Source organism: Pseudomonas sp. GW822-FHT04H02, assembly GCF_058800645.1.
The window spans coordinates 179,102-401,630 of the sequence record NZ_JBXAMM010000005.1; the positions used below are offsets into that span (position 1 = coordinate 179,102).

212 protein-coding genes, 1 other RNA gene, 1 pseudogene and 1 riboswitch (2 of these 215 cut by a window edge) are annotated in these 222,529 nt (G+C 63.7%); of the genes and pseudogenes, 121 read left to right on the forward strand and 93 right to left on the reverse strand.

The window, feature by feature from the left end:
• Positions 1-79: the 5' portion of a DedA family protein gene (locus AC1RMG_RS22750; protein ID WP_011064160.1), read on the reverse strand. Its footprint begins 536 nt before the window's first position; only the first 79 of its 615 coding nucleotides appear in the window; its start codon is at positions 77-79; its stop codon lies off the left edge, out of view.
• A gap of 207 nt (positions 80-286) precedes the next feature.
• Between AC1RMG_RS22750 and hemB the strand changes: the two genes are divergently transcribed.
• Both hemB and ppk1 read left to right on the forward strand, forming a co-directional pair.
• Complete coding sequence (gene hemB / locus AC1RMG_RS22755) at positions 287-1,300, forward strand: porphobilinogen synthase (protein ID WP_072451840.1); 1,014 nt, start codon at positions 287-289, stop codon at positions 1,298-1,300.
• An 18-nt stretch (positions 1,301-1,318) separates the two neighbouring features.
• On the forward strand, positions 1,319-3,538 hold the full coding sequence (gene ppk1 / locus AC1RMG_RS22760; protein WP_077934942.1) for a polyphosphate kinase 1: 2,220 nt from the start codon (positions 1,319-1,321) through the stop codon (positions 3,536-3,538).
• 174 nt (positions 3,539-3,712) lie between these two features.
• Here ppk1 and ppx read toward each other — a convergent pair whose 3' ends face one another.
• Positions 3,713-5,215, reverse strand: coding sequence for an exopolyphosphatase (gene ppx, locus AC1RMG_RS22765; RefSeq protein WP_011064157.1), 1,503 nt, complete (start codon positions 5,213-5,215; stop codon positions 3,713-3,715).
• Between the two features lie 374 nt (positions 5,216-5,589).
• On the opposite strand from ppx, the gene trxA reads away from it, so the two are divergent.
• The 5 genes from trxA to AC1RMG_RS22790 all read left to right on the forward strand — a co-directional run bounded on the left by trxA (position 5,590) and on the right by AC1RMG_RS22790 (position 10,851).
• The gene (gene trxA, locus AC1RMG_RS22770) at positions 5,590-5,919 is read left to right on the forward strand and encodes a thioredoxin TrxA (RefSeq protein ID WP_003206727.1); all 330 of its coding nucleotides are present in this window, start codon (positions 5,590-5,592) and stop codon (positions 5,917-5,919) included.
• 247 nt (positions 5,920-6,166) lie between these two features.
• Positions 6,167-7,426, forward strand: coding sequence for a transcription termination factor Rho (gene rho / locus AC1RMG_RS22775; RefSeq protein WP_011064156.1), 1,260 nt, complete (start codon positions 6,167-6,169; stop codon positions 7,424-7,426).
• A gap of 125 nt (positions 7,427-7,551) precedes the next feature.
• Positions 7,552-9,018: a 4-hydroxy-3-polyprenylbenzoate decarboxylase gene (gene ubiD / locus AC1RMG_RS22780; RefSeq protein ID WP_258611284.1), complete on the forward strand. Its 1,467-nt coding sequence runs from the start codon at positions 7,552-7,554 to the stop codon at positions 9,016-9,018.
• Positions 9,018-9,986 carry a CDP-6-deoxy-delta-3,4-glucoseen reductase gene (locus AC1RMG_RS22785; protein ID WP_011064154.1) on the forward strand — a complete coding sequence of 323 codons (969 nt, stop codon included), beginning with the start codon at positions 9,018-9,020 and terminating at the stop codon, positions 9,984-9,986. Before ubiD ends, AC1RMG_RS22785 begins: the two co-directional genes overlap by 1 nt.
• A 214-nt stretch (positions 9,987-10,200) precedes the next feature.
• Positions 10,201-10,851 carry a gamma-glutamylcyclotransferase gene (locus AC1RMG_RS22790; protein ID WP_011064153.1) on the forward strand — a complete coding sequence of 217 codons (651 nt, stop codon included), beginning with the start codon at positions 10,201-10,203 and terminating at the stop codon, positions 10,849-10,851.
• A 16-nt stretch (positions 10,852-10,867) separates the two neighbouring features.
• Here AC1RMG_RS22790 and AC1RMG_RS22795 read toward each other — a convergent pair whose 3' ends face one another.
• Positions 10,868-11,845: an NADPH:quinone oxidoreductase family protein gene (locus tag AC1RMG_RS22795; protein ID WP_053154452.1), complete on the reverse strand. Its 978-nt coding sequence runs from the start codon at positions 11,843-11,845 to the stop codon at positions 10,868-10,870.
• 158 nt (positions 11,846-12,003) lie between these two features.
• Between AC1RMG_RS22795 and AC1RMG_RS22800 the strand changes: the two genes are divergently transcribed.
• The gene (locus AC1RMG_RS22800; protein WP_011064151.1) at positions 12,004-12,411 is read left to right on the forward strand and encodes a flagellar basal body-associated protein FliL; all 408 of its coding nucleotides are present in this window, start codon (positions 12,004-12,006) and stop codon (positions 12,409-12,411) included.
• 91 nt (positions 12,412-12,502) lie between these two features.
• On the opposite strand, the gene AC1RMG_RS22805 is transcribed toward AC1RMG_RS22800, so the two are convergent.
• The 4 genes from AC1RMG_RS22805 to AC1RMG_RS22820 all read right to left on the reverse strand — a co-directional run bounded on the left by AC1RMG_RS22805 (position 12,503) and on the right by AC1RMG_RS22820 (position 17,947).
• Entirely contained in the window at positions 12,503-13,621 is a 1,119-nt protein-coding gene (locus AC1RMG_RS22805) for an ABC transporter permease (protein WP_015637435.1), read from the reverse strand.
• Positions 13,621-16,347 carry a ribosome-associated ATPase/putative transporter RbbA gene (gene rbbA / locus AC1RMG_RS22810; RefSeq protein WP_041120353.1) on the reverse strand — a complete coding sequence of 909 codons (2,727 nt, stop codon included), beginning with the start codon at positions 16,345-16,347 and terminating at the stop codon, positions 13,621-13,623. Before rbbA ends, AC1RMG_RS22805 begins: the two co-directional genes overlap by 1 nt.
• The gene (locus tag AC1RMG_RS22815) at positions 16,344-17,309 is read right to left on the reverse strand and encodes an HlyD family secretion protein (RefSeq protein WP_015637433.1); all 966 of its coding nucleotides are present in this window, start codon (positions 17,307-17,309) and stop codon (positions 16,344-16,346) included. Before AC1RMG_RS22815 ends, rbbA begins: the two co-directional genes overlap by 4 nt.
• A gap of 188 nt (positions 17,310-17,497) precedes the next feature.
• Entirely contained in the window at positions 17,498-17,947 is a 450-nt protein-coding gene (locus AC1RMG_RS22820) for an EVE domain-containing protein (protein ID WP_015637432.1), read from the reverse strand.
• A 196-nt stretch (positions 17,948-18,143) separates the two neighbouring features.
• Between AC1RMG_RS22820 and AC1RMG_RS22825 the strand changes: the two genes are divergently transcribed.
• The gene (locus AC1RMG_RS22825; RefSeq protein WP_015637431.1) at positions 18,144-18,293 is read left to right on the forward strand and encodes a hypothetical protein; all 150 of its coding nucleotides are present in this window, start codon (positions 18,144-18,146) and stop codon (positions 18,291-18,293) included.
• Between the two features lie 33 nt (positions 18,294-18,326).
• Here the strand turns inward: AC1RMG_RS22825 and AC1RMG_RS22830 are convergent, their stop codons facing one another.
• The 4 genes from AC1RMG_RS22830 to AC1RMG_RS22845 form a co-directional block, all read right to left on the reverse strand.
• Positions 18,327-18,932 (reverse strand): 5-formyltetrahydrofolate cyclo-ligase, encoded by a 606-nt coding sequence (locus tag AC1RMG_RS22830; protein ID WP_210671453.1) that lies wholly within the window; start codon positions 18,930-18,932, stop codon positions 18,327-18,329.
• A 90-nt stretch (positions 18,933-19,022) separates the two neighbouring features.
• Positions 19,023-19,201: non-coding RNA, 6S RNA (gene ssrS / locus AC1RMG_RS22835), on the reverse strand.
• Positions 19,202-19,224: 23 nt separating this feature from the next.
• Entirely contained in the window at positions 19,225-19,548 is a 324-nt protein-coding gene (locus AC1RMG_RS22840; protein ID WP_493170343.1) for a cell division protein ZapA, read from the reverse strand.
• Positions 19,545-19,754, reverse strand: a complete 210-nt coding sequence (locus tag AC1RMG_RS22845) for a TIGR02449 family protein (protein WP_011064144.1) — start codon at positions 19,752-19,754, stop codon at positions 19,545-19,547. Before AC1RMG_RS22845 ends, AC1RMG_RS22840 begins: the two co-directional genes overlap by 4 nt.
• A 235-nt stretch (positions 19,755-19,989) precedes the next feature.
• Here AC1RMG_RS22845 and AC1RMG_RS22850 point away from each other — a divergent pair, with 235 nt between their 5' ends.
• The 9 genes from AC1RMG_RS22850 to gcvH all read left to right on the forward strand — a co-directional run bounded on the left by AC1RMG_RS22850 (position 19,990) and on the right by gcvH (position 29,462).
• Positions 19,990-20,547 carry a YecA/YgfB family protein gene (locus AC1RMG_RS22850; RefSeq protein ID WP_011064143.1) on the forward strand — a complete coding sequence of 186 codons (558 nt, stop codon included), beginning with the start codon at positions 19,990-19,992 and terminating at the stop codon, positions 20,545-20,547.
• A gap of 23 nt (positions 20,548-20,570) precedes the next feature.
• Positions 20,571-21,905 (forward strand): Xaa-Pro aminopeptidase, encoded by a 1,335-nt coding sequence (gene pepP, locus AC1RMG_RS22855; RefSeq protein ID WP_262213664.1) that lies wholly within the window; start codon positions 20,571-20,573, stop codon positions 21,903-21,905.
• A complete protein-coding gene (gene ubiH, locus AC1RMG_RS22860; protein ID WP_011064141.1) occupies positions 21,902-23,089 on the forward strand; it encodes a 2-octaprenyl-6-methoxyphenyl hydroxylase in 1,188 nt (395 codons plus the stop codon). The genes pepP and ubiH overlap by 4 nt, the downstream gene beginning before the upstream one ends.
• The gene (locus AC1RMG_RS22865; protein WP_047289868.1) at positions 23,082-23,567 is read left to right on the forward strand and encodes a DUF4442 domain-containing protein; all 486 of its coding nucleotides are present in this window, start codon (positions 23,082-23,084) and stop codon (positions 23,565-23,567) included. Before ubiH ends, AC1RMG_RS22865 begins: the two co-directional genes overlap by 8 nt.
• Positions 23,568-23,576: 9 nt before the next feature.
• Complete coding sequence (locus AC1RMG_RS22870; RefSeq protein ID WP_019095409.1) at positions 23,577-24,794, forward strand: 2-octaprenyl-3-methyl-6-methoxy-1,4-benzoquinol hydroxylase; 1,218 nt, start codon at positions 23,577-23,579, stop codon at positions 24,792-24,794.
• 136 nt (positions 24,795-24,930) lie between these two features.
• Positions 24,931-25,932 carry an extracellular solute-binding protein gene (locus AC1RMG_RS22875; RefSeq protein WP_011064138.1) on the forward strand — a complete coding sequence of 334 codons (1,002 nt, stop codon included), beginning with the start codon at positions 24,931-24,933 and terminating at the stop codon, positions 25,930-25,932.
• Positions 25,933-26,172: 240 nt separating this feature from the next.
• The gene (locus AC1RMG_RS22880; RefSeq protein WP_265577639.1) at positions 26,173-27,789 is read left to right on the forward strand and encodes an ABC transporter permease; all 1,617 of its coding nucleotides are present in this window, start codon (positions 26,173-26,175) and stop codon (positions 27,787-27,789) included.
• Positions 27,790-27,943: 154 nt separating this feature from the next.
• A complete protein-coding gene (gene gcvT, locus AC1RMG_RS22885) occupies positions 27,944-29,026 on the forward strand; it encodes a glycine cleavage system aminomethyltransferase GcvT (RefSeq protein ID WP_011064136.1) in 1,083 nt (360 codons plus the stop codon).
• A gap of 52 nt (positions 29,027-29,078) precedes the next feature.
• The gene (gene gcvH / locus AC1RMG_RS22890; protein ID WP_011064135.1) at positions 29,079-29,462 is read left to right on the forward strand and encodes a glycine cleavage system protein GcvH; all 384 of its coding nucleotides are present in this window, start codon (positions 29,079-29,081) and stop codon (positions 29,460-29,462) included.
• A gap of 59 nt (positions 29,463-29,521) precedes the next feature.
• Here gcvH and AC1RMG_RS22895 read toward each other — a convergent pair whose 3' ends face one another.
• The gene (locus tag AC1RMG_RS22895; RefSeq protein WP_041120727.1) at positions 29,522-30,661 is read right to left on the reverse strand and encodes a DegT/DnrJ/EryC1/StrS family aminotransferase; all 1,140 of its coding nucleotides are present in this window, start codon (positions 30,659-30,661) and stop codon (positions 29,522-29,524) included.
• A gap of 191 nt (positions 30,662-30,852) precedes the next feature.
• On the opposite strand from AC1RMG_RS22895, the gene gcvP reads away from it, so the two are divergent.
• Entirely contained in the window at positions 30,853-33,726 is a 2,874-nt protein-coding gene (gene gcvP / locus AC1RMG_RS22900; RefSeq protein WP_368994390.1) for an aminomethyl-transferring glycine dehydrogenase, read from the forward strand.
• A gap of 7 nt (positions 33,727-33,733) precedes the next feature.
• On the opposite strand, the gene AC1RMG_RS22905 is transcribed toward gcvP, so the two are convergent.
• From AC1RMG_RS22905 to AC1RMG_RS22930, 6 genes are all read right to left on the reverse strand, one after another.
• On the reverse strand, positions 33,734-34,666 hold the full coding sequence (locus AC1RMG_RS22905) for a fumarylacetoacetate hydrolase (RefSeq protein WP_493170346.1): 933 nt from the start codon (positions 34,664-34,666) through the stop codon (positions 33,734-33,736).
• Positions 34,667-34,672: 6 nt separating this feature from the next.
• The gene (locus tag AC1RMG_RS22910) at positions 34,673-35,938 is read right to left on the reverse strand and encodes an MFS transporter (protein ID WP_493170348.1); all 1,266 of its coding nucleotides are present in this window, start codon (positions 35,936-35,938) and stop codon (positions 34,673-34,675) included.
• Between the two features lie 109 nt (positions 35,939-36,047).
• Positions 36,048-37,097, reverse strand: a complete 1,050-nt coding sequence (locus AC1RMG_RS22915) for a type III polyketide synthase (RefSeq protein WP_011064130.1) — start codon at positions 37,095-37,097, stop codon at positions 36,048-36,050.
• Between the two features lie 208 nt (positions 37,098-37,305).
• Entirely contained in the window at positions 37,306-37,746 is a 441-nt protein-coding gene (locus tag AC1RMG_RS22920; RefSeq protein WP_011064129.1) for a Zn-ribbon domain-containing OB-fold protein, read from the reverse strand.
• A 12-nt stretch (positions 37,747-37,758) separates the two neighbouring features.
• Positions 37,759-38,955: a thiolase family protein gene (locus tag AC1RMG_RS22925; RefSeq protein ID WP_047338090.1), complete on the reverse strand. Its 1,197-nt coding sequence runs from the start codon at positions 38,953-38,955 to the stop codon at positions 37,759-37,761.
• Between the two features lie 29 nt (positions 38,956-38,984).
• Complete coding sequence (locus AC1RMG_RS22930) at positions 38,985-40,073, reverse strand: hydroxymethylglutaryl-CoA synthase (RefSeq protein WP_015637422.1); 1,089 nt, start codon at positions 40,071-40,073, stop codon at positions 38,985-38,987.
• Between the two features lie 461 nt (positions 40,074-40,534).
• Here AC1RMG_RS22930 and AC1RMG_RS22935 point away from each other — a divergent pair, with 461 nt between their 5' ends.
• Positions 40,535-41,137, forward strand: coding sequence for a TetR/AcrR family transcriptional regulator (locus AC1RMG_RS22935; RefSeq protein WP_011064126.1), 603 nt, complete (start codon positions 40,535-40,537; stop codon positions 41,135-41,137).
• Between the two features lie 51 nt (positions 41,138-41,188).
• Here the strand turns inward: AC1RMG_RS22935 and phlG are convergent, their stop codons facing one another.
• A complete protein-coding gene (phlG, locus tag AC1RMG_RS22940) occupies positions 41,189-42,073 on the reverse strand; it encodes a 2,4-diacetylphloroglucinol hydrolase (protein WP_019093573.1) in 885 nt (294 codons plus the stop codon).
• A 141-nt stretch (positions 42,074-42,214) separates the two neighbouring features.
• On the opposite strand from phlG, the gene AC1RMG_RS22945 reads away from it, so the two are divergent.
• A complete protein-coding gene (locus AC1RMG_RS22945; protein ID WP_011064124.1) occupies positions 42,215-42,886 on the forward strand; it encodes a TetR/AcrR family transcriptional regulator in 672 nt (223 codons plus the stop codon).
• Between the two features lie 72 nt (positions 42,887-42,958).
• On the opposite strand, the gene AC1RMG_RS22950 is transcribed toward AC1RMG_RS22945, so the two are convergent.
• The 7 genes and pseudogenes from AC1RMG_RS22950 to AC1RMG_RS22980 form a co-directional block, all read right to left on the reverse strand.
• Positions 42,959-43,276: a DUF2388 domain-containing protein gene (locus AC1RMG_RS22950; RefSeq protein ID WP_212805779.1), complete on the reverse strand. Its 318-nt coding sequence runs from the start codon at positions 43,274-43,276 to the stop codon at positions 42,959-42,961.
• Positions 43,277-43,346: 70 nt separating this feature from the next.
• Positions 43,347-43,796 carry an NfeD family protein gene (locus tag AC1RMG_RS22955; protein ID WP_065365057.1) on the reverse strand — a complete coding sequence of 150 codons (450 nt, stop codon included), beginning with the start codon at positions 43,794-43,796 and terminating at the stop codon, positions 43,347-43,349.
• A 10-nt stretch (positions 43,797-43,806) separates the two neighbouring features.
• Positions 43,807-44,727 carry an SPFH domain-containing protein gene (locus tag AC1RMG_RS22960; protein ID WP_011064121.1) on the reverse strand — a complete coding sequence of 307 codons (921 nt, stop codon included), beginning with the start codon at positions 44,725-44,727 and terminating at the stop codon, positions 43,807-43,809.
• A 126-nt stretch (positions 44,728-44,853) separates the two neighbouring features.
• Complete coding sequence (locus AC1RMG_RS22965) at positions 44,854-45,717, reverse strand: methyl-accepting chemotaxis protein (protein WP_404944723.1); 864 nt, start codon at positions 45,715-45,717, stop codon at positions 44,854-44,856.
• Positions 45,709-46,461, reverse strand: a pseudogene (locus tag AC1RMG_RS22970) (HAMP domain-containing protein); the annotation flags it as partial. The pseudogene AC1RMG_RS22970 and the gene AC1RMG_RS22965, both read right to left, overlap by 9 nt.
• A 70-nt stretch (positions 46,462-46,531) precedes the next feature.
• A complete protein-coding gene (tfpB, locus tag AC1RMG_RS22975) occupies positions 46,532-48,310 on the reverse strand; it encodes a type IV pilus assembly ATPase TfpB (protein WP_125062284.1) in 1,779 nt (592 codons plus the stop codon).
• Between the two features lie 113 nt (positions 48,311-48,423).
• Positions 48,424-48,741, reverse strand: coding sequence for an ACT-like domain-containing protein (locus AC1RMG_RS22980; RefSeq protein ID WP_011064118.1), 318 nt, complete (start codon positions 48,739-48,741; stop codon positions 48,424-48,426).
• 124 nt (positions 48,742-48,865) lie between these two features.
• On the opposite strand from AC1RMG_RS22980, the gene AC1RMG_RS22985 reads away from it, so the two are divergent.
• On the forward strand, positions 48,866-49,336 hold the full coding sequence (locus tag AC1RMG_RS22985; RefSeq protein ID WP_011064117.1) for an Lrp/AsnC family transcriptional regulator: 471 nt from the start codon (positions 48,866-48,868) through the stop codon (positions 49,334-49,336).
• A 9-nt stretch (positions 49,337-49,345) separates the two neighbouring features.
• On the opposite strand, the gene AC1RMG_RS22990 is transcribed toward AC1RMG_RS22985, so the two are convergent.
• The gene (locus tag AC1RMG_RS22990; RefSeq protein ID WP_019093576.1) at positions 49,346-50,713 is read right to left on the reverse strand and encodes a CYTH domain-containing protein; all 1,368 of its coding nucleotides are present in this window, start codon (positions 50,711-50,713) and stop codon (positions 49,346-49,348) included.
• Between the two features lie 158 nt (positions 50,714-50,871).
• On the opposite strand from AC1RMG_RS22990, the gene argE reads away from it, so the two are divergent.
• The 11 genes from argE (at position 50,872) to coaA (ending at position 62,293) form a co-directional block, all read left to right on the forward strand.
• The gene (gene argE / locus AC1RMG_RS22995; RefSeq protein WP_011064115.1) at positions 50,872-52,029 is read left to right on the forward strand and encodes an acetylornithine deacetylase; all 1,158 of its coding nucleotides are present in this window, start codon (positions 50,872-50,874) and stop codon (positions 52,027-52,029) included.
• Between the two features lie 136 nt (positions 52,030-52,165).
• Complete coding sequence (argA, locus tag AC1RMG_RS23000) at positions 52,166-53,464, forward strand: amino-acid N-acetyltransferase (protein WP_011064114.1); 1,299 nt, start codon at positions 52,166-52,168, stop codon at positions 53,462-53,464.
• A 501-nt stretch (positions 53,465-53,965) separates the two neighbouring features.
• Positions 53,966-55,363: an OprD family porin gene (locus AC1RMG_RS23005; protein WP_065365060.1), complete on the forward strand. Its 1,398-nt coding sequence runs from the start codon at positions 53,966-53,968 to the stop codon at positions 55,361-55,363.
• 272 nt (positions 55,364-55,635) lie between these two features.
• On the forward strand, positions 55,636-56,274 hold the full coding sequence (locus AC1RMG_RS23010) for a peroxiredoxin (RefSeq protein ID WP_011064112.1): 639 nt from the start codon (positions 55,636-55,638) through the stop codon (positions 56,272-56,274).
• 311 nt (positions 56,275-56,585) lie between these two features.
• The gene (gene ssuE, locus AC1RMG_RS23015; protein WP_011064111.1) at positions 56,586-57,179 is read left to right on the forward strand and encodes an NADPH-dependent FMN reductase; all 594 of its coding nucleotides are present in this window, start codon (positions 56,586-56,588) and stop codon (positions 57,177-57,179) included.
• An 89-nt stretch (positions 57,180-57,268) separates the two neighbouring features.
• Entirely contained in the window at positions 57,269-58,234 is a 966-nt protein-coding gene (locus AC1RMG_RS23020) for a sulfonate ABC transporter substrate-binding protein (RefSeq protein ID WP_011064110.1), read from the forward strand.
• A 24-nt stretch (positions 58,235-58,258) separates the two neighbouring features.
• Positions 58,259-59,407 (forward strand): FMNH2-dependent alkanesulfonate monooxygenase, encoded by a 1,149-nt coding sequence (gene ssuD, locus AC1RMG_RS23025; RefSeq protein ID WP_015637415.1) that lies wholly within the window; start codon positions 58,259-58,261, stop codon positions 59,405-59,407.
• A 9-nt stretch (positions 59,408-59,416) separates the two neighbouring features.
• Positions 59,417-60,205 carry an aliphatic sulfonate ABC transporter permease SsuC gene (gene ssuC, locus AC1RMG_RS23030; protein ID WP_011064108.1) on the forward strand — a complete coding sequence of 263 codons (789 nt, stop codon included), beginning with the start codon at positions 59,417-59,419 and terminating at the stop codon, positions 60,203-60,205.
• Positions 60,202-61,008 (forward strand): aliphatic sulfonates ABC transporter ATP-binding protein, encoded by an 807-nt coding sequence (gene ssuB / locus AC1RMG_RS23035; RefSeq protein ID WP_011064107.1) that lies wholly within the window; start codon positions 60,202-60,204, stop codon positions 61,006-61,008. Before ssuC ends, ssuB begins: the two co-directional genes overlap by 4 nt.
• 34 nt (positions 61,009-61,042) lie before the next feature.
• The gene (locus tag AC1RMG_RS23040) at positions 61,043-61,258 is read left to right on the forward strand and encodes a TOBE domain-containing protein (protein ID WP_011064106.1); all 216 of its coding nucleotides are present in this window, start codon (positions 61,043-61,045) and stop codon (positions 61,256-61,258) included.
• A 117-nt stretch (positions 61,259-61,375) separates the two neighbouring features.
• Positions 61,376-62,293: a type I pantothenate kinase gene (coaA, locus tag AC1RMG_RS23045; RefSeq protein ID WP_125062285.1), complete on the forward strand. Its 918-nt coding sequence runs from the start codon at positions 61,376-61,378 to the stop codon at positions 62,291-62,293.
• An 8-nt stretch (positions 62,294-62,301) separates the two neighbouring features.
• Here coaA and AC1RMG_RS23050 read toward each other — a convergent pair whose 3' ends face one another.
• Both AC1RMG_RS23050 and AC1RMG_RS23055 read right to left on the reverse strand, forming a co-directional pair.
• Entirely contained in the window at positions 62,302-62,940 is a 639-nt protein-coding gene (locus AC1RMG_RS23050) for a TetR/AcrR family transcriptional regulator (protein WP_011064104.1), read from the reverse strand.
• A 140-nt stretch (positions 62,941-63,080) separates the two neighbouring features.
• Positions 63,081-64,457, reverse strand: a complete 1,377-nt coding sequence (locus AC1RMG_RS23055; RefSeq protein WP_011064103.1) for a glutamine synthetase family protein — start codon at positions 64,455-64,457, stop codon at positions 63,081-63,083.
• 278 nt (positions 64,458-64,735) lie between these two features.
• On the opposite strand from AC1RMG_RS23055, the gene AC1RMG_RS23060 reads away from it, so the two are divergent.
• The 8 genes from AC1RMG_RS23060 to AC1RMG_RS23095 all read left to right on the forward strand — a co-directional run bounded on the left by AC1RMG_RS23060 (position 64,736) and on the right by AC1RMG_RS23095 (position 73,920).
• Positions 64,736-65,518: a gamma-glutamyl-gamma-aminobutyrate hydrolase family protein gene (locus tag AC1RMG_RS23060; protein ID WP_493170352.1), complete on the forward strand. Its 783-nt coding sequence runs from the start codon at positions 64,736-64,738 to the stop codon at positions 65,516-65,518.
• A 38-nt stretch (positions 65,519-65,556) separates the two neighbouring features.
• The gene (locus tag AC1RMG_RS23065) at positions 65,557-66,915 is read left to right on the forward strand and encodes a glutamine synthetase family protein (protein ID WP_011064101.1); all 1,359 of its coding nucleotides are present in this window, start codon (positions 65,557-65,559) and stop codon (positions 66,913-66,915) included.
• A 56-nt stretch (positions 66,916-66,971) separates the two neighbouring features.
• Positions 66,972-68,336, forward strand: coding sequence for an aspartate aminotransferase family protein (locus AC1RMG_RS23070; protein ID WP_011064100.1), 1,365 nt, complete (start codon positions 66,972-66,974; stop codon positions 68,334-68,336).
• A gap of 184 nt (positions 68,337-68,520) precedes the next feature.
• A complete protein-coding gene (locus tag AC1RMG_RS23075) occupies positions 68,521-69,618 on the forward strand; it encodes a polyamine ABC transporter substrate-binding protein (protein ID WP_026020018.1) in 1,098 nt (365 codons plus the stop codon).
• 189 nt (positions 69,619-69,807) lie between these two features.
• Entirely contained in the window at positions 69,808-70,902 is a 1,095-nt protein-coding gene (locus AC1RMG_RS23080; protein WP_015637412.1) for a polyamine ABC transporter substrate-binding protein, read from the forward strand.
• Positions 70,903-70,973: 71 nt separating this feature from the next.
• Complete coding sequence (locus AC1RMG_RS23085; protein ID WP_041120308.1) at positions 70,974-72,116, forward strand: ABC transporter ATP-binding protein; 1,143 nt, start codon at positions 70,974-70,976, stop codon at positions 72,114-72,116.
• Positions 72,117-72,151: 35 nt separating this feature from the next.
• On the forward strand, positions 72,152-73,033 hold the full coding sequence (locus tag AC1RMG_RS23090) for an ABC transporter permease subunit (protein ID WP_169892555.1): 882 nt from the start codon (positions 72,152-72,154) through the stop codon (positions 73,031-73,033).
• On the forward strand, positions 73,030-73,920 hold the full coding sequence (locus AC1RMG_RS23095) for an ABC transporter permease subunit (RefSeq protein WP_011064095.1): 891 nt from the start codon (positions 73,030-73,032) through the stop codon (positions 73,918-73,920). The genes AC1RMG_RS23090 and AC1RMG_RS23095 overlap by 4 nt, the downstream gene beginning before the upstream one ends.
• 148 nt (positions 73,921-74,068) lie before the next feature.
• Here the strand turns inward: AC1RMG_RS23095 and AC1RMG_RS23100 are convergent, their stop codons facing one another.
• Complete coding sequence (locus tag AC1RMG_RS23100) at positions 74,069-74,710, reverse strand: HD domain-containing protein (RefSeq protein WP_011064094.1); 642 nt, start codon at positions 74,708-74,710, stop codon at positions 74,069-74,071.
• Positions 74,711-74,915: 205 nt separating this feature from the next.
• On the opposite strand from AC1RMG_RS23100, the gene AC1RMG_RS23105 reads away from it, so the two are divergent.
• Positions 74,916-75,884 (forward strand): GlxA family transcriptional regulator, encoded by a 969-nt coding sequence (locus AC1RMG_RS23105; RefSeq protein WP_065365065.1) that lies wholly within the window; start codon positions 74,916-74,918, stop codon positions 75,882-75,884.
• Between the two features lie 90 nt (positions 75,885-75,974).
• Here the strand turns inward: AC1RMG_RS23105 and AC1RMG_RS23110 are convergent, their stop codons facing one another.
• Positions 75,975-78,395 carry a penicillin acylase family protein gene (locus AC1RMG_RS23110; RefSeq protein ID WP_072443521.1) on the reverse strand — a complete coding sequence of 807 codons (2,421 nt, stop codon included), beginning with the start codon at positions 78,393-78,395 and terminating at the stop codon, positions 75,975-75,977.
• A gap of 95 nt (positions 78,396-78,490) precedes the next feature.
• Positions 78,491-79,078 (reverse strand): DUF6436 domain-containing protein, encoded by a 588-nt coding sequence (locus AC1RMG_RS23115; protein ID WP_019093425.1) that lies wholly within the window; start codon positions 79,076-79,078, stop codon positions 78,491-78,493.
• A gap of 110 nt (positions 79,079-79,188) precedes the next feature.
• On the opposite strand from AC1RMG_RS23115, the gene bipL reads away from it, so the two are divergent.
• Positions 79,189-80,127, forward strand: coding sequence for a phospholipase BipL (gene bipL, locus AC1RMG_RS23120; protein WP_072443523.1), 939 nt, complete (start codon positions 79,189-79,191; stop codon positions 80,125-80,127).
• Positions 80,128-80,261: 134 nt separating this feature from the next.
• Here the strand turns inward: bipL and AC1RMG_RS23125 are convergent, their stop codons facing one another.
• A complete protein-coding gene (locus AC1RMG_RS23125; protein ID WP_011064089.1) occupies positions 80,262-81,014 on the reverse strand; it encodes a DUF2059 domain-containing protein in 753 nt (250 codons plus the stop codon).
• A gap of 161 nt (positions 81,015-81,175) precedes the next feature.
• Here AC1RMG_RS23125 and AC1RMG_RS23130 point away from each other — a divergent pair, with 161 nt between their 5' ends.
• Together AC1RMG_RS23130 and AC1RMG_RS23135 are read left to right on the forward strand one after the other, a co-directional pair.
• Complete coding sequence (locus AC1RMG_RS23130) at positions 81,176-81,808, forward strand: 2OG-Fe(II) oxygenase (RefSeq protein WP_011064088.1); 633 nt, start codon at positions 81,176-81,178, stop codon at positions 81,806-81,808.
• Positions 81,809-81,810: 2 nt separating this feature from the next.
• A complete protein-coding gene (locus AC1RMG_RS23135) occupies positions 81,811-82,299 on the forward strand; it encodes a 2-thiouracil desulfurase family protein (protein ID WP_011064087.1) in 489 nt (162 codons plus the stop codon).
• 143 nt (positions 82,300-82,442) lie between these two features.
• On the opposite strand, the gene AC1RMG_RS23140 is transcribed toward AC1RMG_RS23135, so the two are convergent.
• Positions 82,443-83,228: a transporter substrate-binding domain-containing protein gene (locus AC1RMG_RS23140; RefSeq protein WP_011064086.1), complete on the reverse strand. Its 786-nt coding sequence runs from the start codon at positions 83,226-83,228 to the stop codon at positions 82,443-82,445.
• 132 nt (positions 83,229-83,360) lie between these two features.
• Between AC1RMG_RS23140 and AC1RMG_RS23145 the strand changes: the two genes are divergently transcribed.
• Positions 83,361-83,798 carry a DUF4399 domain-containing protein gene (locus AC1RMG_RS23145; protein WP_011064085.1) on the forward strand — a complete coding sequence of 146 codons (438 nt, stop codon included), beginning with the start codon at positions 83,361-83,363 and terminating at the stop codon, positions 83,796-83,798.
• Positions 83,799-83,858: 60 nt separating this feature from the next.
• Here AC1RMG_RS23145 and serA read toward each other — a convergent pair whose 3' ends face one another.
• Positions 83,859-85,088: a phosphoglycerate dehydrogenase gene (gene serA, locus AC1RMG_RS23150; RefSeq protein ID WP_011064084.1), complete on the reverse strand. Its 1,230-nt coding sequence runs from the start codon at positions 85,086-85,088 to the stop codon at positions 83,859-83,861.
• 204 nt (positions 85,089-85,292) lie between these two features.
• Between serA and AC1RMG_RS23155 the strand changes: the two genes are divergently transcribed.
• From AC1RMG_RS23155 to AC1RMG_RS23170, 4 genes are all read left to right on the forward strand, one after another.
• Entirely contained in the window at positions 85,293-86,687 is a 1,395-nt protein-coding gene (locus AC1RMG_RS23155; RefSeq protein WP_019093428.1) for an FAD-binding oxidoreductase, read from the forward strand.
• Positions 86,688-86,730: 43 nt separating this feature from the next.
• The gene (locus tag AC1RMG_RS23160) at positions 86,731-87,396 is read left to right on the forward strand and encodes a fumarylacetoacetate hydrolase family protein (RefSeq protein WP_152686517.1); all 666 of its coding nucleotides are present in this window, start codon (positions 86,731-86,733) and stop codon (positions 87,394-87,396) included.
• A 164-nt stretch (positions 87,397-87,560) separates the two neighbouring features.
• On the forward strand, positions 87,561-88,487 hold the full coding sequence (locus AC1RMG_RS23165; RefSeq protein ID WP_125062287.1) for an SdiA-regulated domain-containing protein: 927 nt from the start codon (positions 87,561-87,563) through the stop codon (positions 88,485-88,487).
• Between the two features lie 101 nt (positions 88,488-88,588).
• Positions 88,589-89,494: an SdiA-regulated domain-containing protein gene (locus AC1RMG_RS23170; protein ID WP_152686516.1), complete on the forward strand. Its 906-nt coding sequence runs from the start codon at positions 88,589-88,591 to the stop codon at positions 89,492-89,494.
• A 73-nt stretch (positions 89,495-89,567) separates the two neighbouring features.
• Here the strand turns inward: AC1RMG_RS23170 and rpiA are convergent, their stop codons facing one another.
• Positions 89,568-90,239, reverse strand: coding sequence for a ribose-5-phosphate isomerase RpiA (rpiA, locus tag AC1RMG_RS23175; RefSeq protein WP_016963479.1), 672 nt, complete (start codon positions 90,237-90,239; stop codon positions 89,568-89,570).
• 203 nt (positions 90,240-90,442) lie between these two features.
• Between rpiA and ilvA the strand changes: the two genes are divergently transcribed.
• The 4 genes from ilvA to AC1RMG_RS23195 are packed head-to-tail and all read left to right on the forward strand — an operon-like array spanning position 90,443 to position 94,162.
• Complete coding sequence (ilvA, locus tag AC1RMG_RS23180; RefSeq protein WP_011064078.1) at positions 90,443-91,957, forward strand: threonine ammonia-lyase, biosynthetic; 1,515 nt, start codon at positions 90,443-90,445, stop codon at positions 91,955-91,957.
• A gap of 40 nt (positions 91,958-91,997) precedes the next feature.
• A complete protein-coding gene (locus AC1RMG_RS23185) occupies positions 91,998-92,426 on the forward strand; it encodes a DUF2269 family protein (RefSeq protein WP_011064077.1) in 429 nt (142 codons plus the stop codon).
• Between the two features lie 15 nt (positions 92,427-92,441).
• Positions 92,442-93,698 (forward strand): SDR family oxidoreductase, encoded by a 1,257-nt coding sequence (locus tag AC1RMG_RS23190; RefSeq protein ID WP_401019045.1) that lies wholly within the window; start codon positions 92,442-92,444, stop codon positions 93,696-93,698.
• On the forward strand, positions 93,695-94,162 hold the full coding sequence (locus AC1RMG_RS23195; protein WP_011064075.1) for a DUF2269 family protein: 468 nt from the start codon (positions 93,695-93,697) through the stop codon (positions 94,160-94,162). Before AC1RMG_RS23190 ends, AC1RMG_RS23195 begins: the two co-directional genes overlap by 4 nt.
• Positions 94,163-94,212: 50 nt before the next feature.
• Here the strand turns inward: AC1RMG_RS23195 and AC1RMG_RS23200 are convergent, their stop codons facing one another.
• The gene (locus AC1RMG_RS23200) at positions 94,213-94,869 is read right to left on the reverse strand and encodes a histidinol-phosphatase (RefSeq protein WP_019093432.1); all 657 of its coding nucleotides are present in this window, start codon (positions 94,867-94,869) and stop codon (positions 94,213-94,215) included.
• Between the two features lie 144 nt (positions 94,870-95,013).
• Between AC1RMG_RS23200 and AC1RMG_RS23205 the strand changes: the two genes are divergently transcribed.
• Positions 95,014-95,493, forward strand: a complete 480-nt coding sequence (locus tag AC1RMG_RS23205; protein ID WP_011064073.1) for an RNA pyrophosphohydrolase — start codon at positions 95,014-95,016, stop codon at positions 95,491-95,493.
• 22 nt (positions 95,494-95,515) lie between these two features.
• Complete coding sequence (ptsP, locus tag AC1RMG_RS23210) at positions 95,516-97,795, forward strand: phosphoenolpyruvate--protein phosphotransferase (RefSeq protein WP_011064072.1); 2,280 nt, start codon at positions 95,516-95,518, stop codon at positions 97,793-97,795.
• 73 nt (positions 97,796-97,868) lie between these two features.
• Here the strand turns inward: ptsP and AC1RMG_RS23215 are convergent, their stop codons facing one another.
• Positions 97,869-98,615: an NRDE family protein gene (locus AC1RMG_RS23215; RefSeq protein ID WP_011064071.1), complete on the reverse strand. Its 747-nt coding sequence runs from the start codon at positions 98,613-98,615 to the stop codon at positions 97,869-97,871.
• Between the two features lie 123 nt (positions 98,616-98,738).
• Here AC1RMG_RS23215 and AC1RMG_RS23220 point away from each other — a divergent pair, with 123 nt between their 5' ends.
• The 4 genes from AC1RMG_RS23220 to AC1RMG_RS23235 all read left to right on the forward strand — a co-directional run bounded on the left by AC1RMG_RS23220 (position 98,739) and on the right by AC1RMG_RS23235 (position 102,194).
• Positions 98,739-99,521, forward strand: coding sequence for a sulfite exporter TauE/SafE family protein (locus tag AC1RMG_RS23220; RefSeq protein ID WP_026020005.1), 783 nt, complete (start codon positions 98,739-98,741; stop codon positions 99,519-99,521).
• Positions 99,522-99,602: 81 nt separating this feature from the next.
• Entirely contained in the window at positions 99,603-100,412 is an 810-nt protein-coding gene (lgt, locus tag AC1RMG_RS23225; RefSeq protein WP_011064069.1) for a prolipoprotein diacylglyceryl transferase, read from the forward strand.
• A 46-nt stretch (positions 100,413-100,458) separates the two neighbouring features.
• A complete protein-coding gene (locus tag AC1RMG_RS23230) occupies positions 100,459-101,430 on the forward strand; it encodes a thymidylate synthase (protein WP_015637397.1) in 972 nt (323 codons plus the stop codon).
• A gap of 176 nt (positions 101,431-101,606) precedes the next feature.
• Positions 101,607-102,194 (forward strand): undecaprenyl-diphosphatase, encoded by a 588-nt coding sequence (locus tag AC1RMG_RS23235; protein ID WP_169892457.1) that lies wholly within the window; start codon positions 101,607-101,609, stop codon positions 102,192-102,194.
• Between the two features lie 15 nt (positions 102,195-102,209).
• On the opposite strand, the gene cadR is transcribed toward AC1RMG_RS23235, so the two are convergent.
• Positions 102,210-102,659: a Cd(II)/Pb(II)-responsive transcriptional regulator gene (gene cadR, locus AC1RMG_RS23240; RefSeq protein ID WP_011064066.1), complete on the reverse strand. Its 450-nt coding sequence runs from the start codon at positions 102,657-102,659 to the stop codon at positions 102,210-102,212.
• An 88-nt stretch (positions 102,660-102,747) separates the two neighbouring features.
• Between cadR and AC1RMG_RS23245 the strand changes: the two genes are divergently transcribed.
• The 7 genes from AC1RMG_RS23245 to AC1RMG_RS23275 all read left to right on the forward strand — a co-directional run bounded on the left by AC1RMG_RS23245 (position 102,748) and on the right by AC1RMG_RS23275 (position 111,771).
• Entirely contained in the window at positions 102,748-105,111 is a 2,364-nt protein-coding gene (locus AC1RMG_RS23245) for a heavy metal translocating P-type ATPase (RefSeq protein ID WP_493170356.1), read from the forward strand.
• 16 nt (positions 105,112-105,127) lie between these two features.
• A complete protein-coding gene (locus AC1RMG_RS23250; RefSeq protein ID WP_011064064.1) occupies positions 105,128-105,991 on the forward strand; it encodes a LysR family transcriptional regulator in 864 nt (287 codons plus the stop codon).
• A gap of 157 nt (positions 105,992-106,148) precedes the next feature.
• Positions 106,149-107,225 carry a putative 2-aminoethylphosphonate ABC transporter ATP-binding protein gene (locus tag AC1RMG_RS23255; protein ID WP_011064063.1) on the forward strand — a complete coding sequence of 359 codons (1,077 nt, stop codon included), beginning with the start codon at positions 106,149-106,151 and terminating at the stop codon, positions 107,223-107,225.
• A gap of 1 nt (position 107,226) precedes the next feature.
• A complete protein-coding gene (locus tag AC1RMG_RS23260) occupies positions 107,227-108,951 on the forward strand; it encodes a putative 2-aminoethylphosphonate ABC transporter permease subunit (protein WP_493170358.1) in 1,725 nt (574 codons plus the stop codon).
• Between the two features lie 50 nt (positions 108,952-109,001).
• Positions 109,002-110,027: a putative 2-aminoethylphosphonate ABC transporter substrate-binding protein gene (locus tag AC1RMG_RS23265; protein WP_493170360.1), complete on the forward strand. Its 1,026-nt coding sequence runs from the start codon at positions 109,002-109,004 to the stop codon at positions 110,025-110,027.
• Positions 110,028-110,086: 59 nt separating this feature from the next.
• On the forward strand, positions 110,087-111,220 hold the full coding sequence (locus AC1RMG_RS23270; RefSeq protein ID WP_011064060.1) for a TIGR03364 family FAD-dependent oxidoreductase: 1,134 nt from the start codon (positions 110,087-110,089) through the stop codon (positions 111,218-111,220).
• Positions 111,220-111,771 carry a phosphonate degradation HD-domain oxygenase gene (locus AC1RMG_RS23275; RefSeq protein ID WP_011064059.1) on the forward strand — a complete coding sequence of 184 codons (552 nt, stop codon included), beginning with the start codon at positions 111,220-111,222 and terminating at the stop codon, positions 111,769-111,771. The genes AC1RMG_RS23270 and AC1RMG_RS23275 overlap by 1 nt, the downstream gene beginning before the upstream one ends.
• Before the next feature lie 121 nt (positions 111,772-111,892).
• Here AC1RMG_RS23275 and AC1RMG_RS23280 read toward each other — a convergent pair whose 3' ends face one another.
• Together AC1RMG_RS23280 and AC1RMG_RS23285 are read right to left on the reverse strand one after the other, a co-directional pair.
• A complete protein-coding gene (locus AC1RMG_RS23280) occupies positions 111,893-113,272 on the reverse strand; it encodes a GTPase/DUF3482 domain-containing protein (RefSeq protein ID WP_053154379.1) in 1,380 nt (459 codons plus the stop codon).
• On the reverse strand, positions 113,265-114,644 hold the full coding sequence (locus AC1RMG_RS23285) for a DUF2868 domain-containing protein (protein ID WP_041120280.1): 1,380 nt from the start codon (positions 114,642-114,644) through the stop codon (positions 113,265-113,267). Before AC1RMG_RS23285 ends, AC1RMG_RS23280 begins: the two co-directional genes overlap by 8 nt.
• Positions 114,645-114,740: 96 nt before the next feature.
• On the opposite strand from AC1RMG_RS23285, the gene AC1RMG_RS23290 reads away from it, so the two are divergent.
• Positions 114,741-115,253, forward strand: coding sequence for a dihydrofolate reductase (locus AC1RMG_RS23290; protein ID WP_125062300.1), 513 nt, complete (start codon positions 114,741-114,743; stop codon positions 115,251-115,253).
• 57 nt (positions 115,254-115,310) lie between these two features.
• On the opposite strand, the gene AC1RMG_RS23295 is transcribed toward AC1RMG_RS23290, so the two are convergent.
• Positions 115,311-116,702 carry an L-cystine transporter gene (locus tag AC1RMG_RS23295; RefSeq protein ID WP_011064055.1) on the reverse strand — a complete coding sequence of 464 codons (1,392 nt, stop codon included), beginning with the start codon at positions 116,700-116,702 and terminating at the stop codon, positions 115,311-115,313.
• A gap of 242 nt (positions 116,703-116,944) precedes the next feature.
• Between AC1RMG_RS23295 and AC1RMG_RS23300 the strand changes: the two genes are divergently transcribed.
• The 4 genes from AC1RMG_RS23300 to AC1RMG_RS23315 all read left to right on the forward strand — a co-directional run bounded on the left by AC1RMG_RS23300 (position 116,945) and on the right by AC1RMG_RS23315 (position 122,016).
• Positions 116,945-118,000 carry an HAD family hydrolase gene (locus tag AC1RMG_RS23300; RefSeq protein WP_123472647.1) on the forward strand — a complete coding sequence of 352 codons (1,056 nt, stop codon included), beginning with the start codon at positions 116,945-116,947 and terminating at the stop codon, positions 117,998-118,000.
• A gap of 272 nt (positions 118,001-118,272) precedes the next feature.
• Entirely contained in the window at positions 118,273-119,673 is a 1,401-nt protein-coding gene (locus AC1RMG_RS23305; protein WP_258718063.1) for an MBOAT family O-acyltransferase, read from the forward strand.
• Complete coding sequence (locus AC1RMG_RS23310; RefSeq protein ID WP_011064052.1) at positions 119,660-120,790, forward strand: SGNH/GDSL hydrolase family protein; 1,131 nt, start codon at positions 119,660-119,662, stop codon at positions 120,788-120,790. The genes AC1RMG_RS23305 and AC1RMG_RS23310 overlap by 14 nt, the downstream gene beginning before the upstream one ends.
• A gap of 2 nt (positions 120,791-120,792) precedes the next feature.
• Entirely contained in the window at positions 120,793-122,016 is a 1,224-nt protein-coding gene (locus tag AC1RMG_RS23315; protein ID WP_011064051.1) for an SGNH/GDSL hydrolase family protein, read from the forward strand.
• A 213-nt stretch (positions 122,017-122,229) separates the two neighbouring features.
• On the opposite strand, the gene ilvD is transcribed toward AC1RMG_RS23315, so the two are convergent.
• Positions 122,230-124,071: a dihydroxy-acid dehydratase gene (gene ilvD, locus AC1RMG_RS23320; RefSeq protein WP_019095304.1), complete on the reverse strand. Its 1,842-nt coding sequence runs from the start codon at positions 124,069-124,071 to the stop codon at positions 122,230-122,232.
• Between the two features lie 301 nt (positions 124,072-124,372).
• On the opposite strand from ilvD, the gene AC1RMG_RS23325 reads away from it, so the two are divergent.
• Entirely contained in the window at positions 124,373-124,942 is a 570-nt protein-coding gene (locus AC1RMG_RS23325; RefSeq protein WP_011064049.1) for a hypothetical protein, read from the forward strand.
• Between the two features lie 30 nt (positions 124,943-124,972).
• On the opposite strand, the gene AC1RMG_RS23330 is transcribed toward AC1RMG_RS23325, so the two are convergent.
• The 4 genes from AC1RMG_RS23330 to AC1RMG_RS23345 form a co-directional block, all read right to left on the reverse strand.
• Positions 124,973-126,184: a multidrug effflux MFS transporter gene (locus AC1RMG_RS23330; protein ID WP_011064048.1), complete on the reverse strand. Its 1,212-nt coding sequence runs from the start codon at positions 126,182-126,184 to the stop codon at positions 124,973-124,975.
• Entirely contained in the window at positions 126,177-127,154 is a 978-nt protein-coding gene (locus AC1RMG_RS23335) for a diiron oxygenase (protein WP_015637382.1), read from the reverse strand. Before AC1RMG_RS23335 ends, AC1RMG_RS23330 begins: the two co-directional genes overlap by 8 nt.
• Positions 127,154-128,233 (reverse strand): SagB family peptide dehydrogenase, encoded by a 1,080-nt coding sequence (locus AC1RMG_RS23340; RefSeq protein ID WP_015637381.1) that lies wholly within the window; start codon positions 128,231-128,233, stop codon positions 127,154-127,156. The genes AC1RMG_RS23335 and AC1RMG_RS23340 overlap by 1 nt, the downstream gene beginning before the upstream one ends.
• 417 nt (positions 128,234-128,650) lie before the next feature.
• A complete protein-coding gene (locus tag AC1RMG_RS23345) occupies positions 128,651-129,847 on the reverse strand; it encodes a class I SAM-dependent rRNA methyltransferase (RefSeq protein ID WP_011064045.1) in 1,197 nt (398 codons plus the stop codon).
• A gap of 227 nt (positions 129,848-130,074) precedes the next feature.
• Here AC1RMG_RS23345 and AC1RMG_RS23350 point away from each other — a divergent pair, with 227 nt between their 5' ends.
• Together AC1RMG_RS23350 and mutM are read left to right on the forward strand one after the other, a co-directional pair.
• Positions 130,075-130,887, forward strand: coding sequence for an HDOD domain-containing protein (locus AC1RMG_RS23350; RefSeq protein WP_162865006.1), 813 nt, complete (start codon positions 130,075-130,077; stop codon positions 130,885-130,887).
• A gap of 33 nt (positions 130,888-130,920) precedes the next feature.
• The gene (gene mutM, locus AC1RMG_RS23355; RefSeq protein WP_011064043.1) at positions 130,921-131,733 is read left to right on the forward strand and encodes a bifunctional DNA-formamidopyrimidine glycosylase/DNA-(apurinic or apyrimidinic site) lyase; all 813 of its coding nucleotides are present in this window, start codon (positions 130,921-130,923) and stop codon (positions 131,731-131,733) included.
• 63 nt (positions 131,734-131,796) lie between these two features.
• Here the strand turns inward: mutM and AC1RMG_RS23360 are convergent, their stop codons facing one another.
• The 5 genes from AC1RMG_RS23360 to AC1RMG_RS23380 all read right to left on the reverse strand — a co-directional run bounded on the left by AC1RMG_RS23360 (position 131,797) and on the right by AC1RMG_RS23380 (position 136,595).
• On the reverse strand, positions 131,797-132,048 hold the full coding sequence (locus AC1RMG_RS23360; RefSeq protein ID WP_011064042.1) for a YfhL family 4Fe-4S dicluster ferredoxin: 252 nt from the start codon (positions 132,046-132,048) through the stop codon (positions 131,797-131,799).
• 134 nt (positions 132,049-132,182) lie between these two features.
• The gene (gene coaD, locus AC1RMG_RS23365; protein ID WP_003176711.1) at positions 132,183-132,662 is read right to left on the reverse strand and encodes a pantetheine-phosphate adenylyltransferase; all 480 of its coding nucleotides are present in this window, start codon (positions 132,660-132,662) and stop codon (positions 132,183-132,185) included.
• A 115-nt stretch (positions 132,663-132,777) separates the two neighbouring features.
• Positions 132,778-134,373, reverse strand: coding sequence for a GMC family oxidoreductase (locus tag AC1RMG_RS23370; protein WP_011064041.1), 1,596 nt, complete (start codon positions 134,371-134,373; stop codon positions 132,778-132,780).
• Positions 134,374-134,546: 173 nt separating this feature from the next.
• Positions 134,547-135,092 (reverse strand): twin-arginine translocation pathway signal protein, encoded by a 546-nt coding sequence (locus AC1RMG_RS23375; protein ID WP_262213728.1) that lies wholly within the window; start codon positions 135,090-135,092, stop codon positions 134,547-134,549.
• Positions 135,093-135,119: 27 nt separating this feature from the next.
• Positions 135,120-136,595: a coniferyl aldehyde dehydrogenase gene (locus tag AC1RMG_RS23380; protein ID WP_493170451.1), complete on the reverse strand. Its 1,476-nt coding sequence runs from the start codon at positions 136,593-136,595 to the stop codon at positions 135,120-135,122.
• Positions 136,596-136,694: 99 nt separating this feature from the next.
• On the opposite strand from AC1RMG_RS23380, the gene AC1RMG_RS23385 reads away from it, so the two are divergent.
• Both AC1RMG_RS23385 and AC1RMG_RS23390 read left to right on the forward strand, forming a co-directional pair.
• Positions 136,695-137,366, forward strand: coding sequence for a TetR/AcrR family transcriptional regulator (locus AC1RMG_RS23385; RefSeq protein WP_011064038.1), 672 nt, complete (start codon positions 136,695-136,697; stop codon positions 137,364-137,366).
• Positions 137,367-137,399: 33 nt separating this feature from the next.
• Positions 137,400-138,254 carry a sulfurtransferase gene (locus AC1RMG_RS23390; protein ID WP_368994668.1) on the forward strand — a complete coding sequence of 285 codons (855 nt, stop codon included), beginning with the start codon at positions 137,400-137,402 and terminating at the stop codon, positions 138,252-138,254.
• 101 nt (positions 138,255-138,355) lie between these two features.
• Here AC1RMG_RS23390 and AC1RMG_RS23395 read toward each other — a convergent pair whose 3' ends face one another.
• From AC1RMG_RS23395 to AC1RMG_RS23415, 5 genes are all read right to left on the reverse strand, one after another.
• Positions 138,356-139,186: an AraC family transcriptional regulator gene (locus tag AC1RMG_RS23395; protein WP_011064036.1), complete on the reverse strand. Its 831-nt coding sequence runs from the start codon at positions 139,184-139,186 to the stop codon at positions 138,356-138,358.
• Positions 139,179-140,180: a hydrolase gene (locus tag AC1RMG_RS23400; RefSeq protein ID WP_019095297.1), complete on the reverse strand. Its 1,002-nt coding sequence runs from the start codon at positions 140,178-140,180 to the stop codon at positions 139,179-139,181. The genes AC1RMG_RS23395 and AC1RMG_RS23400 overlap by 8 nt, the downstream gene beginning before the upstream one ends.
• Before the next feature lie 131 nt (positions 140,181-140,311).
• Entirely contained in the window at positions 140,312-140,932 is a 621-nt protein-coding gene (gene rsmD / locus AC1RMG_RS23405; protein ID WP_011064034.1) for a 16S rRNA (guanine(966)-N(2))-methyltransferase RsmD, read from the reverse strand.
• Positions 140,932-142,422 carry a M16 family metallopeptidase gene (locus AC1RMG_RS23410; protein WP_011064033.1) on the reverse strand — a complete coding sequence of 497 codons (1,491 nt, stop codon included), beginning with the start codon at positions 142,420-142,422 and terminating at the stop codon, positions 140,932-140,934. The genes rsmD and AC1RMG_RS23410 overlap by 1 nt, the downstream gene beginning before the upstream one ends.
• Positions 142,415-143,770, reverse strand: a complete 1,356-nt coding sequence (locus AC1RMG_RS23415; protein ID WP_262213735.1) for a M16 family metallopeptidase — start codon at positions 143,768-143,770, stop codon at positions 142,415-142,417. Before AC1RMG_RS23415 ends, AC1RMG_RS23410 begins: the two co-directional genes overlap by 8 nt.
• A gap of 355 nt (positions 143,771-144,125) precedes the next feature.
• Between AC1RMG_RS23415 and ftsY the strand changes: the two genes are divergently transcribed.
• The 4 genes from ftsY (at position 144,126) to rpoH (ending at position 148,280) form a co-directional block, all read left to right on the forward strand.
• Positions 144,126-145,625 carry a signal recognition particle-docking protein FtsY gene (gene ftsY / locus AC1RMG_RS23420; protein WP_493170366.1) on the forward strand — a complete coding sequence of 500 codons (1,500 nt, stop codon included), beginning with the start codon at positions 144,126-144,128 and terminating at the stop codon, positions 145,623-145,625.
• Positions 145,622-146,293, forward strand: coding sequence for a cell division ATP-binding protein FtsE (gene ftsE / locus AC1RMG_RS23425; RefSeq protein ID WP_011064030.1), 672 nt, complete (start codon positions 145,622-145,624; stop codon positions 146,291-146,293). The genes ftsY and ftsE overlap by 4 nt, the downstream gene beginning before the upstream one ends.
• On the forward strand, positions 146,290-147,312 hold the full coding sequence (gene ftsX / locus AC1RMG_RS23430; protein ID WP_015637373.1) for a permease-like cell division protein FtsX: 1,023 nt from the start codon (positions 146,290-146,292) through the stop codon (positions 147,310-147,312). The genes ftsE and ftsX overlap by 4 nt, the downstream gene beginning before the upstream one ends.
• A gap of 113 nt (positions 147,313-147,425) precedes the next feature.
• Positions 147,426-148,280, forward strand: a complete 855-nt coding sequence (gene rpoH, locus AC1RMG_RS23435; RefSeq protein WP_011064028.1) for an RNA polymerase sigma factor RpoH — start codon at positions 147,426-147,428, stop codon at positions 148,278-148,280.
• A 146-nt stretch (positions 148,281-148,426) separates the two neighbouring features.
• Here the strand turns inward: rpoH and mtgA are convergent, their stop codons facing one another.
• Complete coding sequence (gene mtgA, locus AC1RMG_RS23440) at positions 148,427-149,149, reverse strand: monofunctional biosynthetic peptidoglycan transglycosylase (RefSeq protein WP_401333067.1); 723 nt, start codon at positions 149,147-149,149, stop codon at positions 148,427-148,429.
• Between the two features lie 74 nt (positions 149,150-149,223).
• Here mtgA and AC1RMG_RS23445 point away from each other — a divergent pair, with 74 nt between their 5' ends.
• From AC1RMG_RS23445 to trmB, 4 genes are all read left to right on the forward strand, one after another.
• Positions 149,224-149,604 (forward strand): DUF423 domain-containing protein, encoded by a 381-nt coding sequence (locus AC1RMG_RS23445; RefSeq protein ID WP_011064026.1) that lies wholly within the window; start codon positions 149,224-149,226, stop codon positions 149,602-149,604.
• Positions 149,605-149,674: 70 nt separating this feature from the next.
• Positions 149,675-149,875, forward strand: a complete 201-nt coding sequence (gene thiS / locus AC1RMG_RS23450) for a sulfur carrier protein ThiS (RefSeq protein ID WP_011064025.1) — start codon at positions 149,675-149,677, stop codon at positions 149,873-149,875.
• A 163-nt stretch (positions 149,876-150,038) separates the two neighbouring features.
• Positions 150,039-150,833, forward strand: coding sequence for a thiazole synthase (locus tag AC1RMG_RS23455; RefSeq protein WP_011064024.1), 795 nt, complete (start codon positions 150,039-150,041; stop codon positions 150,831-150,833).
• Between the two features lie 9 nt (positions 150,834-150,842).
• On the forward strand, positions 150,843-151,568 hold the full coding sequence (gene trmB, locus AC1RMG_RS23460) for a tRNA (guanosine(46)-N7)-methyltransferase TrmB (RefSeq protein WP_493170369.1): 726 nt from the start codon (positions 150,843-150,845) through the stop codon (positions 151,566-151,568).
• 93 nt (positions 151,569-151,661) lie between these two features.
• Here the strand turns inward: trmB and AC1RMG_RS23465 are convergent, their stop codons facing one another.
• From AC1RMG_RS23465 to AC1RMG_RS23515, 11 genes are all read right to left on the reverse strand, one after another.
• Positions 151,662-152,210 (reverse strand): RNA 2'-phosphotransferase, encoded by a 549-nt coding sequence (locus AC1RMG_RS23465; RefSeq protein WP_410036785.1) that lies wholly within the window; start codon positions 152,208-152,210, stop codon positions 151,662-151,664.
• An 87-nt stretch (positions 152,211-152,297) separates the two neighbouring features.
• Complete coding sequence (locus AC1RMG_RS23470; protein WP_011064021.1) at positions 152,298-152,621, reverse strand: DUF3392 domain-containing protein; 324 nt, start codon at positions 152,619-152,621, stop codon at positions 152,298-152,300.
• A gap of 9 nt (positions 152,622-152,630) precedes the next feature.
• Entirely contained in the window at positions 152,631-153,833 is a 1,203-nt protein-coding gene (hemW, locus tag AC1RMG_RS23475) for a radical SAM family heme chaperone HemW (protein ID WP_072443572.1), read from the reverse strand.
• Positions 153,830-154,426, reverse strand: coding sequence for an RdgB/HAM1 family non-canonical purine NTP pyrophosphatase (gene rdgB / locus AC1RMG_RS23480; RefSeq protein WP_041752666.1), 597 nt, complete (start codon positions 154,424-154,426; stop codon positions 153,830-153,832). The genes hemW and rdgB overlap by 4 nt, the downstream gene beginning before the upstream one ends.
• The gene (locus AC1RMG_RS23485; protein WP_011064018.1) at positions 154,423-154,857 is read right to left on the reverse strand and encodes a DUF4426 domain-containing protein; all 435 of its coding nucleotides are present in this window, start codon (positions 154,855-154,857) and stop codon (positions 154,423-154,425) included. Before AC1RMG_RS23485 ends, rdgB begins: the two co-directional genes overlap by 4 nt.
• A gap of 26 nt (positions 154,858-154,883) precedes the next feature.
• Positions 154,884-155,504 (reverse strand): methionine biosynthesis protein MetW, encoded by a 621-nt coding sequence (gene metW, locus AC1RMG_RS23490; RefSeq protein WP_011064017.1) that lies wholly within the window; start codon positions 155,502-155,504, stop codon positions 154,884-154,886.
• A 7-nt stretch (positions 155,505-155,511) separates the two neighbouring features.
• Positions 155,512-156,651, reverse strand: a complete 1,140-nt coding sequence (metX, locus tag AC1RMG_RS23495) for a homoserine O-succinyltransferase MetX (RefSeq protein WP_041752663.1) — start codon at positions 156,649-156,651, stop codon at positions 155,512-155,514.
• A gap of 163 nt (positions 156,652-156,814) precedes the next feature.
• The gene (locus AC1RMG_RS23500) at positions 156,815-157,108 is read right to left on the reverse strand and encodes a DUF167 domain-containing protein (protein ID WP_011064015.1); all 294 of its coding nucleotides are present in this window, start codon (positions 157,106-157,108) and stop codon (positions 156,815-156,817) included.
• Positions 157,109-157,122: 14 nt separating this feature from the next.
• Entirely contained in the window at positions 157,123-157,713 is a 591-nt protein-coding gene (locus AC1RMG_RS23505) for a YggT family protein (protein WP_011064014.1), read from the reverse strand.
• Between the two features lie 10 nt (positions 157,714-157,723).
• Positions 157,724-158,542: a pyrroline-5-carboxylate reductase gene (gene proC / locus AC1RMG_RS23510; protein ID WP_015637369.1), complete on the reverse strand. Its 819-nt coding sequence runs from the start codon at positions 158,540-158,542 to the stop codon at positions 157,724-157,726.
• A 34-nt stretch (positions 158,543-158,576) separates the two neighbouring features.
• Positions 158,577-159,275 (reverse strand): YggS family pyridoxal phosphate-dependent enzyme, encoded by a 699-nt coding sequence (locus tag AC1RMG_RS23515; protein WP_011064012.1) that lies wholly within the window; start codon positions 159,273-159,275, stop codon positions 158,577-158,579.
• A 190-nt stretch (positions 159,276-159,465) separates the two neighbouring features.
• Between AC1RMG_RS23515 and AC1RMG_RS23520 the strand changes: the two genes are divergently transcribed.
• Positions 159,466-160,500 (forward strand): type IV pilus twitching motility protein PilT, encoded by a 1,035-nt coding sequence (locus AC1RMG_RS23520; protein ID WP_019095287.1) that lies wholly within the window; start codon positions 159,466-159,468, stop codon positions 160,498-160,500.
• Positions 160,501-160,578: 78 nt separating this feature from the next.
• On the opposite strand, the gene AC1RMG_RS23525 is transcribed toward AC1RMG_RS23520, so the two are convergent.
• On the reverse strand, positions 160,579-161,202 hold the full coding sequence (locus AC1RMG_RS23525) for a C40 family peptidase (RefSeq protein ID WP_011064010.1): 624 nt from the start codon (positions 161,200-161,202) through the stop codon (positions 160,579-160,581).
• A 250-nt stretch (positions 161,203-161,452) separates the two neighbouring features.
• Between AC1RMG_RS23525 and AC1RMG_RS23530 the strand changes: the two genes are divergently transcribed.
• The gene (locus tag AC1RMG_RS23530) at positions 161,453-161,872 is read left to right on the forward strand and encodes an NINE protein (protein WP_011064009.1); all 420 of its coding nucleotides are present in this window, start codon (positions 161,453-161,455) and stop codon (positions 161,870-161,872) included.
• 127 nt (positions 161,873-161,999) lie between these two features.
• Here AC1RMG_RS23530 and AC1RMG_RS23535 read toward each other — a convergent pair whose 3' ends face one another.
• From AC1RMG_RS23535 to gshB, 7 genes are all read right to left on the reverse strand, one after another.
• A complete protein-coding gene (locus AC1RMG_RS23535; RefSeq protein ID WP_011064008.1) occupies positions 162,000-163,271 on the reverse strand; it encodes a dihydroorotase in 1,272 nt (423 codons plus the stop codon).
• Positions 163,268-164,272: an aspartate carbamoyltransferase catalytic subunit gene (locus tag AC1RMG_RS23540; protein ID WP_011064007.1), complete on the reverse strand. Its 1,005-nt coding sequence runs from the start codon at positions 164,270-164,272 to the stop codon at positions 163,268-163,270. Before AC1RMG_RS23540 ends, AC1RMG_RS23535 begins: the two co-directional genes overlap by 4 nt.
• A gap of 25 nt (positions 164,273-164,297) precedes the next feature.
• Positions 164,298-164,804 (reverse strand): bifunctional pyr operon transcriptional regulator/uracil phosphoribosyltransferase PyrR, encoded by a 507-nt coding sequence (gene pyrR / locus AC1RMG_RS23545; protein WP_011064006.1) that lies wholly within the window; start codon positions 164,802-164,804, stop codon positions 164,298-164,300.
• Between the two features lie 115 nt (positions 164,805-164,919).
• Positions 164,920-165,357, reverse strand: coding sequence for a Holliday junction resolvase RuvX (gene ruvX, locus AC1RMG_RS23550; protein ID WP_011064005.1), 438 nt, complete (start codon positions 165,355-165,357; stop codon positions 164,920-164,922).
• Positions 165,357-165,926 (reverse strand): YqgE/AlgH family protein, encoded by a 570-nt coding sequence (locus AC1RMG_RS23555; RefSeq protein ID WP_493170375.1) that lies wholly within the window; start codon positions 165,924-165,926, stop codon positions 165,357-165,359. Before AC1RMG_RS23555 ends, ruvX begins: the two co-directional genes overlap by 1 nt.
• An 85-nt stretch (positions 165,927-166,011) precedes the next feature.
• Positions 166,012-166,911: an energy transducer TonB gene (locus AC1RMG_RS23560; protein ID WP_493170377.1), complete on the reverse strand. Its 900-nt coding sequence runs from the start codon at positions 166,909-166,911 to the stop codon at positions 166,012-166,014.
• A 99-nt stretch (positions 166,912-167,010) separates the two neighbouring features.
• Entirely contained in the window at positions 167,011-167,964 is a 954-nt protein-coding gene (gene gshB, locus AC1RMG_RS23565) for a glutathione synthase (protein WP_011064002.1), read from the reverse strand.
• 236 nt (positions 167,965-168,200) lie between these two features.
• On the opposite strand from gshB, the gene pilG reads away from it, so the two are divergent.
• The 6 genes from pilG (at position 168,201) to AC1RMG_RS23595 (ending at position 178,158) form a co-directional block, all read left to right on the forward strand.
• A complete protein-coding gene (pilG, locus tag AC1RMG_RS23570) occupies positions 168,201-168,605 on the forward strand; it encodes a twitching motility response regulator PilG (protein ID WP_011064001.1) in 405 nt (134 codons plus the stop codon).
• A gap of 57 nt (positions 168,606-168,662) precedes the next feature.
• A complete protein-coding gene (pilH, locus tag AC1RMG_RS23575; RefSeq protein WP_011064000.1) occupies positions 168,663-169,028 on the forward strand; it encodes a twitching motility response regulator PilH in 366 nt (121 codons plus the stop codon).
• A gap of 10 nt (positions 169,029-169,038) precedes the next feature.
• Positions 169,039-169,578, forward strand: a complete 540-nt coding sequence (locus AC1RMG_RS23580; protein WP_493170379.1) for a chemotaxis protein CheW — start codon at positions 169,039-169,041, stop codon at positions 169,576-169,578.
• Positions 169,579-169,718: 140 nt separating this feature from the next.
• Complete coding sequence (locus tag AC1RMG_RS23585) at positions 169,719-171,782, forward strand: methyl-accepting chemotaxis protein (RefSeq protein ID WP_011063998.1); 2,064 nt, start codon at positions 169,719-169,721, stop codon at positions 171,780-171,782.
• Positions 171,783-171,806: 24 nt separating this feature from the next.
• The gene (locus AC1RMG_RS23590) at positions 171,807-177,716 is read left to right on the forward strand and encodes a hybrid sensor histidine kinase/response regulator (protein ID WP_493170381.1); all 5,910 of its coding nucleotides are present in this window, start codon (positions 171,807-171,809) and stop codon (positions 177,714-177,716) included.
• Positions 177,709-178,158, forward strand: coding sequence for a chemotaxis protein CheW (locus AC1RMG_RS23595; RefSeq protein WP_065365092.1), 450 nt, complete (start codon positions 177,709-177,711; stop codon positions 178,156-178,158). The genes AC1RMG_RS23590 and AC1RMG_RS23595 overlap by 8 nt, the downstream gene beginning before the upstream one ends.
• A gap of 72 nt (positions 178,159-178,230) precedes the next feature.
• On the opposite strand, the gene ybiA is transcribed toward AC1RMG_RS23595, so the two are convergent.
• Positions 178,231-178,791 carry a riboflavin biosynthesis intermediates N-glycosidase gene (gene ybiA, locus AC1RMG_RS23600; protein ID WP_041120239.1) on the reverse strand — a complete coding sequence of 187 codons (561 nt, stop codon included), beginning with the start codon at positions 178,789-178,791 and terminating at the stop codon, positions 178,231-178,233.
• Positions 178,792-178,983: 192 nt separating this feature from the next.
• On the opposite strand from ybiA, the gene mdcA reads away from it, so the two are divergent.
• From mdcA to madM, 9 genes are all read left to right on the forward strand, one after another.
• Positions 178,984-180,660, forward strand: a complete 1,677-nt coding sequence (mdcA, locus tag AC1RMG_RS23605; protein WP_015637358.1) for a malonate decarboxylase subunit alpha — start codon at positions 178,984-178,986, stop codon at positions 180,658-180,660.
• Positions 180,660-181,535: a triphosphoribosyl-dephospho-CoA synthase gene (locus tag AC1RMG_RS23610; protein WP_015637357.1), complete on the forward strand. Its 876-nt coding sequence runs from the start codon at positions 180,660-180,662 to the stop codon at positions 181,533-181,535. The genes mdcA and AC1RMG_RS23610 overlap by 1 nt, the downstream gene beginning before the upstream one ends.
• Positions 181,535-181,834 (forward strand): malonate decarboxylase subunit delta, encoded by a 300-nt coding sequence (locus AC1RMG_RS23615; RefSeq protein WP_015637356.1) that lies wholly within the window; start codon positions 181,535-181,537, stop codon positions 181,832-181,834. The genes AC1RMG_RS23610 and AC1RMG_RS23615 overlap by 1 nt, the downstream gene beginning before the upstream one ends.
• Entirely contained in the window at positions 181,827-182,678 is an 852-nt protein-coding gene (locus AC1RMG_RS23620) for a biotin-independent malonate decarboxylase subunit beta (RefSeq protein ID WP_493170384.1), read from the forward strand. The genes AC1RMG_RS23615 and AC1RMG_RS23620 overlap by 8 nt, the downstream gene beginning before the upstream one ends.
• The gene (gene mdcE / locus AC1RMG_RS23625; protein WP_015637354.1) at positions 182,675-183,478 is read left to right on the forward strand and encodes a biotin-independent malonate decarboxylase subunit gamma; all 804 of its coding nucleotides are present in this window, start codon (positions 182,675-182,677) and stop codon (positions 183,476-183,478) included. Before AC1RMG_RS23620 ends, mdcE begins: the two co-directional genes overlap by 4 nt.
• The gene (locus AC1RMG_RS23630; RefSeq protein WP_065365094.1) at positions 183,475-184,101 is read left to right on the forward strand and encodes a malonate decarboxylase holo-ACP synthase; all 627 of its coding nucleotides are present in this window, start codon (positions 183,475-183,477) and stop codon (positions 184,099-184,101) included. Before mdcE ends, AC1RMG_RS23630 begins: the two co-directional genes overlap by 4 nt.
• A complete protein-coding gene (gene mdcH / locus AC1RMG_RS23635; protein WP_493170386.1) occupies positions 184,098-185,033 on the forward strand; it encodes a malonate decarboxylase subunit epsilon in 936 nt (311 codons plus the stop codon). Before AC1RMG_RS23630 ends, mdcH begins: the two co-directional genes overlap by 4 nt.
• A 67-nt stretch (positions 185,034-185,100) precedes the next feature.
• The gene (gene madL / locus AC1RMG_RS23640; RefSeq protein ID WP_015637351.1) at positions 185,101-185,517 is read left to right on the forward strand and encodes a malonate transporter subunit MadL; all 417 of its coding nucleotides are present in this window, start codon (positions 185,101-185,103) and stop codon (positions 185,515-185,517) included.
• Position 185,518: 1 nt separating this feature from the next.
• A complete protein-coding gene (gene madM / locus AC1RMG_RS23645) occupies positions 185,519-186,283 on the forward strand; it encodes a malonate transporter subunit MadM (protein ID WP_011063986.1) in 765 nt (254 codons plus the stop codon).
• Between the two features lie 109 nt (positions 186,284-186,392).
• On the opposite strand, the gene AC1RMG_RS23650 is transcribed toward madM, so the two are convergent.
• Positions 186,393-187,310, reverse strand: coding sequence for a LysR family transcriptional regulator (locus AC1RMG_RS23650; protein ID WP_015637350.1), 918 nt, complete (start codon positions 187,308-187,310; stop codon positions 186,393-186,395).
• Between the two features lie 155 nt (positions 187,311-187,465).
• Between AC1RMG_RS23650 and trhA the strand changes: the two genes are divergently transcribed.
• Positions 187,466-188,083 carry a PAQR family membrane homeostasis protein TrhA gene (gene trhA / locus AC1RMG_RS23655; RefSeq protein ID WP_011063984.1) on the forward strand — a complete coding sequence of 206 codons (618 nt, stop codon included), beginning with the start codon at positions 187,466-187,468 and terminating at the stop codon, positions 188,081-188,083.
• Positions 188,084-188,263: 180 nt separating this feature from the next.
• Here trhA and AC1RMG_RS23660 read toward each other — a convergent pair whose 3' ends face one another.
• Positions 188,264-189,169: a LysR family transcriptional regulator gene (locus tag AC1RMG_RS23660; RefSeq protein ID WP_047338046.1), complete on the reverse strand. Its 906-nt coding sequence runs from the start codon at positions 189,167-189,169 to the stop codon at positions 188,264-188,266.
• A gap of 107 nt (positions 189,170-189,276) precedes the next feature.
• On the opposite strand from AC1RMG_RS23660, the gene AC1RMG_RS23665 reads away from it, so the two are divergent.
• From AC1RMG_RS23665 to AC1RMG_RS23675, 3 genes are read left to right on the forward strand one after another with little or no spacing between them, the layout of a single operon-like run.
• Entirely contained in the window at positions 189,277-190,518 is a 1,242-nt protein-coding gene (locus tag AC1RMG_RS23665; protein ID WP_072451790.1) for a D-amino acid dehydrogenase, read from the forward strand.
• 20 nt (positions 190,519-190,538) lie between these two features.
• Positions 190,539-190,889, forward strand: coding sequence for a RidA family protein (locus AC1RMG_RS23670; protein ID WP_011063981.1), 351 nt, complete (start codon positions 190,539-190,541; stop codon positions 190,887-190,889).
• 28 nt (positions 190,890-190,917) lie between these two features.
• Positions 190,918-191,820 carry a transporter substrate-binding domain-containing protein gene (locus AC1RMG_RS23675; protein WP_493170389.1) on the forward strand — a complete coding sequence of 301 codons (903 nt, stop codon included), beginning with the start codon at positions 190,918-190,920 and terminating at the stop codon, positions 191,818-191,820.
• 16 nt (positions 191,821-191,836) lie between these two features.
• On the opposite strand, the gene AC1RMG_RS23680 is transcribed toward AC1RMG_RS23675, so the two are convergent.
• The gene (locus AC1RMG_RS23680) at positions 191,837-192,556 is read right to left on the reverse strand and encodes a 16S rRNA (uracil(1498)-N(3))-methyltransferase (protein ID WP_072443597.1); all 720 of its coding nucleotides are present in this window, start codon (positions 192,554-192,556) and stop codon (positions 191,837-191,839) included.
• An 83-nt stretch (positions 192,557-192,639) separates the two neighbouring features.
• Positions 192,640-194,046, reverse strand: a complete 1,407-nt coding sequence (locus AC1RMG_RS23685) for an adenosylmethionine--8-amino-7-oxononanoate transaminase (RefSeq protein WP_011063978.1) — start codon at positions 194,044-194,046, stop codon at positions 192,640-192,642.
• Between the two features lie 317 nt (positions 194,047-194,363).
• Here AC1RMG_RS23685 and AC1RMG_RS23690 point away from each other — a divergent pair, with 317 nt between their 5' ends.
• Both AC1RMG_RS23690 and AC1RMG_RS23695 read left to right on the forward strand, forming a co-directional pair.
• The gene (locus tag AC1RMG_RS23690) at positions 194,364-194,915 is read left to right on the forward strand and encodes a cytochrome b (protein WP_011063977.1); all 552 of its coding nucleotides are present in this window, start codon (positions 194,364-194,366) and stop codon (positions 194,913-194,915) included.
• 32 nt (positions 194,916-194,947) lie between these two features.
• Positions 194,948-195,544 (forward strand): YceI family protein, encoded by a 597-nt coding sequence (locus AC1RMG_RS23695; protein WP_011063976.1) that lies wholly within the window; start codon positions 194,948-194,950, stop codon positions 195,542-195,544.
• A gap of 299 nt (positions 195,545-195,843) precedes the next feature.
• On the opposite strand, the gene rhlE2 is transcribed toward AC1RMG_RS23695, so the two are convergent.
• The 4 genes from rhlE2 to ahcY form a co-directional block, all read right to left on the reverse strand.
• Positions 195,844-197,712 carry an RNA helicase RhlE2 gene (gene rhlE2 / locus AC1RMG_RS23700; protein ID WP_011063975.1) on the reverse strand — a complete coding sequence of 623 codons (1,869 nt, stop codon included), beginning with the start codon at positions 197,710-197,712 and terminating at the stop codon, positions 195,844-195,846.
• Between the two features lie 223 nt (positions 197,713-197,935).
• Positions 197,936-198,751 carry a substrate-binding periplasmic protein gene (locus AC1RMG_RS23705; protein ID WP_011063974.1) on the reverse strand — a complete coding sequence of 272 codons (816 nt, stop codon included), beginning with the start codon at positions 198,749-198,751 and terminating at the stop codon, positions 197,936-197,938.
• Positions 198,752-198,875: 124 nt separating this feature from the next.
• Complete coding sequence (gene metF / locus AC1RMG_RS23710) at positions 198,876-199,721, reverse strand: methylenetetrahydrofolate reductase [NAD(P)H] (RefSeq protein ID WP_011063973.1); 846 nt, start codon at positions 199,719-199,721, stop codon at positions 198,876-198,878.
• A 189-nt stretch (positions 199,722-199,910) separates the two neighbouring features.
• Positions 199,911-201,320, reverse strand: coding sequence for an adenosylhomocysteinase (ahcY, locus tag AC1RMG_RS23715; RefSeq protein WP_011063972.1), 1,410 nt, complete (start codon positions 201,318-201,320; stop codon positions 199,911-199,913).
• A gap of 21 nt (positions 201,321-201,341) precedes the next feature.
• Positions 201,342-201,448, reverse strand: a riboswitch (S-adenosyl-L-homocysteine riboswitch).
• 199 nt (positions 201,449-201,647) lie between these two features.
• Here ahcY and AC1RMG_RS23720 point away from each other — a divergent pair.
• Positions 201,648-202,052 carry an acyl-CoA thioesterase gene (locus tag AC1RMG_RS23720; protein WP_011063971.1) on the forward strand — a complete coding sequence of 135 codons (405 nt, stop codon included), beginning with the start codon at positions 201,648-201,650 and terminating at the stop codon, positions 202,050-202,052.
• 73 nt (positions 202,053-202,125) lie between these two features.
• Entirely contained in the window at positions 202,126-203,013 is an 888-nt protein-coding gene (locus AC1RMG_RS23725; protein WP_011063970.1) for a formate/nitrite transporter family protein, read from the forward strand.
• Here the strand turns inward: AC1RMG_RS23725 and AC1RMG_RS23730 are convergent, their stop codons facing one another.
• On the reverse strand, positions 203,014-204,273 hold the full coding sequence (locus AC1RMG_RS23730; protein ID WP_011063969.1) for a cation:proton antiporter: 1,260 nt from the start codon (positions 204,271-204,273) through the stop codon (positions 203,014-203,016).
• A gap of 311 nt (positions 204,274-204,584) precedes the next feature.
• Here AC1RMG_RS23730 and AC1RMG_RS23735 point away from each other — a divergent pair, with 311 nt between their 5' ends.
• Positions 204,585-205,418, forward strand: coding sequence for an EamA family transporter (locus tag AC1RMG_RS23735; protein WP_011063968.1), 834 nt, complete (start codon positions 204,585-204,587; stop codon positions 205,416-205,418).
• 35 nt (positions 205,419-205,453) lie between these two features.
• Entirely contained in the window at positions 205,454-205,837 is a 384-nt protein-coding gene (locus AC1RMG_RS23740) for an MAPEG family protein (RefSeq protein ID WP_011063967.1), read from the forward strand.
• A 43-nt stretch (positions 205,838-205,880) separates the two neighbouring features.
• Here AC1RMG_RS23740 and mltA read toward each other — a convergent pair whose 3' ends face one another.
• Positions 205,881-207,056, reverse strand: coding sequence for a murein transglycosylase A (mltA, locus tag AC1RMG_RS23745; RefSeq protein ID WP_493170391.1), 1,176 nt, complete (start codon positions 207,054-207,056; stop codon positions 205,881-205,883).
• Positions 207,057-207,188: 132 nt separating this feature from the next.
• On the opposite strand from mltA, the gene AC1RMG_RS23750 reads away from it, so the two are divergent.
• Positions 207,189-207,638 carry a c-type cytochrome gene (locus tag AC1RMG_RS23750; protein WP_011063965.1) on the forward strand — a complete coding sequence of 150 codons (450 nt, stop codon included), beginning with the start codon at positions 207,189-207,191 and terminating at the stop codon, positions 207,636-207,638.
• Between the two features lie 39 nt (positions 207,639-207,677).
• Here the strand turns inward: AC1RMG_RS23750 and AC1RMG_RS23755 are convergent, their stop codons facing one another.
• From AC1RMG_RS23755 to AC1RMG_RS23770, 4 genes are all read right to left on the reverse strand, one after another.
• Entirely contained in the window at positions 207,678-208,073 is a 396-nt protein-coding gene (locus tag AC1RMG_RS23755; RefSeq protein ID WP_123472665.1) for a DUF1090 domain-containing protein, read from the reverse strand.
• Positions 208,074-208,186: 113 nt separating this feature from the next.
• The gene (gene ligB, locus AC1RMG_RS23760; RefSeq protein WP_493170393.1) at positions 208,187-209,857 is read right to left on the reverse strand and encodes an NAD-dependent DNA ligase LigB; all 1,671 of its coding nucleotides are present in this window, start codon (positions 209,855-209,857) and stop codon (positions 208,187-208,189) included.
• A gap of 224 nt (positions 209,858-210,081) precedes the next feature.
• Positions 210,082-211,272 (reverse strand): methionine adenosyltransferase, encoded by a 1,191-nt coding sequence (gene metK / locus AC1RMG_RS23765; RefSeq protein WP_015637335.1) that lies wholly within the window; start codon positions 211,270-211,272, stop codon positions 210,082-210,084.
• A gap of 18 nt (positions 211,273-211,290) precedes the next feature.
• Positions 211,291-212,286, reverse strand: coding sequence for an ArsR/SmtB family transcription factor (locus tag AC1RMG_RS23770; protein ID WP_011063961.1), 996 nt, complete (start codon positions 212,284-212,286; stop codon positions 211,291-211,293).
• Positions 212,287-212,544: 258 nt separating this feature from the next.
• On the opposite strand from AC1RMG_RS23770, the gene tkt reads away from it, so the two are divergent.
• From tkt to fba, 6 genes are all read left to right on the forward strand, one after another.
• Positions 212,545-214,542 carry a transketolase gene (gene tkt, locus AC1RMG_RS23775; protein ID WP_011063960.1) on the forward strand — a complete coding sequence of 666 codons (1,998 nt, stop codon included), beginning with the start codon at positions 212,545-212,547 and terminating at the stop codon, positions 214,540-214,542.
• Between the two features lie 153 nt (positions 214,543-214,695).
• Positions 214,696-215,775 (forward strand): erythrose-4-phosphate dehydrogenase, encoded by a 1,080-nt coding sequence (epd, locus tag AC1RMG_RS23780; RefSeq protein ID WP_011063959.1) that lies wholly within the window; start codon positions 214,696-214,698, stop codon positions 215,773-215,775.
• 17 nt (positions 215,776-215,792) lie between these two features.
• Positions 215,793-216,956 (forward strand): phosphoglycerate kinase, encoded by a 1,164-nt coding sequence (locus tag AC1RMG_RS23785; RefSeq protein ID WP_011063958.1) that lies wholly within the window; start codon positions 215,793-215,795, stop codon positions 216,954-216,956.
• A gap of 32 nt (positions 216,957-216,988) precedes the next feature.
• Positions 216,989-217,210, forward strand: coding sequence for a hypothetical protein (locus AC1RMG_RS23790; RefSeq protein ID WP_011063957.1), 222 nt, complete (start codon positions 216,989-216,991; stop codon positions 217,208-217,210).
• A gap of 60 nt (positions 217,211-217,270) precedes the next feature.
• A complete protein-coding gene (locus AC1RMG_RS23795; RefSeq protein ID WP_011063956.1) occupies positions 217,271-217,600 on the forward strand; it encodes an MliC family protein in 330 nt (109 codons plus the stop codon).
• A gap of 210 nt (positions 217,601-217,810) precedes the next feature.
• A complete protein-coding gene (gene fba, locus AC1RMG_RS23800; protein ID WP_003229012.1) occupies positions 217,811-218,875 on the forward strand; it encodes a class II fructose-bisphosphate aldolase in 1,065 nt (354 codons plus the stop codon).
• A 106-nt stretch (positions 218,876-218,981) separates the two neighbouring features.
• Here the strand turns inward: fba and AC1RMG_RS23805 are convergent, their stop codons facing one another.
• Positions 218,982-219,653 carry a polysaccharide lyase family 7 protein gene (locus AC1RMG_RS23805; protein ID WP_011063955.1) on the reverse strand — a complete coding sequence of 224 codons (672 nt, stop codon included), beginning with the start codon at positions 219,651-219,653 and terminating at the stop codon, positions 218,982-218,984.
• A gap of 316 nt (positions 219,654-219,969) precedes the next feature.
• On the opposite strand from AC1RMG_RS23805, the gene AC1RMG_RS23810 reads away from it, so the two are divergent.
• Together AC1RMG_RS23810 and AC1RMG_RS23815 are read left to right on the forward strand one after the other, a co-directional pair.
• Positions 219,970-222,093, forward strand: a complete 2,124-nt coding sequence (locus AC1RMG_RS23810) for a putative bifunctional diguanylate cyclase/phosphodiesterase (RefSeq protein ID WP_015637331.1) — start codon at positions 219,970-219,972, stop codon at positions 222,091-222,093.
• A gap of 42 nt (positions 222,094-222,135) precedes the next feature.
• A protein-coding gene (locus AC1RMG_RS23815) for a M48 metallopeptidase family protein (protein WP_011063953.1) crosses the window boundary here: on the forward strand, positions 222,136-222,529 show its 5' portion. It continues 119 nt past the right edge of the window; only the first 394 of its 513 coding nucleotides appear in the window; the start codon lies at positions 222,136-222,138; the stop codon falls past the right edge of the window.

Here is a 222,529-nt window from a genome sequence, read left to right on the forward strand (position 1 = left end):
CCAGAATGGTTTCGCCTTCGAAAAACGTGCCGAGAAAGAGGGCGAAGTAGCCGAAATCCTGAAGAAATTGTTGGAGCATTGTCTGGATGCTGGCGAAATGAACGCGCAGCCTACCCCTTCGACGACGTTCGGGAAAGTATCGAAATGTGTCTCGACGTGAACAATCCGGCCAATGACAATGAGTGTTGCTGCCGGTCAACAGCTTGAGCACAACTGTCATCTGTTCGTCATAATGCCCGCTTATAACTGTCCCGCTCGTCCGCCAGCGCGAGCCCTGGAGTCCGCCGTGAGCTTTACCCCCGCCAACCGCCTGTTTCCAGCCACTCGTCTGCGGCGCAACCGTCGCGATGACTTTTCCCGCCGTCTGGTGCGGGAAAACCGCCTGAGCGTGGATGACCTGATCCTGCCGGTGTTCGTGCTCGAGGGTGAGAATCGCCGCGAAGCGGTGGCTTCGATGCCGGGTGTGGAGCGCCTGACCATCGACCTGTTGCTGGAAGAGGCGGCGCTCTGGGTCGATCTGGGGATTCCGGCCCTGGCGCTGTTCCCGGTGACGCCGGCCGGGCTCAAGTCCCTGGATGCGGCCGAGGCCTGGAACCCCGACGGCATCGCCCAGCGTGCCACCCGCGCCCTGCGCGAACGCTTTCCGGCCCTGGGGGTGATCACCGACGTTGCCCTTGACCCGTTCACTACCCATGGCCAGGACGGCATCCTCGACGAACAGGGTTATGTGCAGAACGACATCACCGTCGATGCCCTGGTGCGCCAGGCCCTGTCCCATGCCGAGGCCGGCGCCCAGGTGGTGGCACCGTCGGACATGATGGACGGGCGGGTCCAGGCGATCCGCGAGGCCCTGGAGCTGGCCGGGCATGCCAACGTGCGCATCATGGCTTACTCGGCCAAGTACGCCAGCGCCTACTACGGCCCCTTCCGCGATGCGGTGGGCTCGGCGCTGAACCTGGGCAAGGCCGACAAGGCCTCGTACCAGATGGACCCGGCCAACGGCCAGGAAGCCCTGCATGAAGTGGCGGCGGACCTCGCCGAAGGCGCGGACATGGTCATGGTCAAGCCGGGCATGCCGTACCTGGACATCCTCTGGCGGGTCAAAGATGAATTCAAGGTGCCGACCTTTGTCTATCAGGTCAGCGGCGAATACGCCATGCACATGGCAGCAATCCAGAATGGTTGGTTGGGTGAGGGGGTTATTCTTGAATCCCTGACCGCTTTTAAACGTGCAGGTGCCGATGGCATCCTGACTTACTTTGCCGTTCGTGCTGCTCAATTGTTACGAGAGCAAAAATAGCCCTCCCAGGAACACGCGATGAATACTGAAGGACTCTCAGAAGTTGCCGTAAAAGAAGCTCAGCCGGTGGTCGAGCAAGTGGTGGAGACCCCGCCGGAACTGGAGCCAGTGGCCCCGGCCGCGGTGGCCGAGACGCAACCAGCACCGGCCATCGTCATTCCCAACCTGGATGACAGCAGCCTGTACATCCACCGCGAGCTGTCGCAGCTGCAATTCAACATCCGCGTGCTGGAGCAGGCACTGGATGAGTCCTATCCGTTGCTGGAGCGCCTGAAGTTCCTGCTGATCTTCTCCAGCAACCTGGACGAGTTCTTCGAGATCCGCGTGGCGGGCCTGAAGAAGCAGATCACCTTCGCTCGCGAACAGGCCGGTGCCGACGGTCTGCAGCCTCACCAGGCGCTGGCGCGCATCAGCGAACTGGTGCACGGGCATGTCGACCGCCAGTACGCGATCCTCAACGACATCCTGTTGCCGGAACTGGAAAAACATCAGATCCGTTTCATCCGTCGCCGCTACTGGACCACCAAGCTCAAGACCTGGGTTCGCCGCTATTTCCGCGACGAGATCGCGCCGATCATCACCCCCATCGGCCTGGACCCGACGCACCCGTTCCCATTGCTGGTGAACAAGAGCCTGAACTTCATCGTCGAGCTGGAAGGCATCGACGCCTTCGGGCGCGATTCGGGCCTGGCGATCATCCCCGCGCCGCGCCTGCTGCCGCGGATCATCAAGGTGCCGGAAGAAGTCGGCGGCCCTGGCGACAACTATGTGTTCCTCTCGTCGATGATCCACGCCCACGCCGATGACCTGTTCCAGGGCATGAAGGTAAAAGGCTGCTATCAATTCCGCCTGACCCGAAACGCCGACCTGGCAGTGGACACCGAGGACGTCGAAGACCTGGCCCGTGCGCTGCGCGGCGAGCTGTTCTCCCGTCGCTACGGTGACGCGGTGCGCCTGGAAGTGGCCGACACCTGCCCCAAGCACCTGTCGGACTACCTGCTCAAGCAGTTCAACCTGCACGAGACCGAGCTGTACCAGGTCAACGGCCCGGTGAACCTGACGCGGCTGTTCAGCATCACCGGCCTGGACAGCCACCCGGAGCTGCAATACATCCCGTTCACCCCGCAGATCCCCAAGCTGCTGCAGAACAGCGAGAACATCTTCAGCGTCATCAGCAAGCAGGACATCCTGCTGCTGCACCCGTTCGAATCCTTCACCCCGGTGGTCGACCTGCTGCGCCAGGCTGCCAAGGACCCGCATGTGCTGGCAGTGCGCCAGACCCTGTACCGCAGTGGGGCCAACTCGGAGATCGTCGACGCCCTGGTGGACGCGGCGCGCAACGGCAAGGAGGTCACCGCGGTGATCGAATTGCGTGCGCGGTTTGACGAAGAGTCCAACCTGCAGATGGCCAGCCGTCTGCAGGCGGCCGGTGCGGTGGTGATCTACGGCGTGGTGGGGTTCAAGACCCACGCCAAGATGATGCTCATCCTGCGTCGCGAAGCCGGCGAGATCGTGCGTTATGCGCACCTGGGCACCGGCAACTACCACGCGGCCAACGCCCGTCTGTACACCGACTACAGTCTGCTGACCTCCGACGATGCCTTGTGCGAGGACGTGGGCAAGCTGTTCAGCCAGCTGATCGGCATGGGCAAGACCCTGCGCATGAAGAAGTTGCTGCATGCGCCGTTCACCCTGAAGAAGGGCATGCTCGACATGATCGCCCGGGAGACTCAGTTCGCCCTGGACGGCAAACCGGCGCACATCATCGCCAAGTTCAACTCATTGACCGATCCGAAGATCATTCGCGCGCTGTACAAGGCCAGCCAGTCGGGCGTGCGCATCGACCTGGTGGTGCGTGGCATGTGCTGCCTGCGTCCGGGCATTGCCGGGGTCTCGCACAACATCCACGTGCGCTCGATCATCGGCCGCTTCCTGGAGCACACCCGGGTGTTCTACTTCCTCAATGGCGGCGAGGAACAGATGTTCCTTTCCAGCGCCGACTGGATGGAGCGCAACCTCGACAAGCGGGTCGAGACCTGCTTCCCGGTGGAAGGCAAGAAGCTGATTCTGCGGGTCAAGAAAGAGTTGGAGAGCTATCTCACCGACAACACCCACAGCTGGAGCCTGCAGTCCGACGGCCGCTATATCCGCAATACGCCGACCGGCAACCAGAACCCGCGCAGTGCCCAGGCAACCCTGCTGGAGCGCCTTGGCAGCCCGGTACTGCCGGTGCGCTAAGCGCGTCAGGCGTCGCCGATAATAAAAAGGCCAGCCCGATCACCGGGCTGGCCTTTTTTGTGCGGCTTGCAAGAACTGTGGGCGCTGGCTTGCCAGCGAAGGCGCCCCTGAGGGCGATGCAAGGGGTAGCGGCCTTTTCGCCGGCAAGCCGGCTCCTGCAGCTCCGTGGCAGGGTCAGTTGACGTTGAGCACGATGCCGACCCGGGTCAGCCATTCGGCTTCTAGGGCGAAGTCGGCCTGGGTCAGCTGATTTTCATCCAGCCAGTTTTCCGGGAACTCCACGTCCAGCTGATCGCCCAGGGCGCTGAGGCTCACCTGAGGCATTTGCTGGGTGCCACGGATGTGATGGAAGAGGATGGCGAAACGCAGCAGCACGCACAGCCGGATCAGCTTGATGCCGTCGTCGCCGAACTCGGCGAATTTTTCCTTGGGGATGTTGCGGCGGTGGCCGCGCACCAGGAGAGCCAGCATCTGCTGGTCTTCCCGGGAGAAACCCGCCAGGTCCGAGTGCTCGATCAGGTAGGCACCGTGCTTGTGGTAGTGATAGTGGGCGATGTCCAGCCCCACTTCATGGACCTTGGCCGCCCAGCCCAGCAGTTCGCGCCAGATGCCGTCTTCCAGGTCCCAGTCTGCGGCCACCTGGTCGAAGGCGCGCAGGGCCTTGCCTTCAACGCGCGAGGCTTGTTCCAGGTCGACGTGGTAGCGCTCCATCAGCGAGCTGAGGGTGCGTTCACGGACGTCTTCGTGATGATGGCGGCCCAGCAGATCGTAGAGCACGCCTTCACGCAGGGCGCCTTCGCAGTGATCCATGCGTTGCAGTTCCAGGGCGTCGAAGATCGCTTCGAGAATTGCCAGGCCGGCGGGGAAGATCGCCCGGCGGTCGGGCTTGATGCCTTCGAAGTCGATCTTCTCGGCGTCGCCGAGCTTGAACAGCTTGCGCTTGAGCCAGGCCAGCCCTTCGGCGTTGACCTCGCCGCTACCCTGGCCGCCAGCCTTGAGGGCCAGGCCAATGGCGCGAATGGTTCCGGACGAGCCGATGGCTTCGTCCCAGGTCAGGCGATGCAGGGCATGCTCGATGCTCATGATCTCCAGGCGTGCGGCGGTGTAGGCCTGGGCATAGCGGGCAGGGGTGATCTTGCCGTCGCGGAAATAGCGCTGGGTGAAGCTTACGCAGCCCATCTGCAGGCTCTCGCGCAGCAGGGGTTCGAAGCGCTGGCCGATGATGAATTCGGTACTGCCGCCGCCGATGTCGGCCACCAGGCGCTTGCCCGGGGTGTCGGCGAGGGTGTGGGACACCCCGAGGTAGATCAGGCGGGCTTCTTCACGGCCGGAGATGACTTCCACCGGGTGGCCGAGGATTTCCTCGGCACGGCGAATGAACTCGCCGCGGTTGCGGGCCTCGCGCAGGGCGTTGGTGCCGACGATGCGCACCGTGCCCTGGGGCATGCCGTTGATCAGTTGGGCGAAGCGCTTGAGGCAGTCGAGACCGCGCTGCATGGATTCTTCGTTGAGCTGGCGTTCTTCGTCGATGCCGGCGGCCAGTTGAACCTTTTCTCCGAGCCGCTCGAGAATGCGGATTTCACCGTTCCGGGCCTTGGCCACGACCATGTGAAAGCTGTTGGAGCCCAGATCGATCGCGGCGATCAGGGACAGATTCTTGGCTTGGGATTGGGGCATGGTTGGGGGTCTCGGTCGATAACCTCGCCATCCTGCCACGATCAACGGCTCGCGCCAACGCGCAGTGTCCAATGCGTTGATTCAACGCATAAAAGCCTGCGCCGGGGCGGTGGGCCGGCGGTTCCCTGGCCAGGAAAGATCCCGTTCAATCGGGCGAGCCGCTCCTTGGCAGCCAGGCAAAGACCCAGCTGCAACAGGTGCGTGGTGCCGGCCGGGGTTGCCGAATGGCCTGTGCAACCCGCGTAACGTCCCCAGCTGAGCTATACCCAAACTCGTGGGGCACCATAGTTAGAGTCAATCATCTCCGGCTTCCTGAACGCGGGAAGGGCAGATATGATGGGCCACGTTTTTTTGCTTACAACCTGGAGAATTCCATGAGCAGCGATCTTATCAAACACGTCAGCGACGCCAGCTTCGAGGCCGACGTACTCAAAGCCGAAGGCGCTGTACTGGTCGACTACTGGGCCGAGTGGTGTGGCCCATGCAAAATGATCGCTCCGGTTCTGGACGAAATTGCTGAAACCTACAAGGGCAAGCTGACCGTTGCCAAGCTGAACATCGACGAGAACCAGGAAACCCCGGCCAAGCATGGCGTGCGTGGTATCCCGACCTTGATGCTGTTCAAGAACGGCAACGTCGAAGCTACCAAGGTTGGCGCACTGTCGAAGTCGCAACTGGCTGCCTTCCTCGACGCCAACATCTAAGCGTCGATTTTCAGTGCCCTGGAAAAGCCCCGCAAAATGCGGGGCTTTTTCGTAATTGAGGGCTAGACGCTCCGAAACTCAGGTGTTACATTCGGCCCCGCACTGGTTTCTCCATTGCCCCCTGCAAGCCGTCGCCGACGCTCTCCTTTTCGAATTAGTACGCGATCCTGTCGCCTTCTCTGCGGCGCGGCCTCATTAAGCCAAAAGCTTAATTTCCCCCCTCTATAAATGATTACGTCATTCCTATATGAATCTGACTGAACTCAAGCAAAAGCCGATTACCGAACTGCTCGAATTGGCCGAACAGATGGGCATAGAAAATATGGCCCGTTCGCGCAAGCAGGACGTGATTTTCTCCCTGCTGAAAAAGCACGCGAAAAGCGGTGAGGAAATCTCCGGTGATGGCGTGCTGGAGATCCTCCAGGACGGCTTCGGCTTCCTTCGCTCTGCTGACGCCTCCTATCTCGCTGGCCCGGACGATATCTACGTCTCGCCAAGCCAGATCCGTCGCTTCAACTTGCGCACCGGTGACACCATCGTTGGCAAGATCCGCCCTCCCAAGGAAGGCGAGCGTTACTTCGCGCTGCTCAAGGTCGATACCATCAACTACGACCGCCCAGAGAACGCCAAGAACAAGATTCTGTTCGAAAACCTGACGCCGCTGTTCCCGACCGTGCGCATGAAGATGGAAGCCGGCAACGGTTCCACCGAAGACCTGACCGGTCGTGTGATCGATCTGTGCGCCCCGATCGGTAAAGGCCAGCGTGGTCTGATCGTTGCTCCGCCAAAGGCGGGCAAGACCATCATGCTGCAAAACATCGCGTCGAACATCACGCGCAACAACCCTGAAGTTCATCTGATCGTGCTGCTGATCGACGAGCGTCCGGAAGAAGTGACCGAAATGCAGCGCACTGTGCGCGGCGAAGTGGTCGCCTCCACCTTCGACGAGCCGCCAACCCGCCACGTGCAAGTGGCCGAGATGGTGATCGAGAAGGCCAAGCGCCTGGTCGAACACAAGAAGGACGTAGTGATCCTGCTGGACTCCATCACCCGTCTGGCCCGTGCCTACAACACCGTGATTCCGAGCTCCGGCAAGGTCCTGACCGGTGGTGTCGATGCCCACGCCCTGGAGAAACCGAAGCGTTTCTTCGGCGCCGCGCGGAACATCGAGGAAGGCGGCTCGCTGACCATCATCGCCACCGCGCTGGTTGAAACCGGCTCGAAGATGGATGAAGTGATCTACGAAGAGTTCAAGGGTACCGGCAACATGGAACTGCCCCTGGACCGCAAGATCGCTGAAAAGCGCGTCTTCCCGGCCATCAACATCAACCGTTCCGGCACCCGCCGCGAAGAGTTGCTGACCGCCGACGACGAGCTGCAGCGCATGTGGATCCTGCGCAAGCTGCTGCATCCCATGGATGAAGTCGCTGCCATCGAATTCCTGGTCGACAAGTTGAAACAGACCAAGACCAACGATGAGTTCTTCCTGTCGATGAAACGCAAGTAAATCGATCAGGCCAGCAAGAGCCGGGGAAACCCGGCTTTTTGCTATCTGACATTCTCTATTCTGAACCTGTGGGTTCGGCGCTAAACTGCCTGCCCCGAATGCCACGGCGAAAACGAGGCTCACGCATGCAGTATCGCGACTTGCGCGACTTTATCAGCGGCCTGGAACAGCGCTCGGAACTCAAGCGCATCCAGGTTCCGGTGTCCCCAGTGCTGGAAATGACCGAGGTCTGCGATCGCACCTTGCGTGCCAAAGGCCCGGCCCTGCTGTTTGAAAACCCCACCGGTTATGACATCCCCGTGCTCGGCAACCTGTTCGGCACCCCCGAGCGCGTGGCCCTGGGCATGGGCGCCGAAGCGGTCGGCGAACTGCGCGAGATCGGCAAGCTGCTGGCGTTCCTCAAGGAGCCGGAGCCGCCCAAGGGGCTCAAGGACGCCTGGTCCAAGCTGCCGATCTTCCGCAAGATCATTTCCATGGCGCCCAAGGTGGTCAAGGATGCGGTGTGCCAGGAAGTGGTGATCGAAGGCGACGACGTCGACCTTGGCATGCTGCCGGTGCAGACCTGCTGGCCGGGCGATGTCGGCCCGCTGATCACTTGGGGCCTGACCGTGACCAAGGGCCCGAACAAGGACCGGCAGAACCTGGGTATCTATCGTCAGCAGGTGATCGGCCGCAACAAGGTGATCATGCGCTGGCTGAGCCACCGCGGCGGCGCGCTGGATTACCGCGAGTGGTGCGAGAAGCACCCGGGCCAGCCGTTCCCGGTGTCGGTGGCGCTGGGCGCGGACCCGGCGACCATTCTCGGCGCCGTGACCCCGGTGCCGGACAGCCTTTCCGAATACGCCTTTGCCGGCCTGCTGCGGGGCAACCGCACTGAGCTGGTGAAGTGCCGCGGTAACGACCTGCAGGTTCCGGCCACGGCTGAAATCATCCTTGAAGGGGTGATCCATCCCGGCGAGATGGCCGATGAAGGCCCGTACGGCGACCACACCGGCTACTACAACGAGGTCGACAGCTTCCCGGTGTTCACCGTGGAGCGCATCACCCACCGCATAAAGCCGATCTACCACAGCACCTACACCGGCCGGCCGCCCGATGAGCCGGCGATCCTCGGCGTCGCGCTGAACGAAGTCTTCGTGCCGATCCTGCAGAAGCAGTTTCCGGAAATCACCGACTTCTACCTGCCGCCCGAAGGCTGTTCCTACCGCATGGCGGTGGTGACCATGAAGAAGCAGTACCCGGGCCACGCCAAGCGGGTCATGCTGGGTGTCTGGTCGTTTTTGCGACAGTTCATGTACACCAAGTTCGTTATCGTCACCGACGACGATATCAATGCCCGGGACTGGAACGATGTGATCTGGGCCATCACCACGCGCATGGACCCCAAGCGCGACACGGTGATGATCGACAACACCCCGATCGACTACCTCGACTTCGCCTCGCCGGTGTCTGGCCTGGGTTCGAAGATGGGGCTCGATGCGACTCACAAGTGGCCTGGAGAAACCACCCGAGAGTGGGGCCGGGTCATCGTCAAGGATGAGGCGGTCACCCGCCGGATCGATGCCATCTGGAATCAGTTAGGAATAGATTGATGCGTGTAACCTTGCAGCCCTCCGGAGCCGTGCTTGAGACGCTGCCCGGCGAGCGGATTCTCGATGCGGCGCGGCGCCTGGGCTATGAATGCCCGCAGAGCTGCCGCAATGGCAACTGTCATGTCTGTGCGGCGCTGCTGGTGGAGGGCAGCGTGCAGCAAGCTGGCGACGTGCGTGATCACGGCGAGTTCTACACTTGCATTGCAGAGCCGCTGGAAGACTGCATCGTGCTGTGGGATGGCGTCCTTGCGCTGGGAGAATTGCCGGTGCGCAGCCTGTCGTGTCAGCTTACTGAATGCCTGGAGGTTGGCGGCGATGTCTGGCGGGTCAGGCTGCGGGCACCGGCCGGCAAGCCGCCGCGCTATCACGCCGGGCAGTACCTGATGCTGGAGCGGGATAACGGTGAGAAGTCGGCCTTTTCCCTGGCATCGGCGCCTCACAGCGGGCGAGATCTGGAACTGCATGTGCTGGTGCGCGAGAACAGTGCGCAAAGCCTGATGGAGCAACTGCAGCGCAACCGCATGGCTCGGGTGCAGTTGCCTTTTGGCGACACCCACCTGGCCGAGTTGCCGGATGGGCCGCTGGTGCTGATCGCCGCCGGTACCGGCATGGCGCAGATGCACAGCCTGATCGAGCATTGTCGGGCCGCCGGCTTCAAGCATCCGGTGCACCTGTACTGGGGCGTGCGCCGGCCGGAAGATTTCTACCAGCTGGAACACTGGGACGAGTGGCAGCAACTGCCCAACCTCTACCTGCACAAAGTGGTCAGCGACCTGTGTGGCTGGGAGGGGCGCTGCGGCATGCTGCATGAAGCGGTGTGCGAGGACATTACCGACCTGTCGGCGGTACACGTTTACGCCAGCGGCTCGCCGGCGATGATCTACGCCACCCTGGATGCGCTGGTGAGTGCCGGGATGGATGCCCACCAAATGCGCGCCGACGTGTTTGCCTACGCCCCGCGGCCCTGACTGCATCGGGCCTGCGCGGCGCGTTATAACTCTGTATATAGCCTATCGGTATTTATCTAATTAAATAAATGCCGGTAGGTTATATATAAGCCTCCAACTTAAGTGCCACTGCTTAGTGGCACTTAACTTGCCTTGAAACTCATGTGTCTTGCAGTTACTGCCAAGCGTTCTATTAAGTAACTTCTTTTACACGGGGAGCCGAACGCTATTCGCCATGACAGCCCTTGAATCCAGTTATCTGAATCTGGCTTACCCTCCGCGGCTCGATCTGGGCCCGCAGCTGACGCACGACCAACTTCGCAGTTCCATGCAATCCACCATGGCCCGGCACAAGGGTGGGCCGGTGTGGCTGTTCGCCTACGGTTCACTGATCTGGCGGCCGGAATGCTCGGCGGTCGAACGCAAGCGGGGCAGGGTGCATGGTTATCATCGCGGCCTGTACCTGTGGTCCCACGAGCATCGCGGCACGCCGGAGCTGCCGGGGCTGGTGTTCGGCCTGGATCGTGGCGGCTCCTGCAGCGGCTTCGCCTATCGGCTGCCGGAAGAGCAACTGGACGCCTCGCTGTACGCCCTGTGGCAGCGTGAAATGCCTTATCCCTCCTATCGCCCGCACTGGCTCAACTGCCGCCTTGAGGATGGCAGCCAGGTTCAGGCCCTGGGCTTTGTGCTGGAGCGACACCTGCCCAGCTATGCCGGCAATCTGCCGGACGATGTCCTGAACCAGGTGTTCGAAAGCGCTTGCGGGCGGTATGGCACCACCCGCGATTATGTCGAACAGACGGTCCAGGCCCTGCGCAGCCACGCCATGCCAGATCGCAACCTGGAGGCGCGGCTCAAGCGCTGCAAGGGGGCGGACGCCCATTGAGGCCCTGTAGCCGGTCTTAGCGCACCTGCACCACGACCTTGCCCACCGCTCTGCGCTGGCCGAGATCATCGATGGCTCGCGCAGCCTCCGTCAGCGGATAGACCTGGGAGACCAGCGGCTTGAGCTTGCCCTCGGCGAACCAGCCGAACAGTTGCTGGAAGTTCGCCGCGTTGTCCTGGGGCTGGCGCTGGGCGAAGGAGCCCCAGAACACACCCACCACCGCTGCACCCTTGAGCAGGGCCAGGTTCACCGGTAGCTCGGGGATGCGCCCGCTGGCGAACCCCACCACCAGCAGCCGGCCGTTCCAGGCGATGGAGCGGATGGCCTGGTCGAACAGGTCGCCGCCCACCGGGTCGTAGATCACATCCGCGCCATTGCCGCCGGTCAGGCGCTTGATCTCGTCCTTCAGGCTGCTTTCGCTGTAGTTGATCAGCTCATCGGCACCGGCAGCCTTGGCCACGGCGAGCTTTTCCGCGCTGCTGGCAGCGGCAATCACCCGGGCGCCCATGGCCTTGCCGATTTCCACGGCGGCCAGCCCGACCCCGCCCGAGGCACCAAGCACCAGCAAGGTTTCACCGGGCTGCAGGTTGCCGCGCTGCTTGAGGGCGTGCATCGAGGTGCCGTAGGTCATGCTGAAGGCGGCGGCTGTATTGAAGTCCATGGCGGCGGGAATCGGCAGCACGTTGTAACCGGGGACGGCCACCTGCTCGGCGAAGCTGCCCCAGCCGGTCAGGGCCATGACCCGGTCACCGGCCTTGAGGTGGCCGACCTTCTCGCCCACTGCGCTGACCACGCCGGCCGCTTCGCCCCCGGGGGAGAAGGGGAATGGCGGCTTGAACTGGTACTTGCCCTCGATGATCAGGGTGTCCGGGAAGTTGACGCCTGCGGCATGCACCTGCAGCAGGATCTCGTTCTTCTTCGGCACGGGGCTTGCGACCTCTTCCAGCACCAGCGTTTCGGCAGGGCCGAAGGCTTTGCACAGCACGGCTTTCATCAGGGCTATTCCTTTGGGAGTGGTGGCCGATAAGTGTAGGAGTGTGAATCAGGCGGTCAACGAGCATGCCCGGTCCTGATGACCAGCCATAAGCTTGTGCTTGGGCTCAGGCGGGCGGGCCTTTATGCTAGGCCGCAAACCGGATTAAGGAGCGAATTGTGAAAGCGTGGATCATGTTGCTGCTGGCCCTCTCCCTGCCCATGGCAGCGATGGCCGAAGAGGCCAAAGAAGGTGAAGCACCGAAAGTCAGCTACATCAGCCTGAACCCACCCTTCGTGGGCAACTACGGCCTGGACGGCGGCCCTAAACTCAAGGTCTACAAGGCCGACGTGGCCCTGCGGGTAACCGGCGACGCCTCGGCCCAGGCGGTCAAGGCCAACGAGCCGCTGATCCGCAACCAGTTGGTGGCGCTGTTCGCCCAGCAGACCAGCGACACCATGAATAACGTCGAAGCCAAGGAAAAGCTGCGCCAGGAAGCCCTCAAGCAGGTGCAGCAAGTCATGAACGACGAAACCGGCAAGCCGGTGGTGGAAGACCTGCTGTTCAACAACCTGATCATTCAGTAAGCCTGTCCCCGCTACAGGCGTAGGAGCTGGCTTGCCAGCGAAGGCGTCCCTGCGGCCCTTCGCCGGCAAACCGGCCCCTACGCGGTGTGGGTCATGAAGCCAGGCTCTTGCGAAAGCGCGCCAGGGCGATGGCGAAGAACACCAGGCCGATGGTCGCCAGGGCCAGCAGGTCGGGCCAGACCACACTGACTCCCGCATCGCGGAACAGGATCGCCGCGCTGAGGCTGACGAAGTGCGTCGACGGCGAACCCTGCATCACCCACTGCAGCCACTGCGGCATGCTGTCCAGCGGCGTACTGCCGCCGGACAGCAGCAGCATCGGGATGATCACCGGAATCGCCAGCAGGCCGAACTGCGGGGTCGAGCGGGCCAGGGTGGCGAGGAAGATCCCCAGGGCGGTACTGGCGAACAGATAGAGCGCAGTAACCATCAGGAACAGCGCCATGGACCCCGCCAGCGGCACCCCCAGCACACCCTTGACTATCACCTCCAGCGATACCCAGGTGCACAGCACCACCACCAGCATGTTGCTCCAGACCTTGGCCAGCATGATCTCCAGCGCTGTCAGCGGCAGCACCAGCAGGTGATCGAGAGTGCCGTGCTCGCGTTCGCGCAGCAGCGCGGTGCCGGTGAGTACGATGGCCAGGATGGTGATGTTGTTGACGATCTGGATCACCGCCAGGAACCAGCCGCCCTCCAGGTTGGTATTGAACAGGGCGCGGGTGGTCAGCAGTGCCGGGGCCTTGCTGGTGGCGTCCGCCTGGTTGGCGTAGGTGAGCAGCTCGCGCTGGAAGATCCGGCCGATGTAGCCGGCGCCCATGAAGGCCTGGCTCATGGCGGTGGCATCGACGTTGACCTGTACCGCAGGCTGGCGCCCGGCCAGCAAGTCGCTCTGGAAGTTGGCCGGGACATTGATCACAAAGGTGTACTGGCCGCTGTCCATCACCGAGTCCAGCTGGTCATAGGGCAGCGGCACCGGAGCCTGGAACTCGGGGGGTTGCAGCGCTTCGGCCAGTTGCCGGGAGAGGGCGCTGTGATCTTCGTCCACCAGGGCCACGCTGGCGTTGTGCACGCCGATCACCGAGCCGGCGGCGGGCAGGTAGATGGCCACGGTGAAGGCATACATCAAGAACAGCAGCAGCACGCTGTCGTGGCGCAGGCTGGTGAGCTCCTTCAAGCCCAGGCGCAGGATATGGGCGAGACGATTCATCAGACCTCCTGCTTTTTCAGCATGACCAGGCTGAGCCCGGTGAAACCAAGGAAAAAGCCCACCAGGGCCAGGCACTGGGGCCAGAGTTCGCGCAGGTCCAGGGCCTTGGTGAAGGTGCCGACGGCGATGTCGAGGAAGTAACCGGCGGGAAACAGCTGGCCCATGACCGCCGCCGAGCCTTCCAGGGACGAGCGCGGCACGATCAGCCCGGAAAACTGGATGGTGGGCAGGCTGGTGATGATCATGGTGCCCAGAATCGCTGCGATCTGAGTGCGGGTGAATGCCGAGATCAGCAGCCCCATGCTGGTGGTGGCCAGCACATAGAGCACGCCGCCCAGGGCGAGGGTCAGGCCGCTGCCCTTGAAGGGCACGCCGAACAGCCAGCGGTTCATGGCCACCAGCAGGGCCAGGTTGATCAGACTGACGGCCAGGTAGGGCGCCTGTTTGCCAAGGAGGAACTCCAGGCGGGTCAGGGGCGTGGCGTAGAAGTTGGTGATCGAGCCCAGCTCCTTTTCGCGGACGATGCCCAGGGCCGTGAGCATCGCCGGAATGAACGCCAGGATCAGCGCCATGACCCCGGGGCCGATGGCATTCACGCTGACCACGTCCTGGTTGTAGCGAAAGCGCGTTTCCAGCTTGGCCGCCGGCCTGGTGCTGAGGGCCGGGCTGCTTTGTTCCGCCAGCAGCTCGAGGTTGGCCTGGTGCACGGCCTCGACATAGTTGCGGCTGGTTTCCGCACGAAACGGCATGCCGCCATCCAGCCAGGCCGCCACCGCGGGCTGGCGTCCGGCATAGAGGTCACGGCCAAAGCCGGGAGGAATCTCCAGGGCCAGCTTGATCTCCGAGCGTTGCAGGCGCCGGTGCAGTTCGGCGGAGCTGCGGATGGTCGGTTTCTCCTCGAAGTAGCGTGAGCTGCGGAAGGCTTCCAGGTAGGCACGGCTCTGTGGCGTCTGATCCTGGTCGTAGACGGCGAAGGCCAGTTTCTCCACGTCCAGGGAAATGCCATAGCCGAAGATCACCATCATGAAGATCGCCCCCAGCAGGGCGAAGCCCAGGCGTACTTTGTCTCGCAGTAGCTCCTTGCCCTCGCGGCTGGCCACCGCCAGCAGGCGCGCCAGGCTCAGGCCCGAACGCGGGGCGGCGAGGGTGCCGGCAGCGGTGGGTGTAGCCGCCTCCGGTGATGGCGCAGGTGTGTCCGGGGTGCCCTGGGCCTCTTCCAGGCAGCGGACGAAGGCGGCCTCCAGGGTGTCGCCGGCAAACTGTTGCTGCAGCGCCGCCGGGGTGTCGCAGGCCAGCACCTTGCCGGCGTGCATCAGCGAAATGCGGTCGCAGCGCTGGGCCTCGTTCATGAAGTGGGTGGACAGGAAGATGGTCACTCCCTGTTCCCGGGACAGCTCGATCAGCAGGCGCCAGAAGTCGTCTCGGGCCGCCGGGTCGACCCCGGAAGTGGGCTCGTCGAGGATCAGCACTTCCGGGCGGTGCAGCACTGCCACTGCCAGCGACAGGCGCTGGCGCAGGCCCAGAGGCAAGGCGCCGGACTGCTGCTCGGCAATCGCCCCGAGGTCGAAGCGCTGGATCAGTTCCTCGATGCGCGGGCCGCTTTCGGCTTTCGGCAGGTCGAACAGGCGGGCGTGCAGTTCCAGGTTCTGGCGCACGCTGAGCTCGCCATACAGGGAAAAGCTCTGGGACATGAAACCGACCCGCTTGCGGGTGGCCAGGTCCTTGGCGTCCACCGGGTTGCCCAACAGCTTGGCGCTGCCCTCGCTGGCGGGCATCAGCCCGGTGAGGACCTTCATGGTGGTGGTCTTGCCGCAGCCGTTGGAACCGAGGAAACCGAAGATCTCCCCGCGGCCGATGGCGAAGCTGACCTTGTTGACCGCGGTGAAGTCGCCGAAGCGCAGGGTCAGCTCATGGGCCTCGATGGCGATGTCCTGGTTGTCGCCGGAACGCGGCGGAATCACCAGGGGCTGGTTGTCATGACCGCTGTCGCCCTGGAAATGGGTGAAGGCGTCGTCCAGCTTGCCGCTGGCGGTGATCTGCGCCAGCTCCTGGCTCAGGCCCTGGGCGATCAACTTGCCCTGGTCGAGCATCAGGCAGTGTTCGAACTGTTCGGCCTCCTCCATGTAGGCGGTTGCCACCAGCAGGGTCAGTTGCGGGCGTTGCCGGCGTACGTCTTCGACCAATTCCCAGAAACGCCGGCGCGACAGGGGGTCGACCCCGGTGGTGGGCTCGTCGAGGATCAGCAGGTCCGGTTCGTGGATCAGCGCACAGCACAGGCCAAGCTTCTGCTTCATCCCGCCGGACAGCTTGCCCGCCGGGCGTTCGGCGAAGCGCAGCAGGTCGGTGGCCAGCAACAGGCTGTGCATGCGCTGTTCGCATTCATCCTTGGGCAGGCCGAACAGGGTGGCGAAGAAGCGGATGTTCTCGCTGATGGACAGCTCGGGATACAGGTTGCCCCCCAGGCCCTGGGGCATGAAGGCGATGCGCGGATAGAGGCTGCTGCGGTGGCGCCGTTGCGAGATCGGCCCGCCGAGTACGTCGAGCTCGCCCTGCTGAAGTTTCTTGACCCCGGCGATCAGCCCCAGAAGGCTCGACTTGCCGGCGCCGTCCGGGCCGATCAAGCCGCAGCGGGTGCCCGCTGGCAGGTTGAAACTGATGTCGCTCAGGGCCTGCTGTGAACCATAGCGATGGCTGATGCCGTTCGCTTGCAGCGCCAGGGCGCTCATTGCAGGTTGGCCGGCCAGTCCACGGGGGCGGTGCGCACATAACCGGCGCCGGGCATGCCCGGTTTGGCCTGGGGCACGGCGGCGGGTTGAGTCAGGCGCACCTTGACCCGGAACACCAGCTTCTGGCGCTCGTCCCGGGTTTCCACCTCTTTGGGGGTGAATTGGGACTTGGCCGCGACGAAGCTGATCTTCGCCGGCAGGGGCTGGTTGGGCAGGGCGTCGAGGAGGATCCGCGACTCGTCGCCAACGGTCAGGCGGCCGGTGACCGAAGCCGGCAGGTAGAGGTTCATGTACTGGTCATTGGGGTCGATCAGCAGCAGCACACGGCCGCCGGCGCCCAGCACTTCGCCGGGTTCGGCCAGGCGCAGTTGGATGATGCCGTCGATGGGCGCCCGCAGGCTGCTGTCGTCGATTTCGCTGGTGAGCTGAGCAACCTGGGCCTGGGCGGCGCCGATGGCGGCCTTCACCGCTGCGACCTGGGCCTGGGCCGCCAGGACTGCTGCGTTGCCGGTGTTCAGGCGGGCCTGCTGCTGGTCGATGATCTGCTGGCTGGCGAAGCCGCGCTTGAACAGCTCCTGAGAGCGCCTGAGTTCCTGATTGGCCAGCAGCAGTTCGCTCTGGCGCAACTGCACATTGGCTTCGGCTGCAGACAGGTTCTCTCGGGCGCGCAGCACTTCGGCCTCGGCCTGATTGCGCTGGGCTTCCAGGGTGCGGGTGTCCATGCGTGCCAGCAACTGGCCTTGAAGCACCTTGTCGCCTTCGTTGACCCGCACTTCCGCCAGGCGCCCCGGAATCTTGCTGGCGATCTGCACTTCGGTGGCTTCGAGCCGGCCGTTGCCCATGCTCAGGCCTTCGGGCAGGCGATCCTGGAGGGATTTCCAGTAGCCGAAAGCACCGGCGGCGAGTAACAGAATCAACAGGGAAACAGCAAAAAGGCGGGAGGAACGGTGGTTCGTCGACATGTGTTCTGCGTCCTGCGGCAATAGCGTCCAAGTCTGACGGCTCAAGGCTTTCTACGGCTTGATGCCCGTCAAATGAAAGGGCCAAGCCTAAACCTATTGTTTGCAGGCTGCATGATGATCGGGGCAAAAAAACGTTCGGGCTGGCGCCGTGGACAGATCCGACTCCCGGCGCCAGGGGGGCTGGGTGGTCAGCGCAGGGCGAGTACGGCAGCCCATTGTTCGGCGGTGACCGGCATGACCGACAGGCGGCTGCCTTTGTGCACCAGAGGCATTTCGGCGAGAGCTGCCTGCTGCTTGAGGTAATCCAGGCGCAGCACCTTGGTGAAGGTTTCCACATGGGCCACGTCGATGGCGCTCCAGGCATTCTTTTCGGCACTGGATTTGGGGTCGAAGTAGACGCTGTCCGGCTCCAGGGCGGTGGGGTCCGGGTAGGCGGCCTTGATGATCCGGCCGATGCCGGCGATACCCGGTTCCGGGCAGCTGGAGTGGTAGAAGAAGAACTCGTCGCCTACCGCCATGGCGCGCAGGAAGTTGCGCGCCTGGTAATTGCGCACCCCGTCCCAACGGGCTTGGCCGAGTTGCTGCAAACCCTGGATCGAGAGTTCGTCGGGCTCGGATTTCATCAGCCAATAGGCCATCTTTCTTACCCTCCAAAGGGTGATTGGGCAGGTTGTCGGGCAATTTTATGACAAACCGACGGTCGGTTGACGTCAGCATTTGCGTGTCGGTTCACGTTATCGCAGAATGCCGGGATTTTAAGCTTGACGCTGCTGCATGGCCTGTTATGGAAACCATGCTTGGAGCGTGTGTGATTTGCCTGAGGGGGGGCAATCGATGAAACGCCAACCGGATTTACTATGGATTTTGGTTATTTTGTTCGGTTTGGGCGTTGTGACCACCGGTTATGCGCAGAGCTTATGGGCCAGCAAGACCGATGCTCCCATCGAAATCGCACAACAGCAGCCGCAGCCTTTCAAGCGCTGAACCCGCTCGGGTGCCGCTGATCGAACGCGGCACCTATCGAGCGAAGTACCACCTCCGATCCGTCACCGTACCGTGCAAGGGTACATCCCAACTGGCCTGGTCCAGCTTTCCGACTTTCTGACATTCATGGGCCAGCCCCAGCAGCTTCGGCTTGCGCCAGTTCTGGCGCCGCGCAAGGTAGGCCAGGCTGCGGTCATAAAAGCCGCCACCCATCCCCAGGCGTCCACCTTCTTCATCAAAGCCAACCAGGGGCAGCAGCACCAGGTCCAGGGCCCAGACCTTGCGTTGCCGCGCGCAATTGACCCGGGGCTCGAGAATGCGAAAACGATTGGGCCGCAGCGTTTCTCCCGGGAGGACGCGCTGGAAAACCATCTTGGTCCGGGGCCAGGCGCTGAGCACCGGCAGGTAGGTGGCCTTGCCCCGGCGCTGGGCGGCACGCAGCAGCAGGCGCGGGTCGATTTCACCGTCGGTGGGCAGATACAGGGACAGGTGCCGTGCCCGACGAAACACCGGGTCCTGGGCCAGTTGGCGGTACAGGCCAAGGGCTGCCTGGCGTTGCTCGGCAGGGCTCAGGGCGCGACGGGCCTTGCGCAGCATGCGGCGAAGTTGCGGGCGGGAAAGCGGCGCAGGTTCGGTCATGAAAGAGGCTATGAGAAGGTCGGATTTGGCAGAACAGCCTACCCGGAAAAACCAATGCCAGCATGGATAACTGGCATTGGCTGACAATTCAGGCTCCCCAGGCGAACCGCTGTCGACTTAGCCCTTGAACCCGAAAGTTCAAGGCGGAAGATGCAGCAGGCTTTAAGGCTTTCCGTCTAGCGGACATGCACACCAGCCCAACGTGCAACTTCCAGGGTAGTGCGAATCGGCTCAGGGACATCGCCAACTGGCAAGCACCCCAGGGAGTGGCGGGAGTATACCGCAACCGCTGTCAGGAATCAGCTTTGCTTGTGTCCGAATCGGTGGCCAGAACCAGGTCAACACGCTCCAGCAGATCCCTCACCTGTTCCCGGGTGGTGGCGCTGGCCCGCACATCCGGACGCTCCTGGCGGTGCAGCAGGTCGTGGGTGATGTTCAGGGCGGCCATGACCGCGATGCGATCGGCGCCGATGACTTTGCCGCTGCTGCGGATCTCGCGCATCTTGCCGTCCAGGTAACGGGCGGCGCTCACCAGATTGCTGCGCTCTTCCTGGGGGCAGATGATCGAATACTCTTTGTCGAGGATCTGCACGGTAACGCTATTGCTTGAACTCATGAGTCTTGCTCCAGGGCCTTGAGGCGCGAAATCATCGATTCGACCTTACGCCGGGCGATTTCGTTTTTTTCAATGAGGTGCGCGCGTTCCTCGCGCCAGGTCTTTTCCTGAGCTAATAAGAGTGCGTTTTGACTCTTTAGTTGCTCGACCCGGGTAATAAGCAGTTCGAGTCTGGCCATCAGTGCGTGCAGGTCGGTGTCTTCCATTGTGTCCCACTGAAGTTGGTCTGATGAGTGGCAACTGGCTGGGCAGCGCCTCAATGGCCTGAGCAGTCGTGGCGCATCTGGCGTTGTCCGGTCGGCAATCTGTCTGTCGCCCGAGGCCCTGCGGGCCACTGTAACGGGGCGCAAAGCACAACGCGGCGCTGGCAATGAATGATGACACGCCCTACGATACAAGGCCTTCATTCTAGACATTGCGCCGCTTGGCGCCTAGCTGCCCATGCCCATTCAGAATTCCCCGTACAACGCCTTCGCCACCCTGCTCAGCAGCAGCGGTCATCCTGTTTCTCCTGCCGAGCTGCACGGCCTGTTGCTGGGTCGCAGCTGCGCCGGCGCCGGCTTCGAAGTCGACGGCTGGCTGGTGGACGCCGCCGAACTGCTCGAAGGCGAGCCGCAAGACAACGTGCGCAGCGCCTTGATCGGCCTGCAGGAGATGGTCAAGGGCGAGCTCACCAGCGATGACATGACCGTGGTCCTGCTGCTGCCCAGCGACGACGCCCCCCTGGCCGAGCGTGCCGCTGCCCTGGGCCAGTGGTGCCAGGGCTTCCTCGCCGGTTTCGGCCTCAACTCCCGCGACAGCAGTGCCCTGAGCGTCGAGGCCACGGAAGTGTTGCAGGACCTTGCAGCCATTGCTCAGGTCCAGGACGCGCTGGAGGAATCCGATGACGGTGAAAGCGACTACATGGAAGTGATGGAGTACCTGCGGGTTGCGCCTCTGCTGCTATTCACCGAGACCAACAAGACCGTTGCGCCGGCTGCCAAGCCTTCTCTGCACTGACTGACAGGGAACTGCGTCCGCCCATGATTCATATCCCGAAAGCGGAATACAGCCGTCGCCGCAAGGCGCTCATGGCGCAGATGGAGCCCAACAGCATCGCGATCCTGCCGGCGGCGGCCGTGGCCATTCGCAATCGCGATGTGGAGCACGTCTACCGCCAGGACAGCGATTTCCAGTACCTCAGCGGGTTTCCCGAGCCCCAGGCGGTGATCGTGCTGATCCCCGGCCGGGAGCACGGCGAGTACGTGCTGTTCTGTCGCGAGCGCAACCCGGAGCGCGAACTCTGGGACGGTTTGCGGGCCGGCCAGGAGGGCGCGATTCGCGACTACGGTGCCGATGACGCATTTCCCATCACCGATATCGACGACATCCTGCCGGGCTTGATCGAAGGCCGCGACCGGGTTTACTCGGCCATGGGCAGCAACCCCGAATTCGATCGTCACCTGATGGACTGGATCAACGTGATCCGCTCTAAAGCGCACCTCGGCGCCCAGCCGCCGAACGAATTCGTTGCCCTGGATCATCTGCTGCACGACATGCGCCTGTATAAATCGGCGGCAGAAGTGAAGGTGATGCGCGAGGCCGCACGGATCTCCGCCCAGGCCCATATCCGCGCAATGCAGGCCAGCCGTCCCGGGTTGCATGAGTTCAGCCTGGAAGCCGAGCTGGATTACGAATTCCGCAAGGGCGGGGCGAAGATGCCGGCCTATGGCTCGATCGTCGCGGCGGGCCGCAACAGCTGCATCCTGCATTACCAGCAGAATGACGCCGTGCTCAAGGACGGTGACCTGGTGCTGATCGACGCCGGTTGCGAGATCGACTGCTATGCCAGCGATATCACCCGCACCTGGCCGGTCAACGGCAAGTTTTCGCCGGAGCAGAAGGCGATCTACGAACTGGTGCTGGCTTCCCAGGAAGCGGCCTTTGCCCAGATCGCCCCGAACAAGCACTGGAACCAGGCTCATGAGGCGACGGTCCAGGTGATCACCGCCGGCCTGGTGCAACTGGGCCTGCTGGAAGGCGATGTGGACCAGCTGATTGCCAGCGAGGCCTACAAGACGTTCTACATGCACCGTGCCGGACACTGGCTGGGCATGGATGTACACGACGTCGGCGAGTACCGGGTCGGCGGCGAGTGGCGGGTGTTGGAGGTCGGCATGGCGCTGACCGTGGAGCCGGGCATCTACATATCCCCGGACAACCAGCAGGTAGCGAAGAAGTGGCGCGGCATCGGCGTGCGCATCGAGGACGACGTGGTAGTGACCAAGCAGGGCTGTGAAATTCTGACAGGTGGCGTGCCCAAGAGCGTGGCCGAGATCGAGGCCTTGATGGCCGCTGCGCGGACCCAGGTGTCATGAGCCGGGTCAATCTGGCCATCATCGGTGGCGGTCTGGTAGGCGCGAGCCTGGCCCTGGCGCTGCAGGCCGGGGCCAAGGCCCGGGGCTGGAAGATCGTGCTGATCGAGCCCTTCGCGCCGGGCGACAGTTTCCAGCCCAGCTACGATGCCCGTTCCTCGGCCCTGTCCTTTGGCGCCCGGCAGATCTACCAGCGCCTGGGGCTGTGGCAGGCGATCTCCCGGCGAGCCGAGCCGATCAAGCAGATTCACGTGTCCGACCGTGGGCGGTTCTCCACCGCGCGCCTGTCGGCCATGGAAGAAGGGGTGCCGGCCCTGGGCTATGTGGTGGAAAACGCCTGGCTCGGCCAATGCCTGTGGCAAGGGCTGGACAAGGACGTGATCAGCTGGCGCTGCCCGGCCGAAGTCACCCGTCTGGAGCCGCTGGCAGGCGGCTATCGCCTGACCCTGAACGACGAAACCACCCTGGAATGCGATCTCGCCGTGCTGGCCGACGGCGGCCGCTCCGGCCTGCGCGAACAACTGGGCATCGGGGTCAAGAACCGCCCCTATAACCAGAGTGCGCTGATTGCCAACATCACCCCCAGCGAAGCCCACAACGGCATGGCCTTCGAGCGCTTCACCGACGATGGCCCAATGGCCTTGCTGCCGCTGCCGGATAATCGCTGTGCACTGATCTGGACCCGCCAGGGCATGGATGCACAGCGTCTGGCCGACCTGGACGAGCGCAGCTTCCTCAGTGAATTGCAGGGCGTGTTCGGTTACCGCCTGGGAACCCTGAAACAAGTCGGCGCCCGCCATCTCTACCCGCTGTCCCTGGTGGAAGCCGAGGAACAGGTGCGCCCGCACCTGGTGGTGCTGGGCAATGCGGCCCACAGCCTGCATCCGATCGCCGGCCAGGGCTTCAACCTGTCACTGCGCGATGCCCAGGCCCTGGCGGACGCCTTGTTGGCCAGCGAAGCGCTGCCGGGGGATTTTGCCGTGCTGCAGGCCTACCGCGAACGTCAGCGCCTGGACCAGAACCTGACCGTGGGCTTCTCCGATCAGGTCACCCGGCTGTTCGGCAGCAAACTGCCGCTGCTGTCCGTGGGGCGCAACCTGGGCCTGCTTGGCCTGGACCTGCTGCCACCGGCCAAACGCTGGTTCGCTCGCCAGGCCATGGGCCTGGGCACTCGCCCGGATGCGTGACTGGCTGACCCGGCGGTTCGGCAAGGCCCGCCTGTTGCGCTGGGTGTTGAACCTGTACCCGCCCTACCTCGGGGCTGGCGTGCGGGTTCGGCACATCAGTGCGGATTTCCGTGACGTCCAGGTCTGCATGGGCCTGGGCTGGTACAACCGCAACTATGTCGGCACCCAGTTCGGCGGCAGCCTGTATTCCATGGTGGACCCGTTCTTCATGCTGATGCTGATGGAGAACCTGGGTCCCGGCTACATCGTCTGGGACAAGGCCGCGACCATCGATTTCATCGCCCCGGGCAGAGGGCCGGTGTTTGCCCGGCTCAGTATCGACCAGGCGCTGCTCGACGATGTTCGCCAGCAGACCGCAACGGGCGAGAAGTACCTGCCGCAGTGGCAGGTAGAGATTCATGACGGCTCCGGCACCCTGGTGGCGCGGGTCGATAAAACCCTTTATGTGCGGCTCAAGCCGCCAGTGAGACAGGCCTAAAGCATGGAAATGCGCGCAGATGTGCTGATTGTCGGAGCCGGAATGGTCGGCAGTGCCTTGGCGTTGGCGTTGCAGGGCAGCGGCCTGGAAGTGCTGCTGCTCGATGGCGGCTCCCTGAGTGTCAAACCCTTTGATGACCAGGCGCCGTTCGAGCCTCGGGTCAGTGCCTTGTCGGCGGCCAGCCAGCGCATCCTGGAGCGCCTGGGCGCCTGGGACGGCATTGCCCGGCGCCGTAGCAGCCCCTACTGCGACATGCAGGTCTGGGACGGCAGCGGCACCGGGCAGATCCACTTCTCGGCGTCCAGCGTGCATGCCGAGGTGCTGGGTCATATCGTCGAGAACCGGGTGGTTCAGGACGCCTTGCTCGAGCGTCTGCATGAATGCGATATCGGCCTGCTGGCCAATGCCCGTCTGGAGCAGATGCGCCGCTCCGGCGACGACTGGCTGCTGACCCTGGCGGATGGCCGGCAACTGCGTGCGCCGCTGGTGATCGCTGCCGATGGCGCCAACTCGGCCGTGCGCCGGCTCACCGGTTGTACCACTCGCGAGTGGGATTACTTGCATCACGCCATCGTCACCAGCGTGCGCAGCAGCCAGCCTCACCAATTGACCGCCTGGCAGCGCTTCACCGATACCGGCCCGCTGGCCTTCCTGCCCCTGGTACGGGACGGGCAGCATGATTGGTGTTCGATTGTCTGGTCGACCACCCCGAGTGAGGCCGAGCGCCTGATGGCGCTGGACGACGAGAGCTTCTGCGCCGAACTGGAGCGCGCCTTCGAAGGCCGCCTGGGTTCGGTGATCAGCGCCGACCCGCGGCTCTGCGTGCCGTTGCGCCAACGCCATGCCAAGCGCTATGTGGCCGAAGGCCTGGCGCTGATCGGCGACGCCGCCCACACCATCCACCCGTTGGCGGGGCAGGGGGTCAACCTGGGCTTCCTCGATGCCGCCGTGCTGGCCGAAGTGCTGCTGCAAGCGGCCAGCCGCGGCGAGCGCCTGGCCGAGGTCAAGGTGCTGAGCCGCTTCGAGCGCCGGCGCATGCCCCACAACCTGGCGCTGATGGCGGCCATGGAGGGCTTCGAGCGGCTGTTCCAGGCCGACCCGTTGCCCATGCGCTGGCTGCGCAACACCGGCCTCAAGGTGATCGACCAGATGCCCGAGGCCAAGGCCCTGTTCGTGCGCCAGGCCCTGGGCCTGAGCGGCGACTTGCCGGAACTGGCCAGAGCCTAGGCGCCGGCTTGCTGGCCAAGCGTCGCGAGGACGAGCCTACGCAACATCTGGTAACTCCTCAGCGCCGGGTTCGGTTGAGATGGCAAATGGGAGTCCTTATCATTTCGCCTCACTTTGAAATCGAGAGACCGCTCCCATGTTGGCACCGAAGCGTCTACTGACCGCCCTGGCCCTCACACTCATCGGTGGCACCGCCTACGCCGCCGATGAAGTCGTGGTCTACTCCTCGCGTATCGATGAGCTGATCAAGCCGGTGTTCGATGCCTACACCCAGAAGACCGGGGTGAAGATCAAGTTCATCACCGACAAGGAAGCGCCGCTGATGCAGCGGATCAAGGCCGAGGGCGAGAACGCCACCGCCGACCTGCTGCTCACCGTGGATGCCGGCAACCTCTGGCAGGCCGAGCAGATGGGCATCCTGCAGCCGTTCACCTCCAAGGTCATCGACAGCAACATTCCCCTGCAATACCGCTCCTCCAACCACGCCTGGACCGGCCTGAGCCTACGGGCGCGGACCCTGGCCTACTCCACCGACCGGGTCAAACCTTCAGAACTGACCACCTATGAAGCCCTGGCGGACAAGCAGTGGGAAGGCCGCCTGTGCCTGCGCACGGCGAAGAAGGTCTACAACCAGTCGCTGACCGCCACGCTGATCGAGACCCACGGTGCCGAGAAGACCGAAGAGATCATCAAGGGTTGGGTCAACAACCTGTCTACCGATGTGTTCTCCGACGACATCGCGGTGCTCGAGGCGATCAACGCCGGGCAATGCGACGTCGGCATCGTCAACACCTACTACTACGGCCGCCTGCACAAGCAGAAACCGAACCTGGCGGTGAAGCTGTTCTGGCCGAACCAGGGCGATCGCGGGGTGCACGTCAACCTGTCGGGCATCGGCCTGACCAAACACGCACCGCACCCGGAAGCGGCCAAGGCCCTGGTGGAATGGATGACCACGCCTGAGGCGCAGAAGATCTTTGCCGACGTCAACCAGGAGTTCCCGGCCAACCCGGCGGTAGCGCCTTCCGCGGAAGTGGCCAGCTGGGGCAAGTTCGTAGCCGACACCCTGCCGGTTGAAATCGCCGGCAAGCGCCAGGCCGAAGCCATTCGCCTGATGGACCGCGCTGGCTGGAACTGAGCCTGCCGTTATACTGCGCCCCGCTTTTGCGGGGCGTTTTCTTTAGCGGCTGGGCTTTAGTGGCGAGGGAGTTGGCTCCCGTTCCACCGCGCAGCGGTGGCAAGCCCTGAATACGTGATTCAACTGGCGTAACGTGGTTGCAGCCGTTGGGGCGGCCATGGCGCCCAGCGGGTGCCGCTCCCTGGCCCCACGCGTTTTGCGCAAGTATTTTTGTCTGTTCCACCTGCCCGAGAGTTTTTTGTGGCCCATCCCGCTCAACGTCGCTGGTATCCCCTGGTCTTTGCCGTAGCGGCCCTGGTCCTTTTGCCGCTGAGCGTGCTGCTATTGTCCTGGCAGGCCGTCGACCAGCAGATCTGGTCCCACCTGTGGGACACGCAAATGCCGCGACTGTTGGGCAATACCCTGACCCTGGTGCTTGGGGTGGGAGTTGGCGTCACGCTGCTGGGCGTGAGCCTGGCCTGGCTCACCAGTCTCTGCGAGTTTCCCGGACGGCGCTGGCTGGACTGGGCCTTGATGCTGCCCTTTGCGATCCCGGCCTATGTGCTGGCTTTCGTCTTTGTCGGCCTGCTGGATTTTTCCGGGCCGGTGCAAAGCCTGCTGCGGGAATGGTTCGGCAGCGGCCTGCGACTGCCGCGGGTGCGTTCCACCGGCGGGGTGATCCTGGTGCTGGTGCTGGTGTTCTATCCCTATGTCTACCTGCTGGCGCGCAACGCCTTCCTGGCCCAGGGCAAGGGGTTGATGGAGGCAGCGCGGGTCCTCGGGCAATCGCCCTGGCAGGCGTTCTGGCGGGTGGCGCTGCCCATGGCGCGGCCGGCCATCGGCGCCGGGGTGGCCCTGGCGCTGATGGAAACCCTGGCGGATTTCGGTGCGGTGTCGGTGTTCAACTTCGATACCTTCACCACCGCTATCTACAAGACCTGGTACGGCTTCTTCAGCCTTTCCAGCGCCGCCCAGCTGGCCAGCCTGCTGCTGCTGGCGGTGATGCTGGTGCTGTACGGCGAGCGCCGCGCCCGTGGCGCCAGCCGTACCGGTAACGAACGGCCCCGGGGCAAGGCGTTGTACCACTTGCGCGGGCTCAAGGCGTTGGCGGCCACGGGCTGGTGCCTGCTGGTATTCGCCTGTGCCTTCGTGATTCCGCTGCTGCAGTTGCTGGCGTGGTTCTGGCAGCGCGGGCGCTTCGACCTGGATGAGCGGTATGCCGGCTTGATCATCCACACCCTGTACCTGGGCGGCATGGCGGCGCTGATCACTGTCAGTGTGGCTCTGCTCCTGGCCTTTGCCCGACGCCTGGCGCCGACCCGGGGCATCCGCACCGGGGTCAGCCTGGCCAACCTGGGCTACGCCTTGCCCGGCTCGGTACTGGCGGTATCGATCATGCTGGCCTTCAGTTACCTGGATCGCGAGCTGGTGATCCCGCTGTCCGGCTGGTTGGGCGGGGCCGGCAAGCCGCTGCTGCTGGGCAGCCTGTCCGCCTTGTTGCTGGCCTATCTGGTGCGTTTTATCGCCGTGGCCTACGGGCCGCTGGAAAACAGCCTGGAGCGGATCCGCCCGTCGCTCCCCGAAGCGGCGCGCAGCCTGGGGGTCGCTGGCCCGCGACTGTTTTTCAAAGTGTATCTGCCGTTGTTGCTGCCCGGGACCTTGAGTGCCGCCTTGCTGGTGTTCGTCGATGTGCTCAAGGAAATGCCCGCCACCTTGCTGATGCGCCCGTTTGGCTGGGACACGCTGGCGGTGCGGATCTTCGAGATGACCAGTGAAGGGGAGTGGGCCCGGGCCTCGCTGCCGGCACTGACCCTGGTGCTGGTGGGCCTGCTGCCGGTGATTGGCCTGATCCGCCGCTCGGCCCATCGAATCGGTTAGGTGCCAGCCTTGCACCTTGCAGCTACAATGCGCGGCATTCGGTGCGGCCTGTTGTTTGGCCGGGACGCTGAAATCGGCTGAAAGCCATCTATTTCAAGGCTTTCACACCAACAGCGCCAGTCCGCACCCTCGCCACGCCCGGAAGGAGAAACCCATGGGACAGCGTACGCCTCTGTATGACCTGCATCTCGCCCTCGGCGCGAAAATGGTCGATTTTGGCGGTTGGGATATGCCCTTGCATTACGGCTCGCAGGTCGAGGAGCACCATCAGGTGCGACGTGATTGCGGTGTGTTCGATGTATCCCACATGACCGTGATCGATGTCAGCGGTACCCAGGCCAAGGCCTGGCTCCAGCGGTTGCTGGCCAATGATGTCGAACGCCTGCACAACCCCGGCCAGGCTCTGTACAGCACCATGCTCAATGAACGGGGCGGCATCGTTGACGACATGATCGTCTATCGCCTCGAAGACGCTTATCGCCTGGCGCTCAATGCCGCCACCCGTGATCAGGACCTGGCCTGGATGCAGGCGCAGCTGGGGGATTTCCAGGTGCAGCTGCACGAGCGCCCGGAACTGGCGATGCTGGCGATCCAGGGCCCTCAGGCGCGGCACAAGATTGCCGAGCTGGTAACCCAGTCCCGCGGCACCCTGATCCAGCAGCTCAAGCCATTCGAAGCCGGCTTTGACGGCGACTGGTTCATTGCCCGGACCGGCTACACAGGCGAGGACGGTCTGGAGATCGTCCTCCCTGCCGACCAGGCCCCGGCCTTCTTCAACGACCTGGTGGGGGCGGGGATCTCGCCCATCGGCCTGGGCGCCCGGGACACCCTGCGCCTGGAGGCCGGCATGAACCTCTATGGCCAGGACATCCATCAGGATGTCTCGCCCCTGGCGGCGAACATGGCCTGGAGCATTGCCTGGGAACCGGCGTCACGCCAGTTCATCGGTCGCAGTGCCCTGGAAGCCGAACGGGCGGCCGGGGTGAAGCAGAAACTGGTGGGCCTGGTGCTCGAAGAACGCGGGGTTTTACGCGCTCATCAGGTGGTTCGTATCGCCGATGTTGGCGAAGGTGAGATCACCAGTGGTAGTTTCTCCCCTACGCTGAGCAAATCGATCGCACTGGCGCGGGTGCCGATGGCCACCGCCGACCGTGCCGAAGTGGAAATCCGCGGCAAGTGGTACCCGGTCCGGGTGGTCAAACCCACCTTCGTGCGCCACGGCAAAACCCTGATCTAACTATTTCCAGCAGGCATTGCGCCGCTGACACTTCTTCTTGAGGACACAGAACATGAGCGATATCCCTGCCCACCTGCGTTTTGCCGACAGTCACGAATGGGCCCGCCTGGAAGCCGACGGCAGCGTGACCGTAGGTATTAGCGACCACGCTCAGGAAGCCCTGGGCGACGTGGTTTTCGTCGAGCTGACTGAAGTCGGCAACGTGTTTGGCGCAGGGGACCAGGCCGGTGTGGTGGAGTCGGTGAAAGCCGCTTCCGACATCTATGCGCCGGTGGCCGGTGAAGTGATTGCGGTCAACGAAGAGCTGAGCGCCAGCCCCGAGCTGCTCAACAGCGATCCGTACGGTGCCTGGATCTTCAAGCTCAAGCCAAGCAACCCGGGCGATCTGGACAAGCTGCTGGACGCCGCCGGCTACAAGGCCGCCATCGGCGAGTAAGCCGTTCTCGCCGGCGCGTCCGCCCCGTTTGCGCAGGGCGGGCTTGCTGGCGAAGGCTCTTAAGCCTGCAACACCTCTTTTACCGCCGCCACCGCGCGTTCCACGTCGGCCTTGCTCATGGCGGTGAACATCGGCAACGAGACGATCAGCCGACCGACCCGTTCCGCTACCGGGAACATCCCCTCCTTGAAGCCGCGCTCGCGGTACAGGCTCAGCAAGTGAATCGGCGGGTAGTGATAGCCGATGCCAATCCCGCGTTCCTGCATCTGCTCCATGAAGGTGGCGCGGGCCGGCTTGCCATCCTTGCGCTCTGGCAATACCAGCTGGAACAGGTGCCAGTTGCTGTTGGTGAAGTCCGCCGGCGGTAGCTGGGCGCCATAGCGGGCCTCGAAATCGCTGCCAAAGCATTCGAAGTAGTGCCGGGCCAATTCACGGCGATGGGCGGTGATCGCCTCGATATGGGCGAACTGCCCCAGGCCGATGGCGGCCGCCACGTCGGTCATGTTGAACTTGCCGCCAAGGACATCCACATCCAGGCCGTCGAAGCCGTTGCGGGTCACGCCTTGCAGGCGGTACTTCTCGGCCAGGCGCACCTCTTCTGGCGTGTTGAGCACCAGGCAGCCGCCCTCGGACGAAGTGACGTTCTTGTTGGCCTGGAAGCTGAAGGACACAAAGTCGCCACCGGCACCGATGCGCTGGCCGTTCCAGCTGGAGCCCAGGGCCTGGGCGGCATCTTCCACTACCCTCAGGCCGTGCTTGTTGGCCAGGGCGTAGAGGCGGCTCATGTCCACCGGCAGCCCGGCCAGGTACACCGGGATAATGGCCTTGGTGCGCGGGGTGATGGCGGCTTCGACCTGGGCCAGGTCGATATTGCGGGTGACCGGGTCGATATCGGCGAACACCGGCGTGGCCCCGACTTCGAGGATGACGTTGGCGGTGGCCACCCAGGAAATCGGCGTGGTGATGACTTCATCACCGGCACCGATGCCGGCAATGCGCAAGGCGATCTCCATGGTGCAGGTGCCGGAGTTGAAGGTGCGTACCGTGCGCCCGCCGAAAAACTCCGAGAGCTGGGCTTCGAAGGCCTGGACCTTGGGGCCGCTGGTGATCCAGCCCGAACGCAGGACTTCGCCGACAGCGGCGATGGTGGGTTCATCGATGGTGGGTTTGGAGAACGGCAGGAAAGGCAGTTGGCTCATGACGATGGGACACCCGATAAGCGGACGATAGGGGCACAGGTTGCGATGCGCCGGGGCTGGCGCGTTGACGTCGAGCATGATGGTACCGATTGCCCCGGGACGCCAGAGCATCGACGCGGGAAATCGACTGCTATGCTGCTTGGCACCCTGTTGCAGCGACGCTGAGCGCCGTTTATCGGAGAGAGCCGGTCATGTCCCAGTTGCTATCTTTGAGCCAGTTACGCGAGCCCAACGCTTTTCTCAACCGGCACCTGGGGCCCGACGCCGAGGAGCAGCAAGCGATGCTCGCCAGCCTCGGGCTGGGCAGCCGGGCCGAACTGATCGAGCAGACGGTGCCGCCGGGAATCCGCTTCAACCGTGCACTGGACCTGCCGCCGGCCCTGGACGAAGCGGCCGCCCTGGCCAGGCTCAAGGGTTATGCCGGGCAGAACCAGGTCTGGACCAGCCTGATCGGCATGGGTTACCACGCCACCCTGACGCCGGCGGTGATCCTGCGCAACGTGCTGGAGAACCCCGGCTGGTACACCGCCTATACCCCCTACCAGCCGGAAATCGCCCAGGGTCGGCTCGAAGCCTTGTTGAATTTCCAGCAGATGACCATCGACCTCACCGGCCTGGACCTGGCCAACGCCTCGTTGCTGGACGAAGCCACCGCCGCCGCCGAAGCCATGGCCCTGGCCAAGCGTGTGAGCAAGTCTTCGAGCAACCTGTTCTTTGTGGATGAAGACTGCCACCCGCAAACCATTTCCGTGGTCCGCACCCGGGCCGAAGGCTTCGGTTTCGAGCTGGTGGTCGGCGGGGTCGACGAATTGTCCGGGCACCAGGTGTTCGGCGCGTTGCTGCAGTACCCGGACACCCATGGCGAGATCCGCGACCTGCGGCCGCTGATCGACCAGTTGCACGCCCAGCAGGCCCTGGCCTGTGTCGCGGCCGACCTGCTCAGCCTGTTGTTGCTGACCCCGCCGGGCGAACTGGGGGCCGACGTGGTGCTCGGTTCGTCCCAGCGCTTCGGCGTGCCCATGGGCTACGGCGGCCCCCATGCGGCGTTTTTCGCCTGCCGCGACGACTACAAGCGCGCGATGCCCGGGCGCATCATCGGCGTGTCCAAGGATGCCCGCGGCCAGGTGGCCCTGCGCATGGCCTTGCAGACTCGCGAGCAGCATATCCGCCGCGAGAAGGCCAACTCGAACATCTGCACCGCCCAGGTGCTACTGGCCAACATCGCGGGTTTCTACGCCGTCTATCACGGCCCGGCCGGGCTCAAGCGCATTGCCCAGCGGGTACACCGGCTGACCTGCATCCTCGCGGTCGGCCTGGAGCGCCACGGCATTGCCAGGGTCAATCGGCACTTCTTCGACACCCTGACCCTGGAGGTCGGCGGCAGCCAGACGGCGATCATCGAAAGCGCCAGGGCGCAGCAGATCAACCTGCGGATTCTCGGCCGTGGCCGGCTGGGGCTGAGCCTGGATGAAACCTGTGACGAAAGCACCGTGGCCCGTTTGTTCGACGTGTTCCTGGGTGCCGACCACGGGCTGGATGTCAGCAGCCTGGACGCCGAGGCGCTGGAGTCGGGGATTCCCGACCCGCTGCTGCGACGCACGCGCTACCTGACCCACCCGGTGTTCAGTGCCCATCACAGCGAAACCGAAATGTTGCGCTACCTCAAGCAGCTGGAGAACAAGGACCTGGCGCTCAACCAGTCGATGATTCCCCTGGGCTCCTGCACCATGAAGCTCAATGCCAGCAGCGAGATGATCCCCATCACCTGGCCGGAATTCGCCAACCTGCATCCCTTCGCACCCCGGGAGCAGGCTGCCGGCTATGGCCTGCTGATCGCGGAGCTGGAGCGTTGGCTGTGCGCCATCACTGGTTTCGACGCCATCTGCATGCAGCCCAACTCCGGGGCCCAGGGCGAGTACGCCGGGCTGCTGGCGATTCGTCGCTACCACGAGAGCCGCCGGCAAAGCGGCCGGCATGTCTGCCTGATCCCGGCGTCGGCCCACGGCACCAACCCGGCCTCGGCGCAGATGGCCGGGATGCAGGTGGTGATCGTCGAGTGCGACGAGGCCGGCAACGTCGACCTGGAAGACTTGAAGGCCAAGGCCCAGGCGGCCGGCGAGCGCCTGTCGTGCCTGATGGCTACCTACCCTTCGACCCACGGTGTGTACGAAGAGGGCATCAGCCAGATCTGCGAAGTTATCCACAGCCACGGCGGCCAGGTGTACATGGACGGCGCCAACCTCAACGCCCAGGTAGGCCTGGCCCGGCCGGCGGACATTGGCGCCGATGTCTCGCACATGAACCTGCACAAGACTTTCTGCATTCCCCATGGCGGCGGTGGCCCGGGCATGGGGCCGATTGGCGTGCGCGCGCACCTGGCGCCGTTTGTCGCCAACCACCCGGTGGTGCCCATCGACGGGCCTTTACCGGAGAACGGCGCCGTCAGCGCAGCGCCCTGGGGCAGTGCGAGCATCCTGCCCATCAGCTGGATGTACATCGCCCTGATGGGGCCGCAGCTGGCGGATGCCAGCGAGGTGGCGATCCTTGCGGCCAACTATCTGGCCGAGCAATTGAGCGGTGCCTTCCCGGTGCTCTACAGCGGCCGCAACGGCCGGGTGGCCCACGAATGCATCCTAGATCTGCGCCCGCTCAAGGCCCAGACCGGGATCAGCGAGGAAGACGTGGCCAAGCGCTTGATGGACTACGGCTTCCATGCCCCGACCATGTCCTTCCCGGTGCCGGGCACCCTGATGGTGGAGCCCACGGAAAGCGAATCCAAGGCCGAGCTCGACCGTTTTATCGAAGCCATGCTGAGCATCCGCGCCGAGATCGCCCAGGTACAGGAGGGCAACTGGCCGGCCGAGGACAACCCGCTCAAGGGCGCTCCCCATACCCTGGCGGATATCACCGGAGTCTGGGAGCGCTCCTACAGTATCGAACAGGCGGTGCTGCCCACCGCCCATACCCGGGCCCACAAGTACTGGCCGGCGGTGAACCGGGTGGACAACGTCTATGGCGACCGCAACCTGTTCTGCGCCTGCGTGCCGCTGGCGGACTACCGCTGAACGGGCCTCAGTAGTGGTGGCGCGTCCGCACCGGCTGGTTGCCATGGGTGCTGGCACGGGCTGGTTGGGTTTCCAGGGGATAGAGGTGCAGCAACTCTTCCTCGATCACCTGGTTGCTCAGGCCCAGTTCCAGCTCCGGGCAGTCCAGGTCCAGCCAGTCACCGTGCTGCAACTGCAGGTCGCTCTCGCGCCGGCTGGCGCTGTGGAACACATAGTGGACCATGCCCGGTTGCAGGAACTGTTCGTGCTGTTCGAGGAAGGACTGGGAGTATTTGCGAATAGCCCACCAGTTCTGCTGGTCGAGGCGATAGCTGCGCTGCGGCAACGGCGTGCCCTGGCGTTCGACCCGGACATTGAGTGACAGGCTGTTCTGCAGTTCGCCGAGGATCAGCGCCGGGGCGATAGCGCACTGGCGCAACCGCGATTGCGCGCAGGAACTGGCGTCCTGATGGCTCAGCAACGGGTCGTGAATGTCGTGGCCGAGGCTGAAGCCGACAAAGCGCAACTGGCCGAAGGGGTCCACCAGGTACACGCACACCACCCCGGGCTGGCTGGAAATGCTCTGGGCGTGGTACGGAATCATCAGCGGCTCGCCGTCGGTCTTCAGCAGGCTGCCATTGCCCTTGTAGAACCAGCCCTGGCGGGTGTGCGGAGTGTTCAGGGTGACTTCGCTGACCTGCACCAGCAGGTTGTCCCGAGGCTTGAGCGGTGGGCGCAACGGGCCTTGCTGGGGGCCGTCCGCGGGCAGTTGCGGGTGGGGCGCGAGGCTGCGCAGGTGTTCGCTCCAGCCCAGATGGCGACGGCTGCAGAACAGCAGGGTCTCGTACAGCCCGCCGTGTTCGGAATAGGCCCGCACGCTGCGGCCATTGTGAAAGTCGAACAGCCCGATGGCGCGCTGGTCCTTGTGGCAGACATCCAGCAACAGCAGGTAATCGTCCATGATTCTCTAGTCCTTCAGGGGCAAGGGGGCGGGGAGGATGGGCAGCGCTTCGCGCACGCGCGAACGGCGCGGTTCGAGGGCCTGTTCCTTGAGCAGGAATGACAGCAGCAAGCCGGCCAGGCTGCCGCTCAGGGCCACGTACAGGATCGATGGCAGGCCGAAATGGCTGGCGGCGAACCCGGCCACGGCCGGTGACAACCCGCCACCCAGGATCTCGCCGAACCCCACCACGATTCCGGTCGCCGTCGGCAGCAGGGCCGGGGTGACCGATTCGCTGGTCAGCGGGCCGACTGTCATGCAGATCAGGCTGAAGTTGAAGAACGACAGCAGGAACAGCAGCAGGAACAGCAGCCAGGGAAGGGGCGGGCTGACGATCAGCAGGCCCACCAGGGTGCTGCTGGTCATGAAGCACACCGACACCACCGGCTTGCGCCCGAGACGGTCGGACATGCCGGGGATGATCAATTGGCCGATGAAGCCGCCCACGCCGATGGCCGAGATGACGAAGGCCATGGACAGGGTTTCCAGGTGCATATGGTCGGTCAGGTAGCTGGGCAGCATGGCGCAGAGGACGAACTGGCAGGTGAGTATGCAGAACATGATCAGGATGTTCAGGCTCACGTTGCCGCTCTTGAAGGCCGCCAGCCAGGTGCCTGCGGTGCGGTCGGCCCGGGGCGCCGGCAGCGGTCGGTAGATTTTCCACAGGTAGCCGGCCAGCAGCAGGCCCGGCAGGGAAATGATGGCGAACACCGCACGCCACGAGCCAGTGATTTGCAGGAGGTATGCGGCGATCAGCGGCCCCAGGCACAGGCCGAGAATCGGGAACAGCGCCTGCTGGATACCCAGGTTCAGCCCGCGCCGGTCGGGGCGCGAGACTTCATTGGTGACAATGATGCTGGTGGGGGTGAAGGCACCCTCGCAGATGCCCATCAGCCCGCGCAGAATCACCAGCCCCAGCACGCCGGTGGCCAGCGCGGAAAAACCGGACAGTAGCGAAAGCACGGCAATCGAGGTCACCAGCACGCGGCGGGTGCCCAGGCGCTCGATCACGCTGCCCATGCCCAGGGCGGACAGCCCCCAGGTGAAGGCCAGCGCGGCGGACAGGTAGCCCAGGTCCTGATAGTCCAGTTGCAGGTCGTGCATGATCACCGGAAACAGCGGCAGGATGATGAAGCGATCCAGCCCCACCAGCCCGAAACTCAGTGACAGCAACAGCACCATGGATCTTTCGTAACGGCTGTTGGCAGCCGTGGTCGGCATTCCAGTGTTCATCGCTCAGCTTCCTTGTGAAACCATGAACCCGGCGCAAGCGCCGTGGGAGGCCACCCGACGTTGCCATGCAGCCCGGCAACGTCAGATGGGACAGGCACAGGCAGTCACATCAGGCGGTCCACTCGCCCACCGCCATTTCCGCGGTGAACCCCGGGCCGAAGGCTGCCAGCAGGCCGATGTCGCCGCGATTGAGGTTGGAATCGAACTGCCGCTTGAGCACGTCGAACACCACCACGCTGGCAATGTTGCCGGCTTCCGACAGGCTGCTGCGCGATTGCGAGACCCGGTTGGATGCCAGGTCCAGGTGCATCACCAGCTCGTCGAGGATCTTGCGACCACCGGTGTGGAAGATGAAGAAGTCGTTGTGCGCACAGTTCTGTTCGAAGCTCTCGTAGTTGAGCCGCTCCATGACCGGTGCCACGTCCTTGATGGAGTTCATCACCGCCTTGTCGAGGGTGAAGTGAAAGCCGGTGTCCTTCACGTCGTACTTGATGTAGTGCTCGCTCTTGGGCAGGAAGTACGACTCGGTCTTCTTGATCTTGAAGCCGCCGGCCTGGTCATCGGCGCGCAGCACGCAGGCGGATACCGCATCGCCGAACAGCGCCGCGGAGATGAAGGCGTGCAGCTTGGTGTCGTCCGGCTGGTAGCACAGCGAGGAGAACTCCAGGGACACGATCAGTACGTGGTTGCGGGCATCGAGCCGGGCGAAGTCGTTGGCGCGGTTGATGGCCGCGGCACCGGCCACGCAGCCCAGCTGGGCGATCGGCAACTGCACGGTGGAGGTTGGCAGGGCCAGGTCGTTGATCAGGTGCGCGGTCAGCGACGGCATCATGAAGCCGGTGCAGGAAGTGACGATCACCATGCGAATGTCGCTGATCTGCAGCCCGGCATTCTCGATGGCCTGGCGCGCCGCGGCCGACGACATCTGCCGGGCTTCACGCTCGTAGACGATGCTGCGGTGGGTGAAACCGGTGTGCACTGCCAGTTCGTCGATCGGCAACACCAGGTGGCGCTCGTTGACTTCGGTGTTGGCGATCATGCGCTTGGCCAGGGCCATGCGTGGATGGTCGGCGTGCAGGTTTTCCAGGTGATCGACCATCTGTTGCTGGGTGATCTTGTGTTGCGGAAACATGACGTGTGGAAGGCAAAGTGTAGACATGATGGGTCCTTGGCTTTAAGTAAGCCAACAAGTTAAGGGGTGGGGATAGTCCCCGTTTATAGGCACAGGAATCTGTAGGCCCTAAAGGAAATCAGGGCCTTAAGGCAACTTCGGGGCGTGAAGTTGCCGTTGATGTAACTTTTAAGTTGGATTTTATTTTAATGGCTAACTTCAGGGTGCCTTATATAAAGGCACCTTGAATAACAACTTATATATCGAGTACGAACTTATAAGCGTATTGCCAGGCCAGGTTGCTTTCGCGCACATGCTTGCGGATCACCATGCGCACCGGCGCACCGACTTTCAGCTGTTGCTGATCGCACACATCGACGATTTCCGAAGCGATCACCAGGCCGTCGTCCAGGCGCACCATGGCCATGATGCGCGGCACGGTTTCGCCATAGCCCATGGCGGCCAGGATCGGGTTCTCGGCCGGGGCCATGACCTCGATCTTGCCACTGCGCGCGCAGCGATACGGCTTCACACTCAGGGAGTTGCAAGCGCCGCAGACGGTGCGCCGGGGGAAGAAGATTTCGTTGCATTCTTCGCACTGGCTGCCTTCGAGGCGGTACTTGCCGCCATGCTCGCGCCATTCGCGAAGCATGCTGGCGGTGGTCATTCTGTGGATCTGTTCTGGGTACATGGACATGGTCCGGGCTCCTTAGTCGTTCGAGAGGACAATCACTGAGTTGTGCGCCGCGTAACCGCCAAGGTTCTGCGACACGCCGATGCGCGCGCCCTTGACCTGGTTGTCGGATTCACCCCTCAGCTGCCGGAACAGCTCGGTGATGTGCAGGATGCCGTCGCAGCCGGAGGCATGGCCGCGGCCGATGTTGCCGCCGTCGGTATTGAGCGGCAGCTGGCCATCCAGGGCGATGCCGCCTTCGAGCACGAAGTCGCCGGCCTGGCCCTTGCCACAGATGCCCATGGATTCCATCTGGATCAGCCCGGCGCCGAGCAGGTCGTAGACCTGGGCCACGTCGATGTCCTTGGCGGTGATCCCGGCTTTCTTGTAGGCGATCTCCGCACAGGCGATGGAGTTGGCCGAAACCGCCATGCCCACATCCTTGGGCAGGCCCGGATGATGCAGGGTCGGGTTGTGAAAGCGCGTACCGAAATAGTGGGAGACCCCGGTATAGGCGCAACCGCGTACGAACACCGGTTTATCGGTGTACTTGTGGGCCAGGTGTTCGGCCACCAGGATCGCGCAGCCACTGGCTTCGCCCCAGGCCAGCATCGAGCCGCAGGCCTCGCTGTTCTTCAACGCTTCCAGGGAAGGAATCGGCTGGCCATAACGGGTGGCGGTGGGGGTGTTCTGTGCGTAGATGCGCATCTGCCGGCCGAAGGTGGCCAGTACGTCGGCCTCGCGACCGGCATAGCCGAACTTCTGGAAGTATTCGGCGGTGGCCAGGGCGAAGGCATCGGTGTGGGAGATGCCGAGGAAATAATCGTATTCACATTCAGTGCTGGAGCCGATGTATTCGGCGTAGTTGAAGTGATCGGTCATCTTCTCGAAGCCGCCGCACAGGACGATGTCGTACTCCCCGGACGCCACCATCTGGTGGCCCATCTGGAACGACACCGAGCTGCTGGTGCAGTTGGCGGTGCTCATGAAGGTCGGCGCCGGGCTGATGCCCAGGGCGTCGGAAATGGTCGGGCCCAGGCCGCCATATTCGGAAATGCCTTCACCGTGATAACCATAGGCCACGGCCTGGATTTCCCGGGGGTGCATCTTGGCGTCCTTGAGAGCCTTGTAGGCGGACTCGACGATCATTTCCTTGAACGTCTGCCGAACTCGTGAACTTCCGGGTTTCGGCGTATAGGCGGCCGAAACGATTGCAACACGACGTGCGCACATGTGCATGCTCCTTGCGTAGACAGGCGTAATCAGAGATAGGCGGTCAGGGCGTAGTCAGCCCGCAGGTACTTGAACTCGTACTTGATGGACGTGCCGTAGTCGACGTAGATCTTGGATTCCAGCAGTTCGCGCAGAGGCTTGTTGTGCTTCTGGTACTGCTCGATGGCGTCGGTGACGGTCAGGGCGATGGCGTCGCTGCCGGCGCCGAAACCGTAGGACACCAGAAGAATTTTCTGCCCCGGGCGTGCCTGGTCCAGTACGTTGATCAGGCCGAGCAGCGGGCTGGCCGATCCGGCATCGCCAACGTTGCCGGCATAGATGCCCGGTTCCACCTGCTTGGGGTTGAAGCCCAGGTGCTTGGCCAGGGAGTAGGGCGTGGACACCAGGTTTTGCTGGAACACCACATAGTCATAGTCGGCGGGGCTGGTGTGCAGCTTGGCCATCAGGCCTTCGGCGGCGCGGCGGGTCTGGTCTTCCAGGCCGATGCTGTTCTTGTCCGAGCCCAGGCCCATGCCCGAACGAATGTAGCGATCACCCTGGGGGCGGATGTTGTCGGCGACATCGGCGGCGCAGGAGAAGCTGGCGTCGAATTCGGCGATGACATCCTGGCTGCCGATCAGCAGCGCAGCGGCTCCGGCCCCGGCATAGGATTCGGTCAGGTCGCCCGGCGCGGTGTTGCGGTTGATGGTGTCGGCGCCGATGGCCAGGGCGCTGCCCGTCATGCCGGAAGCCACCAGCGCCTGGCAGATCTGCAGGGCAGAAGTTCCGGATTTGCCGGCGAACTGCACGTCGGCGCAATAGGCGTCGTAGCCGCTGCCGAGCATTTCCAGGATGATCGAAGCCGAGGCCCGTGAATCATAGGGGTTGGTGCAGGTGCCCAGGTACAGGGCTTCGATCTGATGACCGGGGACTTTATCCAGGGCCCGTTGCGCCGCCAGCACCCCGAGGGTGATGACATCTTCATCCGGTTGCAGCACGGCTCTTTCCGTGACGCCGAGGTTTTCCTCCACCAGCTTGAGGTCGGTGTTTTTCCAGACGTTGATCACTTCCTGGACTTTCAGGCGGCATACCGGAATACCCGCGCCATAGCTGACAATACCTATCTTTTTCACGTTCATTTTCCTCTTGATTCCATTCTTTTCAGAAAACTGGGTCGTGCCTGCTCAGAAGCACCCTTGAAACATACGGAAAACAGTTTTGCTGCCTTTCTCCTGGCCACACCTGATGAAACCTGCAGGCCAGAGCGGTTTAACAGCAGACTCCAAATAGGGGAAAACCCACTCGAAAGCTGTTTTTATTCACCTCACTGTGCTATGATACGGAACGTTTCGTTTAGTAATAATTTCAGACGATCTAATCTCTTAAGGGAAAAGGGCCGAAGCCTCGAATTCGAGGAACTCCAAGTTACAAGGCCTGAGCTGCTCAACCCTTACGCGATATTTTAAAAACTAGATAGATCGGTGTAAGAAATTCATGATTCTTTCAAGAATGAAACGAAACGGACCGTTTCATTTCGATTCGAGGGAATCCTATACCCTGCGTTGCGTTTGTCAAGCGCCCTGCCTGGAGATTTTTTATTGTGGCTCGTACCCCCTCTCGCAGCTCCATCGGCTCTTTGCGAAGTCCCCATACTCATAAAGCCATTCTCACTTCCACCATCGAAATCCTTAAGGAATGCGGCTATTCCGGGCTCAGTATCGAGTCCGTCGCCCGTCGGGCGGGGGCCAGCAAGCCAACTATCTATCGCTGGTGGACGAACAAGGCGGCGTTGATCGCCGAGGTTTATGAAAACGAGAGCGAACAAGTCAGAAAGTTTCCTGATCTCGGCTCGTTCAAGGCAGATCTCGACTTTTTGCTGCGAAATCTCTGGAAAGTCTGGAGGGAGACTATTTGTGGCGAGGCCTTTCGCTGTGTGATCGCCGAAGCGCAACTGGATCCCGCAACCTTGACCCAGCTCAAGGATCAGTTCATGGAGCGCAGAAGGGAAATGCCGAAAAAACTGGTGGAAAATGCCATCAGCAACGGCGAGCTGCCCAAGGACACCAACCGTGAATTACTGCTGGATATGATCTTCGGCTTTTGCTGGTATCGGCTGTTGACTGAGCAACTGACGGTGGAACAGGACATCGAGGAGTTCACTTCTCTGCTGATCAACGGTGTTTGTCCTGGTACGCAACGTTGATCCTTTCGAGCCATTAAGCCCTGGAGTTTCTCGGGCTTAATGGCTGTTGTTTCAGGCCGCGGGGGTGCCGAACTCTCGATACAGGTCCGGCAGGAAGCTGGCCAGATGATTGAACTCGCACATGTCGTGCACCGCGAACTCGTAGGCCAGGGTCTCCAGTTCGGCCTCGCCAAAGCCATTTTCCTTCAGCAGCGATGCAGCCTTTTCTGCCCCAGGAAAGCGGGCCATCGACGGGTGCGCCCCGACCCAGTAACGGCTGGTCAGGTACATGCCGTCCGGTACTTCCTTGAACAGATGCACCATCAACGACACCGGCACCTCAGGATGATCCGCCAGGCTCATCAGGGCGCTGACACTGCCGTCGATCTTCGCTTCGCGATACAGATCGGTGTTCAGGCCCAGGCTGGCCGGCTGCTGGAAGTCGATATGCAGGTGCATCAGGCGATCGCCGACATATTCCGATGCGCAGAAGGTGTTGCCATACAGCCGTTCCTCAAAACTCAGGGACTCATCGCACAGGCGTTGGTGGTGCACGCATGGGTTGCTGACATGGGCATAGGGGAACCACAGGGTGTAGCGCTCCGATTCCGCGGGGTGCCAGATGAACCACCACTTGAACATCTGCGCGGTGCAGCCGGGGAAGAACTTGCGGCTTTGCACGTAGGCCATCGGGCCCGGTAGCAGGGCGTAACCGGATTCCTCGCTGACAAAGTCCGGTTCGAGCAGGCGATTGATGTCCTCGATGCTCGGGGTCAGGGTGTCTTCCAGGGCCATGGGGCCTTGCTGAATCTTACGGACGGCGGACAGCGGCACGCGCATTTCCGACCGGAAATACTTGGCGTAGGGCTTGTTCCTGACCGCCGCCTGATTGCGTAGGAACAGCTTCTGCATGGGCAGTGAGAAGTAGGTGAAGGGAGTCATGTTGCGCGCTTCCATGCTGATATCCTTTGGCGTGAATTGACAGATAGCCGCCATTTCGCTGCAACCCTTAACGGAATTGAACGAGAAACTGGCGCTTTGTAGCTAAGCAGTCCATAAACAAAAGTCAAATTTGAATTTAACTTAGTGAGAGCGCCTATGGCCGTTTCCGCTTCCCCGCAGCCAACTGCGGCCCGTACGCCGCGTCAGGATGGCCAGGCTACCCGCCAACAGATCCTGGAAACGGCCGGCCAGCTTTTTGCTGAGCTGGGGTACGCCAACACCACCAGCAAGCAGATCTGCGAGAACTCCAGGGCCAACAACGCCTCGGTCAACTACCACTTCGAGAACAAGGACGGCCTGTATCGGGCGGTGCTGCGCGAGGCCCACGACCGCCTGGTGCGGATCGAGACCATGATCAGCCTGAGTGAAAGCCAGGGCAGCCCCGAGGACAAGCTGCGGGCGATCATCACCGTGCTCATCGAGGGGCTGGGCAACCAGCGTGAGGGCTGGGCGCTGAAAGTCCTGACCCGCGAACTGTTGTCACCCTCCGCGGTGCTGCCGGCGATCCTGGAGGAGCAGGCGTTTCCCAAGGCGAAGATCGTGCGCACCATCCTCGGCCAGATCATGGATCTATCGCCTGAGGACCCGGTTACCCTGCGCAGCGCCGTCAGCGTTTTTGCGCCCTGCCTGTTCCTGCTGATCGCCCATCAGCCGCTGGCGCGCAATGTGTTGCCCGGCCTGGAGCTGGATCCACCGGCGTTGATCGAGCACATGATGAGTTATGCCCTGGCCGGCCTGGCTGCAGTGTCCCGCACACCTGGGGTCTAGCCGGCTGATCGGGCACACGAAAACGCCGACCCTGGGGTCGGCGTTTGCTGTCGGCCATCCCTGGGGCGACGGTTACTCCTGAGCGACAGCGTTCTTCGCCAGGATGGCGTTGGCCAGTTCCATGTCGGTGGCCTTGAGGCCGGGGTTGTCGGCGCGGACTTTCTGCATGGCGGCTTCCAGGTACGGGCCGCGAATGTTGCCATCGCTGGCAACGAAGCTGCCGGCGTCATCCTGGGCGGCGACGATCAACTTGTGGTCCTTGAAGGTCAGGTAGGTGGAGCCGGTGGTGGCCCCGGAGGAAATGACGTTACGCCAGAAGGTGTCGGCCATTGCCGAACCAACGGGAAGAGACAGCAGGGCAAGGGTGGCGACAGCAATTTTCAGACGCATGATGGGTGACTCCGAAAGGGGGTATCTGCATCGTTTGATTCTAGATAACCCCGCGGAGTTCCGTGACTCATCAGTCAAGGTTTTCGACCAACAGGATTGCGCCTTCCTGGCCCACCACCCGTACCCGGGCGCCCACGGGGGCGTCGGCCCCCTTGGCGATCCACACGCCGTCGGCCACCTTGATCCGCCCGCGGCCGTCCACAATCGCCTGGTGCACCACAAAGGTCTTGCCGATCAGCTCCTGGCCCCGCAGGTTGAGGTTCGGCTGATCGCTGGGGCGTACCACGCTGCGCTGGCGGCGCCACCAATACAGTGCGGTGAGCACCGACAGCAGGCCGAACAGGAGGAACTGCACCTCCCATGACAGGCCGGGAATGAGAAAGGTCAGGACCCCGACTGTGGCGGCTGCGAGGCCGATCCACAGCAGGTAGCCGCCGGCCCCGAATACTTCGAAGATCAGCAGGATGGTGCCAAGGGCCAGCCAGTCCCAGAACGATAGAGCTTGCACAAATGCCAACATGAAGCCTGCCTCAGACCTTCTTGCTGTCGAACGTGGCCTTGACGATCTCGCCGATGCCGCCCACGGCGCCGATGACCTGGCTGGCCTCCAGGGGCATCAGGATCACCTTGCTGTTGTTGGCCGACGCCAGTTTGCCCAGGGCATCGATGTATTTCTGCGCGACGAAGTAGTTGATCGCCTGGACGTTGCCGGTAGCAATCGCCTCGGACACCACTTGGGTCGCCCGGGCCTCGGCTTCGGCCTGACGCTCCCGGGCTTCGGATTCGAGGAATGCCGCCTGGCGTTCGCCCTCGGCTTCAAGAATCTGTGCCTGCTTCTTGCCTTCTGCGGTAAGGATGGCGGCGGCCCGCAGGCCTTCGGCTTCGAGGATCTGCGCACGCTTGACCCGCTCGGCCTTCATCTGCCCGGACATGGCCGCCATCAGGTCGGCGGGTGGGCTGATGTCCTTGATTTCGATCCGGGTGATCTTGATCCCCCAGGGGGCGGTGGCCTCATCGACGGTTCGCAGGAGTTTCTCGTTGATGCCGTCACGTTGGCTCAGCATGGCGTCCAGTTCCATGGAACCGAGCACCGTACGGATATTGGTTTGCAGCAGGTTGCGGATGGCGTGCTCGAGGTTGTTGACCTCATAGGCGGCCTGGGCGGTGTTGACCACCTGGAAGAAACACACGGCGTCGATCTGCACCGTGGCGTTGTCGGCGGTGATGACTTCCTGGGGTGGGATATCCAGCACGCTTTCCATCACGTTGATCTTGCGCCCGATGCGATCCATCACCGGAATGATGATGTTCAACCCCGGCTTCAGGGTGTTGGTGTAGCGGCCGAAGCGTTCCACGGTCCATTGGTAGCCCTGGGGCACGACCTTGAAACCCATGAAGACGATGGCCACGGCGAGGCCGACGAAAAGTAACAACACGCTTCCGATCTGCATAACATTCTCCTGCTCAGATGTGATCAAGGGGCACAGGGGGGCGAGTGTACGGCGGCGCCCGGTCGCGCGCAGAGATACCGTGGCCCTTGCATCATCAGGACACACATCACCGGCGTGCCCGTGTCCTCACAGTTGGAAGCGGGTGACCGAGGTCTGCAAGGTGGCCACGGAGTTTTCCATCTGCTCCACGGTCTGGGTCAGCTCACGCATGGCCTGGCTGTTGCGCCGGGCTACCAGGCTGATCATCTCCACCCGTTGCGCCACTTCGCTACTGGCCTTGGACTGCTCGCCGATGGTGAGGGAAATCTCCTCCACCATCACCGCCGAGCGCTGGGCGCCCTGGCGGATCTCATTGATCGAGGTGCCCGCCTGCTGGGCCATCTGGACCCCGTCGTTGACCCGGCTGACCCCGGTTTGCATGCTGTTCACGGCTTGTTCGGTGGTTTCCCGGATGCGTTCGATCATGCCGGTGATTTCCCGGGTGGACTGTGCGGTGCGGGCTGCCAGATTGCGCACTTCGTCAGCCACCACGGCGAACCCCCGGCCGGCTTCCCCGGCCCGGGCGGCTTCGATGGCGGCGTTCAGGGCCAGCAGGTTGGTCTGCTCGGCGATGCCGTTGATTACCTGGATGATCGAGTGGATCTCTTCCGAGGACTGGCCCAGGGCGGTGATGCTGCGGGAAGACTGGTTCACCGCCTCGGCAATATGGCTCATGCCGTCCACGACCCCGAGGATTACCTGGCCGCCGCTACCGGCCAGGGATTCGGACTGGGCGGCAATGCCCTGGGCATTGCGCGCGTGTTCGGCCACCTGGGCGATATTGCTGATCATCTGCTCCATGGCTGCGGCCATGTTGGTGGCGCCGTCGGCCTGTTCGGTGGCGCCGTCGGCAATGCTCAGCGACGTGTCGCTGAGGCTGTGGGAGCGGCCGCGCAACTCTTCGCTTTCATGGCGGATGGTGGTGATCATCTGCCGCAGGTTGTCTTGCATTTCTCCAAGGGCCTGTTGCAGTTGGCCGGCCTCGTCATGCCTGTCGACGCTGATGGGCGTGGTCAGGTTGCCCTGGGCAATGGCCCGGGCGGTGGCCACGGATTTTTCCAGGGGTTTGAGCACCCGGGTGAGCAGCTGCCGGGTCAACAGAGCCAGTGCCAGGGCGGCCAGCAGGCTGCCGCCGACCAGCCACCAGGCGGCCTGGCGGACCGCACTTTCACTGAGTTCGCGGGTTTGGGCGGTGCTGGCTTCGATCTGGCTGCTGAGGGCGGCGTTGCGGCTCTCCACTTCGCTGAAGCGCTGGGAGAACTCCGGCATTTGCAGGCGCGCGGCCTGTGGGTCCTTGAGGGCCTGCCCGGCGATGTTCTCGGCGGCGTGAATGTAGTTTTCCAGCACCGGCTGCAGTTCGGTGATGGCGTTGCGGATTTCCGGTGCCAGGGGCAACTTGGCGTTTTCCGCCAGGGCCTTGCGGAACCAGTCGCCGTGTTCGCGCAGGCTATTGCGGACCTCTTCGCCAGCGGCGGCATCGCCGGGCTGGCTGCTCAGGGCCTCCAGCACATCGGCCCGCAGGGCGTCGTGCATCATGTCGGCCTCCAGGTGATTGCGCAGGGCGCTGGCGTTGAGTTCGTTGTCCACCAGTGCCCGCGCCAGGCGTGACTGGCCCCATAAACCCAGCCCGGCCACCAGGGCAATGGCCAGGAGGCTGACAACCCCGGTGGCGAGCATGTTTTGACGAATGTTCATACCGGGCTCCCTGCTTATCTCGGCGGTGACTCAAGCGTAGTCCAGCGCCTGGGGTTCGCCTCCTGTGCCGCTATGGGGGCTGGTTGCCGGGCGTGACCCTTAGCACTTCCTCAAGGCTGGTCAGGCCTTGGGCAACCTTGTGCGCGGCAGCCAGGCGCAGGCTGCGCATGCCTTCCGCGCAGGCCTGGTGGTGCAGGCGGGCAAGATCCAGGTCGCGATGGATCAGGGCCTTGAGGGGGGAACCCAAGGGCATGATTTCGTAGACCCCGGTGCGCCCGTGGTAACCGGTACCCCGGCATTCGGCGCAGCCCACCGCGCGCTGGCCGCCGGCAGCGGGTGGCAGGTGCCGGGTTCCGGTCAGGCTTTCCCAGTCATCCGCCGTCAGCTCGGCGGGAACCTTGCAGTACGGGCAGAGGGTGCGCAGCAGGCGCTGGGCCATGACCCCGATCAGGGTGGCCTTGATCAGGTAATGGGGCACGCCCAGTTCCAGCAGTCGGCTGATGGCGCCGGGGGCGTCGTTGGTGTGCAGGGTAGACAGCACCAGGTGCCCGGTAAGTGCGGCCTGGATGGCCATTTCCGCGGTCTCCAGGTCACGGATCTCGCCGATCATGATGATGTCGGGGTCCTGGCGCATCAGTGCACGCACGCCGCTGGAAAAACTCAGGTCGATATTGTGCTGGACCTGCATCTGGTTGAACGCCGGTTCGATCATCTCGATCGGGTCCTCGATGGTGCACAGGTTGACCTCGGGGGTCGCGAGCTTCTTCAGGGTGGTGTAGAGGGTGCTGGTCTTGCCCGAGCCGGTGGGCCCGGTGACCAGGATGATGCCGTGGGCCTGGGTGGTCATGGCTTGCCAGCGGCTCAGGTCATCGGTGCCAAAGCCCAACTGGTCGAAATCCTTGAGCAGGACCTGGGGATCGAAGATGCGCATCACCAGCTTTTCACCGAACGCCGTGGGCAGGGTCGAGAGCCGCAACTCGATTTCGCTGCCGTCGGGGGTGCGCGTCTTGACCCTGCCATCCTGGGGCTTGCGCTTTTCCGCGACGTTCATGCGCCCCAGGCTCTTGAGTCGGCTGACGATGGCCAGGGTGACCTGGGGCGGGAACTGGTAGACGTTGTGCAATACGCCATCGATGCGAAAGCGCAGGGTGCCGTGCTCGCGGCGGGGTTCGATATGGATGTCGCTGGCCCTTTGCTGAAAGGCGTACTGGAACAGCCAGTCGACGATATTGACGATGTGCGCATCGTCGGCATCCGGCTCCTGGTCGCTGGCCCCCAGTTTCAGCAGTTGCTCGAAGTTGCCCAGGCCACTGGCTTTCTGTTCGCTGCTGGCGCCGCTGACCGACTTGGCCAGGCGATAGAACTCCAGGGTCAGGCGCTGGATGTCCAGCGGGCTGGCCACCACCCGTCGCACCGTGCGCTTGAGAACATGGGCCAGGTCTGCTTCCCAGGCACTGACGTAAGGTTGGGCGCTGGCCACGGTAACGCTCTGCCCATCCACGGCCACGGCAAGGATCTTGTGCCGCTGGGCGAAGGCGAAGGACATCAGCGGCGTGATGCTGGCCACGTCGATGCGCAGGGGGTCGATACGCAGGTAAGGCTGGCCGGCTTGCCGGGCCAGCCAGGCCGTGAGGCTGTCCAGGTCCAGATGTGTGCCGAGTTGCTGCAGGTCGGGCAATTGCTGGCCGGCGATCACTTCCAGGGGATGCAGCAGGTTACCGGCTGCCTGATGCCGGACGCTCATGGCCTGCTCGGCGGCATCCTGGCTGATGCGGCCCTGGGCCAGCAATTCACGCAGCAGTTCGCTGAGGTCCAGCCAGCGGTCCTGGGGAAGGTGCGCGGCGCTCATGGGCGATTCCTTGGGGCTGTTGTCCAGATGTGGGTCTCTGACCACGAACAGCCAAGAATAGTCCCCGGGGCCTCAAGGGAATGCTTGCCAAGGGTTGCAGGGTTTTGCCGGGATCAACCCGCGGCCTGCAGGCGCGAAGGTTCCGCCAGCTCCAGCTCCACGTCACAGACACTGATCAGGTTGCGCAGCTTTGCGCCGATCACCTGGGCCCGATGCCAGCTCAGGTCGTCGAGTTCCACCTCCATATACAGCGTGGCGTCCTGCTGCTGCATCGACACCCGCTGCGGCACCAGGAACTGCAGGGCGAAGTGGTTGAGGATGCGGCACAGCACATCGGCCTCGGCGTCGGCCACTATCCGGTAGTGCACGCGACAGTGAGCATTGTTGAGGTTCCAGGCATCGGCGCGGGGGGCTGGCTCGAAAGGGGGCATGGTGGTCTCCAGGTCAGTGGAGAAATTTTTACATTCGGTTTCGGGTATTTCTTATCTAAGATTGGGTTTGTTTGCTTGAATATGAATTGTTCAATTCAATTTTTAATATTTATGGGTATTTATTATGCATAGCGACCTGGACGCCTATGACCGCCGCATCCTCGCGCTGCTGCAAGAGGACGCCTCGCTTTCCAGTGCGCAGATCGCCGAGCAGGTGGGGTTGTCCCAGTCGCCATGCTGGCGACGGATCCAGCGGATGAAGGAGGAGGGGGTGATCCGCGGCCAGGTGACCCTGCTGGACCGCAAGAAGATCGGCCTCAACACGCAGATCTTCGCCGAGATCAAGCTCAACGCTCACGGGCGCTCCAACTTCACCGAATTCACCGAGGCGATCCGCGGTTTTCCGGAAGTGCTGGAGTGCTATGTGCTGATGGGCGCGGTGGACTTTCTGCTGCGGATCGTGACCGCGGATATCGAAGCCTATGAACGCTTCTTCTTCGAGAAGCTGTCCATGGTGCCGGGTATCCAGGAGGTGAACTCGATCGTTGCCCTGTCGGAGATCAAGTCCACCACCAGCCTGCCGGTCATGCGCTGAGGGGCGGGGTTACAGGCGCAGGAGGGTTTTCCAGGCGCGGTTCTGGAACACCGCGATGGCCTGCTGCTTGCGGGCGTCGAGGGCTTCGTCGGTGATCGGCTCGTTGGCCAGCTGGGCCAGTTTGTTCAACTCGCCATAGAGACGGTCCAGCTCCGGGATCTCCAGCGCGGAGCGGGCGTGGTGCAACCAGGCCTGGATGCGTTCAATGCGCGGCAACTGCTCGGCCAGGTCTTCCGGTTGCTGCTGATAGCGCGGCAGTTGCAGGGAGGTAGCTTCCTCGGCCAGCAGGCGTGGCAACCAGCTGCCCAGCTGTGCGGCGCCCTGGCGGTTGCCCCGGGTGTTGCGGTCAGCGGCCCAGGCCCGGGCCAGCAGCCAGCGCGAGGTATTCAGCGAGAACAGGCCCCAGCGCACGTCCTGCAACTCTTCGATGAACTGCTCCGGCGCGGCCTTGCGCACGTCTTCGTCATCAAGGCCGGCCTGTACCAGCGGACGCCAGTCTTCCAGCAGGGCGTCCAGGGCACTGCGCAATTCAGCGGTGGACTGGCGCGGTGCGGCCTGGCCCAGGCTGCTGGCCAGGGCTCGCAGCTCGGCAAGGTTGTCCACCCAGTCCTGCAGCAGGCGCCAGTGGCCATTGAAGCGGTACTGCTCGGCCAGGCGCTGGCTGCTGCCCAGCAGGTGCCAGGCCAGAGCGGCGAAAGCTTCGTCCAGGGGCGTCTCGGCGCTCAATTGCGGCGCGGGCAGGCTCAGGGAGTAGCTGCCGGCGTCGAACAGGCGATAGCCGCGCTCGGCCTTGCTGATGTCGCAGGGCATCAGCGGCAGGGTCAGGGCCAGCTCCGCTGCCAACTCCAGCAGGGCAGCCGGTTCGCCTTCACGCAGCTCCAGTTCAAGCTCGCAGATTTCTTCCTTTTGCTTGCCGGCGATGACTTGGCCCAAGTCCAGGGCGGCTTCGATCACCACCTTGGCCTTGCCGCGGCCCCAGGCGATTTCCGCGCGCTCGCGGACGAAATCCGTGGTGAACAATGGCTTGAGGGTCTTCTTGTCCAGTTCGGCCAGGGCTTCGGGCCAGCATTGGCCTTCGAGCTTTTTCACGTCCAGCTTGGCCTTGGCCAGTTGCCAGTCGTACTCGTTGCGTTCGGACAGGCCGGCGACGCTCTGGCCGCTGGTCTTCAGGGTCTGGATCACCGCGTCACCGTCGCGACGCAGGCGCAGGGCGACTTTGGCCCGGGCCAGGTCGCGTTCTGGGGTGTCGAAGTACTGATTCATCAGTTCACGGCGTTCCCAGCCACTTTTATTGCGTTTTTTCAGTAGCGGGTGCTCGCGCAGGGCGGCGAGGGTTTCGCGGCTGACGCGGAGTTTGATTTCGGTTTCTTTCTGCATGGCCGGAAAATCCAGGATCGGGAGCGCAGCCGGGGAAGAGTTGGCTGCCAAGGCCGTGCAGTGTACAGGACAAGGCGCCCGCAGGTGCCGCGGCGGTTCCTTCCGCTTGCGGGATGCCTCTATGATGGGCCTCACATTGGGATTCCCGGAGACAGCTCATGCCCCTGCCGTCCATGAAGGATCAGTTTGCCGCGCTGATCGCCGCGCCATCGGTGAGCTGCACTCAAGCAGCACTGGATCAATCCAACCGTGCGGTGATCGACCTGCTGGCCGGTTGGCTCGGCGACCTGGGTTTTGCCTGTGACATCCAGCAGGTCAGCCCCGGCAAGTTCAACCTGCTGGCCAGTTTCGGCAGTGGCCCTGGCGGCCTGGTACTGGCCGGGCACAGCGACACCGTGCCCTATGACAGCGCGCTGTGGCAGACCGACCCCTTGAAGCTGACCGAAGTCGACGGCCGCTGGGTCGGCCTGGGCAGTTGCGACATGAAGGGTTTCTTCGCCCTGATCATCGAGGCAGTGCGGCCCCTGCTGGATCAGCCTTTCAAGCAGCCGCTGCTGGTCCTCGCCACTTGCGACGAAGAAAGCTCCATGGCCGGGGCGCGGGCCTTGGCGCAAGCCGGCCGGCCCCTGGGGCGCGCGGCGGTGATCGGCGAGCCTACGGGGCTCAAGCCGATTCGCCTGCACAAGGGGGTGATGATGGAGCGCATCGAGATCCTCGGCCGCAGCGGCCATTCGTCGGACCCAAGCCTGGGTCGCAGTGCCCTGGAAGCCATGCACGATGCCATTGGCGAGCTGCGGGGCCTGCGGTTGCTGTGGCAGCGCGAGTACCGCAATGCGCAGTTCAGCGTCCCGCAACCGACCCTGAACTTCGGCTGCATCCATGGCGGCGACAACCCCAACCGCATCTGTGGCCAGTGTTCCCTGGAGTTCGACCTGCGGCCCCTGCCGGGCATGGATCCGGATGTGCTGCGCGAGGCCATCCGGCAGAAGCTCAAGCCGATTGCCGAACGCCATGAAGTGAAGATCGACTATGCGCCGCTGTTCCCCGCGGTCCCGCCTTTCGAGCAGCCCGAGGATGCCGAGTTGGTGCGAGTGGCAGAGCGGTTGACCGGACATCGTGCCGAAGCAGTAGCGTTTGGCACCGAAGCACCTTATCTTCAGCGCCTTGGCTGCGAGACCCTGGTGCTCGGCCCGGGTGATATCGCCTGTGCCCACCAGCCGGGGGAGTACCTCGAAATGTCACGCTTGCAGCCTACCGTGCATCTATTACGTGAATTGATTGAACATTACTGCCTGACGCCGGCCCAATTTCAGTAAATTGCCGGTGGCCTTGTCCGTACCCATGAGGAGAGTAAGCGTGTTGCCAAGCCTGTTCCGACGATAACCATCAGCCCGCTGTGAGTTTTCCGTTTCGTCCTTTCATAGGCTGCTTTTTATTTACAGGCTCAGGTTCATGCCCGAATACGTCAATTGGCTTCGCCACGCGTCTCCCTATATCAATGCCCACCGCGACTGCACCTTCGTGGTCATGCTGCCCGGCGACGGCGTTGAACACCCCAACTTCGGCAATATCGTCCACGACCTGGTGCTGCTCCACAGCCTGGGGGTGCGCCTGGTGCTGGTGCACGGCTCGCGCCCACAGATCGAAGCCCGCCTGGCGGCCCGTGGCCTGACGCCCCATTACCATCACGGCCTTAGGATCACCGACGCGGCAACCCTGGAGTGCGTGATCGATGCCGTGGGCCAGTTGCGCATTGCTATCGAGGCGCGCCTGTCCATGGACATGGCCTCTTCACCGATGCAGGGCTCGCGGTTGCGGGTGGCCAGCGGCAACCTGGTGACTGCCCGTCCGATCGGCGTGCTGGAAGGCGTCGACTATCACCACACCGGCGAAGTGCGCCGGGTCGATCGCAAGGGCATCAATCGCCTGCTGGACGAGCGCTCCATCGTCCTGCTCTCGCCCCTGGGGTATTCCCCCACCGGGGAAACCTTCAACCTGGCCTGCGAAGACGTGGCCACTCGCGCCGCCATCGACCTTGGGGCCGACAAACTACTGCTGTTCGGCGCCGACCCGGGCCTGCTGGATGAAAACGGCAAACTGGTGCGCGAATTGCGCCCGCAACAGGTGCCGGCGCATTTGCAGCGCCTGGGGGGCAACTATCAGGCCGAGCTGCTGGATGCCGCCGCCGAGGCGTGCCGCGGCGGAGTCGGACGCAGCCATATCGTCAGCTACGCCGAGGACGGCGCCTTGCTGACCGAACTCTTCACCCGCGACGGCGGCGGCACCCTGGTGGCCCAGGAACAGTTCGAGCGGGTGCGCGAGGCGGCGATCGAGGACGTGGGCGGCTTGCTGGAGCTGATCAGCCCGCTGGAAGAGCAGGGCATCCTCGTGCGGCGTTCCCGCGAGGTGCTGGAGCGCGAGATCGAGCAGTTCAGTGTGGTGGAGCGCGAGGGCATGATCATCGCCTGCGCGGCCCTGTACCAGATTGCCGATTCCGATGCCGGTGAGCTGGCGTGCCTGGCGGTGAACCCCGAGTACCGCCATGGCAAGCGTGGCGACGAGTTGCTGGAAAGGATCGAGACCCGCGCTCGGGCCCAGGGCTTGAAGACGCTGTTCGTCCTCACCACTCGTACCGCTCACTGGTTCCGCGAGCGGGGTTTCGTGCCCAGCAGTGTCGAGCGCCTGCCATCGGCCCGGGCCTCGCTGTACAACTACCAGCGCAATTCGAAGATCTTCGAAAAAGCCCTCTGAACCCGCCTCTTTGCGCAACTGGCCGCCACGGCCCGATCAATTGATCGAACCGTGGCGGCCAGTTGCACATGTCAGAAAAATTTCATTTCGATACAAAAACTGTAACAAATTGACGGGAGGATAGGCTCTTAGCCATGATTGCGTCGCTTTTTTGATCCTGAATGACGTTTTGCGCTTGTACACGCAGGGGATCTTGGGGGCTGAGTCAGGGGAATATTTTTCAGAAATAAGCTTGCGAGCGTCTACGCTGCGATTCGCCGTTTGATAATGGCGAGCTTTATTCCTGAAGGGTATGAAAAAGAATTAAACAATTCTTTTTGGGTTTATGAGTAATTCATTACCCTGCATGGACCAAATCACTGCGATTAGACCATGGTCGTAGACACAGGTCGTTACGATTGACTTATCAGTCACGGTCTGGCGCTAATCGCGCATCTGTGGCACCCGGGCGTTCGATCCGGGGCCAGGAACCACAAGAATTAGAAACGAGAGGAGCGATACATGAACAAGTCCACCTTGGCCCTGGCTGTGGCCGTAGGGGTTTTGGCGCAGCAGGCAGGCGCCGCCGGTTTTGTCGAAGACAGCAAAGCTACCTTGGGGCTGCGTAACTTCTACATCAATACCGACAACCGCGACGGCGATACCAAAGCCGCGAAGGCCCAGAGCAAGCAGGAAGAATGGGGCCAAGGCTTCATCTTCAACTTCACCTCTGGCTACACCGAAGGCACCGTAGGTTTTGGCCTGGATGCAATCGGCCTGCTGGGCGTGCGCCTGGATTCCGGTGGCGGCACCAACGGCGCGACCACCACTTCTTCCGGTGGCACTGTTTTCCCGACTCACTCCTCCAGCGGCAAGAACGCTCAAGCGGTGAACGATTATTCCAGCCTGGGTCTGACCGGCAAGGTCAAGGTTTCCCAGACCGAGCTGAAAATCGGCACCCTGATGCCTAACAACCCGGTGATCAAGTACAACGACGGTCGTCTGCTGCCACAAACCTTCCAGGGTGGCCAGATCACTTCGAACGAGATCAAGGACCTGACCCTGACTGCCGGTCAGATCGAGCACGCCAAAGGCCGTAACTCGAGCAACAACGAAGGTCTGTCCATTGCTGGCGCCAACGCCGGCTCCAACTATGATGCCGGCAAGTTCAGCAACAAGTTCTACTACGGTGGTGCTGACTACAAGATCACCAAGGATCTGACCGCTTCGTACTACTACGGCGAGCTGAAAGACTTCTACTCGCAGAACTTCCTGGGCCTGGTGCACAACTGGTCCATCGGTCCTGGCGTACTGAAAAGTGACCTGCGCTACTACCGCAGCCGTGACAACGGCTCCAACGGCGACACCGCGGCCTACTACACCACCGGCTACTACCCGGACAAAGGCCTGTCGGCGATCACCAAAGGCAAGGTCGACAACAACCTGTACAGCTACCTGGCCCTGTACTCGGTTGAAGGCCACACCTTCGGTGGCGGCTACCAGTACAGCAACGGTGACAGCGATTTCCCTTGGTTGAACCAGGGTGACGGCTCGTCCAACAGCACCATCACCGACATGCAGATCCAGAAGTTCGCCCGCGCCGGCGAGCGTACCTGGCAGGCTCGCTACGCCTATGACTTCGCCAAGGTCGGCCTGCCTGGTCTGACCGCCGGTATCATCTACCTGCGTGGCAACAACATCGACACAGCCGGTAAGGTTGGCGCTGCACAGAAAACCACTCTGGGCACTGGTGGCACCGAGTGGGAACGCGACCTGACCCTGTCCTACGTGGTTCCGCAAGGCCCACTGAAGAACCTGGGTCTGACCTGGAAAAACGCCATGTGGCGTAACGACATTCCGGGCCAGCGCGACCAGGACGAAAACCGCCTGATCGTCAGCTACTCGATCCCGCTGAAGTAATTGCGGTTGAAGCCTCGCCCGGCGCAATGCCGGGCGAGGTGTTGTTTCAAGTCAGGCCCACCCCCGTGAGCCCTTCCTGAATCCCCCTCTTTTTACAGCTACTCAAGGCCTTCTCGAACCTTGTTGAGAAGGGTGGTCTTCGCTTGTCCGCGAGTCCAGTGAAGAGATTTTTAATATTCAATTCAGTTATTAATAAATCGATATATATTCTTTTTAAATAGTCTCCCGTGCAGGCAGAGTAGCTTCATCACGCACTCACAGGAGCAGCACCCATGAGCCTCAGACTGGGCGACATCGCCCCCGACTTCGAACAGGATTCCAGTGCCGGCAAGATTCGTTTCCACGAGTGGCTGGGCGATAGCTGGGGCGTGCTGTTTTCTCATCCGGCGGATTTCACTCCGGTATGCACCACCGAGTTGGGCTTTACCGCCAAGCTCAAGGACGAATTCGCTCAACGCGGGGTGAAGGCCATTGCCCTCTCGGTGGACCCGGTGGACTCCCATCACAAGTGGATCGAAGACATCAACGAGACCCAGAACACCCGGGTCAACTTCCCGATCCTGGCGGATGCCGATCGCAAGGTCTCGGACCTCTATGACCTGATCCACCCCAATGCCAACGACACCCTGACCGTACGCTCGCTGTTCGTCATCGACCCGAACAAGAAGATTCGCCTGACCATCACCTACCCGGCCAGCACCGGGCGCAACTTCCACGAAATCCTGCGGGTAATCGATTCGCTGCAACTCACCGACAACTACAAGGTGGCCACCCCGGCCAACTGGCAGGACGGTGACGAAGTGGTGATCGTGCCTTCGCTCAAGGACGAGGAAGAGATCAAGCGTCGCTTTCCCAAGGGCTATCGCGCAGTGAAGCCCTATCTGCGCCTGACGCCGCAACCCAACCGCTGATACACCAACCGCCGTAGGAGCCCGCTTGCCGATAAAGGCGGTCGTGAGGCCGGCGCAAGTTTCGCGGACCCTTTCGCGGGCAAGCCCGCTCCTACGAAGCACGCAGGGGCAACAGATCCATAAAGCAGGGGTTTTAAGGCCGTTCCGACGGCCTATTTTTTTGCCTGCGGAAAATACTTCCTTATATATTTTTAAGGAATAAACAAATGAATAAATAAGATTTATGGATATAAAAATAGGCTGTTAAGGTCTCTCCAATTCGGCGAGATCGCATCCCGCGAATCGCTTTCTTCGTTCAAGGAATTCTCTGCATGCTGGTGGTCTCTCTCGGTGGCAGTCCCAGCCAACGCTCCCGTTCCGGGGTGCTGCTGGAGTTGGCCAAGCGCTGGTTACAGCAGCAAGGCGTGGAAGTGGTCAGCTACCAGGTACGGGACTTCCCGGCCGAGGATCTGCTCCACGCGCGCTTCGACAGCCCCAAGGTCATCGACCTGCTGCAACAGATCGAACAGGCCGATGGCCTGCTGATTGCGACGCCGGTGTACAAAGCGTCGTTTTCCGGGGCCCTGAAAACCCTGCTCGACCTGCTGCCCGAGCGGGCCCTGAGCCACAAGGTGGTGCTGCCCATGGCTACCGGCGGCAGCATTGCCCACATGCTGGCGGTGGATTACGCATTGAAGCCGGTGCTTTCGGCCCTCAAGGCCCAGGAGATGCTCCAGGGCATCTTTGCCGAGGACAGCCAGATCGCCTACGGCGAGGGCAGCGCCCAGCCGCAATTGGCCGAGGCCCTGGAGCAACGCTTGAAAGAAGCGCTCGAGCAGTTCCACAGCGCCATGGCCCGTCGCCCCAAACCGCTGGATCCGCATCTGCTCAATGAACGCCTGTTGAGTGCTCGCTGGAGTATTTGAGCCTCACCCCCGATTGAAATACTCGCCTTACTCGCCCGCCAACGGGCAAGCAGGTGCAGCCACAACCCCACAGCAAAAAGGAGAGCGCCATGCGCCCTGTCATTTTGCGTCGCGGTCTGGTCGCTCTGTTTGCTGCGGCTGTGTCCTTCGGCGCCATTGTTCAAGCTCAGGCCGAGACCTTGCGGATCGGTTATCAGAAGTACGGCACCCTGGTGCTGCTCAAGGCCAAGGGTTCCCTGGAGAAGCGCCTGGCGCAGCAGGGCGTCGAGGTGCAGTGGACTGAATTTCCCGGAGGCCCACAGTTGCTGGAGGGCCTCAATGTCGGGTCCATCGACTTCGGCGTGACCGGCGAGACCCCGCCAGTCTTTGCCCAGGCCGCCGGTGCCGACTTGCTGTATGTGGCCTACGAGCCGCCGGCCCCCCATAGCGAAGCGATCCTGGTGCCCAAGGGTTCGCCGATCCAGTCGGTGCAGGACCTCAAGGGCAAGAAGGTGGTGCTGAACAAGGGCTCCAACGTCCATTACCTGCTGGTCCGCGCTCTGGAAGACGCCGGCCTGAAATACAGTGATATCCAGACCGTGTTCCTGCCGCCGGCTGATGCCCGCGCCGCATTCGAGCGGGGCAGCGTCGATGCCTGGGCCATCTGGGACCCCTACCAGGCAGCCGCCGAGCAGCAGCTACAGGCTCGCACCCTGCGTGACGGCTCGGGCATCGTCGACAACCACCAGTTCTACCTGGCCACCAAACCCTACGCGCAACAGCATCCCGAGGTGATTACCGCCCTGGTGGAAGAAGTGCGGGCGGTGGGCGAGTGGTCCAAGGGCAATCCGCAGGAAGTCACCCAGCAGGTGGCACCGCTTTTGGGCCTGCCGGCCGACATCACCCTCACTTCGGTTAAGCGCCAGGGCTATGGCGCGGGCTTCCTGACCCCGGAAGTGATCGCCGCGCAGCAGAAAATCGCCGACAGCTTCTACCAGCTCAAGCTGATTCCCAAGCCGCTGAGCATCAAAGACGTGATCTGGACGCCCACCGCCGCCGTGGCCAAAGCACCGTAATTCGACCCCTTAGGAGACAACTCCATGAGCCTCAATATCTTCTGGTTCCTGCCTACCCACGGCGACGGCCATTACCTTGGCACCGCCGAAGGCGCTCGCGCCGTCGATCATGCTTACCTGCAGCAGATCGCCCAGGCTGCCGATCGCCTGGGGTTCGGCGGCGTGCTGATCCCCACCGGACGCTCCTGCGAGGACTCCTGGCTGGTGGCGGCGTCGCTGATCCCGGTGACCCAGCGTCTGAAGTTCCTCGTGGCCCTGCGCCCGGGGATCATCTCCCCGACGGTAGCGGCGCGCCAGGCAGCGACCCTGGACCGGTTGTCCGGCGGCCGGGCGCTGTTCAACCTGGTAACCGGGGGGGATCCGGACGAACTGGCCGGCGACGGCCTGTTCCTCGACCATGAGGAGCGCTACCAGGCTTCGGTGGAGTTCACCCGTATCTGGCGCCGGGTGCTGGAAGGTGAAACCGTGGACTACGACGGCCAGCACATCAGCGTGAAGGGCGCCAAGCTGCTCTATCCGCCGCTGCAGCAACCCCGTCCGCCGCTGTATTTTGGTGGCTCCTCGGAAGCGGCCCAGGACCTGGCTGCCGAGCAGGTGGAGATGGTCCTGACCTGGGGCGAGCCGCCGGCCGCGGTGGCCGAGAAGATCCAGCAGGTGCGGGACAAGGCCGCCAAACTCGGGCGCACCGTACGCTTCGGCATCCGCCTGCATGTGATTGTGCGGGAAACCAACGCCGAGGCCTGGCAGGCTGCCGAGCGGCTGATTTCCCATCTGGACGACGACACCATCGCCCGGGCCCAGGCGTCCCTGGCGCGCTTCGATTCCGTAGGCCAGCAGCGCATGGCCGCCTTGCATGGCGGCCGCCGCGACCAGTTGGAAGTCAGCCCCAACCTCTGGGCCGGGGTCGGCCTGGTGCGCGGCGGTGCCGGTACGGCCCTGGTGGGCGACGGCCCGACCGTGGCGGCCCGCATGCAGGAGTATGCGGACCTGGGCATCGACACCTTCATCTTCTCCGGCTATCCGCACCTGGAAGAGGCCTACCGGGTGGCCGAACTGCTGTTCCCGCACCTGGACATCGAACGTCCCAAGCTGCCTGAGGCGGCGGGTTACGTCAGCCCGTTCGGGGAGATGGTCGCCAACGACATCATTCCCAAAGCCGTGTCCCAGAGCTGAGGTGCGGCCATGAACGGACAACGCATAGTGCAGCGTCTGGCGCCTTGGGGCCTGCCGCTGCTGTTGTTGGCGGTGTGGCAACTGTCGGTGTCGGCGGGCTGGCTGTCGACCCGCATCCTGCCGGCCCCCAGCGCGGTGATCGAGGCTGGGGTCAGCCTGGTACGCAGTGGCGATATCTGGACCCACCTGGCCATCAGCGGCTGGCGCGCCGGCCTGGGTTTTGTCATTGGTGGCGGCATCGGCCTGGCGCTGGGCTTTATCACCGGCCTGTCGAAATGGGGTGAGCGGCTGCTGGACAGCTCGGTACAGATGATCCGCAACGTGCCGCACCTGGCGCTGATTCCCCTGGTGATCCTGTGGTTCGGCATCGATGAGTCGGCGAAGATTTTCCTGGTGGCCCTGGGCACGCTGTTCCCGATCTACCTCAACACCTACCACGGCATACGCAACGTCGACCCGGCATTGGTGGAGATGGCGCGCAGCTACGGCCTGTCCGGCTTCGCCCTGTTCCGCCAGGTGATCCTGCCCGGCGCCCTGCCTTCGATCCTGGTGGGGGTGCGCTTTGCCCTGGGCTTCATGTGGCTGACCCTGATCGTCGCCGAAACCATTTCCGCCAGCTCCGGCATCGGCTACCTGGCAATGAACGCCCGGGAGTTCCTGCAGACCGACGTGGTGGTGCTGGCGATCGTTCTGTACGCGGTGCTCGGCAAGCTGGCGGACCTGGCCGCGCGTGGCCTGGAGCGGGTCTGGCTGCGCTGGCATCCGGCCTACCAGGTCGCCAAAGGCGGTGCCCAATGACGGCTCAACAACCTCCGCGGCTGCTGCAGGGCATTCCCCTGGCGGTGCGCAAACTGCAAAAGACCTTCGGCTCGCGGCAGGTGCTGCGGGAAATCGACCTGCACATTCCCGCCGGCCAGTTCGTGGCGGTGGTGGGGCGCAGCGGCTGCGGCAAAAGTACCTTGCTGCGCCTGCTGGCCGGTCTCGACCAGCCAAGTGCTGGCGAACTGTTGGCCGGTTCCGCGCCCTTGAGCGCTGCCATTGAAGACACCCGGTTGATGTTCCAGGAGGCGCGCCTGCTGCCCTGGAAAAAGGTCATCGATAACGTCGGGCTCGGGCTCAAGGGCAACTGGCGCCCCCAAGCCCTGCAAGCTCTGGAAGCCGTGGGCCTGGCGGATCGCGCCCAGGAATGGCCGGCGGCCCTGTCCGGTGGGCAGAAGCAGCGCGTGGCCCTGGCCCGTGCCCTGATCCATCAACCGCGGCTGTTGCTGCTGGACGAGCCGCTGGGGGCGCTGGATGCCCTGACGCGGATCGAGATGCAGCAGTTGATCGAACGCCTGTGGCAGCAGCATGGCTTCACCGTGCTGCTGGTCACCCACGATGTCAGCGAAGCGGTGGCGATCGCCGATCGGGTGATCCTGATCGAAGACGGCGAGGTCGGTCTCGACCTGCACGTCGAGCTGCCACGCCCGCGGGTACGGGGTTCCCATCGCCTGGCGGCGCTGGAGACCGAAGTCCTCAACCGCGTGCTGTCATTGCCCGGCTCGCCGCCGGAACCGGAACCCGTTTCACCCTTGCCCACGCAACTGCGCTGGGCACTTTAAAACAGCCGCTCATTTCGACCCCAGGAGAAACACCATGACCATCAAGGCCATCAACGTACGCAACCAGTTCAAGGGCACCATCAAGGAAATCGTCGAAGGCGACGTGCTGTCGGAAATCGACGTGCAGACCGCTTCCGGCATTGTCACTTCGGTGATCACCACCCGCTCGGTGAAAGAGCTGGAGCTGTCGATTGGCAGCGAAGTGATCGCCTTTGTGAAGTCCACCGAGGTATCGATCGCCAAGTTGTGAACGGCGCCCGATCACGGCCCCGAACGGTGCGAGCCCTTCGGGGCTTTTTCATGGGCGCTGTAAATACCGGTCAGATTTGATACTTTCCCTGCTTTCGGCAAGACCTGAACAGTAAACATGACAACAGAGCAGGGTCCAAATGTGGGGTATCTGGAGTTCGATCGCGACCATTGGGCTGCTCTGCGGGCCGGTGAGCCGATGAGTCTTGCGCCATCCGAGATGGAGACGCTGACCAGTCCGACCCAGCCCATGGCGTCCGAAGAAGTGCGGCAGATCCTCCTGCCGCTGTCGCGCCTGCTGCATTTGCATGCGGCGCAGGTGCAATCGCTGAAGGTGCCGCAGACAGGTTTCAAGGCCCCCTACGTGATCGGTGTTTCCGGCAGCGTGGCGGTGGGCAAGAGCAGTTTTGCCCGGGTCCTGGCGGCGCTGCTGGCCTATTGGCCGGGCAAGCCCAACGTGCACCTGGTGACCACGGATTCGTTCCTGTTCCCGCTGGCCACCCTGCAGGAAAAAAACATCCTGCACCGCAAGGGCTTTCCAGAGTCCTATGACAAGCCGCTGTTCTTGGATTTTCTCCAGGCGGTGTGCCGCCGGGGCGAAGCGGCGCGGATTCCCATCTATTCCCATGTGCGCTACGACATCCTGGCCGATGAGGCGCAGTCGGTGGAGGCGCCGGACATCATCATCCTGGAAGGCTTGAATGTGTTGCAGGGTGAGCAGGGCGAGGGCCTGAACGCCCTGGATTTCATTGACTTCTCGATCTATGTCGACGCTCCCGAAGCGACCATCAAGACCTGGTACCTGGAGCGGTTCGTCTACCTGAAGAACACTGCCTTCCAGTCGGGGGATTCCTACTTCAACAAGTACAAGGGCCTGTCCGATTCCGAGGCGCTGTCAGTGGCCTCCGATACCTGGGACCGGGTCAACCTGAAGAACCTGGTTGAAAATATCCTGCCGACTCGGGAGCGAGCCAACCTGATCATCCACAAGTCGGCGGACCACAGCATCGACCGGTTGCTGCTGCGTCAGGCCTGAACCGGCGTTCAGGGCGGGGTGGGGCGCTTGGCCAGGTAGGGCGGCAGGTACAGGCCCAGGTAGGCATCGAAGACGCGCATGCCTTCCTCGGCCATGCGCGGGGTGATCTGCCCGTGCTGCTGCACGGAGCGGGCATACACCCGATCTCCCAGCTCCATGGCCAGGGCGAACACGTCGACATCGACGGGTAGCGTCGGCAACTCGAAATGATGATCGAACAGCTTGTGCATCAGGTCCCCCAGCTCGATGTCGTGCTGGCGGTCGGCCTGGGTTACTTCGGTCAGGCCGTGCTGGGCGAGGATCAGTTGGCGGGCCGCCGCGTCCTCGCCGTAGATGTCGAGCATGCGTTGCTCCACCAGGCGTGACAGGTCGCGCCAGCTGCTGAGCCGCTCATGGTCGATAGGTTCCAGCAGGCAGGCGCGGAACGCCGCGTGGACATCGGCGGTAAGGGCTTCCAGCAGGGCCGGGACGCTGGCGAAGAAGTGATAGACCGAGGATGGCGGGATCTGCGCCTTGTCGGCCACGCTGTAGATCGACAGGCTGGCCACGCCCTCGGCCGCCAGCAGGGTCCGTGCGGCGTCGAGTATGGAGTCGATCCGGGCCTGGCTGCGTGCACGGGGTTTGCGAAGCGGGGCGGTGCGCGTCATCAGTCTCTCCTACAGGGCAGCGGGCATTGTACGCGAGTGGGCCGTTGTCCCTGTAGCCGCAGCCTGGGCGCATCCGAATCACGGGCATAAAAAAACGCCGCCGGGATAAACCCGGCGGCGTTCTTCAATGCAGCTGGCGCTTACACGGTGTGCAGGTACCAGTTGTACTCGAGGTCGGAGATGGAGTGTTCGAACTCCTCCAGCTCACTTTCCTTGCAGGCGACGAAGATATCGATGTATTTCGGATCGATGTACTTGGCCATGACTTCGCTGTCGTCCAACTCGCGCAGGGCATCACGCAGGTTGTTCGGCAGGCTCTGCTCGTTCTGCTCGTAGGAGTTGCCTTCGGTAGGCGCCCCCGGCTCGATCTTGTTGGTCAGGCCGTGGTGCACGCCCGCCAGGACCGAAGCCATCAGCAGATAGGGGTTGGCGTCGGCGCCGGCGACCCGGTGTTCGATGCGCACTGCATCGGCCGAGCCGGTGGGGACGCGAATGGCCACGGTACGGTTGTCCAGGCCCCAGCTCGGCGAGTTCGGCACATAGAACTGCGCGCCGAAACGGCGATAGGAGTTGACGTTCGGGCAGAGGAAGGCCATCTGCGCCGGTAGGGTCTCGAGCACACCGCCGATCGCGTGACGCAGTGCGGCGTTCTGCTCGGGATCCTCGCTGGCGAAGATGTTCTTGCCATCTTTGTCCAGAACCGAAATGTGAACGTGCAGACCGTTGCCCGCCTGGCCCGGGTAAGGCTTGGCCATGAAGGTGGTGTCCATCTCATGGTCGTAGGCGATGTTCTTGATCAGGCGCTTGAGCAGGACCGCGTAGTCGCAGGCCTTGATCGGGTCGGCCACGTGGTGCAGGTTGACTTCGAATTGTGCCGGGGCACTTTCCTTGACGATGGCGTCGGCCGGGATGCCTTGTTCCTTGGCACCTTCCAGGATGTCCTGGAGGCAGTCGACGTATTCGTCGAGGTCGTCGATCAGATAGACCTGGGTGGAGTGCGGGCGCTTGCCGGAAATCGGCGAGCGTGGTGGTTGTGGCCGGCCGTTCACGTTCTCCTGGTCGATCAGGTAGAACTCCAGCTCGAAAGCGGCGCAGATGGTCAGGCCCAGTTCGTCGAACTTGGTCACCACCTGGCGCAGGACTTCCCGTGGATCGGCAAAGAAGGGGTCGCCTTCGAGTTCGTGCATGGTCATCAGCAATTGCGCGGTAGGGCGCTTCTGCCAGGGCTCGTTGCACAGGGTATCGGGGATTGGATAGCAGATCCGGTCGGCGTCGCCGATGTCCAGACCCAGGCCGGTGCTTTCCACCGTAGAGCCATTGATATCCAGGGCAAACAGGGAGGCCGGCAGGTTGATGCCTTTCTCGTAAACCTTGTGGAGGCTGGTGCGTTCGATGCGCTTGCCGCGCACCACACCATTCATATCCGCAATCAGAAGGTCAACGTACAGAACCTCAGGATGTTCCTTAAGGAACGCGTTCGCTTCGTTGAGCTGAACGGCACGCGGGGGTACCGACATGATGCAACACCTTTGTTGTTAAAAATATCAATCATTGATCTTTTCTGGTTTCAGTCAACCCGAACGGCATGCCGAAGTCAAGTAAGGCCTTTTATGCCCTAATAAAGGGCTGGCAAGGCTCTTTTGAGGCAAAACAGGGCGTTTTTTGGGGCTCGGCCGCCTTGGGTACCGCAGGCTTGAGCGGGCCGTGTTGTATTTTTTACGGGGGTGTTGTGTAAAAAAATGAACAAGGCTAAGCTCGAATCAAACCCATAACAGCAATAATACCGGGGTGTTTCATGTCTCGCCTGCCGTTAATCGGCGTCACCGCCTGCTCCAGGCAGATCGGTCTGCATGCTTATCACATCAGTGGCGACGAGTATGTCCACGCAGTAGCCAGCGCAGCCCAGGGCGTGCCGGTGATTATCCCGTCCATGGCGGAACTGCTTTCCCCGTCCGATATTCTGGACGGTCTGGACGGCATTCTCTTTACCGGCTCTCCCTCCAATATCGAACCTTTCCATTACCAGGGTCCTGCCAGCGCGCCGGGCACTGCTCATGATTCTGCACGGGATGCTGCCACCCTGCCGCTGCTGAACGCCGCCGTCGCAAGTGGCGTTCCGGTGCTGGGCATCTGCCGCGGCTTCCAGGAAATGAACGTGGCCCTGGGCGGCAGCCTGCATCAGAACGTGCAGCAGGTGCAGCCTTTCATGGACCACCGGCACGCCGAACAGCCCGGCCAGCCCCTGGACGCCTGGTACGCGCCCGCCCATGACTTGCATATCAAGGCAGGTGGTGTTCTGGCGGAGCTGGGCCTGCCGGAGCGGATTCAAGTCAACTCGATCCATGCCCAGGGCGTCGAGCGTCTGGCCCCGGGGCTGCGGGTCGAGGCGCTGGCTCCCGACGGGTTGGTAGAGGCGGTCTCGGTAGAAGCCAGCAAGGCTTTTGCACTAGGGGTGCAATGGCACCCCGAATGGCAGGTAAGCTGCAACCCTCACTACCTGGCCATCTTCCAGGCTTTTGGTGATGCCTGCCGCAAGCGGGCAAGACAACGCGACGCCGAAGCGTCACACAAGGCCTGACTTAATAGAGAGTCAGGAAACTCAGCCTAGAGGCATTTATGAGTAACAACCTCGACCAGCTCACCGATTGGTTGAAAGACCACAAGATCACAGAAGTCGAATGCATGATCGGCGATTTGACCGGGATCACCCGGGGCAAGATCTCGCCGACCAACAAGTTCATTGCCGAAAAAGGCATGCGCCTGCCCGAGAGCGTGCTGCTGCAGACCGTGACCGGCGACTATGTCGAAGACGACATCTATTACGAACTGCTGGACCCGGCCGACATCGACATGGTCTGCCGCCCGGACCAGAACGCGGTGTACCTTGTGCCCTGGGCCATCGAGCCCACTGCCCAGGTGATCCATGACACCTACGACAAGCAGGGCAACCCCATCGAGCTGTCGCCGCGCAACGTCCTGAAGAAAGTCCTGAAACTCTACGCCGACCACGGCTGGCAGCCCATCGTGGCGCCGGAGATGGAGTTCTACCTGACCAAGCGCAGCGACGACCCGGACTACCCGCTGCAGCCGCCGATCGGCCGCTCCGGCCGCCCGGAAACCGGGCGCCAGTCGTTCTCCATTGAGGCTGCGAACGAATTCGACCCGCTGTTCGAAGACGTCTACGACTGGTGCGAACTGCAGGAGCTGGACCTGGACACGCTGATCCACGAGGACGGCACGGCGCAGATGGAGATCAACTTCCGTCACGGCGATGCCCTGTCCCTGGCCGACCAGATCCTGGTGTTCAAGCGCACCATGCGCGAAGCCGCGCTCAAGCACGACGTGGCCGCCACCTTCATGGCCAAGCCCATGACCGGCGAGCCCGGCAGCGCCATGCACCTGCACCAGAGCATCATCGACATCAACACCGGCAAGAACGTCTTCTCCAATGAAGACGGGACCATGAGCCAGCTGTTCCTCAACCACATCGGTGGTTTGCAGAAGTTCATTCCCGAGCTGCTGCCGCTGTTCGCCCCCAACGTCAACTCGTTCCGTCGTTTCCTGCCCGATACCTCGGCGCCGGTGAACGTCGAGTGGGGCGAAGAGAACCGCACCGTGGGCCTGCGGGTGCCGGATGCCGGGCCACAGAACCGTCGCGTGGAAAACCGCCTGCCGGGCGCCGACGCCAACCCGTACCTGGCCATCGCCGCCAGCCTGCTGTGTGGCTACATCGGCATGGTCGAAGGCCACAACCCGAGCGCGCCCGTGGTGGGCCGTGGCTACGAGCGCCGCAACCTGCGCCTGCCACTGACCATCGAAGACGCGCTGGAGCGCATGGAAAACAGCAAGACCATCGAGAAGTACCTGGGCCAGAAGTTCATCACCGGCTATGTAGCGGTGAAGCGGGCCGAGCACGAAAACTTCAAGCGCGTGATCAGTTCGTGGGAGCGGGAGTTCCTGTTGTTCGCCGTCTGATCCGCCGGGCGCCACTGCCCGCCAGTGGCGCCTTCACTGACACTAAGGAGAGATTGATGACTCATAAAAACCCGCAAACCCGCGAGTGGCAAACCCTCAGCAGTGATCACCACCTGGCACCGTTCAGTGACTTCAAGCAACTGAAGGAAAAGGGCCCGCGGATCATCACCCATGCCAAGGGTGTGTACCTCTGGGACAGTGAAGGCAATCAGATTCTCGACGGCATGGCCGGCCTGTGGTGCGTAGCCATCGGCTATGGCCGTGACGAACTGGCGGAAGCCGCCAGCAAGCAAATGCGCGAACTGCCCTATTACAACCTGTTCTTCCAGACTGCCCACCCACCGGTGCTGGAGCTGTCCAAGGCGATCGCCGATATCGCGCCAGAAGGCATGAACCACGTGTTCTTCACCGGTTCCGGCTCCGAAGGCAACGACACCATGCTGCGCATGGTCCGCCACTACTGGGCGATCAAGGGCCAGCCGAACAAGAAAACCATCATCAGCCGGGTCAATGGCTACCACGGTTCCACTGTGGCCGGTGCCAGCCTCGGCGGCATGACCTACATGCACGAGCAGGGCGACTTGCCGATCCCGGGTATCGTCCATATCCCGCAGCCTTACTGGTTCGCCGAAGGCGGCGACATGAGCCCCGAAGAGTTCGGTATCTGGGCCGCCAACCAGCTCGAAGAGAAGATCCTCGAACTGGGCGTGGACAATGTCGGGGCCTTTATCGCCGAACCGATCCAGGGCGCCGGTGGCGTGATCGTGCCGCCGGACAGCTACTGGCCGCGGATCAAGGAAATCCTTGCCAAGTACGACATCCTGTTCGTTGCCGATGAAGTGATCTGTGGCTTCGGGCGCACCGGTGAGTGGTTCGGTAGCGATTTCTACGACCTCAAGCCGGACATGATGACCATCGCCAAGGGCCTGACCTCCGGCTACATCCCCATGGGTGGGCTGATCGTGCGCGATGAAGTGGTGGCGGTGCTCAACGAGGGCGGCGACTTCAACCACGGTTTCACCTATTCCGGGCACCCGGTGGCCGCTGCCGTGGCCCTGGAAAACATCCGCATCATGCGCGAAGAGAAAATTATCCAGCGCGCCCATGAAAAAGCGGCACCGTATTTGCAGAAACGTCTGCGCGAGTTGAGCGACCACCCGCTGGTGGGCGAGGTTCGCGGGGTAGGGCTGCTGGGGGCCATCGAACTGGTCAAGGACAAGGCCACCCGGGCGCGTTACGAAGGCCGAGGCGTGGGCATGATCTGCCGGCAGTTCTGCTTCGACAACGGCCTGATCATGCGCGCGGTGGGTGACACCATGATCATTGCGCCGCCCCTGGTGATCAGCGAGGCGGAGATCGACGAGCTGGTGGCCAAGGCGCGCAAGTGTCTGGACCTGACCTTGAGTGTGCTCGAGGGCTGAGTGCTAGGCTTTGAGCGCGGTGCTTGCGGGCACTGCGTTCAAAGCAGATGTAAAAGCCTGGTCTTTTCTTGAAAGCCGGCCTTGGATCTTGCCAGACTACCCGCCGTTTTGGTTGCCCGGATATTGGCCGCTGAGCGAGTGGTTAAAAAGAATAATTGGAGCATTACGCATGAAGGCATTAGGTATGAAGTTAGCTGGCAAGACCCTCCTCGCCATGTCCCTGATGGGCGTGATGGCGGCGGCGGCACAAGCGGACGATAAAGTGCTGCACGTTTACAACTGGTCCGATTACATCGCGCCGGACACTATCAAGAAGTTTGAAGCCGAGTCGGGCATCAAGGTTGTCTACGACGTGTTCGACAGCAATGAAACCCTGGAAGCCAAGTTGCTCGCCGGCAAGTCCGGTTATGACGTTGTGGTGCCTTCCAACAACTTCCTGGCCAAGCAGATCAAGGCCGGTGTCTACCAGGAACTGGACCGCTCCAAGTTGCCGAACTGGAAGAACCTCAACGAATCGCTGCTCAAGGCGGTTTCGGTGAGCGACCCGGGCAACAAGCATGCCTTCCCTTACATGTGGGGCTCGATCGGTATCGGCTTCAACGCCGAGAAGGTCAAGGCCGCGCTGGGTGCCGATGCACCGACCAACTCCTGGGACCTGCTGTTCAAGCCTGAGAACGCTGAGAAGCTGAAGGCCTGCGGCGTCAGCTTCCTCGATTCGCCAACCGAGATGATTCCGGTGGCGCTGCACTACCTGGGCTACCCGACCGACAGCCAGGACAAGAAGCAACTGGCTGAAGCCGAAGCGCTGTTCCTCAAGATCCGTCCTTCGATCGCCTACTTCCACTCCTCCAAGTACATCTCCGACCTGGCCAACGGCAACATCTGCGTCGCCGTGGGTTACTCGGGCGACATCTACCAGGCCAAGGCCCGTGCCGCCGAAGCCGGTGACAAGGTCAAGGTCAGCTACAACATCCCCAAAGAAGGTGCTGGCAGCTTCTATGACATGGTGGCCATCCCCAAAGACGCGGAAAACGTCGAAGGCGCCTACAAGTTCATGACCTTCCTGCAAAAGCCTGAAGTCATGGCCGAAATCACCAACGCCGTGCGTTTCCCCAACGGTAACGCGGCTGCAACCCCATTGGTCGATAAAGACATCACCAGCGACCCGGGCGTGTACCCGCCAGCTGAGGTGCAGGCCAAGCTGTACGCGATCGCCGACCTGCCGGCCGCGACCCAGCGCATCCTGACCCGCAGCTGGACCAAGATCAAATCCGGCAAATAAGCCGATTTGCAGCACTCCCTGTTGCCGTCGTCGTGGCGAGGGCGGCAACAGGAAACAATTAAATGACAGAAAGTTTTGCTGGATTGGTTTATCGAGGGTAAGTTGCGCGCCGGTTTTGTTGCTGGGCAGCTTGGAGGCTGTCAGGTAGCGCGGGGCAACTTGGGCCCAACTATTTAAGAGGACCTCCACTTGCCTATTTCTTTATTTCGCAAAGCCATGCTGGCCGCCGCCGGCCTGACGCTGATGGCTGGCGTCCAGGCTGCACCGACCGTGCATATTTATAACTGGTCCGATTACATCGGTCAGAACACCCTGGCCGAGTTTGAAAAGGCCACCGGTATCAAGCCGGTGTATGACGTATTCGATTCCAATGAAACCCTGGAAGGCAAGTTGCTGGCCGGTCGTACCGGTTATGACGTGGTCGTGCCGTCCAACCACTTCCTGGGCAAGCAGATCAAGGCCGGGGCTTTCCAGAAGCTCGACAAGAGCCTGCTGACCCACTATTCGAACCTTGATCCGGTCCTGCTCAAGCGTCTGGAAATGAACGATCCGGGCAACCAGTACGCGGTGCCGTACCTGTGGGGGACCAACGGCATCGGCTACAACGTCGACAAGGTCAAGGCCGCCCTGGGCGTGGACAAGATCGATTCCTGGAGCGTGCTGTTCGAGCCGGAGAACATCAAGAAGCTCAACAGCTGCGGCGTGGCCTTCCTCGACTCCGCCGACGAGATGATGCCCACGGTCCTCAACTACCTGGGCCTGAACGCCAACAGCACCAACCCCCAGGACTACAAGAAGGCCGAGGCCACGTTACTGGCAGTGCGTCCTTACGTGACCTACTTCCATTCGTCCAAGTACATCTCGGACCTGGCCAACGGCAATATCTGCGTGGCCATCGGGTTTTCCGGCGATGTGTTCCAGGCCAAGGCCCGGGCCGCCGATGCCGGCAAGGGTGTGAACATCGCCTATGCGATTCCGAAGGAGGGCGGTGCCCTGTGGTTCGACATGCTGGCGATCCCCAAGGATTCGACCAACGTCAAGCAGGCCCACGCCTTCATCAACTATTTGCTGCAACCTGAAGTGATCGCTCAGGTCAGTGACTATGTCGGTTATGCCAACCCCAACCCCGGGTCGGACAAGCTGATGGAGCAGTCCATCCGCACCGACGAAGCGGTCTACCCACCGCAGGAAGTGCTCGACAAGACCTACGTGTCCACCGAGTTGCCACCCAATATCCAACGCTTGATGACCCGCAGCTGGACCAAGGTCAAGACGGGTAAATAGTTCCACAGGCTCAAACTATCCAAGGTCCGCCCGCATGGGGCGGGCTGCAAATTTTGTTGGGAGTTTCGCAAATGGCAGTTGCCTCCGGCGCCTATAAGAAAGCCCTCGAGGGCGACCAGACACCTAAGCAGGTGCTGGTCAAAATCGACCGGGTCACGAAGAAGTTCGACGAGACGGTTGCCGTGGACGATGTGTCCCTGGAAATCAAGAAGGGCGAGATCTTCGCCCTGCTCGGCGGTTCGGGTTCAGGCAAGTCCACCTTGCTGCGGATGCTGGCCGGCTTCGAACGGCCAACGGAGGGGCGAATCTTCCTCGATGGTGTAGACATCACTGACATGCCGCCCTACGAACGGCCGATCAACATGATGTTCCAGTCCTACGCCTTGTTCCCCCACATGACCGTGGCCCAGAACATCGCCTTCGGCCTCAAGCAGGACAAGATTCCTGCCGCCGAGATCGACGCCCGGGTGGCAGAGATGCTCAAGCTGGTGCAGATGAGCCAGTACGCCAAGCGCAAGCCGCACCAGCTCTCCGGCGGCCAGCGCCAGCGCGTGGCCCTGGCCCGTTCCCTGGCCAAGCGTCCCAAGCTGCTCTTGCTGGACGAGCCCATGGGCGCCCTGGACAAGAAGCTGCGCTCACAGATGCAACTGGAGCTGGTGGAGATCATCGAGCGCGTGGGCGTGACCTGCGTAATGGTGACCCACGACCAGGAAGAGGCCATGACCATGGCCGAACGCATCGCCATCATGCACCTGGGCTGGATCGCCCAGATCGGCAGCCCGATCGACATCTACGAGACCCCGGTCAGCCGCCTGGTCTGCGAATTCATCGGCAACGTCAACATCTTCGAGGGTGAAGTGGTGGACGATGCCGAGGGCCACGCGCTGATCACCTGCAAGGACCTGGACCGCAGCATCTATGTCGGCCACGGCATCAGCACTTCGGTGCAGGACAAATCGGTGACCTACGCGATCCGCCCGGAAAAGCTCCTGGTGACTGCCGAGATGCCGACCTGCGAGTACAACTGGTCCAGCGGCAAGGTCCACGACATTGCCTACCTGGGCGGCCACTCGGTGTTCTACGTCGAACTGCCGAGCGGCAAGCTGGTGCAATCCTTCGTCGCCAACGCCGAGCGCCGTGGTGCGCGGCCGACCTGGGGTGACCAGGTCTACGTCTGGTGGGAAGACGACAGCGGCGTGGTACTGCGCTCATGAACATGCGAAAGCTCAAGCGCCGACTCAATCGAATAATTCCCGGTGGCCGTCAGCTGGTCATCGGGGTTCCGTTCATCTGGCTGTTCCTGTTCTTCATGCTGCCGTTCTTCATCGTCTTGAAGATCAGCTTCGCCGAAGCGGACGTGGCCATTCCGCCGTACACCGAGATCTACAGCTACGTCGACCAGAAGCTGCAGTTGCTGCTGAACCTGGGCAACTACGCGATGCTCGGCGACGACGAACTCTATATCGCCGCATACCTCGGCTCGCTGAAGATGGCGTTCTTCAGCACCATCCTCTGCCTGCTGATCGGCTACCCGATGGCCTACGCCATCGCCAGTGCCCGTAAGGAATTGCAGACGGTGCTGGTGCTGCTGATCATGATGCCGACCTGGACCGCGATCCTGATCCGCGTCTATGCCTGGATGGGCATCCTCAGCAACAACGGCCTGCTCAATGGCTTCCTGATGTCCATGGGCTGGATCAACGAGCCGCTGCAGATCCTCAACACCAACATCGCGGTGTATATCGGTGTGGTCTATTCCTACCTGCCGTTCATGATCCTGCCGCTGTACGCGAACCTGGTGAAACACGACACCAGCCTGCTGGAGGCCGCGGCCGACCTGGGTTCGAGTACCTTCAACAGCTTCTGGAAAATCACCGTGCCGCTGTCCAAGAACGGCATCATCGCCGGCTGCATGCTGGTGTTCATCCCGGTGGTGGGTGAGTTCGTGATTCCGGAACTGCTGGGCGGTCCGGAAACCCTGATGATCGGCAAGGTGCTGTGGCAAGAGTTCTTCAACAACCGTGACTGGCCGGTGGCATCCGCCCTGGCGGTGGTGATGCTGGCGATCCTGATTGTGCCGATCATCCTGTTCAACCGCAGTCAGGCCAAGGAAATGGAGGGCAAGGAATGAAGCGCTTCAGTTTCTCCAGCCTGATGCTGGTGCTCGGCCTGTTGTTCATCTACCTGCCGATGCTGATCCTGGTGATCTACTCGTTCAACGCCTCCAAGCTGGTGACGGTGTGGGGCGGCTGGTCAATCAAGTGGTACATCGGCCTGCTGGATAACCAGCAACTGATGGGCTCGGTGATGCGCTCCCTGGAAATCGCCTGCTACACCGCTGTAGCAGCGGTGGCACTGGGCACCCTGGCGGCGTTCGTGCTGACCCGGATCACCCGCTTCAAGGGCCGTACCCTGTTCGGTGGCCTGGTCACCGCGCCGTTGGTGATGCCGGAAGTGATCACCGGTCTTTCCTTGCTGCTGCTGTTCGTGGCCATGGCCCAGGCGGTCGGCTGGCCTCAGGAGCGCGGCATCGTCACCATCTGGATCGCCCACACCACGTTCTGCGCCGCCTATGTGGCAGTGGTGGTGTCGGCCCGCCTGCGTGAGCTGGACCTGTCCATCGAAGAGGCGGCCATGGACCTGGGCGCGCGACCGTGGAAGGTGTTCTTCCTGATCACCATCCCGATGATCGCGCCTTCGCTGGCGGCGGGCGGCATGATGTCCTTCGCCCTGTCCCTGGATGACCTGGTACTGGCCAGCTTCGTCTCCGGCCCGGGTTCCACCACCTTGCCGATGGAAGTGTTCTCGGCGGTGCGCCTGGGGGTGAAGCCTGAGATCAACGCCGTGGCCAGCCTGATCCTGCTGGCGGTGTCTCTGGTGACCTTCCTGGTCTGGTTCTTCAGCCGGCGCGCCGAAGAAGCCCGCAAGCGGGCGATCCAGCAGGCCATCGAGGAAAGCGCTGCCGACTCCTGGAAACAGCCGGACGTGCGTCGGGCCCAGGCGCCGGAAACCGCCTGAGTTGCGGTTGTGTCATCAAAAAACCTCGCCCCGGTTTCCGGGAGCGAGGTTTTTTATTGGCCCTTGCCGGGGCAAGCGTACTTCAGAAGGGGATTGGGCTTGCGGGTCTCTTCGCTGGCCAGCCAGCTCCTGCAGCGCTGGTGATGGGTCAGGATTGCCAGGGTGAACGGCGAATCACCTCGACGAAATTCAACGCCTTGAACCCTGGCTGCTGGTCGGCCAGGACGTCGGTCTTGACGTTGCCGAAGGTGGTTTGCGGGCGATGGCGCAGGCCGTCGGCGAAGGCGCAGATGATGCATTCCTTGAAGCCTTCACCGCGCGGGTGGGCGTGGACCACGGCTTCACGCTGGGCCGCGGGGAACGCGGCGTAGTCGATGCCCAGCACATCCATCTCGACCCCGGCGGTGACCAGGGCCACGGTAGGGCGCAGGTGCTGGGGGATGCCTGGGGTGGTGTGCAAGGCGATGGACAGCCAGACCTGCTCGATATCGTCGGCGCTGAGGCCGTAGGGCTGGAGAAAGTCGCGTGCGGCGTTGGCGCCGTCGACTTCGAAGCGCTGGTCGGCGCTGCGCAGGCCCTCCACCAACCCCAGGTCGTGGAACATGGCGCCGACGTAGAGCAACTGCGGGTCGTAAGCCAGCTGCCGGCGTTCGCCGCTCAGGGCGCCGAACAGGAACACCCGGCGCGAGTGGTGATAAAGCAGGTCGGATTCGACATCGCGGATGTACTCGGTGGTGGCCCGGGCCAGGGCGCTGTCGGGTATCCGGATCCCGGCGATGGTGGAGCTCATGGGGCGTTCCTCGTGGCGGGCGCCGTTCTGGCGCTGGAGCCTTCAGTCTGTTACCGGCCCTTTCGGCCCACAATCGCACCGGGGCTGCGATCCCGGCCAACCTGCGTGCATTTCCTGCCAGTGCTATGTTCCCCCGAGCTTTGCTTGCGACAATTGCCCGCCGCTCGGGGTTGCCGGGCGCGGGTCATTGAGGGCTGTTTGCGCCATGGGTAGAAGCGTTGCCGTGCTGGTTTTTCCGGGTGTCCAGGCCCTCGATGTCACCGGGCCCATGGATGTGTTTTGCGAAGCCAACCGGTTTCTGCCGGCCGAGGATCATTACCGCTTGCGGGTGATTGGCGTCGAGGCTGGGGCGCAGGCCTGTTCCAATGGCCTGCTGTTACACGCCCATTGTTCCTTCACCCAGGCCCTGGAGCCCTTTGACCTGTTGCTGGTGGCGGGCGGCCCGCAGGTGCCTGGCAGCCAGTTCAGCCCGGCCTTCTACGCCTGGCTGCGGGAGGCCTGCGCCCGGGCCAAGGGCTTCGGCTCGATCTGCAACGGCGCGTTCATCCTGGCCCGGGCCGGGTTGCTGGAAGGGCGCACGGTGACCACCCACTGGAGCGATGCACCGGCGCTGGCTGCGCTGTGCCCTGGCACCCGGGTCGAGGCTGATCGACTGTACGTCCAGGACGGCAGGCTGTTCACTTCGGCGGGCGTCACCGCCGGCATCGACCTGTCGCTGTACCTGCTGGCCCAGGATCATGGTGCGGGGGTGGCCCTGAGCGTGGCCAAGCGTCTGGTGGTGTTCACCCAGCGCACGGGGGGGCAGTCGCAGTTCAGCCCGTTTCTGCTGCCCCAGGCCGAGACCACCTCCACCGTGGCTCGGGTCCAGCAGCATGTGCAGGACCGGTTGCAGGCGGACCTGAGCATTGCCGAGCTGGCCCGGGCGGTGAACATGAGCCCGCGCAATTTTGCCCGAGTGTTCGTTCGAGAAGCGGGGGTGACTCCGGCGGAATTTGTCGAAGGCGCGCGGATGGATGCGGCGCGGGGGATGCTCGAACGCAGCGCGGCGCCGCTCAAGACCGTGGCCTACGCCTGCGGCTTTCGCGATGCCCAGCACATGCGCAGCGTGTTCAACCGGCGCCTGGGGCTGACCCCGCAACAGTTCCGCCTGAACTTCAGCACCGTACCCTTGTAGGAGCCGGCTTGCCGGCGAAGGCGTCCTTCAGCGGAGTGCAGGGCTTGCTGGCCTCTTCGCTGGCCAGCTCGCTTCTACACCCGCCGCTGGTCAGGGCGCGGGGACCCGGGGGCGTGCCGGCAGCAGCTTCAGGGTGCTGCGGGTGTTGGCGGTGACTTCCTCGTCGCTGAAGTGCGCCTGCTGGTAGACCCCTTCGATATAGGCTTCGGCCTGATCGTCGTAATGCTTGTCGAACAGCACGCCACTCTGGCCCACCGGGTTGATGGTCAGGCTGTGGGCCGGGTCGGCGAAGTCGATGATGCGCCGGGTCGAGGGCCCGTAGACTACTGACCAGGGCGCCGGGCCGATCTTGGCGGTGAGGTTGTTCGGCACCTCGTGGCTACCGGGGGCGTCCAGGGGGCCGACGTTGAACAGCCGGTCCAGGGGCTTCTGCATGCCCAGCGGGTGGCCGTGGGTCAGCGTGTGGGCCTGGCCCCAGCGCCATTGCGCCGGGTTGGCGCCCAGGGTCAGGCGCAGGTGGTCGATACTGGCGCGCCAGGCCAGCTTGACCGTGTCGGCGCGGCTTTCGCGCTGGGGCGTGGTGCGGTTGTCCCACCAGGGCGAGTCGGGGTCCGCCGCCAGTCGGGGCAGGGCGGCGTCCACCACCCGGGCCTGGATCAGGGCGTCGAAATAGGCGTCGCCGAGTTTTTCATGGAAAGTGGCATCGGCCAGGTTGAACAGGAACTGGTTGAACAGCGTCGCGCTGGTGGATTCCAGTGGATAGTCGCCCTGCCATTTCGCCAGTTGCTCCACCAGCTTCAGTTCCTCGGGGTCGCTGACCACTTCACGCAACACCGGCAACAGCGGCGCCAGCAGGCGCGGCCCGTAGGCGGTGGTGGTGCCCAACTGCAGTTTCTGGGTGTTCTCCAGGTCCCATTTCTGGCTCTTGTCGCTGAGCTGCCGATCCAGTTGCTGACCACGGTCGGCCAGGTTGTAGTAGCCGGGGATCTCCATGCCGGTGGGGGATACCGGCTGGAAGTTGGCCGAGACGATATAGCCCCGGGCCGGGTTCTCTTCCTGGGGGTTGGCGCTGAAGGGGTAGAAGCCTTCCTTGTCCGCCAGGCTGGTGCTGCCATCGAGGATGAAGGCCGGCTTGGCCCCCGCCGGGCGCTTGGGCAGGAGCGCCGCCGCCCACCAGCCGATGTCGCCCTTGGCGTTGGCCCAGACGATGTTCAGGCCCGGTGCATGGACCTTGGCGGCCGCAGCGCGGACCTTGGCCAGGGTGTCTGCGCGGTTGAGCTGGTAGAAGCCGTCGAGGATCGGGTTCGGGGTTTCCAGGAAACCCCACCACATGGCGATCGGCGCCTTGCCCACGGTGGTGCCGAGCATGTCGTTGATGATCGGGCCGTGGGGCGACTGGCGCAGGGTCAGGGTCACCGGGGCCTGGCCCTTGACGGCGATCTGCTGCTCGCTGGTGATCAGGTCCACCCACTTGTCGTGGAACCAGACCTGATTGGGGTTCTCCGGGTTGACCTTTTCGGCGATCAGGTCGAGGTCATCGTTCTGGAACATGGTCAGGCTCCAGCCGAAGTCCAGGTTGTGGCCGAGGAAGGCGAAGGGCACCAGGGCCTGGTGATGACCGTAGAGTTCAAAGCCAGGGGCCGAGAGCTGGGCCTCGTACCACACCGACGGCAGCGAGTAGCGGATATGCGGGTCGCCGGCCAGCAGCGCGCGGCCGCTCTTGGTCCGCGAGCCGGAAACCACCCAGGCATTGCTGCCCTCGAATTGCGGCAGCCCGGCTTCTTCCAGGGCTTGCTGGCTCAGGCGGGCGATCCGGCCCAGGCCCTGCCAGTCGACGGCGGCCAGTGGCGCTGAAGGTGGGGTCTTGCCCTTGGCCAGCACGCCCTTGGGCTGCCAGTCGAGGTCGAACACCTTTAGGTAGTCATTGCCCAGTTCGTCGCGGATGTAGGTCAGCAGCGGCTCGGTGCGAAAGGCCATGGCAAAGCTGTAGGCCATGAAACCGGCGACGCTGACGGTGTCTTCTGCGGTGAAAGGCCGCTTGCGGATACCCAGGACGTCGAACTCGATGGGGCTGGCGTGGCTGTCCTGATACTGGTTGATGCCGTCCAGATAGGCTTCCAGGGCCTTCCAGGCGGGTGACTGATGGTCGAGCCCGGCGATATAGCTGTCGGCCCGTTCGCGAATCCGCAGGCTGCGGAACAGTTTGTCGGTGTCCACCAGCTTGGGCCCCAGCACCTCTGCCAGCTCGCCCCGGGACAGGCGCCGCAGCACTTCCATCTGGAACAGCCGGTCCTGGGCGTGCACGTAGCCCAGGGCGCGGTACAGGTCGGCTTCGTTTTCGGCGCGAATGTGCGGCACCCCGCGTTCGTCGTAACGCACGGTGACCGAGCCTTGCAGGCCATTGAGCTCGACCTGGCCCTGACGCGTCGGCTGTTTGCTGTACAGGTAGCCGGCAAGCCCTGCCAACAGGGCGAGGATCAGTACGGCGACGACGGTCAGGCTGCGTTTCATGCGGGCTCCTTGCTGTTGTTGTATTCAATGCCGCCTTGGGAGAGCTGCAGAGATTTAGCACAAGTCAGGGGCCTCGCGCAGGAGGCAGTCCTTGATTAGTCGCGAATGCCTTGTTCGGCCGGCCAGGGGCAGTAGCAGCCGATGGCCAGGGTGTGGGTGGCGCTGACCGGGCGATTGTCCTCAAGGGCCTGGAGGATGGGCTCGATGAAGCTGTTGCTGGAATTGCAGGTCAGGCCTTCGCTGTAGGGGCCGAAGTAGGCCAGCTTGCCGTTGCGGTCCCAGATCGCCACTGCCGGGCTGGCGGGGATCTGTTCCGCTCCGGGCAGGCTGTCGAGGTGCTTCAGGCGGCTCAGGGTGGCGGGTAGCTGGCCGTGGCTGCCGGGCTTCTGTACGGCATAGAACTCCACGCCCCGCGGGCCATAGGTTTCGATCAGCTCGGCCAGGTGCTGCTGGTTACCGACATTGCAGGGGCAGGCCGGGTCCCAGAAATGCACCAGGCGGATCGCCCCGGGGCCGGCCAGTTCGGCGGGCAGTTGCAACGGGTCGCCGGAGAACATCGCGGTGTGCTCGCTGAACGCCCGCAGATAGCGGCCCTGGAACCATTCGTAGGCGTTCCACAGCACCACGGCGCAGATCAGGACAAGCAGGCTGGCAAGCAGGGGCGTGCGGTAAGACTGGCGCATTAAGATCGGTCCTCGAAGGTCGCGTAGCTTGCCATGCTTGCCGCGACAGATGAATATCGCAGGCCCAGAAAGCCCGTTTTGTCGCCGGTACCCCCGCTTTGGAATTCTCTATGCCCGCCACTTTCGACCCCGACCACCTGCGTGCCAGCCTGCAACCTCTGGTCGCCGGGCAGCCTTTGTCGGTGGAGGGGCAGGCCTACCAGCGCTTCTATGGGCTGGATTTCGCCGGGCGGGCGCTGGTGCCGCGCAGCCGCCTGGGGCGTTTCCAGGTGGACGGCTACGACGTGGTGAGCCAGGTCTGGTGGCCGGAGCAGCCACGGGCCACGCTGTTTCTGTTCCACGGCTTCTACGACCACATGGGCTTGTACCGGCATGTGATCGAGTGGGCGCTGCAACGGCGTTTCGTGGTGATTTCCTGCGACCTGCCCGGGCACGGCCTTTCCAGTGGCGAGCGGGCCAGTATCGATGATTTCGCGGTGTACCAGCGGGTGCTGCAAGGCCTGTTCGCCGAGGCCCGGTCCCTGGAACTCCCCGAGCCCTGGCACCTGTTCGGGCAAAGCACCGGCGGCGCGATCATCATGGACCACCTGCTCAACCAGGGCGCCGAGAGCCCGGCCCAGGGGCAGGTGATGCTGCTCTCGCCGCTGGTGCGGCCGCGGGCCTGGGGCTGGTCGATGCTCAGTTATTACGCGCTGCGGCCCTTCGTCACCGGCATTGCCCGGCGCTTCAGTGAAAACTCCAACGACCCGGATTTCCTCGCGTTCCTGCAGGTCGACCCGTTGCAGCCGCAACGCTTGCCGACGGCCTGGGTGGGAGCGCTGTCGCGCTGGATCAAGCGCCTGGAGGCGGCGCCCCGCAGTTCCAGGCAGCCGTTGATCGTTCAGGGGGATGCGGACATGACCGTGGACTGGCAGCACAATCTGCAGGTGATTCGTGGCAAGTTTGCCGCGCCCGAGTTGTTGATGCTGCCCGATGCGCGGCACCACCTGGCCAATGAAATCCCGTTGTATCGCGATCAGTACTTCGCCTTTCTGACCCAGCACCTCTAGAGATTGGTGCAGCCGCTGCCGCAGGCTGCGAACGGCCCGAAGGGACGCAAGAGCCCAAGGCTACTGCAGGCTCGTCAGGCGATTGCCAGGCAAGGGCCTGCGGGCTCGGCAGCGGTCACAGGCGAGTTGCCGGGTCAGGGGGCGAGGCTGGAAGTGCTCTGGCCGACCGCCAGGCCGGCGCGAATCGCTGCCAGGGCGGCCTGGTAATAGGCCTTGCCTTCGCTGGATTCGGCGAAGGTGGCGAACTCTTCCAGCTCCGTGTCGGACAGATCCCGATAGACGTACAGCAAGGTGTTGTTCAGGTCGTTGCCGATCTGCTGCATCAGCCGCTGGCGCTGGCCGTTGAGCATGCCCTGGGCCTGGCCGCCCCCCAGCAGGCCGGGAATCATCTGGCTCAGGCTGTCGGCGGCGACACCGGCAATCGCCAGGCTCACCTCTGCACCCGCTTCCCGGGCCGGCAGGGCCTGGGCCAGGTGGCCGATGATCAACTGGCGGTTGTCGCTGGCCTGCATCTTCGGCAGGCCCTGGGCGTTCTTGGCCAGCTGGTCGCGGCGGGTCGCCAGCAGTTCGGCGGCGACGATCTTGCGGCCCAGGGGCGACTGGAAGAAGGCCAGGGCCGGTGCGGGGTCCGCCAGGTTCTGCCGCAGTTGGGCCTCGGCGCGACGGTCCACGGCCTGGGGGGCGAAGCGCTGGTTGCTGTTGTCCACCAGGGCTTGATAGACCGCCGGCGGCAGGCTGCTCTGGTAGCGCTGCTGGGCGGCGCTGAGGGCATCGTTGAAATGCGCGCGCTGTTGCGCCCAACCGGCGACCTGGTACAACTGGTCGTGGCTGTCTGCCCAGGCAGGCAAGGCGCAGAAGATCAACAGTGAGAAAAGCAAACGGCGCATAAGGACTCCTGTCAGCAGGCGACTATTCTCCGGGGCAAGAGGGTGGTTGTCGAGAATTCGTATCAGCATCCCTCGGCAAACCGATGATGTGTAAGCCCATTGAAAAAAATGCTTCATCCTCCGCTCTGCGGCTCTGTCAGATTTTTCTGAGGCTGGATACTATGCGCGCCATGCAAATACCCTCTGATCATCCGCTGTTGTTGAACATTGTCGACGACCTGGCCGCCTGTGGCTGGTCGCAGCAAAATGTCTTCCTGTCCGAGGCTCTGACCCTCGAACTGGCGGCTGAGTGCCGTAAACGTGCGGCTGAAGGTGAACTGGCGCCGGCGGCGGTAGGACGCGGGCCGGCCCAGGAGATCCGCGAGGGTATTCGCGGCGACCATATCCAGTGGCTCGAACCCGGTCAGGCCCAGGCCTGCGATAGCTACCTGGAACTGATGGACAGCCTGCGCGAGGCTCTGAACCGAGGCCTGTTCCTCGGGCTTGAAGATTTCGAATGCCATTTCGCGATGTACCCGCCGGGAGCCTTCTACAAGCGCCACGTGGATCGCTTTCGCGATGACGACCGGCGCATGGTCTCGGCGGTGGTCTACCTCAATGAGGAGTGGCTGCCCGAGCAGGGCGGGCAATTGCGCATGTACCTCAATGACCGGGGGCAATACGATGTAGTCCCTGTCGGGGGGCGGCTGGTGGTGTTTCTTTCCGGCGAAGTCCCCCATGAAGTCATGCCTGCGACCCGGGAACGCCTGTCCCTGACCGGCTGGTTCCGGCGCCGTGGTAACGAGCCGTTCTGAATATGCACAAGATCCTGGTCAGCCGCTGCCTGTTGGGCCACCGCGTACGCTACGACGGCGGTGCCAGCGGCCCGTTCGATCAACTGGCCGCCTGGCAGCAAGAGGGACGAGTGGTTGCCTTGTGTCCGGAGGTTGCTGGGGGTTTGCCCACGCCACGGGCGCCGGCGGAGATCCCCGGCGGGCAGGGTGTCGATGTGCTCGAGGGGCGGGCACCGGTGATGACCTGCGAAGGTGAAGATGTCAGCGCCCAGTTCCTGGCTGGCGCCCGCCAGGCCCTGGAGCTGGTGGAGAAGCACCGGATCCGCGTTGCCGTGCTCAAGGCCCACAGCCCATCCTGCGGCAACCTGCTGACCTATGACGGCAGCTTCAGCGGGGTCAAGGTTTCGGGGGAGGGCGTCACCGCCGCGTTGCTCAAGCAGCACGGGGTGCAAGTCTTCAGCGAGCTGCAACTGCCCGAGGCCGCCAGCGCCCTGGCCGCATTGTCCTCGTAGCTGCTGCCGAGCTTTAGCGAGGCTGCGAAAAGGCCCTGAGGGCCTTGCTTGACGATTTCCCGCCGACCTCTAGCAGCCCCCCTGGGTCCCTTCGGGCCGTTCGCAGGCTGCGGCTACAGGTCAATCCAGGCAGCTTGTGTCGTTTACTGCCCGGCTTCGGCCTTCGGCGGTTTGCTCGCGTCCATGCCGAACCATTTCTCCGACAGGGCCATCAGGCGCCCGTCGGCCTTGATCCGCTGCAAGGCGCTGTCCAGGCTCGCGCGAAACGCCGGGTTACCTTTCTGGAAGGGGATCGCCAGGCTCAGGGTCGGTCCGACCTTGGCGCCTTCCTTCACCGGCAGGCGGCTGTCGCGAATGGCGTAGGGAATCAGCAGGCGATCGCTGATGGCAGCGTCGATCTGCTTGTCCGCCACGTCCTTGATCGGCTGCTGGGCATCGGCGTAGCTGCGCAGGTTGATCCCTTCCACAGTCCGCGCCTGATCGACGAACTGGCTGCCCTGGGCCACCCCCAGCGCCTGGCCGCGCAGGGCCTGCAGGGAAAACAGCGGACGCTGCTCTTCCTTGCGCACAATCAACTGCGCACTGGAATAGCTGTAGGGTTCGCTGAAATCGAAACGATCCTTGAGTTCCGGGGTCATTGCTATGTGGTTGATCGCCACGTCGAACTTGCCGCTTTCCACTCCCGGGAGCAGTTCGGCGGCCTCGGTCACCACGAAGTCCGCGCGTACGTCCAGTTCACTGGCCAGCAGTTGCCCCAACTCCACCTCGAAACCGGTGAGTTTGCCGTCGTCCTTGAAATTGAAGGGCGGCGTATCGGCTTCCAGGGCGATGCGCAGCTCGCCGCGGTCATTGATATCGTCCATCAGTTCGGCTTGAGCGCAAGTGCTCGCAAGGGGCAGCAAAAGTAACAGGCCAGGCAGGAAACGCATGGTCACTCCTTGAATTTATATGAGCGATGCGCCGTTCAGGCTCGCTTTGCTAAGGTGTTGAGTGCCTTCGACAACGAATTGCCACGAAGTTGTCATAACCGTAAAAGATTTGCGGAAAAACTGGAGAAGATAATGAAAATTTTTATGTCGCGTGCTGCTTTGGCCGGTCTGTTGCTGGGAACCTCGATGCTGGCCGGTGCAGCGGAAATTCCGCGTACCGAGGCACCTGCCGGCGCCAAGGTGACTATCGTTTCCCCGGCCGACGGGGCCACCGTGGACAAGACCTTCAAGGTCAAGTTCGGCGTTGAAGGCATCGCCCTGGCTCCGGCGGGCGATCAGACCGCCAACACCGGCCACCATCACCTGCTGATCGATGTCGATCAGTTGCCTGCCGAGAACCTGCCGATCCCGATGGACGCCAACCACCTGCACTTCGGCAAGGCCCAGACCGAAACCGAAGTGACCCTGACACCCGGCAAGCACACCCTGCAACTGGAACTGGGGGACAAGAACCACGTGCCTTTCAACCCGGTGATCGTTTCCAAGAAAATCACAGTAACAGTGAAATAATCGTAAACACGATAAAAAAGGGAGCCCAGAGGGCTCCCTTTTTTGTGCCGCAGTCGAGGCTTAGAACAGCACGCGGCAACGGATGGTGCCGTTGATGTGCTGCAGCTTCTCTTGCGCCAGGTCCGAGTACTCGGCGTCGACGTCGATCACCACGTAGCCGACCTTCTCGTTGGTCTGCAGGAACTGGCCGGAGATGTTGATGCCGTTTTCGGCGAAGACCTTGTTGATCTCGCTCATCACGCCCGGAATGTTCTCGTGGATGTGCAGCAGACGGTGCTTGCCCGGGTGGGCCGGCAGCGCCACTTCAGGGAAGTTGACCGAGGACACCGAGGTACCGTTGTCGCTGTACTTGACCAGTTTTTCTGCCACTTCCAGGCCGATGTTGGCCTGGGCTTCAGCGGTGGAACCGCCGATGTGCGGGGTCAGGATCACGTTGTCCAGGCCGCGCAGCGGGCTTTCGAACTCTTCGTCGTTGGAGCGCGGCTCCACCGGGAATACGTCGATGGCCGCGCCGATCAGGTGCTTGTCCTTGATCGCGTCCGCCAGGGCGTCCAGCTCGACCACGGTGCCGCGGGCGGCGTTGATCAGGATGCCGCCTTTCTTGATGGCGCGGATTTCCTTCTCGCCGATCATCCACTGGGTGGCCGCGGTTTCCGGCACGTGCAGGGTGACGATGTCGGACATGCCCAGCAGTTCGTGCAGGTTGCCCACCTGGGTGGCGTTGCCCAATGGCAGCTTGGTCACGGTGTCGTAGAAAAACACCTGCATGCCTAAGCCTTCGGCCAGGACCGACAACTGCGTACCAATGGAGCCGTAGCCGACGATACCCAGCTTCTTGCCACGGATTTCGAAGGAGTTGGCCGCGCTCTTGATCCAGCCGCCACGGTGGCAGGAAGCGTTTTTCTCGGGGATGCCGCGCAGCAGCAGGATGGCCTCGGCCAGCACCAGCTCGGCTACCGAACGGGTGTTGGAGTAAGGCGCGTTGAACACCGCGATGCCGCGCTCGCGAGCGGCGGACAGGTCAACCTGGTTGGTACCGATGCAGAAGCAGCCCACTGCGACCAGTTTCTTCGCGTGGTCGAAGATCTCTTCGGTCAGTTGAGTGCGGGAGCGAATGCCGATGAAGTGTGCATCGGCGATCTTTTCCTTGAGCTGGGCTTCCGGCAGAGAACCGGTGAGGTACTCGATGCTGGTGTAGCCGGCGGCCTTGAGGACGTCGACAGCGGATTGGTGGACGCCTTCGAGGAGAAGGAACTTGATCTTGCTCTTATCGAGAGAAGTCTTGCTCATCTGCGTAAACCTGTGTCCCGGAGAAAAATGGCAGGGAAGTGGACAGCTTGAGCTGACCTGGGCGGCACTGGGCCGACACCGCAGAAAGGCCCTTGGGCACTCTCCTGCGGGGGCGGTATGCTAGCATACGCGCCCCGCTAAACACTCATTCCTGCGACGTGAAGCGTTCTCAGGATGACCATGAATTGTTCGAGAGTTCTGTCGATGACCAATCCTGCCCTGATTGATGAGCTGAAGACCCTGGTTGAGCCTGGCAAGGTGCTGACCGACGCTGACTCCCTGAATGCTTACGGCAAGGATTGGACCAAGCATTTCGCCCCGGCCCCGACAGCCATTGTGTTTCCGAAAACCATCGAGCAGGTCCAGGCCATTGTGCGCTGGGCCAATCAGCACAAGGTTGCGCTGGTGCCTTCGGGCGGTCGCACCGGGCTTTCGGCGGCAGCGGTGGCAGCCAACGGCGAGGTGGTGGTGTCCTTCGACTATATGAACCAGATCCTCGACCTGAACCTGACCGACCGCACCGCAGTGTGCCAGCCGGGCGTGGTCACCGAGCAGTTGCAGAACCTGGCGCAAGAAAACGGCCTGTACTACCCGGTGGATTTCGCTTCTGCAGGTTCCAGCCAGATTGGCGGCAATATCGGTACCAATGCCGGCGGGATCAAGGTCATTCGCTACGGCATGACCCGCAATTGGGTGGCCGGCATGAAGGTGGTCACCGGCAAGGGCGACCTGCTGGAGTTGAACAAGGACCTGATCAAGAACGCCACCGGCTATGACTTGCGCCAACTGTTCATCGGCGCCGAGGGCACCCTGGGCTTCGTGGTCGAGGCCACCATGCGCCTGGACCGGGCACCGAAGAACCTCACGGCGATGGTCCTGGGCACCCCTGATTTCGACTCGATCATGCCCGTGTTGCACGCCTTCCAGGGCAAGCTGGATCTGACGGCCTTCGAGTTCTTCTCCGACAAGGCCCTGGCCAAGGTCCTGGCCCGTGGCGACGTACCGGCACCGTTCGAGTCCGACTGCCCGTTCTATGCGCTGCTGGAGTTCGAAGCCACCACCGAGGAAGTGGCCAACCACGCCCTGGAAACCTTCGAGCACTGTGTCGAGCAGGGCTGGGTGCTGGACGGCGTGATGAGCCAGAGCGAAACCCAGTTGCACAACCTGTGGAAGCTGCGCGAATACATCTCCGAGACCATTTCCCACTGGACGCCGTACAAGAACGACATTTCGGTCACTGTGTCGAAAGTCCCGGCCTTCCTTCAGGAAATCGACGCCATCGTCGGCAAGCATTACCCGGACTTCGAAATCGTCTGGTTCGGCCACATCGGCGACGGCAACCTGCACCTGAACATCCTCAAGCCGGACAACCTGAGCAAGGACGAATTCTTTGCCAAGTGCGCGACGGTCAACAAGTGGGTGTTCGAGACGGTCGAGAAGTACAACGGCTCGATTTCCGCGGAACACGGCGTGGGCATGACCAAGCGTGATTACCTGACCTACAGCCGCTCGCCGGTGGAGATCGAGTACATGAAGGCGGTCAAGGCCGCGTTCGACCCGAACGGCATCATGAATCCGGGCAAGATCTTCGCGATCTGAAGCCGGGTAGTGTCCAGATAAAGCACACAAGCAGGAGTCGGTAATGAGCTATCAGCACCAGTATGTCGACGGTACCCGGATCCATTTTCCGGTGGGCAAGGTGGTGTGCATCGGTCGCAACTACGCCGAGCACGCCAAGGAGCTGGACAACCCGGTACCTACCGAACCCCTGTTGTTTATCAAGCCGGGCAGTTGTGTGGTGCCCCTGGAAGGTGGGTTCGCCATTCCCTCCGAGCGTGGTTCGGTGCACTACGAAGCGGAAATCGCGGTGTTGATCGGCAAGCCGCTCTCCACCAAACCCAGCCGCGAAGAAGTGCTGGATGCCATTTCCGGCTTTGCCCCGGCACTGGACCTGACCCTGCGGGACAAGCAGGCCGAACTCAAAGCCAAGGGCCTGCCCTGGGAAATCGCCAAGTCGTTCGACGGCGCGGCGGTGATCGCGCCCTTTGTGGTGGGCAGCACCTTCGCCGACCTGACCGACATCGGCATCCGCCTGACCATCAACGGTGAAGTACGCCAGGACGGCAACAGCGCCATCATGCTCAACCCCATAGTGCCGATGATCCAGTACATGGCCGGTTGTTTCTCCCTGCAGGCTGGCGATGTGATCCTCACGGGCACGCCGGTCGGGGTTGGGCCGCTGAATGTCGGCGATGAGCTGGTGCTGGAGCTTCCCGGTGCCAGTCGTTTCACCAGCAGCGTCCGTTGATCCGAATCTTTCTGCGCTGGGCCCGGTAATCCGGGGCCCGACGCAGAGAGATCAGCGCCTTTAACCGTTTTTTCACATTTTTCCCGGATAATTACGAAGCTCATGGTTCGCGGATCTGAAATTCGTGTGCTATTACCTTTGGCCGCGCTTCTGGAATCTGTGTGATGGACGTCCACCCTCTGCCCAAACCTCACCTCATCCGCCGCTTGCGATTGCGCATGCGCTGGTATTCCTGGCTGCTGTTGGCGGGCGTGATCTGCTATGGCGTAGCCAGCCTCATGCATTGGGATGACCGTGGAGCACTCTGGGTTCAGGAAGGTTTTGTCAGTACCGCTGAACGCAGCTCCAGTATCTGGCTGCCCAGCTACCGGGCGGTGATCGACGCCAAGGTCCTGCCAGGCATGGAGCGGGACGAGGCCTCCGATCTTTCCTATAACCCCCAGACCAAGACCTTGTTTTCGGTTATGGGCAAGCACCCATTTCTGGTGGAGTTGTCGCTGCAAGGCGACGTCCTGCGCAAGATGCCTCTGGTGGGCTGGAGCAACCCGGAAGGGGTTGCGGTCCTGGAGAATGGCCTGCTGGCGATTGTCGATGAGCGCGAGCATTCGCTGGTGATCGTCAAGGTCGATGCCAATACCCAGTCGCTGAATGTCGCGGACTTCCCCAAATACGACCTGGGCCCTTCGGCAGACCAGAACAAGGCGTTCGAAGCCATTGCCTGGAACCCGCGCAAGCAACAGTTGCTGCTGGGGGAGGAGCGCCCGCCGGCGTTGTTTACCTGGAGCAGCGACGGTAGCCAGGTACTCAAGGGCAACAAGCAGAAGCTGGCCAGCGACGAACTCGACTTGCGCAACCTTTCGGCCCTGGGTATCGACCCGCGCACCGGCCATACCCTGGTGTTGTCGGCTGATTCCCATCTACTGTTGGAGCTGGACGAGCAGGGCGAACAGGTCAGCTTCATGGCCCTGCTCGGTGGCTTCAATGGCCTGGAAAAAACCATTCCCCGGGCCGAAGGCGTGGCCATGGATGAGGCCGGCAACCTGTACATGGTCAGCGAGCCCAACCTGTTCTATCGCTTCGAGAAACAGTGAGCCCGGGCCTGTCACCCGAGCCGGGCCGCTCAGGGCATTAAGCTTGAATTCAGGCAGCTGTGATATTTCATCAGCCTGTCCTGATTTCGAGCCTGCCCGCCATGTATCGCCTCACCCGCTTGCGACCTCTTTACCTGATCCTCTGCCTGATGGCCGTGCTGCTGGCGGTGTTTGTCCATAACCACAGGTTGTGGCAGCGCGCATGGTTCGACTGGCAATCCTACTGGCAGGTGACGGCCCCCCAATCCCTGGGGCTGGGCGATTATCGGGTCGTGCTGGAGGCGCAGCCCATCGAGGGCCTGGATGAGGTCTCGGCGCTGACCTACGATCCGCTGCGCAACAGTCTGTTCACCGTGACCAACAAGAATTCCGAACTGATCGAGCTGTCCCTGGACGGGCATATCCTGCGCCGCATCGCTCTGGTGGGCTTTGGCGATCCGGAAGCGGTGGAGTTCATCAGTGCCAATACCTATGTGATCAGCGACGAGCGCCAGCACCGGCTGATCAAGATCCAGCTGGACGATGAAACCACGGCGGTGGATGCGGCAGAAGCCGAGCAGATCACCCTGGGCGTGCACCTTACCGGCAACAAGGGCTTCGAGGGGCTGGCCTACGACTCCCAGGGCAAGCGCCTGTTCGTCGCCAAGGAACGCGACCCGATGCTGATCTATGAAGTGCAGGGCTTCCCCCACCAAGATCCGGAACAGTCCTACGGGATGCATGTGGTGAACAACCCCAAGCGCGATGCCGGTCTGTTCGTGCGTGATCTCTCCAGCCTGCAATACGACGAGCGCAGTGGCCACCTGCTGGCACTGTCGGACGAGTCGCGGCTGGTGGTGGAGCTGGATGTCGAGGGGCGCCCGCTGAGTACCCTGGCCCTGGGCAAGTGGCGCCAGGGCCTGAGCAAGGCAGTGCCTCAGGCGGAAGGGATGGCCATGGATGACGCCGGCACCCTGTACCTGGTGAGCGAACCGAACCTGTTCTACGTCTTCAAGAAACCGATGTAGGAGCCGGCTTGCCAGCGAAGGGGCCTTCAAAACCGCCTTCGCCCGCCCGCCGGCTCCTATCCGCGGGGCAGGCTCAGGCCTTGAGGGTCTTCACCCCTTCGGCGGTACCCAGCAGCAGCACGTCAGCGGGGCGTGCAGCGAACAGCCCATTGGTGACCACGCCGACAATGGCATTGATCTGGCTTTCCAGTTCCACCGGATTGGTGATCTGCATGTTGTGCACATCGAGGATGATGTTGCCGTTGTCGGTGATCACGCCTTCGCGGTACACCGGGTCGCCGCCCAGTTTCACCAGTTCACGGGCCACGTGGCTGCGGGCCATGGGGATCACTTCCACGGGCAGCGGGAAGTTGCCCAGCACCGGCACCAGCTTGCTGGCGTCGGCGATGCAGATGAACGTCTTGGCCACGGCGGCGACGATCTTTTCCCGAGTCAGGGCGGCGCCGCCGCCCTTGATCAGGTTCAGGTGCTCGTCGCTTTCGTCGGCGCCGTCGATGTAGAACTCCAGGTCGCTCACGGTGTTGAGCTCGTAGACCGGAATCCCGTGGCCCTTGAGGCGCGCGGCGGTGGCTTCGGAGCTGGCCACGGCGCCGTCGAAGGCGCCCTTGTGCAGGGCCAGGGCGTCGATGAAGCAGTTGGCGGTGGAGCCGGTGCCGACCCCGACGATGCTCTTGTCATCGAGTTTCGGGAGGATAAGGTCGACGGCGGCCTGGGCAACGGCCTGTTTGAGTTGATCCTGGGTCATGCGGGCTCCGAAGCGGGCAAGGGGGGGCACAAAGGCCGGCATTATAGGCGCCGCGGCAGATCAGGTCATTGCCCGTTTGGCTAATCGGCCGGGCTTCAGAGAAGGCGAGGGGGCGGCTAAAACCTCGGTATTCGTGTGGTCGCCCGGGCAAACGCTGGGTTAGACTCCCTGGCCCTGCCCAACCCGCTCAGTGATGCTTTCCGATGCTCGAACAGTACGTCAAGAAGATCCTCACCTCGCGCGTTTATGACGTTGCCGTAGAAACCCCATTGCAGACTGCCCGCCAGCTCTCCGAGCGGCTGGGCAATCAGATCTGGCTCAAGCGTGAAGACTTGCAGCCGGTGTTCTCGTTCAAGATCCGTGGCGCCTACAACAAGCTGACCCAGCTCAGCGATGCCGAGCGCGCCCGCGGCGTGGTCACTGCGTCGGCGGGCAACCACGCCCAGGGCCTGGCCCTGGCGGCCAAGGTGCTGGGGGTCAAGGCCACTATCGTGATGCCCAAGACCACCCCCGAGATCAAGGTCGAGGGCGTGCGCTCCCGTGGCGGCAAGGTGGTGCTGCACGGCGATACCTTCCCTGAAGCGCTGGCCTACTCCCTGAAGCTGGTGGACGAGAAGGGCTACGTCTACATCCATCCCTACGATGATCCGCACACCATTGCCGGGCAGGGCACGGTGGCCATGGAGATTCTGCGTCAGCACCCCGGCCCGCTGGATGCGATCTTCGTTCCGGTCGGCGGCGGCGGCCTGATCGCCGGCATCGCGGCCTATGTGAAGTACCTGCGCCCGGAGATCAAGGTCATCGGTGTCGAGCCGGACGACTCCAACTGCCTGCAGGCGGCCATGGCTGCCGGTGAGCGCGTGGTGCTGCCGACCGTGGGGATCTTCGCCGACGGCGTGGCGGTGGCGCAGATTGGCCAGCACACCTTCGACATCTGCAAGGATTATGTGGATGAAGTGATTACCGTCAGTACCGACGAGATCTGTGCGGCAATCAAGGATATCTACGACGATACCCGCTCGATCACCGAACCTGCCGGCGCCCTGGGCGTTGCCGGGATCAAGAAGTACGTCGAGCAGCGCGGTATCAGCGGGCAGACCCTGGTGGCCATCGACTCCGGGGCCAACGTCAACTTCGACCGGCTGCGCCACGTCGCCGAGCGCGCCGAACTGGGCGAAGGCCGCGAAGCCATCATCGCCGTGACCATCCCCGAGAAGCCCGGCAGCTTCAAGGCCTTCTGCGAGGCGGTGGGCAAGCGCCAGATCACCGAATTCAACTACCGCTACAACACCGGCAGCGAGGCGCACATCTTCGTTGGCGTGCAGACCCACCCGGAAAACGATCCGCGCAGCGCCCTGATCGCCAGCCTGACCGAGCAGGGCTTTCCGGTGATCGACCTGACCGATAACGAACTGGCCAAGCTGCACATCCGCTACATGGTCGGCGGCCATGCCGAGAAGGTCAGCGACGAAGTGGTGCTGCGTTTCGAATTTCCGGAGCGTCCGGGGGCGCTGTTCAACTTCCTCAACAAGCTGGGCGGGCGCTGGAATATCTCGATGTTCCACTACCGCAACCATGGTGCGGCGGATGGCCGGGTAGTCGCCGGCCTGCAAGTGCCGGCCGATGAACGTCACCTGGTGCCCGCGGCGCTGGAGCAGATCGGCTATCCGTACTGGGATGAAAGCGACAACCCGGCCTACCAGCTGTTCCTCGGCTGAACGACTACGCTGAGGATCGGAGCCTTAAGGAAGCGAAAACATGGAAACACTGACCACGCTGAAGACGCTTCATGTACTGGCCACCGTGCTGCTATTGGGCAGTGCGCTGGGGCTGGCGATCTGGGTCTGGCGCCTGCGCCGCCAGGGGGATGCCACGGTTTATAGCCGGGTGCTGCACCGTCCGGGCCTGTTCGGCTGGCTGTTGCTGGCGCTGGGCATGCTGACATTGCCGTTCAGCGGTTGGTGGCTGGTGCATCTGGTGGGTTGGCCGCTGGGGCAGACCTGGGTCCTGGGTTCCAGCGTGCTCTACACCCTGGGGGCCCTGGCCTGGCTGTGGCTGATGGTGCGCCTCAACCGCCTGCGGGTGGCCAAGGTCGCCAGCGGCCTGGCGTTCACCCTGGTGCTGGCGGTGTTCAGCGCCGCATGTTTCGTGACCATTGCCGGTCTTATGGGCGCCAAGCCGGTCTAACTCTCAAGGATTGCCATGAAGGTCGTTCTGGTGGGGGCCACAGGGTTTGTCGGCCGTCATCTGCTGGCGGCATTGCACGCTGCCGGCCATCAGTTGATTGCCACCAGCCGCCGCCCGCAGCCCCAGGGGTTGCCCGGGGTGGAGTGGTGCCAGCTGGATCTCGATTGCCTGGGCCGCGAGCCCCAGCCCTTTGCCCTGCCTGCCGACACCGACCTGCTGATCAACGCCGCGGGGCTGTTGAGCACTGATGCGCGGGCGTTGAGCCTGACCCAGGACCTGGGTACCCGCGCGCTGTTCGATCTGGCGGCGGCCCGGGGCGTGCGGGTACTGCAGATTTCCGCATTGGGGGCCGGGATCCTGCCTCAGGTGCCGTTCCTTGCCAGCAAGGCGGCGGCGGATGATTACCTGCTGCAGTTGGGGGTACCGGCGGTGGTGCTGCGGCCCTCGCTGGTGCTCGGCGCTGGCGGTGCCAGCAGCGGCTGGCTGACGAGGCTGTCGCCCTGGCCGCTGATTCCCTTGCTGTCCGCCAAGGCGCAGATGCAGCCCTTGCATATAGAGGACTTGAGCGCCGCGGTGCTGGCGCTGCTCAGGCAGTGGCCGCAGGAATCCATGGTTCTGCCCCTGGTCGGCCCGGAACGCATGACCATGGCGCAACTGCTCGATCACCTGCGGTCGGCCCAGGGCTGGGCCCCGGCGCGCTACTTCAAGCTGCCAGCGGTCTTGCTGCGGCTGGTGGCCGCTGCTGGCGATCGCCTGGGCTGGCGAGCCTTGAACCGGCAGAGCCTGGCCATGGCCCGCCACGACAACCTGGCGGATCCGCAGGTGCTGGCCTCGGTCTGCGGGTATCACGCGGCGCCGCTGGCGGCCCGCTTGCAGGAGTGGCCGCAGGCGGCGCAAAGCACCCAACTGGCCCTGCGCCCGCTGTTGCTGGCAGTGATGGTGCTGATCTGGCTGGGTACCGCGCTGGTGTGCATCGGCCCGGGTTACGACTGGGGCCTGCGGATCATGGCCGAGGCTGGCGTGCATGGCGTCTGGGCGGCCCTGGCGGTGATCGGCGGTTCACTCTGTGATGCGCTGCTGGGTGTCGGCCTGCTGCTGCGGCGCTGGCGCCGGCGGGCCTTGCAGGCGCAGTTGGGGCTGATGCTCGGCTACACCCTGATCATCAGCCTGATCCTGCCGCACTTCTGGTTTGACCCTTATGCCGCCGTCGCCAAGAACCTGGTGCTGATGGTGGCGACCCTATGGCTGCTGTGGACCGAACCCCGCCAATGAGCGCTTACCTGCTGTTGAAAACCCTGCATATCCTGTCCTCCACCGTGCTGTTCGGCCTCGGCGCGGGGTCGGCCTATTACGCCCTGCGGGCCTGGCGCAGTGGCCGGGTGGAAGTGATCGCCGTGACCTTCAAGCACCTGGTGTTCGCCGACTGGGCCTTTACCGCCACCACGGCGGTGTTCCAGCCGTTGAGCGGGCTGGGGCTGGTGCACCTGGCAGGCTGGTCGCTGCAGCAGGCGTGGCTGATGTGGAGCCTGGGCCTGTATGTGGTGGCGGGGCTGTGCTGGCTGCCGGTGGTCTGGTTGCAGATCCGAGTGCACAAGATGGCCGAGCAGGCCCTGCAGGACGGGACGCCGATGCCGCTGCGAGCAACCCTTTATATGCGCTGGTGGTTCGCCCTGGGCTGGCCGGCGTTCCTGGCCTTCATGGCGATTTTCTATCTGATGGTGGCCAAGCCGGCGTAGGTTTTTTCGCTGGCAAGCCAGCGCCTACAGCCGGCTCGCCGGCGAGCTGCCTAGTCGCGCAGGCTGATGACCTGCCAGCCACGTTTCTCGGCCTCGGCCCGCAGGTTCGGGTCCGGGTCAACGGCCACGGCGGTAGTCACTTGCTCCAGCAGGGGCAGGTCGTTCATCGAATCGCTGTAGAAGTAGCTGTCTTCCAGGCTGTGGCCGGTCTCTTCCAGCCAGCGGTTGAGGCGGGTGACCTTGCCTTCACGGAAGCACGGCACATCGGTACTGCGCCCGGTGTAGCGGCCATCCTGCATTTCGCATTCGGTGGCGATCAGGGTTTCCACGCCCAGGCGTTCGGCGATCGGCGCGGTCACGAAACGGTTGGTCGCGGTGATGATCACCAGCTTGTCGCCGGCAGCGCGATGCTTGTCCAGCAGGGCCTGGGCCTTGGGCAGGAGGATCGGCTCGATGCAGTCGCGCATGAAGTCGCGGTGCCACTCTTCGAGCACGGCCATGTCGGTGCGGCCGAGGATTTCCAGGCAGAAGTTCAGGTAGGCGGCATTGTCGAGCTTGCCGGCCAGGTAATCCTGATAGAACTCGTCGTTGCGGGTCTTGTAGGCGACGGCGTCGAGGAAGCCCCGCTCGCACAGATAGTCGCCCCAGGCGTGGTCGCTGTCGCCGCCCAAAAGCGTGTTGTCCAAGTCGAATAAAGCCAGGCGCATTGCAGTTACTCGCTGAAAAGTCGCGGAAAAAGGTGCCCAGAATACGGTCTTTTCACAAGAGTGCACATAAGGTAAGCAGCCTCGTTGCTGCATTCCCAAGCTTTGTGGAACAATGCGGCGACATGCGTTTGCGAGGTTGTAGCCGTGATCGACCCCGATGGTTTCCGCCCCAATGTCGGGATCATTCTGACCAATGATGCCGGACAGGTGCTATGGGCTCGCCGTATCAATCAAGATGCCTGGCAGTTTCCTCAAGGGGGAATCAACCCCGATGAGACGCCGGAAGACGCCTTGTATCGCGAGCTGAACGAAGAAGTGGGGCTGGAGCGCGAAGATGTGCAAATTCTCGCCTGCACCCGGGGCTGGTTGCGCTATCGTTTGCCGCAGCGTCTGGTCCGGACCCACAGCCAACCGCTGTGCATCGGCCAGAAGCAGAAATGGTTTCTCCTGCGCCTGATCTCCAACGAGCAGCGGGTGCGGATGGATTTGACCGGTAAACCGGAATTCGATGGCTGGCGCTGGGTCAGTTATTGGTATCCGTTGGGCCAGGTGGTGACATTCAAGCGCGAAGTGTATCGCCGCGCTCTCAAAGAGCTTGCCCCGCGCCTGCTAGTGCGCGACTGACGACGGAGTTCGACCCCGAGCCATGCTCAATACGCTGCGCAAGATCGTCCAGGAAGTTAACTCCGCCAAGGATCTCAAGGCGGCGTTGGGGATTATTGTATTGCGCGTCAAAGAGGCCATGGGCAGCCAGGTCTGCTCGGTCTATCTGCTGGACCCGGAAACCAACCGTTTCGTCCTGATGGCCACCGAGGGCTTGAACAAGCGCTCCATCGGCAAGGTCAGCATGGCGCCCAACGAAGGCCTGGTAGGCCTGGTGGGCACTCGCGAAGAACCCCTCAACCTGGAAAACGCCGCCGACCACCCGCGCTATCGCTACTTCGCCGAAACCGGTGAGGAGCGTTACGCCTCGTTCCTCGGTGCGCCGATCATTCACCACCGCCGGGTGGTGGGCGTGCTGGTTATCCAGCAAAAGGAGCGGCGCCAGTTCGACGAAGGCGAAGAAGCCTTCCTGGTGACCATGAGCGCCCAACTGGCCGGGGTTATCGCCCATGCCGAGGCCACCGGTTCGATCCGTGGCCTGGGTCGCCAGGGCAAGGGCATTCAGGAGGCCAAGTTCGTTGGCGTACCGGGCTCGCCCGGCGCGGCGGTGGGCAGCGCGGTGGTGATGCTGCCGCCGGCCGACCTGGATGTGGTGCCGGACAAGCACGTCACCGACATCGACGCCGAACTGGCCCTGTTCAAGAGCGCCCTGGAAGGGGTGCGGGCCGATATGCGCGCGCTGTCGGAAAAGCTCGCCACTCAATTGCGCCCTGAAGAGCGCGCGCTGTTCGACGTCTACCTGATGATGCTCGACGACGCCTCCCTGGGCAGTGAAGTGAAGGCCGTGATCAAGACCGGGCAATGGGCCCAGGGCGCGTTGCGCCAGGTGGTCACCGATCACGTCAACCGTTTCGAACTGATGGACGATGCCTACCTGCGCGAGCGGGCCTCGGACGTCAAGGACCTGGGCCGCCGGCTCCTGGCCTACCTGCAGGAAGAGCGCCAGCAGACCCTGGTCTATCCCGACAACACCATCCTGGTCAGTGAGGAACTGACCCCGGCCATGCTCGGCGAAGTGCCGGAAGGCAAGCTGGTGGGCCTGGTCTCGGTGCTGGGTTCGGGCAACTCCCACGTGGCGATCCTGGCCCGGGCCATGGGCATCCCGACGGTGATGGGCCTGGTGGACCTGCCGTACTCCAAGGTCGACGGCATCCAGATGATCGTCGACGGCTACCACGGCGAGGTCTACACCAACCCCAGCGACGTGCTGCGCAAGCAGTTCGCCGATGTGGTGGAAGAAGAACGGCAACTGGCCCAGGGCCTGGATGCCCTGCGCGACCTGCCCTGCATCACCCCCGATGGCCACCGCATGCCGCTGTGGGTCAACACCGGCCTGCTGGCCGATGTAGCCCGGGCGCAGAAGCGCGGGGCCGAAGGCGTGGGCCTGTATCGCACCGAAGTGCCGTTCATGATCAACCAGCGCTTCCCCAGCGAGAAGGAACAGCTGGCGATCTATCGCGAACAGCTGGCGGCCTTCCATCCGCAACCGGTGACCATGCGCAGCCTGGACATCGGCGGCGACAAGTCGCTGTCGTACTTCCCGATCAAGGAAGACAACCCCTTCCTTGGCTGGCGCGGGATCCGCGTGACCCTCGACCACCCGGAGATCTTCCTGGTACAGGCCCGGGCGATGCTCAAGGCCAGCGAAGGCCTGAACAATTTGCGCATCCTGCTGCCGATGATTTCCGGCATCCACGAGCTGGAAGAAGCCTTGCACCTGATCCACCGGGCCTGGGGCGAAGTGCGCGATGAAGGCACTGACGTACCGATGCCGCCAGTGGGGGTGATGATCGAAATCCCCGCCGCGGTGTACCAGACCAAGGAGCTGGCGCGCCAGGTGGACTTCCTCTCGGTAGGCTCCAACGACCTGACCCAGTACCTGCTGGCGGTGGACCGCAACAACCCACGGGTGGCCGATCTCTACGACTACCTGCACCCGGCGGTGCTGCAAGCGCTGCAGAACGTGGTGCGTGATGCCCATGCCGAAGGCAAGCCAGTGAGCATCTGCGGCGAGATGGCCGGTGATCCGGCGGCGGCGGTGCTGTTGATGGCGATGGGCTTCGACAGCCTGTCGATGAACGCCACCAACCTGCCGAAGGTGAAGTGGATGCTGCGTCAGGTCAGCATGACCAAGGCCAAGGAACTGCTGGCGGAAATGATGACCATCGACAACCCGCAAGTTATCCACAGTTCGCTGCAACTGGCGCTGAAGAAACTCGGGCTGGCGCGGATGATCAATCCGGCTTCGAGCAAGACCCTGTAACCGGGTTGTTTTCTTCGCCGGCAAGCCGGCTCCTACCGAAGCGTTCGTGGGAGTCGGCGTGCCGGGGAACGCTTCAGACCTTCAGTTCGACCTCTCCCAGATGCCCGCCATAGGGGCCGAAGCTACGCTCCAGCAGATGCCGCGAGCCATCGGCGTGGACGATCAGTGCCGTGCTGGCTCGTGTGCCGTAGCTGGGGCTGGCGATGAACACGCTGGACAGCAGGCTTTCGGTGGCCAAGCCCACTCCGGTGTCCGGCAGGTCGGCGAAGGGCGCTGTCTGCGGGTCGCTCAACAGCGCCAGCAGTGCCTGGGGCTGTGGATCATGCAACACCTCCTGCAACGCCGCCCTGGCCTTGAGCAGCTTGGGCCAGGGCGTATCCAGCCCGGCATTGGAAAGGCCGTAGACCCCAGGCTCCAGCCGTTGCGGCTGCGGGTCCCGAGCGTTGTAGTGCCACAGTTGCTCGGCATTGCCCAGCAGCAGGTTGAACCCGGCGTACTCCACCGAGCGCCCGACTACATCGCGCAAATAATCATCCAGGGGCACGTCGCCGGCGAGAAAGCGCGCCACCAGTTCACCCCGCGAGCGCCGCGCCGGAGGCTGGTGCGGGTTGCGGATATTGGTCAGGGCGGCAAAGCGGCCCTCGGCGCCGACCCCGAGCCAGGTGCCGCCGGCTTCCAGGTCGCGACCGGCGTGGATCTGCGGCAGTTCCGGCCACTGCCCCAGGGGCAGGCTCGGCCGCGCGTAGAATTCATCACGGTTGGCCGCGACGATCAGTGGCTGAGCATGACCCGGCCGCCAGGCGAAAACGATCAAGCACATTAAGGTGGCCCCCTGTGTGTTTTTGCCCACTTTACGCACAGATCCGGCGGGTATCCATCGCCATCCAGTGGAGTCCGGGGCGGCGCTTCCGTTACCATGCCGATCTATTTTTCGGATGCTCCCATGGAATTTCTGCTCTATCTGCTGCTGGGCGCCTGTGCGGGCGTGCTGGCCGGGCTGTTCGGCGTGGGCGGCGGGATCATCATAGTCCCGGTGCTGGTGTTCAGCTTCACCCTGCAAGGCTTCGATGTCTCGGTGCTGACCCATCTGGCGGTCGGCACCTCCCTGGCCAGCATCATCTTTACCTCGGTCAATGCGGTGCGCGAGCACCATCGGCGTGGCGCTGTGCGCTGGCCGATCTTCGCCTGGATGACCGTGGGTATCCTCCTGGGCGCCGGTTTCGGCGCACTGACCGCCGAGGCGATCTCCGGCCCGCACCTGCAGAAAATCATCGGTGTGTTTGCCCTCGTGGTGGCCCTGCAGATGACCCTGGAGCTCAAGCCCAAGGCCAGCCGCCAGGTGCCCGGCAAGCTGGGCCTGACGGCCGCCGGCGGTGTGATTGGCTGGGCCTCGGCGATCTTCGGCATCGGCGGTGGCTCCCTCACCGTGCCTTTTCTCACCTGGCGCAGCGTGCCCATGCAGCAGGCGGTGGCCACCTCATCGGCCTGCGGTTTGCCCATTGCCCTGGCCAGTGCCTTAAGTTTCATGATTCTGGGCTGGCATGATCCGCTGCTCCCGGCCCATAGTCTCGGTTTCGTTTATTTGCCGGCCCTGTTGGGCATTGCCCTGACCAGCATGGTGTTCGCCCGCATCGGCGCGCGCCTGGCCCACAAACTGTCGCCACGCCTGTTGAAACGCATGTTCGCCGCGCTACTGTTCTGCGTGGGGCTCAGCTTCCTGTTCTGAGTGGTGACGCAATCCTGGCTTAATCCTGGGCTGGCAGTTTGCCCCGGGAATCTGAAGTTCTAACCCTTACGAGGAGTCGCAATGCTGCCTTACCCGCAGATTGATCCGGTGGCCCTGGCCATCGGCCCGCTGAAAATCCACTGGTACGGCCTGATGTACCTGATCGGCATTGGCGGTGCCTGGTTGCTGGCGTCGCGCCGCCTGAACCGTTTCGATCCGACCTGGAGCAAGGAGAAGCTCTCGGACATGGTGTTCTGGATGTCCATGGGGGTGATAGTCGGTGGTCGCCTGGGTTATGTGCTGTTCTACGACCTGAGCGCCTATTTGGCCAACCCGACCCTGATCTTCGAAGTGTGGAAGGGCGGCATGTCGTTCCACGGTGGTTTCATCGGGGTGATGCTGGCGGCCTGGTGGTTCGGCAAGCGCAACAACAAGACCTTCTTCGAGCTGATGGATTTCGTCGCGCCGATGGTGCCGATCGGCCTGGGCGCCGGGCGCATCGGCAACTTCATCAACGCTGAATTGTGGGGCAAGCCCACCGATCTGCCCTGGGCCATGGTGTTCCCGCCGTTCAGCGATCCGGCGCAATTGCCGCGCCATCCCTCGCAGCTGTATCAGTTCGCCCTGGAAGGCGTGGCGCTGTTCCTGATCCTCTGGCTGTTCTCGCGCAAACCCCGGCCGACCATGGCGGTTTCCGGTATGTTCGCCCTGTTCTACGGGATCTTCCGTTTCATCGTCGAGTTCGTCCGGGTGCCGGACGCCCAGTTGGGCTACCTGGCCTGGAACTGGCTGACCATGGGTCAGGTCCTGTGCGTGCCGATGATTCTCGGTGGCCTGGGGTTGATCTGGCTGGCTTATCATCGCGCTCCGGCCAAGAGCGCGGCGCAATAAATTCGAACCCCGGGGCGTGCCCCGGGTTCAAGGATGCAGGTAATTCATGAAGCAATATCTTGATCTGGTGGCCCACGTCATCAACAACGGCACCAAGCAGGCCAACCGCACCGGTGTGAACACCATCAGCTTCCCCGGGGCCATGCTGCGCTACGACCTCAAGGAAGGTTTCCCGGCCATCACCACCCGCAAGATGGCCTTCAAGTCGGCCATCGGCGAGATGGTCGGCTTCCTGCGCGGGGTAAACAACGCCGCCGAGTTTCGTGCGCTGGGCTGCAAGGTCTGGGACCAGAACGCCAACGAAAACGCCCAGTGGCTGGCCAACCCGTTCCGCCAGGGCGACGACGACCTGGGCGAGATCTACGGCGTGCAGTGGCGCAAGTGGCCGGCCTACAAACAGATCAAGACCAGCAACCAGGCGGCCATCGACCTGGCGCTGAGCCAGGGCTACCGGCAGATCGCCGCGGGCGAGGAAGACGGCCAGGGCTACGTGGTGCTGTACAAGGCCATCGACCAGGTGCGCCAGTGCGTCGACACCATCATCAACGACCCGGGCAGCCGGCGGATCCTGTTCCACGGCTGGAACTGCGCCCAGCTGGATGAAATGGCCTTGCCGCCGTGCCACCTGCTGTACCAGTTCCACCCCAATGTCGAGACCCGGGAAATCTCCCTGACCCTCTACATCCGCTCCAACGACCTGGGCCTGGGCACGCCGTTCAACCTCACCGAGGGTGCTGCGCTGCTGAGCCTGATCGGCCGCCTGACCGGCTACACGCCGCGCTGGTTCACCTATTTCATCGGTGATGCCCACGTCTATGAAAACCATCTGGACATGCTCAACGAACAGCTCAAGCGCGAGCCGTTCCCGATGCCCAAGCTGGTGATTTCCGAGCGTGTGCCGGAGTTCGCCAAGACCGGCGTCTACCAGCCGGAGTGGCTGGAGCTGATCGAACCGAGCGACTTCTCCCTGGAAGGCTATGAGCACCACGCGCCCATGACGGCGCCGATGGCGGTCTGAGCATCCAGCTACTGCAGCAAGGGCCGCGCGGCCCTTGTCGATTGATCCTGTTGCCCTTATCGACCTGTGCCCGGAGCCGTTCCGGGCATGGCTGTGCCCGGCGGCCAGCTACGCTCTGAGTAGCGGCCCTGCCAGGTGCGGGGTGTGGTCCTTGTGACATTCAACGTGAGCCCCGAATGGAAGAACTCAATCACAGCCTGTTCCTGGCCATCAACGCCAGTGCCGGGGCGTCCATGCCGATGCGTGCACTGGCGGGTTTTCTCGCGCAATGGGTGGTACTCAGCGTGCCGCTGCTGCTGGTGGTGTTCTGGGTTTTCGGCGAGCGCCGCCAGCGCATGATCGTGTTGCTCGCCGGCCTGAGCATTGTCCTGGCCCTGGTCTGCAACCTGCTGATCCGTGAGCTGTGGTTCCATCCGCGGCCGTTCATGATCGGCCTGGGGCAGAACTTCCTCGCCCACGCGCCCGGGGCATCCTTCCCCAGCGACCACGCCAGTGGCATGTTCGCCATGGCTTTCGCGCTGATCCTGGCCAGCCTGCGCAAGACCGGGCTGGTGATGCTGGGCCTGGCGCTCCTGGTGAGTTGGGCACGGGTCTACCTGGGCGTGCATTTCCCTTTCGACATTCTGGGTGGCTGCCTGGTGGGGGGGCTCAGTGCCTGGCTGGTGCGCCAGGGGCTGGCCTGGCAGCAACTGGACCAGCGGCTGCTGGCGATCCTCGAAGGGGCTTATCTGCGGCTGACGGCCAGCGTTCGGCGCGGCGCCTGAAACCGCGCCAGGGGTTCAGTGCCCGTGGCTGCGCCCGACATGGGAGGGCTCGCTCTCATTGGGGGCCACCGAGCCGCTGACTTCCAGGCGCTGGAGAATTCCGCAGTGCTCAAGGTCCGGGCCCTCGCTGCAGCGCTGGCGCAGGTCCAGCAGCTGTTCCTGCAGGGCCAGCAAGCCGTCGATGCGCGCCTTGACGTGATGGATATGCTCGTCGATCAGGGCGTTGACGCTGGCGCACTGGTCCTGGGGGCTGTCGCGCAGGTTGAGCAGGCTGCGGATCTCCTCGAGGGTCATGTCCAGGCTGCGGCAATTGCGGATAAAGGTCAGGCGCTCGGTGTGGGCCTGGGTGTAGAGGCGATAGTTGCCTTCACTGCGGGCCGGTTCCGGCAGCAGCCCTTCGCGCTCGTAGTAACGGATGGTCTCGACCTGACAGTCGGTGAGTTTCGCCAGTTCGCCAATCTTCATTGCCGTCGTCTCCGAATGGGTGCTTGACCCTATAGTGGCTACAGGGTGTTCACTTGGCAACAAGCACCTTAATTCGGAAGGGACCCTAATGAGCGATTCTCTCCACAGCCCGCGCAAAACCGCGGATCAGCAGCCCCAGGCTGATCACGATCACGATCACGATCACGATCACGATCACGATCACGATCACGATCACGATCACAGCCCTGGCCACAGCCATTCCCATGCGCCCGCGGGCAAGTTGCAGCCGGTCAAGGCACACGATCATGCCGCCCACGGCGCATCCTGCTGCGGTTCCGCCGACCTGGCGCCGTCCAGGGTCACCCTGAGCGAGACCCCGACCGCCGGCGCGCGCTTGAGCAGCTTTCGCATCGAAGCCATGGACTGCCCCACCGAACAGACCCTGATCCAGAACAAGCTGGGCAAGCTGGCCGGGGTCCAGGCGCTGGAGTTCAACCTGATGAACCGTGTGCTGGGGGTGACTCACGACCTGCCGAGCACCGCGCCTATCATCGAGGCGGTCAAGTCACTGGGCATGCACGCCGAACCCCTGGAACAGGAGGGTGACCAAGCCGCGCCTGCCGCAGCGCCCGTGAAGAAGCCCTGGTGGCCGCTGGCCCTGTCCGGTATCGGCGCGCTGGCTGCCGAGGTCATCCATTTCACCAATGCCGCACCCGACTGGGTGATTGCCCTGGTGGCCCTGGTGTCGATCCTCAGTGGTGGCCTGACCACCTACAAGAAGGGCTGGATCGCCCTGAAGAACCGCAACCTCAACATCAATGCCCTGATGAGCATCGCCGTGACCGGCGCCGTGCTGATCGGCCAATGGCCGGAAGCGGCGATGGTGATGTTCCTGTTCACCGTGGCGGAATTGATCGAGGCCCGTTCCCTGGATCGGGCGCGCAACGCCATCAGCGGCCTGATGCAGATGACCCCGGAACGGGTCACGGTGCAGCAGGCAGACGGCAACTGGAGCGAACAGGAAGCGAAAAACGTCGAACTGGGCGCACGGGTGCGGGTGCGCCCCGGCGAGCGCATCGGCCTCGACGGCGAGGTCGTGTCCGGCAACTCCACCATCGACCAGGCGCCGATCACCGGTGAAAGCCTGCCGGTGGAAAAAACTGTGGGCGACAAGGTTTTCGCCGGCACCATCAACCAGGCCGGCTCCCTGGAATACCGAGTGACTGCCGCCGCCAACAATTCGACCCTGGCGCGGATCATCCACGCTGTGGAACAGGCCCAGGGCGCCCGGGCTCCGACCCAGCGCTTCGTTGACAGCTTCTCGAAAATCTACACCCCGGCGGTATTCGCCTTCGCCCTGGCGGTGGCGCTGATTCCGCCGCTGTTCATGGGCGGCGTCTGGTTCGACTGGATCTACCGCGCCCTGGTGCTGCTGGTAGTGGCTTGCCCCTGCGCCCTGGTGATCTCCACCCCGGTGAGCATTGTCAGCGGCCTGGCGGCTGCCGCGCGCAAGGGCATCCTGGTCAAGGGCGGGGTCTACCTGGAAGGCGGCTACAAGCTCGACTACCTGGCCCTGGACAAGACCGGCACCATCACCCACGGCAAACCGGTGCAGACCGACTTCCTGTCCCTGGACCCGCTGGCCCAGGACACCGCCCCGGCCCTGGCCGCAAGCCTGGCAGGGCGTTCCGACCACCCGGTGTCCCTGGCCATTGCCCAGGCGGCTGTGGATAAACAGTTGGCCATGCACCCTGTGGATAACTTCGAGGCCCTGACCGGCCGAGGCGTACGCGGCGAGATCAACGGCGAGCTGTACCACCTGGGCAACCATCGTCTGGTGGAAGAGCTGGGCCTGTGCTCCCCGGCTTTGGAAGAAAAACTCTTCGCCCTGGAGAAGCAGGGCAAGACCGTGGTCCTGCTGCTGGACCGCAATGGCCCGCTGGCGCTGTTCGCCGTGGCCGATACGGTGAAGGAATCCAGCCGCGAAGCCATCCAGCAATTGCATGAGCTGGGGATCAAGACCCTGATGCTCACCGGCGACAACCCGCATACCGCCCAAGCCATCGCGGCCCAGGTGGGTATCGATCAGGCTCGGGGCGACCTGCTGCCCACCGACAAGCTGCAGGCCATCGAAGACCTGTACGCCCAGGGCCACCGGGTGGGCATGGTGGGCGACGGGATCAACGACGCACCGGCCCTGGCCCGCGCCGAAATCGGTTTCGCCATGGCTGCGGCGGGCACCGACACCGCCATCGAGACCGCGGATGTGGCCCTGATGGACGATGATCTGCGCAAGATCCCGGCGTTTATCCGCCTGTCGCGCCAGACCTCGGTGGTGCTCAAGCAAAATATCGTCCTGGCCCTGGTCATCAAGGCGATCTTTCTTGGGGTAACCTTTGCCGGGCTGGCCACCATGTGGATGGCAGTGTTCGCCGACATGGGCGTGAGCCTGTTGGTGGTGTTCAACGGTCTGCGCCTGCTGCGCAAATAAGCAACGAGAGAACCCTGTGCTGAGTGCCGAGCTGAAGGCTTTTTACATGGTCGCCCGCCTGGGCAGCATTACCCAGGCGGCGAAGAAGCTCGGCCTCAGCCAGCCCACGGTGACTACCCAGGTCCGCAACCTGGAGAGCCAGTACGCGGTGGAGCTGTTCTACCGAGGCGGGCGCCGCCTGAGCCTGAGCGATGAGGGCGCGCGCTTGCTGCCGATGGTCAAGGAGCTGCTGCAGAAAGAGTCGGACATCGAATTCTTCCTGCGCAACTGCGGGCAGGTGCAGGGCACGCTGCGCATCGCCGCCACCGCACCGTACTACATCCTCGATCTGGTGAAGACTTTCCGCCAGCGCCTGCCCCAGGTGGAGGTCTCGGTGGAAATCGGCAACTCCCAGCAGGTCCTGGAGGCGCTGGAAGATTACCGGGTGGATGTGGCCGCTTCCTCGCAACTGCTGGAGGATTCGCGGTTGGTCCGCCGGGTGCTGGGCAGCGATCCGCTGGTGCTGGCGGTGCATCGCAATCACCCCCTGGCGGCGCTGGATCACGTGCCCCTCAATGCCCTGGCCGGGCATACGCTGCTGATGCGCGAACCCGGCTCCACCACCCGCAGCCTCACCGAAGGTCTGCTGAAGAACGCCAACGTCAGCTTTGGCCCGCTGTTGGAGATTGGCAGCCGTGAATCGATCCGCGAGGCGGTGCTGCGCAATATCGGCATCAGCATCATTGCCCGCCAGGAAGTGCCCCACGACCCGCAACTGCGGGTACTGACCATCGAAAACGCGCCGCAGATCGCCGAGTACCTGTATTGCCTCAAGGAGCGCAAGAACGCGCGCCTGCCCGCCGCCTTTCTCGGCCTGGCCCAGGAAATGGCTCCCGCCTGAAAGACCTGCATCGGCCATGCCGATGCCTTCGCGAGCACATGATTTACACGTGAACCCAAATCCCTGAATACCACTATCGGTCGTTTTTGCCTTACTGCCATATGACCGACGCATTGCAACTCTAGGATTTGCCTCATCTGCTAGATGAGGTGCGTCCATGAACAACTCCGCTGCAACTGCCCTGAGCAACCCCGGTGCGCCGATGAAGGTGCGCGGTATCCACAAGCGCTTCGGTGCCTTCAACGCGCTGGATAACGTGTCCCTGGACGTCGCCGCCGGGGAGCTGGTGTGCCTGCTGGGGCCGTCCGGCTGCGGCAAGACCACCTTGCTGCGCTGCATCGCCGGCCTGGAACGCCAGGACCAGGGCGAGTTGTACCTCGGGGATCGGGACGTGTCGCTGCTGGCGCCCCAGGCCCGGGACTACGGGATCCTGTTCCAGTCCTACGCGCTGTTCCCCAACCTCACGGTAGAAGCCAACATCGCCTACGGCCTGTCCGGAAGTGGCCGCGAAGAAGCGCGCAAGCGCGTGGCGCAGATGCTGGAACTGGTGGGGCTGACCGGCAGCGAGAAGAAGTACCCCGGCCAGCTGTCCGGCGGCCAGCAGCAGCGCGTGGCCCTGGCCCGTGCCCTGGCACCGGCGCCGTCGTTGCTGCTGCTGGACGAGCCGATGTCGGCGCTGGATGCCCGGGTCCGCGAGCACCTGTGCACCGAGCTGCGCCAGCTGCAGCGGCGCCTGGGGATCACCACCCTGATGGTTACCCACAACCAGGACGAAGCCATGCTGATGGCCGACCGCATTGCCGTGATGAATAACGGCAAGGTCGAGCAGTACGCCACGCCCCAGGAAATCTACGACCGTCCGGCCACGCCGTTCGTCGCCGAATTCGTCGGCCAGGGCAACTGGCTACCCTTCAGCCGCAACAGCGACAGCCATGCCCAGGTTGGCGGCATGAATGTGCGCCTGGCCGACGGCTCGGCCAAGACCGCCTCGGGCCGGCTGTTCTGCCGTCCGGAAGCCATCAGCGTGAATCCGCCGGTGCACGAGGAAAACCTGTTCCCGGCCAAGGTCCGCGAGATCACTTTCCTCGGCAATCGCTGCCGCATGAGCTTCGAGCTCAACGAGCTGCCGGGGCATGCGCTGCTGGCCGAGCTGGCCCCGGAAGCCATGCCGCGTCTGGGCGCCCAGGACATCTGGGTCGCCTTGCCGCCGCGCAGCCTTCAGGTGTTTGCCTAAGATGAGCGTGCCAATGTCCCTGCCGCTACCTGCCAAGCGGGCGCGCCAGGTTTCTCGTGCCGAGATCGGCGACCGTATTTTTGTCGTCGGTGGCAAGGTTCTGCTCCTGGTCCTGCTGGGTGTAGCGGTGCTGTTGCCCCTGTTGGCGATCTTCTGGCGCGGCTTCAGCGCCGAGGCCGGGCAGGGCGGAGGCTGGCTGGCGGCTCGCGAGCTAGTGGCCAGCGAAAACTTCCACTGGTTGCTGGGCAACAGCCTGAAAGTCTCCCTTAGCGTGGCCGCTATCGTCGTGCCCCTGGCCTACCTGTTCGCCTACGCCCTGCAACGCACGCTGATTCCCGGCAAGGGCATCTGGCGCGGCCTGTCGCTGTTGCCGCTGATGGCGCCGTCGATGCTCCCGGGCATTGCCCTGGTCTATCTGTTTGGCAATCAGGGGATGCTGCGTGGCCTGTTCGCCGAGAACATCTACGGCTTCTGGGGCATTGTCCTGGGTGAAGTGATCTACACCTTTCCCCACGCCCTGATGATCCTGCTCTCGGCGCTGTCCCTGGCGGACGCGCGGCTGTTCGACGCCGCGTCGAGCATGGGCGCCAGCCCCGCCAAGGCCTTTCGCAGCATCACCTGGCCGGCCACTCGGCAGGCGGTGTTCGCTGCCTTCTGCCTGGTGTTCACCCTGACCATCACCGACTTCGGCGTGCCAGTGGTAGTGGGTGGCGACTATCAGGTGCTGGCCCTGGAAGCCTACAAGGCGGTGGTGGGGCAGCAGCAGTTCGGCCGCGGCGCGTTGATCGGCATGGTCCTGCTGTTGCCGGCCCTGTTCAGCTTCGGTGTCGACGCCTGGCTGCGCCGGCGCCATGGCGACTCCATGAGCGGCCGTGCCCAGGTATTCAAGCCTGCGCCGTCGCCACTGCGCGATGGCTGCTACCTGGCCATTGTGCTGCTGATCTGCGCGGCCCTGCTGCTGGTGTTCGGCATGGCGGTGTTTTCGTCGCTGGTGAAATTCTGGCCCTACAACCTGTCGCTGTCGCTGAACCACTACCAGTTCAACGACACCGCCGGCGGTGGCTGGCTGGCCTACCGCAACAGCCTGACCATGGCCCTGTGCACGGCGCTGATCGGCAGCGTGGTGATCTTTACCGGCGCCTACCTGATGGAGAAGACCCGCGGCCAGCGCGGCTTGAACCTGGCGCTGCGCATGCTCAGTTTCGTGCCCATGGCGGTGCCCGGGCTGGTGCTGGGCCTGGGCTACGTCTTCTTCTTCAACCTCAATGGCAACCCGCTGCATGTGTTCTACGGCACCATGACCCTGCTGGTGGTGTGCACCATCGCCCACTACCTGACCACCGCGCAGATGACCGCCACCACCGCCCTGCGCCAGCTGGATGCCGAGTTCGAGGCGGCCGCGCTGTCGCTCAAGGCGCCGCTGTACCGGCACTACCTGCGGGTTACCGTGCCGATCTGCCTGCCGGCGCTGCTGGACATCGTGCGCTACCTGTTCGTCTCGGCCATGACCACGGTGTCGGCGGCGATCTTCCTCTACAGCCCGGACACCATCCTCGCCGCCGTCGCCGTGCTGAACATGGACGACGCCGGCAACGTCGGCGGCGCCGCGGCGATGTCGACCCTGATCCTGTTCACTTCGGCCGGCGTCTCGCTGCTCCTGGCCTGGGCTTCGCGCGGCCTGCTGCGCCGTTCCCAGGCCTGGCGCCAGGGCGCGCCGGGCCACTGATGCGCTTCACCCACCCCTACTCTGATCTGCACTCACTAAGGAACCGCACCATGTTCAAGCCCCTGGCTCTTGCCGCTGCCGTCCTCTCTACTGTCAGCCTGAACGCCTTTGCTGCGAAAACCGAGCTGACGGTCTACACCGCCCTCGAAGCCGAGCAATTGAAGTCCTACAAGCAAGCCTTCGAAAAGGCCAATCCGGACGTGGAGATCAAGTGGGTGCGTGATTCCACCGGGATCATCACCGCCAAACTGCTGGCGGAAAAAGCCCGCCCGCAGGCCGATGCGGTCTGGGGCCTGGCCGCGTCCAGCCTGGCGATCCTCGACCAGCAGGGCATGCTGCAAAGCTATGCGCCCAAGGATCTGGGCAAGATTGGCCCGAACTACCGCGACGCCGCCAACCCACCGGCCTGGGTCGGCATGGACGTCTGGGCCGCCACCATCTGCTTCAACACCGTGGAGGCCGAAAAGCAGGGCCTGACCAAGCCGGTGAGCTGGCAGGACCTGACCAAGCCCGAGTACAAGGGCAAGATCGTCATGCCCAACCCGGCCTCCTCGGGCACCGGCTTCCTCGACGTCAGCGCCTGGCTGCAGACCTTCGGCGAGAAGCAGGGCTGGCAGTACATGGATGAGCTGCACCAGAACATCGGCCAGTACGTCCACTCCGGTTCCAAACCCTGCAAGCTGGCCGCCGCCGGTGAATTCCCGATTGGCATCTCCTTCGAGTACCCGGCCGTGCAGCTCAAGCGCCAGGGCGCGCCGCTGGACATTGTCCTGCCGAAGGAAGGCCTGGGCTGGGAAATCGAAGCCACTGCGGTGATCAAGGGCACGCCTCATGAAGAGGCGGCGAAGAAACTCGCCGACTTCTCCGCCAGCCCCGAGGCCATGGAGCTGTACAAGGAAAACTTCGCCGTGCTGGCCCAGCCGGGCATCGCCAAGCCGCAGACCGAACTGCCGGCCGACTACGAGCAGCGCCTGATCAAGAACGACTTTGCCTGGGCCTCGAAGAACCGCGACGAGATCCTCGCCGAATGGCGCAAGCGCTATGACGGCAAGTCGGAAAAGGTTGCCAAGCAGTAGCCGATCAATCGCCTTCGCCGGCTTGCCGGCGAAGGCGCTTCCCATCCAGGAAACAACTCATGACCAATCACAGCGATCTGCTGATCGTCGGCGCCGGCATCCTGGGCCTGTCCCATGCCTATGCCGCCGCCAAACGCGGTCTGCGGGTGCACGTTTTCGAGCGCAGCGCCACGCCGCTGGGCGCTTCGGTGCGCAACTTCGGCCAGGCCCTGGTCACCGGCCAGCCGCCGGGCACCATGCTGGAGCTGGCCAGGGCCAGCCGCGAGATCTGGGCCGACTGGCAACAGTTGGCGGGCCTGCAACTCAAGCGCAACGGCTCTTTCCTGTTCGCCCGCAGCGAAGCCGAGGAGCAGTTGCTCGAAGCCTTCTGCGCCGGGCGTGCGCTGGAGCACGGCTACCGCGTCGAGCTGCTCCAGGGCGCGGCGCTGAATGATCTGTACGGCGGCCAGTTCCGCCATCACCGGGCGGCCTTGCACGGCCTGGACGACCAGCAGCTGTATTCCCGTGAAGCGATCCCGCAGTTGATCGACTACCTGCGCCGGGACCTGGGGGTGCAGTTTCACTTCTCGACCCTGGTGCGGGATATCCAGCCGGGCCAGTTGCGCAGCACCGCCGGCAACTTCCACGCGCCGCGGATCGTGCTGTGTTCGGGGCACGATTATCAGACCCTGCTGGCGGATCAGATCGCTGCCTTGCAGCCGCAGATCTGCCGCTTGCAGATGCTCCGGGCGCGGCCCGAGGCCAATCTCAACCTGCAACATGCCTTGCTGACCGGTCTGAGTTGCGTGCACTACGGGGCCTTCGCCGACCTGCCAGAAGCCGCCGCGGTGCAAGCGCAGATTCTGCGCGAGGCGCCCCATCTGCACGAGCATGGTATCCACCTGTTGATCAGCCCGACTCCCTACGGTGAGCTGATCATCGGTGATTCCCACGATTACGGTAGCGATCCTTCACCGTTCAATGCTGAACAGGTGGACAACTGGCTGCTCGAACTGGCCGAGCAGACCCTGGGTTGCAGGGTCCGGGTGGTGGAGCGCTGGCAGGGTGTCTACGGCGCGCGCGGCCCGGCGCCGTTCTCCTTCCTGGAGGCGGCCCCCGGGGTCCATGTGGCCCTGATGCACACCGGGGTCGGCATGAGCGTTGGCCCGGCCATGGCCGAGGGCAATATCGCCCGACTGCTGGAGGAAGCGTGATGGAGCGGCGACAGCAGGTGGTCGACGAGGTCTTCGGCCTGTACGAGCGTTTCGGCGACTGCGACTACATCGGCGAGCCGGTGTCGCAGATCGAGCACATGTCCCAGGCCGCGCAGTTGGCCCTGGCGGAAGGTTATGACGACGAGGTGGTGCTGGCGGCGTTCTTCCACGATATCGGGCATATCTGCCAGCAGGATGCCGAGAACATGGGCGGCTTCGGCGTGGTCAGCCATGAGCGCCTGGGGGCGGACTACCTGCGCCGGGCGGGTTTCAGCGAACGCCTGGCGCGGCTGGTGGAATACCACGTCCAGGCCAAGCGCTACCTGACCTTCAAGAACCCCGGTTATTACCAGCGGCTGAGCGAAGCCAGCCGGCGCACCCTGGAATACCAGGGTGGGGTGATGAGCGCGGCAGAGGCGGCAGCCTTCGAACTCGACCCGTTGTGGGCGGTGAGTTTGCGCATGCGCCACTGGGACGAGCAGGCCAAGGAAATGTGGGTGCCGGTGATGGATTTGCAGGTGCTCAAGGACAAGGCGCTGGCATTGCTTTAGCGGGTACAGGCTTGGTTTGTAGCCGCTGCCGTAGGCTGCGAACGGCTCCGAAGGAGGCGCCGCTTTTGGGGTTGTTGAAGGTCCTGCAGCCCTTTGCGCAGCCTCGCGGGCTCGGCAGCGGCTACAGCAGATGTTGAGCCAGCCCCTCGATCTGCTCCTGGCGCTCGGCCTGGCTCAGGCGCTTCTGCGGGTTGAGCGATGACCACTGCGGGTGCGCCCGGGCCTTGTTCAGGGCCTCTGGCAACTTGCCTTCGCGCCAGCTCTTGTCCTCCGGCGTGGCCAGGCGAATGCTGTCCATGGCCGCATGCCCGCGCAGGTTCAGGGCCTGTACCAGCTGGCGCTGACGCAGGGCCAGCAGGCGCAGCACGCTGTCGTCCACGGTCAGCTCGCGCTGGCCCTTGAGTTTGCCCAGCAGGCGGCTGCCGTAGCTGCGGGCGGTCTGCAGGGCGCCGCCGGCAATAGCCCCGGCCAGCGCCGCGGCCCCCAGGGTCAAACCACCCACCAGCAAATCCACCCCAGCGCCGGCCGCGGCTCCGGCGGCGATGCCGCTGCCCACCCGCACCCCCAGTTGCTTGAGGGTTTCCGGGTTGAACAGGTCGTCGCCCCAGCGCCCGTCCAGTAGCGGCAGGTCGCTGGCCGACGCATCCTCGGGGCGGAAGGCGTAGAGCTTGAGCAAGGCCTCGACGCAGCGCTGCTCGCGCTGGCGGATGGCCTGGCGCAGTTCGCCTATGGCCTGTTGTTCCTGTTGGGCGTCGCTGGCTACGCTGCGGCGGCAGGCGGCGCAGTCCACCAGCAGCTCGGCAATCAGCCGCGCTGCGCTGTGCTGGCGGGCCAGGCGCTGGGCCTCTTGGTCGTCGATCAAGCGTTGCAGGGCCGGGCGCGCGTGCTCCAGCAGCAGCGCCAGGCTTTCATACAGGCGCCGTTCGCCGTCCTCCGGTGGCGCCACGCTGTCGAAGCGCACCAGGGCGTGCAGCCCCAGGCGGGCCAGGGCATCGCGCCAGTCGCCTTCGCGCTGGTCGGCGCTGCTGACGAAATTCAGCACTGGCAGCAGCGGCTTGCCGCAACCGGTGAGCACTTCAAGCTCATCGCGGTACTTGGCCAGCACCGGCTCGCGGGCGTCGATCACATACAGGCCGGCGTCCGAGGCCAGCAGCTGGCGCAGGACCTTGGCTTCCTGTTCGAAGCGCTGGCGAGCCTCGCTACCGTCGAGAAACCGCGCCATCCGCGCCGGGCCGTCCAGGCGTTCGCCCGGGCGCTCCAGGCGCTCCAGGTAATCCAGCAGGGCGATGGCATCTTCCAGGCCAGGGGTGTCGTAGAGCTCCAGCAGGGCTTGGCCATCCACCGAAAGGCGGGCGCCTTCCACGTGCCGGGTGGTGCTGGGGCGATGGGAGACCTCGCCAAAACCCACGTCCCGGGTCAGGGTGCGCAGCAGCGAGGTCTTGCCGACGTTGGTGTGGCCGACCACGGCGAGTTTCAGTGGCTTGTGGCGGGTATCAGTCATGACCGTTCTCCAGCCAGTCGAGGGGGGCGCAATCGGCGAAGGGCAGCTGCAGCTGGTGCAGGGCGCTGTGCCAGTCGCCCAGGCGATCGGCGTCCAGGGCCTGGCCGGGCGGGGCTTGCAGCAGCCAGACCCGGGTGGCGCTGGCGTTGCGCGCCAGTTCGGCGATCAGCCCCAGGCTGCCGCGGTCCGGCGAGCGCCGCGGGTCGCAGGCGATCACCAGGCGCGCCGGGGGGAAACGACTCATCTGTTCCAGCAGGCGGCTGCGCGACTCGCGACTGTCGAGGATGCCGGCGTCCTTGACGCTCTCGGGCAGTTGCGGCGGCCAGGGGCGCTGGTTGTCCAGTTCGATGGCCACCAGCAGGGCGCCGCTGCTGTCCTGGGCACTGACGCCGCCTTCGACCCGGTGCAACTGCTCGGGGGCCGCATCGTTGACCCCCAGGCGCTCGCTGCTGGGCATCAGGCGCTCACGCAATTGGGCGTAGCCCGGCAGGTTGAGGTCCAGTTGCAGGCGCGCCTGCCCGTGTTTCCAGCGCCAGCGGCAGAACAGCATCAGCAGCAGGCGCGGCAGCACGCCGTAGATCGTCACCAGCACCACCAGCCAGATGGCCCAGGACTGGCGGATCAGTTCGGTGTTGTAGACATCCCGGGTGCTGGCCTGGATGCTCGCCACGCTCGGCGCGCCAAAGCCCAGGCCACGGGGCAGGGCACTCAAGGTATTGGTAATGGCCACGAAGGCATCGCTGCCCAGCAGGGTGCTTTCCCAGACAAAACTGTAGCGGTGGGTGGTCAGCAGCAACAGCAACATGACCACGGCGCTGAACAGGGCCAGGCACCACAGGCCGTTGATCAGGCTGCCCAGGGCCCAGCGGTTGAGCTTGCGCCGTTGCAGCAACAGCAGCAGGGCCGGCGGCAACTGCGCGGCCTTGGCATCGCGGGAGAATTTCTCGCTGAGCCACAGCCACAGGCGGCCCAGGCTGGCGCCGTGCTCGCCGGCGAATAGCAGGCCTGCCAGCCAGCTCAGCAGCAGGATCAGGTTGATTCCCAGCAGGCTGCCCAGGGCCCAGAACACGTTCACCGGTTGCTGGGTGCTGCCCAGGGCGCTGAAGGCCAGGCCGGCACCACTGATCACCGCCAGAACCGAGAGCGCCAGCAGGGCCAGGCGTGCGCCCTGGTGCCAGTGCAGCAGGGCGCTGTGCAGGCCGTCACGCTGGGCCAGCCACAGGGCGCGGTTCTGGATCCGGGTCGCCAGGTCGCCGCCCTGGTTGCGGGCCAGGCGATTGGCTTCCTGATCTTCCAGCGGGCCGGCGTGTTCCTCGCGCAGGCGCACGGTTTCGGTCAGCCACAGGCGTTGCAGGGGAGTCAGTGCAGTCACGCGTCATTCCATCGCTCAAAAGTGCGCTGAGCATAACTGCTGCAGCGCGGATCGGGGTACGTTGCCAGGTCCTGGTCCTCTGGTATCCTCGCCGGCATGAAAAAATCTCTCCCTCTCAGCCTGATCGCGGCCCTCGCACAAAACCGCGTGATCGGCGTCGACAACAGCATGCCCTGGCATTTGCCGGGGGATTTCAAATTCTTCAAGGCCACCACCCTGGGCAAGCCCATCATCATGGGGCGCAAGACCTGGGACTCTCTCGGCCGGCCGTTGCCGGGGCGGTTGAATATCGTGGTCAGTCGTCAGACCGGCCTGGCGCTCGAAGGTGCCGAGGTCTACCCCTCCCTGGAGGCGGCAGTGGCCCGGGCCGAGGAGTGGGCACTGGAGCAGGGCGCCAGCGAGCTGATGCTGATCGGTGGCGCACAGCTTTACAGCCAGGGGCTGGAGCAGGCGGATCGCCTGTACCTGACGCGGGTAGCCTTGAGCCCGGAAGGCGATGCCTGGTTTCCGGAATTCGATGAGCAACAGTGGAAGCGGGTGTCAGAGGTGCCGAACCCGGCGGAAGGGGACAAGCCGGCGTACAGCTTCGAGGTGTGGGAGAAGCGCTGAGCGCTCCGCCAGCCAGCCGGGCTCCCGAAGGAACCGGCGGGCCGGCGAAGAGATCAATCAGGCCTGAGCCAGTTCTTCGTGCTCATCGGCGTCCAGCAGCGCCTTGTCGGTCTGCTGCATCACCTGGCTGGTGATCGCGCCTGCGGTCATCGAACCGCTGACGTTGAGTGCGGTGCGGCCCATGTCGATCAGCGGCTCCACGGAAATCAGCAGCGCCACCAGCGACACCGGCAGGCCCATGGCCGGCAGCACGATCAGCGCGGCGAAGGTCGCGCCGCCGCCCACGCCTGCAACGCCCGCGGAACTCAGGGTGACGATGGCCACCAGGGTGGCGATCCACAGCGGGTCCAGCGGGTTGATGCCCACGGTCGGGGCAACCATCACCGCCAGCATGGCCGGGTACAGGCCGGCGCAGCCGTTCTGGCCGATGGTGGCGCCGAACGAGGCGGCAAAGCTGGCGATGGACTGGGGAATGCCCAGGCGCCGGGTCTGGGCCTCGATGCTCAGGGGAATGCTGGCGGCGCTGGAGCGGCTGGTGAAGGCGAAGGTCAGCACTGGCCAGACCTTGCGGAAGAAGCGCAGCGGGTTGATCCCGGCCAGTGCCACCAGCAGGCCGTGGACCACGAACATCAGCCCCAGGCCGATGTAGGACACCACCACGAAACTGCCCAGCTTGATGATGTCCTGCAGGTTGGAACCGGCCACCACCTTGGTCATCAGCGCCAGCACACCGTAGGGTGTGAGCTTCATAACCAGGCGCACCAGGCGCATCACCCAGGCTTGCAGGGTGTCGATGGCGTTGAGCACTTTCTGGCCCTTGTCGGCATCGTCCTTGAGCAGCTGCAGCGCCGCGACGCCGAGAAAGGCGGCGAAGATCACCACGCTGATGATCGAGGTCGGCTTGGCCCGGGCCAGGTCGGCGAAGGGGTTCTGCGGGATGAACGACAGCAGCAGCTGCGGCACGTTGAGGTCGGCCACCTTGCCTGCGTAATCGCTCTGGATCACTTGCAGGCGGGCCATTTCCTGGGTGCCGGCCACCAGCCCTTCGGCGGTCAGGCCGAACAGGTTGGTCAGGCCGATGCCCACCAGCGCGGCAATGGCAGTGGTGAACAGCAGGGTGCCGATGGTCAGGAAGCTGATCTTGCCCAGGGACGAAGCATTGTGCAGGCGGGCCACGGCGCTGAGGATCGAGGCGAACACCAGGGGGATCACGATCATCTGCAGCAATTGCACGTAGCCGTTGCCCACCAGGTCGAACCAGGCGATGGAGGCCTTGAGCACCGGGTTGCCGGCGCCGTAGAGGCTGTGCAGGGCGATGCCGAAGACCACGCCCAGCACCAGGGCCAGCAGGACTTTCTTGGCCAGGCTCCAGGTGGTATGGCGGGTTTGTGCCAGGCCCAGCAGCAAGGCCAGGAACACCAGCAGGTTGAGGAACAGCGGCAGATTCATTGGGGCTCCGATAAGGCTTGTGCCAATCGCGGCTCAGGGCGATTGCGAACCGGCAAGCCTAACAGCTTGAAATCTATTGAATTAATAACGATATCGCATGGCAACTGTCGTTTTTGGAATAAGCGATTGACGTTCAGGCGCATGTGGCTGGCGCTTACGGGACGCAAGCGGTCGCGTGGAGACGAGAACTGTCACAGGGATTTGTTAGCGTCGAAGGCTTTCACTCAGGGAGAAAACCGCCGATGAAACTCGCTCCGAAATTGCTCGCAGTCGCACTCTGCCTGGGCCTCGCCGGCCAGGCCCTGGCCACCGAGTTGAAGCACTGGCCCGCGGAACAGGCCAAGCAGCTGGACGCGATGATCGCGGCCAATGCCAACAAGGGTAACTACGCGGTGTTCGACATGGACAACACCAGTTACCGCTACGACCTGGAAGAATCCCTGCTGCCCTTCATGGAAAACAAGGGCCTGATTACCCGCGACACGCTTGACCCGTCGCTCAAGCTGATCCCGTTCAGGGACACCGCCGAGCACAAGGAAAGCCTGTTCAGCTACTACTACCGCCTCTGTGAAATCGACGACATGGTCTGCTACCCCTGGGTCGCCCAGGTGTTCTCCGGCTTTACCCTCAAGGAGCTCAAGGGCTATGTCGATGAGCTGATGGCTTCCGGCAAGCCGGTGCCGAGCACCTATTACGACGGTGATGTGGTCAAGACCATCGAGGTCAACCCGCCCAAGGTCTTCACCGGCCAGGCCGAGCTGTACAACAAGCTGATGGAGAACGGTATCGAGGTCTATGTGATGACCGCCGCCTCCGAAGAGCTGGTGCGCATGGTCGCCGCCGATCCCAAGTACGGCTACAACGTCAAGCCGCAGAACGTCATCGGCGTGACCACCCTGCTCAAGGATCGCAAGACTGGCGCCCTGACCACCGCGCGCAAGCAGATCAGCGAAGGCAAATATGACGAGAAGGCCAACCTCGGCCTTGAACTGACCCCCTACCTGTGGACCCCGGCCACCTGGATGGCGGGCAAGCATGCGGCGATCCTGACCTACATCGACGAGTGGAAGAAACCGGTGCTGGTGGGCGGCGACACCCCCACCAGCGACGGCTACATGCTGTTCCACGATGTTGACGTGGCCAAGGGCGGCATCCACCTGTGGATCAACCGCAAGGACAAGTACATGACCCAGCTCAACGGCATGATCGCCAAGCACGCCGCGGCCCAGGCCAAGGAAGGGTTGCCGGTGACTGCCGACAAGAACTGGGTGATCGTCAAGCCCGAAGACATCCAGTAAGCCTGCCCGCTACACCGTCCCTCTGTAGGAGCCGGCTTGCCGGCGAAGAGGCCTTTGGGCCGGGCGTCGCTCTCGCGGACGCCTTCGCTGGCAAGCCAGCTCCCGCAAGGGGTGTCTGTCGTTCGGTGCGGAGCCGGCGTCCGCTATAGGCGGAGAATGTTTCAACTTGTGACTGCCAAACCCCCTCTGCCATAATCGCGTCCGTTTCCCATCCCCCCGCCTGCTCTCCCTTGTGCCGGGTTTGTCCCCGACTGCACGTAATGGACTACGTTGTGAGCTATCTCTCGATCGAATTCGGCCTCTGCTTCATCCTGTTCTTCGTTCTGTACTGGGGCCTGGGCTTCAGCCTGCGCTTGCAGAACGCCCTGCTGCTGGTCGCCAGTTACGCGATCCTTGCCAGCTTCAGCCTGAACTTCCTCTACATCCTGCTGGGCTACACGGCCCTGGTGTACCTGCTCGGCCTGTTGAGCCAGCGTTACCCCGGGCGCGGCTGGGTCAATGGACTGATGCTGCTGCTGGTGCTCGGGGCGTTCTACCTGTTCAAGTACCAGGATTTCTTCACCAGTACGGTGCAGAACGCCTTCGCCCAGTTCGGTGTCGAGGTGTCGCTGCCGCTGCTGGAGGTGCTGCTGCCGGTGGGGCTGTCGTTCTATGCCTTCCACTCGGTCAGTTACCTGGTGTCGATCAACCGCCGTGAGCTGACCCCGGGCTCGCCCTTCGACCTGGCGCTGTACCTGGCCTTCTTCCCCAGCCTGATCGCCGGTCCGGTGAACCGGGCGATTCCCATGCTGGCGCAGATCAACCCGCCGCAGTTGCGCCAGGTGCTGGAGCCGCAGCGCGCCCTGGGCCTGATCGCGGTGGCGGTGGTCAAGCTGTTCTTCCTCAGTTCCTGGCTGGCCAACGAATGGGTCGACCCGGTATTCGACAGCCCGGTGGCCTATTCTGCCGAGCAGATCCTGCGTGCGGTCTACGGTTATTCGTTCCTGATCTACTTCAACTTCAGCGGCTACACCGACCTGGTGACGGGCATCGCCCTGCTGCTGGGCTTCCGCCTGCCGCAGAACTTCAACTACCCCTACGCGGCGCGCAACCTCAAGGAATTCTGGGGCCGCTGGCACATCAGCCTGTCGACCTTCATCCGTGACTATGTGTACATCCCCCTGGGGGGCAACCGCGGCCCGGTGTGGCGCGGCAACCTGAACATGCTGCTGGCGATGCTGATTTCCGGCCTGTGGCACGGCGCCAGCGCCAACTTCATCATCTGGGGCGCGCTGCACGGTATCGGCCTGGCCCTGTACAAGCTGTGCAGCCCGCTGCTGGCCCGGGGGCCGAGCTGGATCGGCGCCGACCTCATGGCGCGGCTGCTGACCTTCCACTATGTGGCGTTCGCCTGGATCTTCTTCCGCTGCGCGACCCTGTCCGATGCCATGGACATGCTCAAGGGCCTGGGCGAGCTGTCCTTGGGCGGCCTGCTCGGCGGCGGCGCCAGCCTGCTGGGCTGCCTGCTGTTCGTGGCCTTCTACCCACGGATCGTGGCGCTGCTGCGCCGCCTGTTCGATGCCGCCACCGGTTTGCCGTGGCTGTTCTATCCAGTGCCGCTGGGGCTGTTTATCTGCGTGGTCATCTTCGCCTCTCCGTCGGGCGTGCCGGGGTTCATCTATGCCAGTTTCTAACCGTTCGCCCTTGTCGATCAGCCTCGGTAGCGCGGCCAAGGTCTTCTACGCCCTGGTGGTCACCAGCCTGCTGCTGGTGTGGTTCAACCAGCAGTCGATCCGCCTCTACTGCCAGCAGAAGTACCACGACGACTGCGAGGTCCCCGGGTTGTCGCAGAACCCGCAGTGGCGCTTTGGCGCGCAACTCAACCAGGCCCTGGAAAATGCCCGGGTGGCCTTTGTCGGCAGCTTTACCGGCCAGGTGATGGTGGCCGAGGCCGCCGCGGAGCAAGAGCTGCCTCCTTTGCCGACGCTGGCCGAGGAGCCTGCGCCCGTACCTGCGCCGGTTGCGACCGCCCATGCGGCCCCCGTGCATCCCGCTCCGCAGGCGCCGGCTGCAGTGCACCCGCAGCCGGTGGCCGTGGCCCCGGTGGTCAGCCATCCGCCCAAGGTCGAGCCGGGGGCAACCACGCCGCTGATGGCCAGCCTGGCCACCGGGGATGAAGTGTTCTTCGTCGGTGATTCCCTGATGCAGGGCGTGGCGCCCCACATGGCCAACACCTTGCGCAAACGCTACAACGTCAAGAGCCTGAACCTCAGCAAGCAGAGCACCGGCCTTGCCTACCCGAGCTTCTTCAACTGGCCCAAGACGGTTGAAAGCACCCTGGCCAGCAACCCCAACATTCGCCTGATGGTGATTTTCCTCGGCCCCAACGACCCCTGGGACATGCCGGTGGTCAAGGGCAAGCCGTTCCTGCGCTTCAAGACCCCGGACTGGGAAGAAGCCTATCGCCAGCGCATCGATTCGATCCTCGACACCGCCCAGGCGCATAATGTGCAGGTGATCTGGGTCGGGCCGCCGAACATGGAGAAGCCCAAGCTGTCTACAGCCATGGCCTACCTGAGCCAGCTGTACAAGGGCCAGATCGAGCAGTACCACCAGCACTACGTCTCGGCCAACGAGATTCTCGGTTACCAGAGCGACGAATTCTCCTATTACCGCACCACCGGCGATGGCAAGAAGGTCAAGACCCGGGTCGACGACGGTATCCATTTCACCACCACTGGGCAGAAGCTGATCGCTGAGCGTGTGATCTCGCTGATCAACTTTCCCAGCCAACAATTGACGGAGCACTGACTATGGGGCGACTGCAAGGCATTGCGCTGTTGCTGGGCATCACCTTGCTGAGCAGTTGCAGCCCGACCACCGAGGTCCAGGCCACTCCCGCTTCGGCGCTGGCCAAGTCCGGGATGACGGCGAAAAAAGTCCTGACCACCGGGACCGACCCGAACCTGGCGCTGCTGGCACGCAAATTCAGCACTTCCAACCGCACCCCCATCACCATTGTGCAACTGGGCGACTCCCACACCGCCGCCGACCTGTTCAGCGGTGAGGTGCGGCGCCTGCTGCAGGCGCAATACGGCGATGGCGGCATCGGTTTCGTGGCAGCCACGCCGGTGCCCGGCACCCGCTATGAGCGGGTGATTCTCGGTGCCGCCAAGCGCCAGTGGTCCCTGGTATCGGCACGCAACCAGCAGAGCAACCAGTTTCCCCTGGGCGGCTACCTGTCGCTGCCCCTGACCCCTGGCGCGCGGGTGCATATCGCCGAACGCCAGCCGAGCAACCAGCAGTACCGGATTTCCGCGCTGTACCAGGCGTCCAGCAACAGCACCCTGACCGCCCGGGACAACCTCAACAAAAGCAGCCGCATGCTGGCCGCTACGGGGGGGCAATGGCGCTTCAGCCCGCCGTTCAACAACCTGACCCTGCCCCTGGACCTGAACGTGGCCAATAACCAGGGCCTGGCCCTGGGCGGCTGGAACATCCTCGGGCAGAAGAGCGCCGGGGTGATCTATTCCGCCCTGGGGATCAACGGTGCACGCCTGGACGTGCTGGACAAGTGGCAGCCCGGCTGGCTGGAAGCCCTCAAGGCCCTGCGCCCGGACATGGTGGTGCTGGCCTACGGCACCAACGAAGCCTTCGACGACGACCTGGATCTGCAGCTGTACCGCAGCCAGTTGCAGGAGAAGGTCGCGCTGTTGCGCAAGAACCTGCCCAAGACCGTGATTTTGCTGGTGGGGCCGCCGGATTCCATCAAGCGTCGCAATGCTGGCAGTTGCGCGGCCTCCCAGCCCCAGCCGTTGCGGCAGATCATCCAGATCCAGAAGGATGTGGCGAAGAACAGTCGCACCCTGTTCTGGGACTGGCAGGCGTTCATGGGAGGGGACTGCTCCATCAGCAAATGGCAGGGCAGCGACCTGGCCCGCAACGACCTGATCCACCTGACCGCCGATGGTTATCGCAAGAGCGCCGATGGCTTGTATCGCTTCCTGCGCGGGCAGTTGGGCGAACGCATGCCTTGAGCTCCCGGCACCGCTTCAGCGGCGGCGCCACCACCTTGAATGCTGCTGTAGGAGCTGGCTTGCCAGCGAAGGCGCGGTCGAGGGTGATGCAAGGTTCAACGCTGCCTTCGTCGGCAAGCCGGCTTCTACGGGGCCAGGCTGCCAGCGCAAGCGCCGGCAAGGTCAAAAAAAATGCCCCGCACTTGGCGGGGCATTTTCATTGGCGGGCTACGATCACAGGCCGTCGAGCATGGCCTTGTTGCGCACCGCACCCTTGTCGGCGCTGGTGGCCAGCAGGGCGTAGGCCTTCAGCGCGGTGGTCACCTTGCGCGGGCGTGCTTCCACCGGTTTCCAGCCTTTCTTGTCCTGCTCGACACGGCGGGCCGCCAGTTCCTCGTCGCTGACCAACAGGTTGATCGAGCGGTTGGGAATGTCGATCAGTACCTTGTCGCCGTCCTGCACCAGGCCGATGGCGCCGCCGGCTGCCGCCTCTGGCGAGGCGTGGCCGATGGACAGGCCCGAGGTGCCGCCGGAGAAGCGGCCGTCGGTGAGCAGGGCGCAGGCTTTGCCCAGGCCCTTGGACTTCAGGTAGGAGGTCGGATAGAGCATTTCCTGCATGCCCGGGCCGCCTTTCGGGCCTTCGTAACGGATGATCACGATGTCGCCTTCCTTCACCTCGTCGGCGAGGATGCCGCGCACCGCGCTGTCCTGGCTCTCGAAGATCTTGGCGTTGCCTTCGAAGACATGGATCGACTCGTCGACACCGGCGGTCTTCACCACGCAGCCGTCCAGGGCGATGTTGCCGTAGAGCACGGCCAGGCCGCCTTCTTTCGAGTAGGCATGCTCGACACTGCGGATGCAGCCGTTTTCACGGTCATCGTCGAGGCTGTCCCAACGGGTCGACTGGCTGAACGCCGTCTGGGTCGGGATGCCTGCCGGGCCGGCCTTGAAGAAGTGATGCACGGCTTCGTCGCTGGTCTGGGTGATGTCCCACTGGGCGATGCCTTCGGCCATGCTCTTGCTGTGCACGGTGGGCAGGTCGGTGTGCAGCAGGCCGCCACGGGCCAGTTCGCCGAGGATGCTGAAGATGCCGCCGGCGCGGTGCACGTCTTCCATGTGGTACTTCTGGATGTTCGGCGCCACTTTGCACAGCTGCGGCACGTGGCGCGACAGGCGATCGATGTCCCGCAGGTCGAAGTCGATCTCGGCTTCCTGGGCGGCGGCCAGCAGGTGCAGGATGGTGTTGGTGGAACCGCCCATGGCGATATCCAGGGTCATGGCGTTCTCGAACGCCTTGAAGTTGGCGATGTTGCGCGGCAGGACCGACTCGTCGTTGTCGCCGTAGTAGCGCTGGCACAGCTCGACGATGGTGCGCCCGGCCCGCAGGAACAGCTCTTCGCGATCGCTGTGGGTGGCCAGGGTCGAACCGTTGCCCGGCAGGGCGAGCCCCAGGGCTTCGGTCAGGCAGTTCATGGAGTTGGCGGTGAACATGCCGGAGCACGAACCGCAGGTCGGGCAGGCGCTGCGCTCGTACTCGGCAACCTTCTCGTCAGAAGCGCTGGAGTCGGCGGCGATGACCATGGCGTCCACCAGGTCCAGGCCGTGGCTGGCGAGCTTGGTCTTGCCGGCTTCCATCGGGCCGCCGGAAACGAAGATCACCGGGATGTTCAGGCGCAGGGCGGCCATCAGCATGCCGGGGGTGATCTTGTCGCAGTTGGAAATGCACACGATGGCGTCGGCACAGTGGGCGTTGACCATGTATTCCACAGAGTCGGCGATGATCTCGCGGCTCGGCAGGGAATACAGCATGCCGTCATGGCCCATGGCGATGCCGTCGTCCACGGCGATGGTGTTGAATTCCTTGGCCACGCCACCGGCGCGTTCGATCTCGCGAGCCACCAGCTGGCCCAGGTCCTTCAGGTGCACGTGCCCCGGGACGAACTGGGTGAAGGAGTTGGCAATGGCGATGATCGGCTTCTTGAAGTCGTCATCTTTCATCCCCGTGGCGCGCCACAGGGCGCGGGCGCCGGCCATGTTGCGGCCATGGGTGGATGTTTTCGAGCGGTAATCAGGCATGGAGCACTCCGGGCGGCTAATCAGGTAACAAATGGGGAGTGAGCTTCTATTGACCTCGGGAACACTCAGAAATGGCCGTGTGTCCGAAAGCTGCCGATGACGCCGCGGGATCGCCGCGCGCCTCAGCCTGAGCTCATAAACCCGCCGGGGGATGACTGGCGATGAATTCGCCGATTCTACACCGCTGGCGTCAGGAAGGAATGCCGGGGCCGCTCTGTGGCATTGATTGCCTGGATATCACCGGACGCTGCCCTCCTGGTTTAGACTCGCCGCCCTTCGATTACCTTCCAATGGAGCTGGAATGTCCGCGACTCTGCAATCCTTCAAGTTCTGCCTGGGCGTCGGCCTGCTGCAGGGGCTGCTGCTGATGTGGCTGTTGTTGTACAGCGATTGGTCCGGCCTGGGCATCGTCGCAACGGGTGCTGCACTACTGGTGGGCGGCGGGGGGTTGCAAATGCTGGCCGGGCAGCAGCGCCAGTGGCGCACCTGGGGGCTCATGTTGCTGCTGGGCCTGGGGGCGGCGGGGCTGGTACGGCTGTATGACGAGCTACCCTCCAGCCCGCGGATGGAGTACTGCGTGGCGGCCGGGCTGCTGGTCGCCGTGGCCGTGGTGAGCCGGGTGCAAGGGCGGGCACGATTGGGCCGGCGCCTGCTGGGCAATGTCCTCTGGCTGGTGCTGGCCTTGCCATGGCCCTGGCTGGTGCTGAAGCTGTTCGAGCTGTGGCTTGCTTACCGTCATCTCGACCCTTTCAAGAGCGGGTGGATGTCCCTGCTGTTCTTTGCCGGCCCGACCCTGGCCTTCTCCCTTGGCCTGTGCCTGACTGGCCGCGGGCTGGCCCGTTTCAGCGAGGGAGCTGCCACAACCGCCTGATGGCCACCAGGACCCGGGCCAATCCGGGCTTCAGGCCAGGCGCAGGTTCCGGGCGCGGCGGCTGATGCGCTGGTTGACCAGCAGGCCGACGCTGCTCAGGGCGATGAAACTCAGGGCCAGGGTGGTCTGCAGGTCGCTGGCGCTGAGGTTGATCACGGCGCTGATCAGCCCGCCCATGACGAAAATCAGCGTGTTGCCGGCCGAGGCCGAGGCGCCGGCATTGTCCGGGAACAGTTCCATGGCCCTGGACGTGGCGGCGGGCCGGGTGATGGTGGTGCCGGCGGTGCAGATGATCATCGGCACCAGCACCGTGCTGATGGACAGGCCGAACTGGCTGGCCAACAGCAGCATGACCAGCCCGGCGAGGAAGATCAGGCACAACCCGGTAATGATCTGGGTGCCGGGCTCCAGGTATTTGTTGAGCACCCCGGCTACCACCCCGCCAATCACGTAGGCCGCGCCGTAGAGCAGCAGAGTCAGGGAAAACTCGTAGCTGCTGAGCTGCAGTTGCTCCAGGAAGATCAGCGGCGAGACCACGATGAACGAGAAGTGGCAAGCGAAGACGATGGCCGAGATCAGCCAGTAGGCGACGAAACTGAAGTTGCTGCAGACCCGTCGGTAGGCCTGGAGGATGCCGGTGCGCGGGCCGCTCCTGACGATCGGCGGGTTTTCCAGGGTGGCCAGCGCCTTGAGAAACACCAGGACGGCAATCGCGCTGAACACATAGAAGCTGCCTGGCCAGCCCATCAGGCTTTGCAGCAGGGTCCCGGCCAGGGGCGAGAGGGAAATGCACAGGCCGCTGGCGGTGACCATGAGGATCCGCAGGCGGTCGCGCTCCTGGCCGACGAACAGGTCCTGGACCAGCGCCTGGGACAGCACGAAGCAGCCACAGCCCAGTGCCTGGACCACGCGAAACACCAGAAACCAGTTGTAGTCCCTGGCCCAGACGCAGCCCAGAGCGCCGCCGACCGAGACGGCCATGCCGGCCAGCAGCAGGGTCTTGCGGCCCAGGGCATCCGACAGCGGGCCGATCAGCAACTGGGACATCGAGATGCCGATGGCGAACAGGCTGACGGACAGGGCGATGTCGGCGGCGCTGGTAGCAAAGTGTTGGGACAGTGCAGGAAAAGAAGGCAAGAGCACGTCGATCGGGAACACCCCGAGCATGACCATGGCCATGAGCAAGACGATGGCGCCGACCTTCCTGGTCGTGGAGGCAGAGTCATCCCTGATTTCAGGCATCGATCAGTCCTGTCTGGGTGAAGAGTCGGCGGTTGTCGTCGTGCTCGAAGAAACCTGCGCGCTTCATGGCTTGCAGGGTGGCGCCGGCGATCGAGCGGGCGCGCAGCACTTCTGCACTCGGCTGAATCAGGCTGTGGATGGCGGCATGTGCCGCGGCGAGGGGAATGCCGGACTCGTTCAGGCTTGCGCTCAGCCACTCCTGGTCCACGGCAGCGAAGATGAAAATGATATCGATCAGTTGGCTGGCGGAAAAAACCTGCTGCTGCGGCGACAGTCGTGCCCAGACATAGTCGAACACTTCGCTGAAATAACGACTGTGCCGGGCCTCGTCTTCCAGGTGCTCCCTGAACATCTGGTAGACCGTGGACACCAGCCCATCACCGGTGATGCTCAGCAACTCCTTGGCAATGATGGTTTCGGAGACGAAACCCAGCAGGAACCAGACCAGGGGCCGTTGAGAATCGGCGCAGCGGGCCAGCAGGTCGTGCATCAGGCGGATGCGCCTGGGCAGTGGCTGCCAGGCTGGCATGGCGTACCCATTCGCCACCTGCTCCGCCAGCTTGAAGGAGAACAGGGCGTGATAGCCCTCGTCGGTATACAACTGCAGGGCCGCGATTTTCATCGTCTCCGGCAGCTCGATCGCCAGTTCCCCGTGGATCAGGGTTTCCACCGAGCGGTTGACGATCTTGTGCTCCAGGATCGTCGTGTAGTGCAGGAAGTACACCAGGTGGTTGGCCGCCAGGCGCTGCTGTACCGTCCTCCCGGCGTGCTGGACGGCCGGGTCGGCGAAGTAGGGGATGAAGGCCGGCGGAAACCAGTCACGGGTCTGCAGTTCCTGTTCGAGCTCGCTGTGGGGCGGTAGCTGGTAGCTGCTCTTGCGCGAGCGCACCGCGGAGCGGTTGTCCCAGTCGCCGAGGGAGTAGGGACGCCGGCCTGCCGGGGCCTCTTTGGACGATGCGGCGGGGTGCATTACTGTTCGCGCTCCCGCTGTTCGATCAGGGCCTTGAGTTCCTTGCATTGCACCTGGCCATCACCTTGGCCGCAGCCGACAAAGAACAGCGGCTGCTCCGCGGCGTCCTGCAGCCCCAGCAATTGCTCCACGCGCTCGTCGCTCAGGGCTCCCGTCAGCCAGGTGTCCAGGCCCAGGGCAGTGGCCGCGAGCTGGAAGGTTTGCGAGATATGCCCGGCCTCGACATAGGCCATGCGGTAGGCCCGGGAGTGTTCGTATTTCCACCACAGCTTGTCGAAGCGGCAGGTCAGGAACAGGCCCAGGGGCAGTTCGTTGACGAAGTGCTGGCCAGCCAGCAGCAGGCCCAGGGGTTCTTCTGGAAGCGGGTGCACGGGCCGCAAGGCGTGCAGCTCCGGGTGGTAGTAATAGAGGCCCGGCTCCAGGCCGCGGACCCTGGCGGCATAGACATAGCCCTCGCAGGCGTTCAGGCCACCGCCGGAAGGGCTGCTGCGCCTTGGCCGCAGGGCTTCGGGGACGGTCTCGTCCGTGTCGGCTTCCCGTTCCTTGAGGTAGCCCAGGGACAGGTAGAGCAGGGTGCTGAGCTCTTCCAGGGCCACGGCCTGCTGGGAAAAGGAGCGTGAAGTCTTGCGCTGCAGCAGCACCTGGTTCAGGGAGCTGGCGGTTTCCAGTACCGGCGCGGGCAGGCGGATCAGACCATTGTGGGAGGTTTCGGCAAAGCGGGCTGAGGGGGCCGGGGTGTCCAGTACCTGATCGCAATGCTCGAGGTATTGGGCGGACCACTCATGAATATCCTGGGGTACTTGCTCGAAGGGCAGGTTCTTGGTGCCGATGTGGAAGATCCGCGACAGTTCATCCCAGCCCCATTCAAGTGGCTCGAAAGTCTCGTTGGACAGGAGCCCGGCGGCGGCGAATGCACTATCTATTTCATTCTTGTCGTCATACTGCGAAGGGTCTTCGACAAGTTGTATGAGGCGTGTGGAATAGATCGAGTCCAGTTCGAACTGAGTGTGATCTTTATAGTTCCAGATAACAGTGAAGGGCGGGCGGGCAAGTATGAAAAAGTTCGGGTTTATTTGCATGTTCTTTTGAAACTCTGAACTTGACCAAAGATGAAGCTGGGTAGCCGGCACTCCCCAGTTCATCAATTACTTAGCGGGATTTAGCCGCTGCGAGGCAAGCCAGGTTGGCGATCTTTTTCGATTCGAGGGAGATAGCTTTCATTGTTATTGCTCCTAAACGATTTGAATGAATGTCGCTTCCTAAGCGACTTCCGAAGAGTAGACAGCAATAGAGAGGAATCAAGTAGTTATTAGGTAAGTGATTGCCTAGAGCACTGTAGGATATTGGCTAGTTACTTTGATGGATCATAGGTATATAAGCGCGGGTTTCCCTGGGTTATCCAATGGCCCGGGCGGCGAGAGGGGAGAGGCGAGAGGGGAGCGAGGCGCTCGAGCGGTTGCCCAGGGATGCTGTGGCGTCCCTGGGCAGGCAGTGGCTCAGCTGTTGGGCAGCAGGCGGCAGGTGATGCTCTTGATGTAGCGGGTTTCCGGAATGGCCGGGTGCACCGGGTGGTCCGGGCCCTGGCCGCCGCGCTCCAGCAGCTGGATGTTGCGGTCCAGGTGGCGGGCGCTGGTCAGGAGGATGTTCTGCAGGTCGTCCTCGGGCAGGTGCATCGAGCACGAAGCGCTGACCAGGATGCCGTCCTTGTTGAGCAGGCGCATGGCTTGCTCGTTAAGGCGGCGGTAGGCGCCTTCGCCGTTCTTCAGGTCTTTCTTGCGCTTGATGAAGGCGGGCGGGTCGGCAACGATCACGTCGAAGCGCTCTTCGCTGGCCTTGAGTTCCTTCAGGGCTTCGAAGACGTCGCCTTCGATGCAGGTCATTTTCTCGGCAAAGCCGTTCAGCGCGGCGTTGCGCTCCACGCCGTCGAGGGCGAAGGCCGAGGCGTCGACGCAGAACACTTCGCTGGCGCCGAAAGCCGCGGCCTGCACGCCCCAGCCGCCGATGTAGCTGTACAGGTCCAGCACGCGCTTGCCCTTGGCATAAGGCGCCAGGCGGGCACGGTTCATGCGGTGGTCGTAGAACCAGCCGGTTTTCTGGCCCTGGATCACCGGGGCTTCGAACTTCACGCCGTTCTCTTCCAGGGCGACCCACTCCGGCACCAGGCCGAACACGGTTTCGACGTAGCGTCCCAGGCCTTCGGCGTCACGGGCGGCGGAGTCGTTCTTGAACAGGATGCCGCTGGGCTTGAGCACCTGGGTCAGGGCGGCAATGATGTCGTCCTTGTGGGTTTCCATGGTCGCGGAGGCGATCTGTACCACCAGGATGTCGCCGAAACGATCGACCACCAGGCCCGGCAGCAGGTCGGAGTCGCCGTACACCAGGCGGTAGAACGGTTTGTCGAACAGGCGCTCGCGCAGGGACAGGGCCACGTTCAGGCGGTGCACCAGCAGCGACTTGTCCAGGGCCAGCTTGGCATCGCGCGACAGCAGGCGGGCGCAGATCAGGTTGTTCGGGCTCATGGCGACCACGCCCAGGGGCTTGCCGCCGGCGGCTTCCAGCACTGCCTGGTCGCCTGCCTTGAAGCCGTGCAGAGGGGTGGCGGCTACATCGATTTCGTTGCTGTAGACCCACAGGTGGCCGGCGCGCAGGCGGCGATCGGCGTTGGCTTTGAGGCGCAGGCTTGGCAGGGACATGACGTCGCTCCGGAAAAAAGGGCGCGATTATACCCCGTCGCGGGGCGCAAGCGATGGCCAATGGACCTGCGGCGGGAGCCCTTTGCCGCAACCATTGGGTAAAGTTCCTGTCCGGTCGCCCAACATTCCCGTGTTAGAGGTTAGAATCCCCGGCTCACCCAGAGCGTGTACTTATGTCCCAAGAGCTATCAGCCGAACAGATTCAACAGGCCCTGCAAGGCATCAGCGTGCCGCCCCAACCGCAAATCATGGTGGATTTGCAGATGGAGCAGTACATGCCCGATCCCGATCTGGAGGTGATCGCCAAGCTGATCTCCCAGGACCCGGGCCTGTCCGGTGCGCTGCTGAAGATCGTCAATTCACCGTATTACGGGCTGAGCAACAAGATTGCTTCGATCCAGCGGGCGGTGAATCTCCTGGGCAGCCGTTCGATCATCAACCTGATCAATGCGCAGTCGATCAAGGGCGAGATGAGCGATGAAACCATCGTCACCCTCAACCGCTTCTGGGACACCGCCCAGGACGTGGCCATGACCTGCCTGACCCTGGCCAAGCGCACCGGCTCCCAGGCCGTGGACGAGGCCTATGCCCTGGGCCTGTTCCATGACTGCGGCGTGCCGCTGATGCTCAAGCGCTTCCCCGACTACATGACTGTGCTGGAAGAGGCCTACGGCAGCGCCGGCCCGGAGCAGCGGGTGGTGGACACGGAAAACCGTGCCTTCAATACCAACCACGCGGTGGTCGGCTACTACACGGCCAAGTCCTGGCGCCTGCCGGAGCACGTGACCAACGCCATTGCCAACCACCACAACGCCCTGGCGATCTTCAGCGACGAATCCTCGCGCAACAGCCAACTGAAGAACCTGCTGGCGATCCTCAAGATGGCCGAGCACATCTGCGCGTCCTACCGGGTGCTGGGCAACCAGGTGGAAGACCACGAGTGGAACAGCATCGGCCACCTGATTCTCGATTACGTCGGCCTGTCGGACTACGACTTCGAGAACCTCAAGGAAACCGTGCGCGAGCTGGGCGCACACTGATCGTTCATTTCGCGATGAGTACCAGGGGCGCATATGCCTGAATTACCGGAAGTCGAAACCACCCGGCGCGGAATCGCGCCGCATCTGGAAGGCCAGAAGGTCAGCCGGGTCATCGTCCGTGACCGGCGCTTGCGCTGGCCGATCCCCGAAGATCTGGACGTGCGCCTGTCCGGGCAGCGCATTGTGCTGGTGGAGCGGCGGGCCAAATACCTTTTGATCAATGCCGAAGTCGGCACCCTGATCAGCCACCTGGGAATGTCCGGCAACCTGCGTCTGGTGGAGGTTGGGCTGCCGGCGGCCAAGCACGAACATGTGGATATCGAGCTGGAGTCCGGCCTGGCCCTGCGCTACACCGATCCGCGGCGCTTTGGCGCCATGCTCTGGAGCCACGACCCGCTGAATCACGAATTGCTGGTGCGCCTGGGGCCCGAGCCGCTGACCGACCTGTTCGACGGCGAGCGCCTGTATCAGCTGTCCCGCGGACGTTCCATGGCGGTCAAGCCGTTCATCATGGACAACGCGGTGGTGGTGGGGGTGGGCAATATCTATGCGACCGAGGCGCTGTTCGCCGCGGGCATCGACCCGCGCCGCGAAGCCAAGGGGATTTCCCGGGCGCGCTACCTGAAGCTGGCGATCGAGATCAAACGCATCCTGGCGGCCGCCATCGAGCGCGGCGGCACCACCTTGCGCGACTTTATCGGTGGCGATGGCCAGCCGGGCTACTTCCAGCAGGAACTGTTCGTCTACGGGCGTGGCGGGGAGAACTGCAAGGTCTGCGGCACCGGGCTGCGGGAAATCAAGCTGGGCCAGCGGGCCAGTGTCTATTGCCCGCGTTGCCAGAGCTGAGAAGCTTCGCCGGCAAGCCGGCTCCTACAGGTGTTTGTGGGAGCCGAAAGGGCGCCATATCACTCAAGCCTTGCCGGTGATCTTCCGGTACTTGGCCATCAACTCTTCTTCGGTTTCCGGGCGGGCTTCGTCCAGCGGAATGCAATCCACCGGGCACACCTGCTGGCACTGCGGCTCGTCGTAGTGGCCGACGCACTGGGTGCACAGGTTCGGATCGATGACGTAGATCTCTTCGCCTTGGGAAATCGCCGCGTTAGGGCACTCGGGTTCGCAGACGTCGCAGTTGATGCAATCGTCGGTGATGATCAGGGACATGGGGTACTCCGGCCTGGGCGGCAGGCCCGGGCATGTAAAAACGAATGCGCGCAATTGTGCCGTATTGACGCCCACAGTGCACGCGGGCGCGATGGCTGACGTCAGGCGAGGGCCCCGGTGCGGGGCCGCGCGGCTTATTTCTTGAAGCGCAGGGTCAGCGCGTCGGCGACCGCCGGGTGCACGAACTTGGTGATATCACCGCCCAGGGCAGCGATTTCACGGACCAGGGTCGAGGAAATGAACGAGTAGCGCTCCGACGGAGTGAGAAACAGGCTTTCCACGTCCGGGGCCAACTGGCGGTTCATGTTGGCCAGCTGGAATTCGTATTCGAAGTCCGAAACCGCCCGCAGGCCGCGCAGGAAGACATTGGCGTTCTGCTCCTTGGCAAAATGCGCCAGCAGGGTGGAGAAGCCGACGACTTCAACGTTGGGCAGATGCTTGGTCACCTCGCGCGCCAGTTCCACGCGCTGCTCCAGGGGGAACAGCGGGTTTTTCTTGGGGCTGGCGGCAACGGCGATGATCACATGGTCGAACAGGCGCGAGGCGCGTTCGACCAGATCGCCATGGCCCTTGGTAATAGGGTCGAAGGTACCTGGGTACAACACTCGGTTCATCGCGTCGTCCTGGCGGGAATCCGTTGGGGAGTCGGATGGTATCGCAGCCTTCCCGGTCGGCCAAGTCGCCTTTTAGGGAAGAAAGCACTATAGACGACGAGAATATCCCGCTTTTTCACACTGATTTCAGGCGCTCCGCCAAGGCGCTGGCCAATTGCGCTGTGAGCCCATAGACCGACAGCTGCGGGTTGGCGCCGATGCTGGTGGGAAACAGCGAGCCGTCGTGGACCGACAGGTTGTGCAGTTGATGGTGGCGCCCGAGGCTGTCGGTGACCGCGGTTTTCGGATCTTCGCCCATGGCGCAACCGCCCATCACGTGGGCACTGCCCAGGCGGGTGCGGTACAGGGCCAGGTCCAGGCCGTCGATCTGCGCCCGCACTTCGTCGAGGCTCTTGGCGAAGCGTGCATCGCTGTGCAGCGGCTTGACCGCCTTGGCGCCGCCGGCGAACTGGATCTCCGCCATGCTGTGGAAGGCCCGGCGCAGTCCGTCCCAGGCGTAGGGTGAAACCTGATAGTCGAGGACCGGGGTGCCGTCACCCCGCAGTTCGACGTTGCCGCCGGTGCTGTCGGGGTGAAAGCCGTCCCGCAGCAGGGCAAGCATGGCGTGGGTGTGGGGCAGTTGCTCCATGGACAGCCCGCTCTGCGGCCCGAACCCGCCCAGCAGGGTGCTGGCCAGGGCCGGCTGCAGGGGCGGCACTTCAAGTTTGTAGGACATCTTGCCGGTGGTGCCGTCCTGCCACTGGAAGTGGTCGGAATAGATCGACTGCGGCGCGCCGTAGAACGGATTGATCACCTCGTCGAACTGCCCGGCGGAGAAGTTGACCAGGTGCAGGAAGGTGCGTTTGCCCAGCCGCGAATGCGGGTCCGGCGCATCGGAACGCAACAGCAGGGCCGGGCTGTTGATGCCGCCACCGGCCAGCACGTAATGCTTGGCCTTGACCGTGATGGTGCGCCCGGTGGGGGCCACGCAGCGGGCGTCCATGGCCTGGCATTGCAGGCTGGTGACCTTGTCGTCCTTGATCTGCAGGCGCTCCGCCCGGGCCAGGTACAGCAGCTCGCCACCTTTCTCCAGGGTCGCCGGAATGGTGGTCACCAGCATCGACTGCTTGGCGTTGGTCGGGCAGCCCAGGCCGCAGTAGCCCAGGTTCCAGCAGCCGCGCACGTTGCGCGGAATTACGTGCCAGCTGTAGCCCAGGGCTTCGCAGCCCTTGCGGATCACGTCGTTGTTGGCGTTGGGCGGCATGACCCAGGGCGCGACGCCCAGGCGCTGTTCCATTTTCTCGAACCAGGGCGCCATTTCGGCCGAGCTGTGGCCCACCACCCCGTGCTCACGGGCCCAGTGCTCCAGGGTCGGGTCAGGCGTGCGGAAGCTCGACGTCCAGTTGATCAAGGTAGTGCCGCCCACGGCGCGGCCCTGGAGGATGGTGATGGCGCCATCCTTGCTCATGCGCCCGATGCCCTCCTGATAGAGGCTGGTGTAGGCCTGGTCTTCGAGCATCTTGAAGTCGTCGCTGGTCTTGAGCGGGCCTTCTTCGATCAGCAGCACCTTGTAGCCGGCGGCGCTGAGGATCTCGGCAGTGGTGCCGCCCCCGGCGCCGCTGCCGATGATGGCGACATCGGCTTCCAGGGTCAGGTCCTGCTCCAGCTGCGAGCCGTTGTAGGTTTTCCAGCCACGATTCAGGCCTTCGCGGAACAGATCAGGTACAGGCATATCGGGTGCTCTCTTATTATTGATGGCTCGGCGCGCATCCACTGTAGCCGCTGCTGAGCCTGCGAAGCTGCGAAAAGGCCCCAGGGCCTTGCTTGACGATCTGCAGCCGAACCCCCAGTGCCCCGCGAGCGTCCCGCTCGTTCGCAGCCTGTGGCAGCGGCTACAAAGGCCGGTCAGACCTTCGGTGGCCCGGGATAACCGCAATGGGCCCAGGACTCGGGCCGGGTGTACCAAGCCATCATCACCAGTTGCTGCAACGAGGCATGGCCCATGCGCAGCAAGGCCAGGAAGCTGTTTTCCCAGCGGCTGAGGAAATTGCGGATGTCATCCGCGCTGGCGTTTTCCCAACTGCCCCAGATCCCCGTCAGCGGACCGCGGGTGACCGCCATGCCCAGTACATCGAACAGCTGCTGGGTGAGCTTGAACATCTCGGTCGACAGGTGATTGAGGGCGTTGTCCAGGTTGGCCAGGGTGCCTTCGATGGCGGCGGGCATCTTGTCCGCCGGTACGGCGCCTTCGAGCATCACCGGGATCAGCGCCCGCAGGAACGGCAGGTCATTGCTGCGCAGCATGGTGAAGCCGCTGGCGGGCGTGCTGGCGGAGCAACCGCTGAGGCTGGCGCCGAGCCCGGCAGTGGCCAGGAAAGCGCTGGCGCAGAGGCCGATTTTCAGCAGGCCGCGCCGTGACAGCGCGGGTGTTTCAGACAGGCTAGGGGTCATTGTTGTTATTACCCGGCGTTGTACTGGTTAACGAATGAACAGCTTCTGGATGAGCTTCTGGATCGATTTGCCATACGGCGGGTAGATCAGGCGGGCGGCGTTGAACCGCTGCTTGATGAACACCCCCTTGGCCTTGCTGAAGGTCAGGAAGCCTTCATGCCCGTGGTAGTGGCCCATGCCGGAAGGGCCGATGCCGCCGAACGGCAGGTCGTCCTGGGCCACATGCAGCAGGGTGTCGTTGAGGCACACGCCGCCGGAGTGGGTTTCGTTGAGCACCCGTTGCTGCTCGGCCTTGTCGTAGCCGAAGTAGTACAGCGCCAGCGGGCGCGGACGCTGGGTGATATAGGCGAAGGCCTGGTCCAGGGTTCGGTAGGGCACGATGGGCAGGATCGGGCCGAAGATCTCGTCCTGCATCACGGTCATGTCATCGCTGACATTGAGCAGCAGGCTGTGGCCCAGGCGGCGTTCCTGGCTCTGCTCGAACAGGGGCACCAGCAGCGCGCCCTTGCTGGTGGCGTCGCTCAGGTAACCGTTGAGCCGCGCCAGCTGGCGCTGGTTGATGATGGCGGTGTAGTCGGGGTTGTCTGCCAGGGTCGGGAAGAAACCGCGCACCACCTGGCGATAGGCTTCGACAAAGGCGCCGACGCGCTCTTCCGGCACCAGTACGTAGTCCGGGGCGACGCAGGTCTGCCCGGCGTTGAGGGTCTTGCCGAAGGCGATGCGTTCGGCCGCGTCCTTGAGGGGCACGGTGCTGGAGACGATGGCCGGGGATTTGCCGCCCAGTTCCAGGGTCACCGGGGTCAGGTTTTCCGCGGCGGCGCGCATCACGTGCTTGCCGATGCTGGTGGCGCCGGTGAACAGCAGGTGGTCGAAGCGCAGCTTGGAAAACGCCATGCCCACCTCGGCCTCGCCCAGCACCACGCACACCAGGTCCTCGGGGAAGACCCGGGCCAGCAGTTGCTTGAGCAGTTGCCCGGTGGCGGGTGTGGACTCACTGAGCTTGAGCATCACTCGGTTGCCGGCGGCCAGCGCCCCCACCAGCGGGCCCATGCACAGGTACAGCGGGTAGTTCCACGGCACTATGATCCCGATCACCCCCAGGGGCTGGTAGACCACCTTGGCCGAGGCCGGCTGGAAGGCCAGGCCCACGGCGCGGCGGGACGGCTTCATCCATTTCTTCAGGTGTTTGCTGGCGTAGTGGATGCCGTGCAGGCTGGGCATCAGCTCGGCCAGCAGGGTTTCGTCGGCGCTGCGGTTGCTGAAGTCCTGGCTGATGGCATCGATCAGGGCCTGGCGCTCGTTGTTAAGCAGCTCCTGCAGTGCCTTCAGCCATTGCTGGCGTTGCGCTGCGGGGGGCATCGGGTTGGCGGCAAAGGCCCGGCGCTGGGCTTCGAACAGCTCAAGCAGCTCGTCCTGTTGCTGAAGGGAATCCTGCAGGTAAGCGATTTCGGCAGACATGGACGGGCTCCGTCTTTGTAAGGTGGCTAGTTTTTTAGAGCTTATGCTCTAAAATGTCAATTGCCCTCCTGCGCCGGTGGCGATTTATCCCCGGGGGGATAGAACGTAAGATGCACGCCAGCCTTCTGATTAAAGCCCACGCCCATGGCCCCACGCATAAAAACCCGCGAACGCATCGTCCAGTTCAGCCTCGAACTCTTCAACCAGCAGGGCGAGCGTAACGTCAGCACCAACCATATTGCGGCGCACATGGAGATTTCCCCGGGCAACCTGTACTACCACTTCCCCAACAAGCAGGCGATCATCGCCGTGCTGTTTGCCGAGTACGAAAGCCTGGTGGACAGCTTCCTTCGACCGCCCCCCGGGCGCGCGGTCACCGTGCAAGACAAGCGCTACTACCTGCAGGCTCTGCTGGCGGCCATGTGGCGCTATCGCTTCCTGCACCGCGACCTGGAGCACCTGCTGGACAGCGACCCCGAGCTGGCTGCGCGCTACCGACGCTTTTCCCAGCGCTGCCTGATCCAGGGCATGGCCATCTACGGGCGTTTCGTCGACGCCGGGATCGTCGCCATGGACAAGGTGCAGATCGAATCCCTGACCCTCAATGCCTGGATCATCCTCACCTCCTGGGTGCGTTTTCTGTGCACGACCCGGGAAAACTCCACGCACCTGAGCGAAGAAGCCATCAAGCGCGGGGTGTACCAGGTGCTGGTGCTGGAGGCCGGTTTCGTCACCGATCAGGCCCGGGAAGCGGTCAACGGCCTGTTCGAAGAGTTTTATGTGCCCTTGGCCCAAGCCTTGGAAGAAGTGCAGTAGGATCAACCTCCAACTTATTCACAGGAGCCCGCCATGCCCCTCGCGCAGTTGATCAGCCCGCTTGCCCTGGACCAGAAGAAACAGCAGCCCGGCCTGGTGATTCTGGATTGTCGCTTTGCTCTGGAAGACCCGGATTACGGCCAGCGCAGTTACGCCGACGGGCATATCGCCGGGGCGCATTTCGCGGACCTGAACCGGGATCTGAGCGGGCCGGTGATCAAGGGCGTGACCGGTCGGCATCCGTTGCCGGAGCCCGCGCAGTTGGTGGCGCGCCTGCAGGCCTGGGGCATCGATAACGACAGCGAGATCGTGCTCTATGACGATGGTCCCGGTGCCTACGCCGCTCGTGCCTGGTGGTTGCTGGCCTGGCTGGGCAAGCGTGATGGCGTTTTCATTCTCGATGGTGGCCTGAAAGCCTGGCACGCCGCTGGCCTGCCGCTGAGCCTGGATGCCCCGGAAAACGCGCCGGGGCAGTTCGTCGGGCACCCTGATCACAGCCTGCTGCTGGATGCCGAGCACCTGGGCAAGCGCCTGGGCCAGGCGGACCTGACCCTGCTGGATGCCCGTGGCTTGCCGCGCTTTCGTGGCGAAGTGGAACCCATCGACCCGGTGGCCGGGCATATTCCCGGGGCGCAATGCGCGGCGTTCACCGACAACCTGGGGGAGGATGGGCGCTTTCTACCGGCCGATCAGCTCAAGCAGCGTTTCGCGCAGAAACTGGCCGGGCGTGACCCGCAGCAACTGGTGGCCTATTGCGGTTCTGGCGTCACCGCCTGCCACAACCTGTTTGCCCTGAGCCTGGCCGGCTACCCCCTGGGGCGGCTGTATGCCGGTTCGTGGAGCGAGTGGATCACTGATGCGCAGCGGCCTGTCGCCACCGGTGACTGACGGCCTTTACCCGTAGCCCCTTCGCTGGCAAGCCAGCTCCTACGGCCCGCAGGCCCCCGCGAACCTGTAGGAGCGAGCTTGCTCGCGAAAGCCGCACCGCCCTACTGCAGAACGGCACTGCGATAAGCCGCCGGCGCTACCCCATACACCTGCTTGAACTGCCGACTGAGGTGACTCTGGTCGGCAAACCCCAGTTGTGTCGCCACTTCCAGGGGCAGGCAGCCATCACGCAGCAAGGCCCGGGCCTTGGCGATGCGCTGTTGCATCAACCAGGTGTGGGGCGGAATCCCCGTAGCCCGGCGAAACACCCGGGCGAAATGGAACGGTGACAGGTTCACCGCTGCTGCCAGTTCCTCCAGTGAAGGCGGCGCCGCCAACTGCGAGCGCAGCAACTCCTTGGCCTGGACGATGGCCCGGTGTTCCTGCCCCGGTTCACCTGGTGCCCGCACTCCGGCGTGCCGTTGCAACAGCAACAGCAGCATTTCTCGCCATTGGGTCTGTTGTTGCAGGGCCGTGGCCGGGCTTTCCAGCAGGTGGTGCAGCCGGGCAAAACCCTGTACCAGGTCCGGATCGCGGTACAAGGTGGCGCCGAAGGCCGGCAGGCTGCCGCTGGGCAGTTCCAGTTCATCCAGCAGGCCGAATATCTGCTGGTTCTCCGGGTAGAAGGCGCGGTACAGCCAGCCGTCTTCCACGCCCTTGGCCCCGGTGTGCAGCTCGTCCGGGTTGATCAGCACCAGGGTGCCGCTGCCCGCCAAATGCTCGGCTCCGCGATAGCGGTAGCGCTGGGCACCGGCCATGATCATGCCGATCACATAGCCCTCATGCACATGGGGCACGAAACGCTGCTCGATGTAACGCGCGGCCAGCAACTCGACCCCGGCCAGGGGCGCACTCTGCCAGAAGCGGATCGATTCCCGGGCTGGCTTATCCATGGCGATCCAGGCCAGCCAACCACTGCGGGATCCGCCGCTCCAGGTAATAGCCGGGGTGTTTCAGGCTGCCGTCGACAAAACCCACATGGCCACCCTTGGCCTGCAGCTCGAACTGGGTGCTGGCGGATAGCTCGCTGGCTTCGGGTAGGCTGTGACGGAATACGAAGGGGTCGTCCGCGGCCTGGATGATCAGGGTCGGGGTGCGGATTTGCCCCAGGAAATAGCGGCTGGAGGCACGGCGGTAATAGTCCTGGGCATCGGCAAAGCCGTGCAGCGGCGCGGTGACCCGGCCGTCGAAGTCCCAGAAGGTGCGCATCTTGGTCAGCGGCCCCAGTTGCGCCAGGGTGGCCAGGCCTTCGTGGCGGCCGTCGTGCTGGAACTGGCGCTGCTTGTCCTTGATGTAGGCCAGCATCTCGCGCATGAAGTGCGCCTGGTAGACCTTGGAAAAACCCTGGCCTATGCGATCGGCGCACTGGTCCAGGCGAAACGGCACCGATACCGCCGTGGCGCCTTGCAACGGGCTGTCGCTGCCACTTTCCCCTAGGTATTTGAGCAGCACATTGCCCCCCAGGGAGTAGCCCACCGCATAGAGCGGCGCCTGGGGGCGCTTGGCCCGCAGGTGAGCGATGGCTGCAGCCAGGTCTTCGCTGGCCCCGGAGTGGTAGCTGCGGGGCAGCAGGTTGGGCTCGCCGGAACAGCCGCGCCAGTTCAGCGCCGCGCTGGCCCAGCCCCGGGTTGCCAGGGCCTGCTGCAGGCCGGCCACGTAAGGCGAGTTGGAGGAACCGGTCAAACCATGCAGCACCAGCACCAGGGGCGCGTCGGCGCTATGGGGGCCGTGCCAGTCCAGGTCGAGAAAGTCGCCGTCGTCCAGCCACAAGCGTTCGCGCTGGCGCTCAAGATGAGTGGTCGGGCGCCACAGCGGGCCCCACAGGGTCTGCAGGTGCGGGTTGCCAAGGCCGAAGGCGGGGGTGAAGCGATCAGGCGAGTCGGGCACGGGGAGGGTCTCGATGCAGCGGCGCGCAGCCCGGGCGGGCTGCGTACCTTGTTCCGGTCGGCTTGAGAGCCTGTCTACGATCTGCTGTGCGGCTCGGGCCTGAGCGTTGCTCGCGAGGTCGTGATCAGGTTCTAGGCGACGTTGTCTGCCATACGTTGCCACAACGAGTAATACACCTGCCCGGATTTTTGTTCACGGTGCAGGCGCCAGCTTCCGGGCAGCCCCAGGGTCGATGGCGCGGTTTCGCTTTCGGTGTAGATCCAGGCGTCGTCCGCCAGCCAGCCGCGCTCTTCCAGCAGGGCGCAGGCGGCGGGCAGCAGGTTCTGATTGAATGGCGGGTCGAGGAAGGCCAGGTCGAACGGCGTGGCCGGCTGGGTTTCCAGGTAGCGCAGGGCGTCGGCGGTCTGGGCCTGGCCGACGGTGCAACGCAGGGTCCCCAGGTGCTCACGCAGGCTGGAAATGGCCACGCTGCTGCTGTCCAGGGCCAGGCCCGTGGCGGCGCCACGGGACAGGGCTTCGAGAAACACCGCGCCGCTGCCGGCGAACAGGTCGATGACCTTGGCCCCGGCCACATAGGGCGCCAACCAGTTGAACAGGGTTTCGCGCACCCGGTCCGGGGTCGGCCGTAGCCCCGGCAGGTCGGGGAAGCTCAGCTTGCGGCTGCGCCATTCGCCGCCAATGATGCGCAACTGGCCCACGCCATTGTGCTGGTTGTGGACGGGTTTCTTGCTGGGACGGGCTGGACGGGCCATTAATGCTCCGGAACCCCGAGCGGCTGCTCGGCGGGTTTGTCAGTGGGGGGCGGCAACGGCTTTTGCGCGACGGTGGGGCCGGCGCTGACGATGACCATCTTGTCGACATTCAGGTGCTTGTTCATGGCGGCCTTGACCTGCTCCACCGTCAGCTCCTGGGATTGACGCATGAAGTCTTCCAGGTAGCTCAACGGCAGGTTGTAGAAACCCATGGCGCCCAGCTGGCCGACGATATCGGCGTTGCTGGCGGTGGACAGCGGGAAGCTGCCGGCCAGTTCGCGCTTGGCGTCGTCCAGTTCTTTCTGGGTCGGGCCGTTCTTCAGGTACTCGGCGAACACGTCCTGCACCAGCTTCAGGGTACCTTCGCTCATTTCCGCGCGGGTCTGCAGGTTGATCATGAACGGGCCGCGGGCCTGCATCGGGGTGAAACCCGAGTAGACGCCGTAGGTCAGGCCGCGCTTCTCGCGCACTTCGCTCATCAGCCGGGTGCCGAAGCCGCCGCCGCCGAGAATCTGGTTGCCCAGGGAGACAGCGGCGTAGTCCGGGTCGTCACGGTCGATGCCCAGTTGCGCCAGCATCAGGCTGGTCTGGCTCGACGGGAACTCGATATGGCCGATGCTGGCCTTGGGTTCGGCAGGTTGCTCGATCTTCGCCAGCGCCGGGCCTTTTGGCAGGGCGGCGGAGACCTGTGCGGCAATCGCCTCGGCATCGCTGCGGGACAGGTCGCCGACCAGGGCGATCACCACGTTGCCTGCGGCATAGGCCTTGGCGTGGAAAGCCTTGAGCTGGGCCAGGGTGATCGGCGGGATGCTCTTGGCATCGCCGTCGCTGGCATGGGCGTAAGGATGGGTGCCATACAGGCGCTTCATCAGCTCCAGGCTGGCCAGCTTGCCGGGGTTCTGCTTCTGGTATTCGAAGCCGGCGAGCATCTGGTTCTTGATCCGCGCCAGGGAGTCGGCGGGGAAGGTCGGCTTGCCCACCACTTCGGCGAACAGCTTCAGCGCCGGTTCGCGCTTATCCACAGCGCTCAGGCTGCGCAGCGAGGCCACGGCCATGTCCTTGTAGGCGCCGTTGCCGAAATCCGCACCCAGGCCTTCGAAGCCCTGGGCGATGGCGCCTACATCCTTGCCGGCCACGCCTTCGTTGAGCATGGCGTTGGTCAGCAGGGCCACGCCCGGCGCGTTGCCGTCCTGGCTGCTGCCGGCGGCGAAGATCAGGCGCAGGTCGAACATCGGCAGCTCGCGGGCTTCGACGAACAGCACCTTGGCGCCTTCGGCGGTGCTCCAGGTCTGCACATTGAGGTTGCGGTGGCTGGGGGCCTTGCCATCCAGCTCGGCCAGGGATTGGAGCTTCTGGCTGGTCTTGGCGTTGTCCAGGGCCTGGCTGGCATTGGATTCGCCTGAACGCGACAGGTACAGGCCGCCGGCGGTGAGCAGGGCCACCAGGGCCAGGCCCAGCAGGACCGGCGAGGCATTCTTGCGCTTACTCATGAGCGGACTCCTCAGGCAGTACATGGGCCACGCTCATACGTTCCCGGGTGAAATAGGTGCGGGCGGCCTTCTGGATGTCTTCCGGGGTCACGCTTTGCAGTTCCGCAAGCTCGGTGTCCATCAGCTTCCACGACAGGCCGACGGTTTCCAGCTGGCCGATGGCGGTGGCCTGGCTGGTGATGGAATCACGTTCGTAGACCAGCCCGGCGATCACCTGGGCTCGCACCCGCTCCAGTTCCTCGGCGGATGGCGGGGTGGTCTTCAACTGGTCCAGCAGGCGCCACAGCCCGGCTTCGGCCTGGGCGATGGTTTTCTTCTTCTGGCTGTTGGGGGTGGCCGAGAGCATGAACAGGCTGTCGCCCCGGGTGTAGGCGTCGTAGCTGGTGGAGCCGCCGGACAGCAGCTCTTCGCCGCGCTCCAGCTGGGTCGGGATGCGGGCGCTGTAGCCGCCGTCCAGCAGGGCCGCAGCCAGGCGCAGGGCGTTCACCGCGCGTTTGTCTTCGGCGGTGGCGATGCTCGGCACGTTGAAGGCCAGCATCAGGCTCGGCAGTTGGGTCTTGACGTGCAAGGTGATCAGGCGCTCGCCGGGCTCGGCCAGCTCCATGGGGATCTTCGCCGGTGGCACGTCACGCTTGGGGATCGCGCCGAAGTAGCGTTGGGCCAGGGTTTTCACCTCGTCCGGGGTGACGTCGCCGACTACCACCAGGGTGGCATTGTTCGGCACGTACCAGGCCTGGTACCAGTGGCGCAGTTCCTCGACCTTCATCCGGTTCAGGTCGGCCATCCAGCCGATGGTCGGCGTGTGGTAGCCGCTGGCCGGGTAGGCCATGGCCTTGAAGCGCTCGTAGGCCTTGGACATCGGCTTGTCGTCGGTGCGCAGGCGGCGCTCTTCCTTGATGACCTCGATTTCGCGGCTGAACTCGTCGGCCGGCAGGCGCAGGCTGGCCATGCGGTCGGCTTCCAGCTCCAGGGCCACGCCCAGGCGGTCGCGGGCCAGGACCTGGTAATAGGCCGTGAAGTCGTCGCTGGTGAAGGCGTTCTCTTCGGCGCCCAGGTCCCGCAGGATCAGGGAGGCCTCGCCGGGGCCGACTTTCTCGCTGCCCTTGAACATCATGTGTTCCAGGGCGTGGGACAAACCGGTCTGGCCCGGGGTTTCGTAGCTGGAGCCGACCTTGTACCAGACCTGGGACACCACCACCGGCGCGCGATGATCTTCGCGGACCACGACCTTGAGGCCGTTGTCGAGGGTGAATTCATGGGTGGGTTGAGGGTCGGCAGCCAGGGCTGCAAGGGGCAGACAAACTGTGCTGAGCAGCAGGCCTGCGGCGTGGCGGGCTAGAGCATTCATTCGTTTTTAAACCTGTTGGGCTGCCCGCTTGGTCTTAGCCTGTGCGGGCGAGGAGGTGCTAGGATACTGATCCGTTTTACTGGCGGCCACGCCTATCAGGTCTTCGCGGATCAGCATGTACTTGAGCAGGTTGTATGAGTTACCGGCAAGAAGCCCTGATTTACCAGCTAGACTTCGACTTTTCGCCGATTTTGCCGTTCCAGTCCTTTAGTAAAATCGCTCCTTGAAGTGCTTTTGGGCATTTCGACAACATGTTGCGCGTGAACAAGCTGGATGAAACACAGTCTGTTCTGCATCGAATATTTATTTACCGAGGCGCCCAGTGGCGCATCGCTACCTTGAGATAGCCGTCTCCATGTTTGGTTCCAACGACGACAAAAAGACCCCAGCCGCGGCTGGCGAGAAGAAAGGCCTGTTCGGATGGCTGCGCAAAAAGCCGCAGGAACCCGTCGTCGAACAGCCGCAAGTGCCTGCCGAGCCGGCACCGATCCCGGTCATCGAACCTGCCGCCAGCGTAGCCCCGGCCGAGCCGGTGGTGCTGCCAATGGCCGAGCCGGTGCTGCAACCGCACATCGCGCCTGAACCGGCGGCCCCCGCGGCGCCCGACCTGCCGCTGGCGCCAAGCGCCGAGCACAAGCCCTGGTTGACCCTGCCGGTGGCGGAAGAACCCGTGGCCCTGGTGGAAGACGCCCAGGCCGAGCATGTGGCTCCGCCGATTCCGGCTGTTGCCGTGCACCCTGAGCCGGTGGTCGAAGCCCCGGTGGTTACCCCGGCCCCCGTGGTCGAGGTGCAAGCCCCGGTTGCCCCGGTATTTGTCGCCCCTGAACCTGTTGCTCCTGCTCCTGCTCCTGTAGCCGAGCCGGTTGTGGCGGCGGCAGAGCCCGAGCCTGTGACCGAGCCCGTCCGTCCCGCCGAAGAGAGCAAGATCGGCTTCTTCGCTCGCCTCAAGCAGGGCCTGTCCAAGACCAGCGCCAGCATTGGCGAAGGCATGGCCAGCCTGTTCCTCGGCAAGAAGGCCATCGATGACGAATTGCTGGAAGACCTGGAAACTCGCCTGCTGACCGCAGACGTCGGGGTCGAGGCGACTTCGGTGATCATCCAGAACCTGACCCAGAAGGTGGCACGCAAGCAGCTCACCGACTCCGATGCGCTGTATGCCTCGCTGCAGGCCGAACTCACCAGCATGCTCAAGCCAGTGGAACAACCACTGCAGATCGTCGCCCAGAACAAGCCGTTCGTGATCCTGGTGGTGGGCGTCAACGGCGCCGGCAAGACCACCACCATCGGCAAGCTGGCGAAGAAGCTGCAGTTGGAAGGCAAGAAAGTCATGCTGGCCGCCGGCGACACTTTCCGCGCCGCGGCAGTGGAGCAGCTGCAAGTCTGGGGCGAGCGCAACAAGATCCCGGTCATCGCCCAGCACACCGGTGCCGATTCGGCCTCGGTGATCTTCGATGCGGTGCAAGCGGCCAAGGCCCGTGGCATTGACGTGCTGATCGCCGACACGGCGGGGCGCCTGCACACCAAAGACAACCTGATGGAAGAGCTGAAGAAAGTCCGTCGGGTCATCGGCAAGCTCGATGCCGACGCGCCCCACGAGGTGCTGCTGGTGCTGGACGCCGGTACCGGCCAGAACGCCATCAACCAGGCCAAGCAGTTCAACCAGACGGTGCAGTTGTCCGGCCTGGCCCTGACCAAGCTCGACGGTACCGCCAAGGGGGGAGTGATCTTCGCCCTGGCCAAGCAGTTCGGCCTGCCGATCCGTTATATCGGCGTCGGTGAAGGCATCGACGACTTGCGTACCTTTGAAGCCGAACCCTTTGTCCAGGCACTGTTTGCCGAGCGGGAGCGTTCATGATTCGTTTCGAACAGGTCGGTAAGCGCTACCCCAACGGTCACGTTGGCCTGCATGAGCTGAGCTTTCGCGTGCGTCGCGGCGAATTCCTGTTTGTCACCGGCCATTCCGGCGCCGGTAAGAGCACCTTGCTGCGCCTGCTGCTGGCCATGGAGCGTCCCACCACCGGCAAGCTGCTGCTGGCCGGGCAGGACCTGGGGCAGATCAGCAATGCGCAGATCCCGTTCCTGCGGCGGCAGATCGGCGTGGTGTTCCAGAACCACCAGTTGCTGTTCGACCGCACCGTATTCAACAACGTCGCCCTGCCGCTGCAGATCCTCGGCCTGTCCAAGGCGGAAATCGCCAAGCGGGTGGACTCGGCCCTGGAGCGCGTAGCGCTGTCGGACAAGACCGATCTGTACCCCGGCGACCTGTCCACCGGTCAGCAGCAGCGCGTGGGCATCGCCCGGGCCATCGTCCACCGCCCGGCTCTGCTGCTGGCGGACGAACCCACCGGTAACCTCGACCCGCGTCTTGCGGCGGAAATCATGGGCGTGTTCGAAGACATCAACCGCCTGGGCACCAGCGTGCTGATCGCCAGCCACGACCTGGCACTGATCGCCCGCATGCGCCACCGCATGCTGACCTTGCAACGCGGACGCTTGATCGGCGACGGGGAGGCCGGCGTATGAGTGCTACACGTACCCCTAAAGTGGCGGAGCGCGTAGCGCCCAAGGCTTCCGAAGCACCACCGCCGAAGAAAAAGCGTGACGAGGACGACGGCCCGGATTTCGGCACCCTGCTGCACGCCTGGATCGAAAGCCATCGCGCCAGCCTGCTGGACAGCCTGCGGCGCCTGGGCAAACAGCCCATCGGCAGCTTCTTTACCTGCCTGGTGATGGCCGTGGCCTTGAGCCTGCCCATGGGCTTGTCGCTGTTGCTCAATAATGTCGAGCGCCTGGGCGGTTCCTGGCAGCGCGCGGCGCAGATCTCGCTGTACCTGGATCTGGGGGCTTCTGCCACCGAGGGCGAGAAGCTCAGTGAAGAGATCAAGGGCCTGCCCGGTGTGGCGGATGCCGAGTTCATCAGCAAGGAAAAGGCCCTGGAGGAGTTCCAGCAGCAGTCCGGGCTGGGCGAGGCCTTGCGCGAATTGCCACATAACCCGCTGCCGGGTGTAGTGCTGGTCACACCGAACGAAGTGGACAAGGCGACCCTGGAAGCCCTGCGCCAGCGGTTGTCGGAAATGCCCAAGGTGCAACTGGCGCAACTGGACCTGGTATGGGTCGAGCGGCTGGCGGCGATCCTCAAGCTGGGGGACCGCTTTGTCTTCGGCCTGACGGTGCTGCTGGTTTCTGCATTACTTTTGGTGATAGGCAATACCATTCGTCTTCATATTGAAAACCGCCGCACCGAGATAGAAGTGATTAAACTCGTCGGCGGCACGGACAGTTATGTTCGTCGGCCCTTCCTCTATATGGGGGCGCTGTATGGTTTCGGCGCGGGGATCCTGTCCTGGGGTGTATTGGCGTTTGGCCTGAACTGGCTGAACGATGCGGTAATCGGTCTGGCTGGCTTGTATGGCAGCGATTTTGCCCTCGCGGGGGTGCCGGTTGCCGATGGTCTGTCGCTCTTGCTAGGGGCGGTGCTGTTGGGTTATATCGGTGCGTGGATTGCGGTGGCCCGTCACCTGAGGGAACTGGCACCGAAGTAATATCTTTTTGCTTGTATTGACCTTTCAGCATTTTTGGGAACTTGTTTCGCGGTTTCCGGTCAATTTTCGCAGTGCTGAACGGCACGAGTTATGTGAGTCGGAGGTTTTTTCGTATGACCACTTCTTTGCAACCTGCTTACGCATTGGTTCCAGGCGCAAACCTGGAGGCTTATGTGCACACGGTGAACAGCATTCCATTGCTGACACCCGAGCAGGAGCGTGAACTGGCCGAGAGTCTCTACTATGAGCAGGATCTTGAGGCGGCTCGGCAGATGGTGCTCGCCCACCTGCGTTTTGTCGTACATATCGCCCGTAGCTATTCCGGCTACGGGTTGGCCCAGGCTGACCTGATCCAGGAAGGCAACGTTGGCCTGATGAAAGCCGTGAAGCGCTTCAACCCTGAAATGGGTGTGCGCCTGGTGTCCTTTGCCGTGCACTGGATCAAGGCGGAAATTCACGAGTTCATCCTGCGTAACTGGCGGATTGTGAAGGTTGCTACCACCAAGGCGCAGCGCAAGCTGTTCTTCAACCTGCGCAGCCAGAAGAAGCGTCTGGCCTGGCTGAACAACGAAGAAGTTCACCGCGTGGCGGAAAGCCTGGGCGTGGAGCCTCGTGAAGTGCGGGAAATGGAAAGCCGGCTGACCGGCCAGGACATGGCGTTCGATCCGGCTGCGGAAGCGGACGACGACAGCGCCTTCCAGTCGCCAGCCAACTACCTGGAAGACCACCGCTACGACCCGGCGCTGCAACTTGAGGATGCCGACTGGAGCGACAACTCCACCAGCAACCTGCACGAAGCCCTGGAAGTGCTGGACGAACGCAGCCGTGACATCCTCTACCAGCGCTGGCTGGCCGAAGAGAAAGCCACGCTGCACGACCTGGCGCAGAAGTACAACGTTTCGGCCGAGCGGATTCGCCAGCTGGAAAAAAGCGCGATGAACAAGCTGAAACTGTCCATCGCCGCTTAAGCCTGAAGCGTCATGCAAAACGCCCCGATTACCTCGGGGCGTTTTTGTTTGTGCGGTTGGCGTAGGAGCCGGCTTGCCGGCGAATCCCCAGCCCAGCACCCATCTCGAACATGCTCAAGAAGAACCGGCGCAAAGCCAAATCCGGGTTACTCCGCCCAGGGCGCCCTGCGCGACTCGTTCAGCCGATTCAAGTAATCGGCTCCACCCAACTGGCTCATCTGCCGCCGAACCCAGCCCGCCCGCTGCATCACATAAGTGCTGGGACGTGCTGCGCTCCACACCCTTGGGTTGGGCAGGACAGCGGCTAGCAGGCTGGCTTGCTGGCGTGACAGATTGGCCGCGCTGACGCCGAAGTGATGGCGCGCCGCGGCTTCTGCCCCGAACACCCCTTCATCCCATTCGACACTGTTGAGGTAGACCTCAAGAATCCGCTGCTTGGGCCAGAACACTTCGATCAGCGCGGTGAACCAGGCTTCCAGTCCCTTGCGCAGGTAGCTGCGGCCGGACCACAGGAACAGGTTTTTCGACACTTGCTGGCTCAGGGTACTGGCGCCACGGATCGAGCCGCCCCTTTCGTTGTGGATCAACGCTGCCTGGATTGCATCGATATCGAAGCCCCAGTGCTCGGGGAATTTCTGATCCTCGCCGGCGATCACCGCCACCTTGAGGTTGTCGGAGATTTCATCCCAAGGCTTCCAGGTGTGCTGCAGGTCGATGGGGTCGTTGTCGACCCAGGACTCGATCTTGCGCTCTACCATCAGGGCGGTGCCCGGTGGCGGTACGAAACGCAACAGCAGCACCAGCAGGACGCTGCCGACCATGAACCACATCAAGGCTTTTACAAGACGACGAAACAGATAACGCAGCATAGAGATGGCTTGGCCGAACCCGTTGAGCGCGCCATTATACAGACCCTTTGTGCTGAATCTGACTGGAGTTCCTCATGTTGCGTGGCTTCCTGATGCTGGCCGCCTTCTTCGGTTTCACCGGGGTTGCCCTTGGCGCTTTCGCCGCCCACGGTCTTAAAAACCGCCTGAGCACGGACTACCTGGCTATTTTTCATACAGGTGTTACCTATCAACTGGTGCATGCCCTGGCGTTGTTCGGCGTCGCTTTGCTGGCGGCTCATATTCCCGGGCGGCTGGTGACCTGGGCCGGCGCTGCCTTCACCCTGGGCATCCTGCTGTTCTCCGGTAGCCTGTACCTGCTGACCCTGACTGGCACCAGCAAGCTGGGGATCATCACCCCCTTCGGCGGTGTGGCCTTCCTGGTCGGCTGGTTCCTTCTGGGGCTTGCCGCCTGGCGCCTGCAAGTCGCCGGCTGACGCTTGTAGCTGACCTTTAGGTCATGATCGGGCTAGAATGCTGGCCCCTAAAAATGATGGCGGCCTTGGCATGCGCATTCAGTTGAACGGTGAATCCTTTGAACTGCCCGACGGCTCGACCGTTGCGGCCCTGCTGAGCCATCTGGAACTCACCGGACGGCGGATCGCGGTGGAACTCAACCTGGATATCGTTCCGCGCAGCCAGCACGCCGAAACCGCCCTCAACGAAGGTGACCAGGTTGAAGTGGTCCACGCCATCGGCGGCGGCTAGTCACTGGCTTCAATAGCGCTGCTGCTCATCTGCGCAGCGCCCTGGCCCGATTCCGGGCCCTTTCATGGACGACATGCTTTCACCGGCCCCGGATCGAGGGTCACCAGCGCCCCGGGCCTGATAAAGAATTCTGCAAGAACCTCACCCCAACAGAGGATTTCCGATGAGCAACGTTCGTAGTGACAAGCCTTTCGTCCTGGCCGGTCGGACGTACCAGTCGCGTTTGCTGGTAGGCACCGGCAAGTACCGCGACATGGAAGAAACCCGCCTGGCCATCGAGGCCTCGGGTGCCGAGATCGTGACCGTTGCCGTGCGCCGGACCAATATCGGCCAGAACCCGGGCGAACCGAACCTGCTGGATATCCTGCCGCCGGATCGCTACACCATCCTGCCCAACACCGCCGGCTGCTATGACGCGGTCGAGGCCGTGCGCACCTGCCGCCTGGCCCGTGAGCTTCTGGATGGCCACAACCTGGTGAAGCTGGAAGTCCTGGCCGACCAGAAGACCCTGTTCCCCAACGTGCTGGAAACCCTCAAGGCCGCCGAAGTGCTGGTCAAGGAAGGTTTCGACGTGATGGTCTACACCAGCGATGATCCGATCATCGCCCGCCAGCTGGCGGAAATGGGCTGCATCGCGGTCATGCCCCTGGCGGGCCTGATTGGCACCGGGCTGGGGATCTGCAACCCGTACAACCTGCAGATCATCCTTGAAGAAGCCAAGGTTCCGGTACTGGTGGATGCCGGTGTCGGTACCGCTTCCGACGCCACCATCGCCATGGAGCTGGGGTGTGAGGCGGTGCTGATGAACTCGGCCATCGCCCACGCGCAGCAGCCGGTGATGATGGCCGAAGCCATGAAACACGCAATTGTCGCGGGCCGCCTGGCGTACCTCGCCGGTCGCATGCCGAAGAAACTCTATGCCAGCGCCTCTTCGCCGCTGGATGGTCTGATCAAGTAAGAGCCATTGATGACTGAATCAAACGACACGCCAATCCAGCCGGAAGCCGGCGACGAGCGCCAACACCGCCGCATCAAGAGTTTCGTGATGCGCGCCGGGCGCATGACCGAGGGCCAGCAGCGCGGCCTGGACCAGGGCGCGCCGCTGTACGTGCTGCCCCTGGCCGACGCCCCGGTGGATTACGACCAGGTGTTCGGCCGTTCGGCACCGCGCTCCCTGGAAATCGGCTTCGGCATGGGCCACTCGCTGCTGGAAATGGCCGCAGCGGCCCCGGAGCAGGATTTCATCGGCGTTGAGGTTCACCGCCCGGGTGTCGGCGCGCTGCTCAATGGCGTGCTGACCCAGGGCCTGACCAACCTGCGGGTCTACGATTGCGATGCCATCGAGGTGCTCAACTGCTGCATCGCCGACAACAGCCTGGACCGGCTGATGCTGTTCTTCCCCGATCCGTGGCACAAGAGCCGGCACCACAAGCGCCGCATCGTCCAGGCTTCCTTCGCCGAGCTGGTGCGCAGCAAGCTCAAGGTTGGCGGCATTCTGCACATGGCCACCGACTGGGAGCCCTATGCCGAATACATGCTGGAGGTGATGAACGTCGCCCCGGGTTATCGCAACCTGGCCGAAGACGGCAAGTGTGTACCGCGCCCGGCCGAACGCCCGATCACCAAGTTCGAGCGTCGCGGCGAGCGCCTGGGCCACGGCGTGTGGGATTTGAAGTTCGAAAAGCTCGCCTGAGCCTCGCGGACACGCTGCTGTAGGAGCTGCCGGGCGGCGTTCCGCTTGCCAGCGAAGAGGCCTTCAAGGTCGCCTTCGCCAACCAGCTGGCTCCTACAGGGCTTTGATGAAGCCGACCGGCACCTGGTCGGTCAGCCACACCCCATTCTCTGCCTGATAGAAGGTGAAACCCTGGGCCTGCATGGCCTGGGCGTCGATCTGCAGGATCACCACCTTGCCATAGCGTTGGCCCACGGCCCGGGCGGTGTCGATTTCCTGGGACAGGTGCACGTGGTGCCGTGAACCCGGGATCAGCCCCTTCTCGTTGATCGAATCCATGAAGCGTGTGGCGGTGCCGTGGTAGAGCAAGGCGGGCGGTTGCTTTGCCTCAAGCTGCAATTGCACGGCCTTGTTGGAATGCCCCTGAACGGCACGAATCCGCCGGCTGTCAGCCGAGAGGGCGAAGCGCTTCTTGTCGTTGCCTTCGACCACCAGCTCGATCAGTTCCCGGCTCAGTTGCCGGCCGTTCTTGGCCGCACCGCTGATCAGCGCGTCGATATCGCCCCAGCCTTCGCTGTCCAGTTCCAGGCCGATGGCCTGGGGCTCGTGGCGCAGCACATAGCTGAGGAACTTGCTGGTGTCCTCGATGACTTTCTTGCTCATGTTCTTCCTTGATAACGGGGGCAGCCGTTGGATTGCGTTCGCCGGCTTGGTGTAGGAGCCGGCTTGCCGGCGAAGGGGCCCTGCGAATTAACGACGATCAGCGACCACGCCAATCAGCACCAGCACCACCAACAGCACTGGCGCCAGGCTGTAGTTGTTGAACTGGCTCAGGCCGCGGACGATCCACGGTGTGGCGTAGATCAGCGCCAGGCCGCTGCCGACCATGCACAGCAGGGCCATCAGCGGCACCCGCAGGGCGCCGGCGATGCCGCCCAGGCGCTGTTCGACCCAGCCCTTGATGTCCGCGCCGAACAGCACCAGCAGGCAGCCCACCAGTGCCAGGGCGATTTCCGAGAGGTTGCTGCGACTCCAGCGGGACACGGTGGCGAGCAGGTCGAGTACCAGATCCATGTGATTTCCTTAGATCAGAAAGTATTGCAGCAGGTCATTGAGAAAAAGTTGCCCGCGGGCCGTGGCCGCCAGGCGTGACGGTTCGACCTGCAACAAGCCGCTTTGTTCGGCCTGGCGCCGGCCTTCGGCGAGGCTGCCCAGGTCCAGGCCGGTGCGTTGGGCGAACAGCGCAGCGTCCACGCCATCGGTGAGGCGCAGGGCGTTCATCAGGAACTCGAACGGCAGCTCTTCGTTGCCCAGGGCCTTCTCGCCCGCCTTGAACTGCTTGGCCGGGTTCAGGTAGTCCTTGGGCAGGCGGGTCTTCCAGGTGCGCAGGATGCGCCCGTCCGGGTGGCTGAGTTTGCCGTGGGCACCGGCGCCGATCCCGATGAAGTCGCCAAAGCTCCAGTAGTTCAGGTTGTGCCGCGCCGCGCGCCCGGGCTGGGCGTAGGCCGAGACTTCGTACTGGGCATAGCCGTGTTCGGCCAGCAGGGCCTGTCCGGCTTCCTGGATGTCCCACAGGGTGTCGTCTTCCGGCAGTACCGGTGGCTGGTTCCAGAACACCGTGTTGGGCTCCAGGGTCAGCTGGTACCAGGACAGGTGGGTCGGCTTCATCGCAATGGCCTGGCGCAGGTCGCCCAGGGCATCGTCCAGGGACTGGTCCGGCAGGCCGTGCATCAGGTCCAGGTTGAAGTTGTCGAACCCGGCCTGGCGCGCCATGCCAGCGGCGCGAATCGCTTCATCGCCGTTGTGGATGCGGCCCAGGGCCTTGAGCTTCTGTTCCTGGAAACTCTGGATGCCGATGGACAGGCGGTTGATGCCCAGGGCGCGGTAGGCGGTGAATTTTTCCTGCTCGAAGGTCCCGGGGTTGGCTTCCAGGGTGATTTCGATGTCGGGGGCAAACCGGATGCGCTGTTCCACGCCCTTGAGCAGCCGACCCAGGGCCTGGGCGCTGAACAGGCTCGGGGTGCCGCCGCCGAAGAAGATCGAGCTCAGCTCGCGACCGTGCACGGCGTGCAGGTCCTGGTCGAGGTCGGCCAGCAGGGCGTCGACGTACTCCTCTTCCGGTAGCGTCGGGCTGGCCGCGTGGGAGTTGAAGTCGCAGTAGGGGCATTTGCGTACACACCACGGGATGTGGATGTACAGCGCCAGGGGCGGCAACTGGGGCAGCGCCGCCCGGGGCGTATGCGCGCCGCCGAGAATCAGCGGCGACGCGGAGGGCTCGTGGCTCATTTCAGGCCCAGGCGTTGCCGCAGAATGGCCATGGCGCGGGCGCGGTGGCTGAGCTGGTTTTTCTCCTCGGGGCCCAGTTCGGCGCTGGAGCAGTTGCGTTCCGGCACCCAGAACAGCGGGTCGTAGCCGAAGCCGTGCTCGCCGCTGGCGGCGGTAAGGATGCGCCCGTGCCACAGGCCTTCGCAGAGGATCGGCAGCGGATCGTCGGCGTGCCGTACCAGTGCCAGGACGCAGACGAACTGCGCACCGCGCTCGGCTTGCGGGACATCCTTGAGGGCTTCGAGCAGCTTGGCGTTGTTCGCCGAGTCGCCCTGGCCGTCGGCGTAGCGGGCCGAGTAGATGCCCGGGGCGCCACCGAGGAAGTCCACTGCCAGGCCGGAGTCGTCGGCCAGTGCCGGCAAGCCGGAAATGCGTGCGGCATTGCGCGCCTTGAGGATGGCGTTTTCGACGAACGACAGGCCGGTTTCTTCCGGCTCGACGCTGCTGAACTCGCCGATCGAGCGCAATTGCACCGAAGCGCCGAGCATGGCCTGGAGTTCTTTGAGTTTGCCGGCGTTATGGCTGGCCAGTACGAGTTGCGTGAGGTTCATTATTCGCCCGGGAATAGCTCTTGGTTGAAGCTGAAGCTGTTGGTGTCACCGCCAGTCTGCACATTGATGGTGAACGTACGGTTTTCCTGCTGCTCCACCGGGAACTGGGCGATGTAGTAGATCGCGCCCTGCTCGGTGATCTGGCGGAATTTCAGCGGGATGCTCTTGCTGGTCAGGTCCTTGACCGTGCCACTGACCTGGCCGACCAGCGGCTTGCCGTCCTTGATCAGGGAAACGTTGATCACGCCCTGGTTCTTGCTGCGGACCAGCTCCGCCGCCCTGGCGATATCAGGCTGCAGGTAGGTGGAGTTGAAGGTGTTGTAGTGCACGGTGATGTCACCGAACACTTCCTGGCGTTCGCCCTTGATCGGGTCCGCCGCCAGGGCGCTGACGCTCAGGCAGGCAGCCAGTAGAAATGTAACCAGACGTCCCATGATGGTTCTCCTCGATGCAACGTGGTTTATACCGCGACCTTGTGATCTTGCAGGCCGGGACTGCTGACGCGGTAGATGCCGATCTCTCCTAAGAGATTAGGCCATAGCTTACTGGCCCACCCATGGCGGTGTTGTTGATCGACGGCAAGGCGGTTGATCACCCGGGCTTGCCGCTCGCGGCACAGTTCTTCGAAGTCCTCGAAGGTGCAGAAGTGGATGTTCGGCGTGTTGTACCAGGTGTACGGGAGGAACTCCGAGACCGGCATCCGCCCCTTGCTGGCCAGGTACCAGCGGCAGCGCCAGTGACCGAAATTGGGGAAGGTGATGATGCACTGGCGGCCGACCCGGAGCATTTCGTCGAGGATCTTGTCCGGGTAGTGCACGGCTTGCAGGGCCTGGGTCATGACCACGATGTCGAAGCTGTTGCTGGCAAAGTTGCCCAGGCCCTTGTCCAGGTCCTGCTCGATCACGTTGATGCCCTTGGCCACGCACTCGGCGATGTTGTCCGGGTCGTTTTCCAGGCCATAGCCGGTGACCTGCTTGTGCTCCTGCAGCCAGCTCAGCAGCTCGCCGTTACCGCAGCCCAGGTCGAGGACGCGGCTGCCGGCGGGGATCCATTCCTGGATGATTTCCAGATCGGCTCTCATCGTGTCCTCACAAGGTAATGCGGTTCATGTAGTGGCTGAACGCCTGCAGGTAGCGCGGGATCGGGATCAGGAAGGCGTCATGCCCCTGCGGTGCGTCGATCTCCAGGTAGCAGACGTCCTTGCGTGCGGCCATCAATGCATCCACCAGTTCCCGGGAGCGGGCCGGGGAGAAGCGCCAGTCGGTGGTGAAGGACATCACGCAGAACTTGGCGGTGGCATGGGCGAAGGTCTTGGCCAGGTCGTCGTCGCAGTTGGCCGCCGGGTCGAAGTAGTCCAGGGCCTTGGTCATCAGCAGGTAGGTGTTGGCATCGAAACGCCCGGAGAACTCCTCGCCCTGGTAGCGCAGGTAGCTTTCCACCTGGAACTCGACGCTGTGGAAGTCGTAGTTGAGCTTCTCGCTCTTGAGCCCACGGCCGAATTTCTCGCCCATGGAGTCGTCGGACAGGTAAGTGATATGGCCGACCATTCGCGCCAGCATCAGCCCGCGCTTGGGGATCACCCCCTGTTCCTGGAACGAGCCGCCGTGGAATTCCGGGTCGGTGAGGATCGCCTGGCGCGCCACTTCGTTGAAGGCGATGTTCTGCGCCGAGAGCTTGGGCGCCGAGGCGATGGCCAGGCAGTGCCGTACACGGTCCGGGTAGGTGATGGTCCATTGCAGGGCCTGCATGCCGCCGAGGCTGCCGCCGATCACTGCAGCCCACTGGTCGATGCCCAGGCGATCCGCCAGGCGCGCCTGGCTGTGTACCCAGTCTTCCACGGTAAGCACCGGGAAGTCGGCGCCGAACGGCTTGCCGGTGTCCGGGTTGAGGCTGCTGGGGCCGGTGGAGCCGTTGCAACCGCCGAGGTTGTTGAGGCTGACCACGAAAAACCTGTTGGTGTCGATCGGCTTGCCCGGGCCGATGCAGCTGTCCCACCAACCGGGCTTGCGGTCGTCGACGCTGTGGTAGCCGGCGGCGTGATGATGGCCGGACAGGGCGTGGCAGATCAGCACCGCGTTGCTGGCGCTGGCGTTGAGCTGACCGTAGGTTTCGTAGATCAGGTCGTAGGCCGGCAGCGCGCGCCCGCAGGCCAGGGCCAGGGGTTCGCTGAAGTGCGCTATTTGTGGCGTGACCAGACCAACAGAATCGGGGGGAAAGGCAGTTGGCATCGACCCTGCTCTCATTTAAATGAGGCGTAAGTCTAAAGACCGCTGCCCCCAGCGGCAAGCAAAGCCCGGGGCTGTGTTTCGTTGCGGGAAATGACGTGGGAGCTTCGCTGGCAATCCAGCTCCTGCAGTGAACATGGGGCGCAGGAGCCGGCTTGCCGGCGAATCAGGCGGGGCGAGCCAGCCCCGGCAGGTCCGGCAGCTTTTTCGGCGCTTGCAGGCGCACCCGCTTCTGCCGGTTCAGTTCGCCGCTGACCAGGCTGACGTTGCTCTTGGGAATGCCAAAGGCCTTGGCCAGGAACGCCATCAGGTGCGCATTGGCCTTGCCTTCCACTGGTGGCGCGGTGAGGCGGATCTTCAACCGCTCGCCGTGCAGGCCAGCGAACTCGTCGCTGCTGGCCTTGGGTTGCAGGTGGCAATCGAGGATCAGATCGTCACCGTCCCAGCGGTAATAACTCATGCAGGCCGCCCGGGTCAGATCAGCAGGCGCAGGATGTCCGGCATCATGGTCATGGCCGCCAGGTTATTGATCACCAGCATGTCCAGCAGCTTGAGCACCATGAATGCCAGGATCGGCGAGATATCCAGGCCGCCCATGCTCGGCAGGATGCGACGGAACGGGGCCAGGGCGGGTTCGCAGATCTGGTTCACCAGTTCGGCGCCGGGGTTGTGGCTGCCAGGGGCGACCCAGGACAGGATCACGCTGATGATCAGGGCGAAGAAGAAGATCTTCAGGAACAGCGCGGTGACGCCGATGATCGACCAGATCAGCAGTTGCAGCGGGTTGCCGGTGGTGCCGTAGGTCAGCAGCAGGGTCAGGGCCATCAGGGCCAGTTGCACCAGGATCGCCAGCAGCAGCGAGGACATGTCCAGGCCGCCGATGCTCGGGATGACCCGGCGCATCGGCTTGAGCAGCGGCTGGGTGGCCCGCACGATGAACTGGCACAGCGGGTTGTAGAAGTTGGCGCGCACCAGTTGCAGGACGAAACGCATCAGCACGATCAGCAGGTACAGGCTGCCCAGGGTTTGCAGCACATACACCGCAGCGGTGTTCAATCCAATCATCATTGGCTCCTTATTGGCCCAGTTGTTCGGCCATTTCGGCCGAGCGGTGCGCAGCGGCACCCAATGCTTTTTCCACGAGGGCTTCAAAGCCACCGGCCTGGAACGACTTGATGGCCGCTTCCGTGGTGCCTGCCGGTGAAGTCACGCGGCGGCGCAGCTCGGCGGCGTCAACGTCACTGGAGACCGCCATGTGGGCGGCGCCCAGGGCGGTCTGCAGAGTCAGCTGGGCGGCGGTTTCCCGGGGCAGGCCGAGCTTCTCGCCGGCGGCGGTCATGGCTTCGATCAGCAGGAAGAAATACGCCGGGCCACTGCCGGAGACGGCAGTCACTGCGTCCAGTTGCTGCTCCTGGTCCAGCCACAGGGCGATACCCACGGCGGACAGCAGTTCCTCGGCCTGCTGGCGTTGCTGGGCGCTGACTTCGGCGGTGGCGTACAGGCCGCTGACACCCTGGCGCAGCAGTGCCGGGGTGTTGGGCATGCAGCGCACGATGGGCTGGGTGCCGAGCCAGCTGTTCATGCTCGAACAGGTGATGCCGGCGGCGATGGACACCACCAGCTGTTGCGGCTTCAGGCTCGGGCGCAGGGCTTGGCACACGGCTTTCATGGCCTGGGGCTTGACCGCCAGGACGATCACGTCGACGCCTTCGATGGCCTCGGCGTTATCGGCAAATACCTGGATGCCATGTTCGGCCGCGACTTTCGCTCGGGTCTGCTCGCCCGGGTCGCTGGCGCGGATCTGCGAGGCCTCCAGGCCTTTGGCCCGCAGGCCGCCGATGAGACTGGCCGCCATGTTGCCGGCACCGATAAAAGCGATACGAGTCGTGTTCATGACAGGTCCTTACAAGAGGTCGGGGTCAGTCGCATCAGGACTGACTGTAGTCGCGGGCACCAAACAGCGCGGTACCGATCCGCACCCAGGTGGCGCCTTGGGCAATGGCCGCTTCGAGGTCGTGGCTCATGCCCATGGAAAGGGTATCCAGGGGCAGCTTGAGGCTGTCCCGCAGGTCGTTGTTCAGGCGTTGTACCGCGGCGAAGGCGGCGTCCTGGGCAGCGCGGTCCTCGGTAGGCTCGGGAATCGCCATCAACCCCCGCAGTTGCAGGCGTGGCAAGGCACCGATGGCGCTGGCCAGGGCCGGCAGGTCGGCCGGGGCGCAGCCGGACTTGCTGGCTTCGCCACTGACGTTCACCTGGATGCAGATGTTCAGTGGCGGTAACTCGGCCGGGCGTTGTTCGGACAGGCGTTGGGCGATTTTCAAGCGATCCACGGAGTGCACCCAGTCAAAATGCTCGGCAATGGCACGAGTCTTGTTCGACTGAATGGGGCCGATGAAGTGCCAACTCAAGGGCAGGTCGGCCAGTTCCTGCTGTTTGCCCAGGGCTTCCTGCAGGTAGTTCTCGCCGAAATCCCGCAGGCCGGCGGCATGGGCCTCGCGCAGGGCGGCGGCGGGCTTGGTCTTGCTCACGGCCAGCAGCTGGACGCTGTGCGGGTCGCGCTGTACGGCCTGGCAGGCGTTGCGGATGCGCTCGGCTACCTGGGCAATGTTGTCTGCTATCGTGGACATTCGATTTCGTCTCAAAAGTACCGGCGGCCCTGGCCACCGGCTGCCGCGTGAATCCACCAGACCTCGATTCTCCGCCGGCCCGAGCCACGCTCAAGGGTCGCGTCGGGCATCGTCCGCGGCCTGGCCATTGAATCTGCCAGGCGCGGGCGGGTCTGAAGCTCGCGGCATTCTACTGGAATTGGGGGGCACTATGGACATCACCGAACTCTTGCGCTTGAGCGCTTCCCGGGGCGCTTCGGACCTGCATCTGTCCGCCGGGCTGGCGCCGATGTTGCGCATCGATGGCGATATTCGCCCGCTGCCGGGCCCGGCCCTGGAAGGGCCACAGGTGCAGGCGCTGATCCATGAACTGATGAGCGAAGCACAGCGCCAGGCGTTCGCCGCCTGCAATGACCTGGATTTCGCCTATGAACTGCCGGGTGTGGCGCGGTTTCGGGTCAATGCCTTCCGGCACGCCCGTGGTGTCGGTGCGGTGCTGCGCCTGATTCCCGCGCGGGTACAGAGCCTGGAGGAGCTGGGGCTGGGGGAAGTGTTTCGGCAGATTACCGAGGCGCCCCGCGGGCTGGTGCTGGTGACCGGGCCCACCGGCAGCGGCAAGTCCACCACACTGGCGGCGATGATCGACCACCTGAACCAGCACCGCCAGCAGCACATCCTGACCATCGAAGACCCTATCGAATTCGTGCATCCGCAGAAGAACTGCCTGGTGCACCAGCGCGAAGTGCAGCGCGATACCCAGAGCTTCGCCACGGCCTTGCGTGCGGCGCTGCGGGAAGATCCCGACGTGATCCTGCTGGGCGAACTGCGGGACCTGGAAACCATCCGCCTGGCCCTGACCGCCGCGGAAACCGGGCACCTGGTACTGGCCACCCTGCACACCTCGTCGGCGGCCAAGACCATCGACCGGCTGGTGGACGTGTTTCCGGGGGAGGAAAAGGCCCTGGTGCGCTCGATGCTGGCCGAGTCGCTGCAGGCAGTGGTCGCGCAAGTGCTGGTGAAGAAGGTGGGCGGTGGCCGGGTAGCGGCGCACGAGATCATGCTGGGCAGCCCGGCGATCCGTAACCTGATCCGCGAGGACAAGGTGGCGCAGATGTATTCGGCGATCCAGACGGGTGGCGCCCAGGGCATGCGCACCCTGGACATGAGCCTCAAGGCATTGCTCGGGCAGGGGTTGATCAGCCGCGATCAGGCGCGGGAGCAGGCGCGGATGCCGGAGAGCTTTTGACGGGGCTGGAAATGCATTCGCCGGCAAGCCGGCTCCTACAGGTGGGTGCAGGAGCCGGCTTGCCGGCGAAGCGGGGTATCAGCGTTGCACGACCCGCAGGGGCGCGTGCTCCTTGGGCAGGACCCGCTTGGCAACCACGTAGTGGCTCTGCCAGTAGGGCTTCTTCAGGGTATCGATGGTCACTGCCTTGCCGCGCCGCGGGGCGTGGATGAAGCGGTCTTCGCCCAGGTAGATGGCGACGTGGTTGACCTTGCGGCTCTTGATGTTGAAGAACAATAGGTCGCCCGGCTTCAGGTCCTTGCGCTCGACCTTCTGCCCGTGGCCGCTGGCCATGGCGTTGGAGGTGCGTGGCAGGTCCACGGCGGCGACATCGTTGAAGGCGTAGCGCACCAGGCCGCTGCAGTCGAAGCCTTTGCTTGGGCTGCTGCCGCCCCAACGATAGGGTGTACCGAGGACATTGACCGCGCGGCTGAGAACCGTGGTGCTCGGCCGGCCGGCGTTGTTGGCCACCAGCTTGCTGTCGGCCTTGCTCAGGCGGGTGGGGTGCTTGATGGTGCTCTTGTTCTTGGCGGTGACCGTCGAAACGTGAGGTTTCGGGGTGTAGCCATTAACGTTGGGAAGTCGTTGCTCACGGTTGGTGGCGTGGGCGGCCAGTGGCATTAATAGGCAAATGGTTAGCCATGTCTTGAAAAATGGACGCATTAGGCAAGGCTCTTATTGGTTAGCGCGCAACTTTATAACAGCTTTCAGGTCACTTCCGTGGCCGTTTGTCGATTCAACCTTGGGGTCAACTTCGGCAAAGAGGTGGCAACTTGACGCAGAAAACCGTCAGAAGTCAGGCAGTACAAGGCTTTGGCGGAACAGAAGGTAACATTGCCCGCACGTCGAATGCCTGTAAAAAAGTCACAAAGTTTTTAAGAATATTTATCTATCACCTGCAAAGAGGCACTTAATGAACACCTATCGTCAGGATGCATCCACCCATGACACCCACAGCAAGGTGATCGGTTACCTGTTGTGGATTTTCGGTTTTACCGGGGCCCACCGCTTCTATTACGGCAAGCCGGTGACCGGGACTATCTGGTTCTTCACCTTCGGTCTGCTGGGCATTGGCTGGCTGATCGACTTGTTCCTGATCCCGTCCATGGACCGGGAAGCGGACCTTCGCTTTACCGCAGGTCCGGTGGAATACAGCGTGGCCTGGATTCTGCTGACCTTCCTCGGGGTTTTCGGCGTGCACCGCATGTACCAGGGCAAATGGCTGAGCGGGGTGATCTACCTGTTCACCGGCGGCCTGTTCTTCCTGGGGGTGCTGTACGACTTCTGGACCCTGAACGATCAGGTATCGCTGGAGAACGCCAAGCGCCGTTGATCCCGTCATCGGCGCAGGCGGTGATGGCGCAGCCTGTAGCCACTGCCGCAGGGCGCCATCAGGAGCGGCGGCTCCTTCGGCGCCGTTCGCAGCCTGCGGCAGTGGCTACAGGGTGTTTGCCAGGCGATCAGCCCTGATAGCTGATATGCCCGTCCACCAGGGTGTAGCGCACCGCGCCCGGCAGGCTATGGCCGAGGAACGGGCAGTTTTCGCCCTTGGACAGCCAGCGCTCGCCGGCCACGGTGGAACTGGCCGGGTCGAACAGCACCAGGTCCGCCGCACCACCGGCTGCCAGCTTGCCTGCCGGCAGGCGCAAGGCCGCGGCGGGGCCGGCACTCAGGCGTGCCAGCAGGGTCGGCAGGTCCAGCAGGCCGTCCTGCACCAGGGTCAGGGCCAGGGGCAGCAACAGCTCGACGCTGCTGATGCCCGGCTCGGTGGCGCCGAACGGCGCCAGCTTGGCGTCCCGCTCATGGGGCTGGTGATGGCTGGAAATGGCTTGCACCACCCCGGACTTCACCGCTTCGCGCAGGGCATCGCGGTCGGCCCGCGAGCGCAGCGGCGGCTGCACGTGGTACAGGCTGGAGAAGTCGATCAGCGCCTCGTCGGTCAGGATCAGCTGGTACAGCGCCACATCGGCGGTGACCGGCAGGCCGCGGGCCTGGGCCTGGGCGATCAGCTCCACGCCGCGGGCGCTGGTCAGCTGGCTGAAGTGGGCGCGCACGCCGCTCTGTTCCACCAGCAGCAGGTCCCGGGCCAGGGCCACGGTCTCCGCGCTTTCCGGGATACCCGGCAGGCCGAGGAAGCTGGCGGTGGCGCCTTCGTGGGCCAGGCCGCCTTCGGCCAGGTCGCGGTCCTGGGAGTGGAAGATCACCGTCAGGTCGAAGGTGGCGGCGTATTCCAGGGCGCGGCACAGGGTGCGGGTGCTGCGGAAACCTTCCAGGCCGTTGCCGAAGGCCACGCAACCGGCGTCACGCAATGCGATCAGCTCCGCAAGCTGCTCGCCTTCCAGGCCCTTGCTCAAGGCGCCAATGGGGAACACTTTGCTGTTGCCGGCCTCGCGGGCGCGGTCGAGGATCAGTTCGGCCACCGCCGAGGTGTCCAGTACTGGCTTGGTGCGCGGCGGGCAGCACAGGCTGGTGACACCGCCGGCGGCTGCGGCGCGGGTTTCGCTGGCAATGCTGCCCTTGCGACTGTAGCCCGGCTCGCGCAGGGCGACGCTCAGGTCCACCAGGCCGGGTGCGGCCACCAGGCCCTTGGCGTCGATGGTGGTAACGGCATTGAAGCCGCCAGGCGCGGCGCCGATGGCGACGATCTTGCCGGCTTCCAGGTGCAGATCGGTGGTTTGATCCAGGCCGCTGCTTGGATCGATGACGCGGGCGCCGAGAATGCTGAGCTTCACTGGGCGTTCTCCTGCTCGAATTGTCGCTGGGCGGTCTGCCCGCTCATGGCCATGGACAGTACCGCCATGCGCACTGCAATGCCGTAGGTCACCTGGTTGAGGATCACCGAGTGCGGGCCGTCGGCTACCGCCGATTCGATCTCCACGCCGCGGTTGATCGGGCCCGGGTGCATGACGATGGCGTCGGGCTTGGCCCCGGCCAGGCGCGCGGTGGTCAGGCCGAACAGGCGGTAGAACTCGCCTTCGCTGGGCAGCAGGCCGCCCTGCATGCGTTCACGCTGCAGGCGCAGCATGATCACCACGTCCACGTCCTTCAGGCCTTCGGTCATGTCGGTGTAGACCTTGACCCCGTACTGCTCGATGCCGATGGGCAGCAGGGTTTTCGGCGCGATCACGCGGATGTCCGGGCAGCCGAGGGTTTTCAGCGCCAGCATGTTCGAACGCGCCACTCGCGAGTGCAGGATGTCGCCGACGATGGCTACCGAGAGGTTCTCGAAGCCGCCCTTGTGCCGGCGAATGGTCAGCATGTCGAGCATGCCCTGGGTCGGGTGGGCGTGACGGCCGTCGCCGCCGTTGATGATCGCCACTTGCGGGCACACGTGTTCGGCGATGAAGTGCGCGGCGCCGGAGTCGCCGTGGCGCACCACGAACATGTCGGCGGCCATGGCTTCCAGGTTGCGCAGGGTGTCCAGCAGGGTTTCACCCTTGCTCGCCGAAGAGGTCGAGACATTCAGGGTGATCACGTCCGCCGACAGCCGCTGGGCGGCCAGTTCGAAGGTAGTGCGGGTTCGGGTGGAGTTCTCGAAGAACACATTGCACACGGTCTTGCCGCGCAGCAGCGGGACTTTCTTCACCGCCCGGGCGCCGACTTCGAGGAACGAGTCGGCGGTGTCGAGGATTTCCGTCAGCAGCTCGCGGTTCAGGCCGTCGAGGGACAGGAAGTGGCGCAGCTGGCCCTGATCGTTGAGCTGCAGCGGGCGCTTGGCGTCTAGAGGCGTCATCGCAATGGACTCTTAAAAGGGCGAGTTAGAGGGCGAGGTCTTGGAGCTCGAGTTGAAGCGGCGCAGGACCGGACAATTTTACCCGCTCGTGGGCGGCCAGCGACAGGGTCGCGCCCACCACATTCGGACGGATCGGCAGTTCAGCGGCGTTCAGGTCCAGCAGGCAGACCAGGGTCACGCTGGCCGGCCGGCCGTAGTCGAACAGTTCGTTGAGGGCGGCGCGGATGGTCCGGCCGCTCATCAGCACGTCGTCGATCAGCACCAGGTGCTGGCCTTCGATCTCGAACGGCAGCTCCGAAGGGCGCACCTGCGGGTGCAGGCCGTTCTGGCTGAAGTCGTCGCGGTAGAAGGACACGTCCAGGGTACCCAGGGGCGAATCGCTGCCCAGGGCTTCCAGCAGGGCCTGGGCCACCCAGACGCCACCGGTACGGATACCGATGAAGCGTGGCTCGCTGATGGCGCGCTGGGCCAGGTGGGCGTTGAGATCAGCGGCCATCTGGCTGATCAGGGCGGCGGGATTGGGCAGGCTCATGGTGGCTCCTTCGTGGGCTCGCGCCTGCTGCCGGGCAGCTGGGCGCGGGAACTTACGGCTGGTGTTGGGCCAGGAGGCGCGCAGCCCCGGGGCCGCGCATCTTCAGGATGTGGTCTCAGGTGTTCAACAGGCCGGCGTTTTCATCGAGCCAGCCTTGCAGCAGCAGGGCGGCGGCGATGGCGTCCACCGGGTTGTCGCGGTAACTGCCTTTCTGGCCGCCCCGGGCCAGGCGTTCACCCTTGGCCTCGAAGGTGGTCAGGCGTTCGTCGTGGGTATAGAAGGGCACATTGAAGCGGCCGTTCAGGCGCCGGGCGAACTTTTCGGCGCGCACGCACATGTCGCTGGGGCTGCCGTCCATGTTCAGGGGCAGGCCCACCACCACGGCGTCGGGCTTCCATTCCTTGATCAGTGCTTCCACCTGGTTCCAGTCGGGCACCCCGTTCTGCGCCTTGAGGGTGCACAGCTCCCGGGCCTGGCCGGTGATGGCCTGGCCCACGGCAACGCCGATCTGCTTGGTGCCGTAGTCGAAGCCGAGGATCAGTCGCAGGGCCATCAGGCGTGGCCCGCCTGGCTGGTGAGCAGGCTGAGGTTGACCCCCAGGTGCCGGGCGGCGGCTTCCAGGCGCAGTTCGCTGCTGGTGTTGAACAGGATGTCGGCGTCGAAGGGGCAGGTCAGCCAGGCGTTGTCCGCCAGTTCGGCTTCCAGCTGCCCGGCTTCCCAGCCGGCATAGCCCAGGGCGATCAGGCTCTTGGTCGGGCCCACGCCATCGGCGATGGCGAACAGCACGTCCTGGGACGTGGACAGGGACAGCCCCTCGAGTTCCACCGTGGCCTGGTAGACCGGGCCGTTGGGGTGCAGGACGAAGCCGCGATCGGTCTGCACCGGGCCACCGCTGAAAATGGGCACGTGCTGGCACAGCAGGGACGGCTCTTGGTCAGGGCGCAATTGTTCGAGGATATCGGCCAGGTTCAGGTCCTGGGGGCGGTTGACCACCAGGCCCATGGCGCCACTGGCGTTGTGCTCGACGATGTAGGTCAAGGTCTGCGCAAAGTTCGGGTCGGCCATATGGGGCATGGCGATCAGGAAATGATGCTTGAGATAGCTTGGGCTGACATTTTTCATGAGCGCTAGTGTGGCGGTGGCGGGCCCGGCTGACAAGCTGGCGATGTGCGGCCATGGCGCTGTCGCGCGGCCGATTGCCGGCCGATCAGTTGCTGGAAAGCTTGTCGCCCCGGGCGAAGCGCCAGGTGCGGATGATTTCCAGGCGGTCGATGTCCGACAGGTCGCCGGTAAAGGGGGCGAACGGCGCCGCCAGGCGCACGATGCGCTGCGCCGCCTGGTCCAGCAGCGGTTGCCCGGAGGACTCCAGCACCAGCACTTCATACAGCGAGCCGTCACGGTTGATCGAGACCATCAGCCGCAAGTTGCCGTAGATCTGCTTGCGCCGGGCTTCCTCGGGGTAGTTGAGGTTGCCGATGCGCTCGACCTTCTTGCGCCATTCGTCCTTATACCAGGCGCCCTTGTCGCGCATGGTAGAGGCGGCGCTGAGGCGGTGGATGCGCGGGCGTTTGGCATACAACTGCTGTTCGTTGGCCAGCTCGGCTTCCAGGCTGGAAATCTCGCTGGACAGTTGCGAGCTGTCGAACGTCGGAGTGGGGGCCTTGGGCGTCGGGTCTTTCTTGACATCTTCACGCTGGGTGACGGTCTTTTTCGGCTTGGGCGCGGTGGTGGCTACGGCGGCCTTGGGGGCGGTGTCCTTGACCTCGGGCTTGACCGAGGGCGGCGGCGTGACCTTCTTCACCGAGTTGTCCTGGAACGGTGCGACTTCGGTGGTTTTCGGAATGGCCTTCTTGTCCAGGGTGCCGCTGCCCTGCTGGTTGTCCTGGGCGAGGAAGTCGGCCTTCTTCGGTTTGGTCTCACTCTTGAAGGTGGCCAGGGTGATTTCCAGGGTCTTGCTGATGGCCTTGGGCTCGGCGAAGGAAAAACCCAGGCCGAGAATCAGTGCCAGGTGCAGGAGCGCCGCCAGGAACAGGGTAAAACCCAGGCGATCGGCCGCACGCACGCCGCTATGGGCAAGCTCGGGGGGCAGATCGGACGGGAGGCTCATCGGCAGTTCGACATCACAGGAGGCATCACACAACCAACATCACGGTTTCACAGGCGGCGCATGATAACGCAATGTTGGTTTGTGCTTGGTTGTTCTACATCACTTGGCCTTGAGCTTCTGATCGATGGCATCCATCAGCATCGCGCCGATGTTGGTGCCGAAGGCGTTGTCGATTTCACGGATGCAGGTGGGGCTGGTGACGTTGATTTCCGTCAGGTGTTCGCCGATCACGTCGAGGCCGACGAACAGCAGGCCCTTGGCCCGCAGGGTCGGGCCGACCTGGGCGGCGATCCAGCGGTCCTTGTCGCTCAGCGGGCGGGCTTCGCCACGACCGCCGGCCGCCAGGTTGCCGCGGGTTTCACCGGCGGCGGGGATGCGCGCCAGGCAGTAATCCACCGGTTCGCCGTCGATCATCAGGATGCGCTTGTCACCGTCCTTGATCGCCGGCAGGTAGGCCTGGGCCATGATCTGCTGGCTGCCGAGCACGGTCAGGGTTTCCAGGATCACCGACAGGTTCGGATCACCCGCGCGGTGGCGGAAGATCGAGGTGCCGCCCATGCCATCCAGGGGCTTGAGGATCACATCGCCATGCTGGGCCGCGAACTCGCGCAGCACGTCGGCGCGGCGGCTGACCACGGTGGGCGGGGTGCACTGGGGGAACAGCGTGGCAAACAGCTTTTCGTTGCAGTCACGCAGGCTCTGGGGCTTGTTGACCACCAGCACGCCAGCGCTTTCGGCCTGTTCCAGCAGGTAGGTGGAGTAGACGAACTCCATGTCGAAGGGCGGGTCCTTGCGCATCAGGATCACGTCCAGATCGCTCAGCGGGCAGTCGATCTCGGCATCCAGCTCGAACCACTTCTGCGGGTTGGCGAACACCTGCAGCGGCCGCATGCGGGCCCGGGCCACGCCGGCGCCCTGGTACAGGTCGCGCTGCTCCATATAGAAGAGGGTCCAGCCGCGCTCCTGGGCGGCCAGCAGCATGGCCAGCGAGCTGTCCTTCTTGTAGGAGATGCTGGCGATAGGGTCCATGACAATCCCGACGCGAACGCTCATGGGTGGATTCCTTTAAGAAAATGAGTGGGAGCGAGGCAAAAAAAGTGGCGTCAGAGTGGCGCTGACAGGGGCCTGGGTCAAGGAAAAACCACTGCCTGGCGTGGTCCATAGATTGCAGGGGGGAGAGTGTGCTAAAAAGGCTCGCAGGCCGGGCCCAAGCCTTGAAGTTCAAGGGTTTCACCCATTGCCCGGCGGTACCGGACCAAATCATTCGCTGGGGCGATGGCAGAGCAGATATGGAACAGCATTCCAACGCCTTGAAGGTGATGGTGATCGACGATTCGAAGACGATTCGCCGCACGGCCGAAATGCTGCTGAAGAACGTCGGTTGCGAGGTCATCACCGCAGTGGACGGCTTCGAAGCCCTGTCGAAGATCGTCGACCATCACCCCGGCATCATCTTCGTCGACATCATGATGCCGCGGCTCGACGGCTATCAGACCTGTGCGCTGGTGAAGAACAACAGCGCGTTCAAGTCCATCCCGGTGATCATGCTGTCTTCCAAGGATGGCCTGTTCGACAAGGCCAAGGGGCGCATCGTCGGCTCCGACCAGTTTTTGACCAAACCCTTCAGCAAGGAAGAACTGCTGAGCGCGATCAAGGCCCATGTCCCGGACTTTGTCGCGCTTGCGCCACAGTAGACACGCACAGCGACGCCCGGCCAGCAGGCCGCGCGCCTATACCGTATGGGGAAGACCATGGCTCGTATTCTGATCGTCGATGACTCGCCGACTGAAATGTACAAACTCACCGGCATGCTGGAAAAGCACGGCCATGAAGTGCTCAAGGCCGAGAACGGTGCCGACGGCGTGGCCCTGGCCCGGGAAGAAAAGCCCGACGCGGTGCTGATGGACATCGTCATGCCCGGCCTCAACGGTTTCCAGGCGACCCGCCAGTTGACCAAGGATGCCGAGACCAGCCATATCCCGGTGATCATCATCACCACCAAGGATCAGGAAACCGACAAGGTCTGGGGCACCCGCCAGGGCGCCAAGGACTACCTGACCAAACCGGTGGACGAAGAGACCCTGATCAAGACCCTGAACAACGTCCTGGCCGGCTGACAGCCGCGCCATGAGCCAATCCCAGACCGCCTTCGAGCTGCTGCTGGAGATCGACCAGCGCTGCCGCTTGCTGGCCGTCGACCTGCCGTCCCAGGAAACCCGCCAGCACAGCTGGAGCGGCATCGGCTTTCGCCTGGGCGAGCATTGGTACGTGGCCGCCATGGGCGAGATCAGCGAAGTCCTGCACGAGCCGCGCTACACCCTGCTGCCCGGAGTCAAGCCCTGGGTCAAGGGCGTAGCCAACCTGCGCGGGCGGCTGCTGCCGATCATGGACCTGTGCGGTTTCTTCGGCCATGAGCTGTCGCCCCTGCGCAAGCAGCGGCGGGTCCTGGTGGTGGAGTACAAGGAGCTGTTCGCCGGCCTGCTGGTGGACGAGGTGGCCGGGCTGCAGCACTTTGCCCAGGACAGCCTGGAGCCCGGCATCACCGACTTTGCCGACGCCGCGGTCAACCCCTACCTGCAGGGCCAGTTCCGCCGCGATCAGGTCTGGCAGGTCTTCAGCCCCTTCGCCCTGGCCCGTTCGCCGGGGTTCCTGGAGGTGGCAGCGTGAAGGGCGCCCCGGCGCCTGGGCAACCCGTTGGCCGTGCCACGGGAAGCGCGTGTTTCCCTGGATCAACCCATGCTGCCCCGGCGTTGCGCGCGCCCCGGGCACTCGAATGCGGGACCGCCCGCTCGCCACAGGCCTGATCGATGACCAAAGCCAAAACCGGCAAGCCCCTGGAAGGCTCCCGCAGTCGCTCGCAGATCATCGTGCTGTTCATCGCACTGATCGTGTTCATCATGCTGTTGTTCGCCAACTTCGCTTACCTCAATACCCAGGCCACCTACGACAAACAGTACATCGGCCATGCCGGCGAGCTGCGGGTGCTGTCCCAGCGCATTGCCAAGAACGCCACCGAAGCGGCGGCGGGCAAGGCTGCGGCGTTCAAGCTGCTGGGGGATGCGCGCAACGATTTCGCCCGGCGCTGGGGCTACCTGAAAAAGGGTGACCCCGACACCGGGCTGCCCGGGGCCCCGGTGGCCTTGCGCCAGGAAATGCGCGCGGTGCAGCTGGACTGGGAAAAACTGCTGAAAAACACCGACGCGATCCTCGCCAGCGAGCAGACGGTGCTGTCCCTGCACCAGGTGGCGGCAACCCTGGCGGAAACCGTGCCGCAATTGCAGGTGGAGTATGAAAAGGTCGTCGAGATCCTGCTCCAGCGTGGCGCCCCGGCGGCCCAGGTGGCCATGGCCCAGCGCCAGTCGCTGCTGGCCGAGCGGATTCTCGGCGCGGTCAACACGGTGCTGGCCGGCGACGAAAACGCGGTCCAGGCCGCCGATGCCTTCGGTCGCGATGCCGCGCGCTTTGGCCAGGTGCTCAACGGCATGTTGCAGGGCAACCCGGGGCTGAAGATCAGCCAGGTGGAAGACCCGGATGCCCGGGGGCGGCTGGCGGAGATTTCCGAGTTGTTCGAGTTCGTCTCCGGCTCCGTGGACGAGATCCTCGAAACCTCCCCCGAGCTGTTCCAGGTCCGCGAGTCGGCGAGCAACATCTTCAGCCTGTCCCAGACCCTGCTGGACGAAGCCTCGCTGCTGGCCAGCGGCTTCGAGAACCTGGCCGGCAGCCGCAAGCTGGACACCATCGGCGGCTACGTCCTGGGCTTGCTGGCCCTGGCCTCGATCATCCTCATCGGCCTGGTGATGGTGCGCGAGACCAACCGTCAGTTGCGCGAGACCGCAGAGAAGAACGAGCGCAACCAGAATGCGATCATGCGTTTGCTGGACGAGATCGAGGACCTGGCCGACGGCGACCTCACGGTCACCGCTTCGGTGACCGAGGACTTCACCGGCACCATTGCCGACTCCATCAATTATTCCGTCGACCAGCTGCGTGACCTGGTGGCCACCATCAACCTCACCGCCGGCCAGGTGGCCGGCGCAGTGCAGGAAACCCAGGCCACCGCCATGCAGCTGGCCGAAGCCTCGGAGCATCAGGCCCAGCAGATTTCCGAAGCCTCCACGGCGATTAACGAAATGGCCCAGTCCATCGACCAGGTATCGGCCAACGCCGCGGAATCCTCGGCGGTGGCCGAGCGCTCGGTGGAAATCGCCAACAAGGGCAACGAGGTGGTGCACAACACCATTCACGGCATGGACAACATTCGTGAGCAGATCCAGGACACCGCCAAGCGGATCAAGCGTCTGGGCGAGTCTTCCCAGGAGATCGGCGATATCGTCAGCCTGATCGACGACATTGCCGACCAGACCAACATCCTTGCCCTCAACGCGGCGATCCAGGCCTCCATGGCCGGTGACGCCGGGCGCGGCTTTGCCGTGGTGGCCGACGAGGTGCAGCGGCTGGCGGAGCGTTCCTCGGCAGCCACGCGGCAGATCGAGACCCTGGTGCGGGCGATCCAGACCGACACCAACGAGGCGGTGATCTCCATGGAGCAGACCACCACCGAAGTGGTGCGCGGCGCGCGCCTGGCCCAGGACGCCGGGGTGGCCCTGGAAGAGATCGAAGGGGTGTCCAAGACCCTGGCGGCGCTGATCCAGAGCATCTCCAACGCGGCCCAGCAGCAGACCTCTTCGGCCGGGCAGATTTCCCTGACCATGAACGTGATCCAGCAGATCACCTCGCAGACTTCGTCCGGTTCCACCGCCACCGCCGAGAGCATCGGCAACCTGGCGAAGATGGCCAGCCAGCTGCGCCGCTCGGTGTCCGGCTTCACCCTGCCGGCCACCCGGGGCCCGGCCCCGAATGACAACCGCTGACACAAGGCTTTGACTGGAGTGGTTATGGTTGATCGGCACGACTATGTAGCCCTGGAGTGGGTCAAGGGCGAAATTGCCGAGACCCTGAAGCAGGCGCATCAGGCGCTGGAGCATCTGGCGGACGATCCCCAGGCCCTGGAGGCCATCGACCAGTGCCTGGAAGGCATTCACCTGGTCCATGGCAGCCTGCAGATGGTGGAGTTCTACGGCGCCGCGCTGCTGGCTGAAGAAATGGAAAAGCTCGCCCTGGCCCTGCAGCAGGGGCGCGTGGCCCAGCGCGACGAAGCCCTGCGCCTGCTGCGCCAGGCCATCGGCCAGTTGCCCCAGTACCTGGACCGGGTGCAGAGCGCGCGGCGCGACCTGCCGCTGGTGGTGCTGCCGCTGCTCAACGACCTGCGCAGTGCCCGGGGCGAGAGCCTGCTCTCGGAAACCAGCCTGTTCAGCCCGCAACTGCCCAGCCTGCCGCCCCTGAGCGACAAGGCCCTGGCGGCTTTGGAACCCCTGGAGTTGCCCAACCAGTTGCGCAAGCTGCGACACATGTTGCAGACCGCCCTGGTGGATCTGCTGCGCGAGCAGGATGACGAGCAGAGCCTGGGCTACATGGCCAAGGTCTTCGAACGCCTGGAAGCCTTGTGCCAGGACGCCCCGCTGGCGCCCTTGTGGCATATCGCCTCGGCCCTGGTGGAAGGCATGCGCCACGACGAGATCGCCAACAGCCCGGCGGTGCGCAGCCTGCTCAAGGATGCCGACAAGGAGCTCAAGCGCCTGCTGGAACAGGGCATGGCCGGGATCAACCGGCCGGCCCCCGATGAATTGCTCAAGAGCCTGCTGTTCTATATTGCCAAGGCGCGCCATCCCACCCCATTGATGCTGACCATGAAAGAACGTTACGGACTGGATGACGCCTTGCCCGACAGCGCGGTGGTGGACGAGGAGCGGGCCCGCCTGGCCGGCCCCGACCGGGATGCCATGCGCTCGGTGCTGACCGCGGTGTGCGATGGCCTGGTGCGGGTCAAGGAACGCCTCGACCTGTTCGTGCGCAGCGACCGCCAGCACACCGACGACCTCGAAGGGCTGCTGTCGCCCCTGCGGCAGATCGCCGACACCCTGGCGGTGCTGGGCTTCGGCCAGCCGCGCAAGGTCATCATCGATCAGTTGGCGGTGGTCCAGAGCCTGGCCCAGGGCCAGCGCGCGCCGGACGACGCGGTGCTGATGGATGTGGCGGGGGCCCTGCTGTACGTGGAAGCGACCCTGGCCGGCATGGCCGGCACCGTGGAGCCCGAAAGCCGTGAGGAAAGCCGCCTGCCCACCACCGACCTGACCCAGATCCACCAGTTGGTGATCCAGGAGGCGCGGGTTTGCCTGCACCAGGCCAAGGACCTGATCGCCGAGTGCATCGAGGCCGACTGGGACGCCGAACACCTGCAGACGCTGCCCGAGCTGCTGACCCAGGTGCGCGGCGCCCTGGCGATGATCCCGCTGCCCCGCGCGGCGGGGCTGATGCAGGCCTGCCAGCAGTTTGTCGTCGAACACCTGCTGGCGGCCAGTTCCCGGCCCGACTGGCAGCAACTGGACCACCTGGCGGATGTGCTCACCAGCCTGGAGTACTACCTGGAACGCCTGAGCGAGGACCACGAGGCGCCGGGGGAGAAGATCCTCGATGTGGCCCAGCAGGGCCTGCTCGCCCTGGGCTATGTGCCGGTGGAGCAGGTGCCGTTGCTCGATCAGCCCCTGAGCCCCAGCGAAGCCCTGGTGATGCAGGACCTGCAAGAGCTGGACGATCCCCGGGTGGCGCAGTCCCTGGCGGATGTCCTGGCGGTGCCGGTCTCGGCCCTCAACCCGCCGGCCCTGATTACCCCGGGCAGCCTGTTGCCGCCGCCAGGGGACGAGGAGCCGGTGGACGATGAACTGCGGGAAGTCTTCCTCGAAGAAACCGAGGAAGTGCTGGAGATGCTGCGCGAGTACCTGCCGCGCTGGGCCGCGGACCCCCATGGCACATCTGCCCTGAGCGAACTGCGCCGGGCCTTCCACACCCTCAAGGGCAGCGGGCGCATGGTGCGCGCGCTGGTGCTGGGGGAGCTGGCCTGGGCGGTGGAAAACCTTCTCAACCGGGTGCTGGAGCACAGCGTGGAGCCCGGTGTCGAAGCCCGGCAACTGGTGGCCGACACCCTGCAACTGTTGCCGGAACTGATCGCCGAGTTCGCCCAGCAGGCCCAGCGCCAGCGCGACGATGTCGACCGCCTGGCCGCCCGGGCCCATGCCCTGGCCAATGGCGCGCAAGGCTCGGCGCCAGTGCCGGCCGAGGCCTTGGACCCGCAGTTGCTCGAGATCTTCCGCACCGAGGCCCAGACCCACCTGGACAGCATCAACCGCTTTCTCGAGCAGGCCGCCGAACACGTACCGCTGCAGGCCAGCGACGAACTGCAACGGGCCCTGCACACCCTCAAGGGCAGCGCCTCCATGGCCGGAGTGCTGCCGATTGCCGAGCTGGCCGGCCCTCTGGACCAATTGGCCCGGGAATACCGGGCGCACTTGATCCCCCTGGACCTGGACGAGGTGGAGCTGCTGCTGGAAGCCGAAGGCCTGCTGCGCCGGGGCCTGCGGCAGCTTGACAGCGACCCGCTGGCGCCTATCGATGGCGCCCGCTCCCTGGTGGGGCGCGCCCTGGCCCTGCTGGGGGAGTGCCTGGAAACCCTGCTCAGCGCCCCGGACAGCGCGCCCCGGGCCAAGCGCGACCCGCAGTTGATCAACAACTTCCTGGCCCAGGGCATGGACATCCTGCTGGATGCCGAAAGCCTGCTGCGCCGTTGGCAGCAGCACCCGGGCGAGCGTCAGGAACTCAGCGCCCTGCTGGATGAGTTGACCACCCTGGGCGAGGGCGCGCACCTGGCCGACCTGTACCCGGTGGACGAGCTGTGCGAAGCCTTGCTCGATCTCTATGGCGCGGTGGAAGAGAGCAGCCTGGCCGTCAGCGAGCGTTTCTTCCACGAAGCCGAAAGCGCCCATGATGCCTTGATCAACATGCTCGACGAGCTGGCCGCAGGCCAGGAAGTCAGCCCGCGCCCGGAACGGGTGCAGGCCTTGCGCGAGCTGCTGGATGAAGGTCTGGACCCTTCTGCCACGGGCCTGATCAAGAGCGATGGCAGCCGCGCCCTGAGCATCAGCGAACTGGGCGCGGCCACGGCCCGCCTGGAGCAGGCTGAAGCCCCGATGCAGGCGGACGACGAAATTGTCGAGATCTTCCTCGAAGAGGCGGTGGATATCCTCGAAAGCGCCGACCAGGCCCTGCAGCGCTGGCTGGCCGACCCGGACAATGGCGCGCCGCTGTCTTCCCTGCAGCGAGACCTGCACACCCTCAAGGGCGGCGCACGGATGGCCGAAGTGGCACCGGTGGCGGAACTGGCCCAGGAGCTGGAGTCGCTGTACGAGGGGCTGGTGGATCGGCGCTACAGCCACAGCCAGCACCTGGGCCTGCTGTTGCGCAGCAGCCACGAGCAACTGGCACTGCTGCTGGAACAGTTGCAGGGGCAGCATCCCCTGGACGAATCCCGGGCGCAGATCGAGGCTGTGCGGTCGTACCGGCAGCAGGCCGCCAGCACCGGCGAAGCGGCCCAGGGCACGGTCGAGGAAGACCGTGCGGCCCAGGACCCGGAGCTGCTGGAAATCTTCCTCGAAGAAGGTTTCGACATCATCGACAGCTCTGCCGCGGCCCTGGCCCGCTGGCAGGCCGAGCCCCAGGGTCGCCAGGAAGTGGAAACCCTGCTGCGCGACCTGCACACCCTCAAGGGCGGTGCGCGCATGGTGGAAATCGCCCCCATCGGCGATCTGGCCCATGAACTGGAATTTCTCTTCGAAGGCCTGTCCGCCGGCCTGCTGCAACCCAGCCCGGTGCTGTTCACCCTGTTGCAGAAGAGCCACGACCGCCTGGCCCAGATGCTCGATGCGGCCCGTGCCGGCCAGCCCATCGAGCCGGCCCAGAAGCTCATCGATGCGATCCACGACCTGAGCCATCCGCGGGTAGCGACCGGCGTTGCCGCAGAAGCTGCACTGCCCAGCACCAAGCCCGAGCCCGCTGCGCCCGCGGCGGAAGCGGCAGTGGCGGGGGACATGGTCAAGGTCTCGGCAGAGCTGCTGGACGACCTGGTGAACCTGGCCGGGGAAACCTCGATCTTCCGTGGCCGTATCGAACAACAGGTCAACGATGCACGCACGGCACTGGGCGAGATGGAAACCACCATCGAGCGCATGCGCGACCAGTTGCGCCGCCTGGACACCGAAACCCAGGGGCGGATTCTCAGCCGCCAGCAGGTGGAGGCCGAGCGCCTGGGCTACGAAGAGTTCGACCCCCTGGAAATGGACCGCCACTCGCAGTTGCAGCAGCTGTCCCGGGCCCTGTTCGAATCGGCTTCGGACCTGCTGGACCTCAAGGAAACCCTGGACCGGCGCAACCACGACGCCGAGAACCTGTTGCAGCAGCAGGGCCGGATCAACACCGAATTGCAGGAAGGCCTGATGCGCACGCGCATGGTGCCGTTCGAGCGCATGGTGCCCAGGCTCAAGCGCATCGTCCGCCAGGTGGCCGAAGAGCTGGGCAAGGACGTGGAGTTCGTGGTCGGCAACGCCGAAGGGGAAATGGACCGCAACGTTCTGGAACGCATGGTCGCGCCCCTGGAACACATGCTGCGCAACGCCGTGGACCACGGCCTGGAATCGGCCGAGGCGCGCCTTGCAGCAGGCAAGCCGGCACAGGGGCGGATCAGCCTGGACCTGTCCCGCGAGGGCGGCGACATGATTTTCGACATGCGCGACGACGGCGCCGGGGTGCCCCTGGAAGCCGTGCGCAAAAAAGCCATCAAGCGCGGCCTGCTGGACCCCGAGGCGCAGCTCAGCGACCGCGAAGTGCTGCAATTCATCATGCAGCCGGGGTTTTCCACCGCCGAGAAGATCACCCAGATTTCCGGGCGCGGGGTGGGCATGGACGTGGTCCATGAAGAGGTGCGCCAGTTGGGCGGCAGCATGAGCATCGACTCGGTTGCCGGCCAGGGCGTGCATTTTCGCATTCGCCTGCCGTTCACCGTGTCGGTCAACCGCGCGCTGATGGTGCAGTGCGCCGACGAGCAGTACGCGATTCCGCTGAATACCGTGGAGGGCATTGTCCGGGTGCTGCCCGCAGAGCTGGACGGCTACTACCAGCTCGACCCACCGCGCTATGAGTACGCCGGCCAGTCTTATCAGCTGTGCTACCTGGGGGAGCTGCTGCACACCGTGCCCCGGCCGAAGCTGCTGGGCCAGGTGCAGCCGCTGCCGGTGCTGCTGGTGCACTGCAACGAGCAGCGCATCGCGGTGCAGGTGGATGCCACCGCCGGCACCCGGGAAATCGTGGTCAAGAGCCTGGGGCCGCAGTTCGCCGCGGTCCAGGGGTTGTCCGGGGCGACGATTCTCGGCGATGGTCGGGTGGTGCTGATTCTCGATTTGCTGGCGCATATCCGCGCCTTGCAGGCCCAGGCACCGCTGCCGCGCCTGGCGGGCGACGAGCCGGCCAGCGAGGTGCAACCGCCGCGGCCGATGCTGGTGCTGGTGGTGGACGACTCGGTCACGGTGCGCAAGGTCACCAGCCGCCTGCTGGAGCGCCACGGCATGAATGTGCTCACCGCCAAGGATGGGGTCGACGCCATGGCGCTGCTGGCCGAGCACACCCCGGACCTGATGCTGCTGGACATCGAAATGCCGCGCATGGATGGCTTCGAGGTAGCGATCCAGGTACGCAACGACCCGCGCCTGCAACACCTGCCGATCATCATGATCACCTCCCGCACCGGCCAGAAACACCGCGACCGGGCCATGGCCATCGGCGTCAACGACTACCTCGGCAAGCCCTATCAAGAGTCGGTGCTGCTGGAAAGCATTGCCCTGTGGAGCAAGACCCATGCTTGATCACCGCGCCAGCACTCTCACCGGGCTGCTGCTGCCCCTGGCCGACCGTACCCTGATCCTGCCCAACGTGGCCGTGGCCGAGCTGATCGACTATCAGCAGGGCACCTTCGACCTGGATTCACCGCCCTGGTACCTGGGCCGGGTGCTGTGGCGCGAGCGGCGGATTCCGCTGATCAGCTTCGAGTCGGCCTGCGGTGGCAGGACCGTGATTGGCGAGCGGGCGCGGATCGTCGTGCTCAATGCCCTGGGCGGGCGCCCGGAGCTGAAGTTCATGGCCCTGCTGGTGCAGGGCATTCCCCGCTCCTGCAAGCTCGACAGCCAGTTGAGCTATGTCGACGTGCCCCTGGCTGCGCTGGAAAAGGCCGCGGTGCAGGTGGCCGAGCAGGTGGCCAAGGTGCCGGACCTGCTGGCCCTGGAAGAGCTGCTGGTGACGGGGCTCTAGGCCTCTTGGCCGGCAAGCCGGCCGCTACACAACATCGCCGGTAGGAGCTGGCTTGCCAGCGAAGGCAGCCCCTCAGCCAATGCGCAACCTGTCCCGCACCTCCATCAGCGCATAGCCCAGCAGATTCAGGCCGCGCCACTGTTCCGGCCGGCTGGCCCTGGCGTCCTCTGCCGCCAGGCCGATGCCCCAGATCCGGTCCACCGGGCTGGCTTCCACCAGTACCTGGTCGCCTGTGGACAGCAGGTATTCACCCAGCGCCTGATGTTGGCTGAACTTGGCCAGGTTGCCCTGCACCACGATATCCAGGCGTGCTTCGGTCCAGCGGGCGTCATCGAAGCCGCGCACCTCGCGACCCAGTTGCTTCACGTCGGCGGGCGTCACGGCCTTGAGGATCCGCCCGTGGGTTTCCTGGTCGCCGAACAGCAGGGCCTTGCCGGCCATCATGAAATGCTCGGCGCTGGGGTATTGAATGCCATCGAGTTCCAGACCTGCGTCGAACCACTGGCTGAAACAGCTCTGGGAGATGCGTCCGTCCCGGGTGGGCTGGTGCCCCCAGAACATCAGGTAGTCGGGCTTCAGGCCATGCTTGAGCTGCTCCAGCAGCGCCTGGTTCGAGCGAATCGGTGTGTCCATGCTGACTCTCATCTTGGTCTGCCCAGGCCGCTCATGGGCCGGTACGGCGGGCATTGTGTACCGAGAGAGCATGAGAGTGCCATGGCTCCCAAATCATTACGCTGAGCGTAACGATCCAACGCCGTGCTTGATTGATGCTCCTTGTTTTCACTCCTAAGGTGACTGCCACGACAGCGAACCCGTGGAGTGAGCATGACAACAATAATTTCCCCCGACGCGCGCTGGTCGCGGCGGCGCAGCGAAAAGCAGCGGCGCCTCGAGCAGGTGCGGGCCATCGCCGATGGCGTGGTGTTGCCGACCGACAAGATCGTCGCGGCCCTGGAAGCGCTGATCCTGCCCGGCGACCGGGTGGTTCTGGAAGGCAACAACCAGAAACAGGCGGACTTTCTCTCCCGCTCCCTGGCCAAGGCCGACCCGGCCAGGCTGCATGACCTGCACATGATCATGCCCAGCGTCGGCCGTTCCGAGCACCTGGACCTGTTCGAGCGCGGCATCGCCCGCAAGCTGGACTTTTCCTTTGCCGGCACCCAGAGCCTGCGCATCAGCCAGTTGCTGGAAGACGGGCTGCTGGAAATCGGCGCCATCCATACCTACATCGAACTCTATGCGCGGCTGGTGGTGGACCTGATCCCCAATGTGGTGCTCTCTGCCGGGTTCATGGCCGACCGCGCCGGCAACATCTACACCGGCCCCAGTACCGAGGACACGCCCGCGCTGATCGAGCCGGCGGCCTTCAGCGACGGCATTGTCATCGTCCAGGTCAACCAGCTGGTGGACGATGTCAGCGAGCTGCCCCGGGTCGACATTCCCGCGTCCTGGGTGGATTTCGTGGTGGTGGCCGACAAGCCGTTCTATATCGAGCCGCTGTTCACCCGTGACCCGCGCCATATCAAGCCGGTGCACGTGCTGATGGCGATGATGGCGATTCGCGGCATCTACGAAAAACACAACGTGCAGTCGCTGAACCATGGCATCGGTTTCAACACCGCGGCCATCGAGCTGATCCTGCCCACCTACGGCGAATCCCTGGGGCTCAAGGGCAAGATCTGCCGCAACTGGACCCTCAATCCTCACCCAACCCTGATTCCGGCCATTGAAAGTGGCTGGGTGGACAGCGTGCATTGCTTCGGCACCGAACTGGGCATGGAAAACTACATCGCCGCGCGTCCGGACGTGTTCTTCACCGGTCGCGACGGTTCCCTGCGTTCCAACCGGATGTTCTGCCAGTTGGCCGGGCAGTACGCGGTGGACCTGTTTATCGGCGCCACCTTGCAGGTGGATGGCGACGGCCATTCCTCCACCGTGACCCGTGGCCGCCTGGCCGGTTTCGGCGGGGCGCCGAACATGGGTCACGACCCCCGCGGGCGCCGCCACGGCACCCCGGCCTGGCTCGATATGCGCCAGGATCAGAGCGATGCACCCCAGGCCATGCTCGAACGCGGCAAGAAGCTGGTGGTGCAGATGGTGGAAACCTTCCAGGAAGGCGGCAAACCGACCTTCGTCGAAACCCTCGACGCGGTGGACGTGGCGCGCAAGAGCGGCATGCCCCTGGCGCCGATCATGATCTACGGCGACGACGTCACCCACCTGCTGACCGAGGAAGGCATCGCCTACCTGTACAAGGCCCGTTCCCTGGAAGAGCGCCAGGCGATGATCGCCGCCGTGGCCGGGGTTACCGCCATCGGCTTGCGCCACAACCCCAAGGACACCGCGCGCATGCGCCGTGAAGGCCTGATTGCCCTGCCGGAAGACCTGGGCATCCGCCGCACCGACGCCAGCCGCGAGCTGCTGGCGGCGAAAAGCGTGGCCGACCTGGTGGAGTGGTCCGGTGGCCTGTACAACCCGCCCGCCAAGTTCAGGAGCTGGTAATGCACGCATTCAACCTGCAATCACCCACCCCGAGCCTGGCCGAGCGCCTGGCGGACCTGGCGGTGGACGCGCTGATCGACGAGGCCGACCTGTCGCCCAAGCCGGCCCTGGTGGACCGCCGTGGCAATGGCGCCCACACCGACCTGCACCTGGGCCTGATGCATGCCTCGGCGCTGTCGCTGTGGCCGGCCTTCAAGGAAATGGCCGACGCTGCCCTGCTGCTCGGGGAAGTGGGCCTGCCCCTGCGTGAAGCCCTGGGGCGCATTGGCCGAGAAGGCGAGCAGGCCATGCTCGCCACCACCGGCGGGGTGAACACCCATCGCGGGGCGATCTGGGCCCTGGGGCTGCTGGTGGCCGCCGCCGCGCTGGAACCTCAAGCCACGAGTGCCGGCAGTGTCGCGCTGCGGGCCGCGCGCCTGGCCTTGCTCGAAGACCGTTATGCACCACGCCCCTTGAGCCATGGCGCCCAGGTGGCGCTGCGCTACGGCGTGCGCGGTGCCCGCGAAGAAGCCCAGCAAGGCTTTCCCGCCGTGCTGCAACTGGGGCTGCCGCAGCTCAAGCGCAGCCGCGCCCAGGGCCATGGCGAACAGAATGCCCGGCTCGATGCCTTGCTGGCGATCATGAGCCGGCTGGCGGACACCTGCGTGCTCTATCGCGCCGGTGAGCTGGGCCTGCAGGCCATGCAGCAGGGGGCCCGGGCGGTGCTCGATGCTGGTGGCAGCGCCACCCTGGCCGGGCGTCGTCGCCTGCATGAACTGGATCTGCAACTACTGACCTTGAATGCCTCGCCCGGCGGCGCTGCCGACTTGCTGGCGGCCAGCCTGCTGCTGGACCGGATCGAATCCGGCGATGCTGTTAACCAAGGAGCGAACTGATGGAAACCTTGTCCTTTGAATTCCCCGCCGGCCAGCCCGGCCGTGGCCGCGCCCTGGTGGGCTGTGTCGGCTCCGGCGACCTGGAAGTGCTGCTGGAGCCGGGGCAGCCCGGCAAATTGAGCATCCAGGTACAGACCTCGGTAAACGGCAGCGCATCGCGCTGGCAGCACCTGTTCGAGCGCATGTTCGACGGCCAGACGCCGCCGGCGCTGTTGATCGACATCCATGATTTCGGCGCCACCCCCGGGGTGGTGCGCCTGCGCCTGGAACAGGGCTTCGAGGAGATCGGCCATGACTGACAGCGCACTCTTGTTGAACAAGCACAGCTTCGTCGAGCTGGGTGCTCGGCAGCGGGCCCGGGCACTTCTGGATGCCGGCAGCTTTCGTGAGTTGCTGGACCCGTTCCAGCGGGTCATGTCGCCCTGGCTGGAGCGCCAGGGCGTAGTGCCCCAGGCTGATGACGGGGTGGTGATCGCCAAGGGCAGCATCGCGGGTTCGCCGGTGGTGATTGCTGCCATCGAAGGCGCTTTCCAGGGCGGCAGCCTCGGTGAAGTGGGCGGGGCGAAGATTGCCGGCGCCCTGGAGCTGGCCGCCGAGGACAACCGCAACGGCATCCCGACCCGCGCCGTGTTGCTGCTGGAAACCGGCGGCGTGCGCCTGCAGGAAGCCAACCTCGGGCTGGCGGCGATTGCCGACATTCATGCGGCAATCGTCGACCTGCGCCAGTACCAGCCGGTGGTCGGCGTGGTGGCCGGCAGCGTCGGCTGCTTTGGCGGCATGTCGATTGCCGCCGGTTTGTGCAGTTATCTCGTGGTCACCCAGGAAGCGCGCCTGGGGCTCAACGGCCCGCAGGTGATCGAGCAGGAAGCGGGCCTTGAGGAATACGACTCCCGGGACCGGCCTTTCATCTGGAGCCTGACCGGCGGCGAGCAGCGTTTCGCCAGTGGCCTGGTGGACCGCTACGTGGCTGACGATGTGGCACTGATCCAGGCCCAGGTCCGTGAGCTGCTGGCCCTGGGCTTGCCGTCGCGGCAACGCAGCCGCGAGGCCGAGCTGTACCTGCAACGTCTGTCCCGCCTGGACACGACGCCGCAAATCGATGCGGCGACGGTTCGCGACCTGTATCAAGGAGACCGCCCATGACTGCTAGTTCCCTGCGGGGCCTGAACTGGTTCGACGCCTTGAGTGGCGATGCGACCCCCGTGAGCGGCCTGCCACCTTCCTTGAAAGTTGCCGACGGCCAGTTGGACGGGCAGCCGGCGCGCTTCATTGCGGTAGTGCCTGACCCCGACAACCGTTTTCCCCGCGCCCGCCAGGGCGAGGTCGGCCTGCTGGAAGGCTGGGGGCTGGCGAAGGCAGTGGATGAGGTGATCCGCGCCGATCAGGACCAGGAGCACAAGCGGGCGCTGATCGCCATTGTCGATGTGCCAAGCCAGGCCTATGGCCGGCGCGAAGAGGCGCTGGGCATTCATCAGGCCCTGGCGGGCGCCGCCGACAGCTATGCCCGGGCCCGCCTGGCCGGGCACCCGGTGATCGCCCTGCTGGTGGGCAAGGCCATGTCCGGGGCCTTTCTGGCCCATGGGTATCAGGCCAACCGCTTGATCGCCCTGCGTGACCCGGGGGTGATGGTGCACGCCATGGGCAAGGCCTCGGCGGCGCGGGTGACCCTGCGCAGCGTCGAGGAGCTGGAAGCCCTGGCCGCCAGCGTGCCGCCCATGGCCTATGACATCGACAGCTACGCGGGCCTGGGCCTGCTGTGGGAAACCCTGTCGGTGCGGCAGATTGAGCAGCCGACGGCGGAGGATCTGGCCCGGGTCAATCAATGCCTGTTGGCGGCGATTGCCGATGTGCGGGCCAAGGGCGTCGACCTCGGCAGCCGTCTGGGCGCGGTGAACCGGGCGGCGTCGAGCCGAGTCCGGCAGTTGCTGCGGGAGCAGTGGTGAGCGGGTGCGGCCCCTGGCTGCCCCACGACCTGCTGTGGGGCATGACCCCGGCGCAGTTGCCGGGCGATGCGCCGGCCTGGGCCCATGCGGTGCTGGAGGCCGGGCAGCCGGTGGTGGTGCGCCGGGCCCTGACTGCACCGGGGCAGGTTGCGGTGGGTTTGCGCGGTATTTCCCGGGAACAGCGCTATCCGGCGCTGCTGGATCTGCAAGCCGTGCAGCGCGGGGTGCGCCCCGAGCAGCTGTGTCATGTACCGCCCCAGGGCCCATGGCCGGCGTTGCAGGCGTTGCAGCACTTGCGCGATGAACTGGATGCCCTGGAGTGGATCTGGGGCGTGAGTGGCAGTGCCGGTTTCGAGCTGGCGAGCGGCGTGGCGGCCTTGCATCAGCACAGCGACCTGGACCTGATCCTGCGTACGCCGGAGCCTCTGCCACGGGCCCGGGCCCGTGAATTGCTGGCGCTGCTGGACGGCGCCGGTTGCCCGGTGGATATGCAATTGCAGGTGCCCGGTGGCGCCCTGGCCCTGCGCGAATGGGCCGGGCCGGCTGCCCGGGTTCTGCTCAAGAGCGCCAGTGGCGCGCGCCTGGTCAGCGACCCCTGGAACCCTCAGGAGCAGGCGGCATGAGCAGCCTGCTGGTGTTTCCGGGCCAGGGCGCGCAGCAGCCGGGGATGCTCCAGCGTCTGCCGCAAAGCCCGCAAGCGCGGGCCTGCCTGCAAGAGGCCAGCGATGTGTTGGGGCAGGACGTACTGACGCTGGATTCACCCCAAGCCCTGGCCAGCACCCGGGCGGTGCAGCTGTGCCTGCTGATCGCCGGCGTGGCGGCGGCGCGCACTCTGTTGCAGCCCGATACTCGGGTGAACTACGTGGCGGGCCTGTCCATCGGCGCCTATCCGGCGGCGGTGGTGTCCGGGGCCCTGGAGTTTGCCGACGCCTTGCGCCTGGTGAGCCTGCGGGGTGAGTTGATGCAGCAGGCTTATCCACAGGGCTATGGCATGACCGCATTGATCGGCCTGGAACTGGCGGCGGTGGAAGGGCTGCTGGCCCAGGTCCACAGCCCGCAGAGGCCGGTGTACCTGGCCAATATCAACGCCGACAACCAGGTGGTGATCGCCGGCAGCGATGCCGCGATGCATGCCGTGGCCGAGTTGGCCCGGGGTTGCGGGGTCGGTGTGGCCAAGCGCCTGGCGGTCAGCGTGCCGTCCCATTGCCCACTGCTGGAACAACCGGCCCAGGCCCTGGCTGCCGCCTTTGCCGAGGTACCCCTGCAAATGCCGAAGCTGGGCTACCTGAGTGGCAGCCGAGCGCGGCCCATGCGCTCCGTGGAAGCGTTGCGCGATGACCTGGCCTTCAACATGTGCCGCGTCGTCGACTGGCGCGGCACGGTGCAAAGCGCCTACGAGCGCGGGGTGCGCCTGCAGATCGAATTGCCTCCCGGCGCGGTACTGACCGGGCTGGCCCGCCGGGTGTTTGCCCAAGGGACGGTGATCGCCTTCGACGGCGCGCGCCTGGATACCCTGCAAGCCCTGTTGAGTGAGGAGGGAAGCCGCGACCGATAGAGCACCGACTCAGGCTGACGAAGCACAAGAACAACAACTTCGACGATGCACTTTGAGGACTACGACAATGATTATCTACGGTGTGGCATTGCTGGCGATCTGTACGCTGGCGGGTGTGATTATCGGCGACATGCTCGGCGTGTTGCTGGGGGTGAAATCCAATGTCGGCGGAGTCGGCATCGCCATGATCCTGCTGATCTGCGCCCGTTTGTGGATGCACAGGCACGGCGGCATGACCAAGGATTGCGAGATGGGCGTGGGTTTCTGGGGCGCCATGTACATTCCGGTGGTGGTGGCCATGGCCGCCCAGCAGAACGTGGTGACGGCGCTGCACGGCGGGCCGGTGGCGGTGCTGGCGGCCATCGGTTCGGTGGTGCTCTGCGGATGCACCATCGCCCTCATCAGCCGCACCCACAAGGGCGAGCCACTGCCGGCCGAGCCGCTGGAGCCGGGTGTGAAAGCCGCACCGGCAGGAGGGCGCTGAGATGTGGGATCTGATCGAGAAAGGCCTGGAGCACAACGGTCTGGTCACCGCCTTCGCCTTCGTCGGAGTGATCATGTGGGTCTCGGTGCTGCTGTCCAAGCGCCTGACGTTCGGCCGGGTACACGGATCGGCCATTGCCATTGTCATCGGCCTGGTCCTGGCCTGGGTTGGCGGCACCCTGACCGGTGGTCAGAAGGGCCTGGCGGACCTGGCGCTGTTTTCCGGCATCGGCCTGATGGGGGGCGCCATGCTGCGGGACTTCGCCATCGTCGCCACGGCCTTTGAAGTACAAGCCACCGAGGCGCGCAAGGCCGGGATGATCGGTGCCGTGGCGCTGCTGCTGGGTACGGTACTGCCGTTCATTGTCGGCGCGAGCATCGCCTGGGCCTTCGGCTATCGCGATGCGGTGAGCATGACCACCATTGGTGCCGGCGCGGTGACTTATATCGTCGGCCCGGTGACCGGCGCAGCCATTGGTGCCAGCTCCGACGTGGTGGCCCTGTCGATTGCCACGGGCCTGATCAAGGCGATCCTGGTGATGGTGGGTACGCCCATGGCCGCGCGCTGGATGGGCCTGGACAATCCGCGTTCGGCGATGGTCTTCGGTGGCCTGGCCGGCACCGTCAGCGGCGTGACCGCGGGGCTGGCAGCCACGGACCGGCGGCTGGTGCCCTACGGCGCCCTGACCGCCACCTTCCACACCGGGCTGGGCTGCCTGCTGGGGCCATCGCTGCTGTTCTTCATCGTCCGCGGCCTGGTGGGCTAACCCCTGCAGGAGCCGGCTTGCCGGCGAAGAGGCCCGTGAGGCATGCGCTGTTCTTGCGCACGCTTTCGCTGGCAAGCCAGCTCTTACAAAAGGCCGGGCCGGCCGGCTTCTAGGGGGTTTGGCGGTTGGCGTACATCCGGCATTCGGCCAGGAGCGCCAACAGGTTCGGGTCGCGCTCCTTGGCCTTGAGAAACACCACGCCGATATGCTGCTGCAGGCGGTAGCGCGCCTGCAGTGGTATCAGTTTCACGCGGTTCTCATACACCGCCGCGATCCTCCCCGGCAGCAACGCATAACCGACCCCGGAGCTGACCATGCTCAGCAGGGTGAAGATGTCGTTGACCTGCATCGCCACCTTGGGTTCGAACCCCGCCTGCTTGAACACTCGCACCCCGTCCTGATGGGTGGCAAAGCCCTGGGTCAGGGTGATGAAGGTGGCGTCGCGCACGTCGGCCAGGTCCACTTCGCTCTGCTGGGCAAAGGGCGAATCGGCGGGGGTGGCGAGAAAAATGTCATCGGAAAACAACGGCAGTTGCTCGCAGTCCGGGTCATGGGCGCTGTCGTCCAGGGAAATCAGGATGGCGTCCACCTCCATGTTCTTGAGCTTGTACAACAGGTCGATGTTGGAGCCCAGGATCAGGTCGATGTTCAGCTCGCTGCGGCGCAGCTTGAGGCCCATGATCAGCTGCGGCACGGTTTTCACCGTCAGCGAGTAAAGTGCGCCGAGCTTGAAGCGTTCTGCTGAAAAACCCGCGGCTTCGCGGGTCAGGCGCACGCTCTCGACCACGTCCTGCACCAGCTTCTGTGCCCGTTCCTCCAGGACGAAGGCGCTTTCCAGGGGCGTCAGGTTGCGCCCTTCATGCTTGAACAGCGGGCAGCGCAGGGCATTTTCCAGGGAGTGGATGGCCCGGTGCACGCTGACATTGCTGGTCTGCAACTCGGCGGCGGCGCGGGCCAGGTTGCCGGTGCGCATGAAGGCCAGAAACACTTCGAGCTTTTTCAGGGTCAACTCTTCGTCGATGAGCATGGTCCGGACTCTGCTGAGGAGGGGCTGATGATGCCCGATCGGTCAGGACGTGGCCGCTGGTTTTTTCTCGGCCGCGCCCCAATAGACATATTGCGCTTTCAAGCTGCAGGCCTGAGCCTTGCGTGTTTTTTCAATGTTTCAAGGGTGAGCGACTGATGTATCACGGAGAAAGATTCAACGCCTGGACCCACCTGCTGGGGGCAATCGCGGCGTTTATCGGCGGCATCTGGCTGGTGGTGCTGGCCAGCCTGGATGGCAGCCCGTGGAAGATCGTCAGCGTGGCGATCTATTCCTTCACCTTGCTGGTGCTCTACAGCGTGTCCACGGTCTACCACAGCGTGCGCGGACGGGCGAAGAACATCATGCAGAAGGTTGATCATTTTTCGATCTACCTGCTGATTGCCGGCAGTTACACGCCGTTCTGCCTGGTGACCCTGCGCGGGCCCTGGGGCTGGACCCTGTTCGGCATCGTCTGGGGGCTGGCGCTGATCGGCATCCTCCAGGAGATCAAGCCGCGCTCCGAGGCGCGGATTCTCTCCATCGTGATCTACGCGGTGATGGGCTGGATCGTCCTGGTGGCGGTCAAGCCGCTGCTGGCGGCCCTGGGGCCAGCCGGCTTCGCCTGGCTGGCCACGGGCGGGGTGCTGTACACCGTGGGCATCATCTTCTTTGCCCTCGACAGCCGCCTGCGCCATGCCCACGGCATCTGGCACCTGTTCGTGATCGCCGGCAGCCTGCTGCATTTCGTCGCGATCCTGTTCTACGTCCTGTAGCGGCCGGCTGGCCGGCGCAGCGGGTTCTCTGGATTAGCACCGTGCTGGCGGACGCTTTCGCTGGCAAGCCAGCTCCTACGGGGCGGGGTGCTGTGGATTGGTGTAGGAGCCGGCTTGCCGGCGAAGAGGCCCTCTGGATTTGCGCCGGGCTGGCGGGCGTTTTCGCTGGCAAGCCAGCTCCTACAAGGGGCGGTCGAGCTGGGCCTGGGCCTGGCGGGCGAAGATTTCCAGCAGGCTGGCCAGGGTGTGGGGCGGCGGTTCTGCGGCGCGGGTCACGGCGTACAGGGTGATTGGCAGCGGCGGGCTCAAGGGGCGGATAGCGGTGTTGGCCGTTGAGGCGCCCAGGGCGGTGAAGGGGTCGATCAGGGCCAGCCCGGCGCCGGACTCGACCATGGCCCGGGCCAGGGAATAGGTCTGCACGGCAATGCTCACCCGCGGCGGCGGCTCCACCGACTTGAGGTAGCTGTCGAGCCGGGCCGACAACGGGTCGGCGCTGCTCAGGCCAATCAGTGGCGCGTCCGCCAGCTCCTGCAGCGCCAGGGGCTGGCCGCGGCTGTGCTCGGGCCAGAAGCCCAGCGGCGCCAGGGCCACCAGCACACCCTGGGCCAGGGGTTGGGCGCTCAGGCCCGGGTGATCCGGGGGTTGCAGGGTCAGCGCCAGGTCGATTTCGCGCATCAGCAGGTTCTGTACCAGCTCGCGGCTATGGGCGCTGGACAGTTCGCACAGGCTGTCCGGGTAAAGGCGGGTCCATTCACTGATGGCGGGCGGCAGCAAGGCCAGGGCCAGGGCCGGTGTGGCGCCGATGCGCAGGCTGTGGCCCGGCGCCCGGCGCAGGTTCTGGGCCAGGCGCCGTACCCCTTGCAGGCTCTCGCTGACCTTGTCCACTTCCCGCTCCAGCTCCAGGGCTTCCGGCGTTGGCTGCAACTTGCCACGCACCCGCAGGAACAACGGGAAACCCAACTGCAGTTCGGCGTGCTGCAAAACCTTGGTCACCGCCGGCTGGGAGACATGCAGCAACTGCGCCGCGCCGCTGATGGAGCCGGTCTGGCGGATGGCCTGGAAAATCTCGATATGACGAAGGCGCATGGGGCAGTCCATAACCTTTGTTTATGGGAGGTCCATCTTTATTCATTGTCCGGCGCCTGTCACCTGCCCCTAACCTTGGGCCATCGACCAACAGGCCAGGGGCAGTCATGAGTCAGCGGGTTTGCATCATTGGAGGGGGCGTCATCGGCTTGGCCAGTGCCTACGCCCTGGTCCGCCAGGGCTTTGAGGTGACCCTGGTGGAGGCTCAGGAGTCCCTGGGCAGCCAGACCAGTTTCGCCAACGGCGGGCAGTTGTCCTATCGCTATGTGGCGCCTCTGGCCGATGCCGGGGTGCCCTGGCAGGCCCTGGGCTGGATGCTCAAGGGCGACTCTCCGCTCAAGCTGCGGCCACGCCTGGACCCGGCGCAGTGGCGCTGGCTGGCGGGGTTCCTCGGTGCTTGCCGGCACTCGGTGAACCGGCGCAATGGCGCGCACCTGCTGCGCCTGGCGCTGCTCAGCCAGAGCACCCTGCAAAGCTGGCGCGAAGAGGATGGCCTACAAGGCTTCGACTGGCGGCGCAACGGCAAGCTGGTGACTTTCCGCGAGCAAAAAAGCTTCGAGCACGCCCGGCACAACCTGGCGGACAGCGGCCAGCAACAGGTGCTTTGCGCCGCCGAATGCACGGCCCTGGAACCGGCCCTGGGGGATACGCCCTTCGTCGGCGGTATCTATACCCCGGATGAAGAAGTGGCCGACTGCCACGCCTTCTGCCAGCAACTGGCCACGCGGCTGCGCGCTTCCGGGCGCTGCGAAATCCTACTGGGCCAGCGGGTGCGGGGCATTCACCATGGGGGGGATAAGGTCCAGGCCATCGACCTGGGGGAGCGCGTGTTGCCGGTGGACCAACTGGTGCTGGCGGCCGGGCACCGCAGCGCCGAACTGCGTCTGCCTGGGCTCCAGCTGCCGCTGTATCCGCTCAAGGGCTACAGCCTCAGCGTGCCCATCGGCCCGCAGCACCGGGCGCCGGACATCAGCATCACCGACTACAACCGCAAGATCGTCTATGCGCGTATCGGCCAGCAACTGCGGGTGGCGGCCATGGTCGACATCGTCGGTTTCGACCCGGCGCCAGACCCCGGCCGCCTGGCCCTGATGCGCCGTCAGGCGGCCCAGACCTTCGCCGAGGCCGGTGACTATCAGGCAGCCGTGGAATGGGCCGGCATGCGTCCGGCTACCCCCAGCGGCGTGCCGCTGATCGGGGCCACCGCCTACCGCAACCTGTGGCTCAACCTTGGCCACGGCGCGCTGGGGTTCACCCTGGCCTGTGGCAGCGGCCAGTTGCTGGGCGAACTGATCGGCCAGCGTTGCACCAGTATCGACATGCAGGGCCTGACGCCCCGCGTTGCCTGAACGTTAAAAGGAGTCTTCAGATGAGTATCCAGCGTATCCACAGCAACGAGCGCCTGAGTGGCGCGGTGAGCTTTGCCGGACTGGTGTTTCTTTCCGGGCAGGTGCCGGGGGCCAGCAGCGATATCGGCGGCCAGACCCGCGAGGTGCTGGAGAAGATCGACGCCTTGCTGGCCGAGGCCGGCAGCGACAAGGAGCACCTGCTCAGCGCGACGATCTACCTCAAGGACATCCAGGCCGATTTTGCGGTGATGAACGAAGTCTGGTCGGCCTGGCTGTCCCCCGGCCAGGCGCCGGCGCGCACCACCTTGCAGGCGGCCCTGGCGCGCCCGCAGATCCTTGTCGAAATCAGCATCATCGCGGCCCGCCGCTAACTGCCCTTACCCACAACGGAGAATAACAATGCATAAGATCACGTTGCTCGGCTGCACCTTGGGGCTGCTGTTCAGCGCCCTGTCCCAGGCCAATGAAGCGCCTCTGCAGGGCACCCTGGCGAAGATCGCCAACAGCGCCAGTATTACCTTGGGTTATCGCGATGCCTCGGTGCCCTTTTCCTACGTGGGGGATAACAGCGGCAAGCCCATGGGCTATTCCGTGGAGCTGGCGAGCAAGGTGGTGGAGCGCATCCAGCAGCAGTTGCACCTGCCCAACCTGAAGGTGAAATACAACCTGGTGACCTCGCAGACCCGCATTCCCCTGGTGCAGAACGGCACCGTGGACCTGGAGTGCGGTTCCACCGGGGTGACGGCCGAGCGGCAGAAGCAGGTGGCGTTTTCCTACGGTTTCATCTACGTCAAAGGCCAGTTGCTGACCGCCAAGGACAGCGGGATCAAGAGCTTCGCCGACCTGCGGGGCAAGAACGTGGTGACCACGGCGGGGACCACCAACGAGCGCTTTCTCAAGAGCTACAACGTCGAGCACAAGATCGACATGTTCGTGATCAGCGCCAAGGACCACGGCGAGGCCTTCCAGATGCTCCAGTCGGGGCGTGCGGCGGCGTTCTACATGGACGATGCGTTGCTGTACGGCGAGCGGGCCAAGGCCCGGGATCCGCACAACTGGGTGGTGGTGGGGGAAGAACAGTCGCGGGAGATCTACAGCTGCATGGTGCGCAAGGATGACCCGCAGTTCCTGGCCCTGGTCAATGGCGCCCTGGCGGACCTGTACCGCTCCGGGGAGATCAACGGCATTTACCAGCGCTGGTTCCAGCAGCCGATTCCGCCCAAGGGCCTGAACCTGGAATTCCCCATGACCAGTGAACTCAAAGCGATCATCGCCCAGCCCACCAGCGATCCGGTGCAATAGCCACCACCAGGAGGGGTTAGAAGTCGCCCCACAGTTGCTGGGCCACGGCCAGGGCCACCACCGGGGCGGTTTCGGTACGCAGCACCCGCGGCCCCAGGCGTGCGGGGAGGAAACCGGCGCTGTGGGACAGTTCCACTTCGGCGTCTGTCAGGCCGCCTTCAGGGCCAATGAGGAACGCCAGGCTGGCAGGCTTGGCGTGGCTTTCCAGGGGCTGGGCCACGGGGTGCAGCACCAGCTTCAGGTCGGCCCGGGCCTGCGTGATCCAGTCCGCCAGCAGCACGGGTGGGTGGATCACCGGGACCTGTGAGCGGCCGCACTGTTCGCAGGCGCTGATGGCCACCTGGCGCCAGTGCAGCAGGCGCTTGTCGGCGCGTTCGTCCTTGAGCCGCACTTCGCAGCGCTCGCTGAAGATCGGGGTGATTTCGCTGACCCCAAGCTCCGTGGCCTTCTGGATCGCCCAGTCCATGCGCTCGCCCCGGGACAGGCCCTGGCCCAGGTGAATCCGCAGCGGTGATTCTTGCTGGCCGGCGAAGCTTTCATTCAGCTGGACCCGAACCCGCTTCTTGCCCACTTCCACCAGAGCCCCGCGAAACTCGGTACCCGAGCCATCGAACACCTGCAGGGCAGCACCTTCGGCCATGCGCAGTACGCGCCCGATGTAGTGTGCCTGGGCTTCCGGCAACTCGTGTTCGCCTAGGCTCAGGGGGGCGTCGATAAAGAAGCGGGACAATCTCATCTGGGTTCTCTGTTGAATGTGAATCGGTGGAAAGCGTTCTGTGGCGAGGGAGCAAGCTCCCTCGCCACAACTAACGACCTGCTCTAGCCCGGATCGCGAAAGCCGGGGTGGAAGTCCTTGGGCACCGCCACGCTGACCTGGTCGCGGGTGGCGATATCGATGCCTTCACTGGCGACTTCGGCGAGGAAGTCGATCTGTTCCGGGGTGATCACGTACGGTGGCAGGAAATACACCACGCTGCCCAGGGGACGCAACAGGGCGCCGCGTTCCAGCGCGTGCTGGAAGACTTTCAGGCCGCGGCGTTCCTGCCAGGGGTAGGCGGTCTTGCTGGCCTTGTCCTGGACCATCTCGATGGCCAGGACCATGCCGGTCTGGCGTACTTCGGCAACGTGGGGGTGGTCCACCAGGTGCGCGGTGGCGCTGGCCATGCGCCGGGCAAGCGCGTGGTTGTTCTCCACCACATTGTCCTGCTCGAAGATATCCAGGGTCGCCAGGGCCGCGGCACAGGCCAGCGGGTTACCGGTGTAGCTGTGGGAGTGGAGGAAGGCGCGCAGGGTCGGGTAGTCGTCGTAGAAGGCGCTGTAGACATCGTCGGTGGTCATGCACGCGGCCAGGGGCAGGTAGCCGCCGGTCAGGGCCTTGGACAGGCACAGGAAATCCGGGCGGATGCCGGCCTGCTCGCAGGCGAACATCGTGCCGGTGCGGCCGAAACCCACGGCGATCTCGTCATGGATCAGGTGCACGCCATAGCGGTCGCAGGCTTCGCGCAGCAGCTTGAGGTACACCGGGTGATACATGCGCATGCCGCCGGCGCCCTGGATCAGCGGCTCGACTATGACCGCGGCCACTGTTTCGTGGTGCTCGGCCAGGGTCTGCTCCATGGCGGCGAACATGTTCCGCGAGTGTTCTTCCCAGCTCATGCCTTCGGGCCGCAGGTAGCAGTCCGGGCTCGGCACCTTGAGGGTGTCCAGCAGCAGGGCCTTGTAAGTCTCGGTGAACAGCGGCACATCGCCCACTGACATGGCGGCGATGGTTTCGCCGTGGTAGCCGTTGCTCAGGGTGACGAAGCGCTTCTTGTTCGGTTGGCCGCGGTTGATCCAGTAGTGAAAGCTCATCTTCATCGCCACTTCGATGCATGACGAACCGTTGTCGGCGTAGAAGCAGCGGGTCAGGCCTTCGGGGGTGATCTTGACCAGGCGCTCGGACAACTCGATCACCGGCTGGTGGCTGAAGCCGGCGAGGATCACGTGTTCCAGCTGGTCCACCTGGTCCTTGATGCGCTGGTTGATGCGCGGGTTGGCGTGGCCGAACACATTGACCCACCAGGAGCTGACCGCATCCAGGTAGCGTTTGCCTTCGAAGTCTTCCAGCCAGACGCCTTCGCCTCGCTTGATGGGGATCAACGGCAGCTGTTCGTGGTCTTTCATCTGGGTGCAGGGATGCCACAGCACCGCAAGATCGCGTTGCATCCACTGGTTATTCAGGCCCATGTACAGTCTCCTGGAAGCGGCCCGCCAACGGCGCGGGCGAACAATCGGGCAAGCCTATGCAATGCATGGCCGCGGGACAACCTATTGTGCAAGACGCGCCACGGCGTGATGCGTCAGGTGCAAAGACGCCGCCTGCAAGACCCAGGGCACGGCACGAGGGAGCAAGAAGGCTGGCTTGGCGTGAGGCTTAATCTTTTCTTAACGCGCTCGGTCCAGACTACTGATCGTATTTCTCGATATTTCAAAGCAAAAAATTCCGCTTTAATTCGATAGGTAAATCGCTAGTCTTGATCTGCGTTTCTTACAGGATGCAACTGATGCAGTTACGTAATTCTTCTTCTCGCTATGGTTGGGTCAGCATTGTTCTGCACTGGGGCGTGGCCCTGGCGGTGTTTGGTCTGTTCGCCCTGGGCCTGTGGATGGTCGGCCTCGACTACTACAGCACCTGGCGCAAAGACGCGCCGGACCTGCACAAGAGTATCGGCCTGACACTGTTTGCAATCATGCTGCTGCGGGTGTTGTGGCGGTGGGTCAGCCCACCGCCGCCGGCCCCGGCCAACCATGGGCCGCTGACCCGCCTGGGGGCCAAGCTGGGGCACGCGTTCCTTTACCTCGGCCTGTTCGCGGTCATGATTGCCGGTTACCTGATCTCCACCGCCGACGGCGTGGGTATCCCGGTGTTCGGCTTGTTTGAAGTTCCTGCCCTGATCTCCGGACTACCGGACCAGGCAGATGTAGCAGGTGTGGTGCATCTGTACCTGGCCTGGGCACTGGTGATCTTTGCCGGTATCCATGGCCTGGCTGCGCTGAAGCACCACTTTATCGATCGTGATGCGACCCTTACCCGTATGCTGGGTCGCAAAGCCTGATGTTCAACCTTGACTCAAAAGGAATAGAAAGCATGTTGAAAAAGACTCTCGCCGCTCTGGCAATCGGATCTGCTGTATTGGCGGCCGGTCAAGTGATGGCAGCGGACTACGTGATCGACAAGGAAGGCCAGCACGCCTTCGTCGACTTCAAGATCAGCCACCTGGGCTACAGCTTCATCACCGGTACCTTCAAGGACCTGGACGGCAAGTTCAGCTTTGACGCGGCCAAGCCGGAAGACGCCAAGATCGAAGTCAACGTGCGCACCGCCAGCGTGTTCACCAACCACGCCGAACGTGACAAGCACATCACCAGCAAGGACTTCCTGGACGCTGGCAAGTTTGCCGACGCCAAGTTCGTCTCCACCAGCGTCAAGCCCACCGGCAAGAACGCCGACGGCAAGCTGACCGCTGACGTGGCCGGCGACCTGACCCTGCACGGCGTGACCAAGCCGGTCGTGGTCAAGGCCACCTTCCTGGGTGAAGGCAAGGACCCATGGGGCGGCTACCGTGCCGGCTTCGAAGGTACCACCAGCATCAATCGCCAGGATTTCGGCAAGATGATGGACCTGGGCCCGGCCTCCAACAATGTTGACCTGTACATCAGCTTCGAAGGCGTGAAAGCGAAGTAATGCTTCGTCTGTAGCCGCTGCCGCAGGCTGCGACAAGGCCCGCAGGACCTTCGCGATCTCCCCCGCACAGCCCTTATAGGACTGATCGCAACCTGCGAAAGCAAAAAAACGCCCCCGACCACAAACCGGGGGCGTTTTTTATTGCCCGTCATGAAATGCGGTAAACCGGTCAGATCCTGGCGCCGGGTTCCCCGTCGTTCGCAGCCTGCGGCAGCGGCTACAGAAACGCCCTCGACCAGCCACCATGAAAAACGCCCCGGGCCTTGCGGCCAGGGGCGTTTTTCATTTCAGCGCGAGGCTCAGCGGTTGCGGGTCAGCAGCGCCGGCTTTTCGCCCCGTGGACGGCTTGGCAACTGATCCAGCTGCTCAGGCGTCGGGAAACGATCGGCCTTGGATTCCTTGTGCATGATCTTCGGCTGGTTGCCCCGAGGATTCTGCACGGCCGGTTCCTGGCGTGGCTGATCGTCACGGTTCGGGCGGCGATTGCGCGGCTCGTCGCGACGGCCCTGGCTGTCACGAGGGGCGCCGTTGCGCGGGCCGCCACTGCGCTTGGCCGGCGCGGTGCCGGTGGTGCTGCCGTTGCTGTTGCGCGGGTTGCCGGAGCGACCCTGGCCACCACCGGCACCGCCGCGTGGCGGATTGCCAGCGCCCGCACCCTGGGCCGGAGCCCCTGGGCGGCGGCCGCGGCCCTGGTTGTTCTTGTTCTGGTACGGGCTGACGTAGTCAGCGCGGTTACCGAAGTTGTCCACGTCGTCGTCGAGGAACTCGTCCGGTGCGCGATCGGCACGGGGCGTCGGTTGACGCTGTTCGCGGGCCGGGGTGCCCTCACGAGGCTTCTGCTCGCGGGCCGGGCGTTCGCCACGGGCGGGTTTTTCCTTGCCGCCCTTGTCCTTGCCCTTGTCCTTGCGACCGCCACCACCGCCACCGCCGTTCGGGCCATCGCCGCGTGGGCCACGGGGATTGCGCGGGTTGCGCACGTCCGGACGCTCGCGCACTTCCGGCTTCTCGGCTTCCACTGCGCTGGCATCGAAGCCCATCAGGTCACCGTCGGCGATCTTCTGCTTGGTCATGCGCTCGATGCTTTTCAGCAGTTTCTCTTCGTCCGGAGCCACCAGGGAGATGGCTTCGCCGGAGCGACCGGCACGGCCGGTACGGCCGATACGGTGCACGTAGTCTTCGTCGACGTTAGGCAGTTCGAAGTTGACCACGTGAGGCAGTTGGTCGATGTCCAGGCCGCGGGCGGCGATATCGGTGGCGACCAGGATCCGCACTTCGCCGGCCTTGAAGTCGGCCAGCGCTTTGGTACGGGCGTTCTGGCTCTTGTTGCCGTGGATCGCCACAGCGCTCAGGCCGTGCTTGTCCAGGTACTCGGCCAGGCGGTTGGCGCCGTGCTTGGTCCGGGTGAACACCAGGACCTGTTCCCAGGCGCCGGCGGTGATCAGGTGCGCCAGCAGGGCACGCTTGTGGCTGGCCGGCAGGCGGAAGACCCGCTGCTCGATACGCTCCACCGTGGTGTTCGGCGGGGTCACTTCGATGCGCTCGGGGTTGTGCAGCAGCTTGCCGGCCAGGTCCGTGATGTCCTTGGAGAAGGTCGCGGAGAACAGCAGGTTCTGGCGCTTGGCCGGCAGGCGGGCGAGGACTTTCTTGACGTCATGGACGAAGCCCATGTCGAGCATGCGGTCGGCTTCGTCGAGAACCAGGATTTCCACGTGGGACAGGTCGACGCTGCCCTGGCCAGCCAGGTCCAGCAGACGGCCGGGGCACGCCACCAGCACATCGACGCCACGGGCCATGGCCTGGACCTGCGGGTTCATGCCGACGCCGCCAAAGATGCAGGCGCTGACGAACTTCAGGTCGCGGGCGTACAGCTTGAAGCTGTCATGCACTTGCGCGGCCAGCTCGCGAGTGGGGGTCAGGACCAGTACGCGGGGTTGGCGCGGGCCATGACGCTGGGATTTGTCCGGATGACCGTTGGGAAACAACCGTTCCAGGATCGGAAGGGCGAAACCGCCGGTTTTACCAGTACCTGTCTGTGCCGCGACCATCAGATCGCGACCTTGCAACACGGCGGGAATGGCCCGCTGTTGCACCGGAGTAGGCTGGGTGTAGCCGGCGGCTTCGATGGCGCCGACTAAAGCCTCGGAGAGACCGAGGGAAGCAAAGGACATGAGTAATCCTGTTTTAGTGAGGGCTTGGCCCAAAGGGATAATCTTGCCGGGCGTGAATGGCGTTTAAGAGGACGCAATCCCGTCCGGTCCTGCTGGCCTGAAGGGTCATTCACCGGCGGCTCGCGCGGGCCGGTTGGCTGCGCCGTAGCGGGGTGGAGAGGCCTTGAACAGGGTCCAGCGTCCGGGCGTGAGCCTGGCGGGAGGCCGGAGTATAACAGAGCAATCAGTGTGCGCTGCTTTCCTGCTGCTCAACGGTTTTTTCTGACTCGCGGGTTGATGAAGACCTGACCGGCGGCAGGGCAGGTTCAGCACCGTACTTGGCGCTCAGTTGGGCGTAGGCCGGTTCGCGCTTGAAGCGCTTCAGTTCGGCGCCGAAGCGCTGTACCAGCAGGTCCATGCCGGCATTGCGGCGCACGGCCAGGTATTGGCTCTGGCGGCTGATGACAGTGGGGTTCTGGCTGACCTGGTCACGCAGCCCCAGGCTGTCCAGCAGGTGCTGGCCGACCCGTTTGTCGGTAATCAGCAGGTCGATCCGCCCCAGCAGCAGCTTGCCGAAATTGGCTTCGTGGGTGGGGGCCGGTTCGCGGTTGAACAGGGTCGAGTTGCTGAAATCGTCGCTGTACAGATAGCCGGGGGAAGTGCCGATGGTCAGGCCCTTGAGTTCGTTCAGGCGCTTGAACGGGTGTGGGCGCTGGTTGGCATAGAACATCACGAACTCCACGTCCGAGAGCGGCTCGTTGGGGTAGAGCAGGGTGCCGTCGCGCTGGTCGCTGTGGAAGATGTCCAGGGCGCCATCGGCCTGGCCGGTTTCCAGCATCGCCAGGCAGCGTTTCCAGGGCAGGAACTGCCACTGCACCTCTATGCCCAGGCGCTGGAAGACAATGGCGGTGGTTTCGTAGTCCAGGCCCTTGGCCGTGCCATTTTCCTCATAGACATAGGGCGCCCAGGGTTCGGTGACAATGCGCAGCTTCTCGCCATGGGCGGCAAGGCTCAGGCAAGTGCAGAGAAAGGTGGTCAGCAACCGGGCTATGACGGACATTGCTGGAGATTACGACGAGAGATCATGCAATTGCTAGAGGCAGTTCCGGACGCTCTAGCTCAAGGCTGCTGCAAACAAAAAGGCCCCGGTTTTCACCAGGGCCCGGAGCTTGGGTTGCAGCCTGTCAGCGTGGCAGCTGGAGGTTGTTCCAGATCGCCAGGCTCGGGTCGGCCTGGTTCAAGGTATAGAAGTGCAGCCCGGGTGCGCCGCCCTGGAGCAGGCGTTCGCACATGTCACTGATTACCTGTTCACCGAAGGCCTGGATGCTGGCGCTGTCATCGCCATAGGCTTCCAGCTGCTTGCGGATCCAGCGCGGAATCTCTGCGCCGCAGGCGTCGGAGAAGCGCGCCAGCTTGCTGTAGTTGGTGATCGGCATGATGCCCGGCACGATCGGGATGTTCACGCCCATCTTCTGCACGCGCTCGACGAAGTAGAAGTAGCTGTCGGCGTTGAAGAAGTACTGGGTGATCGCACTGTCGGCACCGGCATTGGCCTTGCGCACGAAGTTGACCAGGTCTTCCTCGAAGTTGCGCGCTTGCGGGTGCATTTCCGGGTAGGCGGCAACTTCGATATGGAAGTGGCTGCCGGTTTCCTCGCGGATGAAGCTCACCAGGTCATTGGCGTAGCGCAGTTCACCGCTGGCCATGCCCATGCCCGAAGGCAGGTCGCCACGCAGGGCGACGATGCGCTTGATGCCGGCTGCCTGGTACTGCTGCAGCAGGCCGCGCAGGTCGTCCTTGCTGTCGCCGACGCAGGACAGGTGCGGCGCCGCAGGGACTTTAACTTCGCTCTCCAGTTGCAGCACGGTGTTGACCGTGCGATCACGGGTCGAGCCGCCGGCACCGTAGGTGCAGGAAAAGAAATCGGGGTTGTAGCCGGCCAGCTGACGGGCAGTGGCGAGCAGTTTTTCATGCCCAGCATCGGTCTTGGTGGGGAAGAACTCGAAGCTGTAGCGACGATCTTTGGACATGGAGGGGACCTCCAGTTGCAAGTAACAGGCGGCAAGCGCCAAGAAAAAGCGGAGGTGCGCTGGTTTCTCGTGCCTGCAGCCTGCTGCTTGAAACTGCTATAGCGATTAGGGCAAGCACCAGGTCAGTTGCAGCAAGCAGAGCTTTTGGCTCTTTGCTTGCCGCTGATGACTTGCCGCCTGCAGCTGCTCTTAGTAGCGGTAGGCGTCTGGCTTGAACGGGCCTTCGACGGTTACGCCGATGTATTCAGCCTGTTGCTTGGTCAGTTGAGTGACCACGCCGCCGAAGCCGCGAACCATTTCCAGGGCCACTTCTTCGTCGAGTTTCTTCGGCAGTACTTCAACAGTCAGGCGCTCGGCTTTCTGGGCCGGCGACAGGTCGGCGTACTTCTGGCCGAACAGGAAGATCTGTGCCAGGACCTGGTTGGCGAACGAACCGTCCATGATGCGGCTTGGGTGACCGGTGGCGTTGCCCAGGTTCACCAGGCGGCCTTCGGCCAGCAGGATCAGGTAGTCGTCGTTCTGTGCATCGAAATCGCCAGGGCCGGTGCGGTGGATCTTGTGCACCTGTGGCTTCACTTCTTCCCATGCCCAGTTCTTGCGCATGAAAGCGGTGTCGATTTCGTTGTCGAAGTGGCCGATGTTGCAGACCACGGCACGCTTTTTCAGGGCCTTGAGCATGTTTGCGTCGCAAACATTGACGTTACCGGTGGTGGTCACGATCAGGTCGATCTTGCCCAGCAGGGCTTTGTCGATGCTGGCTTCGGTGCCGTGGTTGATACCGTCGATGAACGGCGAAACCAGCTCGAAACCGTCCATGCAGGCTTGCATGGCGCAGATCGGGTCCACTTCCGAAACCTTGACGATCATGCCTTCCTGACGCAGGGACTGGGCCGAGCCCTTGCCCACGTCACCGTAGCCGATGACCAGCGCTTGCTTGCCGGACAGCAGGTGGTCGGTGCCGCGCTTGATGGCGTCGTTCAGGCTGTGACGGCAGCCGTACTTGTTGTCGTTCTTGCTCTTGGTCACCGAGTCGTTGACGTTGATCGCAGGAACCTTCAGCTCGCCCTTGGCCAGCATGTCCAGCAGGCGGTGCACGCCGGTGGTGGTTTCTTCGGTCACGCCGTGAACGCGGTCCAGTACTTGTGGGTACTTGTCGTGCAGCAGCTGGGTCAGGTCGCCGCCGTCGTCGAGGATCATGTTGGCGTCCCAAGGCTTGCCATCCTTGAGGATGGTCTGCTCCAGGCACCACTCGTACTCTTCTTCGGTCTCGCCTTTCCAGGCGAACACAGGAATGCCGGCAGCGGCGATGGAGGCTGCGGCCTGGTCTTGAGTCGAGAAAATGTTGCAGGACGACCAGCGTACTTCGGCACCCAGGGCAACCAGGGTTTCGATCAGCACGGCGGTCTGGATGGTCATGTGGATGCAGCCGAGGATCTTGGCGCCCTTGAGTGGCTGTTCAGCCAGGTACTTGCGGCGCAGACCCATCAGGGCCGGCATTTCCGATTCGGCGATGATGGTTTCGCGACGACCCCAGGCAGCCAGGGAGATGTCGGCGACTTTGTAGTCGGTAAAACCTGCAGGCGTGTTTACAGCGCTCATCAAGAGCCTCCATTCGTAGTGTGCGAATGGGCGCCGTTGTGCGTTTAGTGTCCATACAGGGAGCCCTGTACCAACAACGCCCCATCCGAGCCTGACAGGTCATGCCTGCTGCAGCGCCCCTCGGACAGGTGGCGGGAAAACGGTATCAAGTGCAGATGACCGTTTTGAAACGGTGGCGATTATAGCCGCCTGAGCCAGACTTCCAAAAGTGTTTATGTCACCTGGATGAAGATCGTTAATCGCGACCATAGTCGATGTTGCATAGAGCATGACTGCCCGGTCTGCCATTATGCCGGGCATCAATTGGCAGGACGGTCAGGAGTGCATATGAATTTCCACACCCGCAAGTGGGTAAAACCCGAAGACCTCAACCCCAACGGCACGCTGTTCGGCGGCAGTCTGTTGCGCTGGATCGACGAAGAAGCGGCGATCTACGCCATTGTCCAGCTGGGCAACCAGCGAGTCGTGACCAAGTACATCTCGGAAATCAACTTCGTCAGCGCCTCGCGCCAGGGCGACATCATCGAGCTGGGTATCACCGCCACCGAATTCGGTCGCACCTCGATCACCCTGACGTGCGAAGTGCGCAACAAGATCACTCGCAAATCCATTCTCACGGTGGAGAAGATGGTCTTCGTAAACCTGGGGGAAGACGGCCTGCCGGCGCCTCACGGCCGCACCGAAATCAAATACGTCAAAGACCAGTTCAAGGATGACGCTTCCGACGCCTGATGCCTTGCGCAGAAAGGAACAGCCCCGAGCCCAGCGTGTCGTAGCTAAATGACCCGCCTGGTTCAGGAGCCTTATGGACGCGCAAAAAGATGGCAAGACCCCCGGCCTCTCTGCTCAAGAGCAGCATGAGGTCGACCATAACCAGCCGCCCCGCGCGGCGGTCCTGCATGAAATCATCCGCACCCAGGGCGACCAGGAACTGGAGCGCAGTGTCGCAGCCCTCTGGTGGTCGGCCCTGGCTGCCGGCCTGACCATGGGCCTGTCGCTGATGGGCATGGGCCTGCTCAACTCCCGCCTGCCCGACGGCGAGGCCTTCAAGGTCATTGCCAGCTTTGGCTACTGCGCGGGCTTTCTGGCGGTGATTCTGGCGCGCCAACAACTGTTCACGGAAAACACCCTGACTGCCGTGCTGCCGGTGATGAGCAAGCCGAGCCTGAACAACTTCGGGCGCTTGCTGCGCTTGTGGGGCGTGGTGCTGGTGGGCAACCTGTGCGGCACCCTGCTGGTGGCCTATGTGATGCTGCACTTGCCGATTTTTGACGGCAAGACCGATCAGGCCTTTCTGGAAATCGGCCGCAAGGTCATGGAGAACGACAGAGCGCAGATGTTCGCCAAGGGCATCATCTCCGGCTGGATGATCGCCACCATGGTCTGGATGATCCCGTCCATGGAGAGCGCCAAGCTGTGGATCATCATCCTGATCACCTACCTGATGGCGCTGGGGGATTTCACTCACATAGTGGTGGGCTCGGCGGAAGTGTCCTACCTGGTATTTGCCGGCGAGTTGCCGTGGCGGGATTTCTGGATGGTGTTCGCCGGGCCGACCCTGGCCGGGAATATCATTGGAGGCAGTTTCATCTTCGCCCTGATCAGCCATGCCCAGGTGCGTAGTGAAAGTGGCAAGCCGAACAGGAACGCGGACCGGGCACCGGCGCCCGATCCGCGGCAGATCAAGAAATGATCAGTGGGCCTCGGCCTTGGCCGCCGGGGCATCCTGGGTGACATGGCGCACCAGTTTGCCGATGGTCAGACCCTGTAGCAGGATCGACGACAACACCACGATGTAGGTGATGCTCAGCACCAGGTCACGCTCCGGCCCCAGGGGCAGGGCCAGCGCCAGCGCCACCGAGACGCCACCGCGCAAGCCGCCCCAGGTCAGCACGCGGATAGTGCCCCGGGGCACGCTGCGCCAGCGCCGCAACAGGAGGATTGCCGGGGCCACGGTGAGCACGCGAGAGAGCACGATGGCCACCGCCAGCAGGCTGGCAGCCGCCAGGTGCAGCCAGTTGAATGGCAGCAGCAACAGCTCCAGGCCGATCAGGGCGAACAGCAGGGCATTGAGCATGTCGTCGAGCAACTCCCAGAAACCGTCCAGGTAGCGCCGGGTCATGTCGTTCATCGCCAGGTTGCGTCCCAGGTTGCCGATGATCAGGCCGGCCACCACCATGGCAATCGGCGCCGAGACATGCAGCTCGCTGGCCATCGCCGAACCACCGATGACCAGGGCCAGGGTCAGCATCACTTCGATCTGGTGCTGCTCGATGCTCTTGATCATCAGATACACCAGGTAGCCGATCAGCCCGCCGAACAGTACGCCGCCAATGGCCTCATGCACGAACAGCCAGGCCGTGGCAGCCACGGTCGGGGTTTCCCCCAGTTGAGCGATGCCCAGCAGCACGGTGAACACCACTACCGCGGTGCCGTCGTTGAACAGCGATTCGCCGACGATGGTGGTCTTCAGCGGCTTGGAAGCGTTGGCGGTACGCAGCACACCCAGCACGGCAATCGGGTCGGTGGGGGAAATCAGCGCGCCGAACAGCAGGCAGTAGAGAAAGCTCACGTGCCAGCCGAACAGGCCGAAGATCCAGTAGGCCAGGCTGCCGATGACGAAGGTGGCGATCAGCACGCCGACCGTGGCCAGCAGGCCGATGGGCCAGCGGTAGCTGCGCAGGTCGTTGAGGTTGACGTGCAGGGCGCCGGCGAACAGCAGGAACGACAGCATCCAGTTCATCAGCAGATCGCCGAAGTCGATCTTGCCAATCAATTCTTCCACATGTTCTTCCAGGCCGGGGTAGCCCAGGTAGCTCAGGCCTTGCAGCAGCAGCGAGAACAGCAGGGCGGTGACCATCACGCCGATGGTCGGTGGCAAGCCGATAAAGCGGAAGTTGACGTAGGTGAGCAGCGTCGTCAGGCAGATAAAGGCAGCGACAAGTTCAAGCATCCGGACTCCTTTGGATGATTACAGAAAAAGCGACCTGAATGCTTTCAGGCTAAGGGTTTGATGTACCGGCGTCGGCGAGGGACACAGTTTTCGCCATCGTCGCCTGACCGCAGCCATTGACCACAGCCTCGACCCGACGTTGCAGGCACTTGGGGAAAAGTACCTCGAACATGCCCATGTTGCCGAATTGGCTGCTGGCACTGCCAAATGCGCCGGTAGCCCGTGCAAGCAGGGCCGCAGGCATGCGAGGATTCCCGGCTTCTGCCCGGATGTGCGGTATCCGGCTTTTTCAGGCAACCAGGGAGTGCAAGGTGCTGGCGACAAGTCTGGTTTTGGTGGCGGCGTTGTTGCACGCAGCCTGGAACACCCTGATCAAGTTCAGTGGCGAGCGCTTGCTGGTGGTGGCCTGCATGGACACCGTGGCCCTGCTGTTCGTGGCCATCATGCTGTTTTTTCTCGAATCCCCACCACTGGAGATCTGGCCCTGGATCATCGCCTCGGCGGCATTCGAGCTCTTGTATCGATATCTGCTGATCCAGGCCTATCGCGTGGGGGATCTCGGGCTGGTGTACCCGTTGATGCGCGGACTTTCTCCATTGGTGGTGCTGGCGTTGACCCTGGTCTTCGCCGGCGAGGCGCTGAGCACTCAGCAGGTCCTAGGCATTCTGCTGATTCCCTTCGGCATGCTCTGCCTGCTCTGGCAGGGCGGCGGTGGGGCGCGGTTGCCCTGGTCGATGCTGCCGGTGGTGGCGCTGATCGGCCTGTGCATCGGTTGCTACACCTATATTGACGGCCAGGCGCTGCGCCGCTGGTCGCACCCGCTGGATTATCTGACCTGGGTCACGCTGCTGAGCGCCTGGCCCTTTCCGCTGGTGGCGGTGGTCTGGAAGCGCCCGGCCTTTGCCCTGTTCTGGCGCGAGCAGTGGCGCCTGGGGCTGAGCGTCGGGTTTTGCGTGTTGTTCAGCTACGCTCTGGTGCTTTGGGCCATGCAACTGGGATCGATCGCCGAAGCGGCTGCGTTGCGTGAAATCAGTGTGATCCTGGTGGTGCTGTTCGGCATGCGCTACCTGAAAGAACCTTTCGGCCGGCCACGGCTCTTAGCCTGTGGACTGGTGCTGATTGGCATGTTGGTGATGAAGTTCTGAAGGCTCCCTAAAAACTCTAAAAAAGGATTTGCTCCATGACTGTCGCTTTCTGGTGTGTGTTGATTGCAATCATCCTGCCCTATCTCTGTACTGCCATCGCCAAGGGCGCCGGCAAATACGGGCTTCGCTACAACCATGACCCACGGGCGTTCCTGAGTACTCTGGAGGGTTTGCCCAAGCGTGCCCACAACGCGCAGCTCAACGGTTTCGAGGTGACCCCGGCATTCGCTGCGGCGGTGATCATCGCCCATGTGGCAGGTAACGCCGAGCTGGTGACGATCAACGTGCTGGCGGTGCTGTTTATCACCAGCCGCCTGCTGTACATGATCTGCTACCTGGCGGACTGGGCGATCCTGCGGTCCCTGGTGTGGTTCGTGGGCATGGGCCTGATCGCCAGTTTCTTCTTCGTTTCAGTCTGAGACACCCTTTTGCGGGAGCCGGCAAGCCGGCTCCCGCAGGGGCTCAAGGGGCGTCGGGCACTTCCGGCACCTTGGGCAGCGCTACGCCCTTGGGCCAGAGCATCCAGATCTGGCCCTGCTGCTTCATGTCTCCGGCCAGTTGCCCCGCGGCATCGCCCGTGCCCCAGAACAGATCGGCGCGCACCTCACCGGTGATTGCGCCGCCCGTGTCCTGGGCGGCTACCGGCCGTACCAGGCTGCTGCCATCCGGGCGGGTGGTGGACAACCACAGCAGGCTGCCCAGGGGGATCACCTTGCGGTCCACGGCCACGCTATAGCCTGACGTCAGCGGTACGTTCAACGAGCCCCGCGGGCCTTCATTGCTATCCGGGTTGCGGTTGAAGAACACGTAGCTGGGGTTGCTGCCCAGCAGCTCGGGAATCCGTGCCGGGTGGGCCTTGGCCCAGGCGGCAATGGTGCCCATGGTCACGTCCTCTTTCTTCAGCTCGCCCTGATCCACCAGCCAGCGGCCGATGGGACGGTAGGGGTGGCCGTTCTGGTCGGCATAGCCGATCCGCAATTGGCGCCCGTCATCCAGCTGGATTCGCCCGGACCCCTGGATCTGCAGGAATTGCAGGTCCATGGGGTCGGTCAGCCAGGCAATCACCGGGGCCTTGGTTCCCTTGCTTTCGATGGTCGCCGCATCGTCATAGGGCTTGAGTACCCGGCCTTCGAGCCGGCCACGCAGGCGCTTGCCCTTGAGCTCCGGGTAGAGGCTGTCCAGGGCGACGATGATCATGTCCTCCGGCACGCCGTATACCGGCACATTGGCCACCCGGGTCTGGGTCAGGCTGCCGGGATAGACCGGTTCGTAGTAGCCGGTGATCAGGCCGGTACTGCTGCCGTTGCCCGAGCGCAGGCCGTAGACCTGCAGGTGCTCCTTGAGAAAGCCGCGGATGGCCTCGGGGGTTTGCGGCACCGTCGCGGCTGCGGCGCAGGTGGCGCCCCACACCGGGTCGGCCTTGAGGCGGGTGCAGGCGCTGCGCCAGGAGCCGAAACCGGCCAGCAGGTCGTTGTCGGCGACGTTGGGCAGGGCGTCCCAGGTGGCGCTGTTGTAGGTGGCCAGGGCGTGGGTGGGGGCTGGCTTGGTATTGTCGCCGCCGTTGCAGCCAGCGAGCAGCGCCAGGGCCGGCAGGGCCCAGAGCAGATGGCGAGGCCAGCGGAGCGGGCTCGGGTTCATGCTGTATTTCCTTGAGAGGCTGCCCGCCGCATTGGTGATGGGGGACAACCCATATTATTAATAGGGCTATTGGTCTTTGCCGGGGAGGCGAGGATACTGGCCGCCGTTTCCGTGACCAGACCTGAAGCCACCATGACGCTAAAAAGACTTTCTGTTGTATTGCTGGCCTGCCTGACGCTTTCCGCCTGTGGCGGTGTCGATCCCAATTCTCCCCTGGGCCAGCGCAAGGCGATCTTCAAGCAGATGCTCAAGACCGGCGAGGACCTGGGGGGCATGCTGCGTGGGCGGATTCCTTTCGACGGCGCGCGCTTTGCCGAAGGCGCGGTGAAACTCGACAGCCTGTCCCATGAGCCGTGGAAGCACTTCCCCGAGGTCAAGGAAGAGGATCACAGCAGCGCCACCGATGACGTCTGGCGCAAGCAGGCGCGTTTCCAGGAGTTGGCCCGCACCCTGGAAGCCGCCACCGGTGAGCTGGTGACGATCAGCCAGGTCCAGCCCTACAAGGCCAGCAATCTGGGGCCGGCAGTGCAGAAGGTCGAGGATGCTTGCAGCGCCTGCCACAAAGAGTTTCGCAATCACTGATTGGCGGCTCTGCTGAGCAGGGCCGCGGCATCAGGTTGATTACTTGTCCAGTTCGTCCAGGGCTTGCTGCAGTTCCTTGCGGGAATCGGCAAGCTTGTCCTTGCGCTTGTTGATCTTCTCCGAGTCACCTTTCTTCATGGCTTTTTCCAGGTCGGCCTGGCGCCGGCTGACCTCATGCTTGGCCTCAAGCACTTTGTTTTCCCGCTCTTTCTTCAGCGAGGCGTCGGTGCAGTGGGCGGTCACTTCGCTCAGGGCGCGCTCCAGGCCGGCCTGCTGATTGCTGTTGCCGTGGGCCTTGGCCTGTTCGATCTGGTTCATGATGGCCTGGCGCTTGGCGGCGCAGCCGGTCAGCTCGGGGGCCTGCTCGGCGGCCAGCAGTGGCGCGCTCATCAGGCTGCAGAGGGTCAGGGTGGCGAGCGATGGAAAAAGTTTCATTGAAGGCTCCAGGTGAAAAAGATCAAGAAATAACCAATAAAAATACTGACTGTTGTACCGGGAATGGGCTGTTGGAGCGTATTCCGGCTTGGGTGGTTCCACGTGCCATCGGGCTAAAAACCTTCGATACCGGCGCTGTTCAGGGCGCCTTGCAAGGCCAGGACCTCTGGAGCGCGAAAAAACGCCACCAGTTGTGCGGCCCGCTCCGCTCCGATACCGGCTTCATTCTGCCAGTCCAGGCTGCTTTTCATGGCCAGGGCCTGCCATGGCCCGCTCAGGTCGGCCGAGCCACTGGGCGGGATGCCGAGGGCTTTGAGCCAGCGAGGGAAAGGCTGTTGCCTGGCACTGTGCAGGCTCTCGAGCAAACGCTTGCTGCTGCGATCACCAAAGCCGGCAATGTTAGCAAGCTCTGCCTGATCCAGGGTCAGCCAATCCAGCAGGCCTTTGATACGGCCTGTTTCAACCAGCCGGGCCCAGGTCCGGCTGCCGATATTCTGCAGGTTCAGGCCTTGTTTGCTGCTGAGCCAGGTCAGTCGGGCCAGAAATTGTTCCTCGCAGCCGGGTGATGGCTGCCAGCAACTCAGGAAGTGAAAGTCGGCTTCTCGCGGGGGCTGGATGCTCTGGCGCAGGGTGCTTCTGAGTACCACTTCATCCAGGCGCGGGATGCTCAACCCGGCGAGACTGATGGCTACCTGATCGCCGGGAACGATATCCAGGGATCGCCAGCGTTGCAGTGAGCCGAGACTGACACGGCGGATCTGCCGGTCGTCCAGGGTCACCGGCTCGATCTCCAGCAGGGGAGTGATGCGCCCCGTGCGGCCGATACGAAAATCGATTTGACGAACGCTGGCCAGCACCTGGGCGTAGGGGTACTTCCAGGCGGCAATCCAGTATGGGGCCCTGGCCTGCCAGCGTTCGGCGGCGGGACGCCGGCTTTGCCGCAGGATGATGCCGTCACTGGCAAAGGGCAGTGGCGAGCGATACCAGCGGGCCCGCCACTGTTGTGCATCGGCGAAGCCGCCTACGGGCCGGCTGTACTCGCGGGGTTCGACAAAGCCCAGGTCTGCCAGTTGTTCCAGGCGTTCGCTCAATGTAGCCGGGCCCTGGGGCCAGTCCCAGACAAACAGCCCGATCTGCGCGGCCTCCGCCGCTGTCAGCTGTTTGCGCGCCATCCAGCCTGCCACCCGGTTGCGCGCCTTGAGGCTGCCGGAGCGAGCCTGGACATGCTGCTCCAGGCGCAGATAGAGCTCTCCTTGCAGCAACAGGTCGACGGGCCGTGGCAGTCGTTTGGGTATGGCCTCGATTTGCCGGGCTGCACGGGTCCAGTCATGGCCATGCACGCCGTCGCCACGGCTGAGTGCTTGCTGGAACTGCCCCTGGTGGTAGATCAGGGTCACCGCTATGCCGTCGACCTTGGGTTGCGCCCAGATGTCGTCGCGGCCCTTGAGCCACCCCGTCACGGCATTGGCATCGGCGAGTTTTTCCACTCCTGTGTGGGGGATGGGGTGGCGGATGCTGCCCCCGGCGCCGAGCAGGGGCTGGTCCGTTGCCCGGGGAGCCTGGGGGAAGCACTGGCGCCAGGTGAGCAGGCGCTGGCGGGCCTGATCGTAGAGCTCATCCGCCACCAGTGATCGGCCGTCACGGTAATAGCTGCTATCCCAGCGCTGCAGTTGCTGCTGCAGGGCGGTGATTTCATCGGTGGCACGGGGAACCGGCCAGTCGGGGCAGGCGGCCTGGGCGAAGAATGGAGTGAGGCTCAGTAGCACAACGGCTCTTGGCAGCATGGGGAGCATCCTTGCTCTGTGGGTCATGCGCTAAAGGCTAGAGGGGATTGGCTGACGGCCGGGACGAAGGTGGTTGCGAGGTGTTTCCCCGTCAGGGAACACCTGTGTCCTTGCTCGCTCGGCCCCGTACCAGCAGCGGTTTGCGGGATGAGCAAGAAACCTCAGGCGACAAAAAAGCCCCGCCGGGCGAGCCGGGCGGGGCTTTGGATGTTGCCAGGTGAAGCTTACAGGCCGGCAGCGGCGCGCAGGGTGTCGGCGCGGTCGGTCTTTTCCCAAGTGAAGGTGGTGAAGGTGTCGTCACCCACGGTCTTGGTTTGCGGAGCCCGGCCGAAGTGACCGTAGGCAGCGGTTTCCTGGTACATCGGGTGCAGCAGGTCGAGCATGGTGGTGATTGCGTAGGGGCGCAGGTCGAACACTTCGCGTACCAGCTTGATGATCTTGTCGTCGCTGATCTTGCCGGTGCCGAAGGTGTTCAGCGAGATCGAGGTCGGTTGGGCCACGCCGATGGCGTAGGACACCTGGATCTCGCAGCGCTCGGCCAGGCCGGCGGCAACGATGTTCTTGGCCACGTAGCGGCCGGCGTAAGCGGCGGAACGGTCGACCTTGGATGGATCCTTGCCGGAGAACGCGCCACCGCCGTGACGGGCCATGCCGCCGTAGCTGTCGACGATGATCTTGCGGCCGGTCAGGCCGCAGTCACCTACCGGGCCACCGATGATGAACTGGCCGGTCGGGTTGATGTGGAACTGGGTGTCCTTGCTCAGCAACTCGGCAGGCAGCACGTGCTTGACGATCAGCTCCATCACGCCTTCGCGCAGGTCGTTGTAGGAGACCTCGGGGTTGTGCTGGGTCGACAGCACCACGGCATCGATACCCACCACCTTGCCACCTTCGTAGCGGCAGGTGACCTGGGATTTGGCGTCCGGGCGCAGCCAAGGCAGCAGGCCCGATTTGCGGGCTTCGGCCTGGCGCTGGACCAGTTGGTGCGAGAAGGTGATCGGCGCCGGCATCAGCACCTCGGTTTCGTTGCTGGCGTAGCCGAACATCAGGCCCTGGTCGCCAGCGCCCTGATCTTCCGGCTTAGCGCGGTCGACGCCCTGGTTGATGTCGGGGGACTGCTTGCCAATGATGTTCATCACGCCGCAGGTAGCACCGTCGAAGCCGACGTCGGAGCTGGTGTAGCCGATATCGCAGATCACATCGCGAACGATCTGTTCCAGGTCGACCCAGGCGCTGGTGGTGACTTCGCCGGCAACAATGGCCACGCCAGTCTTGACCAGGGTCTCGACCGCTACGCGGGCGTGCTTGTCCTGGGCAATGATGGCGTCCAGCACCGCATCGGAAATCTGGTCAGCGATTTTATCCGGATGCCCTTCAGACACGGACTCGGAGGTGAAAAGGGAGTATTCGCTCATCTTGAAGGTTTCCTAAATTTACCGATGGTGAGTGTCGCCAGCCGGTCGCTGAAAATGGCGAACCTGGATCTGGAAACCATTACGTAAGCCTACATACAGGCTTTCCCCGGGAGTCAGTCCCGCAGCGGTGGCCCAACGGGCCAAATCATCTTGTTCGAACCCTAGCCAGAGATCGCCGCAAGCCTCTTTGGCCCAACTCTGGTTGTGGCTGCACAAGTCTGTCACTAACAGGCTGCCGCCTGGTTGCAGCAATTGGGCCATCTGCTTGAGGGCCTCGGCCGGCGCGGCGAAATGGTGCAGGACCATGTTCAGCACCACGCAATCGGCCTGCAGCTGTACACCGTTCAGTGCATCGGCCAATTGCAGGCTGACGTTAGCCAATGTTTCGCGTTCGCACAGCTGGCGTGCCAGCTCCAGCATCGCCGGGCTGTTGTCCAGCGCGGTAACCCGGGCAAAGCGTCGGGCCAGCTCGGGGAGAAATCCACCGTCGCCGGGGCCGACTTCAATGGCCGTGGCCACTGGGTCGAAACTCAGTTTGTCCAGCAGCGCCAGCACACTGTCGCGATACTGGGGCAGTCCTGCGATCAGGTCCTGCTGGGCGCGGAATTTTTCCGCCACCCGGGAAAAGAAGTCCTGGCTGGCTGCAGCCCGCTGCCGGTGCACCAGGCTGATCCGGGCCTGTACCTCGCCCGGCAGGTTCAGCTGGTCGACCTCTTCCAGCAAGGCTGCGTGCAGTTTGCCGCCCAGGAGCCCGGTATGGGGCAGGGCGCGGCGATAGAAAATCGCATTGCCTTCACGGCGGGTCGCCACCAGGCTGGCCTGGGCCAGGACCTTCAGGTGGTGGCTCATGCCCGACTGGCCGATGGCGAAGATCTGCGCCAGCTCCAGCACACCAAACGAATCGTTGCTCAGCGCGCGCAATACATTCAGCCGCAGGGGGTCGCCGCCGGCCTTGCACAGGGCCGCCAGTTCGTCGCAATCGTCATGGCTGATGGCAGGCGCGGGCAGGTTCATGGGGCAGCAGTCTAGAGATGCCCGCAAATGCTCGCAAGGCCAATATCAAAAAGTTTTGATATTGGAGTCTGCAGGGGCTTTTCCAGAGCCTCTGCTTCTACAGGCAACGAGCGGCGAAGGGGTTTCATCAATGGATTGTGTCTTCAACAGGGGAAAAACATGCCTGAGTGACTATCTGTCATTGCCCCCGCCTGACGCCTGAGGGAAAATGCAGGCCTTTTTTCCGTTTCGTTTTATTCAATCCCCAGGAGATCAGCGATGCCAAGCCGTCGTGAGCGTGCCAACGCCATTCGTGCCCTCAGCATGGATGCCGTGCAAAAAGCCAACAGCGGCCATCCAGGTGCCCCTATGGGTATGGCGGATATCGCCGAAGTACTTTGGCGTGACTACCTGAAGCACAACCCGAGCAACCCATCCTTCGCCGACCGCGACCGCTTCGTGCTGTCCAATGGCCACGGCTCGATGTTGATCTACTCGCTGCTGCACCTGACCGGCTACGACCTGTCGATCGATGACCTGAAGAACTTCCGCCAACTGCACAGCCGCACCCCGGGCCACCCGGAGTTCGGTTACACCCCAGGCGTGGAAACCACCACCGGCCCGCTGGGCCAGGGCCTGGCCAACGCTGTGGGCTTTGCCCTCGCGGAGAAAGTCCTGGCGGCGCAGTTCAACCGTCCAGGCCACAACATCGTCGACCATCACACCTACGTGTTCCTGGGTGATGGCTGCATGATGGAAGGCATTTCCCACGAAGTCGCTTCCCTGGCCGGCACCCTGGGCCTGGGCAAGCTGATCGCCTTCTACGATGACAACGGCATCTCCATCGACGGCGAAGTCGAAGGCTGGTTCACCGACGACACGCCCAAGCGTTTCGAAGCCTATAACTGGCAAGTGATCCGCAACGTCGACGGCCACGATCCGGAAGAGATCAAGACCGCCATCGACACCGCGCGCAAGAGCCCGCTGCCGACTCTGATCTGCTGCAAGACCACCATCGGTTTCGGTTCGCCGAACAAGCAGGGCAAGGAAGATTGCCACGGCGCGCCACTGGGCGACGCGGAAATCGCCCTGACCCGCCAGGCGCTGAATTGGAACTATGGCCCGTTCGAAATCCCGGCCGACATTTATGCCGAGTGGGATGCCAAGGAAAAAGGTCGCGCTGCCGAAGCCGAGTGGGACCAGCGTTTCGCGGCCTATTCCGCTGCCTTCCCAACCGAAGCCAACGAACTGGTACGTCGCCTGAGCGGTGACCTGCCTGCCGACTTCGCCGAGAAGGCCGACGCCTACATCGCCGAAGTAGCCGCCAAGGGCGAAACCATCGCCAGCCGCAAGGCCAGCCAGAACACCCTGAATGCTTTCGGCCCCCTGCTGCCGGAAGTGCTCGGTGGGTCGGCCGACCTGGCCGGTTCCAACCTGACCCTGTGGAAAGGTTGCAAGGGTGTCAGCGCTGAAGATGCCAGCGGCAACTACATGTACTACGGCGTGCGCGAGTTCGGCATGACCGCCATCATGAACGGCGTTGCCCTGCACGGCGGCCTGGTGCCTTACGGCGCGACCTTCCTGATGTTCATGGAATACGCCCGCAACGCAGTGCGCATGTCGGCGCTGATGAAGAAGCGTGTGATCCATGTCTACACCCACGACTCCATCGGTCTGGGCGAAGACGGCCCGACGCACCAGCCGATCGAGCAACTGACCAGCCTGCGTACCACGCCGAACCTGGACACCTGGCGCCCGGCTGATGCCGTTGAATCGGCGGTGGCCTGGAAAAACGCGCTGGAGCGTAAAGACGGCCCTTCGGCGCTGATCTTCTCGCGCCAGAACCTGCAGCACCAAACCCGCGATGCCGGCCAGATCGCCGACATCAGCCGCGGTGGCTATGTGTTGAAGGACTGCGCAGGCGAGCCTGAACTGATCCTGATCTCCACCGGTTCGGAAGTCGGCCTGGCCGTTCAGGCCTACGACAAACTGACCGAGCAAGGCCGCAAGGTGCGCGTGGTTTCCATGCCTTGCACCAGCGTGTTCGATGCTCAGGACGCTGGCTACAAGCAATCGGTTCTGCCGCTGCAGGTCAGCGCACGTATCGCGATCGAAGCGGCTCATGCCGACTTCTGGTTCAAGTACGTGGGTCTGGAAGGTCGCGTGATCGGCATGACCACCTACGGCGAATCGGCTCCGGCTTCGGCACTGTTCGAAGAGTTCGGCTTCACCCTGGACAACATCCTGGGCCAGGCTGAAGAGTTGCTGGAAGACTAAACCCGGAAGCCGGGTTGTCTGTACTGACGCAATCGCGAGCAAGCTCGCTCCTGCAGGGATGTATACCGTCCTTGTGGGGGCGAGCTTGCTCGCGATGACGATGGCGCAGGCAGCACGAAGCTGATGGTTTCACCACCGGTCATTGAGAACCCCATGCCTCAACCGCGTCCCTACAAAGTTGCACTCAACGGCTACGGCCGGATTGGTCGTTGCGTCTTGCGTGCTCTGTTCGAGCGAGGGGCTGCGGCCGGGTTCGAGATCGTTGCCATCAACGATCTGGCCGACATGGCCAGCGTTGAATACCTGACACGCTTCGATTCCACCCACGGGCGTTTTCCCGGTGAGGTGAAGGTCGATGGCGATTGTCTGCATATCAATGGCAACTGCGTGAAAGTGTTGCGCAGTGCCACCCCCGAAGGCATCGATTGGGCGTCCCTGGGCGTCGATCTGGTGCTGGAATGCTCCGGTGCCTACCACACCCGCGAAGACGGCCAGCGTTTCCTCGACGCCGGCGCGCCGCGGGTGCTGTTCTCCCAGCCGATGGCCAGCGAGGCGGATGTCGACGCCACCATCGTCTATGGGGTGAACCAGGACTGCCTGAGCGGCGACGAACGGCTGGTGTCCAACGCCTCCTGCACCACCAACTGCGGCGTGCCGCTTTTGCGCCTGCTGGATCAGGCCATTGGCCTGGAGTACGTATCGATCACCACCATTCACTCGGCGATGAACGACCAGCCGGTGATCGACGCCTATCACCATGAAGACCTGCGGCGTACCCGTTCGGCCTTCCAGTCGGTGATCCCGGTGTCCACCGGTCTGGCGCGGGGTATCGAGCGCCTGTTGCCGGAACTTGCCGGGCGAATTCAGGCCAAAGCAGTGCGGGTGCCGACAGTGAACGTGTCCTGCCTGGACATCACCATGCAGACCGTGAGCGATACCGACGCCACCGAGGTCAACCGGATCCTGCGCGAGGCCGCCACCAGCGGTCCGCTCAAGGGCCTGCTGGCCTACACCGAGCTGCCGCATGCCAGCTGTGATTTCAATCATGATCCCCATTCGGCGATCGTCGATGCCAGTCAGACCCGTGTTTCCGGCCCCCGGCTGGTGAACATCCTGGCCTGGTTCGACAACGAATGGGGCTTTGCCAACCGAATGCTGGACGTAGCTGGGCACTACCTGCACACAGCCGCTCCACGCACTGACACTCAACTCTCTGTTTCTGAAGAACAGTAACCCAGGAATTGCGACCCATGACCGTGTTGAAGATGACCGACCTCGATCTGCAAGGTAAGCGCGTGCTGATCCGTGAAGACCTCAACGTCCCAGTCAAGGACGGTGTTGTCACCAGCGATGCGCGAATCCTGGCTTCGCTGCCGACCATCAAGCTGGCCCTGGAAAAAGGCGCGGCAGTGATGGTCTGCTCGCACCTGGGCCGCCCGACCGAAGGCGAGTTTTCCGCCGAGAACAGCCTCAAGCCGGTGGCCGACTACCTGAGCCGCGCCCTGGGTCGTGAAGTACCGCTGGTGGCCGATTACCTGGGTGGTGTCGAGGTCAAGGCCGGCGACATCGTGCTGTTCGAGAACGTACGCTTCAACAAGGGCGAGAAAAAGAACGCCGACGAGCTGGCCCAGCAATACGCTGCCCTGTGCGACGTGTTCGTGATGGACGCTTTCGGCACCGCGCACCGCGCCGAGGGTTCGACCCATGGCGTGGCCAAGTTCGCCAAAGTGGCTGCTGCTGGTCCTTTGCTGGCCGCTGAGCTGGACGCGCTGGGCAAGGCCCTGGGCAACCCGGCCAAGCCGATGGCGGCCATCGTTGCCGGCTCCAAGGTGTCGACCAAGCTGGACGTGCTCAACAGCCTGAGCCAGATCTGCGACCAGTTGATCGTCGGTGGCGGCATCGCCAATACCTTCCTCGCCGCTGCCGGGCATCCGGTGGGCAAGTCGCTGTACGAGCCGGACCTGCTGGACACCGCTCGCGCCATCGCCGCCAAGGTCAGCGTACCGCTGCCGGTGGACGTGGTGGTGGCCAAGGAATTTGCCGAGAGCGCTGCGGCCACCGTCAAGCTTATCGCCGATGTGGCCGATGACGACATGATTCTCGACATCGGCCCGCAGACTGCCGCGCAGTTCGCCGAACTGCTGAAATCCTCCAGGACCATCCTCTGGAACGGCCCGGTGGGCGTGTTCGAATTCGACCAGTTCGGCAATGGCACCAAGGTCCTGGCCCAGGCCATCGCTGACAGCGCCGCGTTCTCCATTGCCGGCGGCGGCGACACCCTGGCAGCCATCGACAAATATGGCGTAGCGCAGCAGATCTCCTACATTTCTACCGGTGGCGGCGCCTTCCTCGAATTCGTCGAGGGCAAGGTGCTGCCGGCGGTTGAAGTCCTGGAAGCCCGGGCCAAGGCCTGAGGCCTCGATTGGCCGGGCAAAGGAGTGTTCTGATGGTCAAGACGTTGCCACTGTTGATCGCCGTGGCGTTGCTGGCGGGCTGCTCCAGTGCCCCCAAGGCAACGCCTGCGGAGGATGCCGGCGAGGTGCAGAAAGGCTGCTACCAGGCTGACTGGCAGGCCGAGACGGCTCCGGTGATCAACAAGCGTCTGGGCCCTGAGGGCCTGGAGAAGTACGAGACGCCGTCAAAGGCCAGGGAACAGGGTTGCCCTTGACGGGTCAGATGGGTTAACGCAACGCGCCGGGGCCTGTTGGCCTCCCGCCGAGGAACATTGATGAAAGGTTTGATCGCCGTGGCGATGCTGGGCTTGTTGGCAGGTTGTGCCAACCTGAACCTGCTCAAGTCGCCGACCACTGACAACTGGACCACCTGGACCTGCGACAGCCAGGCCCAGGTGCTCTGGCGCTACACCGACGACAGCCGCAAGGCCGTCGACGTGCGCCTGGGGGGCGACGACCAGGTACGCCGCCTGAAGCTTGAGCCCAGCGGTTCGGGCTCGCTGTACAGCGACGACATGCTGGCGTTTCACGTCAAGGGCGAGGAGGGCCTGGTCTACTGGGTCGCCACCAATGACCTGATCGGCCGCGGCTGCAAGGCCATGTAGGGGCTGGCTTGCCAGCGGAGGCGGCCTCCAGACCTGTGCAAGGTTCAAGGCCCCTTTCACTGGCGAGCCGGCTCCTGCGTGGCTGTAGAGATTTGGTTTTAACGAATGGAACAGAGCGGGTTGACCCCCGATCTGCAATCACTTGAATAGCAGTCGCCGCTACGGCAGGCTTGCACGATTAACGACCCTCGACCGGGAGAGACACACACAATGGCACTCATCAGCATGCGCCAGATGCTGGACCACGCAGCCGAGTTCGGCTACGGCGTTCCAGCCTTCAACGTCAACAACCTTGAGCAGATGCGCGCCATCATGGAAGCCGCTGACAAGACTGACTCCCCGGTGATCGTCCAGGCTTCGGCCGGCGCCCGCAAATACGCCGGCGCGCCTTTCCTGCGTCACCTGATTCTGGCTGCCATCGAAGAGTTTCCGCATATCCCGGTGTGCATGCACCAGGACCACGGCACCAGCCCTGACGTCTGCCAGCGCTCCATCCAGCTGGGCTTTTCCTCGGTGATGATGGACGGCTCCCTCGGTGAAGACGGCAAGACCCCGACCGACTACGAATACAACGTCCGTGTTACCCAGCAGACCGTGGCCATGGCCCACGCCTGCGGCGTGTCGGTAGAAGGCGAGCTGGGCTGCCTGGGTTCCCTGGAAACCGGCATGGCCGGTGAAGAAGACGGCATCGGCGCCGAAGGCGTGCTGGATCACAGCCAGATGCTGACTGACCCGGAAGAAGCCGCGGACTTCGTCAAGAAGACCCAGGTGGATGCCCTGGCCATCGCCATCGGTACCAGCCACGGCGCCTACAAGTTCACCAAGCCGCCTACCGGCGACGTACTGGCCATCGACCGCATCAAGGAAATCCACAAGCGCATCCCTAACACTCACCTGGTGATGCACGGCTCTTCGTCGGTTCCGCAAGAGTGGCTGGCGATCATCAACCAGTACGGCGGCGACATCAAAGAAACCTACGGCGTGCCGGTTGAAGAAATCGTCGAAGGCATCAAGTACGGCGTACGCAAGGTCAACATCGACACCGACCTGCGCCTGGCATCCACTGGTGCCATGCGCCGCCTGATGGCCACCAACCCCAGCGAGTTCGACCCGCGCAAGTTCTTCGGCGCCACCGTGACCGCCATGCGCGATGTCTGCATCGCCCGTTACGAAGCCTTCGGCACCGCCGGCAACGCCTCGAAGATCAAGCCGATCTCCCTGGAAGCCATGTTCCAGCGTTACCTCAAGGGTGAGCTGAACGCCAAGGTCAACTGAGCCTAAGCGTCGAACGAAGAAGCCCGCAGCGATGCGGGCTTTTTTGTATCCGGAATTCTTGCCTTCGTAGGCGCTGGCAAGCCGGCTCCTACGCAGGGAGGGGGGGTCAGGTCTTGTTGTGGTCGATGTCCAGCTTGGAAAAGGTCACCTTGCCGCCTTCGCTGGTATAGCCGGTGTTGTCCTGCACATAAACCCCGGCCTTGAAGTACAGCGGCTTGTCGCGCCAGGTCGCGCTCAACTGGCTGTCCCACTGATAGCCGGCAGCGCTGACGCCCAGGGCGCCGCCCGGGCTCAGGTGGATCAGGTAGGAAAACTCCCGGTCCATGGGCACGTTCTCGGCAATGGTGATGACACGGCCTTCCTCGTCGTCCGGGTGCAGGCGCACCTTGGCCACGATGTTGCCGCTGCCCTTGCTGGTCTTGTACTGGTACTCGACCTTCACCAGCGGCTTGGTGCTGTTGTAGGCGTGGATCTGGCCGATGACGATCTTGCCCGAGGAGGGCACCTGGTTCACCGCCAAGGTCGCGTACAGCAGGTTGTCTGCTTCGGGGTAGGTCCAGTTGCGCAAGGTGCCGTTGGAGTAGGTCTCGCGCAGCTCGGTGCGCGGGTAGATGGCGTTCTCGGTTTTCGAGCCGGTCACCGGCGACCAGAAGAACAGGGTGCCGGTATCGGAGTGGAAATACTGGTCCTTGAACCCCTTGACCAGTGTCGGGGTGTCGATGGTCGCCGGCGGGCTGCCGACGGGAACGCTGAGGTTCCAGGTTGCCAGGTCGATCATGGTGGTTTTCCGCAAGGCATGACTGATGCAGATGGCCGAAGGCTTTAGCCTGCGCTTCTTAGGGGGTCTTTATAGCGCAGAAGCGGCGCTTGGCGAGGCCCGTATGGCGGATATATGGCGTCAGCAAAATGTCGAAATGCCATCTATCCCGGTTTTTATGCGGCAACTCTGTGACCGTTAGTCGGGAGCTGCGGCCATTGGCGAAGTGATGGCGTGCTGACAGCTTCTGCTTTTGAGGATCCGGGTCTAGAGTGAAACCTCAGGTTTTACCGGGTTTTTAAATCCGTTCAGTCTTATTACAGACAAGAGAAGCAGCATGGAATGCGTGCAACCAGAGGCAGCCGAAGGCCACTCCACTCTTCTGATCGTCGATGACTATCCTGAAAACCTCCTCAGCATGCGTGCTCTGTTGCAGCGCCAGGACTGGCAGGTGATGACCGCCGCCTCGGGGGTCGAGGCCCTGGGCCTGCTGCTCGAACATGAAGTGGACCTGGTGTTGCTGGATGTACAGATGCCCGGCATGGATGGCTTCGAAGTCGCCCGCCTGATGCGTGGCAGCCAACGTACCCGGCTGACCCCGATCATCTTTCTCACCGCCAACGAACAGTCTCAGGACGCTGTGATCAAGGGCTATGCCAGTGGCGCCGTGGACTACCTGTTCAAACCGTTCGACCCACAGATTCTCAAGCCCAAGGTCCAGGCCCTGCTGGAGCATCAGCGCAACCGCCGGGCCCTGCAGCACCTCAGCCACGACCTGGAGGTGGCACGGGCCTTCAATGCCTCGGTGCTGGACAACGCTGCCGAGGGCATCCTGGTGGTGGACGAGGGCGGGTGCGTGCGTTTCGCCAATCCGGCGGTCTCGCGCCTGCTCAATGCCCAGGTCAAGGAGCTGGAAGGCTCGCCCTTTCTCGACTACCTGCAAAAGCCCCACGTTCCCGACTGGAGCGGCTCCGAGCTCTACGCCTGTTATCGCCGGGGCGAAACCTATCGCCTGCACGACGCTCAGATGCGCACCGTGCCCGGCCAGTTGATCAGCGTGGCCTTGTCCTGTGCGCCCTTGCCCAGTGACCAGAAGGCGATGGTGGTCACCCTGCTGGACATGTCCGAAGTGCGTCACCTGCACCAGCAACTGGAATACCAGGCCGTGACCGACCCGCTGACCGGCCTGCTCAACCGCCGCGGTTTCTATCAGACGGTGGAAAACATCCTGCTGCGCAGCGACCGCTCGGGAAAGTCCCTGGTCCTGCTCTACCTGGACCTCGACGGCTTCAAGCGGGTCAACGACTCCCTGGGGCACGACGCCGGCGACCGGGTGCTGCGCTGGGTTTCCGAACAACTGAAGGACTGCCTGCACTCCTTCGACATTCTCGGGCGCATGGGCGGCGACGAATTCACCGCGCTGCTGGAGCTGAGCTTCCCCGAGCAAGCGGCGAAGATCGCCGAGAAGCTGATCGAACGCCTGTCCATCAACCAGCAGATCGATGGCCTGGAGGTGGTGCTGGGGGCGAGTATCGGCATCGCCATCTACCCCGACTGCGGCTCCAACCTGGACGGCCTGTTGCGGGCGGCGGACATCGCCATGTACGAAGCCAAGCGCGCCGGCCGCCAGCAGTACCGCTACTACGATCACGAGATGAATGGCCGCGCCCGTTCGCGGCTGATGCTCGAGGAAAGCGTGCGCAGCGCCGTGGAGCGCAAGGAATTCACCCTGGTGTACCAGCCCCAGGTGGCCATTGCCGACGGGCGCCTGCGCGGTTTCGAAGCCTTGCTGCGCTGGCGTCATCCGAGTGTGGGCGACGTGCCTCCGGGGCTGTTCCTGCCCCTGCTTGAGGAGGCACGGCTGATCAGCCGCCTGGGCAGTTGGATCTATCAACAGGGCGCGGCCCAGCGCAAGGACTGGGAGCAGGTGTTCAGCCCCGACCTGGTGCTGGGCGTCAGCCTCAGTGCCACCCAGTTCAACATGCCCAACCTGGTGGCCGAGCTGCGCCAGGTGCTGTCGCGCCATGGCCTGCAACCGCGCCAACTGGAGGTGGAGGTTACCGAGGCCGCCTTGACCCAGAACCTGGATGACACCCGCAAACAGTTGCAGCTCCTGCGTCAGCTGGGGGTGCGGGTGGCCCTGGATGACTTCGGCTCGGGCAGTTGTTGCCTGGCCTACCTGCGTGACCTGCAACTGGACACCCTCAAGCTCGATCGCCACCTGATTGCCCGCCTGCTGACCTCGCCAAGGGATGCCGCCATTGCCCGCTGCGTGATCGACCTGTGCAAGCAGTTCGACCTGCTGGTGATCGCCGAGGGCGTGGAAACCCTCGAGCAATACCAGTGGCTCAAGGCCAATGGCTGCGAGTATGTGCAAGGTTTCCTGGTGGCTCGGCCGCTGACCGCCAGTATCGCCAGCCAGTTTGCCCAGCCCTTTGACTGGAGCGCGCTACAGGCCTGAATTCGCTACACTGGCGCCTTTTATGCCCTGCGTTGCCCCTTCATGACCGCACTCAAATACCTCCAGGCCTATCCCGTTGCCTTGCAGCAGCAAGTGCGCCAGTTGATCGATGAACAGCGCCTGGGCGACTACCTGAGCCAGCGTTACCCGGGCCGGCACGCCGTACAGAGCGACAAGGCGCTGTACAGCTACGCTCTGGAGCTCAAGCAGGAATACCTGCGCAATGCGCCGGCCATCGACAAGGTGCTGTTCGACAACCGTCTGGACCTGACCCACCGTGCCCTGGGCCTGCATACCACGGTTTCCCGGGTGCAGGGCGGCAAGCTCAAGGCCAAGAAAGAGATCCGCATCGCTTCGCTGTTCAAGGAGGCGGCGCCGGAATTCCTGCGGATGATCGTGGTGCACGAGCTGGCCCACTTCAAGGAGTCGGATCACA

Excerpts from the sequence above, each read along its gene's own strand:
- AC1RMG_RS22795 (WP_053154452.1), bottom strand. The coding sequence starts at position 11,845 with ATGAAAGCCGTGCTGTGCAAAGCCTTCGGCCCTGCCGAAACGCTGGTG.
- AC1RMG_RS23335 (WP_015637382.1), bottom strand. The coding sequence starts at position 127,154 with ATGCACCCCGCCGCATCGTCCAAAGAGGCCCCGGCAGGCCGGCGTCCC.
- AC1RMG_RS23730 (WP_011063969.1), bottom strand. The coding sequence starts at position 204,273 with ATGCTTGAACTTGTCGCTGCCTTTATCTGCCTGACGACGCTGCTCACC.
- AC1RMG_RS23410 (WP_011064033.1), bottom strand. The coding sequence starts at position 142,422 with ATGAGTAAGCGCAAGAATGCCTCGCCGGTCCTGCTGGGCCTGGCCCTG.
- AC1RMG_RS23325 (WP_011064049.1), top strand. The coding sequence starts at position 124,373 with ATGTCCGCGACTCTGCAATCCTTCAAGTTCTGCCTGGGCGTCGGCCTG.
- AC1RMG_RS23125 (WP_011064089.1), bottom strand. The coding sequence starts at position 81,014 with ATGCGCCGTTTGCTTTTCTCACTGTTGATCTTCTGCGCCTTGCCTGCC.
- AC1RMG_RS22870 (WP_019095409.1), top strand. The coding sequence starts at position 23,577 with ATGCGCGCAGATGTGCTGATTGTCGGAGCCGGAATGGTCGGCAGTGCC.
- ligB (WP_493170393.1), bottom strand. The coding sequence starts at position 209,857 with ATGCTGCCAAGAGCCGTTGTGCTACTGAGCCTCACTCCATTCTTCGCC.
- AC1RMG_RS23530 (WP_011064009.1), top strand. The coding sequence starts at position 161,453 with ATGAACACCTATCGTCAGGATGCATCCACCCATGACACCCACAGCAAG.
- AC1RMG_RS22845 (WP_011064144.1), bottom strand. The coding sequence starts at position 19,754 with ATGGAAGACACCGACCTGCACGCACTGATGGCCAGACTCGAACTGCTT.
- rho (WP_011064156.1), top strand. The coding sequence starts at position 6,167 with ATGAATCTGACTGAACTCAAGCAAAAGCCGATTACCGAACTGCTCGAA.
- AC1RMG_RS23265 (WP_493170360.1), top strand. The coding sequence starts at position 109,002 with ATGTTCAAGCCCCTGGCTCTTGCCGCTGCCGTCCTCTCTACTGTCAGC.
- pyrR (WP_011064006.1), bottom strand. The coding sequence starts at position 164,804 with ATGAGCCTGCCCAATCCCGCCGCCCTGATCAGCCAGATGGCCGCTGAT.
- AC1RMG_RS23650 (WP_015637350.1), bottom strand. The coding sequence starts at position 187,310 with ATGCTCATCGACGAAGAGTTGACCCTGAAAAAGCTCGAAGTGTTTCTG.
- AC1RMG_RS23340 (WP_015637381.1), bottom strand. The coding sequence starts at position 128,233 with ATGCAAATAAACCCGAACTTTTTCATACTTGCCCGCCCGCCCTTCACT.
- trhA (WP_011063984.1), top strand. The coding sequence starts at position 187,466 with ATGTATCACGGAGAAAGATTCAACGCCTGGACCCACCTGCTGGGGGCA.
- AC1RMG_RS23270 (WP_011064060.1), top strand. The coding sequence starts at position 110,087 with ATGACCAATCACAGCGATCTGCTGATCGTCGGCGCCGGCATCCTGGGC.
- ubiH (WP_011064141.1), top strand. The coding sequence starts at position 21,902 with ATGAGCCGGGTCAATCTGGCCATCATCGGTGGCGGTCTGGTAGGCGCG.
- AC1RMG_RS23805 (WP_011063955.1), bottom strand. The coding sequence starts at position 219,653 with ATGATCGACCTGGCAACCTGGAACCTCAGCGTTCCCGTCGGCAGCCCG.
- argA (WP_011064114.1), top strand. The coding sequence starts at position 52,166 with ATGCCCGAATACGTCAATTGGCTTCGCCACGCGTCTCCCTATATCAAT.
- AC1RMG_RS23590 (WP_493170381.1), top strand. The coding sequence starts at position 171,807 with ATGGTTGATCGGCACGACTATGTAGCCCTGGAGTGGGTCAAGGGCGAA.
- AC1RMG_RS23720 (WP_011063971.1), top strand. The coding sequence starts at position 201,648 with ATGAATTTCCACACCCGCAAGTGGGTAAAACCCGAAGACCTCAACCCC.
- mdcA (WP_015637358.1), top strand. The coding sequence starts at position 178,984 with ATGACAACAATAATTTCCCCCGACGCGCGCTGGTCGCGGCGGCGCAGC.
- ahcY (WP_011063972.1), bottom strand. The coding sequence starts at position 201,320 with ATGAGCGCTGTAAACACGCCTGCAGGTTTTACCGACTACAAAGTCGCC.
- AC1RMG_RS23740 (WP_011063967.1), top strand. The coding sequence starts at position 205,454 with ATGACTGTCGCTTTCTGGTGTGTGTTGATTGCAATCATCCTGCCCTAT.
- ftsX (WP_015637373.1), top strand. The coding sequence starts at position 146,290 with ATGAGTGCTACACGTACCCCTAAAGTGGCGGAGCGCGTAGCGCCCAAG.
- AC1RMG_RS23695 (WP_011063976.1), top strand. The coding sequence starts at position 194,948 with ATGTTGAAAAAGACTCTCGCCGCTCTGGCAATCGGATCTGCTGTATTG.
- ssuC (WP_011064108.1), top strand. The coding sequence starts at position 59,417 with ATGAACGGACAACGCATAGTGCAGCGTCTGGCGCCTTGGGGCCTGCCG.
- AC1RMG_RS22905 (WP_493170346.1), bottom strand. The coding sequence starts at position 34,666 with ATGGACGATTACCTGCTGTTGCTGGATGTCTGCCACAAGGACCAGCGC.
- AC1RMG_RS22820 (WP_015637432.1), bottom strand. The coding sequence starts at position 17,947 with ATGGCCTATTGGCTGATGAAATCCGAGCCCGACGAACTCTCGATCCAG.
- rhlE2 (WP_011063975.1), bottom strand. The coding sequence starts at position 197,712 with ATGTCCTTTGCTTCCCTCGGTCTCTCCGAGGCTTTAGTCGGCGCCATC.
- AC1RMG_RS22865 (WP_047289868.1), top strand. The coding sequence starts at position 23,082 with ATGCGTGACTGGCTGACCCGGCGGTTCGGCAAGGCCCGCCTGTTGCGC.
- AC1RMG_RS23395 (WP_011064036.1), bottom strand. The coding sequence starts at position 139,186 with ATGGATAAGCCAGCCCGGGAATCGATCCGCTTCTGGCAGAGTGCGCCC.
- AC1RMG_RS23515 (WP_011064012.1), bottom strand. The coding sequence starts at position 159,275 with ATGTCCACGATAGCAGACAACATTGCCCAGGTAGCCGAGCGCATCCGC.
- AC1RMG_RS23230 (WP_015637397.1), top strand. The coding sequence starts at position 100,459 with ATGAAGCAATATCTTGATCTGGTGGCCCACGTCATCAACAACGGCACC.
- trxA (WP_003206727.1), top strand. The coding sequence starts at position 5,590 with ATGAGCAGCGATCTTATCAAACACGTCAGCGACGCCAGCTTCGAGGCC.
- AC1RMG_RS23685 (WP_011063978.1), bottom strand. The coding sequence starts at position 194,046 with ATGGGCCTGAATAACCAGTGGATGCAACGCGATCTTGCGGTGCTGTGG.
- AC1RMG_RS23135 (WP_011064087.1), top strand. The coding sequence starts at position 81,811 with ATGCACAAGATCCTGGTCAGCCGCTGCCTGTTGGGCCACCGCGTACGC.
- AC1RMG_RS23755 (WP_123472665.1), bottom strand. The coding sequence starts at position 208,073 with ATGAAACTTTTTCCATCGCTCGCCACCCTGACCCTCTGCAGCCTGATG.
- AC1RMG_RS23095 (WP_011064095.1), top strand. The coding sequence starts at position 73,030 with ATGAAGCGCTTCAGTTTCTCCAGCCTGATGCTGGTGCTCGGCCTGTTG.
- AC1RMG_RS23670 (WP_011063981.1), top strand. The coding sequence starts at position 190,539 with ATGAGTATCCAGCGTATCCACAGCAACGAGCGCCTGAGTGGCGCGGTG.
- rpoH (WP_011064028.1), top strand. The coding sequence starts at position 147,426 with ATGACCACTTCTTTGCAACCTGCTTACGCATTGGTTCCAGGCGCAAAC.
- madL (WP_015637351.1), top strand. The coding sequence starts at position 185,101 with ATGATTATCTACGGTGTGGCATTGCTGGCGATCTGTACGCTGGCGGGT.
- AC1RMG_RS23060 (WP_493170352.1), top strand. The coding sequence starts at position 64,736 with ATGTCTCGCCTGCCGTTAATCGGCGTCACCGCCTGCTCCAGGCAGATC.
- AC1RMG_RS23235 (WP_169892457.1), top strand. The coding sequence starts at position 101,607 with ATGGAAGAACTCAATCACAGCCTGTTCCTGGCCATCAACGCCAGTGCC.
- AC1RMG_RS23215 (WP_011064071.1), bottom strand. The coding sequence starts at position 98,615 with ATGTGCTTGATCGTTTTCGCCTGGCGGCCGGGTCATGCTCAGCCACTG.
- AC1RMG_RS23520 (WP_019095287.1), top strand. The coding sequence starts at position 159,466 with ATGGACATCACCGAACTCTTGCGCTTGAGCGCTTCCCGGGGCGCTTCG.
- AC1RMG_RS22895 (WP_041120727.1), bottom strand. The coding sequence starts at position 30,661 with ATGAGCCAACTGCCTTTCCTGCCGTTCTCCAAACCCACCATCGATGAA.
- gshB (WP_011064002.1), bottom strand. The coding sequence starts at position 167,964 with ATGAGCGTTCGCGTCGGGATTGTCATGGACCCTATCGCCAGCATCTCC.
- bipL (WP_072443523.1), top strand. The coding sequence starts at position 79,189 with ATGCCCGCCACTTTCGACCCCGACCACCTGCGTGCCAGCCTGCAACCT.
- AC1RMG_RS23070 (WP_011064100.1), top strand. The coding sequence starts at position 66,972 with ATGACTCATAAAAACCCGCAAACCCGCGAGTGGCAAACCCTCAGCAGT.
- AC1RMG_RS23155 (WP_019093428.1), top strand. The coding sequence starts at position 85,293 with ATGACCAATCCTGCCCTGATTGATGAGCTGAAGACCCTGGTTGAGCCT.
- AC1RMG_RS23195 (WP_011064075.1), top strand. The coding sequence starts at position 93,695 with ATGAGCGCTTACCTGCTGTTGAAAACCCTGCATATCCTGTCCTCCACC.
- AC1RMG_RS23375 (WP_262213728.1), bottom strand. The coding sequence starts at position 135,092 with ATGACCCCTAGCCTGTCTGAAACACCCGCGCTGTCACGGCGCGGCCTG.
- AC1RMG_RS23110 (WP_072443521.1), bottom strand. The coding sequence starts at position 78,395 with ATGAAACGCAGCCTGACCGTCGTCGCCGTACTGATCCTCGCCCTGTTG.
- hemW (WP_072443572.1), bottom strand. The coding sequence starts at position 153,833 with ATGAGCCACGAGCCCTCCGCGTCGCCGCTGATTCTCGGCGGCGCGCAT.
- AC1RMG_RS22825 (WP_015637431.1), top strand. The coding sequence starts at position 18,144 with ATGAAACGCCAACCGGATTTACTATGGATTTTGGTTATTTTGTTCGGT.
- AC1RMG_RS23020 (WP_011064110.1), top strand. The coding sequence starts at position 57,269 with ATGCGCCCTGTCATTTTGCGTCGCGGTCTGGTCGCTCTGTTTGCTGCG.
- AC1RMG_RS22945 (WP_011064124.1), top strand. The coding sequence starts at position 42,215 with ATGGCCGTTTCCGCTTCCCCGCAGCCAACTGCGGCCCGTACGCCGCGT.
- AC1RMG_RS23470 (WP_011064021.1), bottom strand. The coding sequence starts at position 152,621 with ATGGATCTGGTACTCGACCTGCTCGCCACCGTGTCCCGCTGGAGTCGC.
- AC1RMG_RS23465 (WP_410036785.1), bottom strand. The coding sequence starts at position 152,210 with ATGAGCAAGAAAGTCATCGAGGACACCAGCAAGTTCCTCAGCTATGTG.
- AC1RMG_RS23145 (WP_011064085.1), top strand. The coding sequence starts at position 83,361 with ATGAAAATTTTTATGTCGCGTGCTGCTTTGGCCGGTCTGTTGCTGGGA.
- madM (WP_011063986.1), top strand. The coding sequence starts at position 185,519 with ATGTGGGATCTGATCGAGAAAGGCCTGGAGCACAACGGTCTGGTCACC.
- AC1RMG_RS22925 (WP_047338090.1), bottom strand. The coding sequence starts at position 38,955 with ATGTGCGCACGTCGTGTTGCAATCGTTTCGGCCGCCTATACGCCGAAA.
- AC1RMG_RS23505 (WP_011064014.1), bottom strand. The coding sequence starts at position 157,713 with ATGATTGGATTGAACACCGCTGCGGTGTATGTGCTGCAAACCCTGGGC.
- AC1RMG_RS23115 (WP_019093425.1), bottom strand. The coding sequence starts at position 79,078 with ATGCGCCAGTCTTACCGCACGCCCCTGCTTGCCAGCCTGCTTGTCCTG.
- AC1RMG_RS23615 (WP_015637356.1), top strand. The coding sequence starts at position 181,535 with ATGGAAACCTTGTCCTTTGAATTCCCCGCCGGCCAGCCCGGCCGTGGC.
- tkt (WP_011063960.1), top strand. The coding sequence starts at position 212,545 with ATGCCAAGCCGTCGTGAGCGTGCCAACGCCATTCGTGCCCTCAGCATG.
- AC1RMG_RS23500 (WP_011064015.1), bottom strand. The coding sequence starts at position 157,108 with ATGAGTTATTACCGCTGGGACGGTGACGATCTGATCCTCGATTGCCAC.
- AC1RMG_RS23360 (WP_011064042.1), bottom strand. The coding sequence starts at position 132,048 with ATGTCCCTGATCATCACCGACGATTGCATCAACTGCGACGTCTGCGAA.
- pilH (WP_011064000.1), top strand. The coding sequence starts at position 168,663 with ATGGCTCGTATTCTGATCGTCGATGACTCGCCGACTGAAATGTACAAA.
- AC1RMG_RS23560 (WP_493170377.1), bottom strand. The coding sequence starts at position 166,911 with ATGAGCCTCCCGTCCGATCTGCCCCCCGAGCTTGCCCATAGCGGCGTG.
- AC1RMG_RS23075 (WP_026020018.1), top strand. The coding sequence starts at position 68,521 with ATGAAGTTAGCTGGCAAGACCCTCCTCGCCATGTCCCTGATGGGCGTG.
- lgt (WP_011064069.1), top strand. The coding sequence starts at position 99,603 with ATGCTGCCTTACCCGCAGATTGATCCGGTGGCCCTGGCCATCGGCCCG.
- AC1RMG_RS23455 (WP_011064024.1), top strand. The coding sequence starts at position 150,039 with ATGAGCAACGTTCGTAGTGACAAGCCTTTCGTCCTGGCCGGTCGGACG.
- AC1RMG_RS23595 (WP_065365092.1), top strand. The coding sequence starts at position 177,709 with ATGCTTGATCACCGCGCCAGCACTCTCACCGGGCTGCTGCTGCCCCTG.
- AC1RMG_RS23040 (WP_011064106.1), top strand. The coding sequence starts at position 61,043 with ATGACCATCAAGGCCATCAACGTACGCAACCAGTTCAAGGGCACCATC.
- AC1RMG_RS23190 (WP_401019045.1), top strand. The coding sequence starts at position 92,442 with ATGAAGGTCGTTCTGGTGGGGGCCACAGGGTTTGTCGGCCGTCATCTG.
- AC1RMG_RS23810 (WP_015637331.1), top strand. The coding sequence starts at position 219,970 with ATGGAATGCGTGCAACCAGAGGCAGCCGAAGGCCACTCCACTCTTCTG.
- AC1RMG_RS23390 (WP_368994668.1), top strand. The coding sequence starts at position 137,400 with ATGCCCCTCGCGCAGTTGATCAGCCCGCTTGCCCTGGACCAGAAGAAA.
- AC1RMG_RS23100 (WP_011064094.1), bottom strand. The coding sequence starts at position 74,710 with ATGAGCTCCACCATCGCCGGGATCCGGATACCCGACAGCGCCCTGGCC.
- thiS (WP_011064025.1), top strand. The coding sequence starts at position 149,675 with ATGCGCATTCAGTTGAACGGTGAATCCTTTGAACTGCCCGACGGCTCG.
- AC1RMG_RS23445 (WP_011064026.1), top strand. The coding sequence starts at position 149,224 with ATGTTGCGTGGCTTCCTGATGCTGGCCGCCTTCTTCGGTTTCACCGGG.
- ubiD (WP_258611284.1), top strand. The coding sequence starts at position 7,552 with ATGCAGTATCGCGACTTGCGCGACTTTATCAGCGGCCTGGAACAGCGC.
- AC1RMG_RS22815 (WP_015637433.1), bottom strand. The coding sequence starts at position 17,309 with ATGTCGACGAACCACCGTTCCTCCCGCCTTTTTGCTGTTTCCCTGTTG.
- AC1RMG_RS23010 (WP_011064112.1), top strand. The coding sequence starts at position 55,636 with ATGAGCCTCAGACTGGGCGACATCGCCCCCGACTTCGAACAGGATTCC.
- ptsP (WP_011064072.1), top strand. The coding sequence starts at position 95,516 with ATGCTCAATACGCTGCGCAAGATCGTCCAGGAAGTTAACTCCGCCAAG.
- AC1RMG_RS23705 (WP_011063974.1), bottom strand. The coding sequence starts at position 198,751 with ATGTCCGTCATAGCCCGGTTGCTGACCACCTTTCTCTGCACTTGCCTG.
- mdcH (WP_493170386.1), top strand. The coding sequence starts at position 184,098 with ATGAGCAGCCTGCTGGTGTTTCCGGGCCAGGGCGCGCAGCAGCCGGGG.
- gcvH (WP_011064135.1), top strand. The coding sequence starts at position 29,079 with ATGAGCGATATCCCTGCCCACCTGCGTTTTGCCGACAGTCACGAATGG.
- AC1RMG_RS23680 (WP_072443597.1), bottom strand. The coding sequence starts at position 192,556 with ATGAGATTGTCCCGCTTCTTTATCGACGCCCCCCTGAGCCTAGGCGAA.
- epd (WP_011063959.1), top strand. The coding sequence starts at position 214,696 with ATGCCTCAACCGCGTCCCTACAAAGTTGCACTCAACGGCTACGGCCGG.
- AC1RMG_RS23370 (WP_011064041.1), bottom strand. The coding sequence starts at position 134,373 with ATGCCTGTACCTGATCTGTTCCGCGAAGGCCTGAATCGTGGCTGGAAA.
- AC1RMG_RS23170 (WP_152686516.1), top strand. The coding sequence starts at position 88,589 with ATGTATCGCCTCACCCGCTTGCGACCTCTTTACCTGATCCTCTGCCTG.
- AC1RMG_RS23725 (WP_011063970.1), top strand. The coding sequence starts at position 202,126 with ATGGACGCGCAAAAAGATGGCAAGACCCCCGGCCTCTCTGCTCAAGAG.
- AC1RMG_RS23130 (WP_011064088.1), top strand. The coding sequence starts at position 81,176 with ATGCGCGCCATGCAAATACCCTCTGATCATCCGCTGTTGTTGAACATT.
- ssuE (WP_011064111.1), top strand. The coding sequence starts at position 56,586 with ATGCTGGTGGTCTCTCTCGGTGGCAGTCCCAGCCAACGCTCCCGTTCC.
- AC1RMG_RS22930 (WP_015637422.1), bottom strand. The coding sequence starts at position 40,073 with ATGAACGTGAAAAAGATAGGTATTGTCAGCTATGGCGCGGGTATTCCG.
- AC1RMG_RS23295 (WP_011064055.1), bottom strand. The coding sequence starts at position 116,702 with ATGAATCTGCCGCTGTTCCTCAACCTGCTGGTGTTCCTGGCCTTGCTG.
- rbbA (WP_041120353.1), bottom strand. The coding sequence starts at position 16,347 with ATGAGCGCCCTGGCGCTGCAAGCGAACGGCATCAGCCATCGCTATGGT.
- AC1RMG_RS23415 (WP_262213735.1), bottom strand. The coding sequence starts at position 143,770 with ATGAATGCTCTAGCCCGCCACGCCGCAGGCCTGCTGCTCAGCACAGTT.
- mtgA (WP_401333067.1), bottom strand. The coding sequence starts at position 149,149 with ATGCTGCGTTATCTGTTTCGTCGTCTTGTAAAAGCCTTGATGTGGTTC.
- ruvX (WP_011064005.1), bottom strand. The coding sequence starts at position 165,357 with ATGGCCCTGCGACTGATCCTCGGCTTCGACTACGGCACCAAGCAGATC.
- fba (WP_003229012.1), top strand. The coding sequence starts at position 217,811 with ATGGCACTCATCAGCATGCGCCAGATGCTGGACCACGCAGCCGAGTTC.
- AC1RMG_RS23540 (WP_011064007.1), bottom strand. The coding sequence starts at position 164,272 with ATGACGCCTCTAGACGCCAAGCGCCCGCTGCAGCTCAACGATCAGGGC.
- metF (WP_011063973.1), bottom strand. The coding sequence starts at position 199,721 with ATGTCCAAAGATCGTCGCTACAGCTTCGAGTTCTTCCCCACCAAGACC.
- AC1RMG_RS22915 (WP_011064130.1), bottom strand. The coding sequence starts at position 37,097 with ATGTCTACACTTTGCCTTCCACACGTCATGTTTCCGCAACACAAGATC.
- AC1RMG_RS23280 (WP_053154379.1), bottom strand. The coding sequence starts at position 113,272 with ATGACTGATACCCGCCACAAGCCACTGAAACTCGCCGTGGTCGGCCAC.
- gcvT (WP_011064136.1), top strand. The coding sequence starts at position 27,944 with ATGGGACAGCGTACGCCTCTGTATGACCTGCATCTCGCCCTCGGCGCG.
- AC1RMG_RS22910 (WP_493170348.1), bottom strand. The coding sequence starts at position 35,938 with ATGAACACTGGAATGCCGACCACGGCTGCCAACAGCCGTTACGAAAGA.
- AC1RMG_RS23660 (WP_047338046.1), bottom strand. The coding sequence starts at position 189,169 with ATGCGCCTTCGTCATATCGAGATTTTCCAGGCCATCCGCCAGACCGGC.
- AC1RMG_RS22830 (WP_210671453.1), bottom strand. The coding sequence starts at position 18,932 with ATGACCGAACCTGCGCCGCTTTCCCGCCCGCAACTTCGCCGCATGCTG.
- AC1RMG_RS23055 (WP_011064103.1), bottom strand. The coding sequence starts at position 64,457 with ATGTCGGTACCCCCGCGTGCCGTTCAGCTCAACGAAGCGAACGCGTTC.
- AC1RMG_RS22950 (WP_212805779.1), bottom strand. The coding sequence starts at position 43,276 with ATGCGTCTGAAAATTGCTGTCGCCACCCTTGCCCTGCTGTCTCTTCCC.
- ybiA (WP_041120239.1), bottom strand. The coding sequence starts at position 178,791 with ATGGACACACCGATTCGCTCGAACCAGGCGCTGCTGGAGCAGCTCAAG.
- mdcE (WP_015637354.1), top strand. The coding sequence starts at position 182,675 with ATGACTGCTAGTTCCCTGCGGGGCCTGAACTGGTTCGACGCCTTGAGT.
- ssuD (WP_015637415.1), top strand. The coding sequence starts at position 58,259 with ATGAGCCTCAATATCTTCTGGTTCCTGCCTACCCACGGCGACGGCCAT.
- coaA (WP_125062285.1), top strand. The coding sequence starts at position 61,376 with ATGACAACAGAGCAGGGTCCAAATGTGGGGTATCTGGAGTTCGATCGC.
- mutM (WP_011064043.1), top strand. The coding sequence starts at position 130,921 with ATGCCTGAATTACCGGAAGTCGAAACCACCCGGCGCGGAATCGCGCCG.
- AC1RMG_RS22790 (WP_011064153.1), top strand. The coding sequence starts at position 10,201 with ATGACAGCCCTTGAATCCAGTTATCTGAATCTGGCTTACCCTCCGCGG.
- AC1RMG_RS23750 (WP_011063965.1), top strand. The coding sequence starts at position 207,189 with ATGACGCTAAAAAGACTTTCTGTTGTATTGCTGGCCTGCCTGACGCTT.
- AC1RMG_RS23385 (WP_011064038.1), top strand. The coding sequence starts at position 136,695 with ATGGCCCCACGCATAAAAACCCGCGAACGCATCGTCCAGTTCAGCCTC.
- AC1RMG_RS22850 (WP_011064143.1), top strand. The coding sequence starts at position 19,990 with ATGCCCATTCAGAATTCCCCGTACAACGCCTTCGCCACCCTGCTCAGC.
- gcvP (WP_368994390.1), top strand. The coding sequence starts at position 30,853 with ATGTCCCAGTTGCTATCTTTGAGCCAGTTACGCGAGCCCAACGCTTTT.
- metK (WP_015637335.1), bottom strand. The coding sequence starts at position 211,272 with ATGAGCGAATACTCCCTTTTCACCTCCGAGTCCGTGTCTGAAGGGCAT.
- AC1RMG_RS23085 (WP_041120308.1), top strand. The coding sequence starts at position 70,974 with ATGGCAGTTGCCTCCGGCGCCTATAAGAAAGCCCTCGAGGGCGACCAG.
- AC1RMG_RS23050 (WP_011064104.1), bottom strand. The coding sequence starts at position 62,940 with ATGACGCGCACCGCCCCGCTTCGCAAACCCCGTGCACGCAGCCAGGCC.
- ilvD (WP_019095304.1), bottom strand. The coding sequence starts at position 124,071 with ATGCCTGATTACCGCTCGAAAACATCCACCCATGGCCGCAACATGGCC.
- AC1RMG_RS22785 (WP_011064154.1), top strand. The coding sequence starts at position 9,018 with ATGCGTGTAACCTTGCAGCCCTCCGGAGCCGTGCTTGAGACGCTGCCC.
- AC1RMG_RS23610 (WP_015637357.1), top strand. The coding sequence starts at position 180,660 with ATGCACGCATTCAACCTGCAATCACCCACCCCGAGCCTGGCCGAGCGC.
- AC1RMG_RS23665 (WP_072451790.1), top strand. The coding sequence starts at position 189,277 with ATGAGTCAGCGGGTTTGCATCATTGGAGGGGGCGTCATCGGCTTGGCC.
- AC1RMG_RS23585 (WP_011063998.1), top strand. The coding sequence starts at position 169,719 with ATGACCAAAGCCAAAACCGGCAAGCCCCTGGAAGGCTCCCGCAGTCGC.
- AC1RMG_RS22980 (WP_011064118.1), bottom strand. The coding sequence starts at position 48,741 with ATGCCCCCTTTCGAGCCAGCCCCCCGCGCCGATGCCTGGAACCTCAAC.
- AC1RMG_RS23315 (WP_011064051.1), top strand. The coding sequence starts at position 120,793 with ATGGGGCGACTGCAAGGCATTGCGCTGTTGCTGGGCATCACCTTGCTG.
- AC1RMG_RS23300 (WP_123472647.1), top strand. The coding sequence starts at position 116,945 with ATGAAACTCGCTCCGAAATTGCTCGCAGTCGCACTCTGCCTGGGCCTC.
- proC (WP_015637369.1), bottom strand. The coding sequence starts at position 158,542 with ATGAACACGACTCGTATCGCTTTTATCGGTGCCGGCAACATGGCGGCC.
- AC1RMG_RS23260 (WP_493170358.1), top strand. The coding sequence starts at position 107,227 with ATGAGCGTGCCAATGTCCCTGCCGCTACCTGCCAAGCGGGCGCGCCAG.
- AC1RMG_RS23485 (WP_011064018.1), bottom strand. The coding sequence starts at position 154,857 with ATGGGACGTCTGGTTACATTTCTACTGGCTGCCTGCCTGAGCGTCAGC.
- ftsY (WP_493170366.1), top strand. The coding sequence starts at position 144,126 with ATGTTTGGTTCCAACGACGACAAAAAGACCCCAGCCGCGGCTGGCGAG.
- AC1RMG_RS23785 (WP_011063958.1), top strand. The coding sequence starts at position 215,793 with ATGACCGTGTTGAAGATGACCGACCTCGATCTGCAAGGTAAGCGCGTG.
- AC1RMG_RS23620 (WP_493170384.1), top strand. The coding sequence starts at position 181,827 with ATGACTGACAGCGCACTCTTGTTGAACAAGCACAGCTTCGTCGAGCTG.
- argE (WP_011064115.1), top strand. The coding sequence starts at position 50,872 with ATGCCCCTGCCGTCCATGAAGGATCAGTTTGCCGCGCTGATCGCCGCG.
- AC1RMG_RS22985 (WP_011064117.1), top strand. The coding sequence starts at position 48,866 with ATGCATAGCGACCTGGACGCCTATGACCGCCGCATCCTCGCGCTGCTG.
- phlG (WP_019093573.1), bottom strand. The coding sequence starts at position 42,073 with ATGGAAGCGCGCAACATGACTCCCTTCACCTACTTCTCACTGCCCATG.
- ppk1 (WP_077934942.1), top strand. The coding sequence starts at position 1,319 with ATGAATACTGAAGGACTCTCAGAAGTTGCCGTAAAAGAAGCTCAGCCG.
- AC1RMG_RS23245 (WP_493170356.1), top strand. The coding sequence starts at position 102,748 with ATGAGCGATTCTCTCCACAGCCCGCGCAAAACCGCGGATCAGCAGCCC.
- pilG (WP_011064001.1), top strand. The coding sequence starts at position 168,201 with ATGGAACAGCATTCCAACGCCTTGAAGGTGATGGTGATCGACGATTCG.
- tfpB (WP_125062284.1), bottom strand. The coding sequence starts at position 48,310 with ATGAGCGCCGCGCACCTTCCCCAGGACCGCTGGCTGGACCTCAGCGAA.
- AC1RMG_RS22990 (WP_019093576.1), bottom strand. The coding sequence starts at position 50,713 with ATGCAGAAAGAAACCGAAATCAAACTCCGCGTCAGCCGCGAAACCCTC.
- AC1RMG_RS22805 (WP_015637435.1), bottom strand. The coding sequence starts at position 13,621 with ATGAATCGTCTCGCCCATATCCTGCGCCTGGGCTTGAAGGAGCTCACC.
- AC1RMG_RS22840 (WP_493170343.1), bottom strand. The coding sequence starts at position 19,548 with ATGAGTTCAAGCAATAGCGTTACCGTGCAGATCCTCGACAAAGAGTAT.
- AC1RMG_RS23105 (WP_065365065.1), top strand. The coding sequence starts at position 74,916 with ATGGGTAGAAGCGTTGCCGTGCTGGTTTTTCCGGGTGTCCAGGCCCTC.
- mltA (WP_493170391.1), bottom strand. The coding sequence starts at position 207,056 with ATGAACCCGAGCCCGCTCCGCTGGCCTCGCCATCTGCTCTGGGCCCTG.
- cadR (WP_011064066.1), bottom strand. The coding sequence starts at position 102,659 with ATGAAGATTGGCGAACTGGCGAAACTCACCGACTGTCAGGTCGAGACC.
- rsmD (WP_011064034.1), bottom strand. The coding sequence starts at position 140,932 with ATGGCCCGTCCAGCCCGTCCCAGCAAGAAACCCGTCCACAACCAGCAC.
- ppx (WP_011064157.1), bottom strand. The coding sequence starts at position 5,215 with ATGCCCCAATCCCAAGCCAAGAATCTGTCCCTGATCGCCGCGATCGAT.
- AC1RMG_RS22960 (WP_011064121.1), bottom strand. The coding sequence starts at position 44,727 with ATGCAGATCGGAAGCGTGTTGTTACTTTTCGTCGGCCTCGCCGTGGCC.
- metX (WP_041752663.1), bottom strand. The coding sequence starts at position 156,651 with ATGCCAACTGCCTTTCCCCCCGATTCTGTTGGTCTGGTCACGCCACAA.
- AC1RMG_RS23310 (WP_011064052.1), top strand. The coding sequence starts at position 119,660 with ATGCCAGTTTCTAACCGTTCGCCCTTGTCGATCAGCCTCGGTAGCGCG.
- AC1RMG_RS23220 (WP_026020005.1), top strand. The coding sequence starts at position 98,739 with ATGGAATTTCTGCTCTATCTGCTGCTGGGCGCCTGTGCGGGCGTGCTG.
- serA (WP_011064084.1), bottom strand. The coding sequence starts at position 85,088 with ATGAGCAAGACTTCTCTCGATAAGAGCAAGATCAAGTTCCTTCTCCTC.
- ilvA (WP_011064078.1), top strand. The coding sequence starts at position 90,443 with ATGCTCGAACAGTACGTCAAGAAGATCCTCACCTCGCGCGTTTATGAC.
- AC1RMG_RS23290 (WP_125062300.1), top strand. The coding sequence starts at position 114,741 with ATGAAAAAATCTCTCCCTCTCAGCCTGATCGCGGCCCTCGCACAAAAC.
- AC1RMG_RS23140 (WP_011064086.1), bottom strand. The coding sequence starts at position 83,228 with ATGCGTTTCCTGCCTGGCCTGTTACTTTTGCTGCCCCTTGCGAGCACT.
- AC1RMG_RS23345 (WP_011064045.1), bottom strand. The coding sequence starts at position 129,847 with ATGTCCCTGCCAAGCCTGCGCCTCAAAGCCAACGCCGATCGCCGCCTG.
- AC1RMG_RS23065 (WP_011064101.1), top strand. The coding sequence starts at position 65,557 with ATGAGTAACAACCTCGACCAGCTCACCGATTGGTTGAAAGACCACAAG.
- AC1RMG_RS23580 (WP_493170379.1), top strand. The coding sequence starts at position 169,039 with ATGAGCCAATCCCAGACCGCCTTCGAGCTGCTGCTGGAGATCGACCAG.
- AC1RMG_RS23770 (WP_011063961.1), bottom strand. The coding sequence starts at position 212,286 with ATGAACCTGCCCGCGCCTGCCATCAGCCATGACGATTGCGACGAACTG.
- AC1RMG_RS23690 (WP_011063977.1), top strand. The coding sequence starts at position 194,364 with ATGCAGTTACGTAATTCTTCTTCTCGCTATGGTTGGGTCAGCATTGTT.
- AC1RMG_RS23275 (WP_011064059.1), top strand. The coding sequence starts at position 111,220 with ATGGAGCGGCGACAGCAGGTGGTCGACGAGGTCTTCGGCCTGTACGAG.
- AC1RMG_RS22875 (WP_011064138.1), top strand. The coding sequence starts at position 24,931 with ATGTTGGCACCGAAGCGTCTACTGACCGCCCTGGCCCTCACACTCATC.
- ssuB (WP_011064107.1), top strand. The coding sequence starts at position 60,202 with ATGACGGCTCAACAACCTCCGCGGCTGCTGCAGGGCATTCCCCTGGCG.
- AC1RMG_RS23675 (WP_493170389.1), top strand. The coding sequence starts at position 190,918 with ATGCATAAGATCACGTTGCTCGGCTGCACCTTGGGGCTGCTGTTCAGC.
- AC1RMG_RS23525 (WP_011064010.1), bottom strand. The coding sequence starts at position 161,202 with ATGCGTCCATTTTTCAAGACATGGCTAACCATTTGCCTATTAATGCCA.
- AC1RMG_RS23005 (WP_065365060.1), top strand. The coding sequence starts at position 53,966 with ATGAACAAGTCCACCTTGGCCCTGGCTGTGGCCGTAGGGGTTTTGGCG.
- coaD (WP_003176711.1), bottom strand. The coding sequence starts at position 132,662 with ATGAACCGAGTGTTGTACCCAGGTACCTTCGACCCTATTACCAAGGGC.
- metW (WP_011064017.1), bottom strand. The coding sequence starts at position 155,504 with ATGAGAGCCGATCTGGAAATCATCCAGGAATGGATCCCCGCCGGCAGC.
- AC1RMG_RS23160 (WP_152686517.1), top strand. The coding sequence starts at position 86,731 with ATGAGCTATCAGCACCAGTATGTCGACGGTACCCGGATCCATTTTCCG.
- AC1RMG_RS23255 (WP_011064063.1), top strand. The coding sequence starts at position 106,149 with ATGAACAACTCCGCTGCAACTGCCCTGAGCAACCCCGGTGCGCCGATG.
- AC1RMG_RS23330 (WP_011064048.1), bottom strand. The coding sequence starts at position 126,184 with ATGCCTGAAATCAGGGATGACTCTGCCTCCACGACCAGGAAGGTCGGC.
- AC1RMG_RS23185 (WP_011064077.1), top strand. The coding sequence starts at position 91,998 with ATGGAAACACTGACCACGCTGAAGACGCTTCATGTACTGGCCACCGTG.
- AC1RMG_RS23555 (WP_493170375.1), bottom strand. The coding sequence starts at position 165,926 with ATGAAAAATGTCAGCCCAAGCTATCTCAAGCATCATTTCCTGATCGCC.
- rpiA (WP_016963479.1), bottom strand. The coding sequence starts at position 90,239 with ATGACCCAGGATCAACTCAAACAGGCCGTTGCCCAGGCCGCCGTCGAC.
- ftsE (WP_011064030.1), top strand. The coding sequence starts at position 145,622 with ATGATTCGTTTCGAACAGGTCGGTAAGCGCTACCCCAACGGTCACGTT.
- AC1RMG_RS23790 (WP_011063957.1), top strand. The coding sequence starts at position 216,989 with ATGGTCAAGACGTTGCCACTGTTGATCGCCGTGGCGTTGCTGGCGGGC.
- AC1RMG_RS22955 (WP_065365057.1), bottom strand. The coding sequence starts at position 43,796 with ATGTTGGCATTTGTGCAAGCTCTATCGTTCTGGGACTGGCTGGCCCTT.
- trmB (WP_493170369.1), top strand. The coding sequence starts at position 150,843 with ATGACTGAATCAAACGACACGCCAATCCAGCCGGAAGCCGGCGACGAG.
- pepP (WP_262213664.1), top strand. The coding sequence starts at position 20,571 with ATGATTCATATCCCGAAAGCGGAATACAGCCGTCGCCGCAAGGCGCTC.
- AC1RMG_RS23165 (WP_125062287.1), top strand. The coding sequence starts at position 87,561 with ATGGACGTCCACCCTCTGCCCAAACCTCACCTCATCCGCCGCTTGCGA.
- AC1RMG_RS22965 (WP_404944723.1), bottom strand. The coding sequence starts at position 45,717 with ATGCAAGACAACCTGCGGCAGATGATCACCACCATCCGCCATGAAAGC.
- AC1RMG_RS23200 (WP_019093432.1), bottom strand. The coding sequence starts at position 94,869 with ATGCGCCTGGCTTTATTCGACTTGGACAACACGCTTTTGGGCGGCGAC.
- AC1RMG_RS23795 (WP_011063956.1), top strand. The coding sequence starts at position 217,271 with ATGAAAGGTTTGATCGCCGTGGCGATGCTGGGCTTGTTGGCAGGTTGT.
- AC1RMG_RS22920 (WP_011064129.1), bottom strand. The coding sequence starts at position 37,746 with ATGTCCATGTACCCAGAACAGATCCACAGAATGACCACCGCCAGCATG.